General features: G+C 62.0%; 207 protein-coding genes, 1 tRNA gene and 10 pseudogenes (2 of these 218 running past the window's edge). 87 read left to right on the forward strand and 131 right to left on the reverse strand.

Features of this window, described 5'->3' with window-relative positions; all coding sequences use genetic code 11:
• A protein-coding gene (locus tag ACVJGD_RS15430) for a PrkA family serine protein kinase (RefSeq protein WP_456635140.1) crosses the window boundary here: on the reverse strand, positions 1 to 210 show its 5' end (the start). The gene continues 1,734 nt to the left of window position 1, outside the view; the window shows 210 of its 1,944 coding nt (coding positions 1-210); the start codon lies at positions 208 to 210; its stop codon lies off the left edge, out of view.
• A gap of 490 nt (positions 211 to 700) precedes the next feature.
• On the opposite strand from ACVJGD_RS15430, the gene ACVJGD_RS15435 reads away from it, so the two are divergent.
• The 8 genes from ACVJGD_RS15435 (at position 701) to ACVJGD_RS15470 (ending at position 9,693) form a co-directional block, all read left to right on the forward strand.
• Positions 701 to 1,321, forward strand: coding sequence for a hypothetical protein (locus ACVJGD_RS15435; RefSeq protein ID WP_456640261.1), 621 nt, complete (start codon positions 701 to 703; stop codon positions 1,319 to 1,321).
• Between the two features lie 60 nt (positions 1,322 to 1,381).
• Entirely contained in the window at positions 1,382 to 1,834 is a 453-nt protein-coding gene (locus ACVJGD_RS15440; RefSeq protein WP_456635141.1) for a DsrE family protein, read from the forward strand.
• A 211-nt stretch (positions 1,835 to 2,045) separates the two neighbouring features.
• Positions 2,046 to 4,892, forward strand: coding sequence for a bifunctional transaldolase/phosoglucose isomerase (locus ACVJGD_RS15445; RefSeq protein WP_456635142.1), 2,847 nt, complete (start codon positions 2,046 to 2,048; stop codon positions 4,890 to 4,892).
• 214 nt (positions 4,893 to 5,106) lie between these two features.
• A complete protein-coding gene (gnd, locus tag ACVJGD_RS15450) occupies positions 5,107 to 6,099 on the forward strand; it encodes a phosphogluconate dehydrogenase (NAD(+)-dependent, decarboxylating) (protein WP_456635143.1) in 993 nt (330 codons plus the stop codon).
• A gap of 13 nt (positions 6,100 to 6,112) precedes the next feature.
• A complete protein-coding gene (gene zwf, locus ACVJGD_RS15455) occupies positions 6,113 to 7,621 on the forward strand; it encodes a glucose-6-phosphate dehydrogenase (RefSeq protein ID WP_456635144.1) in 1,509 nt (502 codons plus the stop codon).
• 2 nt (positions 7,622 to 7,623) lie between these two features.
• Positions 7,624 to 8,367 (forward strand): 6-phosphogluconolactonase, encoded by a 744-nt coding sequence (gene pgl / locus ACVJGD_RS15460; protein ID WP_456635145.1) that lies wholly within the window; start codon positions 7,624 to 7,626, stop codon positions 8,365 to 8,367.
• Between the two features lie 28 nt (positions 8,368 to 8,395).
• On the forward strand, positions 8,396 to 8,884 hold the full coding sequence (locus ACVJGD_RS15465; protein ID WP_456640262.1) for a gluconokinase: 489 nt from the start codon (positions 8,396 to 8,398) through the stop codon (positions 8,882 to 8,884).
• On the forward strand, positions 8,881 to 9,693 hold the full coding sequence (locus tag ACVJGD_RS15470; RefSeq protein WP_456635146.1) for an HAD family hydrolase: 813 nt from the start codon (positions 8,881 to 8,883) through the stop codon (positions 9,691 to 9,693). The genes ACVJGD_RS15465 and ACVJGD_RS15470 overlap by 4 nt, the downstream gene beginning before the upstream one ends.
• 296 nt (positions 9,694 to 9,989) lie before the next feature.
• Here ACVJGD_RS15470 and ACVJGD_RS15475 read toward each other — a convergent pair whose 3' ends face one another.
• The 3 genes from ACVJGD_RS15475 to malQ all read right to left on the reverse strand — a co-directional run bounded on the left by ACVJGD_RS15475 (position 9,990) and on the right by malQ (position 14,837).
• Positions 9,990 to 10,982 (reverse strand): L,D-transpeptidase family protein, encoded by a 993-nt coding sequence (locus ACVJGD_RS15475; protein ID WP_456635147.1) that lies wholly within the window; start codon positions 10,980 to 10,982, stop codon positions 9,990 to 9,992.
• Between the two features lie 77 nt (positions 10,983 to 11,059).
• Positions 11,060 to 12,865, reverse strand: a complete 1,806-nt coding sequence (locus ACVJGD_RS15480) for a glycoside hydrolase family 15 protein (protein ID WP_456635148.1) — start codon at positions 12,863 to 12,865, stop codon at positions 11,060 to 11,062.
• Between the two features lie 19 nt (positions 12,866 to 12,884).
• A complete protein-coding gene (gene malQ / locus ACVJGD_RS15485) occupies positions 12,885 to 14,837 on the reverse strand; it encodes a 4-alpha-glucanotransferase (RefSeq protein ID WP_456635149.1) in 1,953 nt (650 codons plus the stop codon).
• A gap of 200 nt (positions 14,838 to 15,037) precedes the next feature.
• Between malQ and ACVJGD_RS15490 the strand changes: the two genes are divergently transcribed.
• Genes ACVJGD_RS15490 through treY form a run of 6 tightly spaced genes read left to right on the forward strand, consistent with a single transcriptional unit; the run spans position 15,038 to position 29,067 of the window.
• The gene (locus tag ACVJGD_RS15490) at positions 15,038 to 16,987 is read left to right on the forward strand and encodes an alpha-1,4-glucan--maltose-1-phosphate maltosyltransferase (protein ID WP_456635150.1); all 1,950 of its coding nucleotides are present in this window, start codon (positions 15,038 to 15,040) and stop codon (positions 16,985 to 16,987) included.
• Positions 16,988 to 16,999: 12 nt separating this feature from the next.
• On the forward strand, positions 17,000 to 20,311 hold the full coding sequence (gene treS / locus ACVJGD_RS15495) for a maltose alpha-D-glucosyltransferase (RefSeq protein WP_456635151.1): 3,312 nt from the start codon (positions 17,000 to 17,002) through the stop codon (positions 20,309 to 20,311).
• On the forward strand, positions 20,308 to 22,455 hold the full coding sequence (gene glgB / locus ACVJGD_RS15500) for a 1,4-alpha-glucan branching protein GlgB (protein WP_456635152.1): 2,148 nt from the start codon (positions 20,308 to 20,310) through the stop codon (positions 22,453 to 22,455). The genes treS and glgB overlap by 4 nt, the downstream gene beginning before the upstream one ends.
• A 3-nt stretch (positions 22,456 to 22,458) precedes the next feature.
• Positions 22,459 to 24,534 carry a glycogen debranching protein GlgX gene (gene glgX, locus ACVJGD_RS15505; protein ID WP_456635153.1) on the forward strand — a complete coding sequence of 692 codons (2,076 nt, stop codon included), beginning with the start codon at positions 22,459 to 22,461 and terminating at the stop codon, positions 24,532 to 24,534.
• Positions 24,531 to 26,288 carry a malto-oligosyltrehalose trehalohydrolase gene (gene treZ / locus ACVJGD_RS15510; protein WP_456635154.1) on the forward strand — a complete coding sequence of 586 codons (1,758 nt, stop codon included), beginning with the start codon at positions 24,531 to 24,533 and terminating at the stop codon, positions 26,286 to 26,288. The genes glgX and treZ overlap by 4 nt, the downstream gene beginning before the upstream one ends.
• Before the next feature lie 4 nt (positions 26,289 to 26,292).
• A complete protein-coding gene (gene treY / locus ACVJGD_RS15515; RefSeq protein ID WP_456635155.1) occupies positions 26,293 to 29,067 on the forward strand; it encodes a malto-oligosyltrehalose synthase in 2,775 nt (924 codons plus the stop codon).
• Positions 29,068 to 29,217: 150 nt separating this feature from the next.
• Here treY and ACVJGD_RS15520 read toward each other — a convergent pair whose 3' ends face one another.
• Complete coding sequence (locus ACVJGD_RS15520) at positions 29,218 to 29,529, reverse strand: polyhydroxyalkanoic acid system family protein (protein ID WP_456635156.1); 312 nt, start codon at positions 29,527 to 29,529, stop codon at positions 29,218 to 29,220.
• 159 nt (positions 29,530 to 29,688) lie between these two features.
• On the opposite strand from ACVJGD_RS15520, the gene ACVJGD_RS15525 reads away from it, so the two are divergent.
• Positions 29,689 to 29,853 (forward strand): DUF3309 family protein, encoded by a 165-nt coding sequence (locus tag ACVJGD_RS15525; RefSeq protein ID WP_225120436.1) that lies wholly within the window; start codon positions 29,689 to 29,691, stop codon positions 29,851 to 29,853.
• 188 nt (positions 29,854 to 30,041) lie between these two features.
• On the opposite strand, the gene ligD is transcribed toward ACVJGD_RS15525, so the two are convergent.
• Complete coding sequence (ligD, locus tag ACVJGD_RS15530; RefSeq protein WP_456640263.1) at positions 30,042 to 32,702, reverse strand: DNA ligase D; 2,661 nt, start codon at positions 32,700 to 32,702, stop codon at positions 30,042 to 30,044.
• A gap of 112 nt (positions 32,703 to 32,814) precedes the next feature.
• Between ligD and ku the strand changes: the two genes are divergently transcribed.
• Positions 32,815 to 33,699 (forward strand): non-homologous end joining protein Ku, encoded by an 885-nt coding sequence (ku, locus tag ACVJGD_RS15535; protein WP_456635157.1) that lies wholly within the window; start codon positions 32,815 to 32,817, stop codon positions 33,697 to 33,699.
• A gap of 109 nt (positions 33,700 to 33,808) precedes the next feature.
• Here the strand turns inward: ku and ACVJGD_RS15540 are convergent, their stop codons facing one another.
• The 7 genes from ACVJGD_RS15540 to ACVJGD_RS15570 form a co-directional block, all read right to left on the reverse strand.
• Positions 33,809 to 34,060, reverse strand: a complete 252-nt coding sequence (locus ACVJGD_RS15540) for a DUF6496 domain-containing protein (RefSeq protein WP_456635158.1) — start codon at positions 34,058 to 34,060, stop codon at positions 33,809 to 33,811.
• Between the two features lie 67 nt (positions 34,061 to 34,127).
• Entirely contained in the window at positions 34,128 to 34,817 is a 690-nt protein-coding gene (locus tag ACVJGD_RS15545) for a response regulator (RefSeq protein WP_456635159.1), read from the reverse strand.
• A complete protein-coding gene (locus tag ACVJGD_RS15550; protein ID WP_456635160.1) occupies positions 34,814 to 37,537 on the reverse strand; it encodes a DUF4118 domain-containing protein in 2,724 nt (907 codons plus the stop codon). Before ACVJGD_RS15550 ends, ACVJGD_RS15545 begins: the two co-directional genes overlap by 4 nt.
• A gap of 42 nt (positions 37,538 to 37,579) precedes the next feature.
• Entirely contained in the window at positions 37,580 to 38,182 is a 603-nt protein-coding gene (locus ACVJGD_RS15555; protein WP_456635161.1) for a K(+)-transporting ATPase subunit C, read from the reverse strand.
• A gap of 12 nt (positions 38,183 to 38,194) precedes the next feature.
• The gene (gene kdpB, locus ACVJGD_RS15560) at positions 38,195 to 40,309 is read right to left on the reverse strand and encodes a potassium-transporting ATPase subunit KdpB (protein WP_456635162.1); all 2,115 of its coding nucleotides are present in this window, start codon (positions 40,307 to 40,309) and stop codon (positions 38,195 to 38,197) included.
• Positions 40,310 to 40,332: 23 nt separating this feature from the next.
• Positions 40,333 to 42,036: a potassium-transporting ATPase subunit KdpA gene (gene kdpA / locus ACVJGD_RS15565; protein ID WP_456635163.1), complete on the reverse strand. Its 1,704-nt coding sequence runs from the start codon at positions 42,034 to 42,036 to the stop codon at positions 40,333 to 40,335.
• Positions 42,037 to 42,153: 117 nt separating this feature from the next.
• Complete coding sequence (locus tag ACVJGD_RS15570; RefSeq protein ID WP_007595755.1) at positions 42,154 to 42,243, reverse strand: K(+)-transporting ATPase subunit F; 90 nt, start codon at positions 42,241 to 42,243, stop codon at positions 42,154 to 42,156.
• 531 nt (positions 42,244 to 42,774) lie between these two features.
• Here ACVJGD_RS15570 and ACVJGD_RS15575 point away from each other — a divergent pair.
• The 6 genes from ACVJGD_RS15575 to dapA all read left to right on the forward strand — a co-directional run bounded on the left by ACVJGD_RS15575 (position 42,775) and on the right by dapA (position 45,960).
• A complete protein-coding gene (locus tag ACVJGD_RS15575; protein WP_456635164.1) occupies positions 42,775 to 43,239 on the forward strand; it encodes a hypothetical protein in 465 nt (154 codons plus the stop codon).
• A 12-nt stretch (positions 43,240 to 43,251) separates the two neighbouring features.
• A complete protein-coding gene (locus ACVJGD_RS15580) occupies positions 43,252 to 43,524 on the forward strand; it encodes a hypothetical protein (RefSeq protein ID WP_456635165.1) in 273 nt (90 codons plus the stop codon).
• 138 nt (positions 43,525 to 43,662) lie between these two features.
• On the forward strand, positions 43,663 to 43,932 hold the full coding sequence (locus ACVJGD_RS15585; RefSeq protein WP_456640264.1) for a hypothetical protein: 270 nt from the start codon (positions 43,663 to 43,665) through the stop codon (positions 43,930 to 43,932).
• Between the two features lie 81 nt (positions 43,933 to 44,013).
• The gene (locus ACVJGD_RS15590; protein ID WP_456635166.1) at positions 44,014 to 44,409 is read left to right on the forward strand and encodes a hypothetical protein; all 396 of its coding nucleotides are present in this window, start codon (positions 44,014 to 44,016) and stop codon (positions 44,407 to 44,409) included.
• 118 nt (positions 44,410 to 44,527) lie between these two features.
• On the forward strand, positions 44,528 to 44,947 hold the full coding sequence (locus ACVJGD_RS15595) for a hypothetical protein (protein WP_456635167.1): 420 nt from the start codon (positions 44,528 to 44,530) through the stop codon (positions 44,945 to 44,947).
• Between the two features lie 62 nt (positions 44,948 to 45,009).
• Positions 45,010 to 45,960 (forward strand): 4-hydroxy-tetrahydrodipicolinate synthase, encoded by a 951-nt coding sequence (gene dapA, locus ACVJGD_RS15600; protein ID WP_456635168.1) that lies wholly within the window; start codon positions 45,010 to 45,012, stop codon positions 45,958 to 45,960.
• Here the strand turns inward: dapA and ACVJGD_RS15605 are convergent.
• Positions 45,957 to 47,339, reverse strand: coding sequence for a SagB/ThcOx family dehydrogenase (locus ACVJGD_RS15605; protein WP_456640265.1), 1,383 nt, complete (start codon positions 47,337 to 47,339; stop codon positions 45,957 to 45,959). The two genes, dapA and ACVJGD_RS15605, sit on opposite strands and share 4 nt — an antisense overlap.
• Positions 47,340 to 47,433: 94 nt before the next feature.
• Positions 47,434 to 49,683, reverse strand: a pseudogene (locus tag ACVJGD_RS15610) (TOMM precursor leader peptide-binding protein).
• Between the two features lie 974 nt (positions 49,684 to 50,657).
• On the opposite strand from ACVJGD_RS15610, the gene ACVJGD_RS15615 reads away from it, so the two are divergent.
• Entirely contained in the window at positions 50,658 to 51,527 is an 870-nt protein-coding gene (locus ACVJGD_RS15615; protein ID WP_456635169.1) for a VOC family protein, read from the forward strand.
• A 31-nt stretch (positions 51,528 to 51,558) separates the two neighbouring features.
• Here ACVJGD_RS15615 and ACVJGD_RS15620 read toward each other — a convergent pair whose 3' ends face one another.
• From ACVJGD_RS15620 to mobB, 8 genes are all read right to left on the reverse strand, one after another.
• Complete coding sequence (locus ACVJGD_RS15620) at positions 51,559 to 51,831, reverse strand: hypothetical protein (protein ID WP_456635170.1); 273 nt, start codon at positions 51,829 to 51,831, stop codon at positions 51,559 to 51,561.
• A gap of 116 nt (positions 51,832 to 51,947) precedes the next feature.
• Positions 51,948 to 53,006 (reverse strand): magnesium and cobalt transport protein CorA, encoded by a 1,059-nt coding sequence (locus ACVJGD_RS15625; RefSeq protein ID WP_456635171.1) that lies wholly within the window; start codon positions 53,004 to 53,006, stop codon positions 51,948 to 51,950.
• Positions 53,007 to 53,074: 68 nt separating this feature from the next.
• On the reverse strand, positions 53,075 to 55,840 hold the full coding sequence (fdhF, locus tag ACVJGD_RS15630) for a formate dehydrogenase subunit alpha (protein ID WP_456635172.1): 2,766 nt from the start codon (positions 55,838 to 55,840) through the stop codon (positions 53,075 to 53,077).
• The gene (locus ACVJGD_RS15635; RefSeq protein WP_456635173.1) at positions 55,837 to 57,543 is read right to left on the reverse strand and encodes an NADH-ubiquinone oxidoreductase-F iron-sulfur binding region domain-containing protein; all 1,707 of its coding nucleotides are present in this window, start codon (positions 57,541 to 57,543) and stop codon (positions 55,837 to 55,839) included. The genes fdhF and ACVJGD_RS15635 overlap by 4 nt, the downstream gene beginning before the upstream one ends.
• Positions 57,544 to 57,722: 179 nt before the next feature.
• Positions 57,723 to 59,378 (reverse strand): OFA family MFS transporter, encoded by a 1,656-nt coding sequence (locus ACVJGD_RS15640; RefSeq protein WP_456635174.1) that lies wholly within the window; start codon positions 59,376 to 59,378, stop codon positions 57,723 to 57,725.
• A gap of 333 nt (positions 59,379 to 59,711) precedes the next feature.
• A complete protein-coding gene (locus ACVJGD_RS15645; RefSeq protein ID WP_456635175.1) occupies positions 59,712 to 59,984 on the reverse strand; it encodes a sulfurtransferase TusA family protein in 273 nt (90 codons plus the stop codon).
• Between the two features lie 52 nt (positions 59,985 to 60,036).
• Positions 60,037 to 61,290, reverse strand: a complete 1,254-nt coding sequence (locus ACVJGD_RS15650; protein ID WP_456635176.1) for a molybdopterin molybdotransferase MoeA — start codon at positions 61,288 to 61,290, stop codon at positions 60,037 to 60,039.
• Positions 61,291 to 61,812, reverse strand: coding sequence for a molybdopterin-guanine dinucleotide biosynthesis protein B (mobB, locus tag ACVJGD_RS15655; RefSeq protein WP_456635177.1), 522 nt, complete (start codon positions 61,810 to 61,812; stop codon positions 61,291 to 61,293).
• Between the two features lie 213 nt (positions 61,813 to 62,025).
• Between mobB and ACVJGD_RS15660 the strand changes: the two genes are divergently transcribed.
• Positions 62,026 to 62,916, forward strand: coding sequence for a formate dehydrogenase accessory sulfurtransferase FdhD (locus tag ACVJGD_RS15660; RefSeq protein ID WP_456635178.1), 891 nt, complete (start codon positions 62,026 to 62,028; stop codon positions 62,914 to 62,916).
• A 159-nt stretch (positions 62,917 to 63,075) separates the two neighbouring features.
• A complete protein-coding gene (gene mobA / locus ACVJGD_RS15665; RefSeq protein WP_456635179.1) occupies positions 63,076 to 63,690 on the forward strand; it encodes a molybdenum cofactor guanylyltransferase MobA in 615 nt (204 codons plus the stop codon).
• Between the two features lie 129 nt (positions 63,691 to 63,819).
• On the opposite strand, the gene clcA is transcribed toward mobA, so the two are convergent.
• From clcA to ACVJGD_RS15680, 3 genes and pseudogenes are all read right to left on the reverse strand, one after another.
• Positions 63,820 to 65,148: a H(+)/Cl(-) exchange transporter ClcA gene (clcA, locus tag ACVJGD_RS15670; RefSeq protein WP_456635180.1), complete on the reverse strand. Its 1,329-nt coding sequence runs from the start codon at positions 65,146 to 65,148 to the stop codon at positions 63,820 to 63,822.
• Between the two features lie 430 nt (positions 65,149 to 65,578).
• Positions 65,579 to 67,538, reverse strand: a pseudogene (locus ACVJGD_RS15675) (molybdopterin biosynthesis protein).
• Positions 67,535 to 68,647 (reverse strand): molybdopterin-binding protein, encoded by a 1,113-nt coding sequence (locus tag ACVJGD_RS15680; RefSeq protein WP_456635181.1) that lies wholly within the window; start codon positions 68,645 to 68,647, stop codon positions 67,535 to 67,537. The pseudogene ACVJGD_RS15675 and the gene ACVJGD_RS15680 overlap by 4 nt, the downstream one beginning before the upstream one ends.
• Before the next feature lie 177 nt (positions 68,648 to 68,824).
• Between ACVJGD_RS15680 and ACVJGD_RS15685 the strand changes: the two genes are divergently transcribed.
• Complete coding sequence (locus ACVJGD_RS15685; protein WP_456635182.1) at positions 68,825 to 70,036, forward strand: ABC transporter substrate-binding protein; 1,212 nt, start codon at positions 68,825 to 68,827, stop codon at positions 70,034 to 70,036.
• Between the two features lie 92 nt (positions 70,037 to 70,128).
• Here the strand turns inward: ACVJGD_RS15685 and ACVJGD_RS15690 are convergent, their stop codons facing one another.
• Entirely contained in the window at positions 70,129 to 71,091 is a 963-nt protein-coding gene (locus ACVJGD_RS15690; protein ID WP_456635183.1) for a TAXI family TRAP transporter solute-binding subunit, read from the reverse strand.
• Between the two features lie 125 nt (positions 71,092 to 71,216).
• Between ACVJGD_RS15690 and ACVJGD_RS15695 the strand changes: the two genes are divergently transcribed.
• Positions 71,217 to 72,185, forward strand: a complete 969-nt coding sequence (locus ACVJGD_RS15695; protein WP_456635184.1) for a Bug family tripartite tricarboxylate transporter substrate binding protein — start codon at positions 71,217 to 71,219, stop codon at positions 72,183 to 72,185.
• Between the two features lie 84 nt (positions 72,186 to 72,269).
• A tRNA-Ile gene (locus ACVJGD_RS15700) sits at positions 72,270 to 72,345 on the forward strand.
• 480 nt (positions 72,346 to 72,825) lie between these two features.
• Here ACVJGD_RS15700 and ACVJGD_RS15705 read toward each other — a convergent pair.
• The 3 genes and pseudogenes from ACVJGD_RS15705 to ACVJGD_RS15715 all read right to left on the reverse strand — a co-directional run.
• A protein-coding gene (locus ACVJGD_RS15705; RefSeq protein WP_456640266.1) for an IS5 family transposase occupies positions 72,826 to 73,588 on the reverse strand; the annotation gives its coding sequence in 2 pieces (ribosomal slippage) (positions 72,826 to 73,257 and positions 73,259 to 73,588; 762 coding nt in all).
• A 132-nt stretch (positions 73,589 to 73,720) separates the two neighbouring features.
• On the reverse strand, positions 73,721 to 74,692 hold the full coding sequence (locus ACVJGD_RS15710; RefSeq protein ID WP_456635185.1) for a reverse transcriptase domain-containing protein: 972 nt from the start codon (positions 74,690 to 74,692) through the stop codon (positions 73,721 to 73,723).
• Between the two features lie 10 nt (positions 74,693 to 74,702).
• A pseudogene (locus ACVJGD_RS15715) lies at positions 74,703 to 74,849 on the reverse strand (transposase); the annotation flags it as partial.
• 182 nt (positions 74,850 to 75,031) lie between these two features.
• Here ACVJGD_RS15715 and ACVJGD_RS15720 point away from each other — a divergent pair.
• The 3 genes from ACVJGD_RS15720 (at position 75,032) to ACVJGD_RS15730 (ending at position 79,724) form a co-directional block, all read left to right on the forward strand.
• Positions 75,032 to 75,229, forward strand: a complete 198-nt coding sequence (locus tag ACVJGD_RS15720; protein WP_456635186.1) for a hypothetical protein — start codon at positions 75,032 to 75,034, stop codon at positions 75,227 to 75,229.
• Positions 75,230 to 75,901: 672 nt separating this feature from the next.
• A complete protein-coding gene (locus tag ACVJGD_RS15725) occupies positions 75,902 to 78,685 on the forward strand; it encodes a UPF0182 family membrane protein (protein WP_456635187.1) in 2,784 nt (927 codons plus the stop codon).
• Between the two features lie 406 nt (positions 78,686 to 79,091).
• The gene (locus tag ACVJGD_RS15730) at positions 79,092 to 79,724 is read left to right on the forward strand and encodes a histidine phosphatase family protein (protein WP_456635188.1); all 633 of its coding nucleotides are present in this window, start codon (positions 79,092 to 79,094) and stop codon (positions 79,722 to 79,724) included.
• A gap of 75 nt (positions 79,725 to 79,799) precedes the next feature.
• Here ACVJGD_RS15730 and ACVJGD_RS15735 read toward each other — a convergent pair whose 3' ends face one another.
• Positions 79,800 to 80,045, reverse strand: a complete 246-nt coding sequence (locus tag ACVJGD_RS15735) for a hypothetical protein (protein ID WP_456635189.1) — start codon at positions 80,043 to 80,045, stop codon at positions 79,800 to 79,802.
• Positions 80,046 to 80,301: 256 nt separating this feature from the next.
• Between ACVJGD_RS15735 and ACVJGD_RS15740 the strand changes: the two genes are divergently transcribed.
• Positions 80,302 to 80,787 (forward strand): adenosine-specific kinase, encoded by a 486-nt coding sequence (locus ACVJGD_RS15740; RefSeq protein ID WP_456635190.1) that lies wholly within the window; start codon positions 80,302 to 80,304, stop codon positions 80,785 to 80,787.
• Positions 80,788 to 80,895: 108 nt separating this feature from the next.
• Here the strand turns inward: ACVJGD_RS15740 and ACVJGD_RS15745 are convergent, their stop codons facing one another.
• Positions 80,896 to 81,840 (reverse strand): LysR substrate-binding domain-containing protein, encoded by a 945-nt coding sequence (locus ACVJGD_RS15745; RefSeq protein WP_456635191.1) that lies wholly within the window; start codon positions 81,838 to 81,840, stop codon positions 80,896 to 80,898.
• Positions 81,841 to 82,259: 419 nt separating this feature from the next.
• Here ACVJGD_RS15745 and groL (ACVJGD_RS15750) point away from each other — a divergent pair.
• The 5 genes and pseudogenes from groL (ACVJGD_RS15750) (at position 82,260) to ACVJGD_RS15770 (ending at position 86,420) form a co-directional block, all read left to right on the forward strand.
• A pseudogene (gene groL / locus ACVJGD_RS15750) lies at positions 82,260 to 83,904 on the forward strand (chaperonin GroEL).
• A 72-nt stretch (positions 83,905 to 83,976) separates the two neighbouring features.
• A complete protein-coding gene (locus ACVJGD_RS15755; protein WP_456635192.1) occupies positions 83,977 to 84,402 on the forward strand; it encodes a thiosulfate oxidation carrier protein SoxY in 426 nt (141 codons plus the stop codon).
• Positions 84,403 to 84,417: 15 nt separating this feature from the next.
• Entirely contained in the window at positions 84,418 to 84,744 is a 327-nt protein-coding gene (gene soxZ / locus ACVJGD_RS15760) for a thiosulfate oxidation carrier complex protein SoxZ (RefSeq protein WP_456635193.1), read from the forward strand.
• A 99-nt stretch (positions 84,745 to 84,843) separates the two neighbouring features.
• Positions 84,844 to 85,152 carry a c-type cytochrome gene (locus ACVJGD_RS15765; RefSeq protein ID WP_456635194.1) on the forward strand — a complete coding sequence of 103 codons (309 nt, stop codon included), beginning with the start codon at positions 84,844 to 84,846 and terminating at the stop codon, positions 85,150 to 85,152.
• Positions 85,149 to 86,420: an FCSD flavin-binding domain-containing protein gene (locus tag ACVJGD_RS15770; protein WP_456635195.1), complete on the forward strand. Its 1,272-nt coding sequence runs from the start codon at positions 85,149 to 85,151 to the stop codon at positions 86,418 to 86,420. Before ACVJGD_RS15765 ends, ACVJGD_RS15770 begins: the two co-directional genes overlap by 4 nt.
• 58 nt (positions 86,421 to 86,478) lie before the next feature.
• Here the strand turns inward: ACVJGD_RS15770 and ACVJGD_RS15775 are convergent, their stop codons facing one another.
• The 11 genes from ACVJGD_RS15775 to ACVJGD_RS15825 all read right to left on the reverse strand — a co-directional run bounded on the left by ACVJGD_RS15775 (position 86,479) and on the right by ACVJGD_RS15825 (position 95,797).
• On the reverse strand, positions 86,479 to 88,671 hold the full coding sequence (locus tag ACVJGD_RS15775) for a heavy metal translocating P-type ATPase (protein ID WP_456635196.1): 2,193 nt from the start codon (positions 88,669 to 88,671) through the stop codon (positions 86,479 to 86,481).
• A complete protein-coding gene (locus tag ACVJGD_RS15780) occupies positions 88,668 to 89,393 on the reverse strand; it encodes a sulfite exporter TauE/SafE family protein (RefSeq protein WP_456635197.1) in 726 nt (241 codons plus the stop codon). The genes ACVJGD_RS15775 and ACVJGD_RS15780 overlap by 4 nt, the downstream gene beginning before the upstream one ends.
• Positions 89,394 to 89,449: 56 nt before the next feature.
• Entirely contained in the window at positions 89,450 to 89,572 is a 123-nt protein-coding gene (locus tag ACVJGD_RS15785; RefSeq protein WP_456635198.1) for a hypothetical protein, read from the reverse strand.
• Positions 89,573 to 89,584: 12 nt separating this feature from the next.
• The gene (locus tag ACVJGD_RS15790) at positions 89,585 to 89,707 is read right to left on the reverse strand and encodes a hypothetical protein (RefSeq protein WP_456635199.1); all 123 of its coding nucleotides are present in this window, start codon (positions 89,705 to 89,707) and stop codon (positions 89,585 to 89,587) included.
• A gap of 62 nt (positions 89,708 to 89,769) precedes the next feature.
• Positions 89,770 to 89,979 carry a hypothetical protein gene (locus ACVJGD_RS15795; RefSeq protein ID WP_456635200.1) on the reverse strand — a complete coding sequence of 70 codons (210 nt, stop codon included), beginning with the start codon at positions 89,977 to 89,979 and terminating at the stop codon, positions 89,770 to 89,772.
• Positions 89,939 to 90,130 (reverse strand): hypothetical protein, encoded by a 192-nt coding sequence (locus ACVJGD_RS15800; protein WP_456635201.1) that lies wholly within the window; start codon positions 90,128 to 90,130, stop codon positions 89,939 to 89,941. The genes ACVJGD_RS15795 and ACVJGD_RS15800 overlap by 41 nt, the downstream gene beginning before the upstream one ends.
• 6 nt (positions 90,131 to 90,136) lie before the next feature.
• Positions 90,137 to 91,825: a cbb3-type cytochrome c oxidase subunit II gene (locus tag ACVJGD_RS15805; RefSeq protein WP_456635202.1), complete on the reverse strand. Its 1,689-nt coding sequence runs from the start codon at positions 91,823 to 91,825 to the stop codon at positions 90,137 to 90,139.
• Complete coding sequence (locus ACVJGD_RS15810; RefSeq protein ID WP_456635203.1) at positions 91,822 to 93,273, reverse strand: cbb3-type cytochrome c oxidase subunit I; 1,452 nt, start codon at positions 93,271 to 93,273, stop codon at positions 91,822 to 91,824. The genes ACVJGD_RS15805 and ACVJGD_RS15810 overlap by 4 nt, the downstream gene beginning before the upstream one ends.
• An 81-nt stretch (positions 93,274 to 93,354) precedes the next feature.
• Positions 93,355 to 93,819: a c-type cytochrome gene (locus tag ACVJGD_RS15815; protein ID WP_456635204.1), complete on the reverse strand. Its 465-nt coding sequence runs from the start codon at positions 93,817 to 93,819 to the stop codon at positions 93,355 to 93,357.
• 11 nt (positions 93,820 to 93,830) lie between these two features.
• A complete protein-coding gene (locus ACVJGD_RS15820; protein ID WP_456635205.1) occupies positions 93,831 to 94,961 on the reverse strand; it encodes a metallophosphoesterase family protein in 1,131 nt (376 codons plus the stop codon).
• Between the two features lie 122 nt (positions 94,962 to 95,083).
• Positions 95,084 to 95,797, reverse strand: coding sequence for a carboxypeptidase regulatory-like domain-containing protein (locus ACVJGD_RS15825; RefSeq protein ID WP_456635206.1), 714 nt, complete (start codon positions 95,795 to 95,797; stop codon positions 95,084 to 95,086).
• Between the two features lie 276 nt (positions 95,798 to 96,073).
• On the opposite strand from ACVJGD_RS15825, the gene ACVJGD_RS15830 reads away from it, so the two are divergent.
• Both ACVJGD_RS15830 and hemA read left to right on the forward strand, forming a co-directional pair.
• On the forward strand, positions 96,074 to 96,715 hold the full coding sequence (locus ACVJGD_RS15830) for an SCO family protein (RefSeq protein WP_456635207.1): 642 nt from the start codon (positions 96,074 to 96,076) through the stop codon (positions 96,713 to 96,715).
• 60 nt (positions 96,716 to 96,775) lie between these two features.
• Positions 96,776 to 98,008 (forward strand): 5-aminolevulinate synthase, encoded by a 1,233-nt coding sequence (gene hemA / locus ACVJGD_RS15835; RefSeq protein WP_456635208.1) that lies wholly within the window; start codon positions 96,776 to 96,778, stop codon positions 98,006 to 98,008.
• A gap of 411 nt (positions 98,009 to 98,419) precedes the next feature.
• Here the strand turns inward: hemA and ACVJGD_RS15840 are convergent, their stop codons facing one another.
• Entirely contained in the window at positions 98,420 to 98,632 is a 213-nt protein-coding gene (locus ACVJGD_RS15840; protein WP_456635209.1) for a hypothetical protein, read from the reverse strand.
• 597 nt (positions 98,633 to 99,229) lie between these two features.
• Between ACVJGD_RS15840 and ACVJGD_RS15845 the strand changes: the two genes are divergently transcribed.
• Positions 99,230 to 100,519, forward strand: coding sequence for an ethylbenzene dehydrogenase-related protein (locus ACVJGD_RS15845; protein WP_456635210.1), 1,290 nt, complete (start codon positions 99,230 to 99,232; stop codon positions 100,517 to 100,519).
• An 85-nt stretch (positions 100,520 to 100,604) separates the two neighbouring features.
• Here ACVJGD_RS15845 and ACVJGD_RS15850 read toward each other — a convergent pair whose 3' ends face one another.
• Both ACVJGD_RS15850 and ACVJGD_RS15855 read right to left on the reverse strand, forming a co-directional pair.
• The gene (locus ACVJGD_RS15850; protein WP_456635211.1) at positions 100,605 to 101,171 is read right to left on the reverse strand and encodes a zinc-binding dehydrogenase; all 567 of its coding nucleotides are present in this window, start codon (positions 101,169 to 101,171) and stop codon (positions 100,605 to 100,607) included.
• Positions 101,172 to 101,253: 82 nt separating this feature from the next.
• Positions 101,254 to 101,706 carry a pyridoxamine 5'-phosphate oxidase family protein gene (locus tag ACVJGD_RS15855; RefSeq protein WP_456635212.1) on the reverse strand — a complete coding sequence of 151 codons (453 nt, stop codon included), beginning with the start codon at positions 101,704 to 101,706 and terminating at the stop codon, positions 101,254 to 101,256.
• Positions 101,707 to 101,865: 159 nt separating this feature from the next.
• On the opposite strand from ACVJGD_RS15855, the gene ACVJGD_RS15860 reads away from it, so the two are divergent.
• The 3 genes and pseudogenes from ACVJGD_RS15860 to ACVJGD_RS15870 all read left to right on the forward strand — a co-directional run bounded on the left by ACVJGD_RS15860 (position 101,866) and on the right by ACVJGD_RS15870 (position 103,937).
• Entirely contained in the window at positions 101,866 to 102,441 is a 576-nt protein-coding gene (locus ACVJGD_RS15860; protein WP_456635213.1) for a DUF2269 family protein, read from the forward strand.
• A gap of 13 nt (positions 102,442 to 102,454) precedes the next feature.
• Positions 102,455 to 103,125 (forward strand): annotated as a pseudogene (locus ACVJGD_RS15865) (TCP-1/cpn60 chaperonin family protein); the annotation flags it as partial.
• Positions 103,126 to 103,613: 488 nt separating this feature from the next.
• The gene (locus tag ACVJGD_RS15870; protein WP_456635214.1) at positions 103,614 to 103,937 is read left to right on the forward strand and encodes a c-type cytochrome; all 324 of its coding nucleotides are present in this window, start codon (positions 103,614 to 103,616) and stop codon (positions 103,935 to 103,937) included.
• Here ACVJGD_RS15870 and ACVJGD_RS15875 read toward each other — a convergent pair.
• Both ACVJGD_RS15875 and ACVJGD_RS15880 read right to left on the reverse strand, forming a co-directional pair.
• On the reverse strand, positions 103,934 to 104,257 hold the full coding sequence (locus ACVJGD_RS15875; RefSeq protein WP_456635215.1) for a c-type cytochrome: 324 nt from the start codon (positions 104,255 to 104,257) through the stop codon (positions 103,934 to 103,936). The two genes, ACVJGD_RS15870 and ACVJGD_RS15875, sit on opposite strands and share 4 nt — an antisense overlap.
• A gap of 328 nt (positions 104,258 to 104,585) precedes the next feature.
• Entirely contained in the window at positions 104,586 to 105,035 is a 450-nt protein-coding gene (locus tag ACVJGD_RS15880; RefSeq protein WP_456635216.1) for a hypothetical protein, read from the reverse strand.
• Between the two features lie 285 nt (positions 105,036 to 105,320).
• On the opposite strand from ACVJGD_RS15880, the gene ACVJGD_RS15885 reads away from it, so the two are divergent.
• Both ACVJGD_RS15885 and ACVJGD_RS15890 read left to right on the forward strand, forming a co-directional pair.
• Entirely contained in the window at positions 105,321 to 106,157 is an 837-nt protein-coding gene (locus tag ACVJGD_RS15885; protein WP_456635217.1) for a universal stress protein, read from the forward strand.
• Positions 106,124 to 107,230 (forward strand): universal stress protein, encoded by a 1,107-nt coding sequence (locus tag ACVJGD_RS15890; protein ID WP_456635218.1) that lies wholly within the window; start codon positions 106,124 to 106,126, stop codon positions 107,228 to 107,230. The genes ACVJGD_RS15885 and ACVJGD_RS15890 overlap by 34 nt, the downstream gene beginning before the upstream one ends.
• Positions 107,231 to 107,616: 386 nt before the next feature.
• Here ACVJGD_RS15890 and ACVJGD_RS15895 read toward each other — a convergent pair whose 3' ends face one another.
• Complete coding sequence (locus ACVJGD_RS15895) at positions 107,617 to 108,885, reverse strand: OpgC domain-containing protein (RefSeq protein ID WP_456635219.1); 1,269 nt, start codon at positions 108,883 to 108,885, stop codon at positions 107,617 to 107,619.
• Between the two features lie 360 nt (positions 108,886 to 109,245).
• On the reverse strand, positions 109,246 to 109,437 hold the full coding sequence (locus tag ACVJGD_RS15900) for a universal stress protein (protein WP_456635220.1): 192 nt from the start codon (positions 109,435 to 109,437) through the stop codon (positions 109,246 to 109,248).
• 48 nt (positions 109,438 to 109,485) lie between these two features.
• On the opposite strand from ACVJGD_RS15900, the gene ACVJGD_RS15905 reads away from it, so the two are divergent.
• Positions 109,486 to 110,178, forward strand: coding sequence for a serine hydrolase domain-containing protein (locus ACVJGD_RS15905; RefSeq protein ID WP_456640267.1), 693 nt, complete (start codon positions 109,486 to 109,488; stop codon positions 110,176 to 110,178).
• A gap of 203 nt (positions 110,179 to 110,381) precedes the next feature.
• Here the strand turns inward: ACVJGD_RS15905 and ACVJGD_RS15910 are convergent, their stop codons facing one another.
• Positions 110,382 to 112,715 carry a heavy metal translocating P-type ATPase gene (locus ACVJGD_RS15910; RefSeq protein WP_456635221.1) on the reverse strand — a complete coding sequence of 778 codons (2,334 nt, stop codon included), beginning with the start codon at positions 112,713 to 112,715 and terminating at the stop codon, positions 110,382 to 110,384.
• Positions 112,716 to 112,910: 195 nt separating this feature from the next.
• Between ACVJGD_RS15910 and groL (ACVJGD_RS15915) the strand changes: the two genes are divergently transcribed.
• The gene (gene groL, locus ACVJGD_RS15915; protein ID WP_456635222.1) at positions 112,911 to 114,533 is read left to right on the forward strand and encodes a chaperonin GroEL; all 1,623 of its coding nucleotides are present in this window, start codon (positions 112,911 to 112,913) and stop codon (positions 114,531 to 114,533) included.
• 356 nt (positions 114,534 to 114,889) lie between these two features.
• A pseudogene (locus ACVJGD_RS15920) lies at positions 114,890 to 115,405 on the forward strand (universal stress protein); the annotation flags it as partial.
• A 132-nt stretch (positions 115,406 to 115,537) separates the two neighbouring features.
• On the opposite strand, the gene ACVJGD_RS15925 reads toward ACVJGD_RS15920, so the two are convergent.
• Positions 115,538 to 116,005: a baeRF12 domain-containing protein gene (locus tag ACVJGD_RS15925; RefSeq protein WP_456640268.1), complete on the reverse strand. Its 468-nt coding sequence runs from the start codon at positions 116,003 to 116,005 to the stop codon at positions 115,538 to 115,540.
• Between the two features lie 129 nt (positions 116,006 to 116,134).
• On the opposite strand from ACVJGD_RS15925, the gene ACVJGD_RS15930 reads away from it, so the two are divergent.
• Positions 116,135 to 116,821, forward strand: coding sequence for a CBS domain-containing protein (locus tag ACVJGD_RS15930; protein WP_456635223.1), 687 nt, complete (start codon positions 116,135 to 116,137; stop codon positions 116,819 to 116,821).
• Positions 116,822 to 117,001: 180 nt separating this feature from the next.
• Here the strand turns inward: ACVJGD_RS15930 and ACVJGD_RS15935 are convergent, their stop codons facing one another.
• The 7 genes from ACVJGD_RS15935 to ACVJGD_RS15965 are packed head-to-tail and all read right to left on the reverse strand — an operon-like array spanning position 117,002 to position 123,246.
• On the reverse strand, positions 117,002 to 117,961 hold the full coding sequence (locus ACVJGD_RS15935; protein WP_456635224.1) for a hypothetical protein: 960 nt from the start codon (positions 117,959 to 117,961) through the stop codon (positions 117,002 to 117,004).
• 11 nt (positions 117,962 to 117,972) lie between these two features.
• Positions 117,973 to 119,442, reverse strand: coding sequence for an MBOAT family O-acyltransferase (locus ACVJGD_RS15940; protein WP_456635225.1), 1,470 nt, complete (start codon positions 119,440 to 119,442; stop codon positions 117,973 to 117,975).
• 34 nt (positions 119,443 to 119,476) lie between these two features.
• Positions 119,477 to 120,046: a hypothetical protein gene (locus tag ACVJGD_RS15945; RefSeq protein ID WP_456635226.1), complete on the reverse strand. Its 570-nt coding sequence runs from the start codon at positions 120,044 to 120,046 to the stop codon at positions 119,477 to 119,479.
• A 43-nt stretch (positions 120,047 to 120,089) separates the two neighbouring features.
• Entirely contained in the window at positions 120,090 to 120,656 is a 567-nt protein-coding gene (locus ACVJGD_RS15950; protein ID WP_456635227.1) for a hypothetical protein, read from the reverse strand.
• The gene (locus tag ACVJGD_RS15955; RefSeq protein WP_456635228.1) at positions 120,653 to 121,012 is read right to left on the reverse strand and encodes a YgiT-type zinc finger protein; all 360 of its coding nucleotides are present in this window, start codon (positions 121,010 to 121,012) and stop codon (positions 120,653 to 120,655) included. The genes ACVJGD_RS15950 and ACVJGD_RS15955 overlap by 4 nt, the downstream gene beginning before the upstream one ends.
• A gap of 2 nt (positions 121,013 to 121,014) precedes the next feature.
• Complete coding sequence (locus tag ACVJGD_RS15960; protein WP_456635229.1) at positions 121,015 to 121,986, reverse strand: alpha-ketoacid dehydrogenase subunit beta; 972 nt, start codon at positions 121,984 to 121,986, stop codon at positions 121,015 to 121,017.
• Positions 121,987 to 122,034: 48 nt separating this feature from the next.
• Positions 122,035 to 123,246, reverse strand: a complete 1,212-nt coding sequence (locus ACVJGD_RS15965; protein WP_456635230.1) for a thiamine pyrophosphate-dependent dehydrogenase E1 component subunit alpha — start codon at positions 123,244 to 123,246, stop codon at positions 122,035 to 122,037.
• A 185-nt stretch (positions 123,247 to 123,431) separates the two neighbouring features.
• Here ACVJGD_RS15965 and ACVJGD_RS15970 point away from each other — a divergent pair, with 185 nt between their 5' ends.
• Both ACVJGD_RS15970 and ACVJGD_RS15975 read left to right on the forward strand, forming a co-directional pair.
• Positions 123,432 to 123,833, forward strand: coding sequence for a cytochrome c3 family protein (locus ACVJGD_RS15970; RefSeq protein WP_456635231.1), 402 nt, complete (start codon positions 123,432 to 123,434; stop codon positions 123,831 to 123,833).
• Entirely contained in the window at positions 123,791 to 125,128 is a 1,338-nt protein-coding gene (locus ACVJGD_RS15975; protein WP_456635232.1) for an alpha-hydroxy acid oxidase, read from the forward strand. Before ACVJGD_RS15970 ends, ACVJGD_RS15975 begins: the two co-directional genes overlap by 43 nt.
• Positions 125,129 to 125,361: 233 nt before the next feature.
• Here the strand turns inward: ACVJGD_RS15975 and ACVJGD_RS15980 are convergent, their stop codons facing one another.
• The 4 genes from ACVJGD_RS15980 to ACVJGD_RS15995 form a co-directional block, all read right to left on the reverse strand.
• A complete protein-coding gene (locus ACVJGD_RS15980) occupies positions 125,362 to 125,682 on the reverse strand; it encodes a hypothetical protein (RefSeq protein WP_456635233.1) in 321 nt (106 codons plus the stop codon).
• Between the two features lie 81 nt (positions 125,683 to 125,763).
• Positions 125,764 to 125,988, reverse strand: a complete 225-nt coding sequence (locus tag ACVJGD_RS15985) for a hypothetical protein (RefSeq protein WP_456635234.1) — start codon at positions 125,986 to 125,988, stop codon at positions 125,764 to 125,766.
• Between the two features lie 236 nt (positions 125,989 to 126,224).
• A complete protein-coding gene (locus ACVJGD_RS15990) occupies positions 126,225 to 126,422 on the reverse strand; it encodes a hypothetical protein (protein WP_456635235.1) in 198 nt (65 codons plus the stop codon).
• A complete protein-coding gene (locus tag ACVJGD_RS15995; RefSeq protein WP_456635236.1) occupies positions 126,406 to 126,561 on the reverse strand; it encodes a hypothetical protein in 156 nt (51 codons plus the stop codon). The genes ACVJGD_RS15990 and ACVJGD_RS15995 overlap by 17 nt, the downstream gene beginning before the upstream one ends.
• Positions 126,562 to 126,702: 141 nt before the next feature.
• Here ACVJGD_RS15995 and ACVJGD_RS16000 point away from each other — a divergent pair, with 141 nt between their 5' ends.
• Positions 126,703 to 127,119: a DUF3775 domain-containing protein gene (locus ACVJGD_RS16000; RefSeq protein ID WP_456635237.1), complete on the forward strand. Its 417-nt coding sequence runs from the start codon at positions 126,703 to 126,705 to the stop codon at positions 127,117 to 127,119.
• A 25-nt stretch (positions 127,120 to 127,144) separates the two neighbouring features.
• Here ACVJGD_RS16000 and ACVJGD_RS16005 read toward each other — a convergent pair whose 3' ends face one another.
• The gene (locus tag ACVJGD_RS16005) at positions 127,145 to 127,873 is read right to left on the reverse strand and encodes a phosphoribosyltransferase (RefSeq protein WP_456635238.1); all 729 of its coding nucleotides are present in this window, start codon (positions 127,871 to 127,873) and stop codon (positions 127,145 to 127,147) included.
• Here ACVJGD_RS16005 and ACVJGD_RS16010 point away from each other — a divergent pair.
• Entirely contained in the window at positions 127,863 to 128,990 is a 1,128-nt protein-coding gene (locus tag ACVJGD_RS16010) for a hypothetical protein (protein ID WP_456635239.1), read from the forward strand. The genes ACVJGD_RS16005 and ACVJGD_RS16010 overlap by 11 nt on opposite strands.
• Positions 128,991 to 128,996: 6 nt before the next feature.
• On the opposite strand, the gene ACVJGD_RS16015 is transcribed toward ACVJGD_RS16010, so the two are convergent.
• Both ACVJGD_RS16015 and ACVJGD_RS16020 read right to left on the reverse strand, forming a co-directional pair.
• Positions 128,997 to 130,025: a ribose-phosphate diphosphokinase gene (locus tag ACVJGD_RS16015; protein ID WP_456635240.1), complete on the reverse strand. Its 1,029-nt coding sequence runs from the start codon at positions 130,023 to 130,025 to the stop codon at positions 128,997 to 128,999.
• Positions 130,026 to 130,054: 29 nt separating this feature from the next.
• Positions 130,055 to 130,624, reverse strand: a complete 570-nt coding sequence (locus tag ACVJGD_RS16020; protein WP_456635241.1) for an HPF/RaiA family ribosome-associated protein — start codon at positions 130,622 to 130,624, stop codon at positions 130,055 to 130,057.
• A 226-nt stretch (positions 130,625 to 130,850) separates the two neighbouring features.
• Between ACVJGD_RS16020 and ACVJGD_RS16025 the strand changes: the two genes are divergently transcribed.
• From ACVJGD_RS16025 to ACVJGD_RS16040, 4 genes are all read left to right on the forward strand, one after another.
• Positions 130,851 to 131,285 (forward strand): DUF2267 domain-containing protein, encoded by a 435-nt coding sequence (locus ACVJGD_RS16025; RefSeq protein WP_456635242.1) that lies wholly within the window; start codon positions 130,851 to 130,853, stop codon positions 131,283 to 131,285.
• A gap of 29 nt (positions 131,286 to 131,314) precedes the next feature.
• Positions 131,315 to 131,539 (forward strand): hypothetical protein, encoded by a 225-nt coding sequence (locus tag ACVJGD_RS16030; RefSeq protein ID WP_456635243.1) that lies wholly within the window; start codon positions 131,315 to 131,317, stop codon positions 131,537 to 131,539.
• Between the two features lie 191 nt (positions 131,540 to 131,730).
• Positions 131,731 to 132,249 (forward strand): Hsp20/alpha crystallin family protein, encoded by a 519-nt coding sequence (locus ACVJGD_RS16035; protein WP_456635244.1) that lies wholly within the window; start codon positions 131,731 to 131,733, stop codon positions 132,247 to 132,249.
• Positions 132,250 to 132,985: 736 nt separating this feature from the next.
• Positions 132,986 to 133,240, forward strand: coding sequence for a DUF3551 domain-containing protein (locus ACVJGD_RS16040; RefSeq protein WP_456635245.1), 255 nt, complete (start codon positions 132,986 to 132,988; stop codon positions 133,238 to 133,240).
• Positions 133,241 to 133,422: 182 nt separating this feature from the next.
• Here ACVJGD_RS16040 and ACVJGD_RS16045 read toward each other — a convergent pair whose 3' ends face one another.
• The 5 genes from ACVJGD_RS16045 to ACVJGD_RS16065 form a co-directional block, all read right to left on the reverse strand.
• Positions 133,423 to 134,211 (reverse strand): glycosyltransferase family 9 protein, encoded by a 789-nt coding sequence (locus tag ACVJGD_RS16045; RefSeq protein ID WP_456635246.1) that lies wholly within the window; start codon positions 134,209 to 134,211, stop codon positions 133,423 to 133,425.
• A gap of 293 nt (positions 134,212 to 134,504) precedes the next feature.
• Positions 134,505 to 135,650, reverse strand: a complete 1,146-nt coding sequence (locus ACVJGD_RS16050; protein WP_456635247.1) for a hypothetical protein — start codon at positions 135,648 to 135,650, stop codon at positions 134,505 to 134,507.
• Positions 135,651 to 135,862: 212 nt separating this feature from the next.
• Positions 135,863 to 137,239, reverse strand: a complete 1,377-nt coding sequence (locus tag ACVJGD_RS16055; RefSeq protein WP_456635248.1) for an NAD-dependent succinate-semialdehyde dehydrogenase — start codon at positions 137,237 to 137,239, stop codon at positions 135,863 to 135,865.
• 250 nt (positions 137,240 to 137,489) lie between these two features.
• Positions 137,490 to 139,016, reverse strand: a complete 1,527-nt coding sequence (locus ACVJGD_RS16060) for a benzoate-CoA ligase family protein (protein ID WP_456635249.1) — start codon at positions 139,014 to 139,016, stop codon at positions 137,490 to 137,492.
• A 17-nt stretch (positions 139,017 to 139,033) separates the two neighbouring features.
• On the reverse strand, positions 139,034 to 140,023 hold the full coding sequence (locus tag ACVJGD_RS16065) for an SDR family NAD(P)-dependent oxidoreductase (protein WP_456635250.1): 990 nt from the start codon (positions 140,021 to 140,023) through the stop codon (positions 139,034 to 139,036).
• Between the two features lie 246 nt (positions 140,024 to 140,269).
• On the opposite strand from ACVJGD_RS16065, the gene ACVJGD_RS16070 reads away from it, so the two are divergent.
• Entirely contained in the window at positions 140,270 to 140,899 is a 630-nt protein-coding gene (locus ACVJGD_RS16070; protein ID WP_456635251.1) for a hypothetical protein, read from the forward strand.
• A 119-nt stretch (positions 140,900 to 141,018) separates the two neighbouring features.
• Here ACVJGD_RS16070 and ACVJGD_RS16075 read toward each other — a convergent pair whose 3' ends face one another.
• From ACVJGD_RS16075 to ACVJGD_RS16095, 5 genes are all read right to left on the reverse strand, one after another.
• Positions 141,019 to 142,743 carry a GMC family oxidoreductase gene (locus tag ACVJGD_RS16075; protein ID WP_456635252.1) on the reverse strand — a complete coding sequence of 575 codons (1,725 nt, stop codon included), beginning with the start codon at positions 142,741 to 142,743 and terminating at the stop codon, positions 141,019 to 141,021.
• 160 nt (positions 142,744 to 142,903) lie between these two features.
• Positions 142,904 to 143,263, reverse strand: coding sequence for a hypothetical protein (locus tag ACVJGD_RS16080; RefSeq protein WP_456635253.1), 360 nt, complete (start codon positions 143,261 to 143,263; stop codon positions 142,904 to 142,906).
• Between the two features lie 241 nt (positions 143,264 to 143,504).
• Positions 143,505 to 144,437 carry a helix-turn-helix domain-containing protein gene (locus tag ACVJGD_RS16085; protein WP_456635254.1) on the reverse strand — a complete coding sequence of 311 codons (933 nt, stop codon included), beginning with the start codon at positions 144,435 to 144,437 and terminating at the stop codon, positions 143,505 to 143,507.
• A 377-nt stretch (positions 144,438 to 144,814) separates the two neighbouring features.
• On the reverse strand, positions 144,815 to 146,419 hold the full coding sequence (locus ACVJGD_RS16090) for a GMC family oxidoreductase (RefSeq protein WP_456635255.1): 1,605 nt from the start codon (positions 146,417 to 146,419) through the stop codon (positions 144,815 to 144,817).
• Between the two features lie 98 nt (positions 146,420 to 146,517).
• A complete protein-coding gene (locus tag ACVJGD_RS16095; protein ID WP_456635256.1) occupies positions 146,518 to 147,078 on the reverse strand; it encodes a class I SAM-dependent methyltransferase in 561 nt (186 codons plus the stop codon).
• Positions 147,079 to 147,683: 605 nt separating this feature from the next.
• On the opposite strand from ACVJGD_RS16095, the gene ACVJGD_RS16100 reads away from it, so the two are divergent.
• Positions 147,684 to 148,538: an enoyl-CoA hydratase/isomerase family protein gene (locus tag ACVJGD_RS16100; RefSeq protein WP_456635257.1), complete on the forward strand. Its 855-nt coding sequence runs from the start codon at positions 147,684 to 147,686 to the stop codon at positions 148,536 to 148,538.
• A 328-nt stretch (positions 148,539 to 148,866) separates the two neighbouring features.
• On the forward strand, positions 148,867 to 150,510 hold the full coding sequence (locus ACVJGD_RS16105; RefSeq protein ID WP_456635258.1) for a flavin-containing monooxygenase: 1,644 nt from the start codon (positions 148,867 to 148,869) through the stop codon (positions 150,508 to 150,510).
• A gap of 112 nt (positions 150,511 to 150,622) precedes the next feature.
• Here ACVJGD_RS16105 and ACVJGD_RS16110 read toward each other — a convergent pair whose 3' ends face one another.
• From ACVJGD_RS16110 to ACVJGD_RS16175, 14 genes and pseudogenes are all read right to left on the reverse strand, one after another.
• The gene (locus tag ACVJGD_RS16110) at positions 150,623 to 151,393 is read right to left on the reverse strand and encodes an anti-sigma factor family protein (protein ID WP_456635259.1); all 771 of its coding nucleotides are present in this window, start codon (positions 151,391 to 151,393) and stop codon (positions 150,623 to 150,625) included.
• Positions 151,390 to 151,922: pseudogene (locus ACVJGD_RS16115) on the reverse strand (sigma-70 family RNA polymerase sigma factor). The gene ACVJGD_RS16110 and the pseudogene ACVJGD_RS16115 overlap by 4 nt, the downstream one beginning before the upstream one ends.
• Before the next feature lie 40 nt (positions 151,923 to 151,962).
• Positions 151,963 to 153,380 (reverse strand): annotated as a pseudogene (locus tag ACVJGD_RS16120) (YncE family protein).
• A gap of 47 nt (positions 153,381 to 153,427) precedes the next feature.
• Positions 153,428 to 153,955: pseudogene (locus ACVJGD_RS16125) on the reverse strand (DUF305 domain-containing protein).
• 830 nt (positions 153,956 to 154,785) lie between these two features.
• A complete protein-coding gene (locus tag ACVJGD_RS16130) occupies positions 154,786 to 155,040 on the reverse strand; it encodes a gas vesicle protein K (RefSeq protein ID WP_456635260.1) in 255 nt (84 codons plus the stop codon).
• 47 nt (positions 155,041 to 155,087) lie between these two features.
• Positions 155,088 to 155,285: a gas vesicle protein gene (locus ACVJGD_RS16135; protein ID WP_456635261.1), complete on the reverse strand. Its 198-nt coding sequence runs from the start codon at positions 155,283 to 155,285 to the stop codon at positions 155,088 to 155,090.
• Positions 155,282 to 156,067, reverse strand: coding sequence for a GvpL/GvpF family gas vesicle protein (locus ACVJGD_RS16140; RefSeq protein ID WP_456635262.1), 786 nt, complete (start codon positions 156,065 to 156,067; stop codon positions 155,282 to 155,284). The genes ACVJGD_RS16135 and ACVJGD_RS16140 overlap by 4 nt, the downstream gene beginning before the upstream one ends.
• The gene (locus tag ACVJGD_RS16145; protein ID WP_456635263.1) at positions 156,064 to 156,387 is read right to left on the reverse strand and encodes a gas vesicle protein; all 324 of its coding nucleotides are present in this window, start codon (positions 156,385 to 156,387) and stop codon (positions 156,064 to 156,066) included. The genes ACVJGD_RS16140 and ACVJGD_RS16145 overlap by 4 nt, the downstream gene beginning before the upstream one ends.
• Entirely contained in the window at positions 156,384 to 156,614 is a 231-nt protein-coding gene (locus ACVJGD_RS16150; RefSeq protein ID WP_456635264.1) for a gas vesicle protein GvpG, read from the reverse strand. Before ACVJGD_RS16150 ends, ACVJGD_RS16145 begins: the two co-directional genes overlap by 4 nt.
• Positions 156,615 to 156,641: 27 nt before the next feature.
• Positions 156,642 to 157,376: a GvpL/GvpF family gas vesicle protein gene (locus ACVJGD_RS16155; protein ID WP_456635265.1), complete on the reverse strand. Its 735-nt coding sequence runs from the start codon at positions 157,374 to 157,376 to the stop codon at positions 156,642 to 156,644.
• 20 nt (positions 157,377 to 157,396) lie between these two features.
• On the reverse strand, positions 157,397 to 157,663 hold the full coding sequence (gene gvpJ / locus ACVJGD_RS16160) for a gas vesicle protein GvpJ (protein ID WP_051379207.1): 267 nt from the start codon (positions 157,661 to 157,663) through the stop codon (positions 157,397 to 157,399).
• 564 nt (positions 157,664 to 158,227) lie between these two features.
• Positions 158,228 to 159,220 carry a Bug family tripartite tricarboxylate transporter substrate binding protein gene (locus ACVJGD_RS16165; protein WP_456635266.1) on the reverse strand — a complete coding sequence of 331 codons (993 nt, stop codon included), beginning with the start codon at positions 159,218 to 159,220 and terminating at the stop codon, positions 158,228 to 158,230.
• A 458-nt stretch (positions 159,221 to 159,678) separates the two neighbouring features.
• The gene (locus ACVJGD_RS16170; protein WP_456635267.1) at positions 159,679 to 161,229 is read right to left on the reverse strand and encodes a 4-hydroxyphenylacetate 3-hydroxylase family protein; all 1,551 of its coding nucleotides are present in this window, start codon (positions 161,227 to 161,229) and stop codon (positions 159,679 to 159,681) included.
• A 65-nt stretch (positions 161,230 to 161,294) separates the two neighbouring features.
• On the reverse strand, positions 161,295 to 162,521 hold the full coding sequence (locus tag ACVJGD_RS16175) for an ABC transporter substrate-binding protein (protein ID WP_456635268.1): 1,227 nt from the start codon (positions 162,519 to 162,521) through the stop codon (positions 161,295 to 161,297).
• A gap of 180 nt (positions 162,522 to 162,701) precedes the next feature.
• Between ACVJGD_RS16175 and ACVJGD_RS16180 the strand changes: the two genes are divergently transcribed.
• On the forward strand, positions 162,702 to 163,742 hold the full coding sequence (locus ACVJGD_RS16180) for a winged helix-turn-helix transcriptional regulator (RefSeq protein WP_456635269.1): 1,041 nt from the start codon (positions 162,702 to 162,704) through the stop codon (positions 163,740 to 163,742).
• Between the two features lie 16 nt (positions 163,743 to 163,758).
• On the opposite strand, the gene ACVJGD_RS16185 is transcribed toward ACVJGD_RS16180, so the two are convergent.
• From ACVJGD_RS16185 to ACVJGD_RS16220, 8 genes are all read right to left on the reverse strand, one after another.
• Positions 163,759 to 165,300, reverse strand: coding sequence for a class I adenylate-forming enzyme family protein (locus ACVJGD_RS16185; protein ID WP_456635270.1), 1,542 nt, complete (start codon positions 165,298 to 165,300; stop codon positions 163,759 to 163,761).
• A gap of 11 nt (positions 165,301 to 165,311) precedes the next feature.
• The gene (locus tag ACVJGD_RS16190; protein ID WP_456635271.1) at positions 165,312 to 166,061 is read right to left on the reverse strand and encodes an SDR family NAD(P)-dependent oxidoreductase; all 750 of its coding nucleotides are present in this window, start codon (positions 166,059 to 166,061) and stop codon (positions 165,312 to 165,314) included.
• A complete protein-coding gene (locus ACVJGD_RS16195) occupies positions 166,054 to 168,456 on the reverse strand; it encodes a xanthine dehydrogenase family protein molybdopterin-binding subunit (protein WP_456635272.1) in 2,403 nt (800 codons plus the stop codon). Before ACVJGD_RS16195 ends, ACVJGD_RS16190 begins: the two co-directional genes overlap by 8 nt.
• Entirely contained in the window at positions 168,449 to 169,210 is a 762-nt protein-coding gene (locus tag ACVJGD_RS16200) for an N-acyl homoserine lactonase family protein (protein ID WP_456635273.1), read from the reverse strand. The genes ACVJGD_RS16195 and ACVJGD_RS16200 overlap by 8 nt, the downstream gene beginning before the upstream one ends.
• Positions 169,207 to 169,689 (reverse strand): (2Fe-2S)-binding protein, encoded by a 483-nt coding sequence (locus ACVJGD_RS16205; RefSeq protein ID WP_456635274.1) that lies wholly within the window; start codon positions 169,687 to 169,689, stop codon positions 169,207 to 169,209. The genes ACVJGD_RS16200 and ACVJGD_RS16205 overlap by 4 nt, the downstream gene beginning before the upstream one ends.
• Positions 169,690 to 169,693: 4 nt before the next feature.
• The gene (locus tag ACVJGD_RS16210; protein WP_456635275.1) at positions 169,694 to 170,554 is read right to left on the reverse strand and encodes an FAD binding domain-containing protein; all 861 of its coding nucleotides are present in this window, start codon (positions 170,552 to 170,554) and stop codon (positions 169,694 to 169,696) included.
• A gap of 37 nt (positions 170,555 to 170,591) precedes the next feature.
• Positions 170,592 to 171,365, reverse strand: coding sequence for an enoyl-CoA hydratase/isomerase family protein (locus ACVJGD_RS16215; RefSeq protein WP_456635276.1), 774 nt, complete (start codon positions 171,363 to 171,365; stop codon positions 170,592 to 170,594).
• A gap of 375 nt (positions 171,366 to 171,740) precedes the next feature.
• Positions 171,741 to 172,910, reverse strand: a complete 1,170-nt coding sequence (locus ACVJGD_RS16220) for a patatin-like phospholipase family protein (protein ID WP_456635277.1) — start codon at positions 172,908 to 172,910, stop codon at positions 171,741 to 171,743.
• 229 nt (positions 172,911 to 173,139) lie between these two features.
• On the opposite strand from ACVJGD_RS16220, the gene ACVJGD_RS16225 reads away from it, so the two are divergent.
• From ACVJGD_RS16225 to ACVJGD_RS16235, 3 genes are all read left to right on the forward strand, one after another.
• Complete coding sequence (locus ACVJGD_RS16225; protein WP_456635278.1) at positions 173,140 to 174,021, forward strand: LysR family transcriptional regulator; 882 nt, start codon at positions 173,140 to 173,142, stop codon at positions 174,019 to 174,021.
• A gap of 159 nt (positions 174,022 to 174,180) precedes the next feature.
• Complete coding sequence (locus ACVJGD_RS16230; RefSeq protein WP_456635279.1) at positions 174,181 to 174,534, forward strand: hypothetical protein; 354 nt, start codon at positions 174,181 to 174,183, stop codon at positions 174,532 to 174,534.
• A 148-nt stretch (positions 174,535 to 174,682) separates the two neighbouring features.
• Positions 174,683 to 175,357, forward strand: a complete 675-nt coding sequence (locus ACVJGD_RS16235; RefSeq protein WP_456635280.1) for a peroxiredoxin-like family protein — start codon at positions 174,683 to 174,685, stop codon at positions 175,355 to 175,357.
• Between the two features lie 6 nt (positions 175,358 to 175,363).
• Here the strand turns inward: ACVJGD_RS16235 and ACVJGD_RS16240 are convergent, their stop codons facing one another.
• Positions 175,364 to 176,368, reverse strand: coding sequence for an AraC family transcriptional regulator (locus ACVJGD_RS16240; RefSeq protein ID WP_456635281.1), 1,005 nt, complete (start codon positions 176,366 to 176,368; stop codon positions 175,364 to 175,366).
• A gap of 130 nt (positions 176,369 to 176,498) precedes the next feature.
• Here ACVJGD_RS16240 and ACVJGD_RS16245 point away from each other — a divergent pair, with 130 nt between their 5' ends.
• Positions 176,499 to 177,035, forward strand: a complete 537-nt coding sequence (locus tag ACVJGD_RS16245; RefSeq protein WP_456635282.1) for a carboxymuconolactone decarboxylase family protein — start codon at positions 176,499 to 176,501, stop codon at positions 177,033 to 177,035.
• 45 nt (positions 177,036 to 177,080) lie between these two features.
• Positions 177,081 to 177,587, forward strand: a complete 507-nt coding sequence (locus tag ACVJGD_RS16250) for a YkgB family protein (RefSeq protein WP_456635283.1) — start codon at positions 177,081 to 177,083, stop codon at positions 177,585 to 177,587.
• A 69-nt stretch (positions 177,588 to 177,656) separates the two neighbouring features.
• Here the strand turns inward: ACVJGD_RS16250 and ACVJGD_RS16255 are convergent, their stop codons facing one another.
• Complete coding sequence (locus ACVJGD_RS16255) at positions 177,657 to 178,034, reverse strand: hypothetical protein (RefSeq protein WP_456635284.1); 378 nt, start codon at positions 178,032 to 178,034, stop codon at positions 177,657 to 177,659.
• Positions 178,035 to 178,084: 50 nt separating this feature from the next.
• Positions 178,085 to 179,011, reverse strand: a complete 927-nt coding sequence (locus tag ACVJGD_RS16260; RefSeq protein WP_456635285.1) for a LysR substrate-binding domain-containing protein — start codon at positions 179,009 to 179,011, stop codon at positions 178,085 to 178,087.
• Between the two features lie 107 nt (positions 179,012 to 179,118).
• Here ACVJGD_RS16260 and ACVJGD_RS16265 point away from each other — a divergent pair, with 107 nt between their 5' ends.
• The 14 genes from ACVJGD_RS16265 to ACVJGD_RS16330 all read left to right on the forward strand — a co-directional run bounded on the left by ACVJGD_RS16265 (position 179,119) and on the right by ACVJGD_RS16330 (position 192,992).
• Entirely contained in the window at positions 179,119 to 179,442 is a 324-nt protein-coding gene (locus ACVJGD_RS16265; protein WP_456635286.1) for a Dabb family protein, read from the forward strand.
• Between the two features lie 195 nt (positions 179,443 to 179,637).
• Positions 179,638 to 181,011, forward strand: a complete 1,374-nt coding sequence (locus ACVJGD_RS16270; protein WP_456640269.1) for an amidohydrolase family protein — start codon at positions 179,638 to 179,640, stop codon at positions 181,009 to 181,011.
• Positions 181,012 to 181,031: 20 nt separating this feature from the next.
• Positions 181,032 to 181,931 carry an NAD(P)-dependent oxidoreductase gene (locus tag ACVJGD_RS16275; RefSeq protein ID WP_456635287.1) on the forward strand — a complete coding sequence of 300 codons (900 nt, stop codon included), beginning with the start codon at positions 181,032 to 181,034 and terminating at the stop codon, positions 181,929 to 181,931.
• A 15-nt stretch (positions 181,932 to 181,946) separates the two neighbouring features.
• Positions 181,947 to 182,831, forward strand: a complete 885-nt coding sequence (locus ACVJGD_RS16280; RefSeq protein ID WP_456640270.1) for an intradiol ring-cleavage dioxygenase — start codon at positions 181,947 to 181,949, stop codon at positions 182,829 to 182,831.
• Positions 182,832 to 182,897: 66 nt separating this feature from the next.
• Positions 182,898 to 184,292, forward strand: a complete 1,395-nt coding sequence (locus tag ACVJGD_RS16285; RefSeq protein WP_456635288.1) for an FAD-linked oxidase C-terminal domain-containing protein — start codon at positions 182,898 to 182,900, stop codon at positions 184,290 to 184,292.
• Entirely contained in the window at positions 184,289 to 185,827 is a 1,539-nt protein-coding gene (locus tag ACVJGD_RS16290) for a sugar ABC transporter ATP-binding protein (protein ID WP_456635289.1), read from the forward strand. The genes ACVJGD_RS16285 and ACVJGD_RS16290 overlap by 4 nt, the downstream gene beginning before the upstream one ends.
• Positions 185,820 to 186,770 carry an ABC transporter permease gene (locus ACVJGD_RS16295; RefSeq protein WP_456635290.1) on the forward strand — a complete coding sequence of 317 codons (951 nt, stop codon included), beginning with the start codon at positions 185,820 to 185,822 and terminating at the stop codon, positions 186,768 to 186,770. Before ACVJGD_RS16290 ends, ACVJGD_RS16295 begins: the two co-directional genes overlap by 8 nt.
• The gene (locus ACVJGD_RS16300) at positions 186,767 to 187,744 is read left to right on the forward strand and encodes an ABC transporter permease (protein ID WP_456635291.1); all 978 of its coding nucleotides are present in this window, start codon (positions 186,767 to 186,769) and stop codon (positions 187,742 to 187,744) included. Before ACVJGD_RS16295 ends, ACVJGD_RS16300 begins: the two co-directional genes overlap by 4 nt.
• Before the next feature lie 48 nt (positions 187,745 to 187,792).
• Positions 187,793 to 188,770, forward strand: coding sequence for a sugar ABC transporter substrate-binding protein (locus tag ACVJGD_RS16305; RefSeq protein ID WP_456635292.1), 978 nt, complete (start codon positions 187,793 to 187,795; stop codon positions 188,768 to 188,770).
• A 71-nt stretch (positions 188,771 to 188,841) separates the two neighbouring features.
• Positions 188,842 to 189,129, forward strand: a complete 288-nt coding sequence (locus ACVJGD_RS16310) for a YciI family protein (RefSeq protein ID WP_456640271.1) — start codon at positions 188,842 to 188,844, stop codon at positions 189,127 to 189,129.
• A gap of 269 nt (positions 189,130 to 189,398) precedes the next feature.
• Complete coding sequence (locus ACVJGD_RS16315) at positions 189,399 to 189,536, forward strand: hypothetical protein (protein ID WP_456635293.1); 138 nt, start codon at positions 189,399 to 189,401, stop codon at positions 189,534 to 189,536.
• Between the two features lie 188 nt (positions 189,537 to 189,724).
• The gene (locus ACVJGD_RS16320) at positions 189,725 to 190,861 is read left to right on the forward strand and encodes a TRAP transporter substrate-binding protein (protein WP_456635294.1); all 1,137 of its coding nucleotides are present in this window, start codon (positions 189,725 to 189,727) and stop codon (positions 190,859 to 190,861) included.
• A gap of 137 nt (positions 190,862 to 190,998) precedes the next feature.
• Complete coding sequence (locus ACVJGD_RS16325; protein WP_456635295.1) at positions 190,999 to 191,589, forward strand: TRAP transporter small permease subunit; 591 nt, start codon at positions 190,999 to 191,001, stop codon at positions 191,587 to 191,589.
• A complete protein-coding gene (locus ACVJGD_RS16330) occupies positions 191,586 to 192,992 on the forward strand; it encodes a TRAP transporter large permease (protein ID WP_456635296.1) in 1,407 nt (468 codons plus the stop codon). The genes ACVJGD_RS16325 and ACVJGD_RS16330 overlap by 4 nt, the downstream gene beginning before the upstream one ends.
• A gap of 332 nt (positions 192,993 to 193,324) precedes the next feature.
• Here the strand turns inward: ACVJGD_RS16330 and ACVJGD_RS16335 are convergent, their stop codons facing one another.
• The 3 genes from ACVJGD_RS16335 to ACVJGD_RS16345 all read right to left on the reverse strand — a co-directional run bounded on the left by ACVJGD_RS16335 (position 193,325) and on the right by ACVJGD_RS16345 (position 197,057).
• Entirely contained in the window at positions 193,325 to 195,004 is a 1,680-nt protein-coding gene (locus ACVJGD_RS16335) for a methyl-accepting chemotaxis protein (protein ID WP_456635297.1), read from the reverse strand.
• A 214-nt stretch (positions 195,005 to 195,218) separates the two neighbouring features.
• Positions 195,219 to 196,193, reverse strand: coding sequence for a Bug family tripartite tricarboxylate transporter substrate binding protein (locus ACVJGD_RS16340; RefSeq protein WP_456635298.1), 975 nt, complete (start codon positions 196,191 to 196,193; stop codon positions 195,219 to 195,221).
• Between the two features lie 198 nt (positions 196,194 to 196,391).
• Positions 196,392 to 197,057: an ABC transporter ATP-binding protein gene (locus ACVJGD_RS16345; RefSeq protein ID WP_456635299.1), complete on the reverse strand. Its 666-nt coding sequence runs from the start codon at positions 197,055 to 197,057 to the stop codon at positions 196,392 to 196,394.
• On the opposite strand from ACVJGD_RS16345, the gene ACVJGD_RS16350 reads away from it, so the two are divergent.
• Positions 196,978 to 197,145: a hypothetical protein gene (locus tag ACVJGD_RS16350; RefSeq protein ID WP_456640594.1), complete on the forward strand. Its 168-nt coding sequence runs from the start codon at positions 196,978 to 196,980 to the stop codon at positions 197,143 to 197,145. The two genes, ACVJGD_RS16345 and ACVJGD_RS16350, sit on opposite strands and share 80 nt — an antisense overlap.
• An 11-nt stretch (positions 197,146 to 197,156) precedes the next feature.
• Here the strand turns inward: ACVJGD_RS16350 and ACVJGD_RS16355 are convergent, their stop codons facing one another.
• The 9 genes and pseudogenes from ACVJGD_RS16355 to ACVJGD_RS16395 all read right to left on the reverse strand — a co-directional run bounded on the left by ACVJGD_RS16355 (position 197,157) and on the right by ACVJGD_RS16395 (position 205,495).
• Positions 197,157 to 197,966: an ABC transporter permease gene (locus ACVJGD_RS16355; RefSeq protein WP_456635300.1), complete on the reverse strand. Its 810-nt coding sequence runs from the start codon at positions 197,964 to 197,966 to the stop codon at positions 197,157 to 197,159.
• On the reverse strand, positions 197,963 to 198,934 hold the full coding sequence (locus ACVJGD_RS16360; protein ID WP_456635301.1) for an ABC transporter substrate-binding protein: 972 nt from the start codon (positions 198,932 to 198,934) through the stop codon (positions 197,963 to 197,965). Before ACVJGD_RS16360 ends, ACVJGD_RS16355 begins: the two co-directional genes overlap by 4 nt.
• A gap of 13 nt (positions 198,935 to 198,947) precedes the next feature.
• On the reverse strand, positions 198,948 to 199,709 hold the full coding sequence (gene pcaD / locus ACVJGD_RS16365; RefSeq protein ID WP_456635302.1) for a 3-oxoadipate enol-lactonase: 762 nt from the start codon (positions 199,707 to 199,709) through the stop codon (positions 198,948 to 198,950).
• Positions 199,710 to 199,772: 63 nt separating this feature from the next.
• Positions 199,773 to 200,237, reverse strand: a complete 465-nt coding sequence (locus ACVJGD_RS16370; protein ID WP_456635303.1) for an SRPBCC family protein — start codon at positions 200,235 to 200,237, stop codon at positions 199,773 to 199,775.
• Positions 200,238 to 200,247: 10 nt separating this feature from the next.
• Positions 200,248 to 201,225, reverse strand: coding sequence for an amidohydrolase family protein (locus tag ACVJGD_RS16375; RefSeq protein ID WP_456635304.1), 978 nt, complete (start codon positions 201,223 to 201,225; stop codon positions 200,248 to 200,250).
• Complete coding sequence (locus tag ACVJGD_RS16380; RefSeq protein WP_456635305.1) at positions 201,222 to 203,630, reverse strand: xanthine dehydrogenase family protein molybdopterin-binding subunit; 2,409 nt, start codon at positions 203,628 to 203,630, stop codon at positions 201,222 to 201,224. The genes ACVJGD_RS16375 and ACVJGD_RS16380 overlap by 4 nt, the downstream gene beginning before the upstream one ends.
• A 137-nt stretch (positions 203,631 to 203,767) precedes the next feature.
• Positions 203,768 to 204,226, reverse strand: a pseudogene (locus ACVJGD_RS16385) ((2Fe-2S)-binding protein); the annotation flags it as partial.
• Complete coding sequence (locus tag ACVJGD_RS16390; protein ID WP_456635306.1) at positions 204,223 to 205,119, reverse strand: FAD binding domain-containing protein; 897 nt, start codon at positions 205,117 to 205,119, stop codon at positions 204,223 to 204,225. The gene ACVJGD_RS16390 and the pseudogene ACVJGD_RS16385, both read right to left, overlap by 4 nt.
• Before the next feature lie 52 nt (positions 205,120 to 205,171).
• Entirely contained in the window at positions 205,172 to 205,495 is a 324-nt protein-coding gene (locus tag ACVJGD_RS16395; RefSeq protein WP_456635307.1) for an NIPSNAP family protein, read from the reverse strand.
• A 245-nt stretch (positions 205,496 to 205,740) separates the two neighbouring features.
• Between ACVJGD_RS16395 and ACVJGD_RS16400 the strand changes: the two genes are divergently transcribed.
• Genes ACVJGD_RS16400 through ACVJGD_RS16410 form a run of 3 tightly spaced genes read left to right on the forward strand, consistent with a single transcriptional unit; the run spans position 205,741 to position 208,387 of the window.
• A complete protein-coding gene (locus ACVJGD_RS16400; protein WP_456635308.1) occupies positions 205,741 to 207,126 on the forward strand; it encodes an aminotransferase-like domain-containing protein in 1,386 nt (461 codons plus the stop codon).
• 49 nt (positions 207,127 to 207,175) lie between these two features.
• Positions 207,176 to 207,394, forward strand: coding sequence for a hypothetical protein (locus tag ACVJGD_RS16405; protein ID WP_456635309.1), 219 nt, complete (start codon positions 207,176 to 207,178; stop codon positions 207,392 to 207,394).
• Positions 207,395 to 207,409: 15 nt separating this feature from the next.
• Complete coding sequence (locus tag ACVJGD_RS16410; RefSeq protein WP_456635310.1) at positions 207,410 to 208,387, forward strand: LysR family transcriptional regulator; 978 nt, start codon at positions 207,410 to 207,412, stop codon at positions 208,385 to 208,387.
• 35 nt (positions 208,388 to 208,422) lie between these two features.
• Here the strand turns inward: ACVJGD_RS16410 and ACVJGD_RS16415 are convergent, their stop codons facing one another.
• Positions 208,423 to 209,607 carry an ABC transporter substrate-binding protein gene (locus ACVJGD_RS16415; protein ID WP_456635311.1) on the reverse strand — a complete coding sequence of 395 codons (1,185 nt, stop codon included), beginning with the start codon at positions 209,605 to 209,607 and terminating at the stop codon, positions 208,423 to 208,425.
• 220 nt (positions 209,608 to 209,827) lie between these two features.
• On the opposite strand from ACVJGD_RS16415, the gene ACVJGD_RS16420 reads away from it, so the two are divergent.
• Positions 209,828 to 210,421: a MarR family winged helix-turn-helix transcriptional regulator gene (locus tag ACVJGD_RS16420; protein ID WP_456635312.1), complete on the forward strand. Its 594-nt coding sequence runs from the start codon at positions 209,828 to 209,830 to the stop codon at positions 210,419 to 210,421.
• Here ACVJGD_RS16420 and ACVJGD_RS16425 read toward each other — a convergent pair.
• Genes ACVJGD_RS16425 through ACVJGD_RS16435 form a run of 3 tightly spaced genes read right to left on the reverse strand, consistent with a single transcriptional unit; the run spans position 210,418 to position 213,302 of the window.
• On the reverse strand, positions 210,418 to 211,665 hold the full coding sequence (locus ACVJGD_RS16425) for an NAD(P)/FAD-dependent oxidoreductase (RefSeq protein WP_456635313.1): 1,248 nt from the start codon (positions 211,663 to 211,665) through the stop codon (positions 210,418 to 210,420). The genes ACVJGD_RS16420 and ACVJGD_RS16425 overlap by 4 nt on opposite strands.
• On the reverse strand, positions 211,662 to 212,024 hold the full coding sequence (locus ACVJGD_RS16430) for a Rieske (2Fe-2S) protein (protein WP_456635314.1): 363 nt from the start codon (positions 212,022 to 212,024) through the stop codon (positions 211,662 to 211,664). Before ACVJGD_RS16430 ends, ACVJGD_RS16425 begins: the two co-directional genes overlap by 4 nt.
• 54 nt (positions 212,025 to 212,078) lie before the next feature.
• A complete protein-coding gene (locus ACVJGD_RS16435) occupies positions 212,079 to 213,302 on the reverse strand; it encodes a Rieske 2Fe-2S domain-containing protein (RefSeq protein WP_456635315.1) in 1,224 nt (407 codons plus the stop codon).
• A gap of 104 nt (positions 213,303 to 213,406) precedes the next feature.
• On the opposite strand from ACVJGD_RS16435, the gene ACVJGD_RS16440 reads away from it, so the two are divergent.
• Positions 213,407 to 214,282: an SDR family NAD(P)-dependent oxidoreductase gene (locus tag ACVJGD_RS16440; RefSeq protein ID WP_456635316.1), complete on the forward strand. Its 876-nt coding sequence runs from the start codon at positions 213,407 to 213,409 to the stop codon at positions 214,280 to 214,282.
• A 37-nt stretch (positions 214,283 to 214,319) separates the two neighbouring features.
• Positions 214,320 to 214,814, forward strand: coding sequence for a cupin domain-containing protein (locus ACVJGD_RS16445; protein ID WP_456640272.1), 495 nt, complete (start codon positions 214,320 to 214,322; stop codon positions 214,812 to 214,814).
• Between the two features lie 35 nt (positions 214,815 to 214,849).
• Here the strand turns inward: ACVJGD_RS16445 and ACVJGD_RS16450 are convergent, their stop codons facing one another.
• The 14 genes from ACVJGD_RS16450 to ACVJGD_RS16515 all read right to left on the reverse strand — a co-directional run.
• Positions 214,850 to 215,032 carry a hypothetical protein gene (locus tag ACVJGD_RS16450; protein ID WP_456635317.1) on the reverse strand — a complete coding sequence of 61 codons (183 nt, stop codon included), beginning with the start codon at positions 215,030 to 215,032 and terminating at the stop codon, positions 214,850 to 214,852.
• Between the two features lie 71 nt (positions 215,033 to 215,103).
• Entirely contained in the window at positions 215,104 to 216,219 is a 1,116-nt protein-coding gene (locus tag ACVJGD_RS16455) for a WD40 repeat domain-containing protein (protein WP_456635318.1), read from the reverse strand.
• Positions 216,220 to 216,250: 31 nt separating this feature from the next.
• A complete protein-coding gene (locus ACVJGD_RS16460) occupies positions 216,251 to 216,700 on the reverse strand; it encodes a hypothetical protein (RefSeq protein WP_456635319.1) in 450 nt (149 codons plus the stop codon).
• 14 nt (positions 216,701 to 216,714) lie between these two features.
• Positions 216,715 to 218,757 carry a sigma-54-dependent Fis family transcriptional regulator gene (locus ACVJGD_RS16465; RefSeq protein WP_456635320.1) on the reverse strand — a complete coding sequence of 681 codons (2,043 nt, stop codon included), beginning with the start codon at positions 218,755 to 218,757 and terminating at the stop codon, positions 216,715 to 216,717.
• Positions 218,758 to 218,878: 121 nt separating this feature from the next.
• Entirely contained in the window at positions 218,879 to 219,373 is a 495-nt protein-coding gene (locus ACVJGD_RS16470; protein WP_456635321.1) for a hypothetical protein, read from the reverse strand.
• Between the two features lie 181 nt (positions 219,374 to 219,554).
• Positions 219,555 to 221,186 carry a chaperonin GroEL gene (groEL, locus tag ACVJGD_RS16475; RefSeq protein ID WP_456635322.1) on the reverse strand — a complete coding sequence of 544 codons (1,632 nt, stop codon included), beginning with the start codon at positions 221,184 to 221,186 and terminating at the stop codon, positions 219,555 to 219,557.
• A 104-nt stretch (positions 221,187 to 221,290) separates the two neighbouring features.
• Entirely contained in the window at positions 221,291 to 222,118 is an 828-nt protein-coding gene (locus ACVJGD_RS16480; RefSeq protein WP_456635323.1) for a metal-sulfur cluster assembly factor, read from the reverse strand.
• Between the two features lie 5 nt (positions 222,119 to 222,123).
• A complete protein-coding gene (locus tag ACVJGD_RS16485) occupies positions 222,124 to 223,146 on the reverse strand; it encodes an amidohydrolase family protein (RefSeq protein WP_456635324.1) in 1,023 nt (340 codons plus the stop codon).
• Between the two features lie 122 nt (positions 223,147 to 223,268).
• Positions 223,269 to 223,640: an MmoB/DmpM family protein gene (locus ACVJGD_RS16490; RefSeq protein WP_456635325.1), complete on the reverse strand. Its 372-nt coding sequence runs from the start codon at positions 223,638 to 223,640 to the stop codon at positions 223,269 to 223,271.
• 6 nt (positions 223,641 to 223,646) lie between these two features.
• On the reverse strand, positions 223,647 to 224,717 hold the full coding sequence (locus ACVJGD_RS16495; RefSeq protein WP_456635326.1) for an aromatic/alkene monooxygenase hydroxylase subunit beta: 1,071 nt from the start codon (positions 224,715 to 224,717) through the stop codon (positions 223,647 to 223,649).
• Positions 224,718 to 224,770: 53 nt separating this feature from the next.
• A complete protein-coding gene (locus ACVJGD_RS16500; RefSeq protein ID WP_456635327.1) occupies positions 224,771 to 225,811 on the reverse strand; it encodes a 2Fe-2S iron-sulfur cluster-binding protein in 1,041 nt (346 codons plus the stop codon).
• Between the two features lie 84 nt (positions 225,812 to 225,895).
• The gene (locus tag ACVJGD_RS16505) at positions 225,896 to 227,566 is read right to left on the reverse strand and encodes an aromatic/alkene/methane monooxygenase hydroxylase/oxygenase subunit alpha (protein ID WP_456635328.1); all 1,671 of its coding nucleotides are present in this window, start codon (positions 227,564 to 227,566) and stop codon (positions 225,896 to 225,898) included.
• A 620-nt stretch (positions 227,567 to 228,186) separates the two neighbouring features.
• On the reverse strand, positions 228,187 to 229,239 hold the full coding sequence (locus ACVJGD_RS16510) for an NAD(P)-dependent alcohol dehydrogenase (RefSeq protein WP_456640273.1): 1,053 nt from the start codon (positions 229,237 to 229,239) through the stop codon (positions 228,187 to 228,189).
• A 104-nt stretch (positions 229,240 to 229,343) separates the two neighbouring features.
• On the reverse strand, positions 229,344 to 229,518 hold the final stretch of the coding sequence (locus tag ACVJGD_RS16515; RefSeq protein ID WP_456635329.1) for a winged helix-turn-helix transcriptional regulator. The gene runs 323 nt beyond the window's last position; 175 of the gene's 498 nt are visible here — the last part of the coding sequence; its start codon lies off the right edge, out of view — the gene reads right to left on this strand; the stop codon is at positions 229,344 to 229,346.

The following is a 229,518-nucleotide window of genomic DNA, read 5'->3' on the forward strand; positions in this document are numbered from 1 at the left end:
GCGGTTCATAAAGATGCGGCCAAGGCGAGGGTCCTTGGCCGTGTCGATCATCTGAGGCTCGCCGATCGCAGCCAGTAGTCGTTCTGCCGCATTCGCATATCGCATCGGATCAGTTCGACACGACTCGAGATATTCAGCCATCGACATATCGCTCTGGCTTCGAGCCTCGAACGACCTAGCGAAAGCGTTGAACAGAGAATCGTTGTACATGATCCCTCTCCACGATATGTTACGCCGCCGGAGAAGAACGAGCTGGATTGCCAGAGCGTTCCTCACTACGAATCACGGTCGGCATGCTGGAGCTATTGGACACTCGCCAGCCTCCCTTCCGCAATGCACGGCGCAAGCAGCCGCTGCCTTATCAACAAGCAGCCAGCCTAATAGTTCATCAAAAACGCGATTTGTCATTTACTTTCTTGGCCATGTAGCTGGTCCGCCACATCCGTGATTTTACCGGGATGCATCCCGGAGGACCCGACAAACACCAGCTTCCTGCCCTCAGCAAATGCCGTTCCGACCGCCTCTCGGCTGCCATCGCGTTGCTCCTTCACGCCCACGAACTGCCACAGGTTTGAACGCACCCGGCTTCTGCCGCGACTAAGTCAAACCAGTCTGCACATCGTGACGCGGCATCGTCGCCGCGCCGATCGAGGTGGCGCTTATCATTTCATATAGATCGCTTGCGTTCGCTGAACAGATCATGAAGCGTATTTTATTCTCCGTTCATCTAGTTGTCGTAGCTGCAATGCTCGCCGGAATTGGCCGCAGCCACGCCGAGGATGACGTCGACAGCGCCAAAGCCGCAGCTTTTGACAAAAGAATATTCGCAGCTTCGCTCGCCGAAAAGACCTACGCCTGCTTCGTGCGCCGTTATGACGCCAATCATCTGGCGCAACATCCGAAGCAGAAAGTGAGCGCGATGAAACTATTGGTGACGGCGGAGAATGCGCCGGAGGAAAAAACCACCGGCTACTCATTCCGCCTTGGAATTAAGTACCGTCACCGCACCGGCAATTTCGACTCCAGCGGCTTTTGCGGCCATGTCGTCACAGAGGACGCGAGCAACGAAATCCGTTTCGGCTGCGGCGTCGATTGTGAAGGTGGCGGCATCAATGTGGCACTGTCGAAAGACGACAAGTCTGCCATCATCCGCCTTGAGCGGATCAGGATTTGGGATCGCAACAAGCCGGACCAAGAGGCCGAAGACGCGCTCGTGGCCGGCGCCGACGACAAGATCTTTCGCGTCGATCGCGCTGACGCGGAAGAATGTGCCGAGCTTGTGACCGACCGCCGGGAACTCGCCGCCATCAGACACAAATGATGCGCTCGTGCGCCGGATAATACGCTTGTTGGCCAGCCAACTCAATTGAGGGAGGGTGCCATGCGTCGACGCAGCATCTTGTGGGGCGTGGTCTCGGCCTTGGGCGGCGCCCTTGCCGTCTCACGCGCCCGCGCCGCTGGCGAGGCACCGTCGCCTGCCGCCAAGCCGAAGGTGGTCTATCACCTGAGCGACCTCGAGAAGGTCAACTTTGTCCTCGGCAACATCCAGAACCATTTCGACGGCGTCGGCGGGCCTGCGAATGTTACCATTGCCCTGGTGATCCACGGCCCGGCGCTGCGCGCCTTTCATTCGGCCTCCGCCAACCCCGACCTGTCGCGGCGCGTCCGGGAGTTTTCCGGGGATGGCGTCGAGATCGCCGCCTGCGGCAACACCATGAAATCGCAGAATGTCAGCCTGAACGAGCTCCTTCCCGGCTTCGTGGTCGCCGACAAGGGCGGCGTCGTCCGCCTCGCCGAACTGCAGTCGCAGGGTTACCTCTATCTCAGGCCCTGAACGGTGCACCGCACCGTCATAAAATTGTTCAGAGTTCGCGGTTGCATCGGATCAAATCCGAGGGATCGAACGGGTCCGGGTGGAGTTGTCTCGTTTCGATGCGCATATTCCCCCTTGGCAGCCCTTTCCGCCCCGTGTTGACAATGCGGCCCTGCCCCAGAAAGCTGCTGGGGAACCCAACCACCGACCCGATCGAGCAGAAACAGGCATCATGAACCCCGTCAAAGCACTCGAAAACCACGGCCAATCGGTCTGGCTGGACTTTTTGGCCCGCGGCTTCGTCGCCAAGGGCGATCTCAAGACACTGATTGACGAGGACGGCGTCAAAGGCGTCACCTCCAACCCGTCGATCTTCGAGAAGGCGATCGGCAGTTCGGACGAATATGACGGGGCGATCGGCAATGCGCTGAAGAAGGGCGACCGCCCGGTCGCCGAACTGTTCGAGCATCTCGCGATCGAGGACATCCAGCACGCCGCCGACGTGCTGCGCCCCGTCTATGACCGGCTCGATGGCAAGGACGGTTTCGTCAGCCTCGAAGTGTCGCCCTATCTGGCGATGGACACCAGGGGGACCATCGCGGAAGCGCAGCGGCTCTGGAAGGAGGTGCGGCGCAAGAACCTGATGGTGAAGGTGCCGGCGACGCCGGAGGGCCTGCCCGCGATCGAGCACCTGATCGGCGAAGGCATCAGCATCAACATCACGCTCCTGTTCTCGCAAAAGGTCTATCGCGAGGTGGCGGAGGCCTATCTGAAGGGCCTGGAGAAATACGTTGGCGGCGGCGGCGACCCCTCGCACGTGGCGAGCGTGGCGAGCTTCTTCGTCAGCCGCATCGATACCGCCGTCGACAAGCAGCTCGATGAGAAGATCGCAAAGGCCAACGATCCCACCGAGAAGGAGCGGCTGGCGTCGCTGAAGGGCAAGGTTGCCATCGCCAACGCCAAGTTGGCGTATCGGGACTACAAGCAGATCTTCGCCGGTCCGCGCTGGGAAAAACTCCTGGCAAAGGGCGCCAAGCCGCAGCGGCTGCTGTGGGCCTCGACCGGCACCAAGAACAAGGAATACAGCGACGTCCTCTATGTCGAGGAGCTGATCGGCCCCGACACGGTCAATACCGTGCCGCCGGCGACGCTGGACGCCTTCCGTGACCACGGCAAGGTGCGCGACAGCCTCGAGGAGAACGTCGAGGACGCCCAGCGCGTGCTCGATGAGCTGGAGAAGTCCGGCATCTCGCTGGACGCGATCACCGCCGAGCTGGTCAAGGACGGCGTCAGGCTGTTCGCCGATTCCGCCGACAAGCTCTATGGCGCCGTCGCGTTCAAGCGCGCGACCTCGCTCGGCACCGGCCTCGACGGCCAGAAGCTCAAGGTCGGCGGCGAGCTTGCCAAGGCCATCGAAGAGAACACCGAGGAATGGCGTGCCTCGGCCAAGGTCCGCCGGCTCTGGCAAAAGGACAAGTCGGTCTGGACCGGCGAGGATGAGGACAAATGGCTGGGCTGGCTGACCAGCCCGGCCAAGGCCGACATCGCCGACTATGAGGATTTCGCCGAGCGCGTGAAGGGCCAGAAATTCACCGACGCGGTCGTGCTCGGCATGGGCGGCTCCAGCCTCGGGCCGGAGGTGCTGGCGGAGACCTTCGCCAAGAAGACCGATTTCCCCAAGCTGCACGTGCTCGATTCCACCGACCCGGCGCAGGTGCGGGCGATGGAAGCGGCGGTCGATATCTCCAGGACGCTGTTCATCGTATCCAGCAAGTCCGGCGGCACCACCGAGCCGAACGTGATGAAGGACTATTTCTTCGACCGCGTCTCCAAGGCGATCGGCGCCGCCAAGGCCGGCCACCGCTTCATCGCGGTGACCGATCCCGGCTCGTCGCTGGAGAAGACGGCGAAGCGCCAGGGCTTTGCCCGCATCTTCTACGGCGAGCCCACGATCGGCGGCCGCTACTCCGTGCTCTCCCCGTTCGGCCTGGTGCCGGCCGCGGCCGCCGGCCTCAATGTCCGCAGCCTGATCAAGCACACATTGTCGATGGTGCGCTCCTGCGGCGCCGACGTGCCGCCGCATGAGAACCCGGGCGTGCAGCTCGGGCTCGCGATGGGGCTCGCCGGCCTCGAAGGCCGCGACAAGGTGACGATCACGTCGTCCGGGAAGATCGCGGATTTCGGCGCCTGGGCCGAGCAGTTGATCGCCGAATCCACCGGCAAGGACGGCAAGGGCCTGATCCCGATCGACGGCGAGACGCTGGCCGAGCCGGCTACCTACGGCGACGACCGCTTCTTCATCGACCTTCGCACCGAGGGCGAGGACGACGCCGAGCATGACAGAAGGCTTGAGGCGCTGGAGCAGGCCGGCCATCCCGTAGCCCGCATCGTCCTGCCCTCGATCGACCATCTCGGCCAGGAGTTCTTCCGCTTCGAGATTGCGACCGCGGTCGCGGGCTCGGTGCTCGGCATCAACCCGTTCAACCAACCGGATGTCGAGGCGGCCAAGATCAAGACCCGCGAATTGACCGCAGCTTTCGAGAAAACCGGATCGCTGCCGGCCGAACAGCCGGTGGTCTCCACCGCGGAGGCCGATCTCTACACCGACGAGCACAACGCCGCCGAGCTGCGCAAGGCCGGGGCCGACGGCACGCTCGGCTCCTGGCTGAAGGCGCATTTGTCGCGCTCGCACCGGGGCGACTATGTCGCCCTGCTCGCCTATATCGAGCGCGACAAGGCCTTCATTGATGCACTGCAGAAGATGCGGCTTGCCGTGCGCGACGGCAAGCATCTCGCCACCTGTGCCGAGTTCGGCCCGCGCTTCCTGCACTCGACCGGCCAGGCCTACAAGGGCGGCCCCGACAGCGGCGTGTTCCTGCAGATCACCGCCGACGATGCCAAGGACCTGCCGGTGCCGGGGCAGAAGGCGAGCTTCGGCGTCATCAAGGCGGCGCAGGCGCGCGGCGATTTCGACGTATTGACCGAACGTGGCCGGCGCGCGTTGCGCGTCCATCTCAAGGGCGGACTGGGTCCGGCGCTTGCCACGCTGGACGCCGCGCTTAACGAAGCCCTCAACTAGAGCAGGATTGAGATTGGATCGGGTACCCGCCCAGGACGCAGCCCCGCCCCCTCTCCCGCTTGCGGGAGAGGGCTGGGGTGAGGGTGCTTCCGTAAAGGGACTATCCGTGGGGAGAGAGCCCTCACCCGCTGCGCCAAGAGCGCAGCGACCTCTCCCGCAAGCGGGAGAGGTAAGTAACCAACGGCGTCATGCTCAACAGTAAGGACGAAAGAACATGCAGCTCGGCATGATCGGCTTGGGGCGGATGGGCGGCAACATCGTCCGCCGCCTGATGGCGCACGGCCATACCGCCGTGGTCTACGACAAGGATCCGAAGGCAGTCGCCGCGCTCGCCGCCGACAATGCCTTAGGCTCCGCCTCGCTGGAGGAGTTCGTGCGCAAGCTGGAGCAGCCGCGCACCGCCTGGGTGATGCTGCCGGCCGGCAAGATCACCGAGGCGACGATCGACGCGCTGTCCAAATTGATGCAGCCGGGCGATACCATCATCGACGGCGGCAACACCTTCTGGCAGGACGACGTCCGCCGCGGACAGGCGCTGAAGGAGCGCGGCCTGCACTATGTCGACGTCGGCACCTCAGGCGGCATCTGGGGCATCGAGCGCGGGTACTGCATGATGATCGGCGGCGAGAAATCCGTGGTCGACCGGCTTGACCCGATCTTCAGCGCGCTCGCGCCCGGCGCCGGCGACATTCCGCGCACGCCGCAACGGGAGGGCCGCGATCCCCGCATCGAGCAGGGCTACATCCATGCCGGTCCCGTCGGCGCAGGGCATTTCGTCAAGATGATCCATAACGGCATCGAATACGGCCTGATGCAGGCCTATGCCGAAGGCTTCGACATCCTGAAGAACGCGAATAGCGAGGCGCTGCCACCGGACCACCGCTTCGATCTCGACATCGCCGATATCGCCGAGGTCTGGCGGCGCGGCAGCGTGATCCCGTCCTGGCTGCTCGATCTCACCGCGATCGCGCTGGCCGAGAACGCCACCCTCGATAATTATTCCGGCTTCGTCGAGGATTCCGGCGAAGGCCGCTGGACCGTCAACGCTGCGATCGACGAGGCGGTGCCTGCGGAAGTGCTGACGGCGGCGCTGTTTGCCCGCTTCCGCTCGCGCAAGGACCACACCTTCGCCGAGAAGGTTCTCTCCGCCATGCGCGCCGGTTTCGGCGGCCACCGGGAGCCGCCGCAAAGCGCCAAGAAGAGCTAGGGAAGGCTTAACGATGACAAACGGTCACGCGCAAAGGAAACCCGACCCCTGCTCCTTCATCATCTTCGGCGTCACGGGCGACCTCGCGCACCGGCTGGTGATCCCTGCCCTCTATAACCTCGCCGCGACCAACCTGCTGCCCGACAAATTCTGCGTCGTCGGCGTCGCCCGCGGCGGCATGTCGAACGCGGAATTGAGCGCGAGCCTGATGAAGGGATTGCGGCAGTTCGCGACTCGCCCTGTCGACGAGGCCATCGCCAAGCGCCTGTTCGAATGCGTGACGGCGGTTGAAGCCGACCCCAAGGACCCTGCGTCGTTCGAGCAGATGCGGGTTCAGCTCGACAGGGCCGAGGCGGCGCGCGACACCGGCGGCAACCGCCTGTTCTACCTCGCAACGCCGCCGAGCGCCTTCCTGCCGATCACCAGGGAGCTCGCCCGCACCGGCATGCTGAAGGAGAACGGCTATTGGCGGCGGATCGTGGTCGAGAAGCCGTTCGGTACGGACCTTGACTCGGCCAGGCACCTGAATGCCGAGTTGCTGAAGCTGGTCGACGAGCACCAGATCTACCGGATCGATCACTATCTCGGCAAGGAAACCGTCCAGAACATCCTGGTGCTGCGCTTTGCCAACGGCATGTTCGAGCCGATCTGGAATCGCAACCATATCGATCATGTGCAGATCACCGTCGACGAGAAGCTCGGCGTCGGCCATCGCGGCAGCTTCTATGATTCGACCGGCGCGCTGCGCGACATGGTGCCGAACCACCTGTTCCAGCTCTTGTCGCTGGTCGCGATGGAGCCGCCGGTGCGGTTCGAGGCACACGCGGTGCGTACGGAGAAGGCCGAAGTGCTCGCTGCGATCCAGCTCCAGAGCGAGGAGGAAGCCCTGCACAATTCGGTGCGGGGGCAGTATCGTGGCGGCAAGATCGGCGACACCGATATCCAGGACTATTGCAAGACCGCGGACGTCAAATCCGGCAGCACCACCGAAACCTATGCCGCGCTCAAGCTGATCATCGACAATTGGCGCTGGGCCGGCGTGCCATTCTATCTGCGTACCGGCAAGGCCCTGGCCGCCAAGCGCACCGAGATCGCAATCAAGTTCAAGCAGGCGCCGTTCGCCATGTTCCGCGACACGCCGATCGATCAGCTCTCGCAGAACTACCTCGTGATCTCGACGGAGCCGACCGAGGGCATCGAACTGCAGTTCAACACCAAGGTGCCCGGCCCGGCCATCGACATCGACGGCGTCGAGATGAAGTTCCGCTACAAGGATTACTTCAAGGCTGAGCCGTCGACCGGCTATGAGACGCTGATCTATGACTGCATGATCGGCGACAACCTCCTGTTCCAGCGCGCCGACAGCGTCGAGGCCGGCTGGCAGGCCGTACAGCCCTTCCTCGATGCCTGGAAGAAGGCCGGCGGCGCCGGTCTGCAGCCCTACAAGGCCGGCAGCGAGGGGCCTGAGGCCGCCAACGCGCTTCTGACCCGCGACGGCCGTAGCTGGCGAAAGCTCGGCTGACGATGACCGCCGTCGGTCGCCGCCAGATCATCACCGTCGCCGATCCCGCGGCGCTGGCGAAGGCCGCCGCGGAGCGGGTGCTGGCGCGGATGGCCGCGAACAGCGGCCGGATCGCGATCTGCCTGACCGGCGGATCGAGCCCGAAAGCGCTGTACCAATTGCTTGCGACCGAGCCCTGCCGTGCCGGGATTCCGTGGGACCGCGTGCACTGGTTCATCGGCGACGAGCGCTTCGTGCCGGCTGGCGATCCCAGGAACAACATGGCGATGGCGCGCGGGACGTTCCTGGATCGCTACGCGCCCGCGTCCAACATCCATCCGATCCCAACCGATGCCGCAAGTCCCGATGAAGCGGCGGACCACTATGCGCGCGAACTGCAATCGTTCTACGGCGCGGAGGCGCTCGACGCGGCCCGTCCGCTGTTCGATCTGGTGCTGATGGGCGTCGGGCCGGACGGACACACCGCCTCGCTGTTTCCGAACTACCCTGCGATCGACGTGACCGACCAATGGGTGGTCGGCGTGCCCAAAGCCAATGTCGAACCGTTCGTGCCGCGCGTCAGCCTGACCTTGCCGACGCTGTCCTGCTGTCGCGAAATGCTGTTCGAGGTCGCGGGCAAGGACAAGCGCGCGATCCTGACCCGCGCCTTCGCCGGCGAGAACCTGCCGGCGAACCGCGCGCAATCCATCGGCGAGACGGTCTGGCTGATCGACGAGGCCGCGCGGCCGGAGAATTTTCGTGGGTGATGCGGCAACCCTCTGCGCCCTGATCGTGATGGGCGTCTCCGGCTCGGGCAAGAGCACGATCGGCGAGACGCTCGCGGAGCGGCTCGGCTGGCGTTTCGAGGACGGCGACCGCTTTCACCCTGCCAGCAACGTCGCGAAAATGAGCGCAGGCCAGCCGCTCACCGATGACGACCGCCGCCCCTGGCTGCAGGCGATCGCCGACGAGATCGACCGTGTCTGCAAGGCAGGCCAGCGCATTGTGGTCGCCTGTTCGGCGCTGAAGCGCGCCTATCGCGAGATCCTTCTGCACGGACGGGATGACGTTGGCATCGTCTTCCTCGACGGCAGCGAGGCGCTGATCGCGAGCCGGCTCGCCCAGCGCAAGGGCCATTTCATGCCGCCGGGCCTCTTGGCCAGCCAGTTCCAGACCCTGGAGCCGCCTAGCCTGAGCGAACGTCCGATCATCGTCTCGATTGACGCCACAGTCGAAGCCATCGTCGACGCCATCATCCGCCAAATGAAACAGGTCACCCCATGACGCGCATCGCCCTGCTCGTTTCCGACGTCGACGGTACGCTGCTGACCAAGGACAAGGTCCTGACCGACGCGGCCAGGGAAGCCGCGCACAAGCTGCATGCGGCCGGCATCGGCTTCACCATCGTCTCCAGCCGTCCCTCGATCGGCATGGGATTCCTGATCGAGCCGCTGTCGATCACGCTGCCGGTCGGCGCCTTCAATGGCAGCTCGATCATCGATCCTCAGCTTAAGCCCGTCGAGCAGCACCTGATCCCACCCGCGACCGCGCGGCGGAGCATCGAGCTGCTCCGCGAATTCGGCGTCGACATCTGGCTGTTCACGAACGACCGCTGGCTGACGGCCAATCCCGACGGCGAATATGTCGCGCACGAGCGGCACACCATCAGGCACGACCCGACCATCGTCACGGATTACACGCCCTATCTCGACCAGGCCTGCAAGATCGTCGGCGCCTCGTCCGACGCCCCGCTGCTTGCACGCTGCGAAACCGCAATGCAGCAAGCGGTCGGCACCGAGGCGACCGCCGTCCGCTCGCAGACCTATTATCTCGACGTCACCCCGCCCGGCTACGACAAGGGCACCTTTGTCGAGGCGATGGCGAAACGGCTCGGCATTCCGACCGAGGCGGTGGCGACCATCGGCGACATGCGCAACGACCTGCCGATGTTCGCCAGGAGCGGCGTTCAGTTTGCGATGGGCAACGCCACCGACGAGGTCAAGAGCCAGGCGAAGTTCGTGACCGACAGCAACGAACGCGACGGCTTCGCCAAGGCGATCGAGATGATGTTGAACTACAACGAGACTGCGTGACGAGGCATGCGCGTGATGGGTTTCGCTTCGCTCTACCCATCCTACCGCTGTCGTCCCTGCGAAAGCAGGGACCCATAACCACAGGAAGCTATGGTGGCGCACGCAGGCAGTTGCAGCGGAGCAAACAACGACGCCCTGTGGTTATGGGTCCCGGGTCAAGCCCGGGACGACACCGGTACTTGTGGGGACACCGTGCTTGCAAAAACTCGCGTCATTGCGAGCGCAGCGAAGCAATCCACCTCTCCGCGCGCCGAGGCGTGGATTGCTTCGCTGCGCTCGCAATGACGAGGGAGCACTCAGCTCTCCTTCACCGCCGCCTCGACAAAATCCACCGGCGTCTCTTTCTTGACGCTCGCGCCGAGCAGCGTCGCGTCCCAATTGGTCAGGCGGACGCAGCCATGGGATGCGGATTTGCTGATCTTCGAGGGTTCGGGCGCGCCGTGAATTCCATAGCCCTGCCCCGAAAGCCCGATCCAGTATGACCCGACCGGATTGTTCGGGCCGGGCTTGATGACGAACGGCCGTTTCGACCGCACGCCCTTGAACTTGTAGGCCGGGTTGTAGCGGTAGTACGGATTGGCGTCGGACGAGATCACCTTGAGCGTGCCGCTCGGCGTCGGCTTGTCCTCGCTGCCGACGGTTGCCGGAAAGAAGGCAAGCAGCGCGCCGCCGCCGTCGAACGCCTTGACGGTCTGCCGCGACTTGTCGACCTCGATCCGCGCCACGCTCAGCTTGAGCTGGGGATCGCGACCGTTGACGACAACAATGATCTCGCCGGCCCGGTCGAACTTCTTGCCGGGGTTGAGCTGAGCGAGCAGCGCCTCGCTCATGTGGAATCTCTCTGCGAGCGCCTCGCGCGGGCTTTTGTAGCCGAGCGCCGGAAGCGATTTCATTGCCTCCAACTTGGCGGGAATTCTCCTGACAAACGGTCCCTTCACATCCTTTTGGGAGATTGTGTAGCTCGTGATGATCTCGCCCTGGCTGGTCTCGTTCAGCTTCGCCCAGATCTCCGGGGTGAGCGTCTTCTGAAACGTCAGGCCCTTGGCTTCCGCGAATGCCTGCAGCGCTTTCCGCGTATTCTCGGCGAACTTCCCGTCGATCTCTCCGGGCGAAAACAGCGCGCGACCAAGCAGGACCTGGACCTTGATGATTGTCGCATCGGCCCTGTCTTCGGCCGTGGGGCGAGCCCGGTACCCGGCAGTGTTGATCGCCGCGGCATCGAGGCCGGCAGCGAACACCGGCCCCGACAGCGAGCACGCAAGCAGTGCTGCGGCGAACAGGCGAGCCATTGCCGATCCTCCAAGGAGATGCTTGCAACAATGATCGTTGACCCCGCGGGTTCCGTCGCGCGGGTCCAGGCGGCAGCCTATTTCGACCGCTGCACCGCCGGCTTCTCCCCTGCCCGCTTGGCATCGCTGAGATTGTGCGCGGTGTTGATCAGCGCGATATGGGTCAGCGCCTGCGGGAAATTGCCGGTCTGGCGGCCGGCGATGGCATCATACTCTTCGGCGAGCAGGCCGAGGTCGTTGGCAACTGCGATCACGCGATCGAACAGGGCTTGCGCCTTCCCGACCTCTCCCGCGAGCACATAGGCATCGGCAAGCCAAAGCGTGCAGGCGAGGAAGGCGCCCTCGATCGGCTGCTTCTCCTCGGAGACCTCGCGCGGATCATGCCGCATCACGAAGCCATTGCGCATCAGGTATTGCTCGCTCGCCGCCAGCGTGCCGCGGATCCGTGAATCGGTCGGCGGCAAAAAGCCAACGGCCGGCAGCAGCAGCACACTGGCGTCGAGCAGTTTCGAGCCATAGGATTCGACGAACGCGTTGAGCCTGCGATCAAATCCCTTGGCGCAGACATCGCGGTGGATCGTTTCGCGCAGCACCCGCCATTTGTTGATGGGCGCCTTGAGGCCGAATTTCCGCGCACTCTTGATGCCACGATCGAAGGCCACCCAGGTCATCACCTTCGAGAAGACATAATGCTTGGCCTCGCCGCGACGTTCCCAGATGCCGTTGTCCGGCCGGTCCCATTCTTCCGCAAGGTGCTCGAGCACGGCGCATTCCAGCGACCAGCTCGCATCGTCGAGCTGCAGCTTCGCCATGCGCGACTGGTGGAAGGCGTCGATCAATTCGCCGTAGACGTCGAGCTGCAACTGCGCATGCGCGGCATTGCCGATGCGCACCGGCTGCGCGCCCTCATAGCCGGGCAGCCAGCGCGCTTCCCATTCCAGAAGCCGCCGCTGGCCCATGATGCCGTACATGATCTGCATGTTGGCCGGCGCGCCTGCAGCCGCACGCAACAGCCAATTGTGCCAGGCGAGCGCCTCCTCGGTATAGCCCGAGTTCATCAGCGCCAGCAGCGTGAAGGTCGCATCCCGCAGCCAGCAATAGCGGTAGTCCCAGTTGCGCTGGCCGCCGAGCTTCTCGGGCAGCGAGGTCGTGGGCGCCGCGACGATGCCGCCGGTCGGCGCGAAGGTCAGCGCCTTCAACGTGATCAGAGAGCGCAGCACGAGGTTGCGGGCAAACCCCTCATAGGTGCAGCGGCTCGACCATTCGGTCCAGAACGCCTCAGTGTCCTGCAACGCCTTAGCTGGATCGATCGGCCCCGGAACCGGCAGATGCGAGGGGCCGTAGGTCATCACGAAAGGCACAACGTCGCCTTCGCTGAGCGTGAATTCGGCCACCGTGGTGAGGTCCTGACCACGGGTCTCGACCGGCGAGCGGAGCACGACCATGTCTTGCCCGCAGATCGCCAGCAGCGCCGATCCATCCACGCTCTTCTTGACCCAGGGAATATCGGCGCCGAAGCCGAAGCGGATGATCAGCTCCATCCGCAGGCCGACGGTGCCCTTCACGCCGCGCACCAGCCGCACGACGTCGGACGCATTGCCGCGCGGCGGCATGAAGTCGATCAGCTCAACCACGCCGCTCGCCGTCTCGAACCGCGTCTCCAGGATCAGTGTGTTGTCGCGGTACCGGCGGGAGGTCTTTGTGATGGCCTCGGCCGGCGCGATCAGCCAGCGGCCATGCCTGTTGTTGCCGAGCAGCGCCGCGAAACAGGCATCGCAATCGAATGCGGGCCAGCACAGCCAGTCGATCGAGCCGTCACGGCCGACGAGTGCCGCCGTCTCGCAGTCGCCGATCAGTCCGTAATCTTCGATCCTGCAAGACACGGTGGCGACTGCTCCCTTTTCACGCTGACGCGGACGACCGCTTGCGGGTGGCGTTCTTCAGCGCTTCGACATCGATGGCGGAGGCGATGTGCTCGATCGACACCGGCAGCCGGCGCCGCCAGTTCGGATGTTCGTCGACGGTGCCGGGGATGTTCGGCTGGTCCACCAGGCCGAGCAGGTCCTCGAGCGAGATCGTCAGCAGGCGCGACCTGGTCCGCGACAGGAAGCTCGCGACCGAATAGAGGTCATGGCGCTCGATGCCATTCTGGCGCAGCACCTCGTCCAGCATGCCAAGTGCGCGCCAGCGCGCCTCGTCGCTTTCGCCCGGATCGATCCCGAGCGAACGCTTCAGCTTCAAATCGCTGAACGAGCGCCAGCCGGCATAGGTCGCGAGATCATGGGTGTTGAAGGTGACCAGCGCATTGGCGGCGTAATGGTCAATGCCGCGAAACGCCCCGCTGTCGTCGCGCTCGAACATCATCACGAGATAGGACCAGATGCCCCAGCCGTTCATCTGCTCGCGAAAACCTTCCGGCACGGTGCCGAGATCCTCGCCGATCACGACGCAGCGATGCGCTACGCTCTCCTGCGCGGTCGCGGCCAACAGCGCCTCGAACGGCATCTGCACATAGGCGCCGTTCTCCGGGCCGAAGCCGCGCGGCACCAGATAAAGCCGCTTCAAGCCGAGCACATGGTCGAGCCTGATCGCGCCGGCATGGCGCATCGAGGCGCGCAGCATGTCCCGAAAAGGCTCGAAGGCGCGCATTTCGAGGCCGGCGGCGTTGAAGCCGGCGAGACCCCAGTCCTGTCCGGCGGTGTTGAGCGGGTCCGGCGGCGCGCCGACGCCGAGCAGGCGCGAGATCGCGACCTGCTCGTTCCAGGCATCGAAGCCGTCGGACTGCACACCGACGGCGACATCGAGATAAAGCCCGACCTTCATGCCGAGCCGGTGCGCGAGCGCGTCGCACGCCGCAAGCTGCCTGTCGGCGTTCCATTGCACGAATTCGACGAATTCGATCTCGCCGAAATCGGCGCTCCTGCGCAGACGGCTGCACTTGCCGTCGTCCGGCCGCCGCCATTCCTCGGGCCATTCCCACCAGGGCTGGTTGAACTTTTTCCGCAAGACCTCAAAGCAGGCGAAGCGCGACAACAGCGGCCCGCGCTCGGCCCTGAAGCGTTCGAAGTCCTGCCGGCGCTCGAGTGTCGGGCTGGCCTTGAAGTTGGCGAATGCGGCGCGCAGCGCCTGCCATTTTGACGCCGCAACCGCACGATAATCGACAATGTCCCCGGCGCGCAGTTGCGCGAGCTTGTGATTGGTGCCGGGATCAGCGCGGAATTCCGGCAGCTTCTCGACGTCGATATAGAGCGCGTTGAGGAACAGCCGGCTGTTCGGCGAATAGGGGCTACAATCACCGGGGCGATCATCGAACAGCGCATGCAGCGGGTTAAGTCCGATACCACCGGCACCCAACTGATGGGCGAGTTCGATCAGGCCGCGCAGGTCGGTGAAATCGCCCATGCCCCAGTTGCGCGCGGAGCGCACGCTGTAGAGCTGGACCGCCAGCAACCAGCAGCGGTCGAAATCGCCGCCAAAGGCGCGTTCGGGTGCGACAATCAGCGGCAGCGCTTCGGTCGTCCCGGCGGCGTCGGTCAGGCGGAGCTGGTACACCCCGACCGGCAAATCCTGCGGCCAGGATATCGCCCGCTCGCGCGCCTCGCCCTTCGCCATCATTTTGCCACTAGCCGAAATCGTCCATCCGACCGGCAACTTGGCGTCCACCGAAAGCTCCGATGGCGCCGCGCGGCCGAGCCGGACGACAACCGGCTGGTCGATCCATCGGCGTGGTTCGCGCGGCGGCAATGCGTCGAGGATCGTTTGCAATGCAGCCGCGTCTGTCACACGGCGGTGGCCCTGACCGTCGATATATTCGGTCGTAATTCCAAGGTCTCTGGCTTTGGCGTAGGGGTCCATTCGGCACGCGCTTTGCTAGCAACCCGGGAGTGCGGGTCACGAAATTATGTAGATGCGGGAAGGGGATAGATGATGTTTAACTCGCTGTCCTCCGAGCCGTTCCGTGGGAACCAATGTCCTGCGAGCGGCTTTCTATATCAGTCCGAAGCGTATCCTTCACGCGACGGGGGCGTCATTTCCTTGTCAATGGCGGCATCACCGTGAACAAAACCGCTCAAACTGTCGAGAGTGCGGCCGGCACTTTCCATATCGAGGACGTCTACCCGCTGATCGACGGCGGCCGCTTCCCCGTGAAACGCATCGTAGGCGAGCCCGTGGAGGTCTGGGCCGATGTCTATCGCGACGGGCATGACATCGTCGCCGCCGAGCTGATCTGGCGCGGCGAGCTCGACCACGAATGGCGGCGCGAGCCGATGACCATGCATGCCAACGACCGCTGGTTCGGCTCGTTCGTCCCCAACACACCCGGCCGCTATTTCTATGCGATCGAGGCCTGGACCGACGAATTCGCCACCTGGCGCCACGGCTTTGAGCTGAAGCAGAAGGCCGGCGCCGATGTGACGCTCGATGCCATCGAGGGCGCGGGCATGCTGACCAAGGCGCAGGGCGGCGGACGGGCGGCTGCGGCCGTCATCCTCAAGCAGTGCGAAACCTATCTCCAGACCGGCGATCCCGCACCCCTGCTCACGTCCGAATTGCAGGACGCGATGGCGGAAAGCCAGATGCGGCCGGACCTGACGCGATCGCAGCTTTTCCCCTTCGTCGCCGACCGGCCACAGGCGCGCTTCGGCTCCTGGTACGAGATGATCCCGCGCAGCCAAGGCAAGGTGCCGGGACAGCACGGCACCTTCCAGGACTGCATCGACCGCCTGCCCGACGTCGCGGCGATGGGGTTCGACGTCGTCTACTTCACGCCGATCCACCCGATCGGCATGATCAACCGCAAGGGACGCAACAACGCGGTGACGGCCAAGGACGGCGATCCCGGCAGCCCCTATGCGATCGGCTCGGCTGAGGGCGGCCACGACGCCATTCATCCGGAATTGGGGACGCTGCAGGATTTCCGCGCCTTCGTCCTGGCGTGCAAGGAGCACAACATGGAAGTCGCGCTCGACTTCGCCGTGCAGTGCGCGCCGGACCATCCCTGGCTGAAGGAACATCCGCAATGGTTCAAGAAGCGCCCCGACGGCTCGATGCGCTATGCGGAGAATCCGCCCAAGAAATATGAGGACATCGTCAACCCGGATTTCGGCTGCGAGGACGCAGGCGCGCTGTGGAATGCGCTGCGGGACGTGATCCTGTTCTGGGTCGACCAGGGCGTGAAGATTTTCCGCGTCGACAATCCTCACACCAAGCCGTTCCCGTTCTGGGAATGGCTGATCCACCAGGTGCAGTTGCACCATCCCGACGTGATCTTCCTCGCCGAGGCCTTCACGCGGCCGAAGCTGATGAAGGGACTGGCCAAGCTCGGCTTCACCCAGTCCTACACCTATTTCACCTGGCGCACCCAGCGCTGGGAGCTGGAGCAATACCTGGTCGAGCTCACCGGCTATCCCGAGCGCGACTACTACCGGCCGAATTTCTTCGTCAACACGCCCGACATCCTGCCCTTCCATCTGCAGGGCGGCGAACCCTGGATGTTCAAGTCCCGCGTGGCGCTGGCGGCGACACTGTCTGGCACCTACGGCCTCTACAACGGCTTCGAACTGCTGGAGCACGAGCCGATCCCCGGGCGGGAGGAATATCTCGATTCCGAGAAATACGAGATCAAGGTGCGTGACTGGGACAAGCCCGGCAACATCAAGCCCTATATCCGCGACCTCAACCTGGTGCGCCGCGCCAACGCAGCGCTGCAGCAGACCGGCAATCTGCGTTTCCTGCCCATCGAGGACAGCAACGTGATCGGGTTCGTCAAGGAAGCCGTCGACGGGAGCAACACGATTGCGGTCGCGATCGTGCTGTCGCGCGACGTCCACGAATTCTGGCTGCCGCTCGGCGATGTCCAGCTAGGTGCCGGCGATGAGCGGCGCCACGTCGCTGCGGTCGAGAACCTCATCACGGGCGAACGCTATGCACTCGACTGGGGCGGCATCCGGGTGCGGATCGATCCAATGCGCGATCCGGCGGTGCTGTTCCGCTGCCTGGCCTGAGGGGGCGGCACCATGAACGTGCTTTCAGCGGTCGAGACGAAGGAACTGATAGCCACCGAGACGGCGGACGAGCTCTGGTACAAGGACGCCATCATCTACCAGCTCCACGTCAAGGCCTTCGCCGACAGCAACAATGACGGCATCGGCGATTTCGCAGGGCTGACCGAGAAGCTTGGCTATCTGCAGGACCTCGGCGTCACCACGCTGTGGCTGCTGCCGTTCTATCCGTCCCCCGGACGCGATGACGGCTACGACATCGCCGACTATGGCGACATCAATCCCGATTTCGGGACGATGAAGGACTTCAAGCGCTTCATCCATGAAGCCAAGAAGCGCGGCCTGCGCGTCATCACCGAGCTCGTCATCAATCACACCTCCGACCAGCACGCCTGGTTCAAGCGTGCGCGCCGCAGCCATCCCGGATCGAGCGCGCGTAACTGGTATGTCTGGAGCGACACCGACCAGAAATACCAGGGCACGCGGATCATCTTCACCGATACCGAGAAGTCGAACTGGACCTGGGATCCCGAAGCGGGCCAGTTCTACTGGCACCGCTTCTTCTCGCACCAGCCCGACCTGAACTTCGACAACCCGCGCGTGGTGCGCGCCATCGTGCAGGTGATGAAGCGCTGGCTGGACACCGGCGTCGACGGTTTCCGGCTCGACGCCATCCCTTATCTTTGCGAGCGCGAAGGCACCAACAACGAGAACCTGGCCGAGACGCACGCCATCATCAAATTGCTGCGGCGCGAGCTCGACACCTACGCCAAGGGCAAGGTCCTGCTCGCCGAAGCCAATCAATGGCCGGAGGACGTGCAGGAATATTTCGGCCGCGAAGACGAATGCCATATGGCGTATCACTTCCCGCTGATGCCGCGCATCTACATGGCGATCGCGCAGGAGGACCGCTTTCCGATCACCGACATCCTGCGGCAGACGCCGGATATCCCGGCGAGCTGCCAATGGGCGCTGTTCCTGCGCAACCATGACGAGCTGACGCTGGAAATGGTCACCGATGTCGAGCGCGACTATCTGTGGTCGACCTACGCCAACGATCCCCGCGCCCGCATCAATGTCGGCATTCGCCGCCGCCTCGCGCCGCTGATGGACAATGACCGGCGCAAGATCGAATTGATGAACTCGCTCCTGCTCTCGTTCCCTGGCACGCCGATCATCTATTACGGCGACGAGATCGGGATGGGCGACAACATCTATCTCGGCGATCGCAACGGCGTCCGCACGCCGATGCAATGGAGCCCGGACCGCAATGGCGGCTTCTCCCGCGCCGATCCCGCGCGGCTCTATGCGCCCATGATCATGGACCCGGTCTATGGCTATGAGTCCGTGAACGTGGAAGCGCAGTCGCGCAGCCTGTCATCGCTGCTCAGCGCCACCAAGCGGCTGATCGCCGTGCGCAAGTCGACGCTGGCCTTCGGCCGCGGCTCCATGACCTTCATCCGCCCCGAGAACCGCTCGGTGCTCGCCTATGTCAGGCAGTACCAGGACGAGGTCATTCTCTGCGTCGCCAACCTGTCGCGCTCGGCGCAGGCGACCGAGCTCGACCTTTCCGCCTTCAAGGGACGCATTCCCCTGGAGATGCTCGGCCGCACGCGCTTCCCGACGATCGGCGAACTGCCCTATATGATCACGCTGGCGCCGTATGGCTTCTACTGGTTCCAGCTCCAGGAGCCCGACAAGACCATCGACATGCCGCGGCGCGCGGTACCCGAATTCGAAACGCTGGTCGTGCCGCTGAATTCGACTTGGGTGTCGCTGGCGCGCGCCCGCGGTGTGTTCGAGCGCGACGTGCTGCCGGGCCACCTGTCGCGGGCGCGCTGGTACCCCGAGAGTTTGTCGAAAGCGATCCAGCCGCTGCTCGTCTCCGCCATTCCGTTCTGCGACATCGGCGACAACCGTCCCTGGCTCGCTTTCTTCGAGACCACGCAGCGCGGCGCCACCTCACGCTACGTGCTGCCGATCCGGATCGAATGGGTGCGCTTCGACCGCGAGCGCTACAATCCGCGCGCACTCGCCGCGGTACGACAGGGCGCGCGCGAAGGCACGCTGCTCGACGTCGCGACCGACGAGATCTTTATCGCGCTGTTGCTGCGCAATCTGGCGCAGTCGCTGACGCTGGAGGACGAGGAGCTGGGCATCGCGCTGCGCCTCGAATTCCGCCCGACCAGCCGCTTCACGGACAAGCCGATCAAGCAGCCCCAGCGCATCCGCGCGGTGGAGACCGAGCAGTCCAACAGCACGGCGCTGGTCGACGAGGATTACGTCGTCAAGATCTATCGCAGGCTCGAGCCCGGGATCAATCCGGAAATCGAGATGGGGCGTTTCCTCACCGACGTCGCGGGCTTCGCCAACACGCCAGCGCTGCTCGGGACGGTCGAGCTCGTCGAGGGCGAGCAGCACAGCGCGATCGGCGTCGTTCACGCCTTTGTCACCAACCAGGGCGAGGCATGGACCGTAACATCAGCCTATCTCGACCGCTTCGTCGACGAGCAGCGGCTGCTCGCGACCAACCATGAGACGAAGCAAGGCGAACAGCAGATCTCCTATCTGCGCTACATGGCGCAGACGGGAAAACGGGTCGCCGAGCTGCATATTGCGCTGGCGAGCAACCGCGACCTGCCCGAGTTCGTCCCGGAGCCGACCAGCCCGGAGGACGTGCAGCGCTGGACCGACGACATCATGGCCCGTGCCGATCGCGTCTTCGAGACGCTGACGCAGCGGCGGGATGCGCTGAAAGAGGCCGATCGCCCGCTCGTGGCCCAGTTTCTGGCGCAGCAGGATACCTTGCCGGCCCGGCTGAAGGCGCTGCTGCCCGGAGACATCGACGGCCTCAACATCCGCCATCACGGCGACTTCCATCTCGGCCAGATGCTGATCGTCAAGGACGACATCTTCATCATCGATTTCGAGGGCGAGCCGCGGCGGAGCATCACTGAGCGGCGGCGCAAGGCACCGGCGGCGCGCGATGTCGCCGGCCTGGTCCGCTCGATCGACTACTCCGTCACCGCCGCGCTCGATCGGGCGCTGAAGGTCGCATCCGACGAGCAAGGCAAGCTCGCGCTGGCGCTCGCCGACTGGCGCGACCAGGCCACAGCGACATTCCTGGCCGCCTATCGCGAGACCATGGCGGGCCAGCCCCTGTGGCCAGCCGATCCCGAAGCCGCCGAGCGGATGCTCAACTACTTCCTGCTTGAGAAAGCATTCTACGAGATCGAATATGAGCTGGCGCACCGGCCCGACTGGCTGCGCGTCCCGCTCACCGGGATGCTCCGCATCCTGGCGCAACAACCGCATGAGCCGCAATGACCAGATTGCCTGCCGAAGCCTACGCGATCATCGAGGGTCGTCATTCCGATCCCTTCCGCTATCTCGGACTGCATGCCGAGGGCGACCAGAGCGTCGTGCGCGCCTTCCTGCCGGAAGCCTCCAATGTCGAAGCGATCGGCGAGCACGGCGAGACCGCGCCGCTCGCGCGCATTCATGATGCCGGCCTGTTCGCCGGCACGCTGCCGAACGGCTCGCGCCGTTACCAGCTTCGCGCCCGCTTCGGCGACAATGTCGTCGATCTCGACGACCCCTACCGCTTCCCGCCGGTCCTCAGCGACTTCGACCTCTATCTGCTCGGCGAAGGCACCCACCAGCGCATCTACGACAAGCTCGGCGCGCATCCGATGATGCTCGACGGCGTCGACGGCGTCGCGTTCGTGGTGCTGGCACCGAACGCGCGGCGGGTCAGCGTGGTCGGCGATTTCAACTTCTGGGACGCGCGGCGGCATCCGATGCGGGTGCGCGGCGTCGGCTATTGGGAATTGTTCATCCCGCATGCGCGCGCCGGCGACCACTACAAGTTCGATATCATCGGCCCCAACGGCCAGCATCTGCCGCTGAAGTCCGATCCAGTGGCGTTTGGCGCGGAGCTGCGCCCGAAGACCGCCTCGATCGTGGTCGATCTCGACCACATTCCGCATCCGCATGCAGCGCCGTCAGGCATCAACGCTATCGGCGCGCCGATCTCGATCTACGAAGTCCACCTCGGCTCATGGCGGCGCAAGGGCAACAATGAGTGGCTGACCTATCGCGAGCTCGCCGAACAGCTTCCAGCCTATGCGCGCGACATGGGCTTCACCCATCTCGAATTCCTCCCCGTCAACGAGCATCCGTTCGACGGTTCCTGGGGCTATCAGCCCACGGGGCTGTTCGCACCGACCAGCCGGTTCGGCTTGCCGGCCGATTTCGCCGCACTCGTCGACGCCTGCCATCGTGAAGGGTTAGGGGTGCTGCTCGACTGGGTGCCCGGACACTTCCCCGACGATCCGCACGGCCTCGGCCATTTCGACGGCACCGCGCTCTATGAGCACGCCAACCCGCTGCAGGGCCGCCATCTCGACTGGGGTACGCTGATCTATAATTACGGGCGCACCGAGGTCACTAATTTCCTGGTCTCCAACGCGCTGTTCTGGCTCGACCGCTACGGCGTCGACGGATTGCGCGTCGACGCAGTCGCCTCCATGCTCTATCTCGATTACAGCCGTCCTCCGGGCGGCTGGATCCCGAACAAATATGGCGGCCGCGAGAACCTGGAGGCGATCGACTTCCTGCGCCGCTTCAACACCGAAGTGTTCGGACGCTTTCCGCAGGCGACGACAGCCGCGGAAGAATCCACCGCCTGGCCGCAGGTGTCGCGCCCGGTCGAGTTCGGCGGGCTCGGCTTCGGCTACAAGTGGAACATGGGCTGGATGCACGACACCTTGCGCTACATCGGCAAGGAGCCGATCCACCGCAAATATCACCACGGCGACATCCTGTTCGGCCTGCACTACGCCTTCTCGGAGAACTTCATCCTGCCGCTCTCGCATGACGAGGTCGTGCACGGCAAACGCTCGATCCTGGGCCGCATGCCCGGCGACGACTGGCAGCGCTTCGCGAACTTGCGCGCGTACTACAGCTTCATGTTCGGCCATCCCGGCAAGAAGCTGTTGTTCATGGGCTGCGAGTTCGGTCAGGAGCGCGAATGGGCGCACGAACATTCGCTCGACTGGCATCTCACCGAGCAGCCGAAATATGCCGGCGTGCAGGCGCTGATCCGCGACCTGAACCGGCTCTATCGCGCGCTGCCGGCGCTGCATGAGCTGGATTGCGATCCGGCCGGCTTCGAATGGGTCATCACCGATGACGCCGACCACAACGTGTTCGCCTGGATCCGCAAAGGCAACAGCGCGCGTTCGCGCTGCCTGGTGGTGGTCAACTTCTCGCCGAACGTCTATCACGACTATCGCGTCCGCGTGCCCTTTGCCGGGAAATGGCGTGAGGTGCTGAATTCGGACTCGTCGCATTACGGCGGCAGCAATGTCGGCAATATCGGTGAGGTGCTCACGCATCAAGGGCTTGTGCCCGAGCTCAGCCTGACCATTCCGCCGCTGGCTGCGATCTTCCTCGTACCGGAAAGCTGACGTATGCGACTGACTGGGGGAACGTCGTCCCGGCTGGGCGCCAGTTGGGACGGAAGGGGTACCAATTTTGCGTTGTTCTCCGCGAATGCGGAGAAGGTCGAGCTGTGCCTGTTCGACAGCCAGGGCCGGCGCGAGCTCGAACGCATCGAGCTGCCCGAACGAACCGAGGACGTCTGGCACGGCTATCTCAACGACGTCTCGCCGGGCCAGCTCTACGGCTATCGCGTCTACGGCCCCTACGCGCCGGAGCGCGGCCACAGATTCAATGCCAACAAGCTGCTGCTGGATCCCTATGCCAAGCGGCTCGCCGGACGGCTGGTGTGGAGCGACGCCCATTTCGCCTACCGCACCGGCAGCGCGCGCGAAGACCTTTCCTTTGACCGGCGCGACAATGCCCGCGGCATGCCGAAGGCGGTCGTGGTCGACGAGACCTTCAACTGGGGCCGCCGCGAAATCCGTCCCAACATCCCCTGGGAAGACACGATCATCTACGAGGCCCATGTCAAGGGATTGACGCAGAAGCGCGAGGACATCGCACCGAACCTGCGCGGCACCTATGGCGGACTGTCCTCGCCCGCCATGATCAACCATCTCAAGCGGCTCGGCGTCACCACGATCGAACTGTTGCCGATCCACGGACTGATCGACGACCGCATCCTGGTCGAGAAGAAGCTCGCCAATTACTGGGGCTACAACACGCTCGCCTTCTTCGCGCCGGAGCCGCGCTACGCCCAGGACAATGCGCTCGATTCCTTCCGCACCACGGTGGCGCGATTGCACGATGCCGGCATCGAGGTGATGCTCGACGTCGTCTACAATCACACCGCCGAGGGCAACCATATGGGCCCGACGCTGTCGTTCCGCGGCATCGACAACGCCTCGTATTACTGGCTGAAGCCGGACAATCCGCGCTACTATGACGACTTCACCGGCTGCGGCAATTCCGTCAGGCTGACCCACCCGCGCGTGCTGCAGATGGTGATGGATTCGCTGCGCTACTGGGTCGAGGTCTGCCATGTCGACGGTTTCCGCTTCGATCTCGCGACCACGCTGGCGCGCGCACCGAATGGCTATGAGCGCAATGCGTCCTTCCTCACCGCGATCCGGCAGGATCCGGTGCTCGCCACCGTCAAGCTCGTCGCCGAACCCTGGGATCTCGGCCTCGGCGGCTACCAGGTCGGCGCGTTTCCCTCGCAATGGTCGGAATGGAACGACCGCTATCGCAGCGCGATGCGGCGCTATTGGAGCGGCGAAGGCAGCCTGATCGGCGACATCTCGAGCCGCATGACGGCGTCGTCGGACCTGTTCAATCACGACAACCGGGCGACGCGCGCCAGCGTCAATCACATCACCGTGCATGACGGTTTCACGCTGATGGACCTCTTCAGCTACAACCAGAAGCACAACGAGGCCAATGGCGAGGACAATCGCGACGGCTCCAACGACAACCACAGCAACAATTGCGGCGTCGAGGGCCCGACCGACGATCCTGATATCATCGCGCTGCGCCGCCAGTTGCGGAAGAACCAGCTCGCCTGCCTGTTGCTGGCACAGGGCACGCCGCTATTGCTCGCCGGCGACGAGGTCGGCAATTCGCAGAACGGCAACAACAATGCCTATTGCCAGGACAACGAGGTCGGCTGGGTCAACTGGGACAATTTTGGCGATGAGATCGAGGATTTCACCGCTTTCGTCGGCCACCTGACAGACCTGCGCCGCAGGTTCGCCCAGCTTCGCTCACAACGCTGGCTGGCCGGCCGCCGCGTCGACGGCTCCTACGGCGTGTTGTGGCTGACGCCGGCTGCCGAAGAGATGAAGGAATCCGACTGGAATTTCCCGGAGGGGCGTTTTCTCTCTTATGTGCTCGGACCGATGGAACCAGGGCAGGCGCCGATCTTTATTGTGCTGAATGCCGCACCGGAAGAGATCGCGTTCAAGATGCCTGTGATGCCCGAGTACAGGAATTGGCGCCAGGTGCTCAACACCACCGAGAACAAGCAGATGCCCGTTGATTTCGCGTCCGGCGCCGAGACCAAGGCGCCTCCCCGCTCGGTGCTCGCCTTTGCGGGCTCGGCATGAATGAGCGGCATTTCGGCCCCCTGCTGACGAAGGACGGCGCGCTGTTCCGCCTGTGGGCGCCGGCGGCCAAGCGCGTCGACGTGCTGCTCGACAAGCCGCATGCGCTGAGCCGCGGCGACCAAGGCTGGTTCACGGCCGAAATTCCCGGCATCGCCGCCGGCGCGCGCTACAAATTCCGCATCGATGACGAGATCGACGTCCCAGATCCCGCCTCCGCGTTCCAGCCCGACGACGTCTTCGGCGAAAGCGAGGTGATCGATCATGACGCCTTCCCGTGGCGCGCCACCAACTGGCGCGGGCGGCCGTGGCATGAGGCCGTCGTTCTCGAGGCGCATGTCGGCACCTTCACATCGGAGGGCACCTATCGCGCGATCATCGACCGGCTCGACCATCTCGTCGAGAGCGGCATCACCGCGCTCGAATTGATGCCGCTCGCTGATTTCGCAGGAACACGCAACTGGGGCTATGACGGTGTCTTGTGGTACGCGCCGGACAGCGCCTATGGCCGGCCGGAGGATTTGAAGGCGCTGATCGACGCCGCCCATCAGCGCGGGCTGATGATGATGCTAGACGTCGTCTACAACCATTTCGGTCCCGAAGGGAATTATCTCGGCCGCTATGCGCCGAACTTTTTCACCGATGCGCATACGCCCTGGGGCAGCGCGATCGATTATCGCGCCAAGGAAGTGCGCGACTTCGCGATCGGAAACGCGGTGCATTGGCTGCGCGATTACCGCTTCGACGGCCTGCGGCTGGATGCCGTCAACACCATCGTGGAAGCCGGCGAAATCCCGATCCTGCACGATCTCAGCATCGCCGTCGGCAAGCTTGCGGCAGAGACCGGCCGGCACATCAACATGGTGCTCGAAAACAGCGATAATCGTGCGAGCCTGCTCGACGCCACCGAGGACCCGCCGCGCGGCAAATATCGCGGGCAATGGAACGACGACTATCACCACGTCTGGCATGTGATGCTGACTGGAGAGGCGCAAGGCTATTACGGCGACTATCAGCGTTCGCCGCGTGGCGACCTCGCCCGCGCGCTCGCGTCCGGCTACGTCTATCAGGGCGAGGTCTCGGCCTTCTGGGGCGGTATCCCTCGTGGCGAGCCGAGCAGCGCGCTGTCGCCGACCTGCTTCGTCAACTTCCTGCAGAACCACGACCAGATCGGCAATCGCGCGTTCGGCGACCGACTGGAGAGCCTCGCCGATCCCAAAGCGATCGAGGCCGCGCTTGCGATCACGCTGCTGGCGCCGATGACGCCGATGCTGTTCATGGGCGAGGAATGGGGCTCGAAGGCGCCGTTTCCGTTCTTCTGCGATTTCCACGGCGATCTCGCCCACGCCGTCCGCAAGGGAAGGCGCGAGGAATATGCCTGGGCCTACGCCAAATATGGCGACGAGGTTCCCGATCCGCTGGAGCGATCGACCTTTCAATCGGCCGTGCTGGATTGGACCGAGTGCGACCGCGAGCCGGGGCGGACACGGCTGGCGCTGGTCAGGAGCCTGCTTGCGATGCGCCGCCGCGAAATCATGCCGCGGCTTGCCGGCGCCAGCTTCGGCGACGCGCAGGCGGACAACGGCCTGCTGACGGCGCATTGGCGCATGGGCGACGGCAGGCGGCTGTCGCTGACCGCCAATCTCGCCGATCGCGAGATCGCGGCGCCGAAAGACCGTCCTGCCGGAACTTTGATGTGGGGCAGTGCGTTGGGCGATAACCTCCCTCCTTGGTCGGTGTGCTGGCACATCGGATAAAAGAATGCCTCCCGCGATTCCGATCGCGACCTATCGGTTGCAGCTCACCGCCGATTTCGACTTCGATGCTGCCGCCGAGGTCGTCCCCTATCTCAAGTCGCTCGGCATCACGCATCTCTATGCCTCGCCTTTCATGAAGGCGCGCAAGGGCTCGACCCACGGCTATGACATCGTCGATCACACCAAGTTCAATCCGGAACTCGGCGGCGAGGCCGGTTTCGAGCGCCTGCATGCGACGCTGAAGCAGCACGATCTCGGCCTGATCCTGGACTTCGTGCCCAACCATGTGGGTGTGCATTTCGACGACAATCCCTGGTGGCTCGACGTGCTCGAGTGGGGCCCCACCTCGCCGCACGCGGCCTGCTTCGACATCGACTGGGAACAATTGCCCTACCGCGCCCGCGGCGGCGTGCTGCTGCCGATCCTCGGCTCGTCCTATGGGCAGGCGCTGGAGCGCGGCGAGATCGAGCTGCGCTACGACGCCGGCGAAGGCAGCTTCTCCGCCTGGTATTACGAGCACCGCCTGCCGATCGCGCCGGAGCGTTACGGCGAGATGCTGCGAACGATCGTGCGTGAGGCTGACGCTGCCGATAGCGATGCCGGCAAAGCCATCCTGGCGCTCGCGTCGCGCTATAAAGGACTGCGACATCCCAATCGGAAGGAAGCACCTGGCTTCAAGGCGGAACTGAACTCGATCGCCGGCGCCGCCGAGATCATCGCGCGCGGGCTATCCGCCTATCGCGCCGGCGAGGGGCGGCAGGCGCAAACGCTCGCGCTGCATCATCTGCTCGAACGCCAGCACTACAAGCTCGGCCATTGGCGGCTCGCCTCCAGCGACATCAACTACCGACGTTTCTTCGACATCAACAACCTCGCCGGCATCCGCGTCGAGGACGCCGGCACGTTCGAGGCCATCCACCTGCTCGTGAAGCGGTTGATCGCCGAAGGCAAGCTGCAGGGGCTGCGGCTCGACCATATCGACGGCTTGTGCGATCCCGCGCAATATTGCCAGCGGCTGCGCCGCCTGATCCGGCATTCGCAAGGCGCCGGCCGGCCGTTCTATCTGGTGATCGAAAAGATCCTCGGCGAGCGCGAGAAGCTGCCGGCCTTGGCCGGCGTTCACGGCACCACCGGCTATGAATGGATGAACGCGATCACGCAAGCGCTGGTCGAGGACAAGGGCCTGGAGCCGCTCGACGAGATCTGGCGGCAGATCAGCAACCGCTCGCCAAGGCTGACGCCGGTGCTGAGAGAGGCGAAGCGCCGCGTCCTCGAGACGCTTCTGACCAGCGAGTTCACCGTGCTGTGGCGGCTGCTCGCGCGGATCGCGAACGGTCACTATTCGACCCGCGATTTTTCCGCCGACAGCCTGCGGCAGGCGCTCGAACTCTACGTGCTGCATTTCCCGGTCTATCGCACGTATCTCAGCGCGTCCGGTCCGACGCCGCACGATCGCGCGCTGATCGCAAAGACGGTCACGCGGGCACGCGGCGACTGGTTCGCCGCCGACGAAGGCATTTTCGGTTTCCTGCAGGACGCGCTGACCATGGACCTCATCAAGCCTGGCCGCGCCACCCACAGCGCGCCGCGCGTCCGCCGCTTTGCGCAGAAGGTGCAGCAATTCACCGGGCCGATGATGGCAAAGTCGCTGGAGGACACCACGTTCTATCGCTATCACCGCCTGCTCGCGCTGAACGAGGTCGGCGGCGATCCTGCCGCAAAGGCGCTGTCGATCGACGCATTTCACGAGATGATGCAGAGGCGCGCAACCGAATGGCCGCACGGCATGACCGCGACCGCGACCCATGACACCAAGCGCGGCGAGGACGCCCGTGCCCGCATCCTGGCGCTCGCGGAAATTCCCGGGGAATGGACCAGCGCGGTCTCGCGCTGGAAAGTCCTCAACGCGCCGCATCTGGTGGTCGACGGCGAATTTCGCGCACCGTCTGCGACCTCTGAGTACATGCTCTACCAGACGCTGCTCGGGGCGTGGCAGCCTGACGATCCGCATTTTCTGGAACGCATGCAGGACTACGCGCTGAAAGCATCTCGCGAAGGCAAGCAGGAGACGAGCTGGCTCAATCCGAACCAGACCTATGAGGCCGGGGTCAAGACGTTCCTGGAACGCATTCTGGACCGTTCGCGTTCGGCCGAATTCCTGAGCGCGCTCGAAACCCTCGCACGGCGGCTATCGCTATTGGGCGCACTGAATTCGCTGAGCCAGCTCACGCTGAAGGCCACGCTTCCCGGGGTGCCGGACTTCTACCAGGGCACCGAGTTCTGGGATTTCTCCCTCGTCGATCCCGACAATCGCCGTCCTGTGGATTTTGCTGCGCGCTCATCCGTGCTTGCGGCGCTGGAGAAGCCGGACTGGGCGCAGCTTGTGCGGGAATGGCCCGATGGTCGGCTGAAGCTTGCCTGGACCCGCCACCTGCTGCGACTTCGCGGCGAACTACCTGATGTGTTCACGCAAGGCAACTATCTGCCGCTGGAGGCGAGCGGGCCGCACCGCGATCACGTCATCGCCTTTGCGCGACAGTGGGAGCGGGACGCCGTCATCGTCGTCGTTGCAAAGTCCTTTGCGCCTTTCACCGAAATCGGCCGCGTCTGGCCGAAAGCGGACGCTTTCGACGGCGCGGTCGCCATCAAAGGCTATGCCACCGATACCGGCGAGACCGAGCTTCGGCTCTCCACGCTGCTTCGGCATTTGCCCGTTGCCGTCCTCAAGGCGAAGGTCGCCGCAGCTTCAAGGCCGGCGCGAAAGCGCGTCCGCGCGTGAGGTACTTCACCTCTCCCGCTTGCGGGAGAGGCCGGGTGAGGGCTCTCTCCGCGCAAAGATAACTTCTGCCTTTTCGCGGAGACACCCTCACCCCAGCCCTCTCCCGCAAGCGGGAGAGGGAGCGCAGCGCTCATCGCGGATACCCGAGCATCAATTCCGCTTCGTCAGCAGCAGGCGGCCGCGATTGCGGATCGCGGTTTGCGCGACTTCGGCAAAGCGTTGCAGCAGCCAGGGCAACGTCACTTCCACCTTCACATGATCTTCGTCGACATCGACATGGCCGGTCGCGGCCTGTCCGAGCGCATGCACGCGAAAGATCATGCGATTGTCCTCCCAGCGCTCCTCGTCGACCTTGAGCACCGGCACGCTGCTAGCGGCACGCGAGAGTCCCGTCTTCAGCCGACGCATGGCTTCCTCGCGGCCAAGGCTATGTGGAATCGAAACGATCAATGGAGCAGACATTGCAAATTTCCTCCTCTGATCAACTGCATGTAATGCCACGTCGACCGAACAGAAGGCCGGTACGTGCGGCGCAAAAGCCGGAACCTTCGTGATTTCGGTTCGTTTTCTCAAGCGAAGGGCAGAACGCAACCAGGCCCTCCGGGCTGAGGAGAGATTTATATGTCCATTGGAACGATCATACTCATCATTCTGATCATCCTGCTGCTGGGCGGCTTCAGCGGCATCGGCGGCGGGCCGTTCTATGGCACCGGCTATTACGGCGGCGGCGGGCTTGGACTCGTGATCGTCATCCTGCTGATCCTGCTGTTGCTCGGAAGGATTTGATGCTGTTTCTCCGCTGTCATCACCCGCGCAGGCGGGTGATCCAGTACTTCAGAGACGTCGATGCATAAGCCGAGAAGCCGCCGCTTACTGGATGCCCCGCCTTCGCGGGGCATGACGGCCGTGGGGGCAACGCCACCATCCACACTCCGCAAGCAATGGTGGGCACGCTTCGCTTTGCCCACCCTACTCTACTTCTTCGCCGCCAGCTTCTTCATCGCCGCCTTGATCGACGAGGCGGCATCGTCATAGCCATCCCATGCCTTGCTCCTGGCGAGCAGCGACGGCACGGTGCGCACCGTGTATTTCTTCGGATCGAGATCGCCGCGCACCTGCGCCCAGGTCAACGGCATCGAGACGGTAGCGCCTTCGCGGGCGCGTGGCGACAGCGCGGCCACCGCGGTCGACATGCGGTCGTTGCGCAGATAGTCGAGGAAGATCTTTCCCTTGCGCAGCTTCTTCGACATGTTGAGCAGATATTGCTCGGGATCGTCATTGGCCATCCACTGGCAGATCGCCTGCGCGAACGCCTTTGCCTCCTTCCAGCTCACGCGGTCCTTCGCGCCATACAGCAATGGCGCGACGACATGCAGGCCCTTGCCGCCGGTGGTCTTGCAGAAGCTCTCGAGGCCGACTGCCGCGAGCCGCTGGCGCATATCCTTGGCGGCCTCGATCACATCGGAAAATTCGACGTTCGGCGCGGGATCGAGGTCGAATACCAGGCGTCCCGGCGTGTCGTAGATATCAGGCGCGCAATTCCAGGGATGCAGTTCGAGCCCGCCGATCTGCGCCACCGCCGCCAATCCCTCGACGCGATCGATCTGCACATAGGGCTTGCGATCGCCGGAGACCTTTGCGAGTTCCAAGAGGTTCGACATGCCCTGCATCGCGTGGCGCTGGAAGAATGTCTCGCCATGAATGCCGTCGGGCGCGCGCACGATCGAGCACGGCCTGCCCTTGAGATGGACGATCATCCATTCGCCGACCGCCTCGAAATAGCGCGCGAGATCGATCTTGGTCACGGCCTCGCCGTCGAACGCGTCGGGCCACAGCTCCTTGTCGGGTTTCGAGATCACGACGCCCATGACAACAGAGGATTGATCCACAGTCGATTTCGCGCCCCTCGCCGCACGCCTGCCCGGCTTCGGCTCGGCGAGCTCGATCTTGGCCGGCTCCTCGGCTTCCACCTCCTTGGCCGGCTTGTCCTGCCGCAGTCCCTTGAAGGCGGCCTGCCGGATATTGCCGCCCTCGGTCCAGCCGGCGAACTCGATCTCGGCGACGAGGTCGGGCTTCAGCCAATGGATGTCGCGCGTCTTGCGCGGCGCGTTCTCGCCGCCGAACGGACTGTTATCGGACTCATGCGCCTTCAGCACCGGCAACAGCCGGCGGATCTTGTCCTGACCGAAGCCGGTGCCGACGATCCCGACAAAGGCGAGATGATCGCCGCGATAGACGCCGGCCATCAGCGAGCGGAATTTTCCGCTGGTGGTCTTCCAGCCGCCGAGCACCACCTCGTGACCGGCACGACATTTCGCCTTGGTCCACAGCTCGGAACGGCCGGAGCGATAGGGCGCATCCAGCTTCTTGGAGACGATGCCTTCCAGCGCCAGTTTGCAGGCCGACTGCAACACCGCATCTCCGCCGCTCTCGAAATGCTCGACATAGCGGATCTGCTGCTTCTTGCCTTTTCGTGCTTCCAGAAGCCGCTTCAGCCGCGCCTTGCGCTCGGCGAGCGGCAGCGCGCGCAGATCCTCGTCCTCGGCGAACAACAGGTCGAACGCATAGAAGATCAGATCGTCGGTCTTGCCGTCGGAGATCGCCGCCTGCAGCGTCGAGAAATCCGGTGTGCCGTCCTTGTCCAGCGCGACGATCTCGCCGTCAACAATCGCATCCGGCAGCTTGCCGCCCTCTTTTGCAATCGCGCCGAACTTGTCGGTCCAGTCGAGGCCCTTGCGCGTCTTGAGCGTGGCCTCGCCATCCTCGATGCGCAATTGCACGCGATAGCCATCGAACTTGATCTCGTGGCACCAGCCCGGGCCGCCGGGCGGACGATCGACGGACGTGCAGAGCTCTGGCGCAACGAAGTCCGGCATCGCCTCGATCTTCTTTGCTTTGGCCTTGGCGGAAGCGCGCGATTTCGACGCCAGCGTCTTGGGCGCAGGCGCCTTCGTCCTTGGACGCGCCTCGCTTACCTCCTCCCGGTTGGATTGCCAGACCGCATCGGCTTTTGCTTTGGCACGGCCGTTCTTCGCCAGCATGAACGGCTTCGGCGCCCTGCCCTTGCCGGCTGCGATCTGCTCCATGGTGCGGCCGGAGGCGACAGAGCGGTCTTCATCGAGGATGCTTTCCCCGTCCTCCGTGGCGTATTCGTCGCGGTGCTTGATCAGCAACCAATTGGTGCGCTTGCCGCCGAAGCGATCACCGCGCATCCGCACCAGCACCCAGCTTCCATGCAGCTTGTCGCCATCCAGGGTGAATTTCAGATCGCCCTTCTTGAACCCGCCTTCCGGATCGTCCGATTCCCAATAGCCGCGATCCCACAGCATCACAGTGCCGCCGCCATACTGCCCCTCGGGAATGGTGCCTTCGAAATCGCCGTAGTCAAGCGGATGGTCCTCGACCTCCACCGCGAGCCGCTTGTCGTGCGGATCGAGCGACGGCCCTTTCGTCACCGCCCAGGACTTGAAGACGCCGTCCATTTCGAGCCGGAGGTCGTAATGCAGCCGCGTCGCGTCATGCTTCTGGATCACGAAGCGCCGCTGTTTGGCGGGCGCGACCTTGACCTCGCCGGAGGGCTCGTCGGTCTTGGAGAAGTCGCGCTTCTTGCGATAGGTGGACAGGTTTCTCTGCAGCACGGGTGCACCTCACGCAAATGGCCGCCGCCTTGCGCCGCGGTATATAGCAGGAACCAAAACCCCTCGCATCGGTTGAAGTTCCCAAATTCTGCATATCCGGAGAATTGTAATGGCCCCTCGCACCTATTGGAAAGGCACCTTGAAGCTCTCGCTGGTGACGTGCCCGGTGGCGCTGTATCCGGCCTCGACCTCGGTGGCGAAAACCCGCTTCCACATGATCAACAAGGAGACCGGCAACCGGTTGAAGCAGCAGATGGTGGACGCCGACACCGGCGACGTCGTCGAAGGCGACCAGAAGGCGCGCGGCTACGAGCTCCGGAAAGGAAAATATGTCGAGATCGAACCGGAGGAGCTCGAGTCCGTCCAGATCGAGAGCAACCATACCATCGACATCGAAAGCTTCGTGCCCAGGGACGAGATCGACAAGCGCTATCTCAACCACCCCTACTACATCGCACCCGACGGCAAGGCGGGCGCTGATGCGTTCGCGGTGATCCGCGACGCGATGAAGGACCAGGACCGCGTGGCGCTGGCGCGGATCGTGCTGACCAACCGCGAGCACGTCATGGCGATCGAACCGCTCGGCAAGGGCCTGCTCGGCACCACCTTGCGCTATCCTTACGAACTGCGCGACGAGGCCGACTATTTCGACGACATCAAGACGCCGAAGATCACCAAGGACATGGTCGAGCTGGCGGGCCACATCCTCGACAGCAAGGCGGCCCATTTCGATCCCTCGAAATTCAAGGACGAATATGAGGACGCGCTGAAGGCGCTGGTGCGGCGCAAGGCCGCCGGCAAGAAGATCGAGGCCCCGGAGCCCGGGGAACGGCCGAGCAACGTCATCAACCTGATGGATGCGCTGAAGCAAAGCCTGAAGGGCCGCTCGGCGGCCAAGAAGCGCGGCCATTCCACCGCCCGCCGCCGGCCATCCCACCGTCGCGCGCCGCGCAAAGCGCATCGCTCGACTGCGCGCGCACGCAAGGCGGGGTAACGACAAACGCGCGTCATTGCGAGGAGCAAAGCGACGAAGCAATCCATGTTTCCGCACGCGGAGAGATGGATTGCTTCGCTCGCGCTCGCAATGACGGCAGAGCGTGAAGCTACCGTCTTGCTTTCCGCTTCTTTGCGCTCTTCCGCTTCTTCGTCGTCTTCTTCTTGGAAGTCTTCCTCTTGGACGCCTTCTTCGGCACTTTCCTGCCTTTGGCGCGTGCTTCCGAAAGCCCGATCGCGATCGCCTGCTTGCGGCTCTTGACCTTGCGGCCCGACCGGCCGCTCTTCAACGTGCCGGCCTTGCGCTTCTTCATCGCGCGCCTGACATCGCCGGATGCTTTCCTGGAATATTTTCGTGCCATTGGCGTTCTCCCGGTTGAGCAAGATTAATTTCCTCACCTGGAGAAAGTTCCGCCTCTGCAGCCCGCTTCAGTCCGCCGAGCGCAAGCGGTAACCGATACCAGTTTCCGTCAGCACGAATTGCGGACGCTCCGGATCGGCTTCGATCTTCTGGCGAAGCTGACGGACATAGACGCGGAGATATTGCGCGTCGGTGAGCTCGTCCCACAATTCCTTCAGCAGGAAACGATGCGTCAGCACCTTGCCCGCGTGCTGCACCAGCACGCGCAGCAGGTCATACTCCTTCGGCGACAGCTTCACGTCGCGATCACCGACCTTGACGATGCGGCGCACCAGGTCGACCGAAAGATCGCCGGTGCGGAAGACCGGCCGCTCACCCTGCACCTGCAATTGATGGCGCAGCGCCGCGCGCAGGCGCGCCAGGAGCTCATCCATCCCGAACGGCTTTGTCAGATAATCGTCGGCGCCGAGGTCGAGCGCTTGCACCTTCCCCGCCTCGTCGCCGCGGCTCGACAGCACCACGATCGGCACGCTTTCGTTACGCGCCCGGATCATGCGCAAGAGGTCGTGGCCCTGGATATCCGGCAGGCCGAGATCGAGGATGATCAGCGCAGGACCTTGCGCGAGCATCTCCAGCCCCGCCTTGCCGTTGGAGGCCTCGAGGATCTCGTAGCCCTGCGTGCTGAGGCCCATCCGCAACAATTTGCGGATCGGCGGCTCGTCGTCGATGACCAGGACCTTGATCGGTGTCGCGTTCATGCAGCGGTATCCAGCGCAGCGGTGGCCGCCGGGATCGGCAGCCGGATGGTCAACACGGCGCCGCTCCGGTCGGTGCGGTTGGCGGCCGAGATCGTGCCATGCATGGCTTCGACGAATCCACGGGAGATCGCAAGACCGAGGCCCGTGCCGGGGCGGACATGGTCGCCCTTTTGCACGCGGTAGAACTTGTCGAAGATGCTTTCGAGTTCGGCCGGCGGAATGCCGCTGCCTTCATCCATGATCTGCAGCACGATCGCATCCCGAACCTGCCAGCCGCGGATCGAGATCGTGGTGTCGGGAGGGGCGTATTTCGCCGCGTTGTCGAGCAGGTTGAACAGCACCTGCTCGAACAGCACCGCGTCGAGCTCCAGCATCGGCAGATCGGCGGCGAGATCGAGCGAGACCTTGTGCCGCACCAGGATCTTGCCGGCGCGGCGCAGCGCGCTGCCGACGATTTCGCCGACGTCATGCCGCGCGGTGTTCGGCACGATGGCGCCCGATTCGAGCTTGGTCATGTCGAGCAGGTTGGCGATGAAGCGGTTCAGCCGTTCGGACTCGTCGATCACGGTCGCGATCAGATCATGTTTCTGTGCGTCGGTCAGGTTGCCGCCGAGATCGCGCATGGTCGAGGCGGCGCCGAGCACGGAGGCCAGCGGGGTCTTCAGGTCGTGCGAGATCGACGTCAGGAGTGCCGAGCGCAGGCGTTCGGATTCGACGGTGCGCTTGACCTTGTCCATGTCCTCGACCAGTAGCACGCGCTCGATCGCTAGCGCGCCCTGGTCGACCAGCGCGTCCAGGAGGCGCCGCTGGTCCGGCGTCAGCAGGGGGCCGGTCTTGTCGTTATCGATGCCGATGGCGCCGATCAGGCCGCGGCCGGTCCGCATCGGCAGGAACAGGCGCTTGGCGCCGGGCAGCGTGTCCGAGCCACGGCCAGCCGGCCGATCGTTGGACCAGGCCCAGTTGGCGGCCGCAAGATCGGCGTCGTCGAGCTGGTCTTCCGGCGGATAGCCGGCCTTCACTTCGAGCAGACCCTCTTCCGGCAGCAGCAGCACCACGCGCACTTTCAGCATCAGCGCGATCTGGTAGGCGGTCGCCCACAACACGTCGTCCAGCGTCGCGGTGCCGGCGAGCTTGCGGCTGAAGGCGTAGAGCGACTCGGTCATGCGCACGCGGCTGGTCGCGGTATCGGCCTGGACACGCACCCGCGCAGCGACGTTGGAGACGAGTAGCGCGATCAGCATGAAGAAGAAGAACGCCGCGATATTGGTCGGGTCGGTGATCGTGAAGGTGTAGACCGGCGGCAGGAAGAAGAAGTTGTAGCATAGCGACGCCGCGACGCTCGTAAGCAGCGACGGCCACAGGCCGTAGCGCACGGCCACCACGACGACGGCGGTGAGGAACACCAGATCGACGTTCTCAACGCCAAAATGCGGGTGGACCAGTTCGGCGGCAACGAGTCCCAATGCCGCAATCAGGAGCGACTTCACGTAAGGCCGGAGGTTGAACGGCTCGGTTCGCGCCGCGGTCTGCACCGCCGGCCTGTTCTCAAGGCCGGCAGGCAGGTCCTCGCCGGCGATCACATGCACGCTGATATTGCCGGTGCGCCGCACCAGGTCGTGCACCACCGAGCCGCGCAGAATCTCGAACCAGCGCGAGCGCGACGACTTGCCGATCACGACATGCGTGACATTGGTGGATTGAGCAAAACTGATCAGATCGTCGGCGATGCTGCGATGCACGGCGGGAATCGTCAGCGCCTCGCCGCCAAGCGATTCGGCAAGCCGCATCGTATCGGCGAGCCGGTCGCGCTGCTCGTCGCTGAGCTGCAGGCTGCGCCGGGTCTCGATGCTAACAGCAGTCCAGGGCGCGTGCAGGCGATCGGACAGCCGCTTGGCGTAGCGCACAAGGCCGGCGGCGCGTGGATCCTCGCTGACGCAGACCAATACGCGCTCGCCGGCGGCCCAGGGACCGGCGATCGCGTTGGCCTGCATGTGGGTGAGCAACTGCTCGTCGACCCGCTCGGCCGTGCGCCGCAGCGCCAGTTCGCGCAGCGCGGTCAAATTGCCCGGCGAGAAATAATGCTGAAGCGCCCGCTCCGCCTGCCTGGGCACATAGACCTTGCCCTCTTTCAGGCGCTGGATCAGGTCGTCGGGCGTGAGGTCGATCAATTCGATCGCGTCGGCGCGGTCGAAGATCGAATCCGGCACCGTCTCGCGCACCCGCACATGCGTGATCTGGGCGACGACGTCGTTGAGGCTTTCGATGTGCTGGATGTTGACGGCGGTATAGACGTCGATGCCGTGGGAGAGCAGTTCCTCGACATCGAGATAGCGCTTCGGATGCCGGCTGCCGGGCGCGTTGGTGTGGGCGAGTTCGTCGACAATGGCGAGCTGCGGGCGGCGCGCAATCAGCGCATCCAGGTCCATCTCCTCGAGCACCTGGTCCTTGTAGGTGATCCGCTTGCGCGGGATCACCTCCAGCCCCTGCAGCAGCGCCTCGGTCTCGGCCCGACCGTGGGTCTCGACAAGACCCACCACCACATCGGTGCCGCTCTTGAGCCTGGAATGGGCGCTCTGCAGCATCTCGTAGGTCTTGCCGACGCCAGGAGCGGCGCCGACGAAGATCTTCAGCCGCCCGGACGCATCGTTCTCTCGCCGGGCGGCTTCCAATAGCGCGTCCGGCGAGGGTCGTTTCTCAAGATCGCGATGCTCATTTGCCATAGAGCAAATATAGTCGCGTCACGCCATTCGGCCTAGTCGCCTTTATTTCGAAGCGCCATCCAAAGCGAGGTTGAGCGCCAGGACATTGACCCTGGGCTCGCCGAGCACGCCGGCGAAGCGGCCCTTGGTGTTGGCTTCGACGAGCTGACGGACCTGCGCCTCCGGCAGGTTACGCGCTTTGGCCACCCGCGGCACCTGGAAGAGCGCTGCCTCCGGCGATATGTCGGGATCGAGGCCGCTGCCCGAGGTGGTGACGAGGTCGATCGGCACCGGTTGGGACGGATTCTCCGCCTTCAGCTTCTCGACATCCTCCTTGATGCGGTCGTTCAGCGCCTTGCTGGTCGGGCCGAGGTTGGAGCCGCCGGAATTCGCCGCGTTATACGGCGCGGATACCGTCTTGGAGGAGTCGTTCGGATCCGGCGCCAGGGTCGCCGACGGCCGGCCGTGGAAGTATTTCTCCTCCTTGAACTCCTGCCCGATCAGCGCGGAGCCGATGACCTTGCCGTCCTTCTCGATCAGGCTGCCCTGCGCCTGCTCCGGGAAGATCACGCCGGCGATGGCGGTGATCGCGAGCGGATAGGCCAGGCCCGTGACCGCCGTCAGCAGCAGCAAAAGGACGATGGCGGGACGAATTTCTCTAAGCATGGAGTGTCTCCTTTAGGCAAGGTGCAAGGCCGCGACCACGAGGTCGATCGCCTTGATGCCGATGAAGGGAATGATGATGCCGCCCAGCCCGTAGACCAGCAAGTTGCGGCGGAGCAGCGCGCCGGCGCCGATCGCGCGATAGGCCACGCCCTTCAGCGCCAGCGGGATCAGCGCGATGATGATCAGCGCGTTGAAGATGATCGCCGACAGAATGGCGCTCTGCGGGCTCGAAAGGCCCATGATGTTGAGCACTCCGAGCTGCGGATAGAACGCCAGGAACATCGCCGGGATGATCGCGAAATATTTCGCGACGTCGTTGGCGATCGAGAACGTCGTCAGCGCACCGCGGGTCATCAGGAGCTGCTTGCCGATCTCGACCACCTCGATCAGCTTGGTCGGGTTGGAATCGAGGTCGACCATGTTGCCGGCTTCGCGCGCAGCCTGGGTGCCGGTGTTCATGGCGACACCGACATCGGCTTGAGCGAGCGCGGGTGCGTCGTTGGTGCCGTCGCCGCACATCGCCACCAGCTTGCCCTTGGCCTGCTCGTCGCGGATCAGCTTGAGCTTGTCCTCGGGGGTAGCCTGCGCCAGGAAGTCGTCGACGCCGGCTTCGGCCGCGATCGCCGCCGCCGTCATCGGATTGTCGCCGGTGATCATGATCGTGCGGATGCCCATGCGGCGCAATTCAGCAAAGCGCTCGCGGATGCCACCTTTGACGATGTCCTTGAGATGGACGATGCCGAGCAGCCGGCCGTCCTTCGCCACGGCGAGCGGCGTGCCGCCCTCCTTGGCGATCTCGTCGGCGATGCTCTGCAGCTCGCGGGCAGCATCGGTATTGACGCCCGCCTGGATGGCGCGGACCGCATTGCCGCTCGACAACGACTGCGCGGTGCCACCGCCGATATAGTTGAGGATCGCATCCACCGCGCCCTTGCGGACCGCGGACGAGCCGGCATCGATGCCGCTCATGCGGGTCTGCGCGGTGAACGGCACGAAGGTCGCGGCGAGCTCGTGCATGTCGCGGCCGCGGATGCCGTATTTCTCCTTGGCCAGCACGACGATGGAACGGCCTTCCGGCGTCTCGTCGGCGAGCGAGGCGAGCTGGGCGGCATCGGCGAGTTCCTGCTCGGTGACGCCACGCACCGGGCGGAAAGCGGTCGCCTGGCGATTGCCGAGCGTGATGGTGCCGGTCTTGTCGAGCAGCAGCGTGTCGACGTCGCCGGCGGCTTCCACCGCGCGGCCCGACATCGCCAGCACGTTGAAGCGCACCAGGCGGTCCATGCCGGCGATGCCGATCGCCGACAATAGCGCGCCGATCGTGGTCGGGATCAGCGTCACGAACAGCGCCACCAGCACCACGACCGAGATCGAGCCGCCGGCATAGGCCGCATAGCTCGGGATCGTGACAGTCGCGAACACGAAGATGATGGTGAGACCGGCGAGCAGGATGTTCAGCGCGATCTCGTTGGGCGTCTTCTGCCGCTCGGCGCCCTCGACCAGGCGGATCATGCGGTCGATGAAGGTCGAGCCCTGCGCCGCGGTGATGCGGACGCGGATCCAGTCGGACAGCACCTGCGTGCCGCCGGTCACCGCCGAACGGTCGCCGCCGGATTCGCGGATCACCGGCGCAGACTCGCCAGTGATCGCAGCTTCGTTGACCGAGGCCACGCCCTCGATCACCTCGCCGTCGGACGGGATGATGTCGCCGGCCTCGACCAGCACGACATCACCGACCTTGAGCGTGGTGCCGGGAACCAGGCGGTAGTTCCGCCCCGAACCATCCAACAGCTTGGCCTGGCTCTCGGTGCGGGTCTTCTTCAGCGAATCCGCCTGCGCCTTGCCGCGGCCCTCGGCGACGGCTTCGGCGAAATTGGCGAACAGCACCGTGAACCAGAGCCAGAGGATGATCTGGAAGGTGAAGCCGAGGCTCTCGGCGCCGGTGGCAAGGTCACGCAGGAAGATCACCGTGGTGAGCGCAGCGACGATCTCGACCACGAACATCACGGGGTTCTTCGCCATCAGCCGCGGATTGAGCTTGGCGAAAGACGCTTTGATCGCGGGCACCAGGATTTTGGGGTCGAGCATGGTCGACGCCTTCACCTGTTTTTGCAGTTTCATGGTTTCCATGGATGTGACTCCAATCAATTCGATCAGAACAGGGTGTTGGCGTTGCTGGCCAGATGCTCGACGATCGGTCCGAGCGCCAGCGCCGGGAAGAAGGTGAGGCCGCCGATGATCAGGATCACGCCGACGACGAGGCCGACGAACAGGCCACCGGTGGTCGGGAACGTGCCTGCCGACGGCGGGACCGACTTCTTCTGTGCCAGCGAACCGGCAATGGCCATCGCCGGCACGATCATGAAGAAGCGGCCGACGAACATCGCGCTCGCGAGCGTCAGGTTGTAGAAGAAGGTGTTGCCGGTGAGGCCCGCAAAGGCCGAGCCGTTATTGCCGGTCGCGGAGGTGAAGGCATAGAGCACCTCGGTGAAGCCGTGCGGGCCGGAGTTCGCCATTGATGCAACCGCCGACGGCAGCACCACGGCAACGGCAGTCCAACCGAGATACATCAGCGGCAGCACCAGGATCGCGAGCATCGCCATCTTGACCTCGCGCGCCTCGATCTTCTTGCCGACATATTCCGGCGTGCGGCCGACCATCAGGCCGGCGACGAAGATCGCCAGCACGACGAACAGCAGCATGCCATACATGCCGGCGCCGACGCCGCCGACGATGATTTCGCCGAGCTGCATGTTGATCAGCGGGATCATGCCGCCCAGCGCCGTGAAGCTGTCATGCATGGCGTTCACGGCGCCGCAGGAGGCCGCGGTGGTGATGACCGCAAACAGCGAGGACGCGACGATGCCGAACCGGACTTCCTTGCCTTCCATGTTGCCGCCAGTGAGCCCCAGCGCCTGCAGCGCGGTGGTGCCGTTGGCTTCGGACCAGTAGCAGACAGAAACGCCGGCGATGAACAGCACGCCCATCACGGCGAGGATCGCCCAGCCCTGGCGCTGGTTGCCGACCATGCGGCCGAACACATTGGTCAAGGACGCACCGATCACGAAGATCGAGAGCATCTGCACGAAGTTCGACAGCGCAGTCGGATTCTCGAACGGATGCGCGGCATTGGCGTTGAAGAAGCCACCGCCATTGGTGCCGAGCATCTTGATCGCAACCTGCGAGGCCACGGGGCCGACGGCGATCGTCTGCTTGGCGCCTTCGAGCGTCGTCGCATCGACATACGGCCCAAGCGTCTGCGGCATACCCTGCGACACCAGGAACAGCGCATAGACGATGCAGATCGGCAGCAGGATGTAGAGCGTGCAGCGCGTGACATCGACCCAGAAATTGCCGATCGTGCGCACCGAAGCGCGGGCGAAGCCGCGGATCAGGGCCACCGCGAGCACGATGCCGGTCGCCGCGGAGAGGAAGTTCTGGTGCGTCAGGCCGACCATCTGGACGAGGTAGGACAGCGTGCTTTCGCCGCCGTAGTTCTGCCAGTTGGTGTTGGTCATGAAGGAGACCGCGGTATTGAACGACAGGTCCGGGGCGACGGCGGCTTGTTCTGCCGGATTGAGCGGCAACAGCGCCTGCAGGCGCATCAAGCCGTAGATGATGAGGAAGCCGCCGATATGGAACAGCAGCATGGCGACCGTATAGGTCAGCCAGTGCTGTTCGCGCCGCTCGTCGACGCCGCTGATCCAGTAGAACCCACGCTCGACCGGACGCAGCACCGGCGACAGGAAGGTCGCCTCGCCGTTGAAGACGCGCGTCATGTACCAGCCGAGCGGCTTGACCAGCGCAACAATGACGGCGCAGTAGAGGATAATTTGAAACCAGCCGATGGCGGTCATGGCATTAAACCTTTCGAATGGGCTTTGAGCGCAGCAGCACGGCAAGCACGCCGACCAACAGGATGGTCAGCGCCGCATCTGCCACGAGAAGCTGCCCGAGCATGAACATGGCACTGATCAAAACCGCTCAGGGCGCAGCAGCGCATAAGTGAGGTAGAAGAGAAGGCCGAGCGAGACGACGCCGGCAAGCGAATAGTCGAAAATCATGGCGCGCGCCCTCACAGCCGTTCGCAGGCGTAGGCGTAGCCTATGCCGGCTGCAAAAAATGCCGCGATGAGCACCAGCATGACGAGATCAAGCATCGGAGGCTCCTATGCGTAGCGGGCCGACAAACGGCCCGTTTTGGTTCCCGGGTGAGGTGCCACCCGCCGCATAGGTTTCCAAGATGTGCGCTGCGCGGTTGTTATAGGAATCCTATAAAGATCGCCGCCCGATGGCTCCCGGGCTTGCGCGCCGCGGCGAAGCCCCTTGGCGTAGCCGGGACCCGGGACCCATAACCACAGGCCTTTGTAGTGCGCTCCGCCGCAACCGCTTGCTCACGCTACAACACCTCCCTGTGATTATGGGTCCCCGCCCTTCTCGCACAGCCTGCTTCGCGGGGACGACAGAAGAGGAAGCCCTCCCATCTTTATGGAATCCCTATATTTCCTTCCCCCGCCCCATCTCGCTTTCAAATGGCGTTTTGACCACCTTTGCCCTGCGGCATTTCGTCAAGCCGCATGATCGATGGGTCTCGCCATGTCACTGCTTTCAGAACCCGTTACCGCCGACCTCAGCGTTCGGCTGCGCGACGCCGGTCGAGTGACAGTCGAACTGATGTCCGACCTCATTCGCGACTGTTGCCGGCGCTTTCCCTCGCAGGGGCAACGCGGCAAGACGGCGCGTGTCGAGGCACTGATCAAACTGGGCGCGTGGACCGACGCGGCGCTGGCGCTGCTCGACCTCGAACTGCCGCAATGGCAAGTCCGTCGCCTCGCCTATGACGACGGCGAATGGTACTGCTCGCTGTCGCGCGAGCGTGAGTTGCCCGACTGGCTCGATCAATCGATCGAGACGCATCACGCCGATCTGGCGCTCGCCATCCTGAGCGCGTTCGTCGAGGCACAGCGGATCACCGCACCGTCGAGCCGGCCGAGCGTGCCGAGCGTCGAACGTCATGCCGACGGCTTCTACCAGCCGATGTTGAGCGACAATTTCGCCTGAGCGAGCAACGCTGTGCAGCCGCTGCCTAACCTGCCGCAAAAGCTGAAATCGGCCCAGGTCATGGTGCGATTTTGCTTTCGGCTGCTGATCCTGACCGGTTTCGCCTTCTTTGGCAGCATCGGCTTTGGCCGCAGCCTCATCGCGCTGCTGTGGATGTCCATCGTGCTGTGTACCGTCATCGCCTTGATGCGGCGGGAGCAATTCATGGCCGCCGATCTCAACCATTGGGACGAGATGGCCGCCTATGCCGCGCTTTGCGCGCTCACCTCGGCCACCGGCAGGTAGCCCTGCGACCGGCCTCGCGACCTTATACGTCCCTTATGAGATCGCCCGCCCGCCCTCCTCGATTTCATATCCGCCCGCAAAGATATTGAACGCGTGACCAGGACTCGTAAGGGAATCACAAAAATGAAACTCGTGAATATGAAAGTCGTCGAACCTCCATCGTGTAGCTCCGCGTCGACCATCGTCTTTATCGGAAGAAACCGGCGCGGCCAGTGGGTCGCCCAGGAACAGAACGGCCTCTACGGCGGGCTGTTCGTCAATCGCGCCCAGGCCGTCAAATACGCGCTGTTCGAGAACGGGCACCATCCAGAAACCATCGTCGAACTGTCGCGCGAATTCGAACTCGACATGAACAGCAGTTCCGCCGCCGTCCCCTCACAAGTCACGGCCGCGCGACGCGTCGCCTGATCCGGCCCGCCGCGTACATTCAGGAGGATCCAGATGGTGCAGCCTTGTTCCGCTATCGACCGCGACCAGGTCGTCGATACGATGATCACGCTGACGCACCTGTCCAACCTGCACCGCGCGATCATCGCGGGAAGTGGAGCCATGGAGCTCTATCTTTCGCTACGCCGGCGCGGCTTCGTTCAGGTCGCGACAACTGCAACGTGCCGAGTGCCCAGGAGACAGCATAGCATCGGCTTGCTCACCGGCGAAAAATCCCTGGCGGCAATCGAGGCGACGCTCCTGGAAGTCTCGCAGTTCCTCAGCGCCAACGCCACCATTGCGATCCTGATCGACTCCCGTGAAGGCGAGTTCTGCCTCAGCATCCGGAAAAAGCTCGAGCAAATGGGTTTTCGGATCGAGGCAGGCGTGAGGTGCCAACGCGGCCTCGTGCTTGCCGCCCACCGCCAGGGTTTCGCGCAAATGGAGAGGGCGGCGTGAATCGCGATGCGTTTACGCGGGCGATCATGGATCAATAGAGGAGCGAGATGACGATCAGGACGCGTCATCTCGCTTGAGGCAGCCGGCCGTCGGCAACCTCTCCAGGAAGGCGTTACGAATGGAGTCGCAGGATCAGGTCGAATGGCGCAGCAGGGTGCTGCGCGCCTGGCAACTGGCGCTCCTGCGCTTTGCCGTCACGCTCGACAATACCGATCGGTTGAACGTCATGGCGATTGCCGCCGAGATCGACCGCGGCGGCCACCGCTACGAGGAGCAGGCGAATTTCAGCTTCTTCCGCAAGATCAGCGCCGATCTCTGCACCTCCATTCTGCGGCAGAACGACGCCGCCGATGCCACTTTGCGCCAGTATCTTGAACGGATCGAGGACCCTCGCCTAAAGCGAGCCTTCGCAAGCGCGGTCGAAATCGTTACGGCGCCACCGCGCGCAAGAAAGCCCAAGGTCAACAACTGGCTATGGCGCGGACTGGCACCACGCCCCAATGCCAAGCCGCTCGATACAAGCCGACGCAGGGCCTAGAGCAACTTCGAATGAAATGGACTTCGGTTCGCGTGAGGGAGACGCGTCAAGCGAATATAACCATGAAACAGGACTGGCTCACGGGCTACGTTCCCGATCTTCCGACACCGTTTGATAAGGATGGCGAAGTCGATCTCGACGGATTTGCGCGGCTATGCGATCGTCAAATCGCATCGGGCGCGAGTGCGATCGTGGTCGGTGAGACCACGGGCGAGGCCCCGACCCTGACGACGGGAGAGAAGGCGAGCCTCGTTCGCCACGCCGTCGAGGTCGCGCATGGCCGCGTCCGCGTCATCGCTGGCGCCGGATCCAACGCAACCGATCGCGCCGTCGAACTGACGCGGCAGGCGGAGGCCGCTGGCGCCGACGCCGTGCTCTCGGTCGTCCCCTATTACAACAAGCCGATGCACGCCGGAATCCAGGCGCATTTCCGCGCGGTTGCCGAAGCGACCGCGCTTCCGGTCATCCTGCACGACGTTCCCTCGCGCACCCTTCGCGAGCTCTCCGACGCAACGCTGGCGCGTCTTGCTGAATCGGAGCAGTTCATCGGATTGCGCGACAGCAGCGGCGATGTCTCGCGCCTCGTCCGCATGCGGACATCGCTGCCGCCGCATTTCCGCCTGCTGTCAGGCGATGACCTGACCGCCCTGCCCTTCATGGCCGCCGGCGGTCACGGTTGCATCTCCGCGGTGCAGAACCTCGTGCCCGAACTGTGCCAGGCGGTTTATGCAAGTCTCAACGAAGGACGGCTGCAATCGGCCAGGTATCTGTTCAGCCGCCTGGTCCCGATCGCCGGGCTGCTCGCCGCCGAGCATCCGGCGGCATTGAAATGCGCGCTCGCACTGCTTGGCCTGATCCAGCCTGATACGCGTCTGCCGATCGTTCAGCTCAACGACGTCGCCAAGGCCGAGGTCACGAAGGCGATCGCCGAACTCGACGATGAGGAATGGTCTGGCGTCGAGGATGCTTTGCCCGCCACGCCGGCGCGCCACGAGGGCCAGCGGGCTCTCTAGCTTAAGCTTGCGGCCAGCGGTTTCTTGCCGCGCCCGAGTGCGAATTGACCGACCGGGCTCTCTACATGAAATTCGAGCTCCGTCATTTTTGCAAACAGATCGATGTTGATGGTGCCGATGGCGCAGCCGCCAAGGCCCATATCAGTCGCTGCCAGGTAGAATGTCTGGATCAGGGTGCCAACGTCCTTCAGGATCAGCGAATATGCGATCGAGCTGTATTTCCAGGAGATCCGCCCAAAGCGCGCGGCGATCGTGATCAGGACCTGCGGCGGACCGGGCGCGTCCATGGCAAACTCGGCCGCCATCGAGAGCGCCTGGAGCTGCTGGGCGGAAGCGCCGATCGCGACCAGCGCGTGGCCGCCCGCGTCGTAGTGGTAAAGTCCGCGGGCAAGCCCCTCGCAGTTTGAGACCGCCAGGTACAGTTCCAGCTCGTAGGCGCTGCCCGCCGCCGGATAGGGCCTCGTGCTGTAGGTGACTTCAGGACCGCCGCCAAAATTCGCGCCGCTCTTCCATTCCGACAGCACGCGGGCTGTCGTGTCGAGAAACTGCGCGAGCTCGGCGAGCGTGACCGGGTGCTCGTCGTCGAAATCCCGTATCGAATGGCGTTCGCGCAACAGCCTTGCGAACGGCGAGACCGGCTCCGAGGCCGAGAATTCGCGCAGGTCGATCTTCTTGCCGGGCCAGGGCGGACGCACCGCGGGCAGCGGTGGAACGACGCCCGCATAGGCGAAGGTGCTGCCAAGCGGATTGGCTTGCCGGCCCTCCGTGCTCCGCGTGTGAAACACGAGATCGTGGAAATCCCAGAGAACGAGATTGCCGTCGCCTTCATTCACCCGCAGGCCGTCGCCGCTTTTCGCATCGAGCTTGAGCAGGATCTGGCTGTCAAGCAGCAGTCCGAGCAGATCGAGGTTGAAGGAGTTCGCGTCGCGGCGAAGCTTGCTGATCTTCTGAGGCCGTGACAGTGCAGCGAGCGTGGCAGCGATGGCGGGATCACTGATCCGAAACAGCGCGCCGGCGCGCGGCGATTCCAGCACCATCTCGTTGCCGCGCCGGCGCAGATAGGCGAAGCGCGACAGCACGACCGTATCACTGTTGCCCAGCTTCGCGGGGCGCGGCCAATATTCGGCGACCTGTGGCTCGATGATCACGAGGTCCTGTTCGTCGCGCGGAGAGAACAGGCGGTATTCGAGAAGCCCGTGCCGCGCCAGTCGATGCACCAGGACGTCGACTTCCCTGGCGAGGGCGCTCTTGCCGGCAAAGGAAGCGAGCGGCAGGCCGGTGGCCAGATATCCCGCGCGGTCCATCGCGGCCGCGCTGAGTGGTCCCAGACTGACCGAATAGTCGCCCAGGACGGCGGCGATGCTTCCGTCCGCCTGCATCTGAAGGGAAAAACGACCGTTCAATCTGACGGCAATGACTGGCGCGATCTTCCTGGTCTGCTTGTTCCGGGGAGCGCGCACGAAAGACCAACCTTCAGGTATGCGGAAGGAACGGAGTGAGTTCGCTTTCCAGCCGCGGGCGATCCAATAATCCGAGCTTCACCGGAACATCGTAAAGCCGGCCCGGGGTGCGAAGCGGCGATAGAAATGCCGCAAGCCCGGAACGAGCACTCTGACGACGGGGACCTCGACGTCGGGCCGCGTCTGGTCGAGCACGAGGAAGTCGTATCCCGCGCCGGTGGCGATCTCGACGCAGGCATTGACCTGGTCGCGGGTATTGTCGTGAACCTTAAGGTCTGGCGCCGGCGGCACGATCGGATCGTCGCTGGGGATCAGGAACGGATAGTCTTCCAGGCGCAGCGGGGTGACGCCGTCAAGCGTCGGCTTCTCGCCGCTTCCGCCGCCCATCATGCCGATCGACATGAACTGGGTCAGCTCGGTGAGGGAACGGAGCAGGGCTATGCGGCGATCGAAATGCGCGCCGGAACCGAACTCGATATTTTCGTGTCCGTTCTGCATCCAGTGCGTGATCGCCACGTAGGCGGGAATGCCGAGATCGCTGGTAATGTCGAGCACCCAGAGCCTGCGCCCGGCATCGGCAAACTGGGCTTGCAGATCCCGCACATAGGGAGTCGTCGAACTGCTTGAGGTCGACCTCGGCACGCTGCAGCCGGTTGTACCACCAGATGGCATAGGCATCGCGTTCGACCAGTTCGAGGAAGCCTTGAACGATGGCTTCCTCGCGGGTGTTGCCGGCCGCGCAGCCGTTGGAATCCGTATGGAAGCCGCCGTAGAAGAAGTACAGCAGGCCGGTCGGAAGATACTTGAAACGCTTGTCGCGCAACGACCAGACCGGCGACCACTCGGTCCTGGTCGAGGGATCGAGCGGCTCAGGAACCGAATGTGAATCGTCCGCGAGCGGGGCATGCCTGTCTTGAAATTGCTTCTCGCTGAAAAGCTGGACGTCATTGGGAGGAAGGGCGTCGCCGGGAGCGAAATCGATGAGACGGCGCTCCGTCCTGATCTCGTCACCCTGGAAAATCCCCGAATAGCGCTCGATCGCTTCCATCAGCGCGCTGGCCTCGCCCTGTTCGGCCGTAGAGCCTTTGCCGAAGCTGCCGCCGCTCAGTCCGGACCTGAGCTGGTCGACGCTTCGGGCCGGCGCAGAGAAATTGTGATAGGCGAAAAAATTGGTGTTCATCGGCAGATCGGCCTCGATCCGCTCGAGCCTCGAAACCACGCCGGTCAGCGGGCTTACATGTTTGCGGAAGCGCGCCACGGTGGCTCGAGACGTCACGGTGCGGTATCCGCCGCTTGTCATGATGAGCTTTCTGCCCTCGGCAATCTCGATCGGCGCCGCCGCCCGGCGCGGATTCTGCAGCTTCCTGCTGCCACAGCTCGGACATTGCGGGCGCCGCGCGACGTAGTGCTTGGCGATCACCGCACCAGTCAGGTCGAAGCTTGCAATGTGATCGCGCAGATCGGTGCGAAAGCCGGAGGCAATCGCTTTCGTGATTTCAACAGCAGCGAAGTGGATGGCGGTCTGCCCGATGGTGTCGTTGACCAGAGGCGACACGGCGACAGGACGCGCCGGTGCACGGTCGAGAAACCCCTTGATCTCCCGGTTGCGTATCATGCGATCGAACAGACAAGTCCAGCAGGCGCTCTCGCCCGGTTTGAACACAGGTCCCACCAGCGGAAACACGCCGGACGGCTGCACCACCAGCCAGGGCGCCTTATCGGCCACGCGCTCGCGGTTCATCTCGGCCAACCGTCGGTCAAGATAGTCGTTCACCAGCGTGATCGTGAGCCTGGGCGAACGCTTGGCGATTTGAACGCCGAGTTTGCTCAAGGCCGCGGTAAGTTGTGCGGCACCTTTGACGTCGATCGATTCCACCCGGACGGGGCAATCGCGGAGATTCTGTTCCGCGACCTCGGGAGGCAGGCCGAGGCTCGCCCAATATCCAGCGACGGCGCCCGTGAATGCGTGCGATGCTCCGGTAACGACGTATCGGCGCTCGAGCATCCGCTTGATCGCTTCCTCGATCTTGTCGGTCGGAAAGCTCTTCGCAAGCTGACGAATGATCTCCGGGGCTGCTTTTCCATTTTTCCCGATCGCCGTGGCCAGTGCACAATAGAGCTCGCCGTGCAGGAAGAACTTGCGATCCTCTGAGTAGAGGCAGACCGCATCGGGGGGAAGTACATAGGCGGTGAAGTTCGGCGCGAACCGCAAAATGTCTTTGCCGGTCTGCTTCGCAACACGGGTCTTGCGATTGGCTGTCATCGGGTCAACACGCGGGATCCTGTTGCCTGTCATTTCAGATCGCGAGCGCACGGCGAACCGTTCGCCTCGCCGGACTCGTGCGCCGGCGCCCACTGGAATTGTTCGATTGAGTTGGAACACACTCGCTTGTCACCGGCAAGCCGACCACGCTGGCAGGCGAACGTTACAACGAAAACAAGAAACTGGCCGGGTCGATCGCGAGCCCGGCCAATGAAATCGTGGCTTGACGACACCAAATCAGGAAGCGCCGCCGCCTAGCACCAGCGGCACCGGCCCCACGATGCACAGCACCCTGCGCATGTGACAAACGGCACTCCTATCCCTATCCCAAGGCCACAGCCTCCACATCCGACGCCGCAGCGGCAGGCTCTGCATCCACAGCCTCCGCAGCCGCGACAACCACCGCATCCGCGGAAGCCACCGCATCCCCGGAAGCCACCGCATCCGCGGCAGCCGTGGCATCCGCGCTGGGCTAGCTGCACGCCGCCAAGGACGTTTTCGTTGTCGAAGAGATGGAAGGTGGCAAGGCTGACGTCGGCGAGTTCCTCTTCACCGAGCGTGATCGCCAGGTCGAGCGCGGAAGTCGGTCTCTGTTGAACGTCGCCCGTCGGTACGACCGCTGCCGATGCGCCTCCCGCCAGCGAAAAAGTCAGTCCGGCGGCTCCCAACGCCGGTATGGCGGCTTTCCTTACTCGCTTCTTTTTCGAAGCTTGCTTCATCCGTTGCATGGCCGCATCCTCCAACGTTGCAAGAAGGATCTCCGTGGAATTGATCCTACGCTGTGCAAATGAGGCAGGCAAGATTCATGGACGCACGAAAATGTAATGGCGTTCGTTCAGATTGTATTCATCTTCATGAACGATATCGCCGCATTTTCAGCCATGGCAACGACGGTCCGCGCCCGTGGCGAAGGTCGCAACGCGTGCGGCTTGATGCAGTGCGCAATCGTCTCCAGGCTTGAACGGAGAATTGGCTTGGTCGACCAACTCGGACAATTCGCTTGGTATGAGCTCCTGACCACGGATCGAGGGGCAGCAGGCGCCTTTTATGGCAAGGTCGTCGGTTGGGGTGTGAGGGATGCGTCGGTTCCGGAACTGGCCTACACGGTGCTTACTGCCGGCGACGTTCCGATAGGCGGACTTATGGATCTCCCGGAAGAAGGGCTGCGAGCGGGGGCAACGCCGAGATGGGTCGGCTACGTCGCTGTCGATGACATGGATGCGACGGCCGCGCAGATCAGGCGTCTCGGAGGCACCATCCTGGTGCCGCCGACCGAGAGCAACATCGGCCGAATTTCAGTGGTCGCCGATCCGCAAAAGGCGACCTTTGCGCTGGTCACTGGACTGACATATGGCCGACGGCAACCCGGCGGGTTGGACGAGCCCGGGCGCGTCGGCTGGCACGAGTTGCTGGCTGAGGACCGCAACAAGATCTTTGATTTTTACGGCGAGCTTTTTGGCTGGCAGAAGGCCAACGCTGAAACCGATCCTGCAGATCTGTATCAATTGTTTGCGGCGGCCGGGCAGACGATCGGCGGCATGCTCACCAAGCTTCCAAGCGTATCGCAGCCATGCTGGCTCTATTACTTCAATGTCGACGACATCGGCGCGGCCGCCAAGCGCGTCAATGCTGGCGGAGGCCGGATCCTCCAGGGCCCGATCGAACTGCCTGACGGCTGCTGGATCGTGCGATGCGCCGATCCCCAGGGCGCCCTGTTTGCGCTGCAAGGTGCTCGGGGGCAGGAAGGCACCGAGCGCCCTTCCACCTCGGAAGTCGGCTGGTCCGCCAAGTGGGGTGGCATTGCTTCACGGGGCAGGATGGTGCTTCCCAAGCCGAAGCGCTAGCGCATGATCGATCCCGCAGCGCAGGCCCTGATCAGTAGTCCCATTTCTCGCTGAGAATGTGCGGCCGCTGCGGCACCCCTGGCGACTTGTCGGCATGGTCGGGCGTGTATTGCTCTGCCCAATGATCGCGGTAGCTGGCGCGGAACAGCAATTCATTCTGCAGCCGCCGGATCTTGGCGGCGGTGATCCAGCGATGGATCATCCGGAACAGCGCCTTGGACTGTCGGAGCGCACGCGCAACAGGAGAACGGTTGCTGCCGGATCGCTTCCACTGCCTGTCCGGGTGCGAATAGGATAGTGCCATGTCCCACCTTCCAAGCCCGGCGTAACCGGCGTCGACACTGCAAGATGCGAAGGCGTGCGTAGGAATTCGAGATGACCTGCCGTCGTCTCACATAGGCAAGGAATAAAGGGGGCTGCTCACAGCCAGCCGGACTGACGAAAGCGGGCATAAAGCAGCACGCAGGCGCCGAAGATTGCGGCAAGAACGAAGTAGTAGCCGTAAGCCCATTTGAGCTCCGGCATGTTCTCGAAGTTCATGCCGTAGATTCCCGCAGCGGCGGTCGGCACCGCCAATATCGCGGCCCAGGCCGCCAGGCGCCGGGTAATCTCCGTCTGCTGTGACTGGCCAGCCATCATGCTTGCTTCAAAAGCGAATGCGAGAATTTCGCGAAGCGAATCGATGTCCTCCTGCGCCCTCTTGGCGTGATCCAGGACATCGCGGAAGAGCGGCTTCATCGCCTCGTCGAGCGCGATCACGTCCATATGCTCCAGCCTGCGGCAGACATCGACCACCGGTCCTACCGCGCGTCGCAGTTGCAGGAGGTCACGGCGGAGCTTGTACAGCCGGTCGAACTCGAACTTCACGTGCGATCTCCGAAGCACCGCCTCCTCCAGCGCTTCGACTTCGGCCTGCAGCGCTTCGATCACGGGTGAGTAGTTGTCGACGATAAAGTCGAGGATCGCATAGAGGATGTAGTCTTCGCCCTGCGCCAGCGAGGCGGTGCAGGTCTCGCAGCGCTCGCGCACGGCAGCATAAGAGGTCGACGCGCCGTGACGGACCGAGACCACGTAGCCCTTCCCGACGAATATGTGGGTTTCGCCAAAGACGATATGACCGTCGATCAATTGCGCGGTTCTCGCGACGACGAACAGCGCGCCGCCATATTGCTCGACCTTGGGCTGCTGGTGAGCCTTCGACGCATCTTCGATCGCCAGGGGATGCAGATCGAGTTGGACCTGAATTCTCTCCAATAGCTCGGCGCTCGGCTCGAGCAAGCCGATCCAGACGACATGGCCCGGCCTTCTCGACCACTCGCCGGCTTCATCAATGGGAATGTCCCTGACGCGCCGTCCGTTTGCATAGACGCTGGAGGCAACGACTCCGGGCTGATCGATCCGCGCGGACGGACGCGCCTGACGCCCGGACGCCCATTGGCGCGGGCTCTGAAATTCCGGATTCTTTTCGTTTGCCAGCATCGGATGCCCACCTGCGCGCCGACCAAATCAACGGCTGGCAGTCCGGTAGGTTCCCGCGCAGCCCTCGCCTATTCCGCGGCGGAGCGGAATTCGGCCTTTTCCGCGCGCACGGCACAGAACTTGAACTCCGGAATCTTGCCGAACGGATCGAGCGCCGGATTGGTCAGGAGATTCGCGGCCGCCTCCGCATAACAGAACGGCATGAACACCATGTTTTCCGGCACGTCGCGGTCGGAGCGCACCTTGACCTCCACGGCGCCGCGGCGGGTCTCAAGGCGGATGAAATCGCCGGGCCAGAGCTGCATCCGCCGCATGTCCTTTGGCGACATGAAGGCGACCGCCTCCGGCTCGATCTGGTCAAGCACGGCGGCGCGCCGGGTCATCGATCCCGTGTGCCAGTGCTCCAGCACGCGGCCGGTCGAGAGCACCATCGGATATTCCGCATCAGGCAGTTCATCCGGCGGAATGACATGCGCCGGCACGATCTTGCCGCGGCCGCTTTCGGTCGGGAAGCCGGTGGTGAAGATGATCTCGTTGCCCGGCTTGTGGGGGTCGTCGACCGGATAAGTCACCGCACCCTCGCGCACCAGACGCTCCCAGGTGATGTTCTTCAGCGACGGCATCAGCTCCGTCATCTCGGCGAAGACATCCGCCGGGCCGCTGTAATTCCACGGCAGGCCCATACGCTTTCCGATCTCCTGGATGATCCAGAGATCCTGCCGCGCGTCGCCCGGCGGCTTGATCACCTCGCGCGCGAGCTGCACACGGCGATCGGTGTTGGTGAAGGTGCCGGACTTCTCCGCAAAGGCCGAAGCCGGCAGGATCACGTCGGCATGGAATGCGGTCTCGGTGACGAAGAGATCCTGCACGACGAGATGATCGAGCATGGCAAGCGCCTGCCGCGCATGCTGCAGGTCGGGGTCGGACATCGCGGGGTTTTCGCCCTCGATATACATGCCGCGGATCTCGCCGGCATGGATCGCGTTCATGATCTCGACCACGGTCAGGCCGCGGACCGGATCGAGGCTCTGCTGCCAGAGTTCCTCGAACTTGCCGCGCAGATCGACGCGGCCGACCGGCTGGTAGTCCGGGAGGAACATCGGGATCAGGCCGGCGTCGGACGCGCCTTGCACGTTGTTCTGGCCACGCAGCGGATGCAGGCCGGTGCCGGGACGGCCGACCTGGCCGGTGATCAGCGCCAGCGCGATCAGGCAGCGCGCATTGTCGGTGCCATGCACATGCTGGCTGATGCCCATGCCCCAGAAGATGATCGAGGACTTCGCGCGGGCATAGAGCCGCGCCACCTCGCGCAAGGTGTCCGCCGGGATGCCGCAGATCGGCTCCATCTTCTCCGGCGTGAAATCGACAATCTTGGCCTTCAGCTCGTCGAAGCCTTCGGTGTAGCCCGCGATATACTGATCGTCGGTCAGGCCCTCGGTGATGATGGTGTTGATCATCGCGTTCAGCATCGCGACGTCGCTTCCCGGCTTGAAGGCGAGATGCTTAGTGGCGTGACGCGACAGCGACTGCAACCGCGGATCCATCACGATCAGCTTGGCGCCGCGCTTGGCCGCATTCTTGATGTAGGTCGCCGCCACCGGGTGATTCACGGTCGGGTTGGCGCCGATCACGATGATCACCTCGGCATCCATCGCCGCCGAGAACGGCGCCGACACCGCGCCGGAATTCAGCCCCTCGGTCAGCGCCGCCACCGAAGAGGCATGGCACAGCCGCGTGCAATGGTCGACATTGTTGGAGCCGAAGCCGGTGCGCACCAGCTTCTGGAACAGATAGGCTTCCTCGTTCGAGCCTTTCGCCGAGCCGAAGCCGGCGAGCGCCTTGACGCCCTTCTCGTCGCGGATCTTGACGAGGCCGCGCGCGGCGATATCGAGCGCCTCTTCCCATGTGGCCTCGCGGAAATGCGTGAACGGATTGGCCGGATCGACCTGGTCGTTGGCGTCCTTCTTCGCGTTCGGCAGCCGCACCAGCGGTTTGGTCAGCCGATGCGGATGATGGATATAGTCGAAGCCGAAACGGCCTTTGACGCAGAGCCGGTTGTGATTGGCCGGGCCGTCGCGCCCCTCGGCATAGATCACCTTCTCGTCCTTGACCTGATAGGTCACCTGGCAGCCGACGCCGCAGAACGGACAGAGCGAATCCACCTTGCGGTCGGGATATGTGACGCGGGTCTGCTTCTCGTCCAGCATCACGGCGGGCATCAGCGCGCCGGTCGGGCAGGCCTGCACGCATTCGCCGCAGGCGACGCAGGTGGACTCGCCCATCGGATCGTCGAAGTCGAACACGATCTTTGAGTCGGCATTGCGGTAGGCCATGCCGATGACGTCGTTGACCTGGACCTCGCGGCAGGCGCGCACGCACAGGCCACACTGGATGCAGGCGTCGAGATTGACACGCATCGCCGGATGGCTGGCATCGCCCTCCCAGCGCTCGGCCGCCGGGAAGCGGCTCTCGGTGACGCCGGTCTTTTCTGCCCAGTGCCAGAATTTCGAATCGGGATCGTGCGAGGTCTCGCGCGCCGGCTGGTCGGCGACCAGGAGTTCCATCACCATCTTCTGTGCGGCGACGGCGCGGCTGCTTGCCGTCTTCACCTTCATGCCGACAGAAGGCGTACGCTTGCAGGAGGCGGCGAGCACGCGCTCGCCCTCGATCTCGACCATGCAGGCGCGGCAATTGCCGTCGGGGCGATAATCCGGCGCCGGCGAATAGCAGAGATGCGGGATCTCCTGGCCTTGGCGCTTTGCCACCTGCCAGATGGTCTCGCCCGCCTTGGCTTCGACCTGCTTGCCGTCGAGTTCGAACTGGATCGTCGTCATTCCGCAGTTTCCTTGAACTCGTCGGGGAAGTATTTAATCACGGACGTCAGGGGATTCGAGGCGGCCTGGCCGAGGCCGCAGATCGACGCATCGCGCATCGCCTGGCTCAGTTCCTCGAGCAGCGCCTTGTTCCACACCGGCCGTTCCATCAATAGCGCCGCCTTCTGCGTGCCGACACGGCACGGCGTGCACTGCCCGCAGCTCTCGTCCTCGAAGAAGCGCATCAGATTGAGCGCCGCCGCCTTCACGCTGTCCGCCTGCGACAGGATCACGACCGCGGCCGAGCCGATGAAGCAGCCGTATTTTTCCAGCGTGCCGAAGTCGAGCGGGATATCGCCCATGGTCGCCGGCAGAATGCCGCCGGAGGCGCCGCCCGGCAGATAAGCGCGGAAGGTGTGGCCGTCGGCCATGCCGCCGCAATATTCGTCGATCAATTCGCGCACGGTGATGCCGGCCGGCGCCAGCTTCACGCCGGGGTCTTTCACGCGACCCGAGACCGAGAAGCTGCGCAGGCCTTGACGCTCGTTGCGGCCGTGGCTCTTCCACCAGTCGGCGCCCTTCTCGACGATGTCGCGCACCCACCACAGCGTCTCGACATTGTTGATCAGCGTCGGCAGGTTGAACAGTCCGACCTGGAACGGATAAGGCGGCTTGTGCCGCGGCAATCCGCGCTTGCCTTCGATGCTCTCGAGCAGCGAAGACTCTTCGCCGCAGATGTAAGCGCCGGCGCCGCGGCGCAGATGCAGGCGCGGACCGCCCGCCGGAAGCTTCGCGATCTCGCGCGCAAGGATCTCGCGCACCGCCGGATATTCGTCGCGGATGTAGATGTAGACGTCGGCTGCTTCGACCACGTGCGCGCCGATCAACGTACCCTCGAGGAAGCGGTGCGGATCGGTCTCGAGATAATAGCGGTCCTTGATCGTGCCGGGCTCGCCCTCGTCGCCATTGACCGCCATCAGCCGCGGCCCGGGCTCGCCCAGCACCGCGCGCCATTTGCGCCCCGTCGGGAAGCCGGCGCCGCCAAGCCCGCGCAGCGAGGCGTCGTCGAGCGCCTTCAGGATCTCGTCCTTCGACGTGTCGCCCGCGCGCAGGCGGTTGAGCAATCGGTAGCCGCCGCCGACGACGTAGTCATCATATGCGACATAGTCCGGCAGATGCGCATGCGTGTCACCGGCTTTCGCCGTGGCCAACACATTGCCGACGGTCGCGTGATCGACGAAGTTGTGGCCGACTTCCGCGACCGGCGCGGTGTCGCAGCGGCCGACGCAGGGCGCGCGCACCACGCGGATGCCGGGACCGGCGCTGTCCTGCAAATCCTGCAGCAGCCTTTCGCCGCCGAGCATCGCGCACGTCAAGGAATCGCAGACCCGGATCGTGAGCGGCGCGATATCCGGCTGGCCTTCCTTCACCACGTCGAAATGCGCGTAGAAGGTCGCGGTCTCGAACACTTCCGCGAACGACAACCGCATCTCGTCCGCGAGCGCGGCGAGATGCGCGGCGGAGATCTGGTGGTACTTGTCCTGGATCAGGTGCAGGAATTCGATCAACAGATCGCGGCGGCGCGGCCGGTCGCCAAGCAACTGCTCGACGTCGTGCGCAGCCGTCGGATCGATCTGGCGTCCCTTCGGCGTCGCCTTGGCCTTGCGGCGTCCCGCGCCGGGATGCTCGAACGCGCGAACCTCTTGCACGTCATGGACAGTCATTGAAACATCCCGTTCTTACTCTCATTAGATCGACTCTAATCACTGGCATGCCAGATGCCAAGCGAAAATAGCGCGTCTGAATAAGCATTTAAGGGACATGCCAACACGCATATCCCTTCCCGGTTCCTGCGCGTAAACCGGCGTCGCGGGCGAAAGCGTCGCACGCGACGCCGGCTCGCTCAGAAGATCTTGACCGCGCTCTCCAGCGTCTTCCAGACGCCCCAGGCCAGGGGAATGCCGACAAAGGCCCAGAACAGCGCGGCCTTGGCATCCAGCCCGCCGAACCCGATGCCGTAGGAACCGTGCGGACCGGATGCTTCCGCACTCGCACTCGCCGCCTGCAGTTTTGCCACCTCCGCATCGCTCATATGCCACTTCGGATCGACCGGCTTGACCAGGTAGTTGCAGATCAGGCCTGCGATCAGCATCGCGCAGAGGATGTACATCGTGGTGTTGTAGAGCTGGTCGCGCGGAACGCCGGCAGCAAGCTGGAACTCGCGGATATAGTTCACCACGACCGGGCCGATGATTCCAGCGGTCGACCACGCCGTCAGCAGCCGGCCATGAATGGCGCCGACGAACTGCGTTCCGAACATGTCGGCGAGATAGGCCGGCACGGTGGCGAAGCCGCCGCCATACATCGACAGGATGATGCCGAAGCCGAGCACGAACAGCAGTTTCGAGCCCATCGCCGCGAAGGTCGGCGCCAGCGCATAGAGCGCGATGCCGAGCAGGAAGAACGTATAGTAGGTGTTCTTGCGCCCGATCTTGTCCGACAGCGACGCCCAGAAGAAGCGGCCGCCGATGTTGAACAGCGACAAGAGCCCGGCAAAGCCGGCCGCGATGCCGGCGATCTGCGCCTTCTGCGACGCATCAAGCTGATTGAAGCCGACGTCAGGCAGACCGATCAATTTGCCTGCAAATATCTCCTGCAGCATCGGCGAGGCCATGCCGATCACGCCGATGCCCGCGGAGACGTTGAGGCAGAGCACCCACCAGATCAGCCAGAACTGCGGGGTCTTGTGCGCGTTCTCGAGATGAACGTTCTTGGTCGAGATCATCGCATTGGCCTTGGCCTTTGGCTTCCAGCCCTCGGGCTGCCAGCCTGTCGGCGGAATGCGATAGCGGAAGGCGCCGATCATCATGAACACGAAATAGATCACGCCCATCGCCAGGAAGGTCTCCCAGACGCCGACCGAGGTCGGGGTCTTGAAATAGTTCATCAAGAGGTTCGCGAGCGGCGCGCCGATCATGGCGCCGCCGCCAAACCCCATGATGGCCATGCCGGTCGCCATGCCGCGGCGATCCGGGAACCATTTCACCAGCGTCGACACCGGGGAGATGTAACCAAGCCCGAGGCCGACGCCGCCGATGACGCCGGCGCCCAGCCACATCAGCCAGAGCTGATGGATGTAGACGCCGAGCGCGCCGATCACGAGACCACCGGCCCAACAGAGCGCCGCGACGAATCCGGCCTTGCGCGGACCGACGCGTTCGAGCCAGCCGCCCCAGATCGCGGCGGAGACGCCGAGCAGCACGAAGAACAGCGTGTACATCCACCCCAGGCTCGCCACCTTCCAGTCGCAGGTGGTGGTGAACAATTCCTGCCACAGCGACATGTCGGGGCAGGCCTTCGGCGCGTTCAATCCGATTGCGCGCGACAGCGGCAGCCAGAACACCGAGAAGCCATAGGCCATGCCGATGCACAGATGGATGCAGAGTGCGGCCGGCGGCACCAGCCAGCGATTGAAGCCGGCGGTCGCAATCGTCCGCTCCTTGTCGAGGAAACCAAGCCCCGCGCCGGCCACATTGCCGGCGCTGCTAATCGTCGTCATCCGATCCTCCCTACCACACGCGCTTCAGTCGCGCGTTCCGTTGTTTAATCCCAACCCAGATTCCACCGCGAGCAACCGCTGCTGCTCCGCGACATCCTCCAATGCGCTGCATTGCGCCCGGGATCACCAGGCGCATCGAAGACATGTCCGGACGTCCGATGCCGGCACCAGTCCTGATTTGTAGATGTGCCCACCCCAGATCGCTCGTGCCTTGCACGCGAGCACTACTCCACCGCCACGTTGCTTGCGGAGTGTTCCAGTTGGACAGAAGGTCCGAAATGTGTCGATAGGAAAAAGGTAGGTATCAACGCAAGCGGTTATTGCAGCGCACGGCTATTGTTGCGGCGCGGACGAAGTGTCATCGACTTTTTCTATCGATCCATTTGTCTTCTCGATCAAGAACACAATGCGGCGCTCACTCCGCTCCGTGATCTCGACCTTGTCGCCGGTCTCTCGGATCAGGTTCGGAATGTCGATCACCGACAAGGGATCGGTGCAGTGCACTTCGAGAAAATCACCCGGCTTAACCGCCTTCAATGCCTTGCGCGTCTTCAGCGCGGGCAGCGGACATTTGAGTCCGGTGAGATCGAGTTTGGTCGTGGTCATGTCTCCGAACATGACGAAGCATTGGCGCAGCGTCAATCGATCCGCGATTGCTTCAGATCAGGCTTGCATAGGACAGGAACCCGACGCTCTGCCCGGGTTCGACCAGCGTGACCTGTTCGCCGAGTTCGACCAGACCATCGGTATCGACCAGCGACGACAACAGCCCTGCACCCTCGCGCGGAAACTTGATCGCTTCGAGCGTGCCGTCCGGCGCTTGACGCAGGTTGACGCGAACATATTCGCGACGGCCGACCTTCTTCTTATAGGTGAAGCCGGCGCGGACCGGCATCGGCACCAGCGGTTCCGGCGCGCCGCCGGACAGCGCCAGGATGGTTGGCCGCACCACATGAACGAAGGTGACGAAGCTGGCGACGGGATTGCCGGGCAAGCCGATGAACGGCGTACCGTCGATGATGCCCATCGCGACGGGACGCCCCGGTTTGATCGCCATCCGCCACAGCACGAGGCGCCCGACGCTCTCGACGCCGGCCTTGACGTGATCCTCCTCGCCGGTCGAGACGCCACCGGTGGTGAGGATCAGATCGTGGTGGCCTGCGACGTCCTTCAGCGCGCTTGCGAGGCTCATCGGTTCATCGCGCAGAATGCCGAGGTCGCTGACCTCGCAGCCGAGCCGCCGCAGCATCGCCATCAGCATGAAGCGGTTGGAGTCGAAGAGCTGCGGCGCCGCACGGCGCTCGCCGGGCGACACCAGCTCGTCGCCGGTCGAGAACACCGCAACACGGATCCGCCTGATCACATCGAGCCTGACGAGGCCGAATGCCGCGGCCAGCGCGACGTCCTGTGGCCGCAGGCGTTTTCCTGCCTGCAACGCGGCGTGGCCGAGCGGGATGTCTTCTCCCGCAGGCCGCACATTGGCGCCCGGCTTCAGGCCGCCGGGCAGAACGACCTTGTCGCCCTCGACGCGGACATCCTCCTGCATGAACACGGTGTCGGCGCCATCGGGCATTGGCGCGCCGGTGAAGATGCGCACGGCATGACCGGGTTTGATCGGTGCATTCGCCGCGGCGCCCGCCTGCACGCGCCCGCTGATCGCGAACGACTGGTCCGAACTTTTCGGCAAATCGCGGCTCGCCACCGCGTAGCCATCCACGGCGGAGTTGGTGAAGGGCGGCAGCGGCAGTGGCGCAAGGATCTCATTGGCGAGGATGCGCCCGTCGGCCTCCGCCAGCGCGACGGTCTCGATATCGGGTATGGCCGTCACCCGCGTCGCGATCAGGCGCACGGCTTCATCGACCGACATCATCGGCCCGCCAAAGGCAAAGCAGTCGTCGGACAGTTGCGCCATTCAGCTCTCGCTCTTCGCCAGGATCTCGTCGACCGCGACTGCGGCGCGCTGCATCATGGCGGCAACGGCGGTGACATCATCGAGATGGGCGGTCGGCAACCGCGTTTCAATCGCCACATCGGTCGCGATCCCGACAATGCCGGGATCATCCGGGAACAGCAGCGGCTTGTTGTTGGCGCCGCGATGCACCTCGATCTTGCGCAGCGGCTCGCGCTTGAAGCCTTCGACGATGACAAGATCGACCGGCGACATCTTGGCGAACAGCTCGGCCAGCCGCGGCTCGCCGGCGCCGCGCAGCTCATGCATCAGGGCCCAGCGCCGGCTGGAGGACACCAGCACCTCGGTCGCACCGGACTGGCGGTGCACCCACGAGTCCTTGCCGGGCACGTCGACATCGAATTGGTGGTGGGCATGCTTGATCACGGACACGCGCAGGCCCTGTCCCAGCAGATGCGGAATCACCCGCGACAGCAAGGTGGTCTTGCCGGCGCCGCTCCAGCCTGCGAGTCCGATCACTTTCATACGACCTCGTCCCAAACGGAACCCACTCGTTCCACCGTCATTGCACCCGCTCCGTCGTCATTGCGAGGAGCGAAGCGACGAAGCAATCCATGGTTTCCGCGGGGATGGATGGATTGCTTCGCTGCGCTCGCAATGACGATCCTGGATGGATTTTGCTTATCCTCCGCCATGCTTATATCGGATGGCAGGGAAAGTCATGCTAACCTGACCGCCATGATGAAGATCGACAAAGCGCCCGTCCCCCTGATCGTCCCCAGGCCGGACGACCCGCGCCTGACCGAGCGCGTGACCGGGACCGACCAGACCGGCGCCAGCGTCGAGATCAAGGTGCCGATGGAGCGGCCGCTGACGCTGTACCTGAACGCGCAGGAGATCGTCACCATGATGACGATCGGCGACTACCCGGAATATCTCGCGCTCGGCTATCTCCTCAACCAGAACATGCTCAAATACGACGACGTCGTCACCGAGGTCGAATATGACGACGACCTGCAGGTGGTGGTCGTGCGCACCGAGCACCACACCAATTTCGAGCAGAAGCTGAAGAAGCGCACCCAGACCTCGGGCTGCGCCCAGGGCACCGCTTTCGGCGATCTGCTGGAGTCGGTCGAAAGCGTGGCGCTGCCGAAGGCGGAATTGCGCACGTCCTGGCTCTACCAGATGACGCATGCGATCAACACCATGCCCTCGCTCTATCTCGAGGCCGGCGCGATCCATGGCTGCGTGCTCTGCAAGGAGGGAACGCCGGTCTGCTACACCGAGGATGTCGGCCGGCATAATGCCGTCGACAAGATCGCAGGCTGGATCTACCGCCACGGCGTCGATCCCGGCGACAAGATCCTCTACACCACGGGACGGCTGACCTCGGAGATGGTGATCAAGACGGTGCGGATGGGCATTCCAATTCTCGTATCGCGCTCCGGCTTCACCGCCTGGGGCGTCGAGCTCGCGCGGCAGGTCGGCCTGACGCTGGTCGGGCGCACGCGCGGAAAACGCTTCATCGCGCTGTCGGGCCAGGAGCGCATCGTGTTCGACCAGAACCTCGACTATATCGAGGAGGAATCCGCGCGCCACAAGCGCAAGGGCGAAGCGCGTGACGACTAACATGATGAGATCAGGTGCATCCACAAAGGCGCTGCGCCCCCTCTCCCGCTCGCGGGAGAGGGTTGGGGTGAGGGTCTCTCCGCATTGGGACTCCCCGTTTGGAGAGAGCCCTCACCCGGCGCTTACGCGCCAACCTCTCCCGCAAGCGGGAGAGGTGAAGTGAATATTCCCGGCGTCCTTTTGGCCGGCGGCCTCGCGCGGCGGATGGGCGGCGGCGACAAGCCGATGCGCACGATCGGCGGCCGCACGATCCTGGAGCGCGTGATCGCGCGTCTAGCGCCGCAATGCGATGGCCTCCTCCTCAATGCGAACGGCGATCCCGCCCGCTTCGCCGCGTTCGGACTGCCCGTCATCGCCGACAGCGTCGCCGATTTCCCAGGGCCCCTCGCCGGCATTTTGGCCGCGCTGGACTGGATCGCGGCGAACCGGCCCGAGGTGTCGCTGGTCCTGAGCACAGCCGCCGATTGCCCGTTCCTGCCGCGCGATCTCGTCGCACGTCTCCACGACGCGCTGGTGAAGGAAAGCGCGCAATTGGCCGTAGCGGCCTCCGGCGGCCAATCGCATCCGGTAATCGGACTATGGAGCGTGTCACTGCGCGACGAACTCCGCCACGCCCTCGTCGTCGAGGACGTCAGGAAGATCGACCGCTGGACCGCCCGCTACCAGCTCGCCACCGTGACCTGGCCGACCGAGCCGCTCGACCCGTTCTTCAACGCGAACACGATTGAGGATATCGCGGAAGCTGAGCGGCTGGCGGCGGTGGATGCGAGCTGAGACACATAATCTCCGTCGTCCCGGGCTTGACCCGGGACGACAGTATGATTTTTGGCGCTTGACCGAGAGCGAGAAGCGTCAGTGAAGCTGATCCTTCGGATGAAAAGTGGAAATGCGCGCTCCGCCCGCTCATTCCCCTCTGATCTGCCGTTCCAGCCGCAGCGTACGTTCGCGCAGGGAATCGTAGATCGGTGCGTTGTGCAGCAGTGACGGCAGCAGCATCGCCACGAAGCAGGCGCCAAGCATGGGCAAGAGCATCGTCACGTTGCCGCTCATCTCGGCGACGAGAACGATGCCGGTTACCGGCGCACGCACCACGCCCGCGAAGAAGGCGGCCATGCCCACCAGCGCAAACGCATGCGGCTGGATCGCGAGTTCCGGGAATACAAAGCGGCAGACCGCTCCGAACAGCAGCCCGGACTGGGCTCCCAGCACGAGCAAGGGCGCGAACAGCCCGCCGGGAGTGCCGGCAGCGTATGATAGGGCACCCAGCACGAACCGGATCAGGAATGCGAAGGCGACAGTGGCAAGGCTGTCCTGGCCGATCAGCGTCCGCTGTGTGATCTGATCTCCGCCCCCGACCAGATCGGGCGCGAACCAGGCCAATAGGCCGACGCTTGCGCCGATCAATCCGGCGCGGAGCTCGATCGGCGACCGCGCGAACCGGTCGCAGGCGGCGATGAACGCAAGCAGCGTGCGGTTGTAGGCGACGGCGAGCAGGCCAGCGACGGCTCCCAGCACAAGGAACAGCGGCGCGGATACTGCGCTCGGAGAGTTCAGCGGGGTGACCTGGAAGTCGGGCGCGTCGCCGATAAACAACCTCGCGACCGGGATTGCCGTTGCCAGCGTTGCGAGGGCGGCGACAGCGACGCGGCGCTCGAATCTGTGCATCAGTTCCTCGAGTATGAAGGCGAGCCCGGCAATCGGCGCGTTGAACGCCGTCGCCAGTCCCGCGCCGGCGCCGGCCGCGAGCAGCAGGCGGGCGTCCGCCCAGGACAACCGGCAGACGCGTGCGGTGACGACGGCGATGCCAGCACCCATCTGCACCGTCGGCCCCTCGCGGCCCAGCGCCAGCCCGGAGCCGATCGCGAGGATTCCGCCAATGAATTTCACGGGCACCAGGACAAACGGCGCCGGCGGGACCTGCCCGTGCAGGACTGCTTCGACATGCGGAATGCCGCTGCCCGAAGCGTGCGGCGAGAATCGCCGCACCATCCACGCCGCCAACAAGGTGGCGCCGGCGCATGCACCTATGACAATCAGGAATCCCAAGATGCCGTGGCCGTGCGCCCAGGCGATGATCGAATCACGCAAGCGATCGGCCTGCTCGAGCAGGAGGCGGAAGTTCGCACCAACGAACCCGGTGGCGGCCCCAACGACAAGCGCCGCCGCCACGAGGCCCAACAGGCTCTGATGGTCGTCTGCGGCACCTCGCTCGTCGTCGGGCTTTTCGTCCACGGCTGCTCTGAACCTTCGATGCGTCTCGCAAGAAGCAAGTTTGGCCGAAATCACCGGCGAATTGAAATCGGCAAAGCAAATTTCCTGCAAGGAAATTTGTGCAATGATTTCAAGCTGACTTGCCCCGTCCAGCCCCTACGCGAAAAACATTCCGCTTCCGCCGTCGGGCAAATCAGCACTATGACTCCGCGCGTCTCACCCGAATGAGGGGCGGCTCGCGATCATCACGAACGTTGCGGTGAGATGCGGTGGACGCAGGTGCTGTGAACGACGAACGCAGCTACCCGTGGACGGCGAAGTCGTGTGGTTCTGGCGCCCCGACGCTGGCCGCGGGGACGACAGTCGTAGGGTGGGCAAAGCGACAGCGTGCCCACCGTTGCGAGCGGAGTGCTTGATGGTGGGCACGCTGCGCTTTGCCCACCCTACGCGACTACGCCGGCCTAAATCCCGCCCGTTCCAACGCCGCGCGACTTTCATCCGACGCCAGCGCCTCGAGAAACGCCTGCACAGCCGGGCGATGCTTTCTGGCCGTCACCAGAGCGAAGTCGTAATGCTCTTCCGCCAGCGGAATGAAGCCGAGCCCGGACCCGTGCGCGACCGGCGCGATCGTCATGCCCCAGTCGGCGCGATGCTGGGCGACCGCGGCGGCAACCGCATTGTGCGAACGTGGCTGATTCCAGTAGCCATCGGGACGCGCGCCATTGAGCAGGCGGTCGATCAGGATGCGGGTGCCGGCGCCCTGGTTGCGGTTGACCATGATGCAGGCGGGATCGGCGAGCGCTGCGCGCACCGCATCTTGCGCGGAGAGGCCCTCGAAGCGTCGGTCGCCCCTACGGAACACGATGCCCTGCATCCGCCGCCAGCCCGGCACGAGCTCGAGTCCGTCGGTAAGATAGGGCACATTGTAGGTCTCGCTGTTCTCGTCGAACAGATGGATCGGCGCGAAATCGCATTCGCCGCGCTTGGCCGCCGCAAGCCCGCCGAGGCTGCCGACCGCGATCGAGCGCACCGAGAGCCCGGCGCGCGCCAGCGGCGCGGTGACAAGGTCGAGCCCGGTGCAGTGGCTGCCGACGATGACAAGATCGGGCACGCGCACGTGCGGCGTGAACAGCGTCACTTCGGCCTCCGTGCCGGCAGGCATCTGGTCGGCCAGCGCGTCGATCTTCAGGAAGCCGTCGGCCTGCGCGAACGAGGTGATCGCGCCGGAGCCCTTGCCGCTCGGATAGGCGATCAGTCCTACCGCGCCTTCGACCAACGATACCATGACGAACTCGGTGCGGCCGAGTTCGGAGGCGATCCGCACCGGCACCTTTGCCGTTACCTTCGCATCCGAGCGCGGCGGCAGGCCCGCCATCCGCCGCAGCACCGGCACGATCATGTCGTGGAAGGTGAACATCGCCGAGGTCGGAAATCCCGGCAGGATCACCACCGGCTTGCCGTCGCAAACTGCAAGGCACAGCGGCTTGCCCGGCTTCAGCGCCACGCCATGGGCGATGATGCCCGGCTTGCCCAGCCGCGCGATGATGCGATGGGAAACATCGCCCGCGCCTTTCGACGTGCCGCCGGAGAGCACCAGCATGTCGCTCTCGGCCAGCGCCTTGCGCATCGCTGTTTCGAGTTGCGCCTCGTCATCGGCAATGGCGCCGGCAAAGACGGCATCGCCGCCGTTCTCGGAGATCGCGGCGGTAACGATGGCGCCGTTGGTGTCGTAGATCGCTGCGGGGCGCAGCGGCTGGCCCGGCTGCACCAGTTCGTCGCCGGTCGACAGGATGGCGACGCGCGGCCGTCGTGCGGCACCAACCTCGGCGATGCCGCAAGCAGCGAGCATGCCGATCTCGCGCGAGCCGATGATGGTGCCGGCACGCAGCAGCGTTTCGCCCGCGCGCGATGTCGGAGCCGGCGTAGGACACGAATTGTCCGGGAGAGGCGGCCCGGCGGATCTCGATCGCGCGTTGGCCTGCGGGCTGCGTGTGCTCGACCATCACGATCGCGTCAGCCCCGCGCGGAACGGGACCGCCGGTCGCGATCGAGGTGGCCGTATCGGAAAGCACCGGCCGCGCCGGCGCGGTGCCGCAGGCGATGACCTCGTCGTTCAGCACGAGACGAACCGGCGTGGCCTCGCTGGCCTGCGCAAGATCGGCGGAGCGCACCGCAAAGCCGTCGACATTGGAGCGGTCGAACGGCGGCACGTCGATCGGCGCGACGACGTCGTCGGCCAGCGCGCAGCCAAGCGCCTGTGCGAGCGATCGTGTTTCACTGGCGACCGCCCGCGGAAACAAGGCGGCTTCGAACCGCGCCAGCGCCTCTTCGCGCGACAGGATGGTCAGGAACTGGTCCTGATCCAGGCTGCCGCGGCCCTTCGCAGACGTGTTGGTCATGTCGGAACTCATTCCCGCAACATATAGGCATCGACCGCCATGCCCGCAGCAAATCCTTCGGAACCTCCGGGCACGACCAGAAACGCCTTCGCGCGCGCGATCGCATCAAGCGAGAGTTCGCCGACCGCGAGCGGCGTCCAGGCCTCGCGCTGTCGTTGTAGCAGCACGAACTCGGCAATGCCGACCAGCGAGGCGATCTTGCGCGCCAGCGGCAGCGACAACGTCTTGCGCGGCCGCCGTCCGGTCAGTCGATCGAGCACCGGCACCGCCAGCGCCCACCATGCCGAAAACGCCTGGTCCGGCGCACCGGGCAGCGCGACGACTGGCGTTGTTTCGAGACGGCCGACAGCAGCAGTGCGGCCAGGCTGCAGGGCAATGCCATGAGCGATGACTTCGCCACGCGAAGCGAGCGCGCATACCGCCGCATCGGTGCGGCCGACACCGCTGCCGCCGATGGTGACGAGGAGATCGCTGGCGGCATCGTCAAACGCCGCAACGATCGACTCGACATCGCGCGCGACGGCCTCGCAGCTGAGCACCTCAGCCCCGGCGAAACGTGCGCTTTCCGCGACCAGGTCAGCAGTCGCTGTCGCGCCGGGAATATTGACGACGTGCAATCGCGGCCGTCGCACCCTGAGCCGCTCGACCCCTGCGATGCGCGCGATCAGGAGATCGCGCGGCAGCACCCGCCGTCCCGCCTCGGCAACGAGACTCCCTTTCGCGATGTCCTGGCCCTTGCGCCTGACGCCCTGCCCCGGGATCGCCTCGCCGAGCACCTGTGCGATCGGCCCGGCCACCTCGACCAAATCGGCATCGAGCACGCAATCGCAGGCTACAGGCAAGGCGTCACCGGCTTCGACCCAGGCGGGCGGCGCAGCCAATGGCAACGGCGAGTACGAGGAGGCGCCGACCAGATCATTGGCCCGCAGCGCCCATCCATCGGTGGCGGCAACATCATGCGGCGGATGCGCCGGCAACGCGGGCATCTCCGCCGCGATGCAGCGCAGCGCGTCCGCAAGCGGCAATTCGATTGGCTGCACCGGCTCGAGCCCGCGCAGCAGGGCGCTGAGCGCGGTTTCCAGTGGCGTAAGCGAAGCCGGCAGGCGCTGGACCGAAATCATGGGCGGCCTGTCTACTGTATCAGGCGCGAAATAAACAGGTGCCGCCGAATGTTCCTGCTCCGAAAGGACGCGTTGACGCCGACCCCAAACTGGTTGCAAAAGAAACCAATTCGGCCGGGCTTACGTCCCGGAACAAGCAATAACGGCCAATGCGCCGGTCCAGGGAGGGAGACAACAATGTTTGCCAAACCATTTTCCATGCTCGGCGCACTTGCCGGCGTCATGCTGGCCTCGACCGCAGCGCTGGCGCAGATTTCCGACGACGTCGTCAAGATCGGCGTGCTCACCGACATGAACGGCCCGGCGTCGACGCCGACGGGACAGGGTTCGGTCACCGCGGCGCAGATGGCGGTCGACGATTTCGGCGGCAAGGTGCTGGGCAAGCAGATTTCGGTGATCGTCGGCGACCATCAGCTCAAGGCCGATATCGGCGCCAGCATCGCGCGGCGCTGGTACGACGTCGATCAGGTGGATTTGATCGTCGACGTGCCCGTCTCCGCGGTTGGGCTCGCCGTGCAGAACGTCGCCAATGAGCGGAAGCGGCTGTTCATCACGCACTCGACCGGCGCCACCGATTTCCACGGCAAGTTCTGCTCGCCCTATGCCATGCAGTGGGTGTTCGACACCAGGGCGCTCGCGGTCGGCACCGCGCAGGAGGTGGTGAAGCGCGGCGGCGACACTTGGTTCTTCATTACCGACGACTACGCGTTCGGGCATTCGCTGGAGAAGGATGCCTCCAGCGTCGTCACCAAGAACGGCGGCAAGGTGCTCGGCGCGGTGCGGCCGCCGTTTGCGACGCCTGATCTGTCGTCGTTCATCCTGCAGGCACAGGCGTCGAAAGCGAAGATCATCGGCATCGCCGCCGGTCCGCCCAACAACATGAACGAGATCAAGACCGCCGGCGAGTTCGGCGTATTCAGGGGCGGCCAGCAGATGGCGGCGCTGCTCGCGCTGATCACCGACATCCATTCGCTGGGCCTGCCGACGGCGCAAGGCCTGTTGCTGACGACGTCGTTCTATTGGGACATGGATGACAAGACCCGCGAATGGTCGAAGCGCTATTTCGCCAAGATGAACCGGATGCCGACGATGTGGCAGGCCGGAGTCTATTCCTCCGTGATCCATTACCTGAACGCGATCAAGGATGCCGGCACCGACGATCCACTGAAGGTCGCGGCCAAGATGCGCGAAAAGCCGATCGAGGATTTCTTCGCCCGCAACGGCAAGCTGCGCGAGGACAATCTGATGGTCCATGACCTCATGCTGGTGCAGGTGAAATCGCCGGAGGAATCGAAATACCCGTGGGACTACTACAAGATCCTCACCAGGATTTCCGGCGAAGACGCGTTCGGCCCGCCGGACCCGGCGTGTGGGTTGGTGAAGAAGTGAGATGGGCGAATGGGGAGTAGCGAATGGCGGAAAGCGGCGAGCGGTTATCCATTCGTCACTCGCTATTCGCCTCGCTATTCGCCATTCGCCTCTTACTTCGCCACTCCAATCTCGCGAAAATACTTCAGCACACCCGGATGAATCAGCTCCATATTCGGCGCCGCCGCAACCGTGTTCGCCGCCGTCGTCTCGCAAGCCTGCGCCAGCTTCCTGCAGAACTCGCCCTCGATTCCGCGCAGCGTCTTGGCCAGCCGATAGGCGACGTCGTCGGGCAGGCTTTCGCGCACGAGGATGAAGCTCCACGAGCCGACGGAGGCGATCGCTTCCGTCTGCTTCGGATAGCTGTTCGGTGGGATCGTCAGCGGCTTCAGGAAGGTGTGCTTGGCGCGGATGCGCGCGATCTCTTCCGCACTCGGCGCGATGAAGCGCGCGCCGGAGGGACTTTCCGCCATCGCGGCAAAGCCCGGCCAGCCGACACCGGCGCCCCACAGCGCGGCGGCGCGGCCGTCCTGCACCATGGCCGGCCCGTCGCCGGCGCGGTCGAGATAGATCGACTTGAAGTCTTCGTCCTGCTTCAGACCGATGCCGTCGAGGATGTAGCGCGACAGGATCGGCAGGCCCGAGCCCTTGGCGCCGAAGGCAACCGGCTGGCCGACGAGGTCGTGGATCGTCCGGTACGGGCTGTCGGCCCGCACCACGAACATGCCCGGGCTCGAATACATCGCTGTCAGGATCTTGAGCTTGGTCGCCGGCCGCCCGATGCCCATGAACGCCTCATAGGCCGGCTCGCCGGCCACCGTCGCGATATCGAGCTGGCCTGCTTCAAGCAGCGGAATGTTCTCGTTCGAGCCCTTGGTATTGCGCGGCTCGATCGAAAGGCTCTGATCTGCCGCGTTCATGACTTCGGCAAAGGCATTGCCATAGAGCGGAAAACCGCCGCCCGGCGTCGCCGTTCCCAGGCTGATCGTGGTCTTGGAAATGGTCTTGCCTCCCTCCTGTGCGGCCGCGCCGCCGGTGAGCAGAATAGCGGCGCAAACCATCAAAGCGATTTTCATTTGGCGGCCTCCAACATCTTCTTGCGCGGGATTGACCGATCTTTGTGCTGCGGAGGTTGTAGGCAAGGCCGGGATTTTATGAAAGCATGGCCGCAACGGTAACAAGAAAATGACGAGGAAACATAATGCTTCGCTTTTTGCGTGCGACGTCCCTTGGTTTGATTTGCCTTTTGAGCCTTGCCACCCCCTCCTCCGCCGCCGACTATCCAAACCGTCCGGTACGCTGGCTGATCGGATTTGCCGCCGGCGGGCCGGTCGACATCGTCGCCCGCATCATGAGCCAGTGGCTGTCGGACCATCTCGGGCAGCAATTCGTGGTCGAGAACCGCACCGGCTCCGGCGGCAACATCGCGGCCGCCGCCGCGATCAATTCGCCCGCCGACGGCTATACGCTGCTGTTCGTCGCGCCGAACAATGCGATCAGCACCTCGCTCTACAAGAAGCTGCCCTTTGATTTCCTGCGCGACACCACGCCGGTCGCCAGCATCATGCAGCTCACCAACATGCTGGTGGTCTCCAACGCGATGCCGGTGAAAACCGTCCAGGAGTTCATCGATTACTGCAAGGCCAATCCGGGCAAGGTCTCCTATGCCTCGTCGGGCAACGGCACCTCGGTGCACATGTCGGCGGAATTGTTCAAGGCGATGACCAAATGCGAGATGCAGCACGTGCCCTATCGCGGCTCGGCGATCGCCTTTCCGGACATCATCTCCAACAAGGTGCAGTTGATCTTCGACAACCTGCCGTCGGCGCTGGAGCAGGTGCGCGGCGGCAATGTCCGCGCGCTTGGTGTCACCTCGCCTAAGCGCTGGCCCAGCGTGCCCGATATTCCCGCCATCGCCGAAACCGTGCCGGGCTTCGAATCGGTCGGGTTCTACGGGATCTCGGCGCCGAAGGGCACGCCGCCGGAGGTCATCGAGATCCTCAACAAGGCGGTCGGCGAAGCGCTGAAGGACCCCAAGCTGGTCGCCCGCCTGGCCGAGGTCGGCGGCATCCCGAGGCCGATGGCCCCGGCCGAATTCGGCAAGCTCGTCGCCGACGAAACCGAGAAATGGCGGAAGGTGGTGGAGTTCGCCGGGGTTTCGGTGGATTAGAGCTCCGGGATTGCCCGATCGCCCCTCACCCTGTAAACGGAGCCGGCACCGTTGCCGGCCGCGAACCCGCAGCCGCCCGCGGCGGGGCCTGTAGCTCAATGGTTAGAGCCGGCCGCTCATAACGGTCTGGTTGCAGGTTCGAGTCCTGCCGGGCCCACCAGCCTTCGCTCGCTGTATGTGCGGACACTTTGAGAACGACTCGATTTCCGCTTTAAGAACGACTCGATTTCACATCTTGCTGAAGTCACGAAGGAAATTCGCCCGAATTTTTCGCGCTTTTTTTAGCGCGAAAAAAACCGAGGGGGTTTATTCGCCATTCGTGCGGCCTTTCAACGCTAGAGACAATGCGGACGAAGCCGCTCTAGGTGTGAGCGTCCGAATCGGGTGGCTGGCCGCCAATCGACTTCGCATAAGGTTCGTTATGCGACTAGGATGTCCATTGTTTGATCGGGTCATTGTCGTTTCTGGTTGGATCTGAGTCATTCATGCTCTATTCGAGTCTACGGCAGCCCGGGACTTAAGATCCGCCTCAGCTTTCCCCTAGCCGCAACGACGTACCAAGCGCGGCAAATCATCTGCGGCCCGAAACATGCCGACGCGCTCGCGGATGCGGCCTTCGCCATTTGGGTCGTGTGGACAGTTACCGCATCCGTAGGACGATGGCAGCCAGGGTGACGACGGCGCGGTAATTTCGTGCGGTCTTTTCGAAGCGGGTTGCGACGCGTCGGAACTGCTTGAGCTTGCTGAAACAGCATTCGACCAGATGTCGCTGGGCATAAAGGTGCTTGTCGAGCGGATATTTGAGCGCTCGTGACGGATTGTTGGGAATGACGGCCAGCGCTCCCTTGGCGGCGACGACTTGCCGCAAGTGATCGGCGTCATAGGCCGTATCGGCCATGACGACCTCGGCGGGCAACTCCTCGATCAAGGCTGCGGCTTGCGGTGCATCACCCTTCTGACCCGCGGTCAGCGTGAACCGCACGGGGCATCCCAAGCCTCGAACCGCCATGTGGATCTTGGTGCTCAGGCCACCGCGCGAACGACCGATCGCTTGATCTTCAGACCCCTTTTTTGGCCCCGGCAGCGTGCTGATGGGCTCGGATGATCGAGGAATCAATGATCAGATATTCGAAGTCCGGATCGTCAGACATCGCTTCGAAGATGCGCGACCATACACCTTTCGCGCTCCAGCGGCTGAAGCGCCGGAACACGCTGTTCCAATCGCCAAACACCTCTGGAAGATCGCGCCAGGGAGCGCCCGTCCGCACAATCCAGAGCACGCCCTCCACGAACATCCGGTTGTCGCGTCCAGTCGATCCTCTTTGATCGGCCCGCCCAATGGTCAGTGGCGCCATCCGAGCCCACGCTGCGTCGCTCAAAACCAAACGGTCCATCACACCCAAGACTGCCTCCCAAAAGCAGCCTTGAATCTGATTTGCCGCCTCAAGAGAATCCCAAGAGTCCACAGGACCTAGAGCGTGCACAAATTAAGTGCGTTTCCGGCCGAGTTTAACGGCGGCGACTCGCGGCACGCCTTAGCCGTAGAACACGATGTCCGGCCTGAGCACGCCGCCGCTGGCGGTGCAATGTGGCGCGGCGAAGCCCGGGAAATTCAGTGGGTCGAGCGGGGCGTCGCCGCCACCCGACGGGACACATTCCGCGGCGGGCCCACCGGCGGCGTTTAGGCCGAGCGATCGTCCTGCACCGCTGCGCAGTCGGCAAAGCGGCGAACCAAGCCGAGCCGTCCGTGAGGGTCTATCAGCCCCCTGCTCCCGGCTGCCTGATGCAACCGGCCTAGCGGCCGCCGACTGAGACGAGAAGTTGCGCCGGGAAGCCGTGCCTCGATTGGGGGCTGCGTCGTAGATGCGTATCTGGAGCATCGGAAAACGACGCTTCAATTCGATGGCGCCGTTGTCTTTGGTGTGAGCCGTGGCACCTGAATACGGTGAGTCCGTTGCGACCGAGTTGGCAGGCGGAAGCGTGCCGTCAGGGTCTCGAACTCTGACGAGCCCATGCGCCGACTTTTCTGGCTGCGCCGTCTCAGACAACGCAGCCAGGTCCGACGCACTTCGCGGTAGAAGCCGTTGAGCGCTGGATAATTGTGCTGGCCTGCCGTGGTAGCCGTAGTGCCCGCGCAGAACGGCGGCGAACCACCCGTGCTGCGTGGCCAGTGGCGCGTGCATGAGCCGCCAGGCATCCTGGCGCAACGCCGTCAGCTTGCGCGTCAGGCGTTTTCCTTCCGTCTTGTGCTTCACGATGAACCGGCCATCTCGGGTCCGCCCGCAGTAGTGGGTGAAGCCGAGGAAGGCGAAGGTTTCTGGCCGCCGCTCGCCGCGCCGCTGACGCGAGAGGGCGGCGAACCGGCCAAACTCGATCAGCCGCGTCTTGTCCTCATGGAGCGTTAGGCCGAAGCTGGCCAGCCGCGCCTTGAGGGCCAAGAGCATTTCCTGCGCATCCGCTTTGCTCTCGAAGCCCATGACGAAGTCGTCCGCATAACGCACGGTCACGACGCGACCTCTCCTTCTGCATCGCCAATCTGCGGAAGACCTCCCCGAGATGCTGCCTCAGTTCGCCGTACAACGTTTTCCTGCGGCACTTGGGAATGAAAACCACATGGTATTTGCAGTCTCACTTGCTGTGGCTTAGGCTCTCGTAATCGTCCATCGTGAAACTCCTTCTCGTGTGCGTGGTGGCTCACGAGTCGGTAGTTTCATCGATGGGCGACTGCCTGAAATGTCAAACTGCTGCTGCCTCCCCGGCAGAGCCGGGGGGCCTCCCTTGGTAGGCTAGTCCGCGGTCCTCGCAACTTGTCCCGCGAAACACGACGAACAGAACACGGAGGAGCGATGGGAACAAACGAAGCAGTGGAATGCATCCGACCATTGCTGGCGAGGTTCTCCGAGAATGAAGAGACCGTGCGCCGGTTAGTAGCGACGGACGAAACCTTCGACGCGCTTTGCCACCAATACCGCCACGTCATCGACCTCCTTAAGGGTTACGAGGCGGAAGCTGGTCACGAGACGGAAGTTGAGCGGCTCGAGTAGCGCCGGGCTGGGCTGGAAGAAGAACTGCTGACGCGCATTGAGGGATATCAGCCGCAGTAGTGTTACTCCTACGAGGCGCGGAGCGCGCAGCAGTCGCGGACGGCGAGAGCTGAGTGTCCGGCTGGCGATCGGGTCGCTGGCACGTTTCAGTACAAGCCGCTCGCGGCGCGAATAAGAAGTGCAAATCACCGCAGCCTCGCTGCAAGGATAGCAAGCTTGCAGAGTAAGGCGCCATATCTCGTCAGCGAGCGTAACGCGCCGTTTGGTCCTGTCCTGCGGCACACGGGCGACGAAGGTCGTCCTTACGGCCTGATCGACCTGATTCGACAATAGTGGTGGAATACAACGTGCTCATTGCCCCAGCGCCAGCCAGGGTGGGACCTTCGCTGCAATACTGCCAAAACTCAGAGCGACGAGGATGGCTTGGCGCGCCAAATGTGCGCTATTCTATGACATTGTACGATACCACTCCGCTTCGGGAGCGCCATGTCGCTCGATGAGCGACTAAGGGCGGCGGCTGCGTTTGCCGCATTGCGCCCGCTCGAGTTGCCACCTTGCGCTGCTCCGCGATCCTGGCGACGCAGCTTCGAGCACCCGCGCCGCCCGCCTTGAGGCGGCATCCCGACCACAAATCAAGCGGCGGGCGTCCCTCATTTCTGCTATGATCAAACCATGACGATCGGGATTACCGGACCCGAACGGAAGGCACCAAGGCAAAGCGCCGTGGCCGGGTTTATCATTGCGGCCGTCTTCGTCGGGATTTGCCTGACCTTGCTCTGGCTGGCGAGCGACTTCCTGGTTGACTGGCTGTGGTTTACCGCGATCGGTTATCCGCAGGTTTTTTGGACAGCATTCGGCGCCAGAGCCGTCGTCTCTCTTGCGGTCTGGATGGGGAGCGCCGTCATCCTTTGGTTGAACGGATGGCTCGCGGTGCGCTTTGCCCGACGGCTGTCGACACAACTTGCCGCCGCTTCCGGGTGGCAAGCCGCGGGCAACGCACCGCCAGATCTGCTTGCGCTCGTGCGCAATCGACTGCCATGGCCCCGGATTGTTGCAGGCGGCGCAGCCTTGCTTGCGCTGCTTGTTGCCTCGGCAGAAGTCTCCAACTGGGACGTCTTCCTGCGATTTGTCTATCACGTGCCATATGGCGCAGACGATCCGCTCTACAACAAGGACATCGGCTTCTATCTCTTCTCGCTGCCCGCCTATATCCTCATCAAAAACTGGATGATGCTCACGATCGTTCTGAGCGCGCTTTTCGCCGCGGCGATCTACTGGGTGCACGGCGATATCGAGTACCACATTCATCACCGATCAATGTCGCCGACGGTGGTTACTCACGGCTCTGTGCTGCTCGGTCTTCTCTTTGCAACGAAGGCATGGTCCTATGGTCTCGATCGCTATTTGCTGCTTTACGGCGACAACGGCGTGGTCGTCGGTGCAAGCTACACCGATGTTCACGTAGGGCTGCCGGCCTTGTGGCTGATGATCGGACTTTCGATCATCGCGGCACTCGCCGCGCTGGCAAACTTGCGGGTTCGCACCTACCTGCTCCCGACCGTGGCGATCGTGCTCGTCGGCGTCGGCACCTTCGTGCTGTCCGGCGCAGTCCCCGTGCTGTTCCGACAATTCTTCGTCAAACCAAGCGAGCTGGAGCTGGAGAAGCCCTACATTGAACGCAACATCGCGCTCACCCGGCAGGCATACAATCTCGATAAGATCGCAGCTAAGCCCTTTGCCGCCGAACAGAAGCTTAGCTTCGAGACGCTCGACGCCAACAAGGCGACAATCGAGAATATCAGGCTGTGGGACTGGCTGCCCCTGTCGGACACCTACGCGCAGCTGCAGGAGATCCGCACCTACTACAAATTCCACGATCTCGACGTTGATCGCTACTGGCTCGATGGCTCCTACCAAAGCGTGATGCTCTCGGCACGAGAACTGCGACCCTCCTTGCTGCCGCCGAACGCCCAGACATGGGTTAACCGCCACGTGCTGTTTACTCACGGCAACGGCGCGGTGATGAGCCCCGTCACCCTTAAAAATATTGAAGGACTGCCGCTGTTCTATTTGCGGGATATCCCTCCCGTTGCGGATGGTGGCCCCAAAATCCACGAGCCGCGCGTCTACTACGGCGAAGAGAGCAACAACTACGTCATCGTCAAGGGGAGCACGCCGGAGTTCGACTATCCGAAGGGAAAAGACAATGTCTACGCGGCCTATGACGGCACGGGTGGCGTTCCGATAGGAGCGATCGTGTGGAGAGGCCTGTTTGCTTATTACTTCAACGACCCGAACCTGCTGCTCTCAAGCTACATCACCACCGACAGCCGGATCATGATCCGCCGCAATATCCAGGAACGGGTACAAACGATCGCTCCGTTCCTCAGGCTCGATCACGATCCTTATCTGGTCATCAGCAATGGGCGGATGTTCTGGATGCAGGACGCCTACACGGTGAGTTCCTATTTCCCCTCTTCGCAGCCGGCGCAGGATTTCGATCTCAACTACATTCGCAATTCAGTAAAGGTCATCATCGATGCCTATAATGGGACCGTCGATTTTTACCTCATTGACACCGGCGACCCGGTCGCGGCGACCTATCAGCGTATCTTTCCGAGTTTGTTTAAGCCGTTCGCGGCGATGCCTCCGGACTTGCAGAAGCACATTCGATATCCGGAGGACCTCTTCCTGATTCAGGCGCAGCTCTATCAGACCTACCATATGGAGGCCGCCGACGTTTTCTATAACCGCGAGGATCTGTGGCAATTCCCGCGCCAGCCAGGCGGCGGCGGCATTGCAACGATGGCGCCGTACTACATCATCATGCGGCTGCCCGGTGAGCCGCAGGCCGAGTTCTTCCTCATGCTTCCCATGGTGCCAAGCCGCCGCGACAATATGATCGCATGGCTGGCCGCGCGCTGCGACGCGCCCGACTACGGCAAGCTGATCGTCTACGAATTTCCCAAGGAGAAGCTCGTCTACGGGCCGTTCCAGATCGAGGCGCGGATCAACCAGAGTACCGAGATATCGCAACAAATCACGCTGTGGAATCAGATGGGCTCGCGGGTGATACGCGGTGCGAACTTGCTCGTCATCCCGATCGATAACTCGATCCTCTATGTAACGCCGCTCTATTTGCGAGCGGAGCACGGCCACCTGCCGGAACTGAAACGTGTGATCGCAGCCTACGGTGAACGTGTGGTGATGAAGGAGACGCTCGGCGAGGCCTTGTCCGCGCTCTTCCTTGAATCCGGCGCTGCGCCGGCAGTTTCAAGCGCGACAGAGGAGGTGCCCGTCACAAGCCCAGCGACAAGTCAGGCGAGGGAGGCGCTTGATCGCTACAACCAAGCAGTGGAGCGATTGAAGTCCGGAGATTGGAAAGGCTTCGGCACGCACTTCGATGCAATGCGCGAGCTTTTGGAGAAAATGAACCGACATTCCAGCGAGCACTAGTCCAATGCCCCCAAATCTGCGGTCGATGCGGGGAAGTCGGAGCTACGAACGCGGCCGCGGCGCCACGATTGGGCTTTGTTCAAAATCACATCGCGATTTCAATCACATAAGAGTTCGCAGTTTTTGTTCTGAGTGGCGCGCGACACGCTCCAATCGGCAAATTTGCGATGCCCCGCGATCCTCACCATGCGTCCTGGGCTTCCCAATATCGCAGGTTGGTCCGGTTGCCTTCGATAGCGGCCATGCCGAGCACTTTCGGGTCGACATAACGGGCCAGGAGGCGGTAGGTCTTGCAGCCACGGGGGTCAAACCCGACTTCGCCTGCGTCCGCATGCACTCGATGAGCAATTTGACGACGGGACTAATGCTCCAACCACGGTGATCTTAATCTCGGGAGGATTAGGTCATGGCCCATCTTAGGATCTTCGTTTGGGTCCTCGCGATCCTCGCACTTCCTGGCGCGACGGCCCTGGCCCAATCTCGCCCGACCGACGCGGAGCTCGCATCGATGCTCCGCTCCGGCGGTTTGGTCATTGTCGTCCGACACGGTGCCACCAATGAAGATCAGGCCGACACCGACCCGCTCAATCCCGACAACATCGCCAAGCAACGCCGGCTGAGCGCGAAGGGTGAGGACGCGGCCAAGGCACTTGGCATGGCCCTCAAACAGATTGGCGTGCCGGTCGGCAAAGTCATCACCAGCCAGTTCGACCGTGCCTATCAGACGGCGAAAATCGCCGGCCTCGATCAGGCGGAGAAGAGTGCTGACGTCACAGAGGGCGGCCTGGTAGTGTCGCCGAACGAGAACAAGCGGCGCGCGGTGGCACTCCACAAGTTGGTCAGCACAGCGCCGGCTGGCGGGACGAACATGGTCATCGTGACGCACAAGCCGAACATCATTGATGCGTTTGGCAAGGATTGGTTCGAGGTGAAGGAGGGCGAGACCACGATTTTCAAGCCTGACGGCTCAGGCCTTCAGGTTGTCACGCGTTTTCAGATCGACGAATGGCCGCGTATCGCAGCGGCCGCCAAGAAGTAGCCCGCTCCATTCGCGTCCCTTGCCAGCGGTAACAGGTACTCGCCAGCATACAACGATGAGGGAGTCCGAAGGGGCTCAGCGACAGCCCGTCGCCCAAGACTGGAATAGCTGCATGGCTTCCGGGATGCGCGGTGGATTGACCTGGGCAACTTCCTCCAGGCAATCGACCTGCCCGCGCAGCCAGCGCTCGATCGCTTCGAGGTCAAGCCACCTGATCCCGACTAGGACGTCGATGGCGCTCACAAAGTGCCGGGCGGCAAGTGCCTCTTCGGCTGCCTTGGCGAGACGAGCGCCCAGTGGAACCCGATTCTTCCAGCTCATTGTGGATCTCGGCTTTAATCATCAGCATCGTTTCCGCGGCCTAGTCTGTCAGGACTGGTGTCCCATCTGGGACAGCGCCTGCAGCACGATGCTTCGAACTCGCGCCGCGCGCAGCGACTCGGCGCCGCCCGGCGGGCTCGAGAGGAAATCCTAGGCTGGTTTGAGGTTTACCGACGATCGGCTGCCTCTAAGCGACTTGCAATCTTCGTCCTGCAGCCTACCATTTGATTGCAGCTCACCCTGCAGGGGCGCAGCCATGGAACTCGCCGTGGTCCCCATCGTCAAGCCAGACTCCGCCAACTTCATCTTCGGCCAGTCGCATTTCATCAAGACCGTGGAAGACCTCCATGAGGCGCTGGTGGGCGCAGTTCCTGGCATCCGCTTCGGACTGGCCTTCTGCGAGGCCTCCGGCAAGCGGCTGGTGCGCTGGTCGGGAAATGACGAAGCCGCCATCGCCCTCGCGCGCGACAACGCATTGGCGATCGGCGCCGGCCACACTTTCCTGATCTTCCTGGGCGACGGGTTCTTTCCCGTCAACGTGCTGGCTGCTGTGCGCGCGGTGCCGGAGGTCTGCCGCATCTATTGCGCGACAGCCAACCCGACAGAGGTGATCGTAGCGCAAACGGAGCTGGGCCGCGGCGTGCTCGGCGTGGTGGATGGCGCCTCGCCGCTGGGTATCGAAACCGACGCCGACATTGCGTGGCGGAAAGACCTGCTGCGCAACATCGGCTACAAGTTATAGTGGCTGGGGTCCGCTACATCGCGAAACCCACTATCGTGGGCGCCTTTTTTCGTATCGCCGCGCAGCTTAGCCGCGAACTGAGGCCTTTCACCGGCTAATTCGGCACCATCAGTGTCCCATTCGCAAATCGGCGCGCTCGTGGTGGATGCACTTCGGCCGCGCGGGAGCGTTCAGCGCGATCTTCACCGTCTGACCGAGCGCCTGAAAGTCAACCTTGCGCGGAGACGTTCGGCGCCATGCCAATCCGATATTACGGCCGGGCTGTGGATCGATAAAACGCAGGAGCTTCACTCGGTCATCACGCAACTCGACATCGACCGCGACCTCTGGAACCAGCGTGGCGCCGTATCCGCTCGCCACCATCTGCATGACTGTCGCAAGGCTGGTTGCACTGAGGTTTGAGGCCACATTCCAACGCCCCTTGGCACAATAGTCGAGCGCCTGATCCCGCAGGCAATGGCCTTCTTCCAGCAAGATGAGCTTGCGCTTCTTGACCTCACAGGGCGCCACGCGTGCCGTCTCCGGGAGCGGATCGTCGGCGGGCACGGCAAAGAGGAAGCGGTCCCTCACGAGATGGAGAACCTCCACCGCTGTCGCCTCGAGCGGCAGCGCCAACAACAATACTTCGAGAGCGCCACGCTCGAGTTCGGCGAGCAACACCCTGGTCTGCGCTTCCATCAAGTCAAGGCGCAGATCGGGAAATCCGTGTTCCAGCTCCGGCAACAAACGCGGCAAGATATACGGCGCCAGCGTGGGGATCACGCCAAGCCGCAACGTTCCTCTCAACACCTTGCCTTTGTGTTGGGCCAGGTCGGTCAGGTCGCGTACGGCTCCAAGAATCACTCCAGCGCGTTGCGCGATCTCGACGCCAAGTTCGGTAAGCATCGGCGCACCCGGGCGCCGCTCGATCAGCTCTACGCCGAGCAGCCCTTCCAGCTCGTGGATCTGCATTGAAAGAGCGGGCTGGCTTACAGAACACTCCGCTGCCGCTCGTCCGAAATGTTGATGACGGGCAAGCGCATCGAGATAATACAACTGCCGGGTAGTGATCACGTCGATAAGATATTCTTAACGTCGCGGAAAAGCAATTTGATTGGCATTTTTCTGCCGGCTCAAAAAAATGGGTTCCGTGCCTTAACCGCAAACCGTTTGAGAGTGTCAAAATCTGCGCGGGTTGAGATCACCAGCGCGCTGGCTGGGAGATCCTCTCTCCGGTTGGTGCGCAGGGTGGATGCCGTCGTGCGGACAACGGAGTTCGATCCGGGTCGGCGAACGATCTTGAGCGGTCAAATTTCATCGTGATGCAATTTCATCGTGATGCAAGGAGCGTCCGGGAAGAATTGATCGATATCAGCGACTCTATATGCACGCTGCAAGACGTGGGCATGCTGCGGACAAGACCAGGACGAGCTAGAATTCTTTGCCAGACGTACACGTATGTAAGGTTGCGCCGACTGGATCGGGATACATCCATGGTAGCCAGGCAAGTCGCATTTTCCGGCAGGGCGCGGGAAAGCATGCTGCGCGGCGTCGACATTCTCGCCAACGCGGTGCGAGTGACGCTCGGCCCCAAGGGCCGCAACGTCGTGCTGGACAAGTCGTTTGGCGTACCCCGCATCACCAAGGATGGTGTGGCGGTCGCTGGAGAGATTGAACTCGAAAACAAATTCGAGAACATGGGAGCGCAGCTCGTGCGCGAAGTCGCGAGCAGGACCTCCTATGTCGTCGGTGACGGCGACAACCACCGCAATCGTCTTGGCGGCGTCCCTGGTTCGCGAAGGCATCAAGGCAGTCGCGGCCGGCATGAATCCAATGGACTTGAAGCGCGGCATGGACCTGGCGGTCGAGGCCGAGGTCCAGGATCTCAAGCGTAACTCGAAGAAGATCACGTCCAACGATGAGATCGCGCAGATCGGCACCATCTCCGCCAACGGCGATGCCGAAATCGGCCAATTCCTCGCCGAGGCAATGAAGAAGGTCGGCAATGACGGCGTGATTACGGTCGAAGAGGCTAAGTCGCTTAAGACTGAGCTCGACGTGGTCGATGGCATGCAGTTCGATCGGGGTTATTTGTCGCCCTACTTCGTCACCAATGCCGACAAAATGCGCGTGGAGATGGAGAATCCCTACGTGCTTGTGTATGAGAAGAAGCTATCGGATTTGCGGGAACTGCTGCCACTGTTGGAGACCCTGGCGCAGACGGGTAAGCCACTGCTCATTATCGCCGAAGAGGTCGAAGGCGAAGCACTCGCTACCCTCGTCGTCAACAAGCTGCGCGGCGGCCTCAAGGTCGCGGCGGTTAAAGCGCCTGGCTTTGGCGATCGCCGCAAGGCGATGCTGCAGGACATCGCCATCCTCACCGGTGGCACCGCCATACTGGAGGATCTCGGCATCAAGCTTGAGAACACCACGCTCGACATGCTCGGCCGAGCCAAGAAGGTCATTATCGACAAGGAGAGCACCACGATCGTCAACGGCGCCGGCAAGAAGGCGGACATCGAGGCCCGGATCAACCAAATCAAACATCATATCGAGGAGACCACCTCCGACTATGATCGCGAGAAGCTACGGGAGCGGCTCGCCAAGCTCGCCGGCGGCGTGGCGGTGATCCATGTCGGTGGGGCCACCGAGATCGATGCGAGAGAGCGCAAGGATCGCGTCGACGACGCAATGCATGCGACGCGCGCCGCTGTCGAGGGAGGCATTTTACCGGGCGGCGGCGTAGCGCTGCTGCGCTCCGCCAGGGCGCTCGGCCGAGTGAAGTCTGCCAACGAGGACCAGAAGCGCGGCGTAGACATTGTCAGGAAGGCAATCAGTTGGCCAGCGCGCCAGATCGCGCTGAACGCCGGCGATGACGACTCGATCGTGGTCGGCAAGATCCTCGGCAAGGAGCAATATAGCTGGGGTTATGATGCCCAGAGCGGCGAGTATGGCGACCTGGTCTCCAAGGGCATCATCGACCCGACCAAGGTGGTGTGCACCGCGCTGCAGGACGCGGTCTCGATCGCCGGCCTGCTCATTACCACTGAAGCCATGGTTGCCGAACTGCCGAAGCCGCCGCCTCCACCTTTGCCGGGGCATGATCACGACCACCATCACGGCAACATGGAGTTCTGAGGCGATCGCGACGAGAGGAAGGATCTCGCGTTGGAGAGGAAAAGGCCACTAGGCTTTACGCGCCGAACCGTCTTGACCGCCGCCGTTGCGGGGAGCGCCGGACTTGCGAGCGCCACTCTCGCCGCCTCGCCGCCCCCGAGCGATAATGCGGCGGAGTTCGTCAAGCAACTGACCGGAAAAACCGCGACCACGTCGGATCGTCTGCATCTGCAGATGCCGCAGGCCTTTCCGAATGGCTACACCGTGCCACTCACGCTCGTGATCGATAGTCCCATGACTGAATCCGATCACGTCAGGCAAGTCCGGGTGCTGGCGCCACGAAACCCGCTCGTCGAGGTTGCCACGTTTCATTTCGTCCCGCGACACAGCGTGCCCCGCGTATCAACGCGCATTCGCCTCGCCGAACCGCAATATGTCCTGGCGGTGGCAGAGATGAACGACGGTACGTTGCTGATGACCGAGACTTGGGTCGAGGTCGCCACCAATGGATGCAAGTGACGGAGGAGGTTCGGGATGTTCACTCCGGCACCCCGGGTGCAAGTGCCAAGCGCCGTCGCGAATGGTGAAGTATTTCCGGTCAAGACGTTGATCAGCCATCAGATGGAGACCGGCCTGCGGCACGATGACAAAGGTAACTTGATACCGCGCCGGATCATCAACAAGTTCATCTGCCGTCACAATGACGCCGTGGTGTTCAGCGTCGATCTCCACGAAGCCGTAGCGGCGAATCCCTTCATCGAATTCTACTTGCGCGCGACAGAGAGTGGCCAGCTTCAGTTCGTTTGGGAAGAGGATGGCGGCAGCATCTACGCATTGGAGCACCATCTAACGGTCACTTGACTGTGTTGCATTTGACGAGCCGTATTGCTCCTTCGCACCATGCGCAAAGGGATCGATGACCGCAGATACCAGGATCGAGCCGCTCTCAGCATGCGCCAAATGATCGCCGTTTCGGTTGCTGCAGCTTTGCTCATGATACTTGCCGATCGCGGCCAGGCGGCGGACCGCAATGGCGGAGCCAAACTCGCCGCGATGTGCGCGTCCTGCCATCGTCTGGATGGCGGCGATGGGGACATTCCGACTATCCTCGGCATGGAGCCGGAGATGCTCATCCGCGCGATGCTTGCGTACAGATCGCGTGTACGCCCGAGCCACATCATGCGCGCCGTTGCTCTGTCGCTGAGTGATGAAGAAATCGCGACCCTGGCGCGCTATCTCGCAGCGCTGAACAAGCAGGTCAGGCCATGAAGTCCCCGACGCGCCGAGAGTTCGGCTGCCTGATGGGAGCGACGGTCCTTGCGGGACTCGGCCCTCGATTGGCGGCCGGCGAGGCAAAGGCGAGGGTTGTCGTCGTAGGCGGAGGCATCGGCGGCGCTACGGCAGCCAAGTATTTGGCCGCTAGCAGCGCGCGAATGATCGAGGTGACGCTGGTTGAACCAAAGCCGAACTATGCGACCTGCTTTTTCAGCAACCTTTATCTGGCCGGACTGCGCTCGTTCGAGTCTCTTACACATGGCTACGAGATGCTCTCGCAACGATACGGTGTCAAAATCATTCATGACTCCGTCGTAGCGATTGATCCGGTCGCGAAAACCGTCGGGCTCAAGGGTGGTTCAAAATTGGCGTACGACCGCGCGGTCGTTGCCCCCGGCGTCGCTTTCAAATACGAAGCCATCGAGGGATATGACGAGGCGGCAACCCAGGCCATCCCGCACGCCTGGAACGCGGGCCCACAGACGAAGTTGCTGCGGCGGCAACTCGAAAGCATGGAAGACGGCGGCGTCTTCGTGCTCGTCGCGCCCCCCAACCCGTTCCGCTGCCCGCCCGCCCCGTACGAACGTGCCTCTCTCATTGCTTATTATTTCAAACAGCACAAACCGCACTCGAAGATCCTGATCCTCGATGCGAAAGATAGTTTCAACGCGCAGGACCTGTTTCTGGATGCCTGGGACCGCCACTATCGGGGCATGATCGAATGGCTGCCGGCCCAATTCACCGGTGGGATAGAGGCAATCGATGTGAAAGAGCGATCGATCAAGACTGCGAGCGGCACATTCAACGCTGCGGTCGCAAATATCATACCCCCGCAAATGGCCGGCCAGCTCGTGCACAAAATCGGCCTCGTGGATCAATCTGGCTGGTGCCCGATCGATCCCATGACGTTCGAGTCAAAGCTACAGCCAGAAATCCATATTGTGGGCGATGCGACCAGTGCTGGCGACATGCCAAAATCAGCGTTTGTCGCAAACAGCCAGGCCAAGGTCTGTGCGTTTGCCATCGCCGAGGCACTGACCGGCTCCGAGCACGTTCCGCCTCATTTGTTCAATACTTGCTATACGTTTCTTAGTCCTGACGATGCGGTGAGCAATGCTGTCAGCTTCAAGGCTGCCGTCGGAACAATCAAGATCGTCAACAACTTCATCAGCCAGGTGCAGGAAAGCGCCGAGATCCGCCGCCGGGCCGCACGCGAGGCACAAAGCTGGTACGCGGTCTTTACGCATGACTCGTTCGGTTAGTGCCCCCACTCCCGATAAATTGGGTTAGGAACCTTGGATCACCGGCACCGGTGGGCCATCAGCCCGCTTGAAACGCTTTACCATCGACCGAAACGACCGTGCTACGAGGTGCAAGAGTGCTCTCCGCCGCGTCTGAATATCGATCGAGGATCGGCGGTGGAGTCGGCTCGGGCAGCCGCTCCAGCCGCAGCGAATTCAGGACAACGACGACGCTCGAGCCGGCCATCACTGCTGCCGCCAGCACGGGCCGGAGTACTCCGGCCATCGCCAGCCCCACGGCAACGAGATTATAGCCGAATGCCCACATCAGGTTGGTGAGGATGGTCCTGCGAACGGCGCGGGCGACATCGATCGCCCACGGTAGCGTCCATAGCCTGCCTCGGGGGAGCACGACGGCTGCGGTCTCGCGCGCGAGGTCGGTCGCCGAGCCGACAGCGATTCCGACATCGGCTCCGGCCAGTACCGGCGCATCATTGAGACCGTCGCCGACCATCGCTACCATGCCATGGCTGTGCCGGCGCCGTTCCAGCGCCGCGCGTTTGGCCTCAGGTGTCAGGCCGGCGTCGATATCGCCGCTCTCAATTCCGACCGCAGCCGCAATTCGCCGTGCGGCTGCTGGAAGGTCGCCGGTCAACAGCGTCACGCGTATCTCACGGTGGCGCAATGCTTGGACGGTCGAGCGCGCCTCCGACAGAGGCGTATCGTCAAGCGAGAGCACGGCACATACCCGCTCGCCCCAACCAACATAGATCACCGAATGGCCGCTCGCTTCATGTCGACTCCCGCGCTCGGCCACACTTGCCGGAAGCGACCAACCCAACTCCCGCATCAAAGCGGCGCTGCCTGCCGTTACAGTCCGACCGTCCGAGTTGCCACGGATGCCACGCCCCGGCACGACGCGAATGTCCTGGACGGCCATTGGCTCCACTCCCCTCGCCGCAGCCGCTGCGCTGACGGCGCGGGCCAAGCCGTGCTCGGAATGGCGCTCCAGTCCGGCGGCATGCGCGAGCACCATATCGGCGCTGGTGCCGTCGCTGTCGATGGCAACAACGCGCGCCTGACCTGAGGTGAGCGTGCCGGTCTTGTCAAAGGCGATCAGCCGGATGCGCGCCAGCGCCTCAAGCGCGGCGGGATCGCGCACCAGACAGCCGTGCCGGGCCAACCGCCCGATGCCCAGCGAGGTGGCCATCGGTGCCGCCAGCCCGACTGCACACGGACAGGCCACCACCAGTACCGCAAGGCCGATCAATAGCGCACGGTCGAACGGCAAGTGCTGCGCCCAGTACACCGACGCTCCAATACCCAGCACCAGAATAATCGGCACGAACACGCCTACAATGTTGTCGGCAAGACGCTGGCTCGGGCTGCGACGGATTAAGGCATCCCGTACCGATCGACAAATCTGCGCCCAGCGGGTCGCATTTGCCACGCCGCTGCTTTGGATCAGGAGCGGCCCGTCAAGATTGATGCTGCCGGCGATCACATGCGAGCCCATGCCTTTAGCGATCTGCCGGCTTTCGCCGGTGATCACGGCCTCGTCGGTGTGCGATTCGCCCTCCCTGATCATGCCGTCGACAGGAATGCGTTCGCCTGGCCGAACTCGAACCAACACGCCGGCGCCAATCTCGCGCACCGGCCGGCGGTACTCGCCGTCGCCAATGACGACGGTGGCCCACTCACTTTCCGCGGCCAACAGCGGCTGCAGGTCGCGCGCCGCCCGTGCACGCCCGGCAGCGTCGAGGTAATAGCCCACGGTGAACAGCATCAGCACCATGGTGGCGGTATCGAAGTAGACGTGCGGGCTGCCCTCGATCGTGGCAAAAGCGGAATAAAGGTAGGCGGCGCCAACGCCAAGCACGATGAGTGCCGAGGAGGTCAGGCGCCCCTCCATGCCGTGGAACCAGGTCTCGCGCAGAAACGGTCCGCCGAGAATGATCACCGCGGGTGTAGCGAACAGCCAGAGCAGGAGATGAATCCACGGAAGCATCTCGGCATCCACGCCGCTGAACGCGTCGGTGTACAGAAGCAGGCTGAACAGCATGATATTCATGGAGAGAAAGCCGCCGACACCGAGCCGGATCAACAGCCAAGCAGCCTCCCACTCCTCGGCTTTACCGTTCTTGACCTGGTAGGCGATACAGCAGCCGTAGCAGCAGAATGCGCAAGGCTCACCGTTCACCGTGCGTCGCATCGCCCGCCGCCCGATGGGCAACAGGCAATGGCTGCACAGCGTATGGTCGTGCGCTGTCATGCCGGATGTCCTCCTGGCCAACCAAGGGCGATGTGCGCGGCGAACGGCAGGGCGCCGCGGCCAATGGTGACGAGACCTAGGAGCAGAATGCAGCTACCGGCCAGCCACACGCCGCGCTGCCGCCACGCCGGCGCCAGCGCTCGGCCGACGCCCCCCATCAGAAGCATTGCGGGGAATGTCCCGAGCCCGAACGCTGCCATGGTGAGAAAGCCTGGCAACGCTCCGGCCGTGCTCGCCGCCTGGGCGGCAAAGGCGTAGACCAGCGGACAGGGCAGGAAGCCGTTGAATACGCCGAACGCAAGCGGTGCGCCATGCCCCGGCGCCGTCAACAGGCTGCGCAGGGATGCCACGAGGGCGCTGGAGCCGAAGCTGGTCGTGATCCCATGCAGACGCGGCAGCAGGCCAAAGAACTGCAGCGCCATGGTGATCATCAGCAGTCCGGCGAGGATCGCAAGAATCCGCTGACCGGTATCAAGGGGACCGCTCAGCAGCGGGACCGTCGCCCCCTGCGAGGTGCATATGATCTGACCGAGGGCGCCCGCGAGCCCGCCGAGAAAGCAGTAGGTTGTCAATCGACCCGTATTGTACAGCAGATGGCGCAAAATCGTCGCGCTTCGCCCCTGCGGATCATGGCCCAGCACGCAGGCGAAGCCTCCGCACATGCCGACGCAGTGAAAACTGCCCGCGAAACCTGCGACGAAGATAACCACATAGTCGGTCATCGGCAGATTACCCTACCCGACCGGCGCCTATGCACGACGGCACCGCTTCGCTGCCGCTACTTACGCACGAGGTCGGCAACCCACACGAAGAAGGCGACGGTGGCGATCGCGAAGCCGACAAACGCGATGATCTGGATCATACTTGCATCAGCAAGCGAAAAAACCGGATTTTCGACCATGCATCCTCCTGGTCAGCCAAAATAGACACGGACTACGTTCAGGGTGAGCTCGGAGAGCAGAAACAGGAGATTCAAGGCCATGACGGCGAGAATGATCCTGGCTGCCAGCATCTTCGGCTCCCTTTGAACCGGCATGTCATGCTCCTCTCGAATCAAGATCGCTTCAGCAAGTCACCGGCTAGTCTGGTGCGTGATCGCTAGATCCGTCCTGGTCCAAGCCCTCCCCAATAGACGACGAGATAATACAGCGCCCAGATAAAGAGGACGGCGTAGACAACCAGCAGCCACACTGGAATGTAGCCGTGGCGCGACTGAATGGTGCCACCGGCATACTCCTCCATCTCTTCGATCTCGGGGGGCGAGCTGTCACTCGCCGGCGTGCTCGGCGTGCGCGTCGGATCTGTCATCGCCGACCTCCCTCTGAACGAACCGGATGGACACATCGTCGGCGCCGCTGAACGCGCCCGAGAGCACACCCCAAATGAAAACACAGAGCGCACCGAGACTCATCATCAAGGCTGCGATGTAGGGACCAACGATCTCGAAATAGATGGTCATCGCTGATTACTCCTTGGCGGCCTGTTGCTCGGCCACGCCGTTTCCACTGCGACCTGCCAGGGCGCGAGCGCCGCCGCGGCTCGCTGCGGCGCGCCCGCTTGGAACGTAGGCTTTGTCCGGCGTATCGGCTTCGTGCGCGGGATCGTTGAGTGCCCGGCGATCGCTGGGCGCGATCGGCAACGGTTCTCCCGTCAGCGCATCCTTGTAAGCCGATAGTGCGAGCACGTAGTAGGAGAGCGCCCAGCGGTCCTCTTCCGACAACGGATCCCGGTAGGATGGCATGGGCGTGCCGCTCAACCCGGTCGTCATGGTGCGGAAGATGTCCTCAACTGTAGGACCTGACTTGAACTGGCCAGCAGTAAGGTCCGCGGGCGGGCTCGGAAAGCCCAGATCGTCCTTCAGCCCGGGAGCCTTTTCGCCATCACCCTTCCCGGTTCGGCCATGGCACTCCCAACACTTGGCATTTTGCCACACATCCTTGGCGCGATTGAGCATCTGCTCAGATGGAGCAGGCGGCCGCCCAATGTACAAGGGCGGACCCGGCGGCTCTTCCTTGAAATAGGCATAGGGCTTTGCCGGATCGGAGCGGTCGACCGCGAGTTCGTACTTGATGTACTGAATGGCAGCGAGGCGGTCGATAATATGCAGCTCGTGCCAGGCGGGCATCGCCGTGCCCCGAACGCCGCGTGTAATGGTGCGCAGAAGATCGCCGTCAGTCGGCAACGGCTCCTTGGTTAGCCTGAACTTGAAAACGGCCGCCGCGAAGCTCCTCGGGCGCTGCTTGTAAAGAAAAGTTGCAGCCGGTCCATTACCGTCGCCGCTCTCTCCGTGGCAGCCGAGGCAACGCCGCTGATAGACCTCCTTGCCGTAGGCGATCCATTCGCTCGATCGCGGCATCGTCGCTTCGGTTACTTCGAGCTTTTGCGGCTCAAACAGGTCCCGCCACTTGCCGCGATTCATGCCGAGTTTTTGCAAATAAGCGATGAGACCCTGCAGCGCTTCTGTCTCGGCGGCGATATCAACGGTGGCACCGGTATATTCCTTGTTCGGTGTCCAAATGATCGGAGCCTTGCCGCGCGCCTCCATGGGCACAAACAGAAGTCCATCGGCGTTCGGCGTGAGCTTGATCTGCTCCTTGCTTGCGAAGTTGAACAGCCTCTCGGTAACCGGCGTTTTTTCCAGGCTGCGATTGCCGGCTCCGTCATCGATGATCTTGACGGGCTCGGCGGGCATCTCGAACAGCCCTCGAAAAGGCGCCATGATCGAATCCGGCGAGAGCATCCTGGGATTCCAGAAATGCGCGAGATGCCATTCGTCGCTATACTTGAGCCCGACCCGGGTCAGATCCGGCCCGATACGCCGGGTACCCCATAGGTGCGGCACATCGAAGGCGTATTCGCCAGCCTCGGAGACCGGACCCCAACGGCGCGTCTCGCCGGTTACCGGACGCACGTATTGCGAATGACAGTACCAACACCCCTCGCGCAGATACACTTGGCGGCCGAGCTGCTGGAGCGGCGTATAATCAGTGGCGTCGGTCTTGATCCATTTGAGCTGCCCGAAGTCGGTCCGGACCACGGCGGTCACGGCGGTGGTCCGTGCCGACGGCTCAATGAAGGGTAGGATCCCTTGGGTGGCAACAGCGAGGAAGAAGAAGAAGACCCCGGCCACCAAGGCAACAAAGCGCGCACTCATTCGGCTGGCCCTCCGGCGGGAATCGGGGCCGCACCGCGCGCTGGAATAGGCTCCGCGGCCGGACGGCTGAGCGCGGTCATCATGAGATTGAAGACGAGCAGAGACATCCCGATATCCATCGTGATGCCGCTCAGGGTACGCACCAGCCAATAGGCCCTCATCCGGGTCACCGTGTCGAGCCACTCGGTGCCATTCATCCATTCAAAGCCTTGCTGCAAACCGCCGGCGGTCAGCACCAGACCCATGGTGGAAATCCCAACGGTGATCAGCCAGAACGACCAGTTGCCAAGCGTCCATGACCAAAGCTCGCGTCGGAACACGCGGGGCCACACATAGACGAGACCGCCGATCGCCCAGACCACAAACGTGCCGAAAACGGTCAGGTGCGAGTGCGAGATGACGAAGTCGGTGAAATGAGTGGGCTGCTGGATCGAACGCAATGCCTCGGTCGAGCCCTGAAAGCAGCCCGCCAGGTACATCAGCGAACCCATGATCAGGAACTTCGCAGGAAGGTTCTTTCCGAACCCGTCCCATCGGCCCTTCACGGTGCCGAAGAAGTTCACCAACACCGTCCATACCGGAATGATCAGCAACATGGAGGTGATGATCGCAAGAGTCTCAGTCCAGTCGGCGATCGGGCTGTAGAGATAATGGTGGATGCCGACGAAGGGGTAGAACAGCGCGAGCGACCAGAACCCGACGAGCGACAGCTTGTGGGCGTAAAGCGGATTGCGCACACTGACTGGCAGGAAATAGTAGATGAGCACGTAGCCTGCGGGCGTGAGCCAAAGTCCGACGATGTAGTGGATGTAGAGACCGTGGAAGGCGGCGCTGTTGATGCCCGGGATAGTGTAGGGGAGGATGAAGCTGCCCAGCACGAGATTCATCGTCGTCCAAACGAAGGCCCCGATCAGATACCAGAGCGCGACATAGAGCGGCGCCTCAAGGCGTTGCGCGATCGTGAGGAGGAACTGTGCCGTCGCCGACGCGATGACGATTACGATGGGAATTTCGGCGAAGAGCGGGAGTTCGCCTGCCTCCAAGCCGTGGTTTTGGGCAAAAGGCAGCGAGATGAGCCCCGCCGCGAGGCTGATGTTGTACAGCCACGCCAGCGGTACGCCCCATTGCGCCCATGGCACCCGCACCCCGCAGAGGCGCGGGACCAGATAATAGCATTCGCCGATGAAGAGAGCGGAAAAGGCGCCGAAGATGACACCATTGACATGGACCGGCCGCAGCCGGCCAAAGGTCAGCCCCAGATTGTTGGTCCCAAGGTAATCCGGATAATTGAAGAGACCCGAGATCGCCACGCCGACCGATGGCGTGACGAGGAGCCAGAACATGCCCCAATAGAGCCAAGTTCGCACCACGCGCCAATCGACCAGCTCGTCCAAATCGACGCCGGCGAAACTGCCGCGCAGCCTCTCCGCCGGAAACACTTCCGCCATGGAGCATTCCCCCTTGCTTGCCTGCTTATGCGCTCTCTCCTGTTCCCGGATCGACTCAAGCTTCGCTTCGCAGGATCGAAATCAGAACTTGCCTGGACTCAACACCGTGCCGCTCTGCGACCAGTAGATGTACGCTTCCAAGGCCTTCATCGCTTCCGAGTCATCGGCGATCTTCTCTCCCTGGTTGGGTTTCTCGATGCACCAATTGATCATGTCGCGCAGCGTTGCGAACTTGGCCATCTGCGCTTGGTATTTCGGGAACGTGGCGGGATGGGTATCGGCCGTCATCGGATGGCACATGGCGCATGCCATTCCTGTTTTGGACAATGTGACACCCATCGCCTTCTCGGTTGCTGCGTCACCGTGGAACAGCAGGTCGCCCTTGCGGACCTGCTCCATGAACACTTCCTGGTAAGAGTTCAGTAGCTGCGGCGTCACCGGATCTTTGTGCGCCGCTGCTGGGCCGACAAGAATCGCAAGCCCGGCGAGCGCACCGGCCGATGCGGTGCGGTACAGAATGGAACGGTATGTCATTCGTGCCGTCATGACACCCTCCCCTAGTAAGGCCACATATTGTCGGCGATCCGAGGCCGCAGGATCTCGGGAATGCTCTTCGAATAGTCGTCCGGCGACTTCGCGAATACCTCCTTGCGCCACATGATGTATTCGGCATCGACCTTGTCCTGGGTACTGACATCGATCTTGCCCCAACCGACCCCGTCAAAATGATCTCCGGGGTCGACGCGGATCATCGGCTTTGTGAGCTTCGGGACCCCCTCCGGCGCGTACGGCCACGGCCACGAAGTCGCCAGCATTCCGATCGAGCGCATGGTCCCGATTTCGTTGTAGAGCACTTGATGCACATGGCCGTGGATGTTGGTGACCTTCGTGTAGGGCTTGAGCACCTCGTTCACCTCGCGCCAGTCGCGCACCCAGAAGTTCCACGGCGGATAGTACTCGTAGAGCGGATTATGGCTGAAGATGACGACCGGCCGGTTCGGATCCCAATTGGCCAGTGTCTTCTGCAGCCAGTCGAGCTGATCGCGGCCGACACCCGCCCACGGACCGGCGACGGTGCCGTCGAGCGTGGCCATGTGACCCATCCGCTCCTCCGGACTCATCTTCCTCGCCGTCCAATAGTCCGGGCCACGACTGACGGTGTCGAGCCCGATAAACCGCACGCCCTTGTGGTCGAAGGTCCAGTGGGGCTGACCGAACAGCTCACCCCATTTCTTGCCCATGTCGAGGTACCAATCGTGCTCGCCCGGGATGAAGACCTTGCGGATTTTAACTTCTTTCAGAAGCTCCATCCCAAGCTCGAGTTCCTCGACCTTGCCGAGCTGAGCCAAGTCGCCGCCGAAGATGAGGAAGTCGGCCGGAGGACTCATGGCCTGCACTTCCATGGCGGCACGTACCGTCTTGTCGACGAAGCGGGTATTAAGGGACTTGGGATAAAGATGGGTGTCGGAAATCCAGGCAAACTTGAACGGCGTCTCGGCGGCATAGGCGACATCGAGGGTGTTGAGGAGCGGCCACCAGGCGAAGGTCTCGGCTACAGTCGCGGCTCCGATTAGACACGATCTGTGAACGAAGGTGCGCCGGGTGATTCTAAGTTCTGGATCGGGACGCGCTCCAGGCTGTTGCAGCACGGCAGCTATCTCGCGCCGTTCGCGCTCAAGCTCAGACATGGGGTTCCTCCCCTTGGATGATCGTTACAAGCGTTCCTCTTCATTGATGCGACGCCGGCAGTCCGCCACGCCAATTTCCTGTTCCTTCGGCTCGATTGTCACGGGTCGAGCCGCTGAGCACGTTACTTACCGGAGCCGCCTTGAACCGAAGAGACTCCCTTCTTCAGTTCGATATTCAGATCGCTCGGCTTTCCCGCCGCAACGGTCACCGCCTGCTCATTCGGACCGGTGAAGGGGTGGTACACGAGCAGCTTGTAGCTTCCGGCCGGAACGTCCGGGATGGTGAATTTGCCGTCGGCGCCGGTGATGGCGTAGTAGGGATTGTCGACGACGTAGACCCACCCTTCCATCCAGCCGTGTGCGTCACAATCGACGCGCACCTCACCCGGCCGCGGCAACTCGACAGGAATCCGCTGCCCCTGGTTGGGGAGAGCGAGGTTAAACGCGGTGCGCTTGCCGTAATAGCCGTGCGTGTTGTGGAGCATCGGATCGCTGTTGACGACGTCAAGGCCGCCCACGCGTATCACCTGAATGTTAGGTTCGAATTTGCACTTCTTGTTGTCGATTTCCGGCTTCTTGGCTTCCGCCGGCCAGGCTCTTCCCTTTGCTATATCCACCACATACACGACAGCGTTCTGCACGCTTTTGTCCTGCCCGAGCTGAATGAGCGTCTCCTCATAGGGACCGCCGCACACATCGAGGTCCTTTGTCGGAATGACCTTGCGGGTGCCCGGGGTGCCATTGAAGACGACCTTGCCGGTGATCGATCCGCCGCCCGTGACCGGGCCCGCCTCGTAGGCTTGCGCAGGGATCGCTGTCCCGGCCGCAATGACCATCGATGACACTCCGATCAACCACTTCATCGCTGACGCAGTCATCACAGCACTCTCTCTGATCTTTGATGCCCGCAGGACAATCATCGAAAGCAATGTAACCGCCAATTACTGGGGACAGGAAAATCAGAACTCCTTTGCGATACCTTAAGCAAAGCTTATGAACGTTGAAGGCAAGAATCGTCTAAGAAATAGCCGCTGAAATGATAGCCGCATCCTGCGGTGCGAGAGAGGGAGGTTCATGGCGGCTAAGCACCGAGCCGCCGAAGGGAGATCTTGATGCATCGCCATCCCATAGCCCGTTTGGACCGAGGCCTGGCAATTCCTCTCGGCGCTGCCGTCGCCATCGCGTTGTTATTGAGCCAACCGCTCGCGCCCGCGGCCAACTTGCCGGTGACGATCGGCGGCTCGTTCACACTTACCTCACCTGACGGCACGACCGTCACCGAGCAGACCTACCGTGGCAAATGGCTGCTGGTGTTCTTCGGCTACACCTCCTGCCCCGATACCTGCCCGACGGCGCTCCTCGAGATCGCCATCGCGCTTGAGAAGCTTGGCCCCGACGCCGACCAGCTCCAACCTCTGTTCATCACGGTCGATCCGCAACGCGATACGCCGGGCGTAATGGGAAGCTACACTCAGTCATTTGACTCGAGGATCGTCGGACTGACGGGCACGCCGCAGCAGATCGCTGCCGTTGCCCAGGAGTACGGGGTCTACTACGCAGCTCGCAAGAGCGGGCCGGACGCTGAAAACGACGTGTTCGACCACGGCACCTATCTCTACGTGATGGACCCTGAAGGCAAATTCGTGCGCGGTCTTGACGCCGGCACGCCAGGCGAGCGCCTCGCAGAGGCGGTGCGCGGCGCCATGGCAAGGGCTCGCGAGAGTGCAATTCATCAGGAACGACCAACACAATGAAGGCGCATCCTGACCAAGGGGCCCGCGGACGTATGGGACCGTGCCAACCGGGAGGCTGTCATGAATTACGACGGCTATTTCCTTCACGCCCTCGAGCGGTTACGAGACGAACGGCGGTACCGTATCTTTGCTGATCTCGAGCGCATCGCCGGGCGCTATCCCAATGCCATCTGGCGCTCGCCGGCGGGCCCGCGCAGCGTGGTGATCTGGTGCTCCAACGATTACCTCGGCATGGGGCAGCACCCGAAGGTAATTGGCGCCATGGTCGAAACCGCGATCCGCATGGGTACAGGGGCGGGCGGCACCCGGAATATCGCCGGCACTAGTCATCCGTTGGTCGAGCTCGAGCGCGAGCTGGCTGACCTGCACGGCAAGGAGGCGGCGCTCGTGTTTACCTCCGGCTACGTCTCGAACCAGACCGGCATTGCAACAATTGCCAGGCTGATGTCCGGCTGCGTGATCCTGTCCGATGCGCTCAACCACAACTCGATGATCGAGGGCGTGCGCGAGTCCGGGTCGGAGAAGCGTATCTGGCGCCATAACGATCTCCGCCATCTCGAAGAGCTACTCAAACAGACCGGGCCCAATCGGCCGAAGTTGATCGTGTTCGAGAGCCTTTATTCCATGGATGGCGATGTCGCGCCCATCGAGGGCATTTGCGATCTTGCCCGGCGTTACGACGCGATGACCTATTGCGACGAGGTGCATGCGGTTGGCATGTACGGCCCTCGCGGCGGCGGCATCACGGAACGCGATGGCGCAGCGCACTGCATTGACGTGATCGAGGGGACGCTTGCCAAAGCGTTTGGCTGTCTCGGCGGATACATTGCGGGCGACGCCGCGCTGATCGATGCGGTGCGATCATACGCGCCGGGCTTCATTTTCACCACCGCGCTTCCGCCAGCGATTTGTGCCGCCGCAACCGCGGCGATCCGCCACCTCAAGACCTCCAACTGGGAGCGCAAGCAGCATCAGGACCGCGCAGCGCGCACGAAGGCAGCGCTTACGGCGGCAGGGCTCCCGGTCATGCCGAGCGAGACGCACATCGTACCGGTTCTCGTCCGGGATCCGGAGAACTGCAAAGCGGCAAGCGACTTCCTGCTCGCCAAACATGGAATCTACATCCAGCCGATCAACTACCCGACCGTGCCGCGCGGCATGGAGCGGCTACGCATCACGCCTTCTCCTTATCATGACGACGGCATGATCGACGCGCTCGCCAAGGCGCTGATCGATGTCTGGGAGCGGCTCAACCTGCGCAAGGACCAGGCACTCGCGCGGATGAGCGCGTAAGCGAATCTCTGAGCCGAGACCGCGAGCGGGCAGAGAAGCAGTTGGCTCGTCACCGTGATGGATCATGATTTTGGGGCACTTCAATGATGCGAGGCTCCCACTCGTCGCAGAAAATCGTAGTTTGGCGTGCAAAACCGTGGCGTTGGCAGCGGGGGAGCGCTATCGCCTTTCCCCACACCAACCGGACCTGCGATATTCTCTTCAATCCTTCGCATGACAGAGTTCTTTGGAGCCCCGAGCGAGTTCGGCGAACCGCCACTCGCTTCTTGCGCCGTCAAGAATCAATGCAAGAAGGCGACAAGCCCAAGCCTCGGGGATTAGCCAGCAATGTAGTGTAAGATCGACGGCCAGCGCACCTTCGGCGGCATCATCGTGATCACACAGCGCGTGTTCCGAGAGCAACCTCACACACTACGATGGAAAGTCGGCGGGCTTCACCTCAAGCCGGTCGGCATGCAAGGTCCAGTCATGAACCCCGTGCATCTCGCAAAACTTTCGCTTGGCAAGATCGATCGCGTGCGCATTGTCCAGAACATCGAGGTCCACTACGCACTGACAGATGTCACCTTCTTTTCCGTTCTCGCCGAGAACATGCTTGTAGAATCGAGCGATAAAGTGCGGCATGCATGTTGCTCCTTCTTGATCCATCTAGAGTGATCGAAGCGATCGGAACAACTAAAAATCGCCAAGTAGAATCAGAATGAACTGCGGGCGCACTACGGAAAGCTCGACTAGTGTCGTTCGACTTCGGCCTCTCGTTCCAACTGCACGATATGCGCTCGTACCACGTCGAACGTCTCTTCGAAGGAGTTCCCGACCTGCGAGGACCCTGTCGACTGCTTGAGCGACGAGGCGCAACCGCTCAGCCCCATTTTAGTGCTCGAGTGCGAGGTCACCGACCTTGCGGCCGCAGCGGGATCGCGAAGTTTTAGCTTGGCAAAGACCACATCTTCCTGGGGATGATGGTACACCTCCGGATCTTAATATTGCGATGCTCTCGGGAGAAGCGCTCAATGATCATCACAGCCTCCAATGAACCATTGAGTAGTAAACAACTAACCTGAAAACGATCTCAGCTTTTGCGCTAGATCAAACCCGGGCCTCTTTGCGGCGCAGTAGGCTGGCGCCGAACGACGAGCCATTCCTTGAGATGGCGCGGACGTGCCGGGATAAAGAAGCGGTGACGTCGTATAGCGCCGAAGTGAGTCTCGGGAGCACGTCATGCGGAAAATCACACTAGTAGTCGGTCTCACCGCGCTCGCAGGGCACGCGCTGGCTGCTGACCCAGCCACCATCAACTGGTCCAAAGTTCCTGTCGCGAACGTGGCACTATTCTATCCCGGCCAGTCTTCCTACGAGTGGTTGCGCACCAACGACCATCGGGGCGCAAAGTCGGTTCAGAATGGAGCAGCCTGCGCCTCCTGCCATGAAGGCAGGGAAAAGGCGCTCGGTGACAAGATCGTCAAGGGCGGCCGGCTGGAGCCGACGCCGGTCAAGGACAAGAACGGTACCATCGATCTGACGTTTCAGGCCGCGTACGACAGCAAGAATGCCTACCTTCGTTTTCAGTGGAAGACGCTTAGCCCCTATCCTGGCTCCGAACATCAGTACCTGCGGTTCGACGGCAAGGAGTGGAAGATCTACGGTTACCCGAAACTTGACAAGGTGGTCCAGGACGGCGCGCAGCCGGGAATTTACGAAGATCGCCTGACAATCATGATCGATGATGGGAAAGTACCACTGTTCGCCGAGCAGGGCTGCTGGCTCAGCTGCCACAATGGCCAGCGCGATATGCCCAGGCAGTTCACGAACGACGAGGTGAAAGCCAACGCATTGCTGACGGCGATCAAGAAAGGCGACGTGCGCAAATATTTGCCGGAAACGCGCAATGATCCATCGAACTGGAAAAGCGGCAAATCCTTGGAGGAAGTCGCGAAGGTAAAAGCCGCTGGCGGTTTTGTTGACCTGATCCAATGGCGTGCCCACCGTTCGCATGCGGTCGGCATGGCCGACGACGGTCATGTTCTCGAGTTTCGCAACTCCGATGCCGGCAACGACATGTTCGACAGCAATGCCGACGCGAGGACACACGCCCCGAAGTTCATGTGGGACGAGAAGAAGGTAGGTTACAAGTCGATAACCGCCGACCAATTGCGCCAGAGCGACCACTTCCTGATCCGCGAGCAGAATGCGGTGCCGTTCGACCCCAATGCAGGTTGGAAAGAGGGCGATCTAATTCCCGGCTACGTGGTGAGCCGCGAGGACGCCGCAGGTTCAGCGGCCGATAATAACGCGATCGCCGACTGGAAGGACGGCGTGTGGACCGTCATGATCGTCCGCCCGCTCGATCTGACGAATGATGACGACAAGCCCCTCAGGGAGGGCAGCGTCTACAACGTGGCCTTCGCCGTGCATGATGACAACATCACGACGCGCGGTCATCACGTCTCGTTCGTCAAGACACTCGGATTCGGCGCGGGGGCCGATTTCGAGGCTATCAAACTGCCTTGATCCGAGCGCTCATGGCCGCGACCATCATCCATCACTGCGCGCGTAATTTACGGATCGGCACTCAGAGCGAGGTCGTGAACGTGGCCTAGATGGAAGTGGGGTCCGGCTCGCGTTGAGGCGGTGCCCGGTCGCGCCGCGGTGGGAGTTCCGGGCACAGCACGAGCTTGCCCTCAAGACCGCCCGCTTCGAGCCGGCGGTGCGCCTCGGCGACCTCATCGAAAGAGATCCGCTCGGCGACGCGCGGCCGGATCGCGCGACTAGCCAACAGTCCGAAGAGCCGCTTCAGGTCCTCCTGGAACCAGGCTGGATGTCGCGCCCGCATTGCATTGATCGAGTAGAAGCGGACGCGCTTGCCGCCAGGCAGCCACCCCCACAGATACAGGCGCGCCATCGACATCAGGATGGTGAACATGCTGCGCTGCGCCTGCACGCCCGCCGTGTAGCCGAAGGCGCAGAGCAGGCCGCCGCGCTTAAGCGCTGCCAACGAACGGCGACAGCCGTCCTCGCTGATGCCGTCGAAGACGACGTCGAACCCGCCCGGCAGGGCACGCGCATAGTCTTCGCGTTGGTAGTCGATCGGTGTGGCGCCCAACTCGCGAACCAGCGCGGCGTGGTCGCCGCGCGCGGTGCCCCACAGCTCGAGACCGGCCATCCGGCCGAGCGGCTATTCCGCCGATGGCGTTAAGGCGGTCAAAGACGTGCTCGGGCTCGGTCAGCGATATCCCCCAGTGCCTTCAGCAGGCCACTAGGTCGGTGTGCCCAAATCCCTTGGAGTAGTCGAGCACAGAGATGACCGTTGGTGTCAGGCGGAAGATGCGGACTTCGGAAGGTTTCGGTATCGGTAGGTCGACCCCCTTCTGGTCCGGGTACCGCGACATCAGGAGTCCCATGGCCTTTTCCGCTTCGGCAGGGTCTGCCACGATGCTTGCCCGCGCCGCCATGGATAGCCCAGTGATGTCCATCACCTGGGCAGGATCGTCATCGATGGCCAGCGAGACGCGATCGTCGCGCGCCAGGTTCGACGCTTTTTGGCTGTCCGGGCCGCACAGGAAGTAGATCGTAAAGCCGTCGTTTGCATATCCCACGGTGGTCACCTGCGGCCACCCGTCCGGCCGGAGGGTCGCAATTCTCATTGTGCGATGCTGATCCAGAAGCGCAAGGATCTTCTGCTGGAATGATTCATCCATCGATCGCCTCCACGTCGCAACGATTTTCAAAACCCTAGCAGCGATGGAACAGGCCTTTTTGAGGAATCTCAACGTCTCCTGGGCTGCAATGAGACATTTTGAAGTTCGCACGCGTGAGTCAAACGTTCGCGCAATGCGTGCTCGATGACGAAGGGTGCAATGGACGCCTATCTGCTACTGCGCTTTGCCCATCTGCTCGGCCTCATGCTTATGTCGGCCGGCCTCGTCGGCGTCTTCGTCTCTGATATGCGTTCGCGCCAAGTGCGCGACTTGAAGCTTTTCGCCCAGGCAGTGACCCTGATTGCCGTGTTCTACGATGGGCTCGTCGTTCCGGGGGCGCTCCTTCTGCTCGTCAGCGGCACGTGGTTGATCGTCTCCTACCACGGTGGATGGGACTTTCTGAGCGTCCCGTGGCTTGCCGGAATGGTCCTTCTCTTCGCCCTCGAATTCATCGAGGGAAACACGATCACGCGCCTGTACTTCATGCGGCTGCGGCGCCTGACGCGCCAAGCTCTCGCCGCAGGAGGAGTGACCCCGGAGCTTGCGCGTGCGCGCAGCGAGCAGCTCGCGTCATTCACGCATTTCTTGGACATTCCGATACTTGTGGTGATTGTCTCGCTGGGAGCACTGCGACCAAGTGACTGGATGCAATTTGTCTGGGCGACCGCGCTCGCGGTGGCGGTCGCTTCGGGACTGAACTACGCAATCCCGCGCATATATCCCTGGAGCGGCTGAAGCTCGAAACGCGACAGTCCAGCAGCTCGGCAAGGCCGCGCGCGTTGTCGCAGACAAGGAGAACACGACCATGATCGGCAGCGACGGCGACCGAACCCGAATCGACGCGCGGCTGCAGCAGATCCCGTCGCGAGATCGAGAAGACGTCGAGCGATTATGACCGCGAGAAACTTGAGGAAAGACTTGCGAAATTGGCTGGCGGCGTGGCCGTCATCCGCGTGGGAACTCCCACTGAAGCCGAAATGAAGGCCAAGAGGGAGGCGCTGGACGATGCCATCAGTTCCACCCAGGCAGCAGCGGCCGAAGGCATCGTGCCAGGCGCGGCCTTGCGCTTCTGAAGTGCATCGAGGAGGTCGACCGGGAGGAGGACGCCTGCGGCGGTGACGAAAAGACTGGAGTCAGCATCCTGAAGCAAGCACTGGAGGCGCCTGCTCGGCAAATCGCGGAGAACTCCGCAGTCGACGGCGGCGTGGTAGTGGCGAAGATGATGGCCGGCCAAGGCAGCTTCGGCTTCGATGACGGGCGCAAGGAGTATGTCGACCTTGTCGAGACCGGCATCATTGACCCGGTAAAGGTGTTCGAACAGTTTCGGTCGCAAGCGTATTGCTGCTGACCGAGGCTACGATGACGGAAATACCCGAAGCCAAGAGAGAGCGGGCGACAGAGCCGGAGCTTGCGATCTAATTCTTGCCGGCGAGCCTCGCAAGGCTCGGTCGTCGAGGCCATTGGCCCCTCCCCTCCAAGGGTGGCCATGCGCGCTGCCTCGTTCCATGGCTGGCGGCGTGGGCCAAGAGATCACCTTATTCTCGTCCGTACGCATGCCACCTATCCGTGGTTCAGGACTTTGATCCTCGTCAAGACCACTCGCGCTCTCCAGTGCGAAGATGGTTCATGAGACGGCTTAGCGGGACGATGAGGAGATGAATCGCCGACGGCTACGGGCAGATCCGGGATCGGCTGATGCAGGTTCTGCCAGAGCCAGCAGTGGAACGGCACCGCTGAACGATCATACGACGCCGGGGACTTTCTCGCCCCGGCAACGTCGTCGAAGCGGCCCTACCGTCTCCTGGTATGGCCGGCTTCTCATCATTGGAACGCTACTGGTGGCGGCGGGATGGGAGATATTTCGGCTCCTACTTGCCGTACTCACTCTGGATTAAACAGCAGCTACAATGCGTGTGTTCATCATCTCATCCTTGTTCGGCGCTCTTGCTGCGGTCACGGCAGTTCAGGCACAGCACATCGGTGATGTTCGGCAAGGGCGCCGGCTTGCACTTGATGTCTGCGCCTCATGTCACGCCGTGCGGGCCGCCCAGACCAAGTCCCCCCGCGCCACAGCGCCGAGCTTCGAAGAAATCGCCAACACACCGGGGATGACCGCGGCAGCTCTTAACTTCTGGCTTACCGCCCACGTACATCCCACCATGCCGCTTCTCATTCTCTCGTCGCAGCAGGTTCGTGACGTATCGGCCTATATTCTGAGCCTGCGGGACTAGCGCACCAAGCCCTTGATGTAGGCTACCAAGTCCGCAATCTCGGCGCGAGAGAGCGAGAGGTTCGGCATGCGCGAGTGATGCGGGCTGGCCAGGAAAGTTGCGAGCGCCGCCTCATCGAAACGTCCGCCGATCTCAGCGAAGGCAGGGACTGTGTCAGAGGCTCGTTGCTGCCCGGGCGCGATCACATGGCATTCGGCGCACCAGCGCTCGGCAAGCCGCTGGCCGTTGGCGCTGTCGGCGGCCGCCGCGTTGCCTGTCGAGATCAACAGGCAGAGGATAGCGAGGCGAAGGCCCGCGAACCCTCCATTCTCATGCTGCATCGCGCCCTCCTTTTCGTCGTTCGCCGGCGCACCACCCTCGGCCTGCTATTCGAGCGAGAAACGCCGAGTCCAGCACTGGTCTGTCCTAGGGAGAAGTGCCTGTCCATGCGGCTGCCCGGGCTTGCTACGCCACGATTGCTTCGCTTTGGGCGGGCCGTACCGCCCGTCGAAGTGAACGGTGTAGAAGTCCCATCGAATAAAGCTGCAAGCGCTCGATATCGCATTTTCCCCATAGCCCGCTTCAACGTGCGGGTATAAATCGTCCGAACTCAGGCGTGAACGTCAGTTGGACGGCAACTGACTCGGCATCGCACTCACACGGCAAGCATTACTCCTGCGCCCGAACTTGTTCGAACGCAGACGATGCTCCATTGCTACGCCAAGTCTCGACCAATTTTGCGGTGTTGTCGATCGCGCGCTCGCTGTGCTTCAGAACACGCTCCATATCCCGGCGAATGAACTCTAGTTGATGTTTGGTGCACTCCTGGCACACCGCGCCATAATCCCGGACTGAATGCGCCTCCTCCAGTTTGGCAAGAAACGCGTTGAATATCGTCGTCTCCGCGACGACACGCTCAAAAACTTCCTTGCCCACGAATATCATCTCGTCCAGCAGCACGTCTCGTGCGCCGCTGAAAAGCGAAACTGCATATCGGTTTGCCCTGATGAGTTGCGAAGCAGCATCGGTCGCTAGTTGTCCGCTACTTACGGCACTCTGTTCAGTCTCTTCGTTCTTGGTAATCTCGGCTGCAACCGCGAGTGGTGAATTACTCTTCATAGCTCGCCTCCAGAGTCCATTGGATAAGCGGAAGCTATCTCACATCGGCTTGACAGTCCCGCTTTGATCAATGTCAAAAATCGAGCGGCTCGCCCATATGATTCCCTACCCCTCACGCACCAACCGCTGCAACGGCGCGTTCGGTTTAACGGTCGCGAAACCGAGTTCGTGAGATTTAGTTTGGACCGAAGAGCCAAATCCATTCTGACCTAGATCAATATGTCAACAATTCTCTCTGCTCTTATGCGTGCGCCGATGGCCCCAGAATTCGAGGGAAGAACGATCATGTTCAAAAGCATGCTGGCACTCCTCCCTTCCGAACGTCCGGTTCGGCAGGTTGTCGATAGTTCAGTCCTGCTGGCTATGGCCTGCGATGCGCATGTCGATGCATTGGCGATTGGCTACCAGTCCGCCAATATTCCGATGGCGGCAATGGCCGGACCAGCAACCGCAATGATGTTTGAGGAAAACCGGCTGCGCGCTATTGAGCGTGGAGAAGCCGCAATGAGCGTTTTTGAGGTCGAAGCAAAAAACGCCGGAATTTCCTGCAACTGCCGCACGATCAGCGCGATTCCGGCTGACGCAATCTCGATCGCCGGCGCAGCCGCGCGACTTCACGATCTGACTATCGCTTTGCAGCCAGAATTTGAGAACCATATGTTCGACAACTATCTTTCCACAGAAATCCTGTTCCAGGCAGGCGGCCCGATATTATTCATGCCTTACACGTTTCGCGGTGCATTTGATCCGCAGCGTATCGGCATTTGCTGGGACGGGAGCCGTCTCGCGAGCCGCGCGCTGCGGGATGCAATGCCGCTGCTACGACAGGCAGATGCACTCACGATCATCACAATCACCAATTCCAGCTCGATTCCGGCCGAGGCGACCCCCGAGCGTCTTGTCCAGCATCTGGCGCGCGTTGGACTGCCCGCCAGGACCGTCTCCTTCCCGGCAGAACATTCTGAAATCCAGCCGACCATTCTTTCCGTTGCGGCGGATCAAAGGCTGGACCTATTGGTGATGGGCGGCTACGGACATTCGCGTTTGCAGGAAAGGATTCTTGGCGGCGTCACGCGCGACATGCTCCGATGCATGACGGTGCCGACGCTGATGTCACACTGATATTTCCGAATGGGAATGCCGACACATCGGTGAATTGCGAGGCCGACCATCGCACGCCACCGTGCGGCTTCGGCTATTGCCCGGCAATGAATGCCAGCGACCCGCAGGCGGCCGTGGCCGGTGTACAAGCGATTCTGATGACGAGTTCCTACCCCTTGAGGTGGATCAACCCGCTCGTCTCGATCCTGCTCCTGGATTGTAAAGTATGTAGGAGGATGATCATGGCAATTCGCGAAATCTTACTACCGCTCGTCAGCTACCCAGTGGCAGTCGAAGAAGCCGCGATAAAGAAATCCGTGTGGGCCGCTGCGCATTTGAACGCACAAATCACGGCCGTTTCGCTTGAAGTGGATGCGCATCCGCTGGACGGCAATTATACAAGGCCGTTCGCCACCGATGGTTCAACTATCGAAACGCCCGAGCATAAGAAGAGCCTTATGAATGCTGAACAGATGATGGTGGTTTTGGAAGCTGCAGCACGCGCGTCCGGCATCGGGTATCATAAAATAACCAAGCGCTGTGTTCCGGAGGACTTTTCATCCTATTTGGCATATTGCGCACGGACGATCGATCTTTCTTTGGTCCCTATCAGACCGTTTGATGAAATGCATGAAAAAGTAGTCGAAGGCCTCATCTTCCAATCGGGCCGCCCGCTCCTAATCTTTTCAGGAGGAAAGGCTGATCTGTTATCCAATTCGTTTGATCATGCAGCAATCGCCTGGGATCACAGTCAGCAGGCCACTAGGGCAGTTGCGGATGCGATGCCATTCCTGCAAAGCGCCAAGACAGTTCGTGTATTCACAGCGACCGACAAAGAAACACCGACGGAGCGGGAATCCGGCCAAGCCCTCGTCAAGCATCTGGCCACGCACAGCATCAAGGCCCGGTTCGAAGCGATTCCCAAGGGTGCGGCCTCAATTGGAAAGATCTTCGAAGCTTATGTCAAAAATAATGCGATAGATCTCTTGGTGATGGGAGCCTATCGACATTCTCGGCTAAGAGAGTTCTTCATGCCGGGCGCTACCTACACTGTCGTTGGAGACCCGCCGTGCTGGGTTTTGATGTCGCACTAGCAAAGCCGGCGAGCGAGATTAGAGCAGGCCTCGTCATTTTCGACCGCGCCTGTCGTTCAGGACTGCTGATTCCGAGGCAGGAGTCACATCGAGACGAGTAAATAGCCAAACACTGATCTGTCACGGGTGTGCCGAAGATCGGCCTGGCCTGCGGGCGCGGCCCCAGCAATGCCATCGTCGCGACGCGACTTGGCGTCGTCCCCCAACACAATCGGCAAATGGCGCGATCGATTTATCGTCGACCGGAGCGAGAGGCTCTACGACGAAATGCGGACTGGCAGGCCAGCATAATCGAAGATGAGGCGCCCGCCTCAACTAGGTCGAACGCTTCTTTGCCCTCATCACCCAACGCGCATCCGCCGCGACTCTTTCGATTCCACCACCCACTATTTCGATCCGGCCGAGTCCGCCCTTATCCTGGACTTTTCGTCTGGCTGAAACAGGATCAGACGGAGCCCGTCAGCGCTGATTGGTTGGACCAACTCGCCAATCGGTGCGCCGGTTTGTTCTGCAGTGGGACGATTCGAGTGGGCGAAACTGGTCTTTTCGACCCGCTTGGACCACGATCGATAATAAGCAACGGCCGTCATGATGGCGAGACCGCCGCTACCAACGATGAGTTGAGCAAAAACCCCGTCCGAAATCGTTCGCAAGACAAAGTACCCGATGAATGAAAGGTAGATTCCGACGCAGAACACTTCGAGAGACTGCTGGCCGCATTTGACCAGCGGTCGCCATATGGCCGCCTGGAGTCCTTGGGCGTCGATTGGGATGAACCGCGCCGCCAATGTGATCAAGACAGCCAGATGCAGGAAGCGGTAAGGTGCCAGATTTGTCTTGTCATTCGGGTTGAAGGCCTCGAACAAAGCGCGCGGAAGCATTCTCTCGAGTTCAGGCAGATGCGCCGACAGCGTCAGCACCAGCGCGAAAGCAAGATAGATCGCACCAAGCAGGACGACGAGCCGCGAGCGCACCAGGAAGTGCAGCGTTTCGGATCCGCCCAATGCCAGCCACGCGCCCACGACAAACAGAAGCTGCCATGCGAACGGGTTGAAGTACCAGACGCCCGACGGATAGGAGGACAGGTTCCACCCAAATTGCCGAGCCGCGAAATAAAGCAACACCGATCCAAGCATGACCCCGTTTGGACTTCTAAGCATCAGCCAAAGCACCAGTGGAAAGATGCCCATCAAGAGGACGTAGAGCGGCAGTACGTCCAGATTGACGGGCTTGAATTTCAGCGTCAGCCCCTGAGTCAAAGTTTCCACCGGAGCATGGATGAGAGGGGCTACGTTATATCGATCGATGAGATCCGGCAGGTCAAAGCCTTGCGACAGGAAATGAATCGACGCCAGGTAGAACACGAACAGAAGCACGTGGGCGACGTAGATTTGCCAGACTCGCCTAAAGAGCCTTGTCGTTCCGAAAATAAATCCTCCGTCGTCCATCCTCCGTGTGTACACGGTGGCTGACGTGTAGCCGGAAATGAATAGGAACAGATCGGCGCCATCGCTGAAGCCGTAATTGCGGAAGGTCAGCCAGGCGAGCATCGAGCTTGGAATATGCCCGAGGAACATCGCCCAGTTGGCGAGACCCCGAAATAGATCGAGGCGCAAATCCCGCGTGCCTGGTGGAAGAGCAAGCTTTGCTCTCATCGGGGTTCAATCCGAATATGACAACCGGAATCTCGAGACTTGCACAGAGCATCCGGTTGACCGCCCGCATGCCCATTTCAAGGTCGGAGCCTGCGGCGATCGTTACAAAATGTTACGAGCGATGCCGATGAGCTTGTTGAGCCATATCAAAGATGGGAAAAAGCGGCAGATTGGGTCTGCAGGAGGTCGGCGGACCCCCGCGCCGCCTGGCTCACCGGGGGAGAGGTCCGCTTGTAAGGTCTGCTCGTTCCAGCAATTTCGGATTGCTGGCCCGATCCAGACCTCCGGCACTGCCCGCTTTCGTGGCGTTAGCGGGGCATAGCAGATGTCAAACTCGCTCTATGAGCATGTGCGCCCTAGCTAGTGTGACATCATCAGGCAGATCGGCGCCTCCCGTAGAAGGCCGAGGGTCATGCCGCCGAACATCCATTCACCCAACCGGCTGTGCCCATAGCCTCCCGTAACGATCAAATCCGCGCCTTCGTCCCTTGCCAGCCGGATGAGGTAGCGTGCGTCCGGTTCGGCCGTGCGCACGCGAACCTCGGCCATCATAGCTACCGCCGCATCAGGTCGTCCAGCGACCCACGACCGCCGCCGACCATCAGCAGGTACAGACAGTTGCCGCTTGCGCATCAGCCGGGAACCACGTGGGACTACGGCGTGTCTGCTGACGTTCTGGGACGCGTTGTCGAGGTAGTCTCCGGCCTAAGCCTAGATCAATTCATCGCAGATTCTATTGTTAAGCCGCTCCGGCTTTCGGGAACGGGCTTCTATGTGAGCAAGAACGATGCGGCGCGCATCGCCGAGCCCCAGATCGATCGGGTGAGCGGCAAGCGACCTCCGATGCCTGACCCAGTCAACCGACCTAAGCTAATGTCGGGCGGCGGTGGCATGGTATCGACTGCAGGCGACTACATGCGGTTCGCCGAAATGCTGCTCAATGGCGGTGAGCTGAACGGCATGCGATTGTTATCCCCGAGAACCGTCGCGTTAATGACCGCGGATCAATTGCCTCCGGACATCATACCCAATCCGGTTGGAATGGCGCTAGGGATTACTCCTCGAAACGGCACCAGCTTTGGACTGGGTTTCTCAGTTCGCACGCAGGCAGGACGAAATCCACTTCCCGGATCGCCGGGACTTTTCGGGTGGCCCGGCATTTATGGGACATCCTTTTGGGTCGACCCAAAGGAGAGACTTGTCGGGGTTGCTATGCTGCAAGTGTCGCCATCCCAAGAGTCGCGATATCGTTCGCTCATACGCGACCTGATTTACCAGGCACTCATTGACTAATGCGCCTCTGTACACTTTCGAGTGGCAACTCTCGGTTTTGAGGGACCGGATGTTTCCGCAGTTGAATAACAAAACCTCTCAAATAGTCGCACCCACGGCTTGGCCCGCGGAACATGTCAGCCACAAACCTTTGGCCAACTCCGGCGCGCGTCTGTTCGCGACCCCTCGACTTTCAGACCGAATAACGTCCGGTTGTACACCTCCTAAACCATCTTTTGGTCCGCCACGGCTTCATAAATATCCTCCTCCTGGGCAGTATGCATCCGCACCAGCGTCTCGATCGCCTCGATTACCCGCTGGGCATCGCGGATAAGATAGCGGTCGATCCTCTCCAGTGGCAGATCCTCCGCAATCCGGGCGAGCAACCGCGCAAGATGCAGGATCTCGCGATGCGCGCGACTCATGGCGGAGAGGCCGTGACGTTCGCGCAACACTTTCGCAAGCTGCGGATAGACGCGGCCCTCATCGTCGCGCTCATGCATCACCACGCTGCCCTGAACCAGGCGATGAGCTTCCTCAATCAAGGCGGCGACAGTTTTCGGCGCCGCATCGTCCAGCGCGTCCACAATTGTGCGCAGCCGGTCGAGATCCTTGAACAGAGCCTGGTGGTCATGATGCAGTGCCAGCCCCTGCTCTGCGGAGATGCGCGGGCGACCCCAGCCGTGGGCCGGAGTGAGTGCCCGCAGCGCGTTCAGGATCACGGCAACGTCAATCACTTCCTGAACGATCGCCGCCGACACGGGATCGAGCCAGCCAATCATGGCCGCCACCATGGCGGCCAGCGACAATCCCATCCCAAAAACGATGCTCTGGAGGGCAATGCGCCGCGCCCGCTGTGCGATGGTGATCGCTTCGCCGACGCGATCAAGCCGGTCGGTGAGGATCACCGCATCGGCCGCCTCAGACGAGGCACTGGCGCCGCGCGCGCCGAGCGCTATACCAATGTCGGCCGCGGCCAGCGCCGGCGCGTCATTGATACCATCGCCCACCATGATGGTCGGATGCAGCCGCTGCTCGCTGCGCACCGCCTCGACCTTGTCGGAAGGAACGCGGTCGGCCAGCACCGCGTCGAGATCGAGCGCCGCACCAATCGCCTGCGCCGCCGCGGCGCGATCGCCTGTGACCATCACGATTCGCCCGATGCCCGCATCGCGCAGCAGCCGGATCGCCCGCGGCGTATCTGGCCGCAGTTCGTCAGCCAACAGCAGTGCGCCGATCGGACGTCCCTCCACGGCGACAAAGACGATAAGCGCCGAGCGCCACGAAGCGCGCCGGATCGCCCGCAACTCCCACGGCGACAATTCACCACCCGAGAGAAGCATCTCCCGCGAGCCCGCGGTTACCTGACGACCGTCAATCAGACCGCGGAGACCAGCCCCCATGGTCTCGCTGACTTGCTCGGGCGCTTTCAGCCTGAGCCCGCGCTCGACGGCCGCAGCGACGACGGCCTTGGCAAGCACGTGGTGAGAGGCCTGCTCCAGCGACGCCCCGAGTGTCAGCACCTCCTCTGGGCTTTGCCCCGGCGCGACTTCGACCGAAAGGAGCCGCGCGCCGCCCACCGTCAGCGTACCGGTCTTATCGAAGAGCACCGTATGCGCTCGGGCCAGCGCCTCCAGCGCGGCTCCGCCCTTCGCCAGGATGCCGCGGCGAGCCGCTTGCGCCACACCGGCGATGAAGGCGACGGGCGCCGCCAGAATCAGCGGACAGGGCGTCGCCGCCACCAGCACCGCGAGGCTGCGGATCGGATCGCCCGAGATCAGCCACGTCACGAAGGCCATAACGAGCGTCACGGGCAGAAAGATCAGCGCATAGCGGTCGGCCAGCCGCACAAAGGGGGCTTTTGCGGTTTGCGCTGCCGTCACCATGCGCACAATGCCGGCGTAGGTGCTCTCGCCGGCGGGCGCGGTCACCGTCAACTCGAAAGTCTCGCCTGCATTCAGCGAGCCGGAAAGGACAGCATTGCCGCGCGCCCTCTCGACCGGGACTGGCTCACCCGTAACCGCGGACTCGTCGATGGTTGCCAGAGCCGACTCAATGACTCCGTCGACGGGCACGATTTCGCCGGCCCGCACCAAGACGCGGTCGCCGACCGCGACTGCCTCGACCGCAACCTGCTCGATCCGTTCTCCGTCCCTGCGATGTGCTTGGCGCGGCGCGCGATCAACCAGCGAGCGGAGATCGTGCTCCGCCCGCGCAACTGCGATATCCTCGAGCACATTGCCGCCGGAATACATCAGCGCGACGACCGCCCCGGCAAGCGGTTGTCCGAGCGTCAACGCGGCGGTCATTGACAAGAGCGCGATCGCATCCACCCCCAGGCGCCCAGCGAGAAAGTCCCTCACAATCGAGACTGCAAGTCCCCCGATCACCGGCGCCGTGCCAAGCGTCCATGCGAGATCGGCCAGATCAGGTTGGCGCGTGGCCCGCGCCACAATACCCGCGGCCAATCCGGCGACCGCGATCGCAACCAGGCTCCATCGCAGAACTCGCTCGAGGGGCACAATGTGAACGTGGGCGAGGCCACGAGATTCGGACATGGTCATAGGGATTGGGCCAAACGTTGGGCTGCATCAATGCGACCTGAAACGACAGCATTCCTGACGCTAAAGCTCCTGGTTTGATCAAAATCAACCAGACTTGGTGCGCTCTTCGATATTTTTTGTTTGCACTTTCCTCGCCTTTGCCTGGCGGCATGGCGGGCGCGGATTGGTGAAAATAGACGGAGCGAACGCATGGCGCACAAGCAAATCCTGTTTCATTCCGCCGCGCGCGAGAAAGTGTTGCGCGGCGCGACACTGCTGGCGGACGCAGTGCGTGTCACCTTAGGTCCAAAATCCAAGTCCGTTCTCATTCAGAGGAGCTGGGGCGCGCCCATTGTCTGCAATGACGGCGTCACGATCGCCAAGGAATTCGATCTCAAGGACCCCGAGGAGAACCTTGGCGCCCGCGTTCTCCGGCAGGCTGCGGAGAAGACCGGTGATGTCGTTGGTGACGGGACCAGCACCGCAACCATTCTGGCGCACGCAATTCTATCCGATGGAGTTCGCAACGTCGTCGCTGGCGCCAGCGCGGTCGACCTAAAGCGAGGGCTCGACCGCGGCGCGCGAGCGGCCATCACTGCTCTCCACGCCATGGCCCGTCCGGTAGAGACGAAAGCGGAAAAAGCGCAAGTCGCGACCATTTCGGCCCACAACGATCCCGCGGTTGGCGCTCTCGTCGCCGACGCCGTCGATCGGGTCGGCAACGATGGAGTCATTTCGGCCGAAGAGTCCAAGACGACGGAGACGACGCTCGACATCGTCGACGGCATGAAATTCGACCGGGGTTTTATCTCTCCCTATTTCGTAACGGACGCCGAACGAATGGAGGCCGTCCTCGAGAATCCCTTTGTCCTGCTCTGCGACCACAAGATTGGAGTGTTGCGTGACCTCATATCTTTGCTCGAGCTGACGGCCAAATCCGGACAGCCTCTGCTGATCATCGCAGAAGACGTCGAGGGAGAAGCGCTTGCGACTCTCATCGTCAACCAATTGCGCGGAGTCCTCAAGGCGTGCGCTGTCAAGGCGCCGGGCTTTGGGGATCGCAGAAAGGCCATGCTGGAGGATATGGCAGTTCTGACTGGCGCGCAGGTAATTTCCGACGAAGTCGGGCTGAAGCTCGAAAATGCGACGCTTCAGCAGCTCGGCAAAGCCGCTCGTGTCGTTGCCGACAAGGAGAATACCACCCTGATCGGAAGCGGTGGCGATCACACTCGGATCAACGCCCGGATCCATCAAATCCGGCGCGAGATCGAGAAAACGTCAAGCGATTATGATCGCGAGAAGCTGGAAGAGAGGCTCGCGAAATTATCCGGCGGGGTCGCCGTCATTCGTGTAGGAGCCCCGACCGAAGCCGAGATGAAGGCAAAGAAGGAAGCGCTGGATGACGCGATCAGTTCCACCCAGGCAGCCGTCGCGGAAGGTATTGTGCCAGGTGGCGGCCTCGCGCTCCTGAAATGCATCGAAGCCGTCGCTCGGGAAGAGGATGCCTGTACCGGCGACGAGAGGACCGGCGTAAGTATCCTGAAGCGAGCGCTCGAGGCGCCCGCACGGCAGATTGCTGAGAATTCGGCTGTCGATGGCGGCGTCGTCGTGGCGAAGATGATCGCGGGCCAGGGAAACTTCGGGTTCGATGCGGCGCGCAAGGAATATGTCGACCTCGTCGAAGCGGGCATTATCGATCCGGCCAAGGTCGTTCGCACCGCACTCGAAAACGCAGTTTCCGTCGCGAGCATATTGCTGCTGACCGAGGCCACCATGACCGAGATTCCAGAACCCAAGAGGGAACTCGCGGCCGAACCAGAACTTGCGATGTAGCCCTCCCCGATTGTCAGCTCAGCGTTATACAGCGATCCGCGCACCGTAAACAGGTGGTATCCAATACGGCAGGCCATGCCAGCACGACTGGCGGAACGCCGTCAGTGCCGGAACGTACGGCCTTGCACCACGGACGTCACATCAACACCGTCGCACAGGGGCCACCGCTCCTGGTACGGCCGTCTTCTGATTGTAGGGACGTTGCTGGTCGCAATGGGATGGGAGCTCTTCAGATTGATGCTTGTCGTCCTGAGCCTCGACCAGAAAAAATCAGTAGACCGCCTTCTGGGCTGCCGGCCCTGACCCGATCAATACGTCGGAGCTTTGCCTTTGACGCAAATGCGGAGACCTATGCCGCCAAAGTTCATGACCTCACCATCGTCTTGCGACCCGCGCTAGAGCGCGACACGTTCGACAACGACATATCGCAGGAAGTCCTGTTTCAGGCCGGCGGCCCGGTCCTGTTCATGCCCTACACATTCCGTCGCCCATTTACGGCACGACGGATCGGTATCTGCTGGGATGGAAGCCGGCTCGCCAGCCGCGCGGTTTGCGACGCCATGCCGCTGCTGCAGCGGGCGGATGCGATAACGATTATCACTGTTTCTAACAGGGATGCGATGTCCGCGGAAGCCAGCACTGAACGGCTCGTCCAATATCTCGCGCGGCTCGGACTGCCCGCCACAGTCGTGAACTTTCCGGCGAGCCCCTCCGAAGTTCAGCCGGCGATCCTGTCAGTGGCAGCGGATGAGAGCCTCGACCTGCTGGTGATGGGCGGCTATGGACATTCGCGACTCCAGGAAAGGATCCTCGGCGGCGTCACCCGCGCGATGCTGCGAAGCATGACGGTCCCGACACCGATGTCGCATTGATGGGGTGAGATCGCCACGAGCGGATGCCGCCGAAAATGCCTACTCACCGCGGCCCGCCATGCCCGTCTCCTCCTGCCACATTGCCCTTAGTCACTGCCCACACCGACGGAGAATCCCAACCGTCACGTCGCCCTAGCGTTCGAGGGGAGCAGACAGCTCGAGCAAATGCTTTTCGATTTTGCCGACCGGATGCTTGGTAAGGTCTTGATCGAACTCGGCAATGATATGACGTTTCACGTCGGCATGAAAGGCACGTCGGAGTTCTGCCAGCGCTCGCGGGGGAGCCACGACGATCAACGCCTTGGCCTTACCATCCCGAACCAACTGCTCAGCAGCCGCCGCGACCTGGCGGACGAATTGGTGCTCCGCAAGCTCGTGCCAATCGGATGCTTCAACGGCGCTGCGTTGCCCCGAATCCGCCTTGCTGATGCGGCCAGGCCGATCGCTGCCTTGCTCGCGGGTCGATGGATTTGAGTTCTGAAGGACCCTTTCCGTCTTCAGGTTCAGGAATTTCTCGTCGCCTTCGTTGCGCAGAAATAACGCCTTTCGGCCATCGCCGACGAATACGATCGCATCGTGCGGAATGTTAAGCCTGGCCATGGAAGCCTCCGTCACTCGCCTTATGTCGCCTCACTTTGCCAAGAGAACCGGGACATCCATTGATTCCGATCAAGTGCAGGGGTTCTCCAGCGGAGAAAATGCCTGATCAATTCATATGGAGGTTTGATCATGAAAGCACGCGAGGTAATGATCTTTCCGGTGATCACCATTGGAACCACCGCGACCGTCCAGCAGGTCGCCAAGCTTCTGCTGGAGAGACGCATCAGCGCTGTACCAGTCGTCGACAGTACCGGCAAAATGGTTGGTATCGTCACCGAGAGTGACCTGATGCATCGCGCAGAAGCGGGCACTGAGCGCCCCTACGCCTGGTGGCTTCGCTTCCTGATAGGCGATGCAGAACTCGCCGCCGACTATGTCAAGTCGCATGCCGTTCGCGTCGGAGACATCATGACGCGTACGGTCGTAACGGCAGATCCGGAGACCCCGCTGCACGAGATCGCAATGTTGCTCGAGAAGCATCAGATCAAGCGTGTTCCGATTGTCAACAAGGCCGGCGAACTCGTCGGCATCGTGAGCCGGGCCAACCTGATTCAAGCCGTCGCAACTGCCCGGCCGAAACTCGAAATCACACTGCCCGATTCACTGATCCGGCAGCGACTGATGGATGAACTGAGAAAGCAATCCTGGGTCCACGCGTTCAACCTGAATGTCACCGTGCAGAATGGAATTGTCGATCTCTGGGGGTTCGCACCATCGGTCGAAGAACGCACCGCCATCCGCGTGGCAGCCGAAGCCATTCCGGGCGTCGTGGCAGTGAATGATCACCTGCTGGAAACCCCGATCTTCGCCTACTGAGTCGAGTGATCTTGTCAGGCAGCGGTTTCCCGCCGCCTGACATTCCTCATACGTCACGCCGCTTCCGAAGACCGGCAATTCATACGACAGCGACGTCGCGAGTCATTCGCACGCGCCGTAAACCAAGGCCGCTTGTCTCGATTAAACCATTTCAGCTATGCCCTGCGCGCACGCTAATCCTTAGGGCGGGGCTAGAATTTGCTTGAGTTGGTGCTCGAAGAACTCCGAGACGCCGGATCGATTGAGGTGGTCGCTATCAAAATAGAATTTCGGCTGCTGAAGCTCGCCGGAGAAATCTTTCAAGATCAATCCCCTGCGGCCAAGTGTTCGAAGCAAGGCTTGGTCGAAGGACACTTCATCCGGAAGGGCCGCGCGGAAAGCGCCCGGTATCGGCATCTTAATTGGCGTAACTCGCAGACCCCGCTGTTCGGCCATTGCCAACAGTTCATCGAACTGCATCATGTACCGCGAGAGCGGTCTGCTCCGGTCAGAATCCGGGAACAGATATGCGATCCGGCTCTTGATGGCGCTTTCAGAGCCTCGATACACACGGTCGAACTGGAACTCGCCTTCCCACAGATCTCGCTTGAACCGGTCGCGGTTATTGATCTTTGAGAATCCCGTTAGGTAATCGGCGACTGCGCGGCCATCAACTCCATCGCGTTGCCAGTACCGCCATATCAGTTCCACTGTTCCGGCGTCGAGCGGCGTCGTTCGCAAAAGCTTCGCGTCACTAAACCGATCTTCGTTCCAGGTTTGGGAGGAAAACGCAAAGGAATCGACGATGTAAAGCAAATACCGTGCTCGATGATTGCGAAGGAATGCCTCGAGCACGAAGCGATGATACAGCGGACCGGTGCCCTGCGTTGCCAGATTGATGATCCTGAGACCCGTCTCCCGCTCCATTCGATGGTTGAAATCGGCAAAATCCAACGGCATCGCATGCGACGGGCCAAGGATAACCCAATCGAACTCCGCATTGTCCGCGGTAGCGATCTTGAAGAACGGGTTACTCCGTCCGTTTCGATAGACCAGGTACTCGGCACCGGCGTAGACGCCGACGTAAATCAAAAGACCGATCAGGCAAAAGGCAACCACCGAAGGTATCCGATTCGTTCCCGTCAAACGCACTTCAGCCATCGAGCGCGCCCTCAAAATTGCATGTAGATGAATTCCCGGGCCTGCCACCGACCCATGATGAGCAAGCCGAACATCACGAAATAGTACGAGGCCCAGCGCAGCGGCCTCGGTGCGGTGGCCAGGCGCTCGGCGACGGGACGCCGTTCATCCAATAGCTCCACCGCGAGTAAGAGCACGATCAGCGCCAGGCCCAGGCCGTGCTCGATCGTGAAGGGATACTGCGTGATCAGCGCTGGCAGTTCGAGAGCGTTATTCCAGATCTTCTCAATGACGGTCACCGCATCACTGACGGATTTGGCCCGAAAGAAGATCCAGGAAAACGCAATCAAATGGAACGTCAGCAGGATGCGCAGACATAGCACGCCGGCGCTGTCACCTGCCTTCGGCAGCCACTCGCCCAGGCGGCTCCATATCCCACGCGTAGCCAGGCCGACCCATTGATAAAATCCGTTCAGCCCTCCCCAGACCAGGAACGTCCAGCCCACGCCATATCCGAGCCCGGCGTGCCACAGTCCGCTGATGAGAAAGACGAGCATGACATTGACGTATCCGCGCGCTACGCTGGCACGGTTGCCCCCGAGCGGGATGTAGAGATAGTCGCGAAACCAGTGCCCAAGCGAGATATGCCAGCGTTCGCCCCAAAATTCTGCGGTACTGCGCGACAGATAGGGGCGGCGAAAGTTCTCCATCAGCTCGATGCCGAACAGGCGGGAAACGCCGATCGCGATATCCGTGTATCCGGAAAAATCGCAGTAGATCTGAAACGCAAAGAAATAGACGCTGACCAGAAGCTCGACTGGCGAGGCATAGGCCACGATGTTGAAATTGCGATCGACGAGCGGGGCGAGATTGTCGGCGATGACGACTTTCTTGAACAGGCCCCAGCCGATCAATTGGAGCGCGGAGACGGTGCGCGCGGGATCGCGGTGCAGGCCGGCCGCCAGCTGTGGCAGGAAGGCCGTGGCACGCTCGATCGGACCGGCGTAGATCTTTGGAAAATAGGCCGCAAACAGCGCCACATGCAGCGGTTGATAGCTGCCTTTCAGACGTCCGACATAGATGTCGATCAGGTAGCTGGCCGCGGAGAAGACATAGAATGAATAGCCAGCTGGCGCGGTGATTTGAAGCCGCGGGATGGTGACGGCGGACACCGACAGCGCGGACAGCAGCCATCGCTCGATCTCGCCTGCTGCAAAGTTGTAGAACTTGAACGTCGTCAGCGAGCCCAGTAGCGCAATCAATCCGGCGACCAGGAATATCCTGCAGGCACCTCGACGAGCCTCCCTCGCGAGCGCCCAGCCAAAGATCCAGACCACCAGCGTCACTGCGCCGAGATATACGAGATTGGCCGGCTGCCTGATGCCGTAAAAGACATAGCTGGCCAGCAGCAACACCGCCCATCGTTGCTGCACGGGCGCGACCGCGAAGACAAGCAGCACCAAGGGCAGGAACAGGAAGAAATCGAGCGAGTTGAACAGCACGTACGTTGCCTCCGCTGTTCGCTCGCCTTGGACCTCAATAGGTGGCGCCGCCGGCCCGCAACTCCGCCGGAATCTCATCTACAGGAATGCCGGCGTTAATCACCAGATAGCTTGCCAGCGCCTCCCGCTGTTCACGGGTCAGCTTGATGCGCGTGTGGCTCGGCTTGTTCATGGTTCCAAGCCAGGCTTCCTTTGACCTGGCTTGCGTGACGACGACCGTAATGATGTGGCAGCCCTGGCATTTCTCCAGCGCGAAATCCCGCCCATCGAGCGGCAGCGCCTTCGCTGCGTCCGACTTCAAGAGCTCGGCTGCCTCCCCCGCCAACGGCATGTTGAACGACAGATAGTCCGCAAGCGTCAGCAATTCCTGGCCGCTCAGCGATCTCAGCGCCGGCAGCGCCTGCTTCTTGCCCTCAAGATAGCCAAGCCATTCCTGCCGCGTGTGCTTTGCCGACAATATCGCCTGCAACTCGTCCCCCGAAGGATGGCTGGCGATGACGTTCGCGAACAGCGTCCGCCCGCCGGCCGGAATGAAGGCGAAGACATCCTTGGTTTCCGCGAACAGCGGACTGATGAACAGCACGCTTCCAACAACGCCCGCCATGCACAAGGTTCTCTTAAGGAAGCTCATTGTTCGATCTCCATTTTCAATAGCGGAGTGCCGCAGGGACGTCCGCGGGCTTCATCGGCATGTTGATGGCGGAATAGCGGGCAAACGTCTCGCGCTGCTGTGGAGAAATCTTCAGGTTCTTGTGAAACGGAGAAAGAAAAACGCTGCGCCAACCCTGCGTGTCGCGCTGCTGCATCAGATAGCCGGTGAATAGCGAATGGCAGAACTGGCACTGTGTCCATGCGATCTCCCGGCCGTCTGGCGGAAGCGCGGAGGCGATATCGCCGACCGTTTCAGCCTGCTGAACGGCTCCTTCGGGAAGGGGGAGGTTCACGGCAAGATAGGCCGCCAATTCATCGGCCTCCCGCTGCCCGAGTTCTCCATGTCGTTCCGAGAGGAAGCTGCGCCACTCCGCTTCGGTGCGGCGAACATTGGACATCTCGCGAAGCTCCGCTGCAGGCGACGGAGCCGTCGCCTCCAGAAGCAACGTCTTGCCGCCTTTCGGCATGAAACTTTCGTCCTCCTGGCCGCTCGCCGGCGCCACACCGACCAGCAGCAGCAGCAGCAGCAGCGCCAGATAGGGCTTCGGCCCGGGCGTGCTCATGACGACACCCCGCTCACGGCGCACTTGCGAAGTGAGAATACGGGTACGCTGATGCATTCACAGGCTTTCTCGGCCGGAAAGCCCTCACCCCGCAACAGATCCAGCATGACGACCGTTTGATCGTCATAGAACTGCTCGCCGCAATTGGCGCATACCAGCGCGGGAATATCCTCCACCACGACCAGCCGGTCGCGATGGAAGAATGCCGAGCGTACGTCCATCGCCTTGATGTTCTGGTCATTACAGTTCTGGCACACGTAGCCGAACTTGCTGTCGTTGCTGTCAATCGACATGGAATCACCTGCCTTGGACGACGCCGGCAGTTCGCCCGCCGGCTTTCCTGGGAATTCGATCACGATCAGCTTACGAACTTCTTGGCCGCCGCCACGATGTGATCGGCGTTCGGCCGCATCCAGTTGAACATTTCGGGCGCTGCTGGCGGCGGCGCATCCGGAAAGGCGATCCGCTTGAACTTCGCACCATCGACGTTCTCCGCCACCCTGGCGATGACTTCGGCGCCAGGACACAGCGTGTAATAGGACTGATCGAAGGTGAGCAGCCGCTTGGTCTTCTGCACCGACTTGACCAGCGTATCGGTGTCGATCGGCTTCAAGCTGCGCAGATCGATCGCCTCAACCTTCATGCCGGCTTTCTGTAGCCTTTCCGTCGCATCGAGCACGTCGGGCATTCCCGCACCGGAGCTCACAATGGTGAGATCGCTGCCGGTGGTGCGGACGGCGGCCTTGTCGAGCGGCGTCAGATAGAAATCATCCGGCACCTCGTCGACCAATTCGCGAAGTCCGGCGGCGTAAAGAAATACGACCGGATTCGGATCGCGCAACGCCGCCGCCATCATTCCCTTGGCATCCGCGGGATTCGACGGAATGACGGTTTTCACGCCAGGAATATGCGCGTAGTACGTGTCGATCTCGTAGTCAGAATGCTGGCCAGCAAAGCCCGGCGTCTGGCCGGTCATTTCCATGACGAAGACGACCGGCATCGCCGCATCGCCACCGGTCATGTGCCTTAGCTTGCCTGCATGGTTCTGGATCACCTGAAACGGCATGCACGCGCCCTGATAGGGAATGTAGGTCGCGGCCTTGTTGCCGGCGAGACCTGCCCCAAGCACACAGCTTACCATCCAATTCTCGTCGATGCCGGTATTGCATACGCGCAGACGGCCGAACTCGGCTTCGAGGTTGATCACCGGCTTGCCCGGATTTGACGCAACCGGCGGCGTCAGTTCGAAGATCCAGATCATATTCTTGTCCTGGCGCATTTCGTACTGAACCGCCTCCAGGAACGAATACATGAAACTCTTGCGGGGCATTGTCTCTCTCCAGAATTCTCGATTGATGAAATGGGCGATTGGATGCGCTCAGCCGAACTGCCTTGGCTCAACGGTACCTTCAACAAAAACGTTCTTCAGACCGTCCTCGGGCTTGCAGAATGGCTGCTTGTCGGCCCATGCGATCGCATCGAGCACTTCCTGCTTGATCCGCGCCTCGATCGCCGCAGCTTTCGCTGCATCGATCACCTTCCAGCTGATCAGGATGCTGCGGCAGATGTCGACGGGATCGCGATTCATCCAGTCGCGCAACTCGCGCTCGGGCCGGAAGGACGAGATCGCCAGCGGGTCGTAGCCGAATGCGCCGAGTTCGCCAGGCTTCGCACCGGGCGCGCCCCAGTGATTGTAGTAACGGTACGTCTTGGCCTCGATCAGCGTCGGTCCCTCCCCGGCGCGAGCGCGATCGACTGCGGTCTTGGCGGCGTTGTAGACCTGCATTACGTCCTGTCCGTCCACGACCACGCCGGGAATGCCGTAAGGCACGGCGGCCTCGGCGATATCCTTCATCGGGCACGACCATGAATAGTGCGCGTATTGGTGATAGAGGTTGTTCTCCACCACATAGATGAAGGGCAGCTTGAGCAGCGCCGCATTGTTCAGCGCGCTGTGGAAGTGCGGCGTTGCGTAGGTGCCGTCGCCACCGAAGTTGACCACCACCTGCTTGCTGCCACGCGCCCGGATCGCAAACGCCGAGCCGGTCGCAATCACGGGGCCCGGGCCGATCATGCCATCGGCGCCCATGAAGCCAACCGACTTGTCGGCGATGTGCATCTCGCCGCCATAGCCCTTGTTGAGGCCGGTGGCCCTGAAGTCGTATTCGGCCGCCATCTTCCTGATGTCGCAGCCTTTGGCAATGGCGTGTCCGGACGGCCGATGCGTACTGTAGGCCAAGTCGGCTTCCATCACGCCGCCCGCATTGCGCAGAGCCGCGCAAACACCGGTCGCAACGGCTTCCTGGCCGACATAGAAATGATTGTAGCCGCGGTAGTTCGGATCGGTCAGCATCTTGTCGACCAGCGTTCGCTCGTACCAGCGGATCCGCAGGATCGTGCTGAACATGTTGATCAACTGAGCATCGCTGAGATCCTGGGCCCAATAGCCGATCTGACCCTCGGCATGCGCGATGCGGCTGCTGAGCGATATCGCAGCACCGGCGCCAACGAGTCCCTGAAGAAAGTTGCGCCGTGTTGCAGAAGACCGTTGCTTTACTTCCTGCAACTGCGCGTCCCTGACCTCAACCATGGCAATCCTCCGATCTGGCAAGCTTTCAAGCAATAGATGCAGGCGAATGCTTTGACAGAAATGAGAGTCTGACTTTGACGCAGATCAAGCTCGCCTGTCATAAATCTCTCACGCTCAAACGCGAACTTCGATGGCCATCGGGATCGACGTACCGATGACAAATTATGAGCAAGCGATCCTTGAGAATGTTGCAGCGCCAGCCGTCAAATCGTACCGTTCTTGCCGCTGAGACGACGCTGAAACTCTCTGCACTTTCAGCCTTCCTCGCCACGACGCTTTCAATCTCGTCCCTTGATGCGGACAATCGATTGCTTTTCGATGCCCATCACAGCGCAGGACTTTCCTGTGCGCAATGTCACGACGAGCGACCGCCCAAGGTCTCGCCCTCGGTTGACAAATGCTTGAGTTGCCATGGCGATCAGCAGTCGCTTGCCAGAAAGACCGAACAGACGTTTCCTAATCCTCATGCGTCGCCGCACGCCGCACCAGGAGAGGTTCAGGTCTGCGCCGACTGTCACCATGTCCACCGGCCATCGGAAGTCACGTGCAGCAGCTGCCATCGAGAATTCTTCTTCAACGTGAAATGAACGCGTCAATCTCCTCTTTTGATCAGGATCAAGGAGGCCAGCAATCCGGAGCTCATTCTTCAGGCCTTTGTGGCTTAGGGAGAAACATGATGGATTTCCTACGAAGAGATTTGTTGTCAGCCGGCGCGGCAGCGGCAACTATGACCGCAGCAACAGCAGTCTTTGCACAAACCAATTCGCCCGTGCCCACCGAAGCCCCTCAGGCCCAACCGGGCATGACCGGCACGCTTCCCAACAACGAAAAGCGACTTCGTATCATTAATCTGCGGGACCTTGAATCCGAAGCTCAGAAGGTGATGACGCCCTATGGCTTTGCTTATGTCGCCGGCGGCGCCGGCGATGAATGGACGATGCGAGAAAATCTTGCGGCGTTCAATCGGACCGTGATCGTGCCGAACTATCTCTTGGGCAACAAGACGCCCGACACCGGCACCGAACTGCTCGGCGCCAAGCTCCCCTTCCCCATCATCGCGGCGCCGGTCGGATTTCAGGGCTCGATGCACGCGCAGAAAGAGTTGCCTACGGTCAAGGGAGCTGGCCTGGCCGGCACGCTCTATGTGGCGAGTTCAGTCACGCAACTCAGTCTCGAGGAGATCGCAGCAGCAACGCCCGGCGACAAATGGTTTCAGCCCTACATCCCGGCCAGCCGCCCATTTGCGATCGAGATGCTCCAGCGCGCAAAAGCATCCGGATACAAGGCGATCGTGCTTACGATCGACGCCACCGTGACCAGCAACAGAGAACGCTCTACGCGGCTCGTCGGCGTGCCGGTCCCGAATCTCGCGCTTGGCAACGTTCCAAAAACGCCCGGTGTGAGCGGAAACGCTATGGCGATGAAAGTCGATCTCTCGTGGGACGATATTGAGTTTTGCCGCAGCCACACCGGCCTGCCGGTTATCGTCAAGGGCATTCTATCAGCGGCACAAGCGGCAGAGTGCGAGCGGTATGGCTGCGCCGCGGTCTGGTTGTCCAACCACGGCGGACGGCAACTCGACAATACACCGTCCGCGATGACGGTCCTTCCGCGGGTCGCCGATGCCCTCAAGGGGCGGCTGCCGATCATCATTGATGGCGGCATCTATCGTGGGCAGGACGTATTCCGCGCGATCGCGCTTGGCGCTTCCGCGGTCGCCCTTGGCCGTCCGCTGCTCTATGGCTCTGCCCTCGGCGGCGCAGCAGGCGTGCAGAGTGTCTATGAGCACCTGAGGAACGAGTTGATCATGACCATGCAACTCGCCGGGACACCCAACATCAAGAGCGTCGTTTCAGGTTGTGTGGCGCGCGCTGAAGTCTGACAAATGCCCCGCGGACTATTATTTCCGCGGGGCGACACCTTTCTCAAGATATGTCGGCGGTCTGACCGGCTCCCGACGTGCGATCTGTGGAACAGAGCCCCGGACTGGAGGCCATTCAGCTTTTCAGCTCCGGAAGAGTGACGTTTTCGACGTGTATCATGCGATTCACCAACTGCTTCAGCCAGCCGAGCACATTGCTGAATGAACCCGGGCGGCTTCGATTGGAACGATCGTCAGTAGCACATCCGCACCCGGCGCCAGCGCCGACCATCCCAGACGGTGCGCCGATAGCACGCCCGATAAACCGGCGCGTAGGGATAGTAATAGGGCGCCGGCGGATAGTAGTAAACCGGTGCTGGATAATAATAGGGATACGGGTATGGCCCCCAATAGCCGCCACCTACCGCGGCGCCGACAAGCGCACCGGCAGCAAAACCACCGATGATGCCGGCAGCAACACGCCCGTTACGCGCATCTGCGCTGGTCGGTGGCATCGCTGCTGCCACCACAAGACCCGCGGTGATCAGTGCAGCTAGTCTTCCTGTCATTCTCATGTTTGAGATCCTCGTTGCCTGCTAAACAAATGTTAGCGGCAAGGGCGCAGCAAGCGATTGCGCAGGATCAAACGCGTGCCGTTATCGCTTGAGCAGCTTCTTCAATTGCGACAGCGGCTGCGCATTGATCACGTCGGCTGCCCCGAGCCAGGCGCGACGCGCCTGGTCGACGCCAAATCGAACGTTGCCGAGGCCTCCGATCGCGTGTGCGTCGGTCGAAATAGCGAGCTTCACGCCTGCCGACTTTGCTGCATGAGCATGAATGTCGATCAGATCGAGCCGATCCGGGTCCGCATTCAGTTTCAAGATGACATCCGCGCTCCGCGGCCGCGACGATAATGGCTTCCATATCCAATTCATACGGCTCCCGCTCGTTGATCAGCCGTCCGGTCGGATGCGCGATGATGGAAACATGCCGGTTGTCCATGGCCCGGATCATGCGCTCGGTCTGGGCCTTGCGTGAAAGATCACATTTGTAATGAACAGCGGCAACGACGAGATCGAGCCTGGACAGGACCTTGTCGGGAAAGTCGAGACTTCCATCAGCCAAAATGTTGACTTCTGCTCCCTTCAGCACGGTGAAGCCTCCGTGTTTCTCGTTCGCCGCTGAAGCGGAAGTTCGCGAGATAATCGATCAGGCGCGCGCTGAAGCGACCGCTCTTTTCGAGCCAGTTCAGCTCATCCGCCGAGAAGTGGAGGCTTTCGAGAAGTTCCAGCGATTGCTCAAGTCCGGCAGCCATGAGGAAGTTGCGGCGTGATGGCAGCTTTTCGCACGAAGAATTCGAACACCGCCGCCTCGGTCTGGCCGGCCTCCAGATAGGCCTGCACCATGTTCAATTGGTACAGATCCGTAAGAAGCCCGCTCGCGATCCTGTCCATCTGCAAATCTCCCACCTCCTCCAGGAGGTGCGCGAGAATGACAACAATACTGACCCGGCTGTTACGTGCGATTGACCCGCATCAAGGGAATACCATCCCAAAGCAGCTAGTCATTGACGGGCCCCAGGGAGGAGATTTGTCATGAGCAGCATTCCCCAACTCACCATTTCCGCGACGAAGGTGGCCGCGATCCTCGCGAAGGCGCGCCAGTTCGACGTCAAGGATGCGGTAACCGAGCCGGACCCCGGCTCCAACCCGAGCGACGATGCGATGGTTTCGGTTCTCGAAGATCATCGTGACGATCCTGTGCGCAGTGAACTGACGGCGATCATCCGCGGCCTGAACGAGGATGAACAGATCGACCTGGTGGCGCTGGCGTGGCTTGGTCGCGGCGACGGCGACCTCGACGAGTGGGACGACCTTCGCGCGGAAGCCGCCCGTGCGCACAACCGGCGTACGGCGGAATATCTTCTGGGGATGCCGCTGCTCGGCGACTACCTGGAAGAAGCGCTCTCGCAGCTCGGTCATTCTGTCGAGGAATTCGAGCGGCCTCTCTAACATTGCGGACGATACAGCCTGCTGATCAAGCCGGCGCGCCTGTCCTGTTTGCCGGAAAATGCTTCAACGTCGCGATCACCTCATCATCACTGACCTGTTGAAAGTCGCGATAGTAAAATCCGATTGCATCGAAATCCGTTGGCGTGTCGAGACAAACGACCGCATCGACTTCGGCCTGCAGCTTTTCCAGCGTTCCGAGCGGCGCTACCGGCACCGCAAGCACCAGCTCCTGCGGCTCACGCTTGCGCAGCGCCCTGATCGCTGCCAGCGTCGTTGCTCCCGTAGCGATACCGTCATCGACAATGATTATGACTTGGCCTTTCATGGCCGCTCGTGGCCGGTCGCCCAGATAGCGTTGGCGCCGCCGTTCGATCTCGACGAGTTCCCGCTTGCAGATCGCGTCGAATGTCTGCTCATTTACCCCGGTGGTCTCGATGACCTCCATGTTGCGCACGACCATCGGTTCGTCGCCGTCTACCACCGCGCCCATTGCAAGCTCCGGTTGGATGGGCACACCGATCTTTCGGACAAGGATAAGATCGAGGGGGGCCTCCAGGCTCTTTGCGACCTCGGCGGCAACGGGAACTCCACCGCGCGGCAAGGCCAGAATGATCGGATGGCGCGGCTTGTACCTGTGCAGCGCCTCAGCCAACTTCTGGCCGGCGTCAACTCTATCCCGGAACAGCATGGCGATAGATCCCTTGGATTTGGAATGAACATTATTGGCGCCGGCAACGGCGGTTTTGATCGACATCAAACCGGACGCCCTGCAATTGGCGATAGCCATCCTCATGCTGCAGCGTCATGACCAGCCTTCGTTCACTCGCTCGCGCGTCGAAAATGACAGCGCCGCTGCCATTGCCCGCAAGGTGAACTTCCTCAGCCGGCCGGACAGCTACACCCCCGCTGTCACCGCGGTGCGGGTCCGCGAGACCCACATGTCCTGGGTCTTCATGAACGGCGAGCGCGTCTACAAGCTCAAGAAGCCCGTGCGATTTCCATATCTCGATTTTTCGACCGTGGAACGCCGCGCCGCCGCCTGCCGGGCCGAGGCCGATCTCAACCGCCGGCTCGCCCACGATGTCTATCTTGGCGTGGTCCCACTGACGGAAAACGCCGCCAGCTATGCCATTGACGGCTCCGGCCGTATCGTCGACTGGCTGGTCGTCATGCGCAAACTGGATGAGAACGACACGCTGGAATCTGCGCTACACCACCGCAACCTGCATCGCCCCCAATTGAAGCGGCTCACGGCCGTGCTGGGGGACTTCTACTCCCGCGCGACGCGCATTTTGATGGATCCCGAGACTTATCCTGTCGCCCTGTACAAGGCGGCCATCGCCGACTGGCACATGCTGCTGAATCCTCGTTTCGATCTTCCGCGTGGCTCCATAGAGCATATTGCGGCCGTCCAACGCCGGTTTCTGACGGAGTGTTCCACCGTCCTCAAGGACCGGGTTCATCATAGGCACATCGTTGACGCACATGGCGATCTGCGGCCGGAACACATCTGGCTGAGCGCGCCCTTCCCGATCATCGACTGCCTGGAATTCAACGCGCATTTGCGCGCGCTTGATGCCCTTGAGGAGATCGCCTTCCTGCATCTGGAATGCGAGAGGCTGGGAAGCCGATGGGCCGGCGATTTCATTCGGCAGCGGCTGGCCAAGCTACTGCGCGATGATCCATCAAACGGAGTATTCCTGTTCTATCGAATTGGTCGCGCGATGCTTCGGGCCCGCCTCTCCATTGCCCACCTGAACGACGTCCAGCCCCGTACGCCCGAGAAGTGGCCTCGCCTTACTCGTGCGTATCTTGGATTCGCAATGGCAGACGCCAAACGACTCGAACGGCTTCTCTCCGCGAGACAATAGCCGAGTTCAGGCCTGATACATCAGGAGATCGGCGAGCGACTCATTCTGATGCAGCCGTCGAATGGCTTCAGCAAGCAGCGGAGCCGCCGAGATCACCTCAAGCTTCGCGAGGACCGGGCCGGGAGGCAGCCGAAACGGTGGCACGCTATCGGTCACCATGATGCGATCGATCGCCATGTCGGCCAACGCGGTCTCCGCGCCGGGCATGAACAGGCCGTGTGCGACGCACGCGATGACCTGTCTCGCGCCACGCGCACGGGCCGCCTTCGCGGCACGCACCAAGGTTCCCCCGGTGCTGATCAGATCGTCGACGACCACGCACACCGCGTCTGCGACGTCGCCGGCGAACAGATCTCCAGACACATGCCCGGAGCTGCGGTGTTTTTCGACAAATGCCTTTCCGACCGGCCGCCCGAGGGATCTTTCCAACGCCTCGCGCAAGATATCCGCGCGCTTCCCGCCGCCCAAATCCGGGGAGACGACACATAGCGGCTGATCGCCCGCGATCGACCTGATCTCGTCGATCAAGAGCGGCGCCGTGGTAAGCGCTACCGATGGACAACGAAAGGCGTTCTCAAAAGCGGCCTCGTTGTGGACGTCAAGCGTGACGATCGCGTCGGTGCCTACGGCCTCGAACAATGTCGCGAGATAGCGGATGGTGACAGGATCGTTCGCCTTGGTTCGGCGGTCCTTCCGCGCATAGCAGAGATAGGGTGTGACCGCCGTAATCCTCGCCGCCCCCGCATCCTTCAATGCGCCGATGAAGAAGAGCAAGCGGCACAATTTGTCGTTCGGGCTCTCATCCGGCCCGCCGTGAAGGCTGTGTAGGATATAGACATCGCATCCGGCCACCGTCTCGAGCGGACGGCTCTTGTGCTCGCCATCCTCGAATCCGCGCTCCTCGAGCGCGGCAAGCTTGCAGCCCAGCGAGGCCGCGACCCTCTCGCCCAGTTCCCTCGTGCCATCCATGGCGAAGATGCGCATCCGATCGTTCGGCGTGGCGGCTGCAGGTGACGTTTGGCTGGAGTCCGTCATGCGCGCACCCTCCATCGCGCGAAGGTCTGCTATGGGCGCAAGCCGTGCTTGCCAAGCACCTTGACCGTGCTTGCCTGCAGTCCTTTGTCGCCAGCCTCCTCAACATAGCTCACGCGGGTACCTACAGTGAGCTTGCCACGGCCCTTCAGCACGCTGTTGCAATTAAAGTAGACCTCCTGCCCATCGGCGGCTTCCAGGAAGCCGAATTCGCCACTCGGATCGATCTTTACGACGGTTCCAATCGGCTCAGCCTCATGCTGCTTGATCTGACCGCGAAGAAGGCGCGCTTGATCCTGAAGCTGCCGTCGGGCGCGCTTGAAAGCGTTATCCACCGCAAACGTCAGGTCAGCATACCGTTCATCGTCGTTTGGGGTACGGCCAACATTAACCTCACGACCTTCTGGGAGCGCGAGCCGAATGCTGACCTGATACTGACCGCCAGTTTTATGATGATCCCCCGGACCTCTGACGACAATGCGCCCCGCTGTCGCCCGACCGAAGTGTTGCTCCAGTTCAGCAACGTGCCGATCAATCGCGGTCTGCAGCTCCGGTGTAGGCGTCAAGTTCTCGAATTCGATCTGTGCTGATGTCTTCATCATCTTGTTCCTCTTGACGAAACAGTTTCACTACTTCGATCGACATCGATTTGAGCGAGATCAACTTGAGTTTAAGCGTGGGCCCCACCCGCCTGCGCTCTCGGCGGCCCTGGCACCCCAGCAGGCGGCCTTTCTTTTGGCGCTCGACATTTGAGACAGGTCAATATCCGTTCTATCGAGTTTGCGACAAAGAGCCGGTGGACACAGTCGATTCCAAGGGAGCAGCAAAATGAGCACCACGAGTGTGACTGCGTTGGATCACACGATCCAGGAAACAAATCTCTGGCTCAAGGCGATCGATGAGCAATTGGAATTGGACGATCGTCACCATGCCTACAGTGCGCTGCGAGCCGTCTTGCACGCCCTACGCAACCGATTAATGCCGGAAGTCGCGGTCAAGCTCGGCGCCCAGCTACCCATTCTCGTGCGCGGCATCTACTACGAAGGCTGGCATATGGCGGGGAGCCCCACGCGCGACCGTCATCTCGAGGAGCTCATCGAGCATGTGCAACAGGAACTCCCACCACAATTTCCGCTCGACCCGCTGACGACGGCCCGCGCCGTCTATGAGATCCTCTGGGAGAAGCTCGATATCGGCGAGTTCGACAAGGTCATGGCCAATCTGCCGGCGCCGCTCAGGAACCTGCACAACAGCAGCCGCTGACCGGCGCATTGCTTTGCTTGGAGAGATGGATGAAAGCTCGATTGGAAATAACCAAGAACGGCACTGTGCTTCACAGCGGCGTCTATGAGATCTATGACGCAGCCACCTTCGGCAAGGCCGCCGCCTGCGCATGGTCAGCCCTCCGCGAGCGTCAGCTGAGCAATGAAACCAGTATTGGCGCGCTGATGGATCACCTCGACCGGGGCGTGCTCGACCAGTTGGTCGGCGCCGAGATTACTGTGACCGCTGTCTGATAGCTCTCAGCCCTTGAACAGCGTCACATTCACCAGCACCACAGGCTTCTTGGCTTGAGGCGGAGACATTTTATCGATTAGCGCATGTCGGAACTACCTCGCATCATCGTTCCAGGACTTTGACGGAAATCAACCCATCACCGTCGAGGTCCCTTAGGCTTTGTACGTTTGCAACTTGTCAGGAGGTCGATATGGCAACTGAAACCAAACTGCCCGTAACGAAGAAAGCCACCGAACCCACCCTAGGAGAGGCTTGGCGCCCCCTTGAGGCGCTCAGAAACGAAATCGATCGTCTTTTCGACGATGTTGGCAACGGCTTCTGGGGGCGTCCGCTCCGCTCGCTCGCCCGATTTGAGCGATATTTGCCGAAGACATTCGCTGCGTCTCCCGCGGTCGACGTTACCGAGAGCGACAAAGCCTACGAGATTACGGCCGAACTACCTGGCCTGGACGAGAAGAACATCGAGGTGAACGTCGTTAACGGCGGCATTACGATCAAGGGCGAAAAGAGGGAAGAGACGGAAGAGAAGAAGGACTACTACGTCTCCGAACGACGATACGGCGCTTTCGAGCGCTACTTCGCGCTGCCCGAGGGCGTCGATGCCGGCAAGATCGAGGCCACGTTCAAGAACGGCGTTCTGAAGGTGACCTTGCCCAAGACCGCCGAGGCACAGAAGCCCGCCAAGAAGATCGAAGTCAAGGCCGCTTGATGCTGGAGCCAACCCTCGTGAGACTATCATTCAAGGTAGCCTCGCAAGGTTATCATTCGGAGGCCGCGTGCTGTTTCAATCGGACTTGCCCCGCCGCCTCCGCACCTTGACAATCAAATCAGTAATGGCCTGGGTCGATGGTCTTCCTCTGCCAACAGGACGAGTTGCGCTTTGTCGCCACGAGGCTGGAATAAGCGCCACAGCAGAATACCGCTCAAGCTCACGGCGAAATGCAATACATTGGCGTCACATCGAGCCGCGACGTTGTGCTTCATACCATCGCAGAGCGGCAGCTGCGCAGCCCTCCATGTGAGCCGTCCACATCAACGCATTACGTCGAGGCCAGTGCCGCGCGTTCACGCTCGATCTGACCGGTGGATTGTTCACGGCACGACATTCGCATTCCTCTGAGCGATAAGACCATCGCTCAGTTATCCACCCGCGACACCGAACAGCTTGATCCCCCAATGCGTCTCCCAGCGCCGCGATGGCTCCGCTGGTTGCCAATTGCGTCAAATTGAATTGGCCCTCGGCTTGCGTCTGCGACAGCGATGAAGATACGAAGCTGCTCCAGAGCCATGGCAGCTACCGCATTAAGCCCAGGAGTACAGCGCCGCATCCTGCTTCGGACGACCGAGATCCATCGCGATTCTCGATTGGAAGAAGATAAACAATGAGTTGGCTTACTGAAAGGGGGTCCCCTACGTTCGGCTGTATCAACTCACGGAGAAACAAAATGCGACGATTTCTTGTTGTCCTGGCACCGCTTCTTGCCTGGACGTGCCTCTATGGCATGGCAACGCCAGCACATGCCGAATCGTATCCTGTCTGCCTGGCCGGCGGTCCCGCCAATGCGATCGAGTGCGATTACGCGAACCTTGCGCAATGTCAGGCTACTGCGTCGGGCGGCGTGGGTTACTGCATCACAAACCCCGGTTACACCTTGAGGGCCTATGCGAGCTATCGCAGCGCTGGCAAGCGCATGCACTGAGAATGCGTGAGCGTGAAGTCGTGCGATACCTGATCCCAAAGGTCCGCAGGAGCAACTGCGCGACCAACTCTGTAACGGAGTTGGAGCTGACGTTCCCGCCCGCTGTTAAGTTGCCGATGAGGCAGGTGTGGACCAATTCTACCAAAGATAAATGCACTCTCTCGCCGACAGCGGTGTTTCAATCATTCGCAGCCCTCGAAGAGGCGGTGCGCCTGATCAACTGCGCGATCGAGCCACTCGAGATCATCTCCGTTGGGAAACCAGCTGGATCTGGCTAGGGCATGGTCTTCCGGTCCGCGCGCGAACTCGATGCCACGTGGCAACCGAGTCGGTAACTCAAACGACAGACTGCGGGGATAATCACGCACGCGCCATTCGGGACGATGGGTCGGAAAGAATACTAAGCACCTTACGCCGAGCGCGTCGGCCAGATGCACCATCCCGGTGTCAGTCGAGATCACCCATCTCGCGTGACGGACAAGGCCGCACAGATCGTCAAGCCTCGCACATGGCTCCAGATGAATGACCTTGCGGCCGAACCCATCAGGCACGACCCCTTGTGTCACGACTGGACCGACCTCCAGCGCCCGTCGAAGGACACGCGCGTGGATCTCATCCGGCATGTCGCGCAGTCGTATTGACGCTTTCGGGCACACCAAAACGTAACCGCCTGGCAATGCAGGTCGCGACGGTTTGACTCGCGATGCGAGCCAAGTATTTCGCCGCCAGCCTGCCGGCACCTGCTCTGGCGCCAAGCCGAGGCGTCGCAGGAAGAAATCGATCATCGGTCTGCACTGGAAGTCAGGATCGAAGACGAAGTCGCGAATGTCGATGATGCGCGTCACCGCGTCACCCAGATCGATCGGCCGATCAGGCGTTGCAAACTCGCGGGGAAGTGTTCGAACGTCGGCGAAGTCAGCAGCTGCGTGGACAGCCTCAACCGTGGTGGAGAGCCCAGGAAGCCGGAACAATAGCGGCCTCGGTGACACGACGCCGGCTCGGATTGCTAAGTGGAGCGCTGCAAACCGACGATTGCATCACCAAGAGAGCGTCCGAATCCGTTCAGAATCCCAACGGTGGTCGGTACCGTCATTGTAGCGCGAACGTGCGCGATGGCTCCCGTGGCCGACATCGTCCGTCCGCTATTGGCCATGTTCATTATGCACTCGCAACGACAAGCATTTCCAGGAGTTTGCTTCGAAACCGTTACGCGTTTGTGTCACGATCAGCCAATGTGGATTGCGACTGCAATATCAAGACACGATCAGTGGCCGGGCTTGCCCTCGCTGTCCATCTGCACGGCCATTTGGCGCTGAAAGACCGGCAACTCTTGCCGTAGCTGGCCTGCAATCGCCTTCAACTTCATCGCGACACCCTGCGATTTCGCAATCAACTGAAAGGCGCACTTGACAAGCAGGCGACCGTCGTTCGGTGTCACCACCGTTTTGAATGCATCGACGAAGCTTGCGAGCTTGCCGGCCATGGCCAGCTTCTCCAGCCCGGCTCTATCGGGATCGCTGAAATCGCAAGCGCTGAAGTTCAGCAACATCAGATTGCGTAACCCCGCCGGACCCAGCCGCGGCCACTCCGCCGGACGTTTCAGACACTCCCAGCCTGCTTCATCAAGCTTGGCAAAGAAAAGGGGCGTAGCAAAGTTGATCGAGGCCACATAGCCGCCCAAGCGTGCTACCCCCTGCTCGATCAGTTCCGGCACGTCATCCAACGCACCACTATAGCTCCGAGAGATCGGCATCATTTGCGAGGGAACTCCGTCGCTGATGTCCCGCGTCTGGTGAATCGAGAGTATCAGACCCTGGCAGTCCAGCGCCGACCACATCTTGCCGATAGCGGTGTTCATTCCAGTTTCGATCGCGAGGGACTGATCCTTATCGGGCCCAAGCGCGTCGCGCACGTGATAGCCGCTATGCGACCAGTGAACGACGTCGGCGTGCTTACCCAACGGCATCAACCTGTCGTCACCGAAAAATAGATCCGCATCAATTCCGATCGGAGCCTCCGCCAACACCAGATTACCCCTCTGCGCCGCCGCCCGAATCTTGTTGACGGTCGCCGTCGTATACCTTTCTCCGGTCGTCCTCGACACACCAGCTGCGTGGTCCGTGCAATAAAAGATCATCCCAAACGGCAGCACTTTTGCGATGTCGGACGCCCAAGCCGCGCTGAAATCGCCGGGCCCGCAACTGACGTCAAGTATTGTGCTGGCTCCGTCCTGTCGAATCGCCACCCGCTCTTGGGCTAGTCGCTGAAACGCCGCCCGCATAAGAATAGCTTGGAGGATCTTTTGGCCGTTGCCGGATGGTCGCAAGAACTCAGCGAAACAGGCATCATAGTCGCGTACGAGCGCCAACACGGTTCGCTGCACATTTGAACTCCTAAGTCCGTTGATCAAGAGCCTTCTCCGGCTGCAATGCCCGCTCTACTCTCTATTCATTCGATGTTACCGCCGAATGCCGTTGCCGGATTGACGGGTGTCGCACGGCAATGCATGGTCGCTCGACCAACGCGGGTCCGACGAAGAATGCGGGCCGTTCTGGGAGGGCCGGGATGCGACTCTCCGCAGGAGTGCGCCCTGCGGAGACTTGGTGTCGCCGCTTCCATGGCTTACGCAACGTCGGCAACGCGCACGAGCTTGCGATTGACGAACTCACCGATCCCCAGCTCGGACAACTCGCGTCCGAAGCCGGAATTCTTCACGCCACCAAACGGAACCTCGGGGCCGGAGTAGACAAAGGAGTTGATAAACACCATACCCGCTTCGATGCGATCGGCGACCTGGCTGGCGCGTTCGACGTCCGCGCTGAACACGGAGGCGCCGAGGCCGAATTTCGTGGCGTTGGCCAACCGAATCGCCTCCTCCTCGGTGTTGACGACGTAGAAGGACAGCACCGGTCCGAACGTTTCCTGCTGAAACAACGGATTGCCTTCCGCTATGTCGGTGATGATCGTCGGTTCAACATAGTAGCCGGGCCGATCGATCCTACGACCTCCGCAGACGATGCGCGCGCCCGCTTTCTTCGCATCGTCGATCTGGGTGATCAGCCGCTTCAGCGCGCCTTCCGATACGAGGGGACCGATCACGATCGCTGCGTCGGCGGGATCGCCGATCGGAAGGGCCGCGTATTGCTCGATCAACTTCTGCAGTATTTCTTCGCCGCGCGTTTTGCCGATGACGATCATGCGCTTAATAGCGGCGCACGACTGGCCCGTATTCATGATGCGGCCGATTACGCACTGACCGATGATGAGGTCGAGCGGCGCGTCCTCAAGGATGATCGCCGGATCGCTGCCGCCGAGTTCCAGAACCACCTTCTTGAGATTGCGACCCGCGCGCTCCGCCACAGACGCGCCAGCCCGCTCGCCGCCTGTGAGCGTGACGCCGCGGATGCGGAAGTCATCGATCAGCCGGCCTGCCTGCTCAGTGCTGCAGAAAAGATTCGTATAGACCCCCTCAGGAGCACCAGCCTCCTCGAAAAGGCGGGCGAACGCCAGGGCGCATTGCGGCACGTTTTCCGCCTGCTTTATCATGAGAACATTGCCGGCAGCGATCTGAGGCGCAGCCACTCGCGCGATCTGGTAGTATGGGAAATTCCAGGGCAGGATCGCCAGAATAACTCCGATCGGTTGGGTGAACAACGTCGCGCCCCGCCCATCTGGTAAAGCCTTGGGCTTCAGGAACTGCTCGGCATGCTTGCCATAATAGGCGAGGATGTCAGCGCTGAGATCGACCTCTAGATATGCTTGACCGATGACTTTCCCCATCTCCATCGTGAGCAGCCGGGCATAGTCGTCCCGCTTCTCGCGGAGAATTTTCCCGACGCGGCCTACAAGGCGCGCACGATCTGCAACAGGCCGAATGCTCCAGTCGCTGTGGTAGCGTTTGTCAGCTGTATTCAGCTCGGCAATGATTTGTTCGTCGGTCTGAAATTGAAACTCCTTGAGCACCTCGCCCGTCGCAGGATTGATTGCACGAAAACTCACGGCCTTTCTCCTTCAGCTCTGTTCATGGCAAAGAGTCGCGCTGGCCGTTTGTAACGACGGACGAGTATCGCGAAGCTCTCTGGTGGCATCCGCGATATGAGTCACGCCGCGGCAGCAAGTCTTATGATATTCGGCCTTTTCACAAACGAATTGAGAAAATCGGACATCGCTCTCGAGGGATGAGGGTATCTAGCGAGCGCGGCCGAAATGCCGACCACTGTTTTTCAATCGATTGGTGCTCGAAGCAGACTTAACTGCGCAACTTGAAGCGCTCAATTTTCCCAGTCGCCGTCCGCGGCAGTCGATCGACAAAATCGATCATGTGCGGGTATTGATAGCGCTCAAGATGGCTCTTGCACCACTCCCGCAACTCATCCGACAGTTCGATAGAACCGACATGGCCTGGAGCGAGGACAATCCATGCCCGCATACGCGTCAATCCATCCGCGCTCAAACCTACGACCGCAGCCTCGCTTACCGCTGAATGTTCCAACAGAACGTTCTCGACCTGAAGCGGAGACACCCATTCGCCGCCGATCTTGATCATGTCGTCCGCACGGCCCTCATACCAGTAGAAGCCATCCTCGTCCAAGCGGTAGCGATCCCCAGTCGCCACCCACGATCCGATCATCACCTGTTGCGTCTTCTCTCTTTGCCGCCAATAGCCGAGGCTCGAACTTTGACCACGCACCTGCAACAGGCCGACATTGCCCTCCCTGAGGGGTATGCCATCTTCGTCGACCAGACGAAGCTCGTACCCCGGCACCGGTCTGCCGCTTGATCCTGGCTTCACGGCTCCAGGCGTGTTGGAGCAAAAAATATGGAGCATCTCCGTTGAGCCAATGCCGTCCATGATCTCCAGACCGAACGCATCGTGCCAACGATGCCAGATCTCGGGTGACAACGGCTCGGCGGCGGAGAGGCAGCGCCGTACCGAACCAAGATTGGCCGATGCGGAGGCGGGATCATCGACCATGGCTTTATAGATCGCCGGGACCAGAAACAGTAGCGATGGCTTGTGACGATCGATCGTCTCCAGGAGCCCGGCGGGCGTCGGCCGCTGCGGATAGAGAACCGACGTCGCGCCGGCCCAGGCCGGGAACGTCAGCCCACCACCGAGGCCGTAGGCGTGAAAAAGCGCCCGTGCAAAGCATACGTCGTTCTCGGTGATCCTCAGAGTCTGGCTGGCGTATGTTTCGCAGGTCGCCGGGATGTCCTGGTGCGCATGAATGATTGCCTTGGGTCGGCCGGTCGATCCGCTGCTGTACAGCCAGAACGCCATGTCGTCCCGGTGGGTATTGGCGGGCGCGAGCGTATCATCCTCAGCGGTCAAGAGTTCATCGATGGAGACAACACGGCCTGCAGTGGCAGCGGGCGCGATGATGGTCACCGAAGGGATATCCATGAGGGAGCGTGCGACCTTCTCAAGGCAGGTCCCGTCCGTCACCACGATCGAAGAGCCGGCATCTGAAACAAAATGCCGATAAGCATCCTCCTGGAAAAGGGGATTGAGCAGGCACGGAACGGCACCGATCCGCAAAGCGCCCCAAAAGGCCACCGCAAGAATTGGACTATCGCCGAGGATCAGCATCACCGGTTCGCCAGGGCGAACACCCAAATGAAGCAGCGCTCGTCCCATTCGGGACACGCGCGCCACAAGCTCACCGTAGCAGATCCGTTCATCGCCGCAGACGATTGCCGTCTTGGTCGTCCGGCCGGCGGTCAAGTTGCTGTCGAGTATCGTGCTGACATTGTAGCGATCGGGGACCACGGTCATCTATGGCCTCCTCTTGACTAGAGTTCCCGTAACCGCAGGGTGAGCGAATCTGCGCTCTGGATCGCCTCTGCCCGCGCCGCAAGTGCTGCCAGATCGTCGAACACGGTCAGATAGCGGCCCGATAGAAGGTCTCCCTGTCCCATTGCCAGCGCTGTAATGAAATCGGCTGCGCGCTTGGGCGAAACGGCGCGGTCCGCCGCAATCTCGCTACGCACCCATTCAATCGCGCGTCCCGTCGGTGAGCCAGGCTCCGCCTCCATTCCGGCCGCCTTCGCGCTGAGCCCAATCGGCAAAAGTCCTGGATGAAACGCAAAGACCGTCACGCAATGCAGCCGGAGCTCAGCGCCCAAATTCTCGGTAAGCTTGACAACCGCCGCCTTGGAGACCGAATAGGCCGAGCAAGTTGGCCAGCGGAAAACTCCGGCATTGCTCACAATATTGATGATGCGTCCGCTATTGCGAGAAATCATGCCGGGTAGCACGGCACGACTGCATAGGAAGGTCCCGCCGATATGGACCTCCATCGTACGCCACCACTCGCCCGGATCGGCGTCCCATAGGTTTGCGATCGGGCCCCAGACCCCGGCGTTGTTGATCAGAAGATCTATGCGACCGAACTTTTGTTCTATCTGAGAGATACCGGCATCGACTGCCTGACGATCAATCACATCAACGATAACTGATGTTACCCGACCTCCCGCAGCCGAAATGTCGGCCACGGTCCCGGCGAGATCATTGGGCGATCGCCCCATCACTGCGACAATAGCGCCCGCAGCAGCGAGAGATTGCGCAAAAACTTTTCCGATGCCTCGCCCGCCCCCTGTCACTACGACAACCTGATCGCGCAACGGCTCAGTGCCGGCTCGCCGCGTCAGGGACGTCCGTTTAGCGCGATCGACATTGGATAGCTCGCCCGGCGGACTGGCGCCTCGACGGGGCGCAGCTTCTTCTGCGCTCTTTCTTGCGGCGGCTGCGTCAAGCCGGCGACGCTTCGGGTGACCGGTCATGTCTGTTGGTCCTTTCCAATGTGCCAAGCCCTAGCGCACACACGCGTTGCTCGATTGGAGATTTCCGACATACCGCGCCATTCACGCCAAGGTGAACCTGGGCGCTCGCTCCGACCGCTGAGAAAGCGAGTCCGATTTCTTCAATCAACCCGGCAACAAGCTGCACATTATGAGTCCATCGCACGCGTCCATCGTTAGCCGTCACCGTCATCGCCCGTTGACACCAACCGAAGCCGAGGCCTTGTTATGAACTTTTCAATTGATCAAGTCGACGCGCTGCGTCCGGAGCTGTCTCAAACGAGGCGTGAAACGCCGACCGACATACCCCAGTCATTTGACGCGCAAGCGCCTAGCCGCCCCAGCAAGCAGCCAACACGGTATCAGCGGGAGAGATCGGCGGCTCGATCTGACCGCAACGCCTCGCGGCTCCGACGACTGGAAGGCACAGCGGCGGCTTTCCTCTTTTCCGGCCTCGCTCCATCGTTCCTAATGACAGTGATTTGGCATGACGCGAGGCTTGCCGCTTTGGTGTTTGCGTTCACCGCGATCATTTCGCTCAGCCATACGGTTATACTGGGCTTGCCAATCTATCTGATCTGTCTGTGGCGGAGATGGGTAAACGTCGGGTCCTGCGTGTTCCTGGGCGGCATGATCGGCGCGGTACCCACCGGCCTTCTCACCTTTCAAGCGCAACGTCTTGGATTTCACGCAGGTCCAGGAATGGACGGCCTATGGACCATCGCCGACAACGCGCTTAGATCCGCCGCCTGGGTAAGTTACATCAAGCCTCTGATGTACTGCGGATCGCTTGGAGCCCTCGCGGGGTTGGTTTTCTGGACCGCTTTGACGTGCTCCGGTGTTCTTGATCGACAATAGTGGCTAACGGCGTCTTCTGAGCCAACCGCTTGCCCGCCGCGTTATAGCAGAATGGAATTCGATCTGCTACGCGCCGATCGGCCCGCCTTCCGGCACGAACGACCTAGATCGAAGCCCTTTCACCCTGGTTGAGAATCACCGGCACCCTGGTTGAGAATCACCGGTTGGTTGGAGACGACGGGCGCACGCACGCGTCGAATCATATCGGAGGCCTTTTCGGCCATCATGATAACGCATGCGTTGATGTGCCCGGATATGATGGTCGGCATGGCCGACGCATCAACGACCCGAAGTGACGTCACACCGAGTACCGACAGCTTGCTGTCAACGACCCTCCCGATCCCGCACGTTCCGCAGGGATGGTTCGCCGTCACCGCCGTATTTCGAATCCACTGTTCAAGATCGCGCTCGGACCGCATGCAGGACGGTCCGACCGGTCTGCCTGCCATAGAAGCGACCGATGGTCGTGCAGCCAATTCGAGCCCAATTTCTACTCCGCGCAGCAGTGCCGCGAGATCATCCGGGTGCTGCAAAAAGCAGTTGCGAATAATTGGCGCATCAAATGGATCGGCCGATCTCAGCAACACTTCACCGCGGCTCTTCGGATGAAGCAATGTTGGACGAATCGCGAAGCCATCTTCAAATGGAGGGCGAAAGCCCGGAAACCAGAGATATGCCTGCGCGGAGATTGCTCGAAACATGAATTCGATGTCCGGCACGTCGAGCGAAGGAAGAGTCTTAATAAATGCGAAGAGATAGTTCGGGAGGACTGTCCCCGCTCCAGTTCCGAACAAGTAGGCGCGAACCATGGCCAGAACGGCTCGGTCGAAACGCATCATCCCGTGGAACGAGCCCGGCGTGGCGCGGCTCCAGCTGAACCACGCAGCCAGGTGATCTTGCAAGCACTGACCGACAGGCAGGTCGATGAGCGTCTTGATGCCCAAGTCAGTCAAGTGTTTCGTCGGGCCGATACCCGAGAGCAAAAGAAGTTGCGGTGTGTGATAGGCGCCAGCGCACAGTATGACTTCTTGATCTGCCGCGGCGTACAGGCTTCGTGCACCACTGACATATTGCACGCCTACCGCACGCCTGCCCTCGAGAACGACCTGAGTTGCTCGAGCGCGAGTCCGAAGTGTCAGATTTGATCGCTTCAGCGCTGGTCGGAGATAGGCCACAGCAGCTGAGTCTCGGCGGCCCCTCCAGATCGTGTTTTGGATTACCCCGAACCCTTCATGGCTTGCTCCATTGAAGTCCTCGGTGACTATAAAGCCAAGCTCGCGCGCGGCCAAAAGCCAGGCCTGGAACAGCGGATCGGTGGAGCGCGCAAATTCAACATGAATCGGTCCGGATCCTCCGCGCCAAGCGCTCTCACCGTTCTGCCAGGTCTCACATCGCTTGAAGTAGGGAAGAACATCGTTATACGACCATCCCTCCGCACCGTCGCGAGCCCAGCGATCGTAGTCGCCACGATCGCCGCGTATGAACGCCATCACATTGATGGAATGGGATCCGCCCAAGACCTTGCCGCGCATCAAGGGGATTGCTCTGCCGTTGAGCCCTGCATCTGGTTCAGCGATCAGACCCCAGTCATAGATCCGGTGCTGATGAAGCTTTCCCAATCCGATCGGAATTCGAACCAACGGATTTCGGTCGTAACCTCCGGCTTCCAGTAGGAGAACGGTCGATTTGCCATCCTCCGAAAGCCGATCGGCGAGAACGCACCCGGCTGAGCCCGCACCGATAATGATGTAGTCATACGATCGTGCCATCGACTGCTCTCCCATTTCATTGTGCGTCGACAGCAGGCTGCAGCGACCTTGCGCATTCTTCGAGCGGATCCGCATCAAGAATCCGATGTCGGCTTATGCTCATCCGCGATGCGAAAGATGTATTGAAGAAAACGGTCCAGTGCCGCGGACTATGGTTTGCGTGTCTCCATATCCACGCGCCTCAATGCCCAGTTCGAGAGTTAGGCGTTCGATCGTGACTTGCACGGGTTAACGTCTATGACTGGTTCGATGACACACCCAACTCCTGTCGCGTGAAGGCATCGTAAAGAAGGGTGGACGCCACAAAGAACAGCGTGTGGGCGCACGCAAACCACACGATTCCTGCGATGGTGAGGTCTCTGCTTCCGGCAAAACCTTCGCCGAGTATCGGCAGCACAATCGCTGCATTCGCAAGCCACACGAGCAACGCATATATGAACCCACGCATCCATGGCGACCCCGGCAGCCGACGATCCAACGCATAGACGTAGAACATCGTCATAAGTAGTCCGACACCAACATGAAATCCGAACTGGAAGACTGAATCAGTTGGTGGACAGATGATCCCTCCAGTCAAGACCACGAGCAGTCGCAACAGGCCTCCATGCGCGGTTGGCAGATGCACCAAATCTGCGGAGGCCAGGACCGCGGAGTTCAAAAGGATTGCTATTGTACCTGCTGCAAGTGCTGCGTAGAAGCGAGAGGCTCGTCTTTCCGTGATCATTCGTCCATGCCCCGATTGACTAGCGACTCGTCGATAAACCTCTGTGCACTAACCGGTCTGCTGGCAGGTACCTGCATTGGTCATTTTGGAACGGTATTGATTATTCGGCCAGTCACCACAGGAAGTAGTCGTGCGAAATGAGACCACCGTCGTTCAGCACATTCATCTCATGACATAGTTCCACCGACGCGGGCATCAGTGCGCGTTTGGGCGAGACGCCGAGGACTGCGTTGAAATCGCCGATCATGTGGGCCTGATCTGCGAATCCACATCTATAAGCAATATCAGCCCAACAAGATCCACCATTCCGGGAAGCCAGGACTTTTTCAATTCTCGCAAGACGCGCGAAGTGTTTTGGATTTACGCCGAACGTGGCTTGAAACTTGCGTAGCAGTTGTCGTTCGCTGACGTCCAGCTTGGCAGCCAGCCGTCGAATCTGTAACGAGGGGTTGCTGCGCAGGCATGCTGCCGCCTGACATACGACAGCATCGGGCTCGCGGGGACATCCGTGAGCACACAGAAAGCGTGCTACCGTGCAGACCCTTTCGTAGCTGGACGGCGCCTCTGAAACCATGTCCTCAAGCTGCATGATTTTCTGAGCGCCAAAAACGTCGCGGAGATCGATTTTAGCATCCGCAAAGCATTGCAGGCATTCGCCGACGAGGAATGCGACGGCTTCTGGCTTAAGCCGCACGATGACTGCACCGAGCGGACCAGGAGGACGTATCGTGCAGACGCCGGTCTCCACGGTAGTCATCACGTGCCGGTATCGCCGATGTCGATCGCTGGCTGTGCCGAACTTGCGGAAGGACCGCATCGATTCACGGTATTGGACGATGAGATACGGTCTCGTGCCGGGCAATACTTTGATTGCAAGTGCTCGAGCCAAGTCTGCGTCCGGAAAATCCCAGTCCACGATTTCCTCGACGAGGTTCGTGAGAACCGGGAAACATTCACGGATGTTGATTGTCTGACTCGGGCAGACGGCGATCCCGTTTCCGCTGCATTTGCCCAGTGTCAGCTGCGATATACATTCCTGGTCCATTTGGTGACCCTTGGAGGACTCATATCAGCTTGCGCTTGCACGGATGCGAACCATCCGTGCTGGCGCTATTCGAACATCTCGAGATCACTTCACCGACTTCTGCATGGGGCCAAACCGCCCCCGCCTAGCCCTTTACGTAGGAGCGTGCCTTCACGGATGCCACTAAATTGCGTGTTAGAGTGTGAAGGGCACGGACACACAGCGCGGAACGAAGCCGCTCGATCGCGACTATCGGCTCGCGCCAAGATGATCTGACGTCAGAATTCGTGAGGACGGCAGCCAGGCAACAGGCCTGCGGTCCTCGCACTGGGCGCACAGGCAACGGTTACGATTGTAACGTGATCCTGGGCATGATTCGGAAAAGTCGAAACCGGTGTCTAAAAATCGTGATCCGCTTTGATCAGCTCCGACGCCTTCTCACCGATGACGACACATGGGGCCATGATATTGCCGCTGGTGATGTGAGGCATGATCGATGCATCGGCAATTCGCAGCTTGTTGATGCCGTAAACCTTCAGCTTGTTGTCCACGACTGACATTGGGTCTCGTCCCATCTTCGCAGTGCATGACTGGTGCCAATAGCTCACAGCCGAATTGCGCACAAAGGCCTCCATTTGTTGTTTGTCCAGCCTGCCAGGCAGCACCTCCCGCTTCACCAGCTTGTTGAACGCCGCCGAGTTACCCAGCTCACGACACAAGGCTATACTCTCGATAGCCACCTTGAGATCATCCGGGTGCGAGAGCGTGTTCGCCTCGATCACAACGCGATCCGATGCATGCGGGCCGGAAAGACGTACCGCTCCCCGGCTCCTTGGGTGAGCCAAGCCGGCAGCCATGGTCCAGCCGTGAGCGGGCATATCTGAAGTGGCGGTCTCCGCACTGGCAACGGGAAACTCAACCTGGCAGCAAAACATGTCAGGCAAGTCGATTTCCGGCTCGCTCTTCCAGTATAGCGTCGCTTCGGAACCTCCGTTACCGATAGGCTGAGGTTCTCGATACTCAAAGATGCATGTGAACGCGACATGATCCTGGTGATTCCGACCGACACCAGGAAGATGCTGGACGACATTGATACCATGGCGGCGCAGCTCGTCTTCCGGACCGACACCGGATTGCATCAAGAGCTTGGGCGTGTTGATCGCGCCGAGCGAGAGAACAACCTCGCGACTCGCGAGAAACCGACGGCGCTTCGAGTCCTGCTCGACTTCGACGCCGATGACCGACCGGCCATAAAAAAGTAGCTTACAGACCAACGCATTGGACAGCACGGTAAGATTTGGCTGCCGGATGAGCGGCCAGACATATGATCTGAAAATTGACGATCGGCGACCGTCACGTACGATCAGGTCACTGATCGCCGCGCCTCCGCGTCCCTCCATCATCTCTCCGTTCGGAGACTCAAACGTTGGCAAGCCCATGGATGCTGCAGCCGCGACCATCGCGCGCGCAACCGGCTGCGGGTTTACAGCGGACTGAACGTGCAGAGGCCCGCCGACACCTCGCCGCGATGGATCCTTTATGCCCTGCCAGTCCTCGATGCGGCGGTAGATTCCGAGAATGGATTCATAGCCCCAGTTCGTGTCATTGGCTTCCGCCGCGAAATCATCCCAGTCGCCCCTGTGCCCCCTCGCCCAGACCATGACGTTGACGCTGGATCCTCCACCGAGCACCTTACCCATATTGAGCGGAATTGATCTGCCGTTCAAATGTGGATTCGGTTGCGCCGTGAACTGCCAGTCTCGTTCCGAACCAAGATTCGATGGCCATTGAGAGGGAATCATGACCGAAGGAACGTCGTCCGTGCCTCCCGCCTCGATCAGCAACACCCGTACATCTGGATTGGCCGCCAAGCGCGCCGCTACCACCGAGCCGGAAGATCCTGATCCGCACACAATGAAATCGTAGTGCTCGCCAGCCTGTTCCAGGCGCATAGTCAAAGCGCTTTTGGCTGGTCCACCTTGCTGATTGGAAATCATCGTCATCCTCTGTGATCGGGATGCCCCTCATGCCGTTTTCCTGGAACTGGTTCAGAAACCCTCTCGGCGGTGCCCTCGCGCGGGTTACGCCTCAGAACCATGCCTTAGCGTGAGTGGGTGACGCTGATCTCGAACGCACCATCGCACCTTCTCGCTCGCCCCTTTCCCTGATCTGGCTTGCCAGACGCGAGTATGATCGCGCCGTCAGGACGAAGATAATTGGAGAGCCAGTCGAACATTGCGGCCGCGTCACGGGAACGGATAAGATCAGGTCGGACGATGACGGCATCGAACGCTTGATCGGCGACGAACGCTTCGATATCGATGCAAACAAATCTCATCCAGTAACATTGACCAGCCATCGTTGCTCGCCTTTGAGCTAGATCGATGGCCTCCGCTGACGAGTCGAGACCGACGACTAGACCAGAGGGACCGACCAGCTTGGCTGTCAAAAGAGATGTATCGCCAGTCCCACATCCGAGATCGAGGACACGCATTCCGCGTACGACGCCGGACCGCTCCAGGACCTCTTTCGTGACATCCAGCACGGATACAATTCGTCGCGCAAGCGGTATCCCTTGTCGCGTTTCGCGCAGAGCATGAGAAGCATCGTTCGTGGTGCTTACCGTCATCTTCGCGGCGATTCTCTTGTGCAGTTCACGCATTGCGACCTCGTCCCGCTAGAGTCATTCGTTTGCATTGTTTGGCTCCTGCGAGCCTATCAAAGTCCCGCGAAGTCGAGCTGATCCTCAAAGGAACGTCATTCGAGACTGCCAACAGCGCGAACGCGCCTGGCACCGCGACTATTTTACGCATTATCCGCCTCCAGATTTCCGCCGTCTCCTGCCGAGGGCAGGCCGATGGCACCATCGTCTGCACTAACAATACGAGTGCAGCGGGTGATTAATTGTAGAAATCGGACTCGCGTCTTCGCTTGGTGTTCTAAACGCACGAGAGCAAGGTTGAAGGCTGACTCCATCGCCGCTTTGGATAACCGTCGTCGAGATGGCGCGCGGGGTAGCGACCCATGTTGTCCATGCGATCAAAGGGATGGATGGCGCAGCATCGTGGACCACAGATCCACTCAGGAGTCCCTTCGCCTTTCCTCAGCCGTGGGACGGCCACCCGAGCCAGCCAAGTTCACATCAGTCGGAGTCATTGGATGAACTCGAGAGCTGGACGGTAACGCTGTTGCGATTGGCGCGAGCGCGCGATGCGTCCCATCTTCCTCGCCGAGGGCTCGGCTTTTTTGCCGCCCGTGTGGTGAACAATGGAAGATGGAGCGATGCCGAAGACTTCCCAATTCGTGGTCTCGCAAGAGACGCCCGCTGCGTGGCGCTTGACGTTCCGCAATCCGCCGATGAACTTGCTCGATCCGGATACGATCGAAGAATTGCTTCAGCTCAGTGCTGCAATGCAGGCGGATAAGCAACTCAAGATCGTCGTGTTCGAAAGCGCGGACCCTGACTACTTTATCGCTCATTATGATATGAGCCGAGCACGTGAGGTTGCAGAGAAATCTGGCGCGCCGGCCTGGATCGAGTTCACCACGCGGCTCGCACAAATGCCGGTGATCAGTGTCGCGTCCATACGCGGCCGCGCCCGCGGCGCTGGCAACGAGTTTGCGCTGGCCTGCGATCTGCGTTTCGCAAGCCTGGAGAAGGCGATCTTTTGCCAGCCCGAGGTTGCGGTGGGTCTCGTGCCAGGCGGCGGGTCGATAGAAAGGCTGCCGCCGTTGCTCGGGCGGGCTCGCGCGCTCGAGGTATTGCTCGGCTGCGAGGATATCGACGCCGCGACTGCGGAACGTTACGGCATGGTGAACCGGGCGCTTCCCGATGCCGAGTTGGATGCGTTCGTGGCCAATCTCGTGCGCCGCATCGCATCCTTCGATCGACAGGCACTGGGTGCGGTCAAGCGCCTGGTCAATCGCGATATCCTCCCCCCGCCAGAGGCGATCGCGGAGAGTCTGGACAGTTTCCGCCAATCCATGACTTGGGAAGGCTGGAAGCGCCGCGCGGTCCCGCTGATCCAGCGTGGCATATCGAAGCCGGGCGATTTTGAACTGCGCTTGGGACATCACGTGGGCGAACTCATGCCTCCGGGCCCAGATGTCGGTACAGCGTGAAGAATTTTTCGCGCATCTCCTCAAGGTCGCCGAAAGGATGCGCCTGCAGTGCCTTATCAGCGAAACGAGGGAGCGGGCGGACCGAAGGGTTCTGCGCTGCCGCGGCACTGCGTTCTGCTCGGGCGGTTTGACCGTCCAGTGTCCATTTTCTCCAAGATGCCAGCGCCGGAGCGCTCTAACGTCGACAGGTCCCCGTGTGGCGACGACAAACCGCGCGGAAGCAGGAGCCCAAGGATATTTCCGACGCGCGCCAGTGTGGCGGCCCGCCAGGGGCCCGACATGAAGGAGGGCGGAAGGTCCGGCCTTCAGAAAGCTAGAGGAGACGAAAATGGGTCAGACTGCAACCAGTTCCAATGAAGGTGCTCGCGCATCAGAGACGGCGGAATTCGATGCCGTTGTCATCGGCGCCGGCATCGCAGGTCTCTATCAACTCTATCTGCTGAGAGAGCAAGGTCTGAAGGTCAAGGCGATCGAGACGGCCTCAGGTGTCGGTGGCACCTGGTATTGGAATCGCTACCCGGGCGCGCGCCTCGATTCCGAGAGTTATATCTACCAATATTTCTTCTGTGAGGAGCTCTACAGGCGGTGGAGCTGGAGCGAGAAATTCGCCAGCCAACCGGAAATCGAACGTTGGCTCAACTATGTGGCGGACCGGCTCGATCTTCGCAAGGACATTCAGTTCAGTACGACGGTCCAGCGAGCCCACTTCAACGAGGACACCGAAAGCTGGCTGGTCATGACAGACAACGGCGATGTGCTTGACAGCCAATTTGTCGTGAGCTGCTGCGGCCCGCTCTCTGCTCCCCTCACCTCGATATTTCCCGGTCAGGAAACATTCAACGGCCAACTGTTCCACACAGCGCGTTGGCCGGAGGAACCAATCGATTTTACCGGCAAGCGCGTCGGCGTCGTTGGCACCGGCGCGACCGGCATTCAGGTCATTCAGGCAATCGCCGACGAGGTCGATCATCTCAAGGTGTTCATCCGTACACCGCAGTACATGATCCCGATGAAGAATCCGCAATATACCGAGGCAGATACGAAAGCCTACAAATCGAAGTTTGAGTTTTTGAAGGAGCGTTTACCGAACACCTTTTCCGGATTTGAATACAGGGCAGAGCAGACGTGGGCGGCGCTGACGCCTGCGCAGCGCTGCGAAGTGATCGAAACCTGTTGGAACGACGGCTCCCTGAGGCTGTGGGTTGCATCCTTCTTTGAACTTCTCACGGATGAAGAAGTGAGCGGCGCCATTTCCGAATTCGTGCGCGAAAAGATGCGCGAACGTCTGATCGACCCACATCTGATCGAGCTGCTGATTCCGAACGATTACGGATTCGGCACTCGCAGGGTGCCATTGGAGCAGAATCTTCTCGAAGTTTTCCATCGTCCCAACGTCGAGATCGTCAGCGTCAAGGCCAACAGGATCGAACGCGTGACGCCCATCGGCATCCAGACGGCTGACGGGACGAACCACGAGCTCGACATCATCATCTTGGCCACCGGATTCGACGCGGGGACGGGCGCGCTAACACGGATCGATATCCGCGGCCGCGACGGACGGTCACTAAAGGAGGAATGGAGCAGAGACATTCGCAGCACCATGGGCTTGCAGATCCACGGCTATCCAAATCTCTTCACGACCGGCGCGCCGCTCGCCCCCTCTGGTGCATTCTGCAACATGACCACGTGCCTGCAACAACAGGTCGAGTGGATAACCGAGTGCATCATGTACATGCGCGGGAACAATCTAAGGGTCAGCGAGCCGACAAAATCCGCGGAAGACGAGTGGGTGGCGCATCATGATGAGATCGCGAATATGACGCTCTTCAAGAAGACGAATTCGTGGTACCTGGGCTCGAACGTTCAGGGCAAACCGCGGCGTCTCATCGGATACGCGGGTGGCGTCGGCAGCTATCGTCAAAAATGCGATGCGGTCGCTGCGAGCGGCTATCAGGGCTTTAAGATGCATTGACCGCGACGCGCAGAACGAAGCGGTCATGGTCGACCTCCTGCATAGGCTTGAGAACATAGGGCCGCGGCACGGTAAACCTCCAGAGAGCCCGCCTCGATTATCTGGGACCGCTTCAGATCGAGCGCGCCTGCCGGCGGACCTCATTCGCGACCTGCCTCAAAGACTCCGCCGGCGCCTGGCCGACCAGACTGTAGCCGATGCCGCCGTCCCCCCAAACAAAGCCGGAGGTCCCGCTGTTCGAGTGGGCGGTTATTGGCGCATTCTGGTCGGCTTTGCTCATAGGGCGCGTCAGCATGACAATTCGGCTGCCGTGGTCATCGTCATACATGAACATCGCTGCCGGCCCATGCGCGGTGGCGACCAGGCGTCCCCCCATCAGCCGGTAGCCCGAATTCGCCAGATCCGGGACCTTGACCGGCTGGCTGAGCCGGCTGGAGACCCATTGTGCGAGTTGGGCCCCGTCGGATGCGCGCATCTCCACCGGACGCACGTGGTCCGGCGCGTAAACATTGTAGGAATAAGCCGCTTCCTGCGCGAACGCCGTAAGACCGCCCGGAGAGTCTTGCAACGCGCCACGCATGACCCAGCCACTGATGCCGCCGGTGCTGAGCAGCAACATCGCCGCGATCGCCCACCAGACCGGTGCAAGCGGCCGCCTGCGGCTCTCGATGATGCGCGACAGGTTCAGTTCCGCCGGCACGGGTTCGTCGGCGATCGGCGCGAGCGCCGCACGCAGCCACTCGCGCTGGTCGGCAAAAGCGGTAATGCGCTTGGCGACGTCCGGATGTTCAACCAGGTAGGAGGCGATTTCCGCCTGACGCTCCGGTTCGAGCACATCATCCACATAGGCGTGGAGATCACCTTCCGTGATCGGCCGATTCATTTCAGCCTCCGCATTTCGACCACATTGCCTGTTGCACCGGCGCCACCGTCGAGCTCTTGCTGCAGTTTTTCGCGCGCCCGCGACAGGCGCGACATCACCGTGCCAACCGGAACGTCCAACACCTTCGCCGCCTCGGCGTAGGAAAGGTCCTCGACCGCAACCAGCAGCAACACGCTGCGCTGCTCTTCAGGCAGTCTTGCAAGCTTGTTGAGTACATCCTGGTAGATAAGCCGATGCTCCTGCGAGGCAGCCCCGCCGAACTCGCTTTCGCCCGCCTCCTCGATCGGCACGTGCCTGCCGCGCGAGGCCACCTGACGGAACTGATCGGCCGCGAGGTTGTGCAGGATTGTGAACAGCCAAGCGCGCACGCTGCCGTTGCGCCGCTGGTGCCAGCGGCTGACGGTGCGCTCCAGGCAGTCCTGCACCAAATCGTCGGCGCTTGCGCGGTTGCGCGGTTGCGCGTGAGCGCCCGGGCATAGCGGCGGAGCGCGGGGACGAGCGGCTCGACCTGAACCATCATATCCTTCATCACGCGCTCCGCCTGCCGTCCGTTCCGGTTAAAGTGAACGTCATCGGGTCTCGATCTGAACCGCCTCGCCTGGCATCGCCGCGTCGCCAGATGCGATGACCAGGTATCCCTTGTCGGCCTTGGTCGCCTGATCAACGATCTGCCTGATCGGACCAGCGGCGTTGACGATAGCCGATCCGGCCGGATTGGTCATGAAGGCGGCGAGCGGCTGCAAGGGTCCGCTGCCGTCCTCATGTTCGGTGAGCGCCAGCACGTATTTCTGCTTGGGCTGAAGCCCCGTCACCGAGGCTTGCAAGATCTGGATCAGACCCTGGTCGAACAGCGAGACGCTGGTCGGTGCCTTGCTCTCCTTCGGCCCGCCTTTCGACGCCAGCGCGAGATGTGCAACCTGCCCCGCAACGCCGAGCGGCTGGAGATTCTGCCGGTCATCAGGGTTGAGTGCAGCGTTCGGAACGTAGGCGATGGCCTGAGGCGCCTGCCCGATCGGAACGTTGGCGACCACGGTATTAGTCGCGATATCGATGGCCGCCAGCGCATCGGCATTCTCAAGTCCGACATAGATGCGCGAGCCGTCGCCGAAACGGCCACACGCCATGCGGAAGATTGCCGACCGGGATGGTCGCGACATCGGAGAAATCATCCGTGCGGAACACCTTGACCTCGTTCAGGCCTCCGACCGTGATATAGGCGAATGTGCCCTTTGCGGTGTGGGCGAAGTTCACGTGATTGGTGATCGGACCGGTGTCGATCGTCTTGATCGGATTGAACGGCGGCTCCCGTTGAACACCTGCGTCTTGCCGATATCCTTCAGCGTGAACCAGACCTGGTCACCGTCCGGCGTCACTGCGATGTTTGGACAGAACGGGCTCTCCTGCTTGACCTTCGCGATGATCTTGTGCTCGGCCACCGACACGACGTCAGTTTCCGGATTGAAGGACGAACAGATGTAGCCGTACCTGCCGTCAGGCGAGAATATCTGCATGCCCGGGCCGTTGGAGTCGTGATGCGCGTCTTCTCTTCAAAGCTCTTGGCATCGATCACGGAGATATAGTTCTCGCCGCGCACCGTCACCCACACCTCCTTGCCGTCGGGCGTATAGAAGGCTTCATGTGGCGAGCGGCCGATATAGGTCACGTGCTTGACGGCGTCGGTCGCCGTGTCGATGAAGGTCACCGAATTCGAACCGATCGAAACCACGGCAAGCGTGCGATGATCAGGCGAGTACCCCATGCCGTGGACCAGGACCTGGCCCTTGTAGAGCGGGCTGAAATTGACAGGCTGCGGATCGCCCAGCCGGATCACGCCGAGCAGCTTGTTGTCGACCGGGTCCGTAACCGACACCGTGTTCGAGAACTGCTCCGCTGCGTAGACGCGATCATGATGACTGATCGGAATATCGGGCGATGACAGCGCCCCCGGCGCCTGCCCGGCCCATGCACCAGAACTCGTCGCCAGCATCGTGGCCGCTAGGAAAAAATGTCTTCCAGCTCTTCATGTCTCAACTCCTAGTGCTTCATGGCGCCGGGCATGTCCATCTGCATGCCCGAATGGTGGTGATCATTTGCAGCCCCGGTGGACTGCTGGGTCGGCGCCGGCGTGGTATCCGTCGCTGGCTCCCCGATCGCGAGTTACATGGCCGCGATCTCCTGCATCTGGTCGACGATGATTTCCTGGGCAATGCGCCGAAGCTGCTCGTTCTTGCCGTAGCGCAATTCGATCACGGCCATGTCGATGGCGCCCCGATGATGCGGGTTCATCATGGCGACGAAGTCGCGGTCGACATCGCCGGTCGGCTTCGCCGCCATGTCGCTCATCATCTTCGCCATCGCGACTTCGTTCTCTTTCAAGAGCGCAGTTTCATCGGCGCTGAGCGCCGCAGGCGGACCGGCCGGGTGGGATTCGTGCGCGAACACCAGCGGCGGCATGGCGAAGGCGATCAAAACCCGTGCGCCAACCAGCGCCGCAGTGAGGCCGGGTCTGCGAAATCGATCGACGAATGTTGCCCAGAGGCGGCGGAATGCCGAACCGTACATGCTGAACTCCCATGCTGGTTGCGTGGAGGTGTGACGCAAGAGCGGCAGCTCTATTCCGTCCGACCGTCAGGATTTTCGTTTCCGACCAAAGGCCTTCGAGAAAACCAAATCAAAACAATGACAAGGCGCACCATTCGGTCTGATCACGTAATCGTCAGCGCATCGGAACGCCGCTTCAGGGACAATTAATGGCCCGCTTCCGCCCCATCCGCGAGTCAAAGGCAGAACCCGACGCGCGCATGGTGCGTGAGTCGCCCAGGACGACAAGAATATCCCATAGTCCGGCTCGCCCTCTCTGAGCGCCCGACAGCGGTGTACCTGGTCAATGTCCTGCGGTGTGACCTTGATCTCACCATATTGGCGAGCCAGCCGTATCGTGCCGTAGACCAGCATGGCTGACGGACTCGCTGGCGATCACACGAAAAAGCCAGTGTTTGGGACTCTCTCCGCAAAAAATAGCGCGAATAGCAGCGCGTTCTCAGCGCCTTACGAAATCGAGTCGTTCTCAAAACGAAAAACGGGGTAATCGAGTCGTTCTTAAAGTCAAAATCGAGTCGTTCTCAAAATGCGGCGTCGAACGATTTCAAAGCGATAACCGAGTCGCTCTCAAAGTGGCCCCACATCGCCGCCGCTGCCCGCGAGCTGCGGCCGGGCCAGCCAACCCCAACCGAAATATCGAAAACAACCCCATGCAAAGTAGCCGGCCGGCGCGGCCAAAGCGGGCTTCGAGTGACATTGACACGTCGGGCAAATCAGGGGCACGACGCTACGATCGAGCACCAGAAGCGCCTGGCCTCGTTGCACATCGCTTTGCCGTAGATTGAGGGAACTCAACGCGGAAGCAGCGGACCGAGAGGTCCCAGGTCGATATTCAAGTCCTCGGCGGCGAGCCCGAAGTGCTCCCGCAGGCGCGATATGCGGTTGTCTAGAAGCATCAGCGTCATGCCGACGCGCTCCTCCTCCGCTTCGGTCAAGCCGCCCTCGTCGAGACGACGAAGCGCCTGTCGCTCCATGAGCTGACGCAGCAACTCCACGACGGTGAGCACCAGGCGTGCCAGATCTCGTTCGACGGTGTCGGGCGCCATCGAAATGCGCCGGCGCGGCCCCGGCTGATGTCCAGCGACGCCGGCGCTCACTGGTCTCGCCCCGCTGCACCAGATCGCGTGGTCCGTCCGAGCGACGTGATCAGAGCGCGAAGCGAGATCTGCACCATGTCGATGTCGGCGATCGCCAGCGTGATGTCTCCGGCCAGGACGATGCCACCCGCCAGGAGCCGGTCGAGCAGGTCGACAAGCGCGATCTCTCGGGCCGGGAACGCGGCGGGGCTCACGTGCGCTCCTCGCTGTCGGCGAACGAATAGGGCGGCCAGGGACCCGTGACCTCGAGCGTCACGTGCGGGTTTTCGGCGCCCAACCGCTGTGCACGGGCGGCGAACTCTTCGGCGCGCCCGGCATCCACCAGGTAGGCTGCGTTGAATACATTTTCGCCCGGAGCAGCGGACATCTCGGCGCCTTGCGTTCGGTGTTGGCGACGATCGACGGCAAGCCCGGCGAGAACGGCGTCCATCTGCTCGGCCGCAGTGCTTGCGCACCGCCACGCGTGCTGGCGCCGATCGCGCTGCTCGCGGCGGTTGCGCAGGTAGTCCCTGCCGGCGCGCGCCGATCCGGACCCGCCTGTTTTCTCAGCCATGGACATGACGTCGGCAGATGCGCGCGCGTGCTGCACGTAGATTTTCACCCCCACCTCCACGCGGCCCGCGAGTCGATCCAGCGTCTCGCGCAAGCGCCGGTACTCCCGGCGTAGCAACTGCGCAACGCGGTCGTCGGTGCGGTGAACGGTCGCGAGGCGGAACGGCAGCGTTGGTGTGCACGCGGCAACCGTCGCCACGACCCTGTGGTGCGCACGTGCGATCACCTCCAGCTCCGCCAGCGTCTCCAGCCTGGCTCGCAGCGCGGTCTCGTCGGCGGCGGCAGGTGCAAGCGGACTGACCACGGCGACCAGGTCTTGGTGGCGGACCAGGTGGATCGCGGCGCCGTCGACGCCGACGAGGCCGGCCGCCTGCGTTGGATTGAACGGGCGCGCGACCGCGTATGTATAGCTCGCCGTGCTCATCGCCGTGCCTCCAGAGTGGCGGTTTCCAGCGCCCTGATCTGCTTGCGCAACCGCGCGTTCTCTGCCGCGAGCTGCCGCGGCCGAGGCTGGGAAAGCGCCGGATCGCGCTCCCACCAGTCGATCCCCATCGCCTTGGCCTTGTCCACCGACGCGACCAACAGCCGGAGCTTGATGGTTAGAAGCTCGATGTCGAGCAGATTGATCTTGATGTCGCCGGCGATGATCAGCCCCTTGTCCAGAACCCGCTCCAGAATGTCGGCCAGGTTCGGCGAAGCACCCTGGCGTCCGTGCCACTCCATCATGCGATCAGATTCCATCATGCGATCATTCCTCGCTTTCGTCCCTCGTCCAGCCGGTCGAGGATCTCGTCCTCGCGTCGATCGAATTCCTCGGCATCGATCAACCCTTCATCCAGTTGCCGCGAAAGCTCGGCCAGCTCGCGCCGGATGGCTGCCGGCGCCGCAATGCTGTTCGGCAGCGGCGTCGACCACCCGGTCGATGGTCCACAGCGCGAAGCGAGCCGGCGCGAGCGGCAGCAACAAGACATGCGACAGGAGTCCCACCGCCACGGCCCTCACACGTACGCTTCGTTGCCGACGAAGCTGTAAGGCGGCAAGGGCCCGTACAACTCGACGCTTGCGTAGCCGGGCAGCTCGCGGCGCAGCGGCGACAGGGCGCCGTCGAAGTCCGCCCGGGCGCCGGACGCCACCAGGAACGATACGTTGACGAAGCAACCGTCGACCGGCGGGCCTCGACGTATCTGCGCGGCATGTGGTTGCAGGCGGGCGATAACCTGGCCCGCGTCACGCGCGCGCCGCTCCGCAACGACGGCGGCCACGTGCTCGCCGAACGCCACTTTGTCCTGGTGGCGGCCGCCGTCTGCGGCGCGAAGTGCGTGATTCCGCGCGCGCAACTCGTCGTTCTGAAGCAAGACGTCGCGGAGAAGAGCTTCCTCCGCATGAACGCCTTTGACGTTGAGCTCGACATGGCCATCGATCCGGGACAGCAGCTCGCCATAGCGACGCGCCCCCGATCGAAGCTCCGTCTGCACGGCCTGGTCGTCGGGCGCGACCATCCCGAACCGCATCGGCAGCACGGTGCCGGCCGCGTAGATCCGTCCGATGACCGCATCGTGCTTCACCAGATCGCGCCGCTTCGCGCGCAAGTTCTCCGGCGCGTCGCTAACCACCGCGACGAGATCCTGCTCGCGCACGAGCCGGAGGGCGGGAGCGTGCTCCCCCACCCCCACCGCCCCTTCGAGCGGTAGTGGATGGGAGGCACGCGTGACACAGTAGACGTAGCTGCTCATCAGTGATCCTTTCCGTTGCGTCAGCCGATTTCCGTGCGTGCCCGGCCGGGTAGCTCGAGCGGCAGCGCGCCGTCGGGCAGCGAGCGGCCGATCCGGGGGCTGCTGCCGGTGAGATCGAGGCGGCCACACACCTCGGCGAAGCGCAGGTAAGCATCGACGCCGGCCACGACGACCCGCGCATCGATGGTGACCACCTCGAGGCCGATCACCGACACACGCACGAACACGTCGATGACCAGCCCGCGGTCCAGGATCAATTCAACGACTTTGTACAGCTCGCCCGACAATCTGCCACCGTTGGCTTGAGGCGTTTGAGTCATTGCTATTGCAGTCATACGGTTTGCTCCTTCCGGAAAACACGATCTGTCCTTCCGGAAACTGATACGCGCATAGCTTCGCATTAGTTTCAGAACGAGAACGTAAGCCGCGGCGCGTCGCGCTGCCGCATGCGCTCGCCGCCAATTTTCACTGTCGGCGCAAAGGGTTTCCGTGGGGCCTTACTGCCGAGGCAGGCATAACGCGGCGCTTCGGTAGGTGCGCAATTGAGATATTGACCCCTTTCGGCGTTCAACACTCCGGCTCCGATGCAATTCTGATGACAGGCAACCTCGCCAAGATCGGTTGCCGCACAGTCACGGGTCTTCAATGTCTTCGAAAGAGCGAATGAAGATGTCCTCGGCCGCCTCGAGCTTGCGGCGGACCTTCTCCATGGCGGACGGCAGGACCCAGCCATGGAGAAGGTCCGCCGTTGCGCAAGCCGCCTGGTTTGCGAACCAGTGACTATGGCAGAGTTCTTCGCCGCCTTAGACATCGAGCGACCGATCGGATCAGCGTCGGCCAGCGAAAGGGCTTCACTCCGGCTTGATGCCGGCCGCCTTCATGACCGGCAGCAGCCGCTTTTCCTCGGCATTGCGGAATGCCGTGGCTTCCCCGGGCGAGGTCGGCCAGACCGAAGCGCCGAGATCGGCATATCTTTGCTTCACTGCGGGATCGGCGAGCGCCTTCAGAATCAGCGCGTTGATTTGCGACGCTACGTCCGGCTTCATGTTCGCGGGACCGATCATCGTCGTCCAGGAGGTCATCGCATATCCCGGCAGCACCTCAGCCATCGCGGGTACGTCCGGCAGTTCGGAAATGCGCTTTGTCGCGGTAACCGCAACCGCCTTGATCTGTCCGGACCGTACGCTCGGCAGCGAGCCCGGCAGGTTGTCGAACAGCATGTCGACACGGCCGCCCAAGAGATCTGTCAAGGCAGGACCGGCGCCCTTGTACGGAATATGAACCACCTCGACCCCGGCCATACTATTCATCATCTCGCCGGAGAGATGCAGCGTCGTGCCAAAGCCGGCTGAGGCGTAGGTGTATTTGCGTGGCTCCTTCTTGAAGGCGGCCAGCAATTCCCGGATGTCCGACGAGAACAGGTCTTTTCGGGCGCAGAGGATGTTCGGCAATTGCCACATGCCGCCGATGAAGGTGAAATCATTGACGGGGTGATAGGGAAGTTTTGCGTAAGTGCCGAGCGCCAGCACATTGCTTGCGATGCCGCCGAGGCCGACGGTGTATCCGTCCGGCGCTGATTTGGCGACCGCGTCCGCACCGAGCGAGCCGCCCGCCCCGCCCTTGTTCTCGACCACGAACGACTGCCCGGAGATGTCGCTCATCTTTTGGCAGAGAATGCGCGAAAGCGTGTCAGTGGCGCCGCCAGCCGGAAAGCCGTTGATGTAACGCACCTGGCGGGCAGGCCACGCCTCATGCGCGCTGCCCGCGCGAGGCGCGAGCATTGGTGCGGCGATCGACCCGCCAAGCGCTTTCAGCACGGAACGACGGTTCATACACAGCGGCATGACTTCCCTCCCCGATCGGCTGTTTATGTCGGCGGTCGGGACTGGCGCCGCCTCTCTTTTTGCGAATTGAAGCGGCCGATCCGGGCGATGGTCAACGGCAATTTGCTGGCTGCGGCCAGCCATCACAGTCCGGCGGCCATCCGTTCAAAATGCCGCTGTAATTCCAGGCCCCCGATAGGCGCCGCCATGATCGAATGCATGCAGGACCGTTGATATGCGACGCCAAAGTGCCGCTCAGGTAGGTATCACGGATGTTCGAAGGCAGACTCCGATGGAACCAAATTAGACTCAAATGGAGGCCGAGAATGCCCGTTGGAAAATCATGCTTTTCGAAAGTGTAGACTCAGATCCAACCAGAACCGACAGGTCGTGACGAATCCCGAAAATCCCTTGGGCGCACCGGCCCGCAACCTTCGGAGCCGGACAAACCTGCGTCCAGGGCAGACAGCAGGATTCTTTCAAATGCGGACCGACGCGAATACACGAGCCATGTACGCGGAAACATCGTCCGAGATTTCCGCGCGCGAGGCGTTGGCGACGCCGGCCAGGGCCTTCGCCAACTCCTTCTTGAACTCGATCTGCATCGAGCGGGCGATCTGGATCCGCTGCGCTTGCGGAGATCCCGCCCCGTGCATGGATTCGGTCAGATACCCTACGGCGTTCCTGCCGAGCGTCATGTTTTCCACCAGCCGCAGGATCCGGATCCTGTCTTCGGTCGAGACCTCGGGACGCCCCTTCAGATATTTTTCGATCAGAGGGCCGATCGTCTCATGCCGCAGTTCGCGCTCCGACGGCAGGGTGACCATCAACCCGCCGGCGAGATCCTGCGCCAAGCGGCCGATCTCGTACGGAAAGCGCGTGACGTGGTGCTTGCAGACGTTCGCCAGCATCTCGTCCGGCAGGTAGGCTCCAGACTTCATCTCGATCCCCTGATGGCTCGCGGCGATGCCGGTCCCGTATATCGTCTCGTTGAGATGGGTCATCTCGACCAGCTTGTCGCGAACGTGCGAGGCGCGCTCGACACCGTTGTAGTCCGCGATGGTGGCGGCAGCCCCGATCAGGACGTCGCCAACGCCGGTCTTGCAGACGTAGCTGCGGCGATGATAGCAGGTGAAGCGTTCGACCAGCGTGGAGGCGAACTCGAACTCCCCGTCGAGGAAAACGAGTTCCCGAGGAATGAAGACGTCCTCGAACACGATCATCGCTTCCTGCCCCGAGAAATGCGCGTTGCCGGCGTCGATATCGCCGCCTTCGGCGCTGCGGGTGTCGCAGGATTGCCGGCCGTAGATGTAGGTGATGCCCTCGGCATCGACGGGTATCGCGCCGACGATGGCGTAGTCCTTGTCGGCGGCTTCCAGCCTCATCGTCGGCATCACGATCAGCCAGTGCGAATTCAGGCAACCCGTCTGGTGCGCCTTCGCGCCCGTGACGTAGACCCCTTCGGGAGTACGGCGCGTGACATGGACGAAGAGATCGGGATCCGCCTGCTGCGACGGCGATCTGCCGCGGTCGCCCTTCACGTCGGTCATCGCGCCGCCGATGACCAGGTTGGCGCCCTGCATACGCGCAAGGAACCGCTTGAATCGAACGTGGTAGTCGGTCCCGTACGTCTCGTCCAGATCGTACGTCACCGAATGCAGCGAATTGAGCGCATCCATGCCGACGCAGCGTTGGAAACACGTGCCGGTCAATTGTCCGAGACGGCGCTGCATCTTGTTCTGCATGACGAGATCGCCGGCGCTCGCCGAGATATGCAGGAAACGGTTCACACGACCGCCGGTGAGCGGCGAGATGGCGGAAGCCAGTTCGTGATCCTCGTTGGCGAGATCATAGGTCCGAGCGACCGCGTTGATCGAAGGCCTGATGATGGGATGGTCGACCGGCTCTTCGACCGGTTCGCCCATCAGATAGACCTTCAGCTTCCGCCCCCTCAGGCTCTCGATGTACTCGGCGCCGGACCCGATCGGATTCTGCGACCGGGCCGGACCGGCGGCGACTTCCTGATCCATCACGATCCCTCCATCGGAGCGGGCCCACGATGGGATCGCATCGGAGCCCGCATCATTGACCTGCTTCAGCCCTTCTTCACCAATGGGCAGACGCTGTCCTTGAGTGGACGGAACGCCTGATCGCCCGGGATCACCTCGCGCAGCTTGTAGAAGTCCCAGTCGCCCTTTGATTCCGACGGCTTCTTCACCTCATACACATACATGTCGTGGACCATCCGTCCATCCTCGCGGATTCGGCCATTCTTGGCGAAGAAGTCATTGATCGGCATCTCGCGCATCTTGGCCATCACGGCGAGCGCTTCGTCGGTGCCAGCCGCCTCGATTGCCTTCAAGTAATGGATGGTCGACGAATAGTCGCCGGCATCACCCATGTGCGGCATTCGCTTCATGCGTTCGTAGAAGCGTTTGGACCATGCGCGCGTCTCGTCGTCGCGGTCCCAATAGAAGGCATCCGTCAGGATAAGACCCTGCGCCGCCGAAAGTCCGAGGCTCTTGACGTCGGTAATCCAGACCAGCAGTCCGGCGAGCGTCTGACCGCCCTTCGGAATGCCGAACTCCTGGGCCGACTTGATCGAGTTCACCAGGACGCTGCCCGATCCAGCCAGTGCGACGACCTTGGCTTTCGATGCCTGAGCTTGCAGCAGGAAGGAAGATTGATCGAATGTTTCGACCGGATACCTGGTCGACCCGACAATTTCGCCCCCCAGGCCTTTGACGACCGCAGCAGTATCAGCCTCCAATGCGTGCCCGAATGCGTAATCTGCCGTGAGAAAATACCAGCTCTTCTCGCCAGCGTGCATCAGAGCGCTGCCTGTGCCGCGAGCAAGTGCATAGGTATCGTAAGCATAATGTATGCTGTTCGGTGTGCAGGAATCGTTAGTGAGACGCGAGGCGCCCGAACCGTTGATGATGGCGATCCGGTTCTTCTCCTTCGCGAGTTGCGAAACGCCGAGCGCGATCGAGGAGTTGATGAGGTTCGCGACCAGGTCGACGTGGTCGACGTCGAACCATTTGCGCGCCAGGCCGGACGCGGTGTCCGGCTTGTTCTGGTGATCGGCGACGAGAACTTCGATCGGTTTTCCCAACACTTTGCCGCCGAAGTCCTCGACGGCCATCTTCACTGCGGTGACTGCTCCTTCGCCGGATTCATGCGAAAACTGTCCGGACATGTCCGTCAGCACGCCGATCTTCACGACGTTGTCCGAGATCGCCGCGCGCTGGGCGCCGGCGCTGCCGTTGACCATCAAGATCGCCGCCGACGCGACCAGGACGCATCCTATTCTCCGCTTCATGACCTTCCTCCCCAGGGCTTCGTATGCTTGCCGACTTGTGATTTTATTACTAGCATAACTAGACTTATGTCGCATGCATAACTAGACTTATATTTCGGGCGAGTCAACCGTGCGGTTGTGGTACAGGTGCGCAACTTTCATGGCCGTCGTCGCGGCGGCCGCGTGAATGGACAGCCCGGAATGCCCGTTGCCGCCAAGATCCAGACAACAAAGGCCTCGACGAAACCGAGGTCGCCGGCGCCCGCTGTGCGGACGAATGTCGGAAGGACCGAGCGCAACTGCTCGGTCGCGCGCACGCTGGACATCGTGTCCGACGCGTGGGCGTTCCTGATCATCCGCGAAGCGTTCTTTGGAACACAGACGTTCGAAGGCTTCCGCTCGGCGCTGGGCATCCCGCGGGCCACGCTCACCGATCGGCTGAGGAAGCTGACCCAGCTCGCCATCTTCCGCCAGGTCGCGCCCGGATCCTCTCAGCGTAAGGAGTACCGCCTGACGAAGATGGGCTTCGATCTCTATCCGAGCTTCATCGCTCTCATGCAGTTCGGCGATCGTTGGCTGTCCAAGGGCAAGCCGCCTCCGCTGACGCTGATCCACACCAACTGCGGTTGCGACAGCCACCCCATCGTCACCTGTTCCCATTGCGGCGAAGGTGTCGGCGCCAGGGAGGTAAAGTACCGTGACGGACCCGGTGCCGGACGCTGTCCCACCAAGCCCGGACGCAACACCAGGCGGGCTTCCGACGGAAGCCGGTTCATGCTTGGCCGCCCGAGTTCGGTTTCACGCGCCCTGGAGATCATTGGCGACAAGTGGAGCTTCATGGTCGTCCGCGAGGGATTCTTCGGCAACCGTCGCTATGACAAGATCCTGACCGAGCTCGCAATCGCACCGAATATCCTGACTGACCGGCTCAACCGCCTTGTCGCCAGCGGCGTGCTCCATCGCAGGCAGTACCAGAGCTCTCCCGATCGGTACGAATATCTTCTCACCGATATGGGACTGGACCTCTACGGTCCCTTCATCGCGATGCTGCGATGGGGCGACCGCTGGCTTTCCAAGGGTAAACCACCGCTGATACTCACCCATCTCAAGTGCGGACACGATTTCCAGCCGTCGGTGGACTGCGATCGTTGCAGACAGCCGATCGTCGCCGCGGACATGCGATATCGGCTCACATACGATCCCAAATCGTTCGGTGCCTTGGGGCCGCGATCGGTCGAATGAACGCCATGATTCCCGCTCACCCCCGGTTCAACGCTTCGACCAGCTTGAAACGCATGATCTTCCCGGAACCGGTCCTTGGAATTTCGTCGACGAGATGAATCGCCTCGGGAATCTTGTAGGCCGACAGGTGCGCCCTGCAATGATCCATCAGCGCAGGAATGTCGCAGTCACGTTCCTTCGCAACGACGAAGAGGCAAGGCACCTCTCCCAGGGTTGCGTGCTTCACGCCAACGACGGCGCAGTCCTTGACCTGGGGATGCCGGACGACGACGTCCTCGATCTCAGCGGGCGCGATGTTCTGGCCGCCGCGGATGATCAGTTCCTTGATCCGGCCCGTAATGGTCAGGTAGCCCGCCGGGTCCGACTTCGCGAGATCGCCGGTGTGGTACCAGCCCTTGCGAAGCGCGGACGCAGTCTCCGCCGGCTTGTTGTGATAGCCCTGCATCAGGTTCGGACCACGGACGATCAACTCGCCTTCCTCGCCGATCGGGACGTCCACGATGGAAGACGGATCGACGATGCGCACCGCGAGGCCGGGCAAGGGTAGCCCGCACGACCCCATCGGCCGCGCGCCATGCAGCCAGTTCATCGTCACCATGGTGGAGGTTTCGGTGATACCGTATCCGTCAAGCAACCGCGCCTCGAAGCGCTCCTCGAACGCTCTGTTCAGAGTCGCCGGCATGATGGCGCCGGCGGAGATGCAAAGGCGGACCGCGCCGAGGCGCTCGACGCCGCTCTCCTGGGCGCGATGCAGAAGATAGTGGAACATCGTCGGTACGCCGGGGAGCACCGAATACTTCCCCGTCTGCAGCAGATCGAGCACCTGCTGCGGCGAGAACTTCTCCATGATGTGCTCGCTCGCGCCGACGGCAAGCACGCCGAGCACGGAGAGATTGAGGCCATAGGAGTGGAACAACGGTAGCGGCGAGAGGACGACGTCTTTCTCCGTCAATTCCGCGATCGGCGCCCAGCACGACGCGGCGATCCATAGCATGCCGCGCAGCGACAGCAAGACGCCTTTCGCGCGGCCGGTCGTCCCGGACGTGTAGATGATAAAGGAAGAACGATCGATGTCGTCAGGATCGGACGGCGATGCGCGACCGCCGTCCGCGAGAGCCTGCAGCGTGACGCCCACCCTTTCCGCGTTCGGGCCTGCGAAGATCGAAACCGGTTCGATGGAGGCATCGCGGCAGATCTTGTCGGTCAGCCCCTTCCTGGCGGCCGTCGTGACGACGAATCCGCAGCCGGCATCCGTCAGACGATAGCTGATCTCGCCTTCCGCCGCATCATAGCTGATGGGCACCACGACCGCGCCGGCGCGCAGCGCGGCGAAGCATGCTTCAATCCAATCGACGCCGTTCGGCAGGTAAATCGCGATCTTGTCGCCGTCGCGCAGACCGGCTTTCGTCAGGTTGGCCGCAATCGAAGCGGTCCGCCCGGCGAGCTCCGCGTAGGTGACGGACCGCGACGAATCCCAATAGGCCACCTGGTTCGGTCGCTGTCTTGCGTGACGCTCGAGCAGCGTCGCGACGGGCGCGATCAGATCGACGTGAAGCATGCCTCCCTCCCCTAGACCATACTGTATCCGCCGTTGATGCTGATCACCTGGCCGGTGATCCAGCTTCCGGCGTCGGACGCGAGCAAGGTGACCAGGGGCGCGACGTCGGACGGCAATCCGAGACGGCGGATGGCGTAGGCCTTGACGAGTTTCTCACGGTTCGCGTCAACCCAGGTCTTGTCGTGGGCGGTCTCGATCAGGCCGAGCGAGATCGAGTTGGCGGTCACCCCCGATCGCCCCCATTCGCGCGCCAGCGACTTCATCAGCGCAATCGTGCCCGCGCGCGCCGCGGCCGCGAGCGCCAGGCCGGATTCGCCGACCCTGGAGGAGTCGCCCATGATCGAGATGATCCGTCCGCGGCCCGACGCCTCGAGCAGCGGGCCGGCGCTGTGGGAACAGTTCAGCGCGCCATAGAGACAGGTGTCGATCTGCTTCTTCCAGTCCTCGGGCGTGCTCTCGCTGAACCGCTTGCGGAAGACCAGGCCAGCGTTGTTGACCAGGATGTCAAGGCCCCCGAAATCGCTCTTGATGTCCGCGATCATCTTCTTGACGATATCGGCATCGGCGATGTCGGCCTGGTAGGCCTTCGCCTTGCCGCCGGCCTTTTCGATCTCGGCGACCACCGCTTCCGCCTCGGCCTTCGAACTGTGATAGTTGACGGCGACGCTCGCCCCATGTGCCGCCAGCATCTTCGAGATGGCCGCGCCCACGTCCCGTCCGCCTCCCGTCACCAGGGCAACGCGTCCTTTCAAGTCATTCATCTGCTTTTCCTTTTGCTTTGACTTTCGCTTGTTCCATCAGCCTGAAAATGCGTTCCGGCGTCATCGGGAGGATCGAGACACCGACACCCAAGGGCGACAGAGCATCGGCGATCGCGTTTGCGATGGCAGCCGGCGCGCCGATCGTGCCGCCCTCGCCCATGCCCCGAAAGCCGCCCGCAGCAGCCGACTCGCTCTCGACATGGACGACGTCCATGAGCGGCACTTCCGGCGCGGAGGGGATCATGTAGTCGACGAGGCTCGCGGTCAGGAGTTGGCCGTCCTCGTCGTAGATGAGCTCTTCCAGCAGGGCGGCGCCGACGCCTTGCGCCACGCCGCCGTGGACTTGGCCATCGACGATCATCGGGTTGATGATGCGGCCGCAGTCTTCCGCGACGACGAATTTCAGGATCCGCACGAAGCACGTCGCCGGATCGACCTCCACCGCGGCGATGTGGGTGGCGGCCGCGGTTGTTCCGTTGATCGGATCGTAGGTGTAGGTGGCACTCAACTCCTCGCGCGCCTCGACCGGCAACGTCTTCATGTCGGAGTAGACGGCCTTGGCGATCTGCTTGAAGGTCACCGCGCGATCGGTGCCGAGCACGAGAGCCTTGCCCTCGGCAACCTCGATGTCGTCCGCATTGGTTTCGAGGAGATGCGAGGCGACGCGCTTGATCTTCTCCTGCAGGATCTTCGAGGCGTGCTTCGCCGCGCCGCCGCCGAGCACCGCGCTGCGGCTCGCGTAGGTCCCGGTCGACATCGGCACTTCGTCGCTGTCGCCCTGGATGACGCGGACGTCCTCGAACCGGGCCCCGAGATCGTCGGCGACGATTTGGGCCAATGTCGTCTCGAGGCCTTGGCCATGAGAAGCAACGCCGAACGCCGCAGTGATCGCCCCCGTCGAGTCGATCGCGATCTTCGCCGTTTCGGAGCCGGTATTGATCGGCATTCCCGGCGCCACCGCGATCCTCGAACCGATGCCGGTCAGCTCGGCGTAGGACGCGATGCCGATTCCGAACAGCCGCCCCTGCCTGCGCGCTTCGGCCTGCTGCTTCCGAAGTTGGTCGTAGCCGGCCGCTTCGGCGGCAGCATCGAGGCACTCGATGAAGCCGGTCTTGTCCCAGATGATGCCGGACGCGATCCGGTACGGAAACTCCTCGGCCCGGACCAGATTCCGACGCCTGATCTCGAGAGGATCAATACCGAGCGCCGCGGCTCCGAGGTCCATCAGACGCTCGGCGACGAAGGTCGAGATCGGCCGGCCGACACCGCGGTACGGGCCGGTCGGTGGCTTGCAGGTCGCGACTCCTCGCACGGCGCCCCTGTAGGACCCGATCTTATAGGGCCCCGGAAGGAAGCTGACGACCTGGACGGGTTCCAGACCGCAGGTCCAGGGATAGATCGAGAATGCGCCCACGTCTCCGATCACGTCCGCCTGCAGCGAAGTCGCGATGCCGTTCACATCGAACCCCATCTCCGCATCAACGATCTCGGCGAAGGCCTGGCTGCTGCTGCTCACGTCCTCGAGTCGGTCCGCCGTCCACTTGACCGACCGACGAAGTTTCCGCGCGGTGATGCAGATCAGAAGCTCCTCGGGATAGAGCGAGCCCTTCGAGCCGAAGCTTCCGCCCACGTCGGGTGCAACCACCCGCAGCCGGTGGCCCGGGAGACCCAACGATTCCGAGATGGCGTCACGGACGATGCCAGGAATGTTCGACGAGGTATAAAGCGTGAGGGCGTCCCGGCGCCTCTCGTACTCCGCGGCATAGCTGCGCGGCTCCATCGCGAGCGGCGCCTTGCGCGTCATTTCGAAACGGCCGCCCACCCTGACCGCCGCAGCCTTCAGGTCGGCGGTGACGTCCCCCTTCTTGAATTCTCGCGCGATCAGGACGTTGGTGCCCGCCTCTTCATGCAGAAGCGGCGCGCCATCGGCGACGGCCGATTCCGCACGCGAAATCGCGCCGAGAGGTTCGTAGTCGATTTCGATCAGCTCGAGCGCATCCTCAGCGAGATACCGCGAAGTGGCGACGACGGCGACGACGGGCTCGCCGACATAGCGGACCTTCTTGGAGGCGAGAGGCACAATAGGCGTCGCATAGTAGTTCGGCATCCGCGAGAACGGAATCACCGGCTTGAAGTCGTCGGCGATATCCTCCGCGGTGAGCACAGCGACCACGCCCGGCGCTTCCCGCGCCGCGGCGGTGTCGATCCGTTCGATGCGCGCGTGGGGCTGGCCACTGCGCAGGAACGCGAGATGAAGCGGCCGGTCAGGTTTGCGATCGGCGGTGTATTCGCCGTTGCCGGTAAGAAGACGCGGGTCCTCGGTGCGCTTGATGGGCGCGCCGACGTTCCGCGGCCGCAGCACGTCGGAGGGATTCGCGCTCCGATCCTTACTCATAGCCGTCCGATCCCCTGCGCAGGCCTTGCCATTGCTGATCGTCGTGGCCGCAGATGATGGTGGCGCCCCCCTTCTCGATCCGACGGATCTCCTCGAAGGTCCTCAACTGCTGATCGACGTTCCAGGTGTTGCGTGGCGCTGTGTCGGCATCGAGGTTCTGCCGCAGGCTGACCGAGTCTGACGCGAGCAGAAACCGGCCGTCGCGATCCAGACTGACGAGCGCGCCGAGCGTCCCCGGCGTGTGGCCAGGCAGCGGCACCAGCACGACGCTGGAATCGCCGAACAGATCCTTCTCTCCGTTCACCGCCTCGATCGGCTGTCCGTAGTCCCAATCGGCCTTGAGATAGCCGGCCGCTTCCGCACCGGGCGCCTTTGCGGCTTCGATTTCCTTCGCGTGGGCCAGGATCGTCGCCTTCCTGAAGAACTCGTTGCAGCCGCAATGGTCGGGATGGAAGTGCGAGTTCACGACGATGTCGATGTCGTCGGGTCCAAGCCCCGTGCACGCAAGGCTCGGCAACAGGGTCTCGTCGGCACTCATCAGTGGCTTCATGACCTTGGCGAGCGGGCCCCAGCGGTCGTCGGCCTTGTCGACCACGGAAGGATGACATCCGGTATCGAACAGCACGTTGCCCTGCTTGTGCCGGATCAGCGCGCTGCTGACGGGAAGGTCGATCGTTTCGCTGCGGTCGGCACCGGGCACGTAGATGCTCTTCTTCATGCGAAGGCGACCCGCGGCGAGGAAGTTGAGTTTCATGACGCATTCTCCGTGCGCTTGGCGGCGGCGCTTCTGATCGCCGCGACGATGTTCTGGTATCCGGTGCAACGGCAGAGATTGCCGGAGAGCCCCTCACGGATGTCTTCGTCGGTCGCGAGCGGATACTTCCGGAGCAGATCTTCGCCAGTCATCAGCATGCCGGGCGTGCAGAAGCCGCACTGCAGCCCGTGGTGCTCGCGGAACTGCGCCTGCAGCAAATTGAGCTCTTCCGGCGATCCCAGCCCTTCGACCGTGATGATCTCGGCCCCGTCGGCCTGGACGGCGAGCATGAGACACGAGCGCACGCTGTCGCCATTCACCAGGACGGTGCAGGCGCCGCAAACGCCGTGCTCGCAGCCGACATGCGTCCCCGTCAATCCGAGTCTGTCGCGCAGAAAGTCGGACAGAAGCAGACGCGGCTCGACGTCCGCTACGTGGTAGGCCTCACCGTTCACGGTCACCGACAGTTTCGTTGTCATCGGATCAGCCCTTCATCGCCAACGCGGTCTGCAACGCGCGCTTGGCCAACTGCGCCAGCAGATGCCTGCGGTACTCGGCCGAGGCATGAAGGTCGTCGTTCGGAGAGACTTGGGACACGACGATCTCCGAGAAGCGATCGGGGGTCTGGTCGTCGAGCCGCATCGCGAGGAGCTCCTCCTCCGCCTTCCTGAGCCGCAGCGGCGTATCAGCCACCCCCATCACCGCGACGCGCGCAGCTTCCAGTCCGGAAGGCCCACGGCGGATCGAGACGGCGATGCTCGCGAGCGCGAAGTCGCCGAAGCGGCGCGCGACTTCCTCGAACGCCCAACCGTCCTGCTTCAGGATCGGAAACTCGATCTCCACCACGATCTCTTCGGGCATCAGACAATTCGTCAGCGCGTCGACGAAGAATTCCTCCGGGGCAATTGTCCGGCGGCCCGCCGGGCCCTGGACCGAGATTCCGGCTTCGTAGAAGCTCGCGAGCATCGGGAGTTCGGCCGCGGGATCCGCGTGGGAGAGACTGCCCCCGATGGTACCTCGATTGCGGATCGCAAGGTGGGCGACATGGCGCATCGCTGCCGACATCACAGGCAGCCTCGAGGCGATCAACGGCGAATGCTCGAGCTCGCGATGGCGCGTCAGCGCCCCGATGGCGATGCGGTCGCCCCGGTCCTCGATGTACGACAATCCCTTGATGCCGTTGAGATCGACGAGTACGGCTGGCCGCGCCATTCGGAAGTTCAGGAGCGGCAATAGGCTTTGACCGCCGGCCAACACTTTCCCTTCGCCGTTCGCCGAGATGAGCGCTTCGACGGCGGCGTCCACCGTCGACGGCAAAACGTAGTCGAATTTGGCAGGCTTCATCGGTCGCCCTCCAAAGCTGGTCCCTTCCCTGTCCGGCCTATTCGCCGCGAAACTGCGGCAACCGCTTCTCTGCGAAGGCTCGTCGGCCTTCCTTGAAGTCCTCACTGTCGGAGGCCGCATCGATGAGCCCCTGCGCAGCCGCCAGATCGAGCGCGCCGGGTCCCATCGAAAGACCGTTCAGCATGTACTTGGCGCCGGCGATCGACAGAGGCGCATTGGCCGCCAACCGCTGCAGGAACTTCTCGGCAGCGAGGCCTGCGTCTTCGTGCAGCTCGTCGATCAACCCCATCGACATCGCCCGCTCGGCCGGAAAGCGGTCCGCCGAGTAGAGAATCCGCTTTGCGTTCGACACTCCCGCAAGCGCCAGCAGGCGCTGCACGCTATGCACGCCGTACACGATCGACAGCCTCGCCGAAGGAATGCCGATCGTTGCAGTCTGATCGCCGAAGCGGAAATCGCACGCCAGAGCGAGATGACAACCGCCCCCGAGGCAATAGCCGGAGATCGCAGCCACGACCGGTTTCCCAAGCGCGGCGATCGCACCCGAACAGGCGTCGACCGCGAATTCATAGGCAGCGCTCTGATGCCTGTCGTCTCTGATCTTCTCGAATTCCGAAATATCTGCGCCGACGGAAAAGTCCTTACCCGCGCCCCGGAGGACGACGCCGCGCACATCGCGATCGCCGGCGAAGCGTGAGAATATCCCGGCCATTTCGCGCCACATCGCGAGCGTCACGGCATTCTTTACGGAGGGCCGGTTCAGAATGACATGGACGATGCCGTCGCGCCGCTCGATGCGAATTTCCTCCAACGTAACCCTCTCCGGCGCCCAGCCCGCACTTTTGGGGATTCTCCGACGAACAGCCGGCATCCGCTTGTTACTTGCATAAGTAGACTAATTCATTCGACCGCGTCAAGTTGCGAAGATGATCTGATGCCTTTTCATGCAAGTGTATGATCGATCGGCTGGAATCGCTGGGCCTGCTTGCTGCGGCCGTTGCAAGAGGTTGCTACCGGAACTCTCGACGGTGAGTGTGCGTCGGGGCTCACACTTGTGACCTCTCGGGCAAGAGCGGCGGCGCTCGACGCTTCAGCAGCACGTAGCCAAGCGCCGCACGCCAACGCGACCGCACCGGCAAAGTGCCGGCACGGAATGGCGGGCTGGCGAGCCCGCAGCCTCGACAATTCATTCGGCGGCAAGCGCCCTGTACTCTTCGGGATCGTGGAGGATCACTCCCGAGAGTGGATCGAACTGGCCAGTCCAAGGCTCGCGCGCGAGCACGGCCTTGGTATGGGCGTAGCCCGCTTCCCAGCGCTGTCTGATCCCTGCCGGGCTGAAGTCGACGTCCTTCGTGTGGTCTTCGTGCGACACCTGCGGCGCCAGCAGCTGCACCACGTGCATGCGCGTCTCGCAGCCATAGCTCATCAGCTCCTTGACGTCTCGCTTGGTGCGTTCGGATTCCGGCAGTCGTGCCGCGAGTTCGTTGATGACGTGGCGCAATCGATGCGTCTGCTGGTGTCGCGTGATCTGGCTTGCGATGCGGCTGGAATATTGGACGTCCTTGTGGCGGTTGAGAACCTCCGCCATCGTGCCTGGCTCGGCGCCAACTGGATTCCAGAGGTGGACGGTGAAGATGAGCGAGTCCCTGCGCGGATTGTCGTCCAGGACAACCTCGGTGGGCGTGTTGGAGAGGATGCCGCCGTCCCAGTACAGCTCGCCGTCGACGCGCACCGCGGGGAATGCCGGCGGCAGCGCGCCAGACGCCATGATGTGCTTCACGTCGAGCTTGCAGCGGCCGCTGTCGAAATACGTCATCTGGCTGGTGCGCACGTGCGCGGCTCCGACCGTGAGCCGCAACTTTCCTCTGTTGATCAGATCGAAGTCGACGAGTTCGGAGAGAGTGGCCTCAAGCGGCGCCGTCGAGTAGTAGCCGGCGTGGTCTGCGCCCAACGGATAGAAATCGCCGGCATGGGCGAGCGGATTGGGCGTGAAGAAGTTTGGTATGCCGTGAGCGAGGGTCGTCCAGTACGCCCATTTGCTACCGAACCCCGGCAATGCGCCATGCAGGTCCCACTGGTAAGTACGTTGGACTCTGCTCCAGAATTCGCGCAATCGTGGCACACGATCCTGCGGAGCGTTCCCAGCGATCAGGCTGGCATTGATCGCTCCGATTGACGTACCGACGATCCAGTCCGGCTCGATGGCAGCCTCTTGCAGTGCCTGGTACACGCCCGCCTGGTAGGATCCCAATGCGCCGCCGCCCTGTAGCACGAGTACGACCTGGCCCGGCAGGCCGGCCCGGTCCAGCGCGCGGCGCTGTGGGATAGGCGACGTATGTCCGATCGGTTGCTCCATTCGAGACCATCCTGGTTCCGCTTGTTGGCATGCGCTTGCCGCGGCCCATTCAATGTCCTGGCGCGGCGCTGTCAACTACCGAAGGACCGGCGTCGCGGTCGGGTATTCATGGGCGCTCATCGCTTTCTCGCCTTTGCCGGCAGCCGCTCGGCTGTCTGGAGAGATGGCCAATTCTCGCCCGGCATGGCAGACAGACGAAGCGATATCGCTTATTCCCGCGGAGAATAGGATGGACCGTCTGGCTTCAATGGAGACGTTCGTGCGGGTCGTCGAAACCGGCTCCTTCTCCGGAGCGGCCCGGCAGCTTCGGGTGGGACAACCGGCGGTCTCGAAGTCGGTGGCGCAGCTCGAGGAGTATCTCGGGGTCAAATTGCTGACGCGCTCGACCCGCGGCCTTACCCCGACGGAGGCCGGGCTTGGCTATCTCGAGCGTGCCAGGCGCGCCCTTGAGGAGGCGGCCGAGGCCGAGATCGCCGCGCGGGGAGCCGGCGCGGGACTCAAGGGGCGATTGCGGATTTGCGCTGCCGTCACCTTCGCGCGGATACATCTCGTTCCGTTACTGCCGAAATTCCTGGCGCAGCATCCCGAGCTGGACCTGGAGGTCGTTCTGGACGACCGTCAGATCGACCTCGTCCAGGAGGGCATCGACGTGGCTCTCCGGATGGGAAAGATGATGGACTCAACGCTGACCGTTCGCCGTATCGCGAGGTGCAAGCGCCTCGTGCTGGGCACGCCGGCCTACTTCGATCGCGCGGGCACGCCCTCGACCCCGAGTGAGCTGAGCAAACATCAGGCCGTCGTCTATCTCCAGGGCGAAGGCAGCATTTGGTCGTTTCGGCGCGAAAGTTCCGAACTGGCTGTCACCGTTCAAAGCAGATTGCGCGTGACCGCTGCGGAAGGCGTGAGAGCGGCGGTGCTCGCCGATGCGGGACTGACCATTGCGTCGGAGTGGATGTTCAGCCCTGAACTACGATCGGGCGCCGTGCGTGCAGTCCTGTCGGAATGGAGTCTTCCGGCCGTCGACCTGTGGGCCGTACTTCCCGCCGGGCGTGCCGCAACGGCCAAGGCGCGAGCATTCGTGGATTTCTTCGAACGCGCATTCAACGCGTGATGAAGGAAACCCGCCGTTGCGGTGATGAGAGCCGGCCACCGCCGATGAGACGAGCGAGCATGTCTTCGATCCTGAGCGGCATTCTGCGCTCGGGCTGAACGAGTACGGTGACACGCAACGGAGCCGCTCATCCCGAGCCTCCAGCCAAGGAGTGTCGCCATGTCCCGCATCTCGATCCTCAAGCGCTCAATCCGTACGGCTGCCGCCGCCATTGTCTTTGTCGGCCTGCTTTCGCCGGCTCATGCGAACCAGCCCGATGCTGTCGGCGCCGTTTCCGATCTCCAGATCCGCGCAACTGCAGATCACGCCGACGGCAGGCAAACGAATTCGGCTGTTGCACGGAACCGGTCGCTCGCGCTGACCTCGCGCCGGCCCTGGCTTGCGCCGGTCGGCCATCGGCAACCGCGCCAGGCCGACGTTCCCCAGTCGGAAGTCGTGTCGGCATGGGAACGCCAGCAACGGCAATTCGACCAGGAGCTGGATCGCAGGCTGATCATATGCCGCGGGTGCTGACCATCCGCGCGCTTATTCCCAACAGGAATAACCTGTAGTCCAACACCCCGGCTACCCGGCACGACGGTCTCCTTTACCTTCCTGGGCGTGACTTTAACGAAACGGGCGGCACCGCCGTCCTCCACGCACAAGACCAAGGAGAACCGTCATGTCGCTTCAAGCCAAGCTCGACGCTTTCAAAGCTGATTTCGAAGCCGGAAAGCCGCCCTACAGCGTTCCTCGCTCCGTCATCGAGATCATGCACCGCGCCACCGCAGAACTGATCGGGTCAGGTGCCGCCCAGCGCGCCAAGAAGGCAGGCGACGTCGCTCCTTCCTTCTCACTGAAGGATCCCGAGGGCAACGTGGTCAACTCGGCGGATATCGTTAGGCGCGGCCCGTTGGTGCTGAGCTTCTACCGCGGCGTCTGGTGCCCGTACTGCAACATGGAGCTGCAGGCCCTCGAAGCTGCCAAGACGGAGTTCGATAAATACGGCGCCTCGCTCGTCGCGATCTCGCCGCAGACCGCCCCGAACAGCCGCAAGTCGGTACGACAGAACAAGCTGTCTTTCCCGATCCTCTCGGATGTGAAGGGCAAGATCGGTGAGGCCTTCGGACTGCGCTTCAATCTGCCCGATTACCTGGTCGAAATCTACAAGCAGCTGAAGAACGATCTGCCGACGTTCAACGACGATCCGAGCTGGACGCTGCCGATGCCGGCCCGCTACGTCATCGGTCAGGACGGCGTGATTCTCTATTCCGAAGTGAACCCCGACTACACCCGCCGGCCCGAGCCTGAAGACATGATCCCGGTGCTTCAGCGCGCGGCTGCCGTCAAGGCTTGAAGCCCATCAGAGCTTCCCAGCATCAGCCATTGTCGAATTGGTATCGGCGGGGACCGCCGGCCTTGCGAAGACATCTCGGCCAGACGGTTCCTGCATCTTGCGCCATTGCGCCGGCGTGACGCCCATGTGGCTTTTGAAGGCGCGCTGGAACGCCGCTTCGGATTGATATCCGACTGCTTCCGCCACCGCACCGGTCGAAAGCGACGATTTCCTCAGTTCGTTCGCGGCGAGCGTCATCCGGATGTCGGTCAAAAGATCGCTCGCCGATCTTCCCAGCTTCTCCTGGAATTGCCGCGCGAGCGTGGCGCGCGACATGTTGCACAGGCGCGCGAGATCGGGCAGCGACCATGCGCGCGCCGGCTCGTTGAACAGAGCGGCCACAGCGGGTGCCAGGCGAGGATGACCGGCCAGGGCGAGGAGGCCGCGCGGCACATCTTCGGTCTCGCTGGCGAGGCGCAGCACGAGCGCGAACATCGCCGTTGAGAGCGCGTTGAGCATTGCGCGGCCGCCAAGCTGACCGTCCGCCGATTCGCTGCGCATCATAGCGACGAGACCTGCGACCTGCGCGCCGGTGTCCCGTTGTCCCTCTTGAGCGCCGCCTCGCACGACCAGGCGCGGCGGGAGATAACTGCGCAAGAGCCGATCGTGCGGGGGCGCGATCGCGAAATGTCCGCAGAGCAGATCGAGCCGCTCGCCTTTTCCGGCATTCTCACTGATCACGAGATTGAGCTCCTGGCGATTTCGCGCCGGCTTCGGCCGCGCGCCGCTGCCGTCGCGCATCACATGGCGCGGATTGCCCGGAAGCAGCAGGATATCGCCGGTCTTAAGGTGAAGCGGCCGCCCGCCCGCCGGATCTTCCAAGAGCGCCGAGCCGCTGACGACCGCGTGATATGGGATTTCATTCACTTCGCCCGGTCCTTGAACGATGCGCCATGGCGCGCCGTAGGAGCAGCGCAGGTCGAGCCGCCCGCGCACCGGCATCATTTCGAACAGCCGACTGAGCCAATCCATGGCGACCTCCTGAACGCAAGCAAATGAGACGAACGAGCATATAGTTGGGATATACGGACATTCAAAGCTTCAATCCGCGAGCCTACCGTCACTCCGCAATCGTTCATCAACCCAACGATGGAGTGTCACCATGTCTCGTCTCTCAGTCCCGAACCTCGAAACTGTCGTCGGCCCGTCGGGCCAGATCTATGCCCAGATCAAGAAGGCGATCGGGAGCGTGCCGAACACCTTCGCGGCTATTGCCGCCCATGGTCCCGCCGCGCTGAAGGCGGTCCTCGCCGCAGATGCCGTGCTCGCTACGGGCAGCCTGACCAAGCGTGATCAGGAGGTCATCAAGCTTGTCATCAGCGCTGCTGGCGGCTGCGACTACTGCGTCGCCGCCCACAGTCACCTCGCCGGGCTCGCCGGCGTGAAGCCGGAGGTGCTGAAGCAGATCCGCGCGGGCCAGCCCACCGGTGACGCCAAGCGCGATGCGCTGGTCCGCTTCGTCCGCAACCTCGCGCAGTCCAGCGGCACCGTCAGCGACGAGGATTTCGCTGCGATCAGGGCCGCCGGCTACAGCGACGCGCAATTGGTGGAGATCAGCCTGGCCTTTGCGACCACCGTCTTCACCAACGTCTTCAACCGCATCAACGACACCGAGATCGATTTTCCGGCGGCCGCGTGAAGCAACCCTGTGTCGGCCAGATTCGAATATGAAAGGATCACGACCATGACTACGATTACCAACACCACCAACAGGCCGATCGTCCGCGCGCTGGAGAGGTCCGGCCTGCTTGCGGAGGACCTCGACTACCACGTCGTCCGCGCCTCCATGGTGATCATGTTCTTCTTCTTCGGATACCAGAAGTGGTTTCCGTATGAGTTCGAGCGACTGGTCCCGTTCATCAGCAACGGGCCGCTGATCTGGTGGCTCTATCCCGTGTTCGGCCACGCCGGCGCCAGCTATTTCCTGGGCGTCTCGGAGTGGACCATCGGATCCCTGCTCCTTGCGGGCTTCTGGGACAAGCGGCTCGGCGTCCTTGGCGCCCTCGGTTCGACCGGCACGTTCATCGCGACCGTCACTATCATTCCGTTCATGCCGGACGGATGGGACGTCGCCGCCGGAGGTTTCCCTGCGATGACGGGCAACGTGCCCTTCCTGATGAAGGACGTCGTTCTGCTCGCCGTCTCGCTCTATCTGCTGAGGCAAGATGTGGTTCGGCTGATCCGGCAATGAAGTCACGTATCCGCACTCGACGGCGACGGCGTGCATGTTGGAAACGACATGCGCGTCGTCGATCGCGCGCTAGGCCCACGCAAGAGCTTCGGTGACGGGAGGGTCGTCATCGTTCTGAACTCGGCCGCTCAGCCGCGACGAATTCTGAGCGCTGCCATCCCTCCTGTGCCGAACATCCGGTCGTTGCATCATCGCTCGCAGGCGACCTGGCAGTTTCAGCGCGTACGAGCCTGCCTGCTTTGCCACGAACAAGATCGTGGTGACGCGGCCCAGCACACCGAGGAGGAGCAGGACCGAAAAGACATCGATATAGGCCAGCAAATCTCCCGCCAGCGCCAATTCGGGCGGAATTGGAATTCTCTGGGCGTAAGCAACGATAACGATAACAAGCGGTATGATCGCGCAGGAAATCCGTTTGCAGTCGCGCGCCCCGCCGGCCTTGGCCATGCACGCGAGCCAGCGTCGCATTGAAATTATCGCGCGACCTCAAAAATCGGCTATTGCTTTGTTGCGTCCATCCAAATGCCGGCCTCCGAACTCTCTCGGATGTGGTTGACAAGGAAATCCGAGAACACCCTGATCTTGGCAGGCAGCCTGACGCGGTTCTGGTAGGCGATGTTCATCGTCAATAGCGGCAGCTCCCAGTCCATTAGCACCGGCACGAGCTTGCCCGCCAGAATATCGCCCTGCACGATGTAGAGCGGCTGGATCAGAATGCCGAGCCCTCCGAGCGCGGCGCCGCGGATCACCTGGCCGTCATTGCTGTCGAGCGTCGGCGCAATCCGAATGGTTTGCGCGGCGTTTCCTTTGCGTAGCCGCAACGAATACGGATCGTTGGCGAGGTTGTAGACCAGCATGTCATGGCGCGCGAGATCCGCGGGCGCCTCGGGCCGCCCGCGGCTTGCCAGATATGACGGCGCGGCCGCGAGCACCCGCCGCATCTGTCCGATGCGGCGGACGATGATGTTGGAATCCGGTTCATGCTCGCGGGTGCGGATGGCGACGTCGATGCCAGCCTCGATGAAATCGGGATAGCGGTTGGCAGCTATGATCTGCACGTTGAGGTTTGGATAGAGCGCGCGAAAGGCCGGCAGCATCGGCGACAGATAAATGATCGCAAAGGATAGCGAGCTCGTGACGCGCAGCATCCCCTTTGGCGACAGCGCGCGATCGCTCACGGCATCCTCGGCTTCGGCGAGTTCGTTCAGAAGCGTGCTGCAGCGCTGCAGAAGCTCCTGCCCGGCCTCCGTCAACCACAGCCGCCGGGTGTTGCGCTCGATCAGGCGGACCGCAAGCCGCTCCTCGAGTGCGCTGAGATGGCGGCTCGCCGCCGCGTTCGACATCCGCAGCATCTCCGCGGCTTTGGACAGGCTGCGGAGTTCGGCCGTCTTGGCGAAGACTTCGAGTTGCAGCAGGCGATCCATTTTTGCACAAAGCGGAAAAGAGACTTGCAAAATTTGGCCTTTAATTCCGTTTTCCGCAAGGCAAAATGCCTCCAAACAACAACGATAGCAGGCGAGGAAAGCAGGGAATGTCGGGCCGGATCAGGCACATCGTGATGTGGCGGCTGCGTGGGGACACCGCCGAAGACCGGGCGGCGGCGCGGCTCAAGGTCAAGACGCTTTTCGAAGGCCTGAAAGGCCGGATCGCCGGTCTCAACCACATCGAAGTCGGGCTCGATGTCAGCGACGTCGACTACGCCTGCGACGTCGTGCTGGTCTCAGAATTCGCCGACCACGCCGCGCTGAAGGCCTATGCCACGCATCCGGAACATCTGCGCGTGCGCGACGAATTGGGCGACTTGCGGATCGGCCGCTTCCAGGTCGATTATCCGATCCGAGAGGCCGGCGCATGATCGGTTCGTTCATCTTTGAGAGCCTGCCTTGCCGGGTCGTGTTCGGCTGCGGCACGGTCAGCACTGCCAAAGCCGAGATCTGGCAGTGACCAACGGTTTCTGTAATCCGCGTCCACTCGACCCCAGCGCGATCCTGGATTTGATCGCGCGCGCATGGTTGGGGCAGCGGCCCGCAACGAAGGCGGTCTGAACGACATGCGGCGCAAGCTGATCAAATCCGCAACCATCATCAGCATGGATACCGCCCTCGGCGATCTCAATGCCGGCGATGTGCTGATCGAAGGCAATCGGATCACCGACATCCGTCCCAGCATCGACCTCGGCAGCGGTGCAACCGAGACCGAAATCGTCGACGGCACCGGACGCATCGTCATCCCTGGCCTGATCAACGCCCACATGCACACCTGGCAGACGGCGCTCCGTGGCTTTGCGGCGAACTGGACGCTCTTGGAATATTTCCGCCGCATGCATGCGGGGCTGGCGACGGTGTTCCGGCCGGAGGACATCTACATCGCCACCCTTGCCGGCGCGCTGAACCAGATCAATTGTGGCACGACCACGCTGGTCGACTGGTGCCACAACAATCCGACGTCCGACCATACTGACGCTGCTGTGCGCGGATTGATCGAGAGCGGCGTTCGCGCCGCCTTCTTCCACGGCTCGCCGAAGCCCGAGCCGAAACCGGGCGAACCGCATTTCTCGGAAATTCCGCACCCGCGCCGCGAGGTTGAGCGGCTGTTGGCTGGTCCCCTCGCCGACCGCAATGGTCTGGTGACCCTTGGGCTCGCCGTTCTCGGCCCGCACTATTCAACGCTTGATGTCGCAATGCATGATTTCCGCTTGGCCGGCGAATTCAACCTGATCGCCTCGATGCACCAGGGCGGCGGTCCCGCCAAAACGCCGGGTGGATGGGAGAAGCTGATCGAAGCCGGCCTGGTCGGTGCCGGCATCAACATCGTCCACGGCAATGACTTGCCGGACGAGCTCCTGCAACGCCTCGTCGATCTCGGCGTGTCGTTCTCCGTCACACCCGAGAACGAGATGATCCAGGGCCACGGCTTCCCAATCACGGGTCGGCTGCTCAAGCGCGGTACCCGCCCCTCCATCGGCATCGATCTGGAGTCGGTGCTGCCCGGCGATCTCTTCTCCGCCGCGCGTGTCGCGCTTTCGATGCAGCGCGCGCTCGACAATGCGGAAGCGCGCAAGAGCGATGGCACGATTCCGGCCACGACCACGATTCCGGCACGTGAGGCATTGCGCTGGATCACCACTGAAGGTGCGCGCATGCTCGGGCGCGAGGATGATATCGGCTCGCTGACGCCAGGAAAGCTGGCCGATCTCGTCGTCATCAACGCGTCCGATCTCAACCTTTATCCGGTGCACGATCCCATTTCCACCGTGGTGATGCAGGCGAGCCTCGCCAATGTCGAGGCCGTCATGATCGACGGCGACTGGAAGAAACGGAACGGCCGACTGCTGGTTGACGGGTTGGACGCGAAGAGAGATCAGCTCGGGCAATCGGGACGGCGGCTGGTGCACGATATCGAATTGCAGGGACGCACCGCTTGAGCGGCTGACGGACGATAGAAATGACAGACACCTCGAATAACGTCGCTTTCATCGGAATTGGCAAGATGGGCCTGCCGATGTCGATGCTGGTCGCCAAGGCGGGATATGCCGTCACGGCCTTCGATCAGAGCCAAACCCGGCTCGCCGCCGCGCGCGAACAGGGTATTTCCACCGCAACCTCGCCGGCAAATGCTGTCAGCGGTCGGCGCGTGGTCATTACCTCCCTGCCCGATGACGTCGCTCTGCGCGCGGTCGTGCTCCGCGGCGGCCTCCTTGGCGCGATGGCGCCGGGGTCCATCCTGATCGAGACCTCCACGGTGAGCGCGGAAGCGTCCGGCGAAATCGATGCCGCCGCGCGAGCCCATGGCATAGCGTACCTGCGCGCGCCGGTGTCGGGAAACGCGAGCATCGTTCACACCGGCGCGCTGACCTGCTTTGTCTCGGGCCCGAGGGATGCGTTCGAAAGGATCAAGCCGCTGTTCGCCAGTTTCTCCCGCGCCCAGACCTATCTTGGGCCGGCCGAGGAAGCGCGCTACGCCAAGCTCGCCGTCAATCTGATGATCGCGGTGTCGGCGGCAATGATGGCCGAGAGTCTTGCGCTGGCGCGCAAAGGCGGCATCGGCTGGCATGATATTCTGCAAGTGCTCGACGACAGCGCGATCGCGTCCCCAATGGTGAAATACAAGACCGCGCCGCTCAGAAAGCGCGATTTCGATTCGACCTTCTCCTGCCGGCAGATGGCCAAGGACCTCGATCTCATCCTGGGCGCCGGCCACGCCGTCGGCGTACCGCTCCAGCTCGCGGCGCAAGTGCGCGAGACCTACGGCGCGCTGGTGGCGCACGGCGAGGGCGAGACCGACTTCATCGCAACGGTGCGCCACATCGAACGGCTGTCCAGTCTTGGCGAGCCAGAACTCTGATCAACGGAGGCAATGTTGCGTAACTTCAACGAGAACACGATCACGGATGCGGTGCTCGATCGAATCAAGGGCGCAACCGACCCGCGCATCCGTCAGATTAGCGAAGCATTGGTGCGGCATCTCCATGCCTTCGTGCGCGAGGTGCGCCCAACCCAGACGGAATGGGAATACGGCATCGATTTCCTCACCCGCACCGGCCATATGTGCGACGACAAGCGCCAGGAGTTCATCCTGCTGTCGGATACGCTTGGCGTGTCCATGCTGGTCGATGCAATCAACCATCCCGTGCCGGAAGGCGCCACCGAGACTACCGTGCTCGGGCCATTCTTCGTCCAGGCCGCGCCCGAGAAGCAGATTGGCGAGGACATTTCCGGCGGCATGGAGGGCGACCCCATGCTCGTCACCGGCTCGGTCTCGACGGTTGACGGCCGGCCGCTCGCCGGTGCCGTCGTCGATGTCTGGCATTCCGATGATGACGGCTATTACGACGTGCAGCAGCTCGACAAGACCGGCGATCTCGCGATGCGCGCGCGGTTCCACACCGACCAGAACGGCCACTTCCATTTCTGGTCGATCAAGCCGGCGCCCTACCCGATCCCGCATGACGGCCCGGTCGGCGAAATGCTGGAGGCGCAAGGGCGCCACCCATGGCGTCCGGCGCACGTGCATTTCATGATTGCCGCGCCGGGCTTCGAGCAACTGGTGACGCATGTGTTCGTGGCCGGCGACAACTATCTCGACTCGGACGTGGTGTTCGGCGTCAAGGACAGTTTGATCCGTGAATTTGTGCGCTGCCCACCAGGCCGTGCGCCAGATGGTCGCATCATGGACAGCGCGTATTTTCATCTCAACTATGATTTCGGCTTGAAGCAGGTTGCGAGCAACGCGCAAGCTGCCTAAGCCGAAGGCAAAGCGGAACGGACCGGTAAGAGTCCGCAGGCCGCCGAGGAGCAAACGGGGAGGAACATGGGACCGCGGGTCAGCGTAGCGACATTGGCGGATCGCCTTGCAGGCCTGATCGGCGCGCGCGCCAGTGTCGCGCGCAGCGTCCTTGAGCAGCATGGACAAAGCGAATCCTATTATCGCGCGCTGCCGCCGGACATCGTCGTGTTTCCCGAGACGACACAGGAAGTGGCCGAGATCGTCAAACTCTGCGCCAGCGCACGGATGCCGATCGTCCCTTTCGGCGCCGGCACCTCGCTCGAAGGCAACGCGGCTTTTGCTGCGGGAGGAGTCTGTCTCGACTTCGCGCGCATGAACAGGGTGCTGGCGGTGCATGACAGCGACCTGGACGTCGTCGTGCAGCCCGGCATCACCCGCAAGCAGCTAAATACGGAACTGCGCGGTACCGGCCTGTTCTTTCCGATCGATCCGGGGGCCGATGCCTCAATCGGCGGCATGAGTTCCACCCGCGCCTCAGGCACGATGGCGGTGCGCTACGGCACCATGAAGGACAACGTCATGGCGCTGGAAGTCGTGCTGGCGGACGGACGCGTGATCCGCACCGGCAAGCGCGCCCGCAAATCGGCCGCAGGTTACGACCTGACGCGGCTCTTCGTCGGCGCCGAAGGAACACTCGGCGTGATCACGGAGATCACGCTGAAGCTGCATCCGCTGCCGCAGGCGATGTCCGCGGCCGTCTGCAGCGTCGATACTTTGCACAATGCGGTCGACACCGCGATTGCGGTGATCCAGTCGGCCATTCCGGTGGCGCGCATCGAACTTCTCGACGACGTCATGATGCGCGGCATCAACACCTATGCAAAGCTCGGTTATCGCGAGGCGCCGACCTTGTTCTTCGAATTCCACGGTTCGGAAACGGCTGTCGCCGAGCAGGCCGAGGCCGCGCAGGCGATCGCTTCCGATCATGGCGGCCGCGGCTTCGAATGGGCCAAGGCCGCCGAAGACCGCAGCCGGCTCTGGCACGCCCGCGACAACACGCTCTACGCCGGCTTAGGCCTGCGGCCCGGCGCGCGCGCCGTAATCACGGACGTCTGTGTGCCGATCTCGCGGCTGGCGGAATGTCTGACGGAAACGCGACGGGACGCTGACGAGCATGGCTTCGTCGCGCCGATCGTCGGCCATGTCGGCGACGGCAATTTCCACATGCTGATCCTGATTGATCCCGCGAGCGAAGTGGAGATCGCCGGCGCCAGGGCACTGCAAGCGCGCATGGTCGCGCGCGCCATCGCGATGGACGGCACCTGCACCGGAGAGCACGGCATCGGCCTCGGAAAGATCGGCTATCTCACCGACGAGCTGGGCGAGGCGGTCGATGTGATGCGTTCGATCAAGGCGGCACTCGATCCGCAAGGATTGATGAATCCGGGAAAGATCTTTGCGGCGGGAGCCCGCGCATGAGCCCGGCGATGGCGACCGAGGCGCCCTCGCCCGCGGAAGCGACCTCGCCGCCGCTGCTTGAGCTGCGCGGCATCAGCAAGGAATTTCCGGGTGTCAAGGCGCTGGACGACGTGTCCTTTGCCATCCGGCCTGGCGAAGTCCACATGTTGCTTGGCGAGAACGGCGCCGGCAAGTCGAGCCTGATGAAGGTCTTGTGTGGGGCCTACTGCGCCGACACCGGCGAGTTCTACTACAAGGGCGAGAAGGTCGCGATCACCTCGACGGCGGACGCCCAAAGGCTTGGCATTGCCGTGATCTTCCAGGAGTTCTCGCTCGTTCCGCATCTCGATATTGCGCAGAACATCTTTCTCGGCCGCGAGCCGAAAGGCCGCATTCCCGGCACGATCGACCGCCGCAAGCTCCTGGCCGATGCCAAGCGCGTGCTTACCTCGATCGGCTTCGATATCGATCCCGCTGTCATCGTCGACAAGCTCGGCGTGGCGCAGCAGCAGATGGTTGAGATCGCCAAGGCGATCAGCCAGAACGCACGCATCCTCGTCATGGACGAGCCGACGGCGGCGCTGTCCGATCGCGAAACCGAATTGCTGTTCGCGCTGATCAAGCGCCTCAAGGCAGACGGCGTCGCCATCGTCTATATCTCGCATCGCATGGCAGAGGTTTTCGCGCTCGGGGACCGCATCACCGTGCTGCGCGACGGCCGCCGCATTGATGGCGTCTGTCCCGCCGATGTCAGCCCGGACCAGCTCGTCCGCATGATGGTCGGCCGTACCGTCGACATGACCTATCCGCGCCATTTTGCCGAGCGCCCGGGCGAGGTGCTGCTGCAAGTCAGGGGTCTCTCCGCGCCGAGCGGGATCTCGGATATCAACATCGAGGTACGCCGGGGCGAGATCGTTGGGCTCTGCGGGCTGGTCGGCTCGGGACGCAGCGAGGTCGCGCGCGCGATTTTCGGCGCCGACCCCACGATCTCCGGCGAGATCATCTTCGACGGTAAGACCATCTCGGGCGAACCGGATGTCGCCGCACGCCGCGGCATCGCACTGATTCCGGAGAGCCGGAAGAGCGAGGGCCTCGCGCTGTTGCGCTCGGTCAGTGACAACCTCGTGGTCTCGGCGCTCAAAAAAATGTTTCCGAGCGGCTTGTTCGATCCACGCCGCGCGCAACGTAGCGCTGACAGCCTGATCCGGCAGCTCCGGATCGTAACCCCGAGTGCGCGGCAGACCATCGGGCTGTTGTCAGGTGGCAACCAGCAGAAGGTGGTGATCGGCAAATGGCTCGCGGCAGGCGCCAAGCTGTTCATCTTCGATGAGCCGACACGGGGCATCGATATCGGCGCGAAATCAGAGATATTCGCACTGATCGACCGACTGGTCGCGGAAGGCGCTGCGGCACTGATGATCTCGTCCGAGCAGATCGAGATCTGCCACGTCTGCGACCGCGCCTATGTCATGCGCGAGGGCCGCATCGCCGGGCATCTCGCGCGTAGCGAGCTCACGGAGGAGAACATCGTGCGACTTGGGATGCATCATGCGTGAGGCCGCCGTCGTCTCGACACCCAATCCGCTCCGGCGCATCCCGGGAGTCGCGATCGTATTGGTGCTCCTGATCGCGACCTTCGGCACGATCGCGCCGGGATTTCTGTCGGCCGCCAATCTCTCCAACGTGCTGGTGCAGTCGACGATCCTGACCATGCTCGCGCTGCCGATGACGCTGATCATCATGACTGAGGGGCTGGATCTTTCGATGGGTGCGGTGTTGACGCTGACCTCGCTCTGCGTCGCCCTCGTGTCAGTCGCCACCAACTCGATGCTGCTGGGCCTCGGCGCTGCAGTGCTGGTCGGGGCTGCGTTCGGGACCGTCAATGGCCGGCTCGTCGCGATCCTCGGCATTCCGCCGTTCGTCGCGACCTTGGGCACGCTCGGCATGGCGCAAGGCCTGTCGCTGATCGTCAGTGACGGCCAGAGCGTGGTCGGCATCCCTCACAGCGTGCGGGACATCTATTCGGCGACGTTCCTCGGCGTGCCCGTGCCGATCGTGATGGCACTTGTGAGCTACGCTGTCTTTCACACCCTGCTCTATCACACCCGCTTCGGCACCTACATCTTTGCGCTGGGCGGCAACCGCGACGCCTTGAAATATGCGGGGCTCTCGCCCAACCGGCTCTTGATCGCGGTCTACGTGCTCGGCGGCACCATGGCGGGCATCGCAGGGCTCCTGATGACCGCGCGGATGAATTCGGGGCATCCAACCGCGGGGCTCGGTCTGGAATTCGACGCGATCGGAGCGGTCGCCGTCGGCGGCACCTCCTTCGAGCGCGGCAATGGCTGGCTGCTCGGCACCGTACTCGGCGTGCTTGCCGTCGGTGTGCTGCGCAACGGTCTAAATCTGATGGCGCTGCCGTCCTCGGTGCAGGTCGCAAGCGTCGGCGTCCTCGTCATCGTGGCCCTGTTTCTCGATGGCATTCGGAGCCGGTCATGACCGACATCAGCAAGCCGGCTCTCTCGCCTGCCCGCTCCTTCATGTCGCAGGATGCGATCCAGCTATTCTATCGCCTGCTCGCGGCGCTCGTGATCTGCACCGCTCTCGCCTTCCTGAGCGAATCTTTCCTGAGCCTCGGCAACATCCTCAACGTGCTGCGGCAGGCGAGCCTGACCTTCTTCATCGCTTCAGGCCTGACGCTCGTCGTCCTCACCGCTGGCCTCGACCTCTCGGTCGGCGCCAATGTCGCGCTGTCCGCCTGTCTTGCCGGCACCGTGATCCATCAGACCGGCTCGCCGCTGCTCGGCGTTCTCACCGGCCTCCTGGCCGGCGGGACGGTTGGGCTCCTCAACGGCATCATGGTCACCGCGTTGCGCATCCCTTCCTTCATCGCGACCTACGGGATGCTCTGGGTGCTGAACGGCCTCACATATTGGTACATGGCGGGTGAAACCATCCATGGCTTCCCTTCAGGCTTCCGCCAGATCGGCAGCGGATATCTGTTTGGTCTGCCGATCCCGGTTTACCTGTTGCTGATCTTCCTCGCGATCGGGACGCTATTCGCGCAGCGCACCATCTGGGGCCAGGAGATCTATGCGATTGGCGCCAATCCGGTGGCGGCGCGACTCTCCGGCATTCCCGTCGCGCGACGGCTGCTGCTCGTCTACGCCGTCTCCGGCACAATGGCAGGATTGGCCTCCATCATCTTCTTGTCGCGGCTCAACTCGGCGGAAGCCGATATCGGCGAGAGCCTGACACTGCCGGCGATCGCCGCCGTCCTGATTGGCGGCACATCGCTGTTCGGCGGCGTCGGCACCGTGTTCGGCACCTTCGTTGGTGCGCTGATCCTGACGCTCGTGCTGAATGGCATGAACCTCATGTCGGTCAGTGCCAACTGGCAGCCGCTTGTCACCGGAATCATCGTCGTTCTCGCGGTCTGGCTCGACATGAAGACGCGCCGCCGCACGCAATGAGATCTTCAAAGACAATCGAACAGAGCAAAATGAGGGAGAGAAAACCATATGAGACAACAACACAAACTGACCATCTTTGCGCTGCCGGTCCTGATGGCCGCATTCACCACGCAGGCTTGCGCCGACGGCGAGACGATCGCCGTCTTCACCAAGAACCAGACCAACCCCTACTTCCAGACCGTGCGGGTTGGCGCCGACGCCATGGCGAAATCGCTGAACGCGAGGACGCTCCACTATATCCCGACCAAGCCGGACTCTATTCCCGAACAGCTCAGCCAGATCGAGGACGTGGTGGTGAAGAAGCCGAGCTCCATCGTCTTCATCCCCGTCGACTACAAGGCGATGGTTCCCGGTGTGGAGAAAATCAATCAGGCCAAAATCCCCGTCGTCAACATCACCGACCGCTCGGCCGGCGGCAAGTTCGTCTCGTTTGTCGGCGCTGACGATTACAGTCTCGGGCTCGAGACCGCGCGCTATCTATTGAAGACGCTGGGCGGCAAGGGCAACATCGTCATTATCGAAGGCGTCAAGGGATCGCTGACCAATGTCGACCGCGTCAGGGGTTTTAACGATGCGCTGAAGGAGAATTCGGGCGCAAAGCTGCTGGCCTCGCAGCCCGGCAATTATCAGCGTCTGCAGGCGCTGCAGGTGATGGAAAACCTGATGCAATCCAATTCGCAGATCGACGGCGTGCTTGCCGCCAATGACGCGATGGCGGTCGGCGCGATCGAGGCGCTCGATGGCGCCAATCGCAAGGCGCAGGTGATCGGCATCAACGGCACGAAGGAAGCGATCGATGCCATCAAATCCGGCAAGCTGCTTGCAAGCGGCGACTATAACGGCTTCGCGCAGGGCTGCCTTGGCATGATGATGGCGATCCGCTCGCTACGCGACCAACCTGTTATCAACGAGATCGTGCTGAAGCCGACCGTCATCACCAAGGACAATTATCAACCCTTCGACGTGCCGCTGGAACAGCGGGCCTGCCCAACCTGGGAGGAAGCTGGTAAGCTCGGAGGGAAATAGATCTCCCTCTTCTCTCGAACACAGAGATGGCTGCTGCAGCCGTCTCCGTGTTGCAATTTCCGGAGACCGGGATGCTGTTTGTGATCCACGCCCTCGACCGTGCCGATGCGCTTCCAACCCGGCTTGCCAACTACGATGCACACAAGGCGTACCTCGCGGACACCTCGCGCTTCGGCGTCAAGATCGTGATGTCCGGACCGCTGGTCGCCGACGACGGCCAGACCATGATCGGAAGCCTGTTCCTCGTCGAGGCGCCAAGCCGGGCTGAGGTCGACGCCTTCAACCGCGCGGACCCATTTGCCGCCGCAGGCATTTGGGAGCGCGTTTCGGTCACAGGATTCATACGTCGCCAAGGTTGAGACAACGGACTGCAGGTCATAGCCAACGAGCGCCAGAGTGGACTCAGCTTGATTCGTTAACAATGGCGACAGCTCTGGTCCAGCCGGCCGAACCGCGATGGACCTTCACCGGAAAGCGGACGATCCGGCCGAGATCTTTCCGGTTCGCCTCAGTGCGCGCGGCGTGGGACTTGCGCAGGCTGCCAATGGCGTCGGCAAGATTACTGGCCCGCTTTGCCTGGCGCTAATCGCCGGCGCTTCCTCCCGGCATCAGCCGCTATCTGCCGGTCGTGATCGACGCCAAGGGAGCGCCCGACAAAGCGGCCTATATCGGGCATCAACTGGAAACCCAGCAGCGCGAGGTCGCGAGGCCCTGGGTGCCGGAGCTGCGTATCTCGGCGCATGTGCGAGAAATCCTCGGTTGCTGAGCTTTTGATAGCCTCTGATGGCAATGCCATCCCGGGGCGGGTAAGGCGCCAGCCGAGCGAGGCGTGCCAAAATGCCCTAAGACGGGCGGAGCGATTGATTTGACGCGCAAACGCTTCTCACCTACCCTGCCGGGACTAAAACTGCGCCAATAAGAAAAGCAAAAGGCGCCTTTGGGAGGAGACGGGAAATGCGCAAACGCATAACGATCCTGTTCGCCTTCGTGGTGGCAGGTCTTTTCGTGGCTTCGCCGGCCCCAGTGCTGTCCCAGGCCGCTCCGACGCCCTTGCTTCTGAAGGGACAGTCCTCACACCCCGCTGCAGCTAACTTCCACCAGATATTCAAGCTCTGGGCCGAAGAGGTCGAGAAGATGTCGGGTGGCCGGCTGAAGATCGAGGCCATGCCGGGAGGAGCAATCGTCCCACCGTTCGAAGTTTTCGACGCGACTTCGAAGGGCGTGCTGGACGTCGGCATGGCGCCCTTCGGGTACATCCAGGGCAGAAACACGGCGACAATTCCCATGTCGCACGGCCCACTGTTCGGCATGGACGGACAAGATTACTACGCCTGGTACTACGATGGCGGTGGCACCAAGCTGCTCGACGAATTCTATCGCGACGTGCTCAAGCTGAACGTCGTCGGCTTCCCCATCCCGACCGACTACCCGCAAGGGCTTGGCTGGTTCAAGAAGCCGATCAATAGCCTGGCCGATCTCAAGGGATTGAAGTACCGCATCTACGGCATCGGCGCCGAGACCTATGGACGGCTTGGCGTCGCGGTCGTGACAATACCCGGGCAGGAAATCGTGCCGGCGATGGAGCGTGGCGTGATCGAGGGCGCGGAATGGATCAACTGCCTGGAGGACAAGAAGCTCGGTCTGCACAAGGTTGCCAAACACTACTACACGCCGGGCATGCATGAGCCGGTGACCGGCGGGCAGCTCATGATCAATTCGGACGTCTGGAAGAAGCTTACGCCCGACCTGCAGGAGATCGTCAAGGTGGCGTCCGTGTACGCCACGAACATGCGCAATTTCGCATTCAACCGCGAAACTGCCGACGCCTGCCAGGAGCTGCTGAAGGAAGGAGTTCAGATCCATCGCACGCCGGACGAGGTTCTGAAGAACTTCCTGGACGAGTGGGAAAAGATCCAGGCCGAGTACGCCGCGAAAAATCCCTTCTATCAAAAGGTAATCGACAGTCAGAAGAAGTACGCGGAGACCGTGGTGCCCTTCCGCCTGTCGTGGTGGCCGCCGTACGACTTTGCGGGACTCTACTATTGGAAGGACAAGATCTACCGCAAGGCGGCGGATGCGACTGCGAAGTAAGGAGCTGGCACGCGCGTCTCACGACCCATGCTGCGGCAGGACGCCGGATTTTCCGGCGCCCGCCGTGCACAGGTACCTCCTCCTGAGGGGTGCGAGCACGCTGGGCTTCGCATGGAACTGGCAGGGAGAGAGCATCGATGCCGGCAGACACCGCGAGGTCGCGCGCTGACGGCGCAAGCGGCGATTTCCCGCGGGCGTTCTACGCGGTCATTCGCGCGATCGATCAATTCTCGGACATCACTGGAAAGCTGATCGCCCTCACAATGCTCTTCCTCGTGGCGTCGATCACGTACGAGGTTGTCGCGCGCTACTTCTTTCACTCGCCCACGATCTGGGTCTACGAGGCAAGCTACATGGTGAACGGCGCGGCGTTCATGCTGGGCTGCGCCTATGCGCTGCTCAAGGGCGCGCATGTTCGAACCGATATCTTCTGGGACAATTATTCCGAACGTACTAAAGGCATCATCGATCTCGCCTCGTACCTGATCCTGTTTTTCCCGACGATGATCACAATGATGATGATCAGCGTCGACGATGCCTGGAATTCATACATGCTCGGCGAACGCTCGCAGGAGAGCATCTGGCGGGCGATCATGTGGCCGTTCCGCGCCTCCATCCCGCTCTCGGCGCTGCTCTTCATGATTCAGGGTGTCTCCGAAGCGCTCAAGTGCTGGTACCAGATCCGTTTCGGGCGCGAGTTTCAGCATCGGGAGAAACTCGAAGTATGACCGGCCTCGAACTCCTCGGCATGCTGATGTTGCTGGTGATGCTGGCAGCGATCTTCATCGGCCTGCCGATCAGCTTCACCCTGCTCTTCCTCGCGTTGATCTTCGGTTACTTTGGTCTCGGCGTACGCGTCTTCAATCTCGCATATCTGCAAACCATCGGTCTGATGAAGCAGGACGAGTTCGTTGCGGTCCCGATGTTCATCCTGATGGGATATGTGTGCGACCAGGCGGGCCTCATGGAACGGCTGTTCAGAGCGTTCCGCGATCTGTTCGCACCGGTCCACGGCGCACTCTATGTGGTGGTGATCGTGACCGCGACCCTGTTTGGCATCGCCGCAGGTACGGTCGGAGCGACGGTTGCGCTGCTCGGCATCATGGCCGGCCCGATGATGATCAGGGCCGGCTACGACGTGCGCATGTCGGCTGGCGCCATCGCGGCCGGTGGCACGCTTGGCATCCTCATCCCGCCATCCGTGATGCTTGTGGTGATGGCGCCGGTGCTCGATATCTCGATCATCGATCTGTACGCGGCCGCATTCGGCCCCGGCTTTCTGCTGTCGGGCATGTACATCGCCTACACGCTGGTGCGCAGCTACTGGAATCCGAAGCTTGGTCCGCCCGTACCGAAGGAGGAGCGGCCCGAATCCATGAAAACCGTGCTGTGGGAGTGCCTTGTTGGCCTCGTCCCCGTCACGGTTCTCACCATCATGACCTTGGGTGTGATCCTCATCGGGCTGACCACGGCCGCCGAAGCCGCCGCGCTTGGCGCGCTCGGCGCCATCCTTCTCGTCATCGCCTACGGCCACTTCACCTGGCGCGGTTTGTTAAACGCCTGCTACAACACGCTCGCGACCACCAGCATGGTGTTATTCCTCGCGGTCGCCTCCAATGTTTTCGGCGCCGTGTTCGCCTGGCTAGGCACCGCCAACTGGATCACCAACATGCTGCTTGCAGCGCCGTTACCCGCCTGGGGAACGATGACACTGCTACTGACGGTCATATTCCTGCTCGGCTGGCCTTTCGAATGGCCGGCGATCGTGCTCATCTTCCTGCCGTTGCTCGTTCCCGTCGCCAAGGGGTTGGGTTACGACATGGTGTGGTTCGGCTGCATCGTGGCAGTGGTGTTGCAGACCGCATTCCTTTCGCCGCCGGTGGCAATGTCGGCCTATTACCTCAAGCAAGTGGTCAAGGAGTGGAATCTGAAACTCATTTACCGCGGGATGGCGGATTTCATGGTGATCCAGTGCATATGCGTGCTGCTGGTCCTTGCGTTTCCGTCAATCGCCATGTGGTTCCCGAACTGGCTCGACGCGCGCCGCAAAGCGGAGCAGTCCATTCAGCTCAAGCATCCTCTGCCAGCCAATGCCCTGTTGGAGGAGGGGAGAATCAAGATTCTGCGCTGACGCGGGTCGGCTCCGCCCGACGGCACCACCTGGGTGAACTATCCTGGTCTATAGAAAGTCCGCGCGTAGCGCGCCATTTTCGCACCAGAAACATCTCCAAAACACAACGAACACGCTCGATCTCCGCTAAGACCAAATTAAGACAACAGAGTCGGCCTATATCCTCCCGCTCATAACGGTCTGGTTGCAGGTTCGAGTCCTGGCGGCCCACAAGTAAATCAATTCCTTGTCCGCCGGCCGCATTGGATGCGCTGCTACCGACCAAAACGCTTGACCGCCGAAGTCTCGGGCCGAGTTCATGCGTAAGCAACGAGCCCTCGACGAGGAGACCGCTATGCCGCTCGCACGGAGCCCAGGAATTTGCTGACCTCGAGCTTCAGGCGGCTGCTTTCGGCCGATAGCGACTGCGCGGCGGACAGAACCTGCGTGGATGCAGATCGCGTCTCGATGGCCCCGCGCTGCACGTCGGAAATATTCTCGGACACTTGCATCGTCCCCTGAGCCGCCTGCTGCACGTTGCGGGAGATCTCCTGCGTCGCAGCGCCCTGTTCCTCTACGGCCGATGCGATGGTCGAGGAAATCTCCGACATCCGCCCGATGGTGCCGCTGATCTCACGGATCGCACCGACCGACTCCTGGGTGGCCGCCTGGATCCCCGAGATCTGCAGGCTGATCTCGCCGGTCGCCTTCGCCGTCTGCTCCGCCAGGGTCTTCACTTCGGAGGCCACGACCGCGAAACCGCGGCCCGCTTCGCCCGCTCGCGCGGCCTCGATGGTCGCGTTCAGAGCCAGCAGGTTGGTCTGGCCGGCAATAGTGTTGATGAGATCAACGACATCTCCGATACGCGTCGCGGCCTGGGCCAATCCCTCGATGCGGTCGTTCGTCCTACCCGCCTGCTCCACCGCCTGGCCGGCGATGTTGGCGGACTCCTGCACCTGGCGGCTGATTTCGTTCACGGAAGACGACATCTCCTCGGCGGCCGATGCCACCGACTGAACATTGGTGGCGGCTTCGTTCGAAGCCGTCGCTACCAGCGACGTGAGTTCCTGCGAACGCCTGGCTGAGCCGGTCAGCGTGCCAGCGGACGCTTCGAGCTCGACGGAGGCGCTGGAAACGGCCTCGACGATCTGGCCAATCAGGGCTTCGAAGTCGCGGGTGATTGCGTTGATGCGCTCTCCGCGCACAATCTTGTCTTTGGCGTCGACAGCGGCAGCTTCGTCCGCTGCCTTCTTTGCAATCAACGCTTCCTTGAAGACCTGCAGGCTTCTCGCCATGTTGCCGATTTCGGTGTTCTCTTCCTGATGGGGTATCGCGGCGGTCAGATCTCCGGTGCCCAACGCCTGCATCGGGGCTTCGATCGACTTGATCCCAGTGGAGACATCGTGCACGAGGAGGATGGCGGCACACACACCGAGGATCATTGTCAGCGCAAGGGAAGCTAGCACGATCTTCATCGCTGTGGCGTAGCTCGCTGCTGCATTTACGGCGGCGGCGTCGGCACCCTTGTTGTTCAGGTCGATGTCCTTCTGAAGGATCTCGTCGGACTTCACGCCGACCAGCGATGCTTTGGCATGCAGCGATCGTGCCTCCGCATCCTCATTCTTGCGAGACAGCACCAGCACTTGCTGGACGCCGTTGAGATACTCTTCCCACGCAGCCTTCGATTCATTGTAGATGGCGCGCTCTTCGGGCGAAGTGATCATCCGCTCGTAGCGCTTCTGAACCTCCCCAAGGATGGCGATCCACTTCGCCAACAATGCCTCCTGCGCCTGCTTGCCGGACTCGTTGGTCGCCAAGAGATGCGTACGGACGATTGCGCGATAGGTGATCGTGGCCGCGCGGATCTCGCCGAGGGCGCGAATGCTCGGCAGCCAGCCGTTGGCGATTTCAACGGTCGATCCGTTGATGTCGCTCATCTGTTTCAGCGCGAGCCCGCCTATCGCCGACATTGCTGCCAGCAGAAACAGAACGACGACGGTGATCTTGGTGCGGATCGAGTAGCGGGCGAGCATCTGGAAGGTCCTTTTCGGAGAGTCTGTCGCCGGGATGGCCAGAGCGACATACCGAAAGGATCCTAGCGGCACTTGGTTAAGTTCCGCTCAAGATACGCCTCCTCCCAAACAACTCAGGCCAGTTTTTTTCGGTGATACATTTAGACATTGTATCACACCGGCCGCTGCCCCTGAGCGAAATCGGACGAGCAGGACAGCGAGTGACAAGCCTATGTCACTCGATGCTGATGCCGCTCGCCTTGATCGGCGCTTCCCATTTCTTGATCTCGCTTTGTACGAATTTGGCAAGGTACTCCGGTGTAACCTCATCGTCTTTCGCCATGACCAGCCCGGCAGCTTCGAGCTTCTCCCTCACGGCAGGCGTATTCATGGCTTCGACAGTCGCCCGATTCAGCTTATGCACGATAGCGGCCGGCGTGCCTTTGGGCAGGAAGAACGCGTTCCAAGTGTAGGCGTCGACATCGAAACCCTGCTCGATCGCGGTGGGTATGTTCGGCATTGCCGGAGACCGCTGCTTGGACAGAATGGCGATCGGTCTCACCGTACCGGCATCGATCTGTGCCTTGGCGGTTGTGATGATGTCGCAGAGATAATCGACGCGGCCGCTTATCAGGTCCTGCATGGCGGGATTCGCGCCCTTGTAGGGCACGTGAACGATGTCGAGACCGGTGATCATGTTGCTCAGCGCACAGCCGAGATGAATCGCCGAGCCGGTGCCGGCGGAGCCATACTGCATCTTGTCCTTGTTGGTCTTGGCGTATGCGACGAATTCCTTCATGTCCTTGACCGGAAGATCCTTGCGCGCGACCAGGACCAAGGGCGCCTCCATCACCAGCGCAACCGGTGTGAAATCGGTGAGCGCGTTGTATGCTGGTTTCTTGTAGAGAGTCTGGTTCTGAGCCTGGGTACCCACCGTGCCTTGCAGGAAGGTGTAGCCGTCGGGATCGGCCTTGGCGACACGGCCGGCCCCGTTCATGCCGCCGGCACCACCGACATTTTCGACAATGACCGGTTGGCCCAGAATTTCTCCCATGCGCTGCGCCATCAAACGCGCGACCACGTCGTTGGGACCTCCCGGCGCGAACGGATTGATCATGGTGAGAGGCCGAGCCGGCCAGTCGGTGGCCTGAGCCGTGGTGCTGATGCCAAGGCAGATAGCTGCGAACAGAGCGAAGCTACGACGCGACATATTTCCTCCCCGCTGATCTTTTCGTTGATGATGACGTAAGAGAGCCGAGCTCCGTCGAACCCGGCACAAATCGACTGCTTGCTGAGCGTCCTTGCGGCCTTGGACCGCCGTCCTCCCGGCGGCCCGTGTCGAGCCTTCACCCGTTGACAGGCAGCGGCCGATCACTCCACGAGCTGAGCTGGCACGCGGCCGGTCCGCTCACGCCGCGAGAACATGCTGGATCTGGCTTCGGATGGTCTCTTTGCTCTCCTGGGACACCGCGGGGGTGAGAGGGATATCGATCGCAATGTTGGCGGGCCGCTTGAGAACCACGATGCGATCTCCGATCTCAAGCGCCTCGTTGATCGAATGCGTGATGAAGACCGCCGTCTTTCCGTTCTCCTTCACCAGCTTGACGAACTCGGTGCGCAGTCGTCGTCCCGTCATCTCGTCGAGCGCCGAGAACGGTTCGTCGCAAAGCAGAATATTCGCGTTGGTGGCGAATGCGCGCGCGATCGAGACCCGCTGACGCATGCCGCCGGAAAGCGCGTGTGGATAGTCGTTCTCATGGCCGCGCAGGCCGAGCGTCTCCAGCCAGCGCTGTGCGATGGCGCGTCGTTCCTCAGACGTCTTTTCGAGGATCTCAAGGCCGAGCTCGACGTTCTGGATCGCTGTCCGCCAGGGCAACAGCCTATCGTTCTGAAAGACGATCGCTATGCGGCCGCGAAACGTGTCAAAATCGCGAAACGGATTGCGACCATCTACCGTGACCAGGCCCTCGGTGGGTTCGGTCAGGCCCGCGATCATGTTGAAGATCGTACTTTTTCCGCAGCCTGTCTTGCCGAGCAGGGCCAAACATCTGCCCCTGCGCGACCTGCAGATCAAGCTTGTCGACCGCCAGATAGGCGCCGGCCTCACCCGCCTTGCCGAAACTCTTCGAAACGCCATCAAGACGAATGGCCATTTCGGTTGAATCGTTCGAGGTCATAGCGAGCGCTCCGACACTGCCCGATAGCGGAATGCGATCCTTTCGATCAGCGTCAGGATCGCCTGAACGATCAGAACGAAGAAGACCAGTTGCAGCGTCCATGCCAAAGCTCCTGTCATGTCGAATACCTGCTGCTGCTGCAGGAGCTCATAGCCAACGCCACCGGTCGCGCCGACCAGCTCGGCGACCACGACCACACGTGATGCATTTCCGAGATTGACCTTCCAGGCCGTCAAAATGTCCGGCAGCACGGCCGGAATGATCATCGATCGAAACAGTTTGATGCGCGACGGCCGAAAACTCATGACCATCTCGACCAGATCCCGCGACATCGCCTGCAGCGCGCCGAGGATCTGGAACGAGAAGGCCGGCAGCGTCGTCATCACCATAATGAAGAAGATGCGCGGCTCGATCCCATGAAACCAGATGATCGCGAATACGACCCAGGACAGCGCCGGAATACCCTGAAACAGCGTCAGGATAGGCGACAGGAAATCATGCACCGCGCGCGATTGCGCCATCAGGACAGCCAGCAGTGCGCCGATGACGAACGCGCCTGCCAAACCGGCCAGAATTCGCAGCACGGTGGCGATGACGTCCGAGAACTGAGCCCAGTCGGTGACGATACCGATGCAGCGCCAGAAGACGTCGACCAGCGAGGGAAACAGGAACGGCGGAAAGAACAACGAGGCGAATTGCCAAACCGCCGCAACCGCCACGAACGGCAAGACGTAGGTGCCCGCGCGACGAAGCGCGGTCACGCCGACCCTGCCGGCGCCGGAAAGCTGATATTGGGCTGCCGTCATTGCATTGATCCCTCGTAGATCGTCGAATCCGACGGGTGCGACGGGAGGAATGAAATCGACTTGCCGGCCTCGTAGACTGCTTTGATTTCCTTCACGACCGCAGACGCCGGCGTGACATTCATGCCCAGCCGGTCATTCGCCCGGATCAGATCGGCGATCGCCTTGCCGGACTCCGCCGATCCCTTCCCGGCGATCAGCGTTGCCGCCTCGTCCGGATGTGCGACAACCCAATCGGCCGCCTGCTTGTAGGTCGCATAGAGCTTCGGAATTAGATCCTTGTGCTTTTCGGCCCAATCACGATGTGCGGCAACGCCGAGATACGGAATGTTGGCGCTGCCGGACATCTTCTGCCAGCTCTCCTTGATCCTGAGATCAAGCATCCGAATACTGGGCTTCTTGGAGTGCAGCGTCGTATAGGCCGGCTCCCACAACTGAACGGCTGCAGCGCGATCGGCGAGTGCATAGCCGACAAGTCCGGGCGTGGCGGTATTGATCACCGAGAACTTGCTTGTATCCGCGCCGAGCTGACGCGCGAACCAATCGAACATGACGTAGTTGGTCGTGCCCTTCGCGGCAGCAAGCTCCTTGCCCTCCAGATCCTTGATCGTCTTGATCTCGGCGCGTGATGTTACCACCGCCCCCCAATAGTCGAACAAATTAAAAAGATACGTCGCTTTGACGCCGCGCACGTCCGCAAGTCCGACGGTCAGAAGGGCCGCGCTCCCGCCAACCTGAAATTCGCCGGAATTGAATTGCGCCGTATATGCGTCCGGCGTGCGCTCCTGGAAATCGATCGATATTCCATTCTTCTCATCGAACTTCTGCGCTCTGATCACGGGAGGAAAGAACGCTCCGAGAGAAGGCGCGCCGAATACGACGATCGAGATCTTCGGCAAATCTGCCGCAGGCGACGGCGCGGCCGCCGTTAGCGCAGACAGGAATGTCAGTGCGAATGCAACCTTCTTCATCCTCTCCTCCCGGTTACTGTACCGGCCCCGTTGTTCGAGACACGAATTTCTTGACTTCCGCGGCGAAGGCACCAGCCGCCTCGACCGCGGAAATATGCGCAGCGTCGAGCGTCACCATGGTTGCATCTTTGATCCCCGCCACGATCTCTTCACCCCGCGCCGGCGGCGTCGATGGATCATGGGTGCCGCAAATGACAAGCACTGGGCAGCTGATCCGGGCGAGATGCGGCTGCATGTCGGTCGTCGCGAGTACCTCACAGCACGCCGCATACCCCGCCGGCGGCGTCGCTGCGATCATCGCGCCGAGCGTTGCCGACCTGTCCTGATGATTTTCCCGATACGCTTTCGTGAGCCATCGTTCCATGGTCGCGGCCACGAGAGGTTGCATCCCACTGGCGCGCACTTGCTCCGCCCGGTCAAGCCACATCTTGGCTGGCGGGAAGCTCGCCGCAGTGTTGGCAAGCACGAGCCCGTCGAAGCGCTCGCTGTGGGTTGTGCCGAGCCACATGCCGGTCAATCCACCAAGCGACAGACCGCAGAAAACCGCGCGCCGGATGTCTAGGGCATCCATGATCGCGAGCGCATCCCGCCCGAGCTGCTCGATGGTATAGGGCCCGACCGGCACATCCGAACGACCGTGGCCGCGCGCATCGTAACGCACGATGCGAAACTGATCGGCCGCGCCTGCGACGATCTCGTCCCACATGGTCATGTCGGCGGCGAGCGAATTGCTCAGCAGTAGCGCCGGCTTGTTAGGATCCTCGGCGGCTTCCACCGCCAGACGGATGCCCGGCTCGACTTCGACCCACGTGATTTGCTGAGTGGCGCCAACCATTTGTTATTCCGCCGCTCCGTGAACGGGCTGCTCGAACTCCTTGCGGAGCGCGGTAAAGAAGCGGCCGATGAGATGCTTGGAGACACTGGACAGGATCCGCTGGCCGACGCCGGCGACGAGCCCACCGATTTCTCCCGTCCCCCTGTAAATCAGCTTCGAGCCTTCTCCGTCAGGCTCGATCTCGAAGCGCGCGGTGCCGTTGCCGTGCCCAAGCGAACCTGCGCCTGATACCTTGATGCCGCAGACCTTCGGCGCCTCCTTGTCATGCAGGCTGATCTCTCCTTCGAACGAGCCACCGACGGCGGCGACGCGAAGCTGCATCTCAACCTTGTAGGCGTCCGGCGCTATCTCGGTCATGCTCCGGCAACCCGGTATGCACCTGGTCAGGACGATTGGATCGTTGAGCGCAATCCACAACGCATCGACCGATGCGGGGATGGTTTCCGAACCTCCGATTTCGAGCTTCATATTGCCTTCCTCATAGACCGAGCAGTTTCTGTACGAGACCGCCATTGATCGAGGAGCGCTCAGCGTCCGAGAACTGCGTGTCCTGGACGATCTTGAGCGGGGCGAGATCGCCGATCGGGAAAGGCATGTCGGAACCCATCATGATACGATCCGCGCCGACGATGTCGGCGAGGTAACGCAGCGCCCGCGTATCCTGCACGATGGTGTCGTAGTACATGGCAGCCAGCGCCGCATCGGGATCGCCGAGCTTGTCCTTGTCGAGCGAGTAGTTCCTGCGGAGCCGGCCGATCACATAGGGCAGCGCGGCGCCGCCGATGCCGGCGACGATCTTGGCCTTGCCGTAGCGAGTGACGTGGCCCGCATAGATCAGGCGCGAAATCGCGATCAACGTATCGGTGATACGGCCGACGGCGTTCGCCATTCCATAGTCATGGACGCGGTCGTCGCCACTCTCGAACACCGGGTGGATGAAGATCATCGATCCCAGTTCATTCGCGGCCTCCCAGAACGGGATCAGCGAGGGATCATCGAGTACGCCGCCCTTCCCTTTCGGCTGCGTGCCGATCATCGCGCCCTTGAAGCCCGCCGCGTGCGCCTCCCGCAGAATTTCCGCAGCGCGCGCACCGTCCTGCAGCGGCACGGTCGCCAAGGGTATGAATCGCGGCTGGTCCTTGGCCGCCTGCGCCAGGTGAGTGTTGATCAGTCGTGACCACCGCAGACCTTCTTCAGCGGGAATCTCGTAAGCGAACATGTCGAGCCATCCACCGACGACCTGACGCTCGATCTTGTTTGTATCAAGCCACTGCAGGCGCGCGGCAATATCGCTCAGCGGCTTCGACACCGGGCGCGTCGGCTTGCCGCCCGCAAACGAAAATCCCAGGCTGCCGCCATCCTCGATCACGCGAATTGACGGAAAGCTGTCCTTCTGCGCCCGGATGGCTTCGAGCAGGCTCGGAGGTACAAGGTGAGCGTGACAATCGATGATCATGCATAATCCTCTGCTTGCTTGTTCTTGACCTCAGCAATGGCATCGCTGATTGCCGCGATGCGGATCGGAAGTCGTGAGAACGATATTCCGAGCGGCGAGACCGCGTCGTTGATGGCGCCGGAAATCGCGGCCGGGGAGCCGAGATAGCCGCTTTCGCCTGATCCCTTTTGCCCGAACACGGTGAACGGCGACGGCGTGCAGTGATGCACGATCTCTACCTTTGGCACCTCGTGCGACGACGGAAGGAGATAGTCCATGAAGCTTTGAGTGAGGAGCTGACCTTCGCCGTCGTAGGAGAATTCCTCCAGCAGCGCGGCGCCGATCCCGTGCGCGATGCCGCCGAGCGTCATACCCTTGACGATGTGCGGGTTGATCACAACGCCGCAGTCATGTCCGATTACGTATTTGCGGATTTCCGGCTTCGCGATTTCCGGATCGAATGCCAGGAGAACCAGATGAAACTCGAACGAGTGACACGGATACATCTGCACCCGGCCGTTCTCCGGCAGCTTGGTGCCGGTCGGCACCTGCATGACATGGGTTGTCTCGAGTCCCGGCTGCATGCCCGCGGGCAGAGCATGGAACTGACGATGACCGATATTCACAAGCTCCGCCCACGATAGCGTTTTGTTCGACCTCGGATCCGATACGCCGCCCTGCGCATAGACGACGTCATCGGCGCTCAATCCGAGTTGATGCGCACCGATCCGCTTCAATTTGGCCTTCAGCTTTTCGGCGGCGTGGTAGCAGGCACCGCCGAGCATGATCGCCATGCGGCTTCCCACCGGGCTGTTCGACGGCAGACAGGCGAGTGAGTCCGGCCGAACGATCCGGATCAGGTCGGGATCGATCTCGAGAACCTCGCCGACGACCGTGGCTGCCAGCGTTTCGTGTCCCTGGCCGGCGGACGTCGTATGGATCGTGACCGTGACGAAGCCCAGGCCATCGACGTTGATGCGGCACGAGTCCATCCATGTCGATGTGGTGTTCTTCTCGTTGAGCAGCGGCTCGAACGACGAATTGCCGCCGCTGGGCTCCAGGCAGGCGGCGATACCGATGCCGGCCATCATGCCGGACGCCCGCAAAGCATCGCGCTCCCTTACCAGGGCTTCATAGTCCGAGTTCGCGAGCACCTTGCTGACGACGGTGTGATAGTCGCCGCTGTCGTAATGCGTGCCGCTCGGGATCAGGTATGGGAACTCGTGGCTGCGGATGAAATTACGACGCCGGATCTCGACGCGGTCGAGCCCGACCGCGGCGGCCACTTTATCGATCGCCGCCTCGATCGCGTAGTTGGTCGGAGACTGACCGAAGCCGCGGACCGCCTCCTGAGCCGCCTTGTTCGACAGCACGGCCATCGCACGATACTGCACGCTCTCGATCTTGTAGGGACCGACAATCGCACCGACCGGTTTGCCGAGCTGGAATGGCGAACGTCCCGCATAGGCGCCGACATTGTCGAGCGCCTTCATCTTCATCGATTTGACGATGCCGTCGTCATTGAATGCCACCTCGACATCGAACGTCCGCTCCGGGCCGTGCGCATCGCCGGCGCGCATGTTCTCGAGACGATCCTCGATCAGCCGCACAGGCCGATTGAGGATGCGTGAGAGGTGCGAGACCAGCACGGTCTGCTTGATGCCGCGCTTGACGCCGTAGCTGCCGCCGACGTCGACATCCTGATGCACGCGGACATTGTTGGCCGGGATACGCAGCGCGCGGGCAATCTGATCCGGATATTTCGGCATCTGGATCGACGCCCAGACCTCGAGCATCTCCTGCCATGCGTCCCATCGTGCCACCACGCCGAAGGTCTCGATTGGCACGGTCGAATTCCGTCCCCAGACAACGCGAAACGACAGGTGACGAGGGCTCTCGGCAAAATGCTTCTCGACGTCGCCCCAGACGAAGGTCTTATCCAGAAGCACGTTGGTGCCGTGCTCGGGATGCACCTTCGGGCTGGCGTCGGTCGCGGCTTCTTCACCATCGATGACGTAAGGCAGCGGCTCGTATGTGACCCGCACCTTCTCCGCAGCGTCCTCTGCCTGCGCGCGAGTCTCGGCCACCACGGCCACGACCCACTCGCCGGCATAGCGGACCTGCCCGACCGCGAGCGGAAAGCGGCGGACCTTCGGCGTGTCGAGACCATTCATCAGCGGATCGACAGCCTTGACCAGGTCGTCGCCCGTCAAGATGTGGACAACGCCCGGCATCCTCAGCGCTGCGCTGGTGTCGATCGTCAATATCTTCGCGGCAGGATGTTGTGAGGGCACGAGAGCCACATGCAACATCCCATCGAGCACGATATCGGCAACGTAGCGACCGCGCCCCGCGACGAACCTTCGGTCCTCGCGGACACGCCGATTCGATGACACGAATCTTAGGGCCACTTGCTGTTGGCTCACGGACGACCTCCATGCGGCGTATCGGCCTCGGCAGCCTTCAGAACACCTTCTTGCGGCGCGTCGGTTTCGGCCGAAGGATCGACATGCGGCTGATTAGCGCCCAACCCTTTCAAACCTCGCGGGGTATTGGCCTTGCGCAGACGCTCACCGGCGAACTCGATGGCTTCGACGATCTGCCCGTATCCGGTGCAGCGACAGATATTGCCGGAAATCGCCTCGACGATTTCTTCGCGGGTCGGTTCAGTCGTACGCTGCAGCAGCGCATGTCCGGCCAAGATCATTCCCGGCGTGCAGTAGCCGCATTGCAGACCATGGGTCTCACAAAACGCATCCTGTACGACGCTGAGTTCCCCGGGGGCGGGCGCCAGGCCCTCGATCGTGGTGATCTCGTAGCCATCCGCCTGAACAGCAAACATCAGGCATGAACGCACTGGCTCGCCGTCGAGCAGCACCGTACACGCGCCACAGACGCCGTGTTCGCAACCTGCGTGGCTTCCGACCAGCGCCAGATCTTCCCTGATCGCATCCAGCAGTGTCTTGCGCGGCTCGACGTCGGCAGAACACAGGCGACCATTGACCTTGAGAGTCACCTTCATTGGGTCGTTCCACGGTTCGACTGGGTTGCACCAGAGCGCGCATCTGTCATCGCATCCTCCAGAGCACGGACGCCAAGAGTAACAGCGACGCGCATGCGATAAGCGGCCGAGACATGAAGATCCGACGACGGCTCCAGAACAGTGGCCGCTTCAGCGACGACATCCTTCAACTTGGCAGTGCCGGCCGCTTCACCCACCAGCTTCGCGACATCGAGACGCACGGCGCGATCACCAACTCCGCCGATGCCAAGCGCCGCCGCGATGCACTTTCCGTCGTCATTGAGCGCAACCTGCGCGGCCGCGGCAACGAAAGCGAAATCCGACTTGCGCGCACTTACTTCATGGAATGCGGTGCCGACCCGCGCATGTCGCCAGATCGGAAATCGCACCGCGGTCACGCAATCTCCCGGCATAACCGACGTCAGCATCGGACCGATGAAGAAATCATCGGCCGGCATGCTGTTCACGCCATCGGGATTGGTGATTTCGATCTCAGCACCCAACGTCACCGCGACCAGCGGGATTTCTGCCGACGGATCGGCATTGGCGACCGAACCACCGACCGTCCCGCGATTGCGTGTCGGCGGATGGCCCACCCAGGGCAGCGCCTTTGAGAGCAGCGGCGTCGATTGCGTCGCCAGAGCACTTCGCTCGACCTGGACCTGACGCGTCGTCGCGCCGATCACGAGGACGTCGCCCTCGACACGAATTCCATTGAGCTCAGGCAGGCGATAGATATCGATGAGCTTCGCAGCGCGCGCGAGCCGCATCGCCAGCATGGGAACGAGGGTCTGACCGCCCGCGATAATGCGCGCGTCCTCGTCCGCCGCGAGTATCTCACAGGCCTGAGCGACCGAATCCGGCCTGACATATTCGAAGGGGGCTGGCTTCATCGAGTGACTTCCGCGCTTGATACTCTCGCCTGCTCGGCTTCTGACGATCGTGTCACCCGAGCAGGAGACCGGCGACAGCCGGCGAAAGCACCGACACGGTCTGATTTTTCAGGAGAGGTCCGTTGCGTTCCGAGGCCACCTTGATGGCTCGCCACTCCTCATCGGCACCGAACGCCGCCCAGGCCTTGGTCCTATCGTCCTCGGAATCGAAGCGCGTCAGATATGTGAGGCGGCCATCTTCCGCGGGCGCTTCGAAGACGCCCAGCAGTTCGATGCCATGGCGAGGCAGGCGCGGCACGACGTGCTCCTTGAAGCGCGCCCGCATGGCCTCGGCCTTTCCTTCGGCCGCCTCGTAGATGCGAATTTCGTAGATCAAGGGCGCTCACTCCCGCTCGTTTTCATTCGCAGCGGGAATAAACATGCTCCATAGCAATGTCAAACTTATTCCAGTTCAATTCGTCATGTTTGATCTATTGCGACGCAACAATAAGGTAAAAAGCGCCTCTTTCGGTATAATCTTGCTCCATTCTTGGGACAGCAGTTGCAGAATCTTACGTGGAGATTGAAACAATTTACGAATTGTACTACTCGATGACCATCGTGAATACCGAGGAAAGTATCGTGCCCCAAGGATCGCCCGCCGAATGGCTACCCACGCTCGCCGACGGCAACATGCCGCGATATCTGGCGTTCGTGCACGCCCTTGAGAACGACATCGCCTCAGGGACGCTGAAGCCCGGGACTCGATTGCTGCCTCAGCGCGACATGGCGGTTCAGCTTGGATTGAGCCTCGGCACGATCTCGAAAGCCTATGCCGAGGCCGAGGCGCGCGGTCTGATCTCGGGAGAGGTTGGCCGCGGCACGTTTGTTCAAAGGCGACACCCCATCACAACAGCCAGCGGACAGACGCCGGCCTCGATGAATCTCGCGCTCAACGTCCCGCCGTCGACCGGCGAAAGCGAGGTCATTGCCAATGTTCTCGAAGAGGTTCTTTCGGACTGCGCGTTGACGCCATTGCTCGGCTATCTGCCGCATCAAGGCTTGCCACAGCATCGGGAAACCATGGCCAAATGGCTCGAGCAACTCCACATCGTGACCGACGTAGACCACCTTTTCATCACGCACGGCGGACAACATGGATTGTCGATCGCGCTCGGGATGGCCGCGTCTCCGAATGAGACCGTGCTGACCGAGCGTTTCACCTACTCCGGCATGATCGCGCTGTCAGCGATGAGCGGCTATCGTCTTCATGGCGTTGCCGGCGACATCCATGGTTTGCTGCCAGATGAACTCGATCGAGCCTTCTCGGAAACGAAGGCGCGCGTGCTGTTCTCAACGCCGACGCTGCAGACCCCGACAGGAACGGTTATGCCCCAGGAGCGCCGGCAGGAAATTGCGGAGGTCATCCGTCGGCACGACGGAATCCTGATCGAGGACGACGCTTACGCATTCCTGTTCCGCGAGCCTCCTCGCCCGATCTCGCTGCTGTTGCCGGAGCGCAGCTTCTACGTCACGAGCTTTGCGAAATGCCTCGCGCCGGGACTGCGCATCGCTACGATGATCGTGCCTGAAAAGTTCCGGGATCGCTGCATCAACGCCATGCGCGCGACGGGATGGATGGCTTCGCCGATCATGGCCGAAGTCGTCGCGCGGCTGATCCATAGCGGCGACTTGCATCGTCAGGTTCAGTTGAAGCGAGCTGAAGCGGCGCGACGCAATGCAATCGCCGACGAAGTTCTCGCCGACTGGCTTCCGGTCGTGTCGAGCACGCCAGGCTTCCATCGCTGGCTGCCCATTCCAGCCGGCCGCACGCTGATCGCCCTGGTCGCGCAGGCGGCTCAGGCGGGCATTACCCTTGCTCCTCCCGGCGCCTTGCAGCAAGTCGACCGCGGAACGCTCGGCGTGCGGATCTGCCTGGGTCATCCGGCAACGGGGGATGACCTCAAGAGAGCCTTGCTGCAGTTGAGACGCATCCTGGAGTCCGCCGAGGAGCTTTCCTTCGTTTGAACGCTCTGCTGGACCGATGCCGCCGACGGAATTGCGAGCCTGCTCGGTGATGTCGGCGCGGAGCGCTATCTACTCATCCTTTGCCGGACGCTGGCACACGCCGATCGAGATCGGCACGAGCGTCTACAAGGATCCGGCCATGGCCCACAAATGGATCGATGTGCTGGTCGACGACATGGACGCCATCCGCTCGGTTGCGTCCGCGGCGCTCCTGGCCTTAACTGGACTCGATCGCAGCAACTTATCGGGGCGCGCGATCGGCCAGTGACGGGATATCCCTATCGTGTCCGTTTCCTTCAAGACATTGGACTTGAACCTGCTCAAGGTCTTCGACGCCGTCATGGAGGAACGCAGCGTGCTGCGGGCGAGCCAGAAGGTCGCGCTGAGCCAGTCCGCCGTGAGCCACTCGCTCGCACGGCTCCGCGAGATGCTGGAAGACGACCTGTTCGTGCGCACGGCAACAGGCATGCAGCCGACGGCGCGTGCGCTGACGATGGCGCCGCAGGTTCGGGAAGCCCTGCGATCGCTCGAGGCGGCGGTCGAACTGCCGACCTTCGTTCCTGCTGTCTCCACCAAGCAGTTCACGCTGGCCGCCAACGACTTCACCACGATGGTGCTGGCGTCCCCACTCTTGAAGATACTCGGCCGCGAGGCCCCGGCGATCGACCTGATGATCAAGCCGGTGACGCGGATCGACCTTGCCGAGCAGATCGATCTTGGCCGCATCGACGTCGCCATCGGCGTCTTCTCGGTCCCGCCGAGCCGCTTCCGCACGGCGCTGCTGTTCGAATATGACGATGTGCTGATCGTCGGCGGAAAGCGCAAGCTCGGCCGGCTCGACAAGGCGAAGCTGGCGCGCTTGCCGCTGGTCGTTATCTCCTTTGGCGGCGAGCAGGAGGGCGCGATCGGCGGCTTCATCTCCGAGCGAGGTCTCGCCAGGCGCTCGGAAATGTACGACCGCGCCGCGCTCGAGCGGGCGCTCGCCGAAAGCGACCGGCCGCCGCGAATCGCGGTTTCGTTGCCGCATTTTCTTGCCCTGCCCGCCCTGCTCGTTGATTCCGAACTCGCGGCGATCGTTCCGCGTCCATTGGCGAGAGCACTTGAGCAAACGCATGCGATCACGACCTGCGAGCTGCCTTACACCACGACGCCCGTCGAGGTCCGGCTGCTGTGGCACGAACGTGTCGAAGGCGAGCCATCGCACGAATGGCTTCACGAAATCCTCCGGCGCGCGACCGAGAACCTCAGACGCGGGCGCTAGCTGATGGCATGCCCCGCGCCAGCGATTGTGCGCACCTATCTGGCTGCCATGATGCCGGAGAGCGGCACCCAGCGCTCGCCGTCGAAGCGTTGCGGCCGGAGCGATTTGATCAGGCGATAGTCGTCCGGCGTCGTGTTGACGGTGATGCCCGGAATCAGGCCCGGAAGCGTTACGTTCTTCAGTGCCGTGGCATGCTTCAGGATGTTCTGCGGCGTAACGTCATCGCCACAGGCTTCGATCACCTTGGTCATGAGAACGGCGACGTTCCATCCGGTGAAGTTGAGCTGATCCTCGATGTCTCCCTCGGGATAGTATTTCTTCATAAAGGCCAGCCACTCCAAATAGGCGGGATCGTTGGCCCACTCGGGATCGCCCACGGTTTTTGTCGGCGTGGCCGAAATCGCGCCCTTCGCATTTTCGAGCCCTGCCGGCTTGAGGATGGTCGCAACGAAGTTGCTGCCGATCGGCAGGAACTGTTGTGCGCGCCATCCAAGTTCACTCGCCTTGCGGATCGCCTGCGAGGTGAACTTGCCGGTCGACGCGTTCAGGAAGACATTGGCGTTGCTGCTGGCCAGCGACACGACCTGTGAATCAACGGTCGGCGACGTGACCTCGTAAGGTGCGGTAGCAACGATCTCGGCCTGCGAACCGAGCCGCCCCAGCTCGGCCTTGAAGCTGCGAAGATATTCGCGTCCATAGTCATCGTTTTGGTAAAGCACCGCGACGCGCGCCTGCGGAATGGTCTCGGAAACGAGTCGCGCGTAGATCGCCGCTTCGGTGCTGAACAGGGTCATTCCCGAGATGGTGTATGGGCTGGTTTTCGGATCGGCGAAACGGTCGCTGGCGGCGAAGACAAAAAGCTGAGGTACTTTGCGGCCGTTCAGATACTTCTGGACGGCCGCGTTCTGGGCCGTCCCCATGCTGCCGAAGATCGCAACGACCTCATCATTCTCGACCAACCTGCGTGTCTGTTCGACGGCCTTCGGTGGGCTATAGCCGTCGTCGAGCGAGATCAGCTTGATCCTGCGGCCGTTGATCCCGCCGCGTTCATTGATCATCTGGAAATAGCGTGTCTGGACCTTGCCGACCGAACTCAGCGCCGAGGCCGGCCCGCTATAGGGCATCGTCTGCCCGAGGATCAGCTCGCCTTCAGCCGCCTTGGGTGCGCCAGGCGCGGCCAGTAAAGCCGCGACAGAAAGTATTGCGCCAAGTCCCCGCATGTGACCTCCCTATGTCTATTTCTTACTCGGAATATTCTTCCAAGGAAGATATTTGTCAACATCGGACCGACGCGTCAGATGGCTGCCGCATCGGGTCCCGCAGGCGGACCTTGGACCAATACCAGGAACTTGCCGCGCGACACCTGAATTCGAGGGTGTTAGATTGTGCCAGGGCATGATGCCGGCGCCTCTGGTGCCGAATTAACGGGGATAGGAAGGAATGAGGAAAAAGAGCGTGTCGCGCGGTGCCGAGCCGGTCACCAAACAAGCGCCAAGACCCGACGGCACCCTGTACGACGACATCGAAGCCGCCTGGCTTGAGCAACGCCCCGACCTCGACCTGGCCACCGCCTGCACGCTGTTGCGGCTGGAGCGCGTCAACCAGCTTCACGAAAAGCGGCTGCAGGAAATATCAAAAACCGTCGGCCTGCAGACCGGCGAGCTCTACGTCCTGTTGGCGCTCAGGCGCTCGGGAAAGCCGTACGAATTGCGTCCAACCGACCTGTTCCGCGCCCTGCTCGTCACCTCCGGCGCCATGAGCAAGCGGGTGGCGCGGCTCCAGGAAGGAGGCTTCATCCTCCGCGTCTCGGCGAACGATGATGGCCGCTCCGAGCTGGTCCGCCTGACCGCGAAGGGCCTTGCGACCGCCGACCGCGGTATTACCGAGATCGCGAGAGTCGTGGACAGCGTGACCGAAGCGAGCGGGCTGACCAAGGCCGAGATCGCGATGCTCGACCGGTGCCTGCGCAAGCTGTTGGCTGTGAAAACCGTGAAGGCGACGAAGAAGATGGGCCGGCTTGCCGCGGCGAGCTAGGGAGACGACACCATAGCCCTTTCGCCCGCCTTCAGCAGCGATTTGATATCGAACGAGCTGTCTGCCGCCTGGGCCGGCGTCGGCGAGATATCCGCTGCGATGAGGCGCCGCGCCGCCATCTGATCACCCGGTCTGTTGATGCTGTCGGCGGCGATCAATCTTCCCTGCCTGTAGTGGAACACAGAGAACCTGCCCTCCTCGATCGAGCCACGGGTCACCATCTGGTCGCTGCGCCCGGAGTGCCCGACGATCTGTAGTTTGAGGCTGTACTGATCCGACCAGAACCTCGGGACGCTGTTGTATGGCTCATGGCTTTCCGCGATGGCGAGCCCCGCCGCCCTGCCCTGGTCCTGGGCGTGCTGGACCGATTCCAGCCTGATCCAGCCTTCCGCGAACCGATTGTAATGATTAGCGCAGTCGCCAGCGGCGTAAACGCCAGGGATTTCGGTGCTGCCGTGCTCATTCACGACGATTCCATTGGAGCATTTCAGCCCGGCGGCACTGGCGAGTTCATCGTTCGCGATTCCGCCAATGCCTACGACGACGAGATCGGAACGCAGACGGGCGCCGCTGCTCAGACCAACCTCGGCGATTCTGCCAGCATCACCGGTCATCGCTATGACGGTCTCGCCGAGCCTCACATCGACGCCCGCCTGCACATGGGCACGGAGCAGGAAGCGCGAGACAATCGGCGAGACGGCCCGCTCAAGCAGCCGTGACGCAGCCTCAACCACCGTAACCTTCTTGCCGAGCTTCGCCGCCGAGGAGGCGACCTCAAGTCCAATGAACCCACCGCCGACGATGACGATCTCGCTCGCCTGCCCCAGTCGCGTCTTGAGATCGCTGGCGTCGGCGACCGATCGGAGATAGCAAACCCCGTCGAGTTCGGCGCCGGGTACCAATATCCGCCGCGCCCGCGATCCGGTGGCGATCACGAGCCTGCCGAAGTCCAGTCGGCTGCCGCCCGCCAGCACGACGTGTTTGCCTTGCCGGTCAATCTCCACTGCCCGTTGGCCCCGAACCAGGTCGATCCGCTTGTCCTTGAAGAACGCATCGTCCCGCAGGATCAGATTCTGCTCGCCGATGTCGTTGAGGAGAAAATTCTTCGACAGCGGCGGTCGCTGATACGGGAGCGATTTCTCGTCGCCGACGACGATCACCGGTTCGGCATAGCCGGCATCACGGGCACTGAGTGCCGCCTGAACACCAGCATAGGATGCCCCGATGACAACAAGCCCGCTCACGATTTGACGTCCACCGCGTCGTCGCGAACATCCTCATTCGCAGCCTCGCCGTCGAGATGCACGTAAACTTCGCCATCGCGGATCTCGACCTTGAATGACCTGATATCCTTGTAGGTTCCTGATCGGCATCTGCCGTCGCGTACGTCGAACATCGCACCATGCAGCGGGCATTCGACGACATGTCCTTCGAGAAACCCGGTGGAAAGCAGCGCGAACGCGTGCGAGCAGACGTCGTCCGTTGCGAAGATATCGTCGTCGACCTTGTAGAGAGCGACGCGCCGGTCGCCGATCTTGAAGCCCAATGGCTCCCCTTCGGGCAGCTTCGCGGCGGCGCATACGTGTTTCCAGGTCATGGCCATGACGTCTCCTGAGCGGGGGAATGGACGCGGACAGGAATCCCACATCCGATTCAATCAGCGGGGAATCTGTCGCCAGTCCTCGGAGGCGGAAGTCAGCCGGCCGCCGACCGCGCGGATGTCCTTGTAGGACATGCTGTCGCTCTGGGCGCTCTTGGGAGGCTTGCCGCTCATGAAGCCGCGTACTTCCTCAAGCAATTGGCGGCGCACCCTGACGATCGCCTGGTCTGCCGAACAGAGATATTCCTGCGAACGGTCGACGATCGGGCCCATGCTGACCATCACCACGAAATCCTCGATGACGATCTCGTGGAAACCGGTGCTGTTGCCGGCATCCATGATCTGGCGATTCTGCCCCCAATTGTTGGTTTGATCGCCCGGAAGGCCACCGGCCATCGGCCACTGATTGGCCCGCTGCACCTTACGCCAGGAATCCACTGGCTTCTCAGGATTATAGAAGATGTACCACTGGATCAGGTTCTCATCGTCGATCGGCACTGCGATGATCGCGGTACGATCCTGCTGCGGGCCGGAATAGATCGGTGCGATCAATCCGTAATAGGGCATCACGAACTCCGTGACGCGCGCGAGGCATGATCCGTCGGGGCCGGATCGAAGCGCAGCGGCACGAAAGCCGTACGGCTTCTTCTCGAACTGGTAGCTGACTTCGGTATTGACCCGCGTTGCTCCGAAATCGGTCGCCGAGCTCGCGGTCCAGCTCTGGTGCAACAGCGCGACATGCGAGGAATCGATGGTCGCCTCGACACCCTGCAGCCAGTTTGCGTTGAGCTCAATGCCGGCCGCATAGACTTGATCCGGTGGCAGATCCATCCATTCGAAGTCCGGCGCGGGGGGCGCCGTTCCTTCGCCGAGCCAGACCCAGATCAGCCCCGCTCCTTCCCGCGTCGGATAGGATTTCACCTTGACTGTCCTTGCGAATTCCTTCGGGTTGTTGGGTTCATTGGGAACGTCGAGCACCTCCCCGCTGGCGCTGATCTTCCAGCCGTGGAACAGGCAGGTCAGCGAGCAATCTCCGACACGCGCGAGCGCAAGCGAGGCCCCCCTGTGCGGGCAGGCTTCGTCGAGGAAGCCGACGGTCCCGTCCCGGCCTCTGAACGCGACGAAGTTGCGGCCGAACAGCTTGACGCGGACGGGCGCCTCGCCCTTGCGCACCCGGACCGAGAGGACGGCCGGCAACCAATAATGCTGACGCAGCATTCGCCCCATCGGCGCGTCACCCGTGACGCGGCACAGCAATTCATTCTCTTCCCTCGTGACCATAGCGAGACATCCCTGATTGACGCGTTTGATTATCTCCGCCTATTATCTTCTCAGGAAGATTTTTGTCAATGTACCTTCCTAGGAAGAAAATTCAAGGGGATGATATGGTCGAGCGACGCCTGAGGGATTGTGTTGCGTTGGTGACGGGCGGAAGCCGCGGAGTCGGAAAGGGAGTGGCCATAGGACTGGCCGAGGCCGGGGCGACGGTGATCGTCACCGCACGCACGCGCAGCAGCGGCGGCTCGGAATGGCCGGGTTCTCTCGACGAGACCATCTCGGCAATCGACGAAGCCGGCGGCAAGGGCCTCGGCCTCCTCTGCGATCATTCCGACGACGGTTCGGTGAGGGACGTCTTCGACCTGATCCGGCGTGACCACGGTCGGCTCGATGTCCTCGTGAACAACGTGTTTGCGGCGCCGAACGTCATGCCGGTCAACGTTCCCTTCTGGCAGATTCCAACATCGCTGTGGGACACCCTGCATCGTGTCGGCCTGCGCTCGCACTTTGTCTGCAGCCAGTTCGCTGTCCCGCTGATGCTGCCGCAAAAAAGCGGCCTGATCGTCAATACGTCGTCCGGCGGCGGCGTCCGCTACACATTCAACGTCCCGTTCGGCGTACAGAAGTCGGGAGTAGACCGGATGGCCCGAGACATGGCGCATGAACTCAAGCCTTTTGGCATTTCCGCCGTCTCGATCTGGCCTGGATATATCAAAAGCGAGAAGCTCGCGGCCCAACCCGATCGTGTGCCGGCGGCACTTGCCAAGCTCATCGCCGAGAGAGGCGAGACACCGGTCTTCGTCGGGCGCGCGATCGCTGCGTTGGCCGCTGACCCCGATGTGATCGCCAAGACCGGGCAGATCCTGCTCGCCTCCGAACTGGCGACTGAATACGGCTTCACCGATGTCGACGGGAAAATCCCGCCTCCGCCGAGCCGCGATCCCGCTCCGCTTTCGGTATTCAAGCCGACCGCAGCAACTTGAGATCAAACAGGAGAGGCCAATGAGCATTGCACTGGGAATGATGACGCCGCTCGCGGCCCGGGACTGGCGACGGCTGTCGCTGGCTATCGTTACGGGTTTCGCCTGCGCGGTGGCGATCGCGAGAACATTGCCGATGGCGATGGACGCGATATCGACAATCCCGGCGCCGCTATGCGCCGACAATGCCTCGTCCGGCTCATCGCTCAACAAGGTCGAGGTGATCACCTCGCACGCCTTGCCGAATGTACCCGGCAAGAGGGTAACGGTGGTCCGCGTTACCTACGGACCGGGCGGCTTTACTCCGCCGCACCGCCATGGGGGCTCGGTGACGGCCTACATCACAAAGGGCCAGGTCCGATCACAGCTCAAGGGTGGCCCGCTGGAGACATTCGAGGTCGGACAGTCGTTCTTTGAGCCGCCAGGCGCGACGCATCTCGTTTCCGCTAATGCAAGCAACACCGAGCCGGCCGAACTGGTTGCCGTCTTCGTTGCTGACGAGGGCGCGGAGTTGACGACCCTTCTCGACCGGTAGCGGAAAACAACAACCGGAAAGGGGACACGTCGACGTCACTGCGTTGCCGCGCTTCGCTCGAAGGGCTTGTTCTCGGCAATGAACCTTGCGGCCAGAACCAGAGCGCCCATCGAGAACTCCTTTCCATGCGCGGCGATCATTCGCTCGGAAAGTTCCGCCAACTCCTTGAAGAACTGATCTTTGCTTTCGGCGTCGTTTGGCGATCGAGTGGCTGTCATGATCTCCCTCCTGATGATCGCGGCAAGGCCCGCAGCCCGGAGTCGGATCAGGCTGTTCGAACCGGGTCCGGCTATTTGAAAATGTGCGGGGGAAACGTCACGATCGCCGCCTCCCCGTCGCTTGTTCCGAATGCAAGATGCTGACCGTCGCGGGACCATTGCAAGGCGCAGACGGTGCCCCGACCGGGCGGTTTGACGACCAGTTCGTCTGGCCCTCCGATCCTGGCGACAACGACCATGCCGTCGCCGTAACCTGCTGCGACCAGCTGGCGCTCCGGGTGCACATCCACCGCCTCGACGAGGACGAATCTGGCGCGACCGGTCGCGAGGCTGATCGGCCGTTCGCTTGCGTCGTTGAGGCTGGAAACGTCCCATGCGATCATCCGATAGGCCCCGCTCGTAACAAGAACGCGAGAGTCTGCACTCCACGAAAGAGACGCAACGCTCGCAGGATAGGCGGGAATCCGAACGATCCGCGCATCGGCAAGGCGCACCAACGCGATGCCTGTTTTTGCGACGGAAATGGCCAACCAGCTTCCGTCGGGGCTCCATGACAAGGTTGAGATTGAGCCCAACTCGAATGAAGCCGCCGGCTCGGGTCGTGGCCCGAAGGCACGAATGAGCAGAAAGCCGTCGACCGCCATCGCAAAGCGCCGACTATCCCGTGACACGGCTATTGCCGATGCATTCCCTCCCCTGCGCTCCTGGAGCCAGCCGACGTCACCATTGCAATCATAAGATATGACCGACCCGCCAGAAGCAGCGAGGATGCCTCCCCCCTGCACCGGGGCGACGAGATCGACTGGGGAATCATGGTTCGCGGCTAGCTGCGTGACACCGGATGACGAGACGCTGAGCAGTCGGCTACAATCACTTGCGATAAAGCCCGATGTCCCGAGCGCGGCGAGATGAAACCTGGCATCGCTGATTGCGACTTTCATCAACGGTGGCACCGGTTTCCGTCGCGGTGAAATCGTCGCCCGGCCCCCGTCGAGCGCGATACGACAGCGATCTTGCGGCGGCTCGATGTCAGTCACGGGAGCTATCGCCAACGCACCATCTGCAAGCGCGAACGCAACCACCTGTCCCGACGCGTCGAACGCCGTTCCTGTAACGGGCGCACCCACCGTCCAGCGCCGTCCAAGCAATTCATAGAGCGTTACGGTCTCTACTTCCATCGTGTCCATCGACCGCCTCACTTTTCGGATCGGCGCCATTTCATGCGTCCGTCTCGATTTGGACCAGGATACGCTTGAGGCCCCCGACATCAGATACGAAGTGTTGCTGCGCATCATTGATGTGAGATCGCAGCGAGTCCCACAGATCGACTCTCAGCAACCGCGCCGGATCGCCGGCCATCGTCTCGAGGGCCTGCAGGCCGAACTGATGCCGCAAGCCAATACCCTTCAGGACGAAATCCGTCAGCTCGCGCGCATGCGTTTCGACGAAGGGACGCAATAGCGGATGTGCGCCGTAACCGACGTCGCGCTTTGCGAGTTCGGTCTCGATGAACACGATGAAATGCCGAACCAGGAGATTTTGGCTCTCGCCGATCAGGTGCACCATGAAGGTTACGTCGCTGTCCGCGCGTGCAAGGATCTGCGACGCTAGCGTAGCCGCGGCGACCGGATCTTCTTCACCCTTCTGTTCGTCCCAGACAGTCGCCATGCCTGACCTTGTCCTTAAGTCCGCGAACGGTATTGATGCAATTTGCGATACAGCGTGGCGCGCGAAAGCCCCAGCTTTTCCGCGGCAGCGGCAATATTGCCGCCAGCGTTTGCAACGGCTCTCTCGATGGCACGACGCTCCATTTCGTCGAAGCGCGCAATCTCGTCGCCTCCCAACGCTGGGCCATGCTCCGCCGGCAAGCGCGCCTGAAGTGGCTGAGCCGCCGCTTCCCGGAAATCCTCCGGCAAGTCCCTGGGAGTGACGATGCCGGTGAGCGTCATCAGCACAAGGTTCTCGATCAGATTGCGCAGCTCGCGAACGTTGCCCGGCCAGCTATAGCGCCGCAGCAATTCCATCGTGGCCGCTTCGAAACGCAGCGGTTCGGTGCTGTAGGTCGCAGCGAACTGTCTGTTGAAATGATCGATCAATATCTCGACATCGCCCGAGCGCTCGCGGAGTGGCGGGATGATGAACTTGACGACACCGATCCGGAAATACAGGTCCTTCCGGAAACGTCCCTCCGCCACTTCCTGCTTCAGATTCCGATTGGTCGAGGCTACGAGCCGGACGTCCACCGGACGCGGCTTGCTGTCACCGAGCCGGTATACCACACGCTCCTCAAGCACACGGAGCAGATAGGGCTGCAGATCCAGCGGCAGCTCGCCGATCTCGTCGAGGCTGAGCACGCCGCCATTGGCAAATTCAAACCGTCCAGGCCTGCCTTCGCGCGTGGCGCCGGTGAAGGCTCCCGGCGCATGCCCGAACAATTCACCGCCGAGAAGCTCTTTCGATACCGCACCGCAATTGAAGGCAACGAAGGGCTCCTTGCCTGTCTTCTGGCTGGCCGCGTGAACCAGACGGGCAAACAGTTCCTTGCCGACACCCGTCTCACCCTCCAGCAGGATCGCGGTCCGGCCGAGCGCAGCCCGCTCAACTTTGTCGACCGTCTCCAGCAATGCTTCACTGCAGCCGACAATGGCTTCCTTGGCCGACATGAGTGCCGCGTGGGCTGCCGGCGACATCTGGGATGCGGCAAAATTCACGCGCGGCCTCGATGCAAGCACCAGCATCGCGCCCTTCACCACCCCGTCGACCACCAATGGCTCGATGCGCTGCTCGCGCAGTTCCTCGGGCGGCTCATTGGCCAGATCTTTCACCAAGAATCCATCACTGCCTGCGAAAAGCTGTGCGCCAAGGCTCAAGTCCCGCGACTGCGCAATCCGCCGCCAGCGAACGGACGCCATATCGTTGTGATGAACCACCCTGCCGAACCGATCGAGAATGACAACTCCGTCAGCGCTGTTCATCCCCGGCATGCGAGAAATGCTGGCCTCGAGCAACTGCATTCTCTCGATGCGGATCTTCTCCGAGAGCGCGAGCTCGATGTGATTGGCCGCGACCACCGCCAACGCCACATTATGCCGGTGAAAGATCGCCTGGGGTCCGGAAAAATCGACAATGCCGATAATGCTGCCGTCGATCGGGCTACGAATGGGGCTGCCGACACAGGTCCATGCCTTGATGCCTTCGGAAAAATGCTCCGCCGCATGGACATGAACCGGTTTGCCTGTGACGAGCGCCGTGCCGATGCCATTGGTGCCGGTGACCGTCTCGCCCCACGCGGCGCCGACTTCCAGGCGAATATCGTGCCCTGCATCGATCGTCCGCTGATCGCCTCCGACGTCCAGCACAACGCCGTTCCTGTCGGTGATGACGACCATCGTGGCCGCGTCGCCAAGTACCTCCGCGACGCGGCGGAAAGTCTCCGCGCTCGAACCAAGCAAGTCGTCATTCTTCAGACGCAGCTCATAGAGATCATCCGGCGAGGCGACGAGATTGCTGCCCTTGCAGTGAGCATTGACGCCGGACTGGACACTCCGCTGCCATGATTCCTCGATGACGCCGCGGACCGGCGCGTTCTCGCGCCTGAGGTCTCCGAATGTCAGAAAGTTTTCCCACGCCCTGTTGGTCTCTCCCTCATCGTACGGCCGCCCCTGCTCCGCATCCGTGGCGCCAGGCACCTTGTAGCCTTCCAGGGAAAACGGCGGCTTGGCCATGAGCGTTTCCGTCAGCATTGGAGCACCATACGTACGTTGGCAAACAGCAACCCGATCGGCAGAAACGACCTGAACCAGACCTGACCGGGATCGTCTTCCCCACAGGCCCAGCTCATGGAGATCATTCGACGCCTTTGGCGATCGCATCCAACCCGAGACGGCCCGCGATGGCCTGTTCCAGCCGCTCCTCGGACACCTCGTCGGGCACGCTCACTCCCTCAAGATCGGCGAGGACCTTGCAGAGCTTCTCATCCAGCGGATCGAACAGTCCGTTCTCGCGCGTCGCCAGAGCGAAATATCGCGATTGGCCCTTTCCGCGCAGTTCGCCGACAAAATGGAGCTGCCGCCCCGAGGAGAGATCAGCGATAACGACACGGCCGTTAAGACTGATCCGCACATAGGGTTCCATCTCTTTGGGGCGGCCTGGCGGCGTAGACCAGAGCTTGCCTGACGGCTGGGGCTGCGGAGAAGGTGCGGGATTGCGCAATTCCTGCCAGCGCCCGGCCGTCAGATGATTGGCGATCGCGTCGATCTTCGTGCGGTTCTTCTGAATGAAGTCCTTCGCCGTCACCTCTTCCCGGTGCGGACCATCGCGCTTGGAAATGATGTGGATCATGTTTTCCTCCCGCCCCGGTCGGTCGGAGGGCCGTGGAGGCTTGTGCACTGCCTCCTTCGGCTCACGCCGGAGCTTCTTGAGATTGTAGCCCGTTCTCGATCGTTGTCACCGTCCAATCATTCGACCACGAAGGTCTGGATCGTTAGACGGCGCGGCGGAACACGGAACGCGTACGCATGCCTCATGCGCGCCCAAGCTTCTCTGCCCCACCGCCCAGTGCCGGTCCCTGTGTCGGATCGATGTACTCCGGCACGTCCGCAACAAGCGTGTTGGTGGTGAGCACCAGCGTGGCGACGGACGCCGCGTTTCGAAGCGCGGTATAGGTCACCCGGACGGGATCGACGATGCCGGCTGAAACCATGTCGATGAAGACTCCGTTGGCGGCGTCGAATCCGACGCCCGCCGGCGCGCTCACCAGGTCGGCCACGACCTTCTCGGCATCGTGACCTGCATTCCGGGCAATGAAAGCGGCGGGACGGGATAGCGTTTCGCGCACCAGCTTGACGCCCTCGCCCAGGTCGCCGTTGACGTTGCCGAGCGTGCGCGCGACCACTGGCGCGCACTGCGCCAAAGCGGTGCCGCCGCCCGGCACGATGCCCTCCTCGGCCGCGGCACGAGCCGCACTGAGCGCATCGTCGATCAACTGGATCATGCGTTTCTGCTCGACCGGCGTGACGCCGCCCGCAAGAATCACGGCCGTCCCGCCTGAGAGCTTCGCCAGCCGCTCCTTGAGCTTGTCCTGTTCGATGTTCGGCGGTGCCAGGTCGTGTTGCCTGGCCACCTGCTGGCGCCGCGCCGCGATCGCGGCTTCGTCGCCGCCGCCGCGAATGACCACCGTTTCGCGCGCACTGGCCCGAACCTGCCGCGCGGTGCCGAGATCGGCAAGACTGGCTTCTTCCAGCTTGCCGCCGAGTTCGCGCGCGATGACCCGTCCCCCGGTTATGATGGCGAGATCGTCCATCATCGCCTTGCGCCAGTGGCCATAATTGGGCGGATTGACCACCAGGACCTTGCCTCGGTTGCCATCGCCAAGCAGCGTCACGACGACGTCCGGCGCAATCTCCTCAGCGACGATGACAAGCGGTCGCCCGGTCGAGGCGACCGTCGCGCGCACCGCCGACAGCTCGCTCGGCGCTCTGATCTTCAGGTCGGTCAGGAGGATGTAGGGCTGCTCCAGCACCACTTCCATCTTCTCGACATCCGTCACCATGTGGTGGGAAATGTAACCGCGGTCAAACGACATGCCTTCGACGACTTCGAGCGTCGTGCTGGTCGTCAGCCCGTAATCGGAACTGATGATGCCGTTCTTGCCGACGCGCTCGACCGCCTCAGCGACCAGACCGCCCAGATGAGAGTCAGTTGACGCAATCGTCGCCACCGCTTGCAGCGTCTTGCGATCCGATACAGCAACTGCAGAACTTTTCAGGGTCTCGACAACGACTTCGACGGCCCGGTCTATCCCCTTGCAGAGATCGACGGCCTTGGCGCCGCGTTCCAGGGCGGCAACGCCGCCTTGAATCAGGCCGTTTGCGAGCACCATCGCCGTCGTCGTACCGTCGCCGGCGACTTCGTTGGTCTGCATCGAGACCTCGCGCACCACCTGTGCGCCCATGTTCTCGAAACGGTCAGGCAATTCGATTTCGGAGGCGATGGTGACACCATCGCGCGACACGATGGGCGTGCCGATCGGCCTGTCGACCATCGCGTTCATGCCCTTGGGACCGAGGGTCGATTCGACGGCGGCGGCAAGCTTCTGCACTCCGCGCGCGAGCGCGCGGCGCGCTTCTATGTCATGCAACAGAACTTTCGGCATCGCGTTTCACTCCCACGTGGCTGTCTGTTTTTGTCGGGTCGGGCGGATTTTTCTGACCGCTCCGGTTGCTGGCACTTGCAAGCGCTAGGCGCAGCAATGCTGCATCATGCAACCGCGGCGGAATGCTTCTCGGCCGTCGAGCGCATGCCACAGCCGCTGCCGCAGCCTCCGCATGGCGCGTCGACGGGGGTCCGTCCCGCACCATCCCCATCGGGTTTGCGATAGCGCGCCGCAAGAAGGCCTCTGCACAACGAGCTGTTGAACTCCATGTTGATGCGCACTCCCCGCAGTCGTTGCAGATATGAGACGAGTTCGTGGCGCTTGATGGCGTGTCCGTCGTAACTGACGAAGGCCTGATCGCCGGGCCGCCGGACAAGGCGTCGTTCAACCAGAAGTTCGCGATAGCGCGGCTTCTGGCGCGCGGCTTCCTCCGAGTCGAAATCCACCTTGTCGTAGGCGCTCAAATTCATCTGACAGATCGCGTGGTCGTCATAACCGGCCTCTCGCAACGCCAGAATCACGACCTCCTGGCGTCGCTCGAACGCCTTGCGGCGGAACTTCTCCCGCACCTCGTCAAGAGACCCTCCGGACGCAAAGTCCTTGAGTGCGTCGCCGAATGATTTGCCTTCGTTGACGCCACGATTGATTTCTGCCGCGACCATGTGATCCCGGAGCTGCGGTCGCGCCTCGCGAACCCACGGCAGCGAGGAAACCGCCCGACGCATGTCGTCGGCCATGAGGAAAGCGAAGTTCGCCGAACACCAGTACGTCGGCAAACGAAAGACGATATCGACTCCGCCGTCATCATCGACGGTGACGAGCTCAATGAACCCGAGATCGGTTATGGACTCGTCCAGCTCGGGATCTGTCACCAACGCGAGGCGTGCCCACACCTCACGGGTCTTTCGGTCATGATGAAGGACAGCGTCCATCGTTGTCACTCCGCTGCAGTTGCGTGCGCTGTTCCCGCGAGCTTGACCTTCTGCGTCTCGACGTCCACGCCATAGAGGCGGGCAGCGTTGAGACCGAGGATCTTCTTCTTTGCCTGCTGCGTCAGATCGACACCGTGCTCCTGCTTCAGATCGTCGGGTAGCTGGAAGTTCCAGAACTTCTCAACCAGCCAGCGAGGCGTCCAGATGGCGTAATCGCTGCCGAAAAGCAGCTTGTCTTCGCCAACCCAGAACAGCAGTTCACTGATCACTTCGGCGAAATAGCGCGGACGGCCGTGGATGAACGGCAGCGCCACCGCGAGGCCGCCGTAGACGTTGGTCTCCTGCACCGCGATCCAGCAGAAGTCGTCCAGTCGCGGCAAACCGCAATGCTCGATGATGAAATTCAGGCCCTGGAAGTCGGTGGCTGCATGATCGACGTCGTGAACATCGAAAGCATCCTTGTCCAATGGAATGATCGTAGGCCCCTTGTGGACATGGATGTTCTTGATGCCAAGCTTCTCGCAGAGTTCGAAGCAACGATAGGCGTTGGGATCCGTGAGCTTCCAGCCTCGCGACTCGCCTTTCCACTCGGCCGTATAGAGCTTCACGCCCTTTATGCCGAACGTCTCCTTCATATAATGGATGTATTCGAGCGCCCGCTCTCCATCGCGCGGATCAAAGGCGCCGTTGACAATGAAGCGGTCTTTGTACAGCTTCGCCATCTCGGCGTTGCGGTCGATGGTGTTGAACCCGTTCTTGTAGAACTCCGTCAGGTACGTCGACTGTACGATAGCCATATCGTCGGGCCCGTCGACGAACAGATCGTGATACATCTGCTCGGCACTGTACTTCTCGAACTGGTCCTTGGGCCAGAGCTTGTCCGGCGGGCTGAGCGAGGTGTGGTAGGTATAGAAGCAGTCGATGAACTGCTTGCCGTGAATATTGCGTTGGTTCGCCGGACTGCCGTCCCAGAAATGGGTGTGCCCGTCAATGACGAAGACTTCCTCGCCGGTGGGGGTTATGAACATGATAATCTCCAAGGTTTTGCCAAGTGCTTTTCCATCAACGTCGGATCGCCGACCGTACGAGAAAGCGGTGGAGCCGCAACCGCCGGAATGCGGGTCCACCCAGTCTCGGGAGGTGCAAGAGTTCACTCGATGTATTCGAAGACCTCTTCCATGTTGCCGAACAGCGTCACCGTATTGTCGTCGATACGCACCATTCGGCCATAGTGGGTCGAGGTATTCACTTCGAAGATCTCGGCCGTCATATCTTTCCCGAGAATCTCGCTGATCTCGTCCATCTTGAAGACCAACTTGCCAACGCCGTCGATGCGGATCAGCGCCGGCTGATAGGTCACGGTCACGGTCGGCTTCTTCGCCATGAATTCGGCGATGGCGCGCGCTTCCACGCTGTCATTCATCGTGATGCCGCACTGATGAGAAATCGTCTGGTCGAAGACGATGTCTCCCATCTTCTGGAAGATGTTCTGGTTGGTTGCAGTTCTGGAAGCAACGGACATTGCAATTTACTCCTTGGGAAGGGCGAGGCCGAGCTCGCCGAGAATCTTCTTGATGCGTTCGACCGACTGCGCGCGGGCGTCGGCGTACTGCACCGGCTTCGAATGCGGCTGCGACCAGATCGGCTGCAGGCCGGCGGCCGCCTTGTTGGCGAGCGCCACGTGCTTGTCCACCCAGCCCTGGAACAGGTTCTTGTTGTGGGCGGCATGCTGATTGTCAGTCACCAGAAGATGCAGCAGGTCGATCGTGTTCGCGAGATTGCGCTCATAGTCGGCCTCGGCCGCCGAAATAACCGACGGCGTGATGAAGTCGCCGTTCGACGAGGCCACCTGCATCAGGAAGCCGCTACGGAAGAGTTCGCCGACGAGCGGCTCGAACGCGATGTTGGTGGCAAAGTACTGCTCGAGATAGTCGGCCGACCCCATGATCGACTCGACCGCTTCCCGGGTGCCTTGCCAGCCCTTGTCTTCCAACCAGGTGCGCTTGCCCGCGGTGTCGTCGAAGCCCGGAATGTCCATTCCGATCTCGGCGAGATAGAGCGTGATATCCTGCGCAAGGCGAAGCTTGTAGGAAGAGTTGGTCAGCGTCGCGTTGTTGATCATCTGAGTATAGCCGTAGCGCTGAGCCTGCATCAGCGAGGTGCCGAGGCCAAACTCGGCATGTTTCCATGCGCCGAGGTGGTTTTGCAGGATTTTGACCCACGCTTTATTGAACGCCTTCGGCGCGCCGGACTTGCGGCCGTTGGCGATCACCGATTGAACCATCGCTTCGATCTTGGACTGCCGCTGGTAGTGGGTGCGCTCCCACTCCTGGTCGGGAGCACGGAATGCATGCCAGTTCGAGCTCAGCGCCGCTGTGTTGTCCTTGGTGTAGGCGCCCTTCCCATTTGGAAAAGCGATGATCCAGTCCTGCAGCAAGTAGCGTTCCGGATCCGGCTGCACATCGACGGTCACGTCCTCGTAGTGCGTCGCCCGCTTGCTGCGCGGCTCGAAATACCGGTACCTGCGGCTGTCCGAATCGGGAAACACCGCAGCGCCTGCTGCACCGGATCCCACTGAAACACTTGGAACTGCAGTCATCGTCTTCCTCCTCCCATTGCTGGCTATACACTTGCTTCGGCACTCGGAAAGTCTCAGTTGCTGGCTGGTGTGAACTTGTCGAAGAAGATGCGGTCGGACTCGACATCGTTCATCTGCAACACCGGCGTCAGCGCTTCGATCATCGGCGATGGTCCGCAGGCATAGACGTCGACGTCTTCGCCATATCCCGAGCTCCGCAGGTGTGCTCCGACCGCTTCGTGCACGAAGCCCTTTTCTCCGCGCCAGGCCGTGTCATCGACTGCGTGAGAGAGGACAGGCACGAACGTGAAATCCGGATGCTTTGCGGAGAGCTGGGCAAAGCGATCGAGATAGAAAAGATCGTTTTGCGTCCGCGCCCCGTAGAAGAAGTGAACCGGTCGCGCTTCCCCGGAGCTGATGTGATCGTGGAGGATCGACCAGAGCGGCGACATTCCCGATCCGCCTCCGACCAGGATCATGGCTCCGTTTCTGTTTTCTCGCCGGAAGCAGGTGCCGTAAGGCCCTCTGATCCCGACCCTGGTTCCGACGGCGAGGTCGCCGTCGAGCCGGGAGGAGAAGCGTCCGTTCGGGTACTTCTTGATGATGAATGCGAGTTTTTGGCCTTCGAGCGGCGAATTTGCCATGGAAAACGAACGCGTAATCGTCTCTGCCCCCGAGAGCGTGATGTCGACATATTGACCCGCCCAGAACTTCAGAGGTTGCTCCAGCGAGATCTCGAGATGCCTGATGTCGTGGGTCAGCGCGGAGACGCTCGTGACCGTGCCCGTGAAGTCCTTGACCGGGATCGATTTCGACAGCACCTCCTCGTCATAGTTGAGGAGCTCTACTTCAAGATCCGAGTAGGCCAGCGTCCGGCACAACAAAATGTAATCCTGGCCGCGCTCCATCTCGTTGAGGGCGAACGTCGAGTATTTCTTCAGCTCCACATCGCCTTCGGTAAGGACGCATTTGCACGCCGAGCACTGTCCTTCCTTGCAGCCATGCGGCAGCGCGATGCCCTGGCGGAAGGCGGCGTCGAGAACGGTTTCGTTCTCCTCGACCTCGAACTCGATGCCTACCGGATGCAGGCGAACGACATTAGCGGGCGCGCCCATGGGGCCTCCTCAAACCAAGGCTTGCAGATCTTCCGGGGATTGATTTTGGAAGGAGCCAGCCAGTGCCGGCTCCCTCCGTTTCGCTTAGTTGCAGGGATTGATGGTGAATCCCTTACGGTACTCGGCTAGATGCGCTTCTCGGTCGGCCGGGCTCATGTCTCGCAGCGTCATCAGCGGGCTCTTCAGGGTGTGGCCGCGGACGTCGTCAAGCGTCCACATCTCCTTCTCGTCGAAGCGCAGGTGTGGCTGCGGGACCAGAGTCTTGCCATCGGTCCGGACGAAGCCGAGATCCTTGAGCGCATCGGCGAGGTCCCAACCATCGTAGCAGCTTTCCCATTCACGCCGTCCGCTGAACCGGCCCATCGCAGGCGTCGGTCGTCCCTCATATTCGTCGGCGAATGCCTGCACGGCAGTCCAGCGATCCAGCTCATGCGCGAAGGTATAGAGCTTGCCGTCGATCTCATCGGTGACGATGTCCTCGCGGATCAGGCAAGGCACCAGGCACGACCAGCAACGGTGCGGATAGACGTAGCCGACATCGCTGTTGAAGAGGATGTTGGTCTGGCCGCGGTGCGACAGCTTCTCGTACCATTTCCAGAACTCGCCGAACTGGGCGTACCAGCCCGGATATTTGTGCTCGAACCACTCGAAGTCCTTGTCGGTCTGAGCTTCGATCCGCCAGAAGTTCACCGGCCAGCCAACCGCGAAGAACTGCGCGACCCTGTGGACGTAGTGCTTCTCGGTCAGGCGTTTCCAGGCTGTCTGGACGTCGTCATGATGGATCTTGATGCCGTATTTCTCGAGCGGCAGCATATAGGTGCGGTAATAGTCCTCGAAGATCCAGCGATGCCACATCTCCGCATAGGACTCCTTGTTCTTGTCGCGGTTCGTGGTTCCATACTCGATGAAGGTTCCGATCGCGGCATCGACGATCGCGTGGTTCTGCCAGAAGGCGTAGCGCAGGTCCCGCTCGATCAGCACATGGTTCTCGGGCTCCTTGAGCATGGACATCAGCATCGAATGGCCGTTGCCGATGTGCCGGCTTTCATCCGACTGCACGGAAAGGAACACGGTCGGAAGCGCGTAGTCGCCGTTGCGGGCCGCTTCGGATGGCATCGCCACAAACAGCGTGTTGGTAAACGCGGTCTCAGCCACGACGGTCAGATAGATGTTGGCCGAGGTGATCGCGTCACCGGTGATGAAGCCCTCGCCGAACTGACGGCCGATCGTGGTGGCGTAGCACTTGCCGAACGCCTCTTCCGTGATATCGAACCCCGCCGGATCGATGTAGTTCTCCATGTACCACTTCTTGAGATTCATCTGGATCGTCGAGTGACGGAACTCGTCGACCATCTGCATCGTGAAGCCGGTGCGAAGGTCCTCACCTGGAGCGAGACGGCCGACCATGGCCATCGATCGCGCCGCCGAGATCTCGGGGAACGGGATGATCGCCAGGAACAGCTTCATCCACTCGACCCATCGCGGCTCGACGTTGCGGAACATGTCGCCGCGCAGGGCCGCGTCGAGCGCGCCATAGACGCGGTTGTCCTTTTCCTCCTGCATCGGGAAATAGGAGCGAAGGACCTGCTTCATCGGATCCTTCGGCGCCTTCGTGATCTTGTAGTCCGTGGGGAAGGTCATCGCTTCCTGGACGTAGGAAGGATTCCAGCCGAGATCTGCAATCTTCTTTGCAGCCTCACCGACGGAAATGCCGCGCTGGGCGGTGATCTTGTTGAGCGTTAGCGTTCCAGACATCTAGTCTATCCTCCTGATCGAGTCAGAAACCACATCGATATTCCGCCTGCCCAGGGCCTCGACGGGCCGGGCAGTGCTTACCCGTGCGTTACGGGCCACCTCGCGGTCGCTCGCACGACCGGACGTTTGATATCGGCAAGGGTCTCAGGATGACTGTGGAGCACTCCGCGGACGATCAGCAGCGATCCTCGAACCAGTGGTCTTCCGATCGCAATCATGCTGTCCCGCACAAGATACGCCCTCAGCTAGGCATCCCCTTCCCTCGTTCTTTTCGCGGCTCGCCCCAGACGATGGACCAGTCAGCGTTGTTGTGCTCAGGAGCTTTGCAATGGGCATGCCAGCTCATCCGAGTGCCTGGCCAGGCGATTTCTGACGACGTGAGCGCGGGGATCAGTTCAGGCGGAGGCATCACAACCGTTGGCGTGCGACCGACCGAGATGCAAATTGCGACAGAAATTGCAAAATGAGAATCTCTGCGACGCATAGGCGTCAGTTTGCATTGCATCGTTTGCACTGCAATAGCGACCCATTCGCGCCGAGGCATCCGCAATGACATTTGACTGGCGGACGCCAAATCCATCGCGAGCAAATGCTGCCCGCGATGGATTACATGGTCATGGTCAAGGAATCAAAACCGCGCGCCCATGAATCTTGCCGGCATTGAGATCGTGCAACGCCTTGTTTGCGTCAGCGAGACGATATTCGGCAGTTGCGAGTTCAACCAGGCCCCGATCCGCAAGCGCCATCAACTCAGTTAGCTCGGCCCATGTGCCGACTAAATTGCCGATGATGTTTTTCTCGGTAATCACCATATCCACAGTCGGGACACGGATGTCCTCGCCATAACCAACGACGTAGTAGCTGCCCATCGGGCGGGTCATGGCCAGTCCCTTGGAGGTCGTGCCTTTCTCGCCGACGAAATCGATCACCGCTTCCGCGCCGTTGCCGGCCGTCAATGCCAAAACGGCTGCTACTTCGTTGCCGTCCGCGTTCACAAGATGGTCGGCGCCTGACTTTTCGGCCAACTTCAGCGACGCTTCGGATTTGTCGACCACAATGATGTCGGCCGCACACATCGCCTTGAGGCACTGGATTCCAATGTGACCTAATCCACCGGCGCCGATAACGACGCAGGATTCGCCCGGCAAAAGGTGGCGAGTAGCTTTCTTGACTGCGCGATAGGCCGTGAGGCCCGCATCGGCGTAAGGCGCCACATCCTTTGGCGCAAGCGTCCGCGGCAGCGGCACGACATTGCGTTCCGAGGTGCAAAGGAATTCTGCATAGCCGCCGTTGCAATCAAGGCCCGGAAATGTGCCGGGACCGTGCATATCGAAGCCTCGGCGACAGGCGAGACACGTGCCGCCGGTGATCTTCGGGTGAACGATGACAGGGTCACCCTTCTTCAGTCCCTCGACTTCCTTGCCAACCTCTTCGATCCAGCCTGCATTTTCGTGTCCCATGATAATGGGCAGCAGCTTGTCGCCGGTCGGATCCATATGCGGTTTCCATACGCCTTCGATGATGTGAAGGTCGGTCCTGCATACGCCGGCACCGCCGATGCGGACGACGACGTCCGTCGATCTAGTCAGCTTGGGATCAGGCACTTTTTCCTCGCCGACCCACCGGTCGTTGGAAAGCTTCTCGTCATACGCTCTCAATACTTGGGCTCTCATGTTGTCCTCCGTCTGCCCGGCGAGCTTTGCGCTCGCCATCGCGGAGGCGCCTCAGCATTTTTCGTGCCAGCGGATCTGTTGGTGCAGCGCAAGCGCGCGTATTGTCACCGCGACCTATTGAACTTCGTCAGCCGCCATCGCACGAGATCGTCGGCACCGGGGCCGGCTTGCGGCCGCACATCGCGCCGACGAATAACCTCACCCGATTTTTCATCGACAAGCGCAAGCTTGACCGCCCGCCCGCTGTTTTGATCGACGAATTTCAGCGGCGGACCTTTC

The sequence above is a fragment of the Bradyrhizobium sp. USDA 10063 genome (assembly GCF_054063735.1).

Coding starts and splice junctions, on each gene's coding strand:
- ACVJGD_RS15435 (WP_456640261.1), top strand. CDS start 701: ATGAAGCGTATTTTATTCTCCGTTCATCTAGTTGTCGTAGCTGCAATG.
- ACVJGD_RS15440 (WP_456635141.1), top strand. CDS start 1,382: ATGCGTCGACGCAGCATCTTGTGGGGCGTGGTCTCGGCCTTGGGCGGC.
- ACVJGD_RS15445 (WP_456635142.1), top strand. CDS start 2,046: ATGAACCCCGTCAAAGCACTCGAAAACCACGGCCAATCGGTCTGGCTG.
- gnd (WP_456635143.1), top strand. CDS start 5,107: ATGCAGCTCGGCATGATCGGCTTGGGGCGGATGGGCGGCAACATCGTC.
- zwf (WP_456635144.1), top strand. CDS start 6,113: ATGACAAACGGTCACGCGCAAAGGAAACCCGACCCCTGCTCCTTCATC.
- pgl (WP_456635145.1), top strand. CDS start 7,624: ATGACCGCCGTCGGTCGCCGCCAGATCATCACCGTCGCCGATCCCGCG.
- ACVJGD_RS15465 (WP_456640262.1), top strand. CDS start 8,396: ATGGGCGTCTCCGGCTCGGGCAAGAGCACGATCGGCGAGACGCTCGCG.
- ACVJGD_RS15470 (WP_456635146.1), top strand. CDS start 8,881: ATGACGCGCATCGCCCTGCTCGTTTCCGACGTCGACGGTACGCTGCTG.
- ACVJGD_RS15475 (WP_456635147.1), bottom strand. CDS start 10,982: ATGGCTCGCCTGTTCGCCGCAGCACTGCTTGCGTGCTCGCTGTCGGGG.
- malQ (WP_456635149.1), bottom strand. CDS start 14,837: ATGGACCCCTACGCCAAAGCCAGAGACCTTGGAATTACGACCGAATAT.
- treS (WP_456635151.1), top strand. CDS start 17,000: ATGAACGTGCTTTCAGCGGTCGAGACGAAGGAACTGATAGCCACCGAG.
- glgB (WP_456635152.1), top strand. CDS start 20,308: ATGACCAGATTGCCTGCCGAAGCCTACGCGATCATCGAGGGTCGTCAT.
- glgX (WP_456635153.1), top strand. CDS start 22,459: ATGCGACTGACTGGGGGAACGTCGTCCCGGCTGGGCGCCAGTTGGGAC.
- treZ (WP_456635154.1), top strand. CDS start 24,531: ATGAATGAGCGGCATTTCGGCCCCCTGCTGACGAAGGACGGCGCGCTG.
- treY (WP_456635155.1), top strand. CDS start 26,293: ATGCCTCCCGCGATTCCGATCGCGACCTATCGGTTGCAGCTCACCGCC.
- ACVJGD_RS15520 (WP_456635156.1), bottom strand. CDS start 29,529: ATGTCTGCTCCATTGATCGTTTCGATTCCACATAGCCTTGGCCGCGAG.
- ACVJGD_RS15525 (WP_225120436.1), top strand. CDS start 29,689: ATGTCCATTGGAACGATCATACTCATCATTCTGATCATCCTGCTGCTG.
- ku (WP_456635157.1), top strand. CDS start 32,815: ATGGCCCCTCGCACCTATTGGAAAGGCACCTTGAAGCTCTCGCTGGTG.
- ACVJGD_RS15540 (WP_456635158.1), bottom strand. CDS start 34,060: ATGGCACGAAAATATTCCAGGAAAGCATCCGGCGATGTCAGGCGCGCG.
- ACVJGD_RS15545 (WP_456635159.1), bottom strand. CDS start 34,817: ATGAACGCGACACCGATCAAGGTCCTGGTCATCGACGACGAGCCGCCG.
- ACVJGD_RS15550 (WP_456635160.1), bottom strand. CDS start 37,537: ATGGCAAATGAGCATCGCGATCTTGAGAAACGACCCTCGCCGGACGCG.
- ACVJGD_RS15555 (WP_456635161.1), bottom strand. CDS start 38,182: ATGCTTAGAGAAATTCGTCCCGCCATCGTCCTTTTGCTGCTGCTGACG.
- kdpB (WP_456635162.1), bottom strand. CDS start 40,309: ATGGAAACCATGAAACTGCAAAAACAGGTGAAGGCGTCGACCATGCTC.
- kdpA (WP_456635163.1), bottom strand. CDS start 42,036: ATGACCGCCATCGGCTGGTTTCAAATTATCCTCTACTGCGCCGTCATT.
- ACVJGD_RS15570 (WP_007595755.1), bottom strand. CDS start 42,243: ATGATTTTCGACTATTCGCTTGCCGGCGTCGTCTCGCTCGGCCTTCTC.
- ACVJGD_RS15575 (WP_456635164.1), top strand. CDS start 42,775: ATGTCACTGCTTTCAGAACCCGTTACCGCCGACCTCAGCGTTCGGCTG.
- ACVJGD_RS15585 (WP_456640264.1), top strand. CDS start 43,663: ATGAAAGTCGTCGAACCTCCATCGTGTAGCTCCGCGTCGACCATCGTC.
- ACVJGD_RS15590 (WP_456635166.1), top strand. CDS start 44,014: ATGATCACGCTGACGCACCTGTCCAACCTGCACCGCGCGATCATCGCG.
- ACVJGD_RS15595 (WP_456635167.1), top strand. CDS start 44,528: ATGGAGTCGCAGGATCAGGTCGAATGGCGCAGCAGGGTGCTGCGCGCC.
- dapA (WP_456635168.1), top strand. CDS start 45,010: ATGAAACAGGACTGGCTCACGGGCTACGTTCCCGATCTTCCGACACCG.
- ACVJGD_RS15605 (WP_456640265.1), bottom strand. CDS start 47,339: ATGCAGGCGGACGGAAGCATCGCCGCCGTCCTGGGCGACTATTCGGTC.
- ACVJGD_RS15620 (WP_456635170.1), bottom strand. CDS start 51,831: ATGGCACTATCCTATTCGCACCCGGACAGGCAGTGGAAGCGATCCGGC.
- ACVJGD_RS15625 (WP_456635171.1), bottom strand. CDS start 53,006: ATGCTGGCAAACGAAAAGAATCCGGAATTTCAGAGCCCGCGCCAATGG.
- fdhF (WP_456635172.1), bottom strand. CDS start 55,840: ATGACGACGATCCAGTTCGAACTCGACGGCAAGCAGGTCGAAGCCAAG.
- ACVJGD_RS15635 (WP_456635173.1), bottom strand. CDS start 57,543: ATGACTGTCCATGACGTGCAAGAGGTTCGCGCGTTCGAGCATCCCGGC.
- ACVJGD_RS15640 (WP_456635174.1), bottom strand. CDS start 59,378: ATGACGACGATTAGCAGCGCCGGCAATGTGGCCGGCGCGGGGCTTGGT.
- ACVJGD_RS15645 (WP_456635175.1), bottom strand. CDS start 59,984: ATGACCACGACCAAACTCGATCTCACCGGACTCAAATGTCCGCTGCCC.
- ACVJGD_RS15650 (WP_456635176.1), bottom strand. CDS start 61,290: ATGGCGCAACTGTCCGACGACTGCTTTGCCTTTGGCGGGCCGATGATG.
- mobB (WP_456635177.1), bottom strand. CDS start 61,812: ATGAAAGTGATCGGACTCGCAGGCTGGAGCGGCGCCGGCAAGACCACC.
- ACVJGD_RS15660 (WP_456635178.1), top strand. CDS start 62,026: ATGATGAAGATCGACAAAGCGCCCGTCCCCCTGATCGTCCCCAGGCCG.
- ACVJGD_RS15680 (WP_456635181.1), bottom strand. CDS start 68,647: ATGATTTCGGTCCAGCGCCTGCCGGCTTCGCTTACGCCACTGGAAACC.
- ACVJGD_RS15685 (WP_456635182.1), top strand. CDS start 68,825: ATGTTTGCCAAACCATTTTCCATGCTCGGCGCACTTGCCGGCGTCATG.
- ACVJGD_RS15690 (WP_456635183.1), bottom strand. CDS start 71,091: ATGAAAATCGCTTTGATGGTTTGCGCCGCTATTCTGCTCACCGGCGGC.
- ACVJGD_RS15695 (WP_456635184.1), top strand. CDS start 71,217: ATGCTTCGCTTTTTGCGTGCGACGTCCCTTGGTTTGATTTGCCTTTTG.
- ACVJGD_RS15720 (WP_456635186.1), top strand. CDS start 75,032: ATGGGAACAAACGAAGCAGTGGAATGCATCCGACCATTGCTGGCGAGG.
- ACVJGD_RS15725 (WP_456635187.1), top strand. CDS start 75,902: ATGACGATCGGGATTACCGGACCCGAACGGAAGGCACCAAGGCAAAGC.
- ACVJGD_RS15730 (WP_456635188.1), top strand. CDS start 79,092: ATGGCCCATCTTAGGATCTTCGTTTGGGTCCTCGCGATCCTCGCACTT.
- ACVJGD_RS15735 (WP_456635189.1), bottom strand. CDS start 80,045: ATGAGCTGGAAGAATCGGGTTCCACTGGGCGCTCGTCTCGCCAAGGCA.
- ACVJGD_RS15740 (WP_456635190.1), top strand. CDS start 80,302: ATGGAACTCGCCGTGGTCCCCATCGTCAAGCCAGACTCCGCCAACTTC.
- soxZ (WP_456635193.1), top strand. CDS start 84,418: ATGTTCACTCCGGCACCCCGGGTGCAAGTGCCAAGCGCCGTCGCGAAT.
- ACVJGD_RS15765 (WP_456635194.1), top strand. CDS start 84,844: ATGATCGCCGTTTCGGTTGCTGCAGCTTTGCTCATGATACTTGCCGAT.
- ACVJGD_RS15770 (WP_456635195.1), top strand. CDS start 85,149: ATGAAGTCCCCGACGCGCCGAGAGTTCGGCTGCCTGATGGGAGCGACG.
- ACVJGD_RS15775 (WP_456635196.1), bottom strand. CDS start 88,671: ATGACAGCGCACGACCATACGCTGTGCAGCCATTGCCTGTTGCCCATC.
- ACVJGD_RS15780 (WP_456635197.1), bottom strand. CDS start 89,393: ATGACCGACTATGTGGTTATCTTCGTCGCAGGTTTCGCGGGCAGTTTT.
- ACVJGD_RS15785 (WP_456635198.1), bottom strand. CDS start 89,572: ATGGTCGAAAATCCGGTTTTTTCGCTTGCTGATGCAAGTATGATCCAG.
- ACVJGD_RS15790 (WP_456635199.1), bottom strand. CDS start 89,707: ATGCCGGTTCAAAGGGAGCCGAAGATGCTGGCAGCCAGGATCATTCTC.
- ACVJGD_RS15795 (WP_456635200.1), bottom strand. CDS start 89,979: ATGACAGATCCGACGCGCACGCCGAGCACGCCGGCGAGTGACAGCTCG.
- ACVJGD_RS15800 (WP_456635201.1), bottom strand. CDS start 90,130: ATGACCATCTATTTCGAGATCGTTGGTCCCTACATCGCAGCCTTGATG.
- ACVJGD_RS15805 (WP_456635202.1), bottom strand. CDS start 91,825: ATGAGTGCGCGCTTTGTTGCCTTGGTGGCCGGGGTCTTCTTCTTCTTC.
- ACVJGD_RS15810 (WP_456635203.1), bottom strand. CDS start 93,273: ATGGCGGAAGTGTTTCCGGCGGAGAGGCTGCGCGGCAGTTTCGCCGGC.
- ACVJGD_RS15815 (WP_456635204.1), bottom strand. CDS start 93,819: ATGACGGCACGAATGACATACCGTTCCATTCTGTACCGCACCGCATCG.
- ACVJGD_RS15820 (WP_456635205.1), bottom strand. CDS start 94,961: ATGTCTGAGCTTGAGCGCGAACGGCGCGAGATAGCTGCCGTGCTGCAA.
- ACVJGD_RS15825 (WP_456635206.1), bottom strand. CDS start 95,797: ATGGTCATTGCGGCCGGGACAGCGATCCCTGCGCAAGCCTACGAGGCG.
- ACVJGD_RS15830 (WP_456635207.1), top strand. CDS start 96,074: ATGCATCGCCATCCCATAGCCCGTTTGGACCGAGGCCTGGCAATTCCT.
- hemA (WP_456635208.1), top strand. CDS start 96,776: ATGAATTACGACGGCTATTTCCTTCACGCCCTCGAGCGGTTACGAGAC.
- ACVJGD_RS15840 (WP_456635209.1), bottom strand. CDS start 98,632: ATGCCGCACTTTATCGCTCGATTCTACAAGCATGTTCTCGGCGAGAAC.
- ACVJGD_RS15845 (WP_456635210.1), top strand. CDS start 99,230: ATGCGGAAAATCACACTAGTAGTCGGTCTCACCGCGCTCGCAGGGCAC.
- ACVJGD_RS15850 (WP_456635211.1), bottom strand. CDS start 101,171: ATGGCCGGTCTCGAGCTGTGGGGCACCGCGCGCGGCGACCACGCCGCG.
- ACVJGD_RS15855 (WP_456635212.1), bottom strand. CDS start 101,706: ATGGATGAATCATTCCAGCAGAAGATCCTTGCGCTTCTGGATCAGCAT.
- ACVJGD_RS15860 (WP_456635213.1), top strand. CDS start 101,866: ATGGACGCCTATCTGCTACTGCGCTTTGCCCATCTGCTCGGCCTCATG.
- ACVJGD_RS15870 (WP_456635214.1), top strand. CDS start 103,614: ATGCGTGTGTTCATCATCTCATCCTTGTTCGGCGCTCTTGCTGCGGTC.
- ACVJGD_RS15875 (WP_456635215.1), bottom strand. CDS start 104,257: ATGCAGCATGAGAATGGAGGGTTCGCGGGCCTTCGCCTCGCTATCCTC.
- ACVJGD_RS15880 (WP_456635216.1), bottom strand. CDS start 105,035: ATGAAGAGTAATTCACCACTCGCGGTTGCAGCCGAGATTACCAAGAAC.
- ACVJGD_RS15885 (WP_456635217.1), top strand. CDS start 105,321: ATGTTCAAAAGCATGCTGGCACTCCTCCCTTCCGAACGTCCGGTTCGG.
- ACVJGD_RS15890 (WP_456635218.1), top strand. CDS start 106,124: ATGCATGACGGTGCCGACGCTGATGTCACACTGATATTTCCGAATGGG.
- ACVJGD_RS15895 (WP_456635219.1), bottom strand. CDS start 108,885: ATGAGAGCAAAGCTTGCTCTTCCACCAGGCACGCGGGATTTGCGCCTC.
- ACVJGD_RS15900 (WP_456635220.1), bottom strand. CDS start 109,437: ATGATGGCCGAGGTTCGCGTGCGCACGGCCGAACCGGACGCACGCTAC.
- ACVJGD_RS15910 (WP_456635221.1), bottom strand. CDS start 112,715: ATGTCCGAATCTCGTGGCCTCGCCCACGTTCACATTGTGCCCCTCGAG.
- groL (WP_456635222.1), top strand. CDS start 112,911: ATGGCGCACAAGCAAATCCTGTTTCATTCCGCCGCGCGCGAGAAAGTG.
- ACVJGD_RS15925 (WP_456640268.1), bottom strand. CDS start 116,005: ATGGCCAGGCTTAACATTCCGCACGATGCGATCGTATTCGTCGGCGAT.
- ACVJGD_RS15930 (WP_456635223.1), top strand. CDS start 116,135: ATGAAAGCACGCGAGGTAATGATCTTTCCGGTGATCACCATTGGAACC.
- ACVJGD_RS15935 (WP_456635224.1), bottom strand. CDS start 117,961: ATGGCTGAAGTGCGTTTGACGGGAACGAATCGGATACCTTCGGTGGTT.
- ACVJGD_RS15945 (WP_456635226.1), bottom strand. CDS start 120,046: ATGGCGGGCGTTGTTGGAAGCGTGCTGTTCATCAGTCCGCTGTTCGCG.
- ACVJGD_RS15950 (WP_456635227.1), bottom strand. CDS start 120,656: ATGAGCACGCCCGGGCCGAAGCCCTATCTGGCGCTGCTGCTGCTGCTG.
- ACVJGD_RS15960 (WP_456635229.1), bottom strand. CDS start 121,986: ATGCCCCGCAAGAGTTTCATGTATTCGTTCCTGGAGGCGGTTCAGTAC.
- ACVJGD_RS15965 (WP_456635230.1), bottom strand. CDS start 123,246: ATGGTTGAGGTCAGGGACGCGCAGTTGCAGGAAGTAAAGCAACGGTCT.
- ACVJGD_RS15970 (WP_456635231.1), top strand. CDS start 123,432: ATGTTGCAGCGCCAGCCGTCAAATCGTACCGTTCTTGCCGCTGAGACG.
- ACVJGD_RS15980 (WP_456635233.1), bottom strand. CDS start 125,682: ATGAGAATGACAGGAAGACTAGCTGCACTGATCACCGCGGGTCTTGTG.
- ACVJGD_RS15990 (WP_456635235.1), bottom strand. CDS start 126,422: ATGGCTGCCGGACTTGAGCAATCGCTGGAACTTCTCGAAAGCCTCCAC.
- ACVJGD_RS15995 (WP_456635236.1), bottom strand. CDS start 126,561: ATGGACAGGATCGCGAGCGGGCTTCTTACGGATCTGTACCAATTGAAC.
- ACVJGD_RS16000 (WP_456635237.1), top strand. CDS start 126,703: ATGAGCAGCATTCCCCAACTCACCATTTCCGCGACGAAGGTGGCCGCG.
- ACVJGD_RS16005 (WP_456635238.1), bottom strand. CDS start 127,873: ATGTCGATCAAAACCGCCGTTGCCGGCGCCAATAATGTTCATTCCAAA.
- ACVJGD_RS16015 (WP_456635240.1), bottom strand. CDS start 130,025: ATGACGGACTCCAGCCAAACGTCACCTGCAGCCGCCACGCCGAACGAT.
- ACVJGD_RS16020 (WP_456635241.1), bottom strand. CDS start 130,624: ATGATGAAGACATCAGCACAGATCGAATTCGAGAACTTGACGCCTACA.
- ACVJGD_RS16025 (WP_456635242.1), top strand. CDS start 130,851: ATGAGCACCACGAGTGTGACTGCGTTGGATCACACGATCCAGGAAACA.
- ACVJGD_RS16030 (WP_456635243.1), top strand. CDS start 131,315: ATGAAAGCTCGATTGGAAATAACCAAGAACGGCACTGTGCTTCACAGC.
- ACVJGD_RS16035 (WP_456635244.1), top strand. CDS start 131,731: ATGGCAACTGAAACCAAACTGCCCGTAACGAAGAAAGCCACCGAACCC.
- ACVJGD_RS16040 (WP_456635245.1), top strand. CDS start 132,986: ATGCGACGATTTCTTGTTGTCCTGGCACCGCTTCTTGCCTGGACGTGC.
- ACVJGD_RS16060 (WP_456635249.1), bottom strand. CDS start 139,016: ATGACCGTGGTCCCCGATCGCTACAATGTCAGCACGATACTCGACAGC.
- ACVJGD_RS16065 (WP_456635250.1), bottom strand. CDS start 140,023: ATGACCGGTCACCCGAAGCGTCGCCGGCTTGACGCAGCCGCCGCAAGA.
- ACVJGD_RS16070 (WP_456635251.1), top strand. CDS start 140,270: ATGAACTTTTCAATTGATCAAGTCGACGCGCTGCGTCCGGAGCTGTCT.
- ACVJGD_RS16075 (WP_456635252.1), bottom strand. CDS start 142,743: ATGCGGATCCGCTCGAAGAATGCGCAAGGTCGCTGCAGCCTGCTGTCG.
- ACVJGD_RS16085 (WP_456635254.1), bottom strand. CDS start 144,437: ATGGACCAGGAATGTATATCGCAGCTGACACTGGGCAAATGCAGCGGA.
- ACVJGD_RS16090 (WP_456635255.1), bottom strand. CDS start 146,419: ATGACGATGATTTCCAATCAGCAAGGTGGACCAGCCAAAAGCGCTTTG.
- ACVJGD_RS16095 (WP_456635256.1), bottom strand. CDS start 147,078: ATGCGTGAACTGCACAAGAGAATCGCCGCGAAGATGACGGTAAGCACC.
- ACVJGD_RS16100 (WP_456635257.1), top strand. CDS start 147,684: ATGGAAGATGGAGCGATGCCGAAGACTTCCCAATTCGTGGTCTCGCAA.
- ACVJGD_RS16105 (WP_456635258.1), top strand. CDS start 148,867: ATGGGTCAGACTGCAACCAGTTCCAATGAAGGTGCTCGCGCATCAGAG.
- ACVJGD_RS16110 (WP_456635259.1), bottom strand. CDS start 151,393: ATGAATCGGCCGATCACGGAAGGTGATCTCCACGCCTATGTGGATGAT.
- ACVJGD_RS16130 (WP_456635260.1), bottom strand. CDS start 155,040: ATGGCGCCCGACACCGTCGAACGAGATCTGGCACGCCTGGTGCTCACC.
- ACVJGD_RS16140 (WP_456635262.1), bottom strand. CDS start 156,067: ATGAGCACGGCGAGCTATACATACGCGGTCGCGCGCCCGTTCAATCCA.
- ACVJGD_RS16145 (WP_456635263.1), bottom strand. CDS start 156,387: ATGATGGAATCTGATCGCATGATGGAGTGGCACGGACGCCAGGGTGCT.
- ACVJGD_RS16150 (WP_456635264.1), bottom strand. CDS start 156,614: ATGTCTTGTTGCTGCCGCTCGCGCCGGCTCGCTTCGCGCTGTGGACCA.
- ACVJGD_RS16155 (WP_456635265.1), bottom strand. CDS start 157,376: ATGAGCAGCTACGTCTACTGTGTCACGCGTGCCTCCCATCCACTACCG.
- ACVJGD_RS16165 (WP_456635266.1), bottom strand. CDS start 159,220: ATGCCGCTGTGTATGAACCGTCGTTCCGTGCTGAAAGCGCTTGGCGGG.
- ACVJGD_RS16170 (WP_456635267.1), bottom strand. CDS start 161,229: ATGGATCAGGAAGTCGCCGCCGGTCCGGCCCGGTCGCAGAATCCGATC.
- ACVJGD_RS16175 (WP_456635268.1), bottom strand. CDS start 162,521: ATGAAGCGGAGAATAGGATGCGTCCTGGTCGCGTCGGCGGCGATCTTG.
- ACVJGD_RS16180 (WP_456635269.1), top strand. CDS start 162,702: ATGCCCGTTGCCGCCAAGATCCAGACAACAAAGGCCTCGACGAAACCG.
- ACVJGD_RS16185 (WP_456635270.1), bottom strand. CDS start 165,300: ATGCTTCACGTCGATCTGATCGCGCCCGTCGCGACGCTGCTCGAGCGT.
- ACVJGD_RS16190 (WP_456635271.1), bottom strand. CDS start 166,061: ATGAATGACTTGAAAGGACGCGTTGCCCTGGTGACGGGAGGCGGACGG.
- ACVJGD_RS16195 (WP_456635272.1), bottom strand. CDS start 168,456: ATGAGTAAGGATCGGAGCGCGAATCCCTCCGACGTGCTGCGGCCGCGG.
- ACVJGD_RS16200 (WP_456635273.1), bottom strand. CDS start 169,210: ATGAAACTCAACTTCCTCGCCGCGGGTCGCCTTCGCATGAAGAAGAGC.
- ACVJGD_RS16205 (WP_456635274.1), bottom strand. CDS start 169,689: ATGACAACGAAACTGTCGGTGACCGTGAACGGTGAGGCCTACCACGTA.
- ACVJGD_RS16210 (WP_456635275.1), bottom strand. CDS start 170,554: ATGAAGCCTGCCAAATTCGACTACGTTTTGCCGTCGACGGTGGACGCC.
- ACVJGD_RS16220 (WP_456635277.1), bottom strand. CDS start 172,910: ATGGAGCAACCGATCGGACATACGTCGCCTATCCCACAGCGCCGCGCG.
- ACVJGD_RS16225 (WP_456635278.1), top strand. CDS start 173,140: ATGGACCGTCTGGCTTCAATGGAGACGTTCGTGCGGGTCGTCGAAACC.
- ACVJGD_RS16230 (WP_456635279.1), top strand. CDS start 174,181: ATGTCCCGCATCTCGATCCTCAAGCGCTCAATCCGTACGGCTGCCGCC.
- ACVJGD_RS16235 (WP_456635280.1), top strand. CDS start 174,683: ATGTCGCTTCAAGCCAAGCTCGACGCTTTCAAAGCTGATTTCGAAGCC.
- ACVJGD_RS16240 (WP_456635281.1), bottom strand. CDS start 176,368: ATGGATTGGCTCAGTCGGCTGTTCGAAATGATGCCGGTGCGCGGGCGG.
- ACVJGD_RS16245 (WP_456635282.1), top strand. CDS start 176,499: ATGTCTCGTCTCTCAGTCCCGAACCTCGAAACTGTCGTCGGCCCGTCG.
- ACVJGD_RS16250 (WP_456635283.1), top strand. CDS start 177,081: ATGACTACGATTACCAACACCACCAACAGGCCGATCGTCCGCGCGCTG.
- ACVJGD_RS16255 (WP_456635284.1), bottom strand. CDS start 178,034: ATGGCCAAGGCCGGCGGGGCGCGCGACTGCAAACGGATTTCCTGCGCG.
- ACVJGD_RS16260 (WP_456635285.1), bottom strand. CDS start 179,011: ATGGATCGCCTGCTGCAACTCGAAGTCTTCGCCAAGACGGCCGAACTC.
- ACVJGD_RS16265 (WP_456635286.1), top strand. CDS start 179,119: ATGTCGGGCCGGATCAGGCACATCGTGATGTGGCGGCTGCGTGGGGAC.
- ACVJGD_RS16270 (WP_456640269.1), top strand. CDS start 179,638: ATGCGGCGCAAGCTGATCAAATCCGCAACCATCATCAGCATGGATACC.
- ACVJGD_RS16275 (WP_456635287.1), top strand. CDS start 181,032: ATGACAGACACCTCGAATAACGTCGCTTTCATCGGAATTGGCAAGATG.
- ACVJGD_RS16285 (WP_456635288.1), top strand. CDS start 182,898: ATGGGACCGCGGGTCAGCGTAGCGACATTGGCGGATCGCCTTGCAGGC.
- ACVJGD_RS16290 (WP_456635289.1), top strand. CDS start 184,289: ATGAGCCCGGCGATGGCGACCGAGGCGCCCTCGCCCGCGGAAGCGACC.
- ACVJGD_RS16295 (WP_456635290.1), top strand. CDS start 185,820: ATGCGTGAGGCCGCCGTCGTCTCGACACCCAATCCGCTCCGGCGCATC.
- ACVJGD_RS16300 (WP_456635291.1), top strand. CDS start 186,767: ATGACCGACATCAGCAAGCCGGCTCTCTCGCCTGCCCGCTCCTTCATG.
- ACVJGD_RS16305 (WP_456635292.1), top strand. CDS start 187,793: ATGAGACAACAACACAAACTGACCATCTTTGCGCTGCCGGTCCTGATG.
- ACVJGD_RS16310 (WP_456640271.1), top strand. CDS start 188,842: ATGCTGTTTGTGATCCACGCCCTCGACCGTGCCGATGCGCTTCCAACC.
- ACVJGD_RS16320 (WP_456635294.1), top strand. CDS start 189,725: ATGCGCAAACGCATAACGATCCTGTTCGCCTTCGTGGTGGCAGGTCTT.
- ACVJGD_RS16325 (WP_456635295.1), top strand. CDS start 190,999: ATGCCGGCAGACACCGCGAGGTCGCGCGCTGACGGCGCAAGCGGCGAT.
- ACVJGD_RS16330 (WP_456635296.1), top strand. CDS start 191,586: ATGACCGGCCTCGAACTCCTCGGCATGCTGATGTTGCTGGTGATGCTG.
- ACVJGD_RS16335 (WP_456635297.1), bottom strand. CDS start 195,004: ATGCTCGCCCGCTACTCGATCCGCACCAAGATCACCGTCGTCGTTCTG.
- ACVJGD_RS16340 (WP_456635298.1), bottom strand. CDS start 196,193: ATGTCGCGTCGTAGCTTCGCTCTGTTCGCAGCTATCTGCCTTGGCATC.
- ACVJGD_RS16350 (WP_456640594.1), top strand. CDS start 196,978: ATGTTGAAGATCGTACTTTTTCCGCAGCCTGTCTTGCCGAGCAGGGCC.
- ACVJGD_RS16355 (WP_456635300.1), bottom strand. CDS start 197,966: ATGACGGCAGCCCAATATCAGCTTTCCGGCGCCGGCAGGGTCGGCGTG.
- ACVJGD_RS16360 (WP_456635301.1), bottom strand. CDS start 198,934: ATGAAGAAGGTTGCATTCGCACTGACATTCCTGTCTGCGCTAACGGCG.
- ACVJGD_RS16370 (WP_456635303.1), bottom strand. CDS start 200,237: ATGAAGCTCGAAATCGGAGGTTCGGAAACCATCCCCGCATCGGTCGAT.
- ACVJGD_RS16375 (WP_456635304.1), bottom strand. CDS start 201,225: ATGATCATCGATTGTCACGCTCACCTTGTACCTCCGAGCCTGCTCGAA.
- ACVJGD_RS16390 (WP_456635306.1), bottom strand. CDS start 205,119: ATGAAGCCAGCCCCCTTCGAATATGTCAGGCCGGATTCGGTCGCTCAG.
- ACVJGD_RS16405 (WP_456635309.1), top strand. CDS start 207,176: ATGTCGGCGCGGAGCGCTATCTACTCATCCTTTGCCGGACGCTGGCAC.
- ACVJGD_RS16415 (WP_456635311.1), bottom strand. CDS start 209,607: ATGCGGGGACTTGGCGCAATACTTTCTGTCGCGGCTTTACTGGCCGCG.
- ACVJGD_RS16420 (WP_456635312.1), top strand. CDS start 209,828: ATGAGGAAAAAGAGCGTGTCGCGCGGTGCCGAGCCGGTCACCAAACAA.
- ACVJGD_RS16430 (WP_456635314.1), bottom strand. CDS start 212,024: ATGGCCATGACCTGGAAACACGTATGCGCCGCCGCGAAGCTGCCCGAA.
- ACVJGD_RS16435 (WP_456635315.1), bottom strand. CDS start 213,302: ATGGTCACGAGGGAAGAGAATGAATTGCTGTGCCGCGTCACGGGTGAC.
- ACVJGD_RS16440 (WP_456635316.1), top strand. CDS start 213,407: ATGGTCGAGCGACGCCTGAGGGATTGTGTTGCGTTGGTGACGGGCGGA.
- ACVJGD_RS16445 (WP_456640272.1), top strand. CDS start 214,320: ATGATGACGCCGCTCGCGGCCCGGGACTGGCGACGGCTGTCGCTGGCT.
- ACVJGD_RS16450 (WP_456635317.1), bottom strand. CDS start 215,032: ATGACAGCCACTCGATCGCCAAACGACGCCGAAAGCAAAGATCAGTTC.
- ACVJGD_RS16455 (WP_456635318.1), bottom strand. CDS start 216,219: ATGGACACGATGGAAGTAGAGACCGTAACGCTCTATGAATTGCTTGGA.
- ACVJGD_RS16460 (WP_456635319.1), bottom strand. CDS start 216,700: ATGGCGACTGTCTGGGACGAACAGAAGGGTGAAGAAGATCCGGTCGCC.
- ACVJGD_RS16465 (WP_456635320.1), bottom strand. CDS start 218,757: ATGGCCAAGCCGCCGTTTTCCCTGGAAGGCTACAAGGTGCCTGGCGCC.
- ACVJGD_RS16470 (WP_456635321.1), bottom strand. CDS start 219,373: ATGATCCACATCATTTCCAAGCGCGATGGTCCGCACCGGGAAGAGGTG.
- groEL (WP_456635322.1), bottom strand. CDS start 221,186: ATGCCGAAAGTTCTGTTGCATGACATAGAAGCGCGCCGCGCGCTCGCG.
- ACVJGD_RS16480 (WP_456635323.1), bottom strand. CDS start 222,118: ATGGACGCTGTCCTTCATCATGACCGAAAGACCCGTGAGGTGTGGGCA.
- ACVJGD_RS16485 (WP_456635324.1), bottom strand. CDS start 223,146: ATGTTCATAACCCCCACCGGCGAGGAAGTCTTCGTCATTGACGGGCAC.
- ACVJGD_RS16490 (WP_456635325.1), bottom strand. CDS start 223,640: ATGTCCGTTGCTTCCAGAACTGCAACCAACCAGAACATCTTCCAGAAG.
- ACVJGD_RS16495 (WP_456635326.1), bottom strand. CDS start 224,717: ATGACTGCAGTTCCAAGTGTTTCAGTGGGATCCGGTGCAGCAGGCGCT.
- ACVJGD_RS16500 (WP_456635327.1), bottom strand. CDS start 225,811: ATGGGCGCGCCCGCTAATGTCGTTCGCCTGCATCCGGTAGGCATCGAG.
- ACVJGD_RS16505 (WP_456635328.1), bottom strand. CDS start 227,566: ATGTCTGGAACGCTAACGCTCAACAAGATCACCGCCCAGCGCGGCATT.
- ACVJGD_RS16510 (WP_456640273.1), bottom strand. CDS start 229,239: ATGAGAGCCCAAGTATTGAGAGCGTATGACGAGAAGCTTTCCAACGAC.